Origin of the sequence: Candidatus Pseudothioglobus sp. Uisw_050_01 (assembly GCF_048085775.1) — a bacterium.
Classification (GTDB): Bacteria; Pseudomonadota; Gammaproteobacteria; order PS1; family Pseudothioglobaceae; genus Pseudothioglobus.
In genome coordinates this window covers 575413-806098 of sequence record NZ_CP159804.1, presented here as the reverse complement: position 1 = coordinate 806098, position 230686 = coordinate 575413, and the positions used below count along the sequence as shown (strand labels likewise).

The 230686-nt window shown below is 37.3% G+C and carries 232 protein-coding genes and 3 tRNA genes (2 of these 235 running past the window's edge); 85 read left to right on the top strand and 150 right to left on the bottom strand.

Going from position 1 to position 230686, the window contains the following annotated elements; translation table 11 throughout:
* The 10 genes from ABXT51_RS04020 to puuE all read right to left on the bottom strand — a co-directional run.
* Positions 1-756, bottom strand: the 5' portion of a protein-coding gene (locus ABXT51_RS04020; RefSeq protein WP_416688233.1) for an XdhC family protein. It extends 327 nt beyond the left edge of the window; the window shows 756 of its 1083 coding nt (coding positions 1-756); the start codon lies at positions 754-756; its stop codon lies beyond the left edge, outside the window.
* Positions 757-762: 6 nt separating this feature from the next.
* Complete coding sequence (xdhB, locus tag ABXT51_RS04015; protein WP_416679385.1) at positions 763-3000, bottom strand: xanthine dehydrogenase molybdopterin binding subunit; 2238 nt, start codon at positions 2998-3000, stop codon at positions 763-765.
* 96 nt (positions 3001-3096) lie between these two features.
* Positions 3097-4575: a xanthine dehydrogenase small subunit gene (gene xdhA / locus ABXT51_RS04010; protein WP_416696222.1), complete on the bottom strand. Its 1479-nt coding sequence runs from the start codon at positions 4573-4575 to the stop codon at positions 3097-3099.
* On the bottom strand, positions 4575-4919 hold the full coding sequence (gene uraH / locus ABXT51_RS04005) for a hydroxyisourate hydrolase (RefSeq protein WP_416679382.1): 345 nt from the start codon (positions 4917-4919) through the stop codon (positions 4575-4577). Before uraH ends, xdhA begins: the two co-directional genes overlap by 1 nt.
* A 10-nt stretch (positions 4920-4929) precedes the next feature.
* Positions 4930-6243 (bottom strand): guanine deaminase, encoded by a 1314-nt coding sequence (gene guaD / locus ABXT51_RS04000; protein WP_416696221.1) that lies wholly within the window; start codon positions 6241-6243, stop codon positions 4930-4932.
* Positions 6240-7418 (bottom strand): urate hydroxylase PuuD, encoded by a 1179-nt coding sequence (locus ABXT51_RS03995; RefSeq protein WP_416679377.1) that lies wholly within the window; start codon positions 7416-7418, stop codon positions 6240-6242. The genes guaD and ABXT51_RS03995 overlap by 4 nt, the downstream gene beginning before the upstream one ends.
* On the bottom strand, positions 7415-7936 hold the full coding sequence (locus tag ABXT51_RS03990; protein WP_416696220.1) for an ureidoglycolate lyase: 522 nt from the start codon (positions 7934-7936) through the stop codon (positions 7415-7417). The genes ABXT51_RS03995 and ABXT51_RS03990 overlap by 4 nt, the downstream gene beginning before the upstream one ends.
* A 2-nt stretch (positions 7937-7938) precedes the next feature.
* Entirely contained in the window at positions 7939-8937 is a 999-nt protein-coding gene (gene alc / locus ABXT51_RS03985) for an allantoicase (RefSeq protein WP_416696219.1), read from the bottom strand.
* Positions 8927-9448 carry a 2-oxo-4-hydroxy-4-carboxy-5-ureidoimidazoline decarboxylase gene (gene uraD, locus ABXT51_RS03980; RefSeq protein WP_416679369.1) on the bottom strand — a complete coding sequence of 174 codons (522 nt, stop codon included), beginning with the start codon at positions 9446-9448 and terminating at the stop codon, positions 8927-8929. Before uraD ends, alc begins: the two co-directional genes overlap by 11 nt.
* Positions 9449-9460: 12 nt before the next feature.
* A complete protein-coding gene (gene puuE, locus ABXT51_RS03975; RefSeq protein ID WP_416679366.1) occupies positions 9461-10387 on the bottom strand; it encodes an allantoinase PuuE in 927 nt (308 codons plus the stop codon).
* Positions 10388-10797: 410 nt separating this feature from the next.
* On the opposite strand from puuE, the gene ABXT51_RS03970 reads away from it, so the two are divergent.
* The 12 genes from ABXT51_RS03970 to ABXT51_RS03915 all read left to right on the top strand — a co-directional run bounded on the left by ABXT51_RS03970 (position 10798) and on the right by ABXT51_RS03915 (position 24495).
* Positions 10798-11829: a BMP family lipoprotein gene (locus ABXT51_RS03970; protein WP_416679364.1), complete on the top strand. Its 1032-nt coding sequence runs from the start codon at positions 10798-10800 to the stop codon at positions 11827-11829.
* 145 nt (positions 11830-11974) lie between these two features.
* Complete coding sequence (locus ABXT51_RS03965) at positions 11975-13531, top strand: ABC transporter ATP-binding protein (RefSeq protein WP_416679363.1); 1557 nt, start codon at positions 11975-11977, stop codon at positions 13529-13531.
* Complete coding sequence (locus tag ABXT51_RS03960) at positions 13528-14628, top strand: ABC transporter permease (protein ID WP_271556264.1); 1101 nt, start codon at positions 13528-13530, stop codon at positions 14626-14628. Before ABXT51_RS03965 ends, ABXT51_RS03960 begins: the two co-directional genes overlap by 4 nt.
* Positions 14625-15599, top strand: coding sequence for an ABC transporter permease (locus ABXT51_RS03955; protein ID WP_271556266.1), 975 nt, complete (start codon positions 14625-14627; stop codon positions 15597-15599). Before ABXT51_RS03960 ends, ABXT51_RS03955 begins: the two co-directional genes overlap by 4 nt.
* Positions 15600-15601: 2 nt before the next feature.
* Positions 15602-15994 carry a cytidine deaminase gene (gene cdd, locus ABXT51_RS03950; protein ID WP_271556268.1) on the top strand — a complete coding sequence of 131 codons (393 nt, stop codon included), beginning with the start codon at positions 15602-15604 and terminating at the stop codon, positions 15992-15994.
* Positions 15994-16797, top strand: coding sequence for a purine-nucleoside phosphorylase (locus ABXT51_RS03945; protein ID WP_416696218.1), 804 nt, complete (start codon positions 15994-15996; stop codon positions 16795-16797). Before cdd ends, ABXT51_RS03945 begins: the two co-directional genes overlap by 1 nt.
* Before the next feature lie 22 nt (positions 16798-16819).
* Complete coding sequence (gene deoC / locus ABXT51_RS03940; RefSeq protein WP_416679358.1) at positions 16820-17869, top strand: deoxyribose-phosphate aldolase; 1050 nt, start codon at positions 16820-16822, stop codon at positions 17867-17869.
* A gap of 9 nt (positions 17870-17878) precedes the next feature.
* Positions 17879-20242: an aldehyde dehydrogenase family protein gene (locus ABXT51_RS03935; RefSeq protein WP_416696217.1), complete on the top strand. Its 2364-nt coding sequence runs from the start codon at positions 17879-17881 to the stop codon at positions 20240-20242.
* Between the two features lie 3 nt (positions 20243-20245).
* Positions 20246-21583 carry a thymidine phosphorylase gene (gene deoA, locus ABXT51_RS03930; RefSeq protein WP_416696216.1) on the top strand — a complete coding sequence of 446 codons (1338 nt, stop codon included), beginning with the start codon at positions 20246-20248 and terminating at the stop codon, positions 21581-21583.
* Between the two features lie 11 nt (positions 21584-21594).
* Positions 21595-22809 (top strand): phosphopentomutase, encoded by a 1215-nt coding sequence (locus ABXT51_RS03925; protein ID WP_416696215.1) that lies wholly within the window; start codon positions 21595-21597, stop codon positions 22807-22809.
* Positions 22810-22814: 5 nt separating this feature from the next.
* Positions 22815-23807, top strand: a complete 993-nt coding sequence (gene add, locus ABXT51_RS03920) for an adenosine deaminase (protein WP_416696214.1) — start codon at positions 22815-22817, stop codon at positions 23805-23807.
* Positions 23808-23925: 118 nt separating this feature from the next.
* Positions 23926-24495 carry a phosphoribosyltransferase gene (locus ABXT51_RS03915; RefSeq protein WP_271540905.1) on the top strand — a complete coding sequence of 190 codons (570 nt, stop codon included), beginning with the start codon at positions 23926-23928 and terminating at the stop codon, positions 24493-24495.
* A gap of 150 nt (positions 24496-24645) precedes the next feature.
* On the opposite strand, the gene oppF is transcribed toward ABXT51_RS03915, so the two are convergent.
* The 13 genes from oppF to ABXT51_RS03850 form a co-directional block, all read right to left on the bottom strand.
* On the bottom strand, positions 24646-25632 hold the full coding sequence (oppF, locus tag ABXT51_RS03910; RefSeq protein WP_416696213.1) for a murein tripeptide/oligopeptide ABC transporter ATP binding protein OppF: 987 nt from the start codon (positions 25630-25632) through the stop codon (positions 24646-24648).
* Complete coding sequence (locus ABXT51_RS03905; RefSeq protein ID WP_416696212.1) at positions 25629-26597, bottom strand: oligopeptide/dipeptide ABC transporter ATP-binding protein; 969 nt, start codon at positions 26595-26597, stop codon at positions 25629-25631. The genes oppF and ABXT51_RS03905 overlap by 4 nt, the downstream gene beginning before the upstream one ends.
* A gap of 6 nt (positions 26598-26603) precedes the next feature.
* Positions 26604-27530, bottom strand: coding sequence for an ABC transporter permease subunit (locus ABXT51_RS03900; protein WP_271558526.1), 927 nt, complete (start codon positions 27528-27530; stop codon positions 26604-26606).
* A 3-nt stretch (positions 27531-27533) separates the two neighbouring features.
* Positions 27534-28457 (bottom strand): oligopeptide ABC transporter permease OppB, encoded by a 924-nt coding sequence (oppB, locus tag ABXT51_RS03895; RefSeq protein WP_271556285.1) that lies wholly within the window; start codon positions 28455-28457, stop codon positions 27534-27536.
* Between the two features lie 100 nt (positions 28458-28557).
* Entirely contained in the window at positions 28558-30183 is a 1626-nt protein-coding gene (locus tag ABXT51_RS03890) for a peptide ABC transporter substrate-binding protein (RefSeq protein ID WP_416696211.1), read from the bottom strand.
* Between the two features lie 115 nt (positions 30184-30298).
* Positions 30299-30673 carry a hypothetical protein gene (locus tag ABXT51_RS03885; RefSeq protein WP_416696210.1) on the bottom strand — a complete coding sequence of 125 codons (375 nt, stop codon included), beginning with the start codon at positions 30671-30673 and terminating at the stop codon, positions 30299-30301.
* 144 nt (positions 30674-30817) lie between these two features.
* Positions 30818-30893, bottom strand: a tRNA-Lys gene (locus ABXT51_RS03880).
* A gap of 51 nt (positions 30894-30944) precedes the next feature.
* Positions 30945-31223 carry an HU family DNA-binding protein gene (locus ABXT51_RS03875; protein ID WP_416696209.1) on the bottom strand — a complete coding sequence of 93 codons (279 nt, stop codon included), beginning with the start codon at positions 31221-31223 and terminating at the stop codon, positions 30945-30947.
* Positions 31224-31269: 46 nt separating this feature from the next.
* Positions 31270-32943: a 30S ribosomal protein S1 gene (gene rpsA / locus ABXT51_RS03870; protein ID WP_416696208.1), complete on the bottom strand. Its 1674-nt coding sequence runs from the start codon at positions 32941-32943 to the stop codon at positions 31270-31272.
* Positions 32944-33033: 90 nt separating this feature from the next.
* On the bottom strand, positions 33034-33699 hold the full coding sequence (cmk, locus tag ABXT51_RS03865) for a (d)CMP kinase (protein WP_416696207.1): 666 nt from the start codon (positions 33697-33699) through the stop codon (positions 33034-33036).
* 23 nt (positions 33700-33722) lie between these two features.
* Complete coding sequence (lysS, locus tag ABXT51_RS03860; RefSeq protein ID WP_416696206.1) at positions 33723-35216, bottom strand: lysine--tRNA ligase; 1494 nt, start codon at positions 35214-35216, stop codon at positions 33723-33725.
* Positions 35217-35226: 10 nt separating this feature from the next.
* Positions 35227-35889: a tetratricopeptide repeat protein gene (locus ABXT51_RS03855; protein ID WP_416696205.1), complete on the bottom strand. Its 663-nt coding sequence runs from the start codon at positions 35887-35889 to the stop codon at positions 35227-35229.
* A gap of 17 nt (positions 35890-35906) precedes the next feature.
* Complete coding sequence (locus ABXT51_RS03850; RefSeq protein WP_416696204.1) at positions 35907-36350, bottom strand: cytochrome c-type biogenesis protein CcmH; 444 nt, start codon at positions 36348-36350, stop codon at positions 35907-35909.
* A 36-nt stretch (positions 36351-36386) separates the two neighbouring features.
* Here ABXT51_RS03850 and ABXT51_RS03845 point away from each other — a divergent pair, with 36 nt between their 5' ends.
* Both ABXT51_RS03845 and ABXT51_RS03840 read left to right on the top strand, forming a co-directional pair.
* A complete protein-coding gene (locus tag ABXT51_RS03845) occupies positions 36387-38240 on the top strand; it encodes an ATP-binding cassette domain-containing protein (protein ID WP_416696203.1) in 1854 nt (617 codons plus the stop codon).
* Positions 38230-38775 carry a hypothetical protein gene (locus ABXT51_RS03840; RefSeq protein ID WP_416696202.1) on the top strand — a complete coding sequence of 182 codons (546 nt, stop codon included), beginning with the start codon at positions 38230-38232 and terminating at the stop codon, positions 38773-38775. Before ABXT51_RS03845 ends, ABXT51_RS03840 begins: the two co-directional genes overlap by 11 nt.
* Here the strand turns inward: ABXT51_RS03840 and ABXT51_RS03835 are convergent.
* Together ABXT51_RS03835 and uvrC are read right to left on the bottom strand one after the other, a co-directional pair.
* Positions 38772-38951 carry a hypothetical protein gene (locus ABXT51_RS03835; protein ID WP_271537817.1) on the bottom strand — a complete coding sequence of 60 codons (180 nt, stop codon included), beginning with the start codon at positions 38949-38951 and terminating at the stop codon, positions 38772-38774. The two genes, ABXT51_RS03840 and ABXT51_RS03835, sit on opposite strands and share 4 nt — an antisense overlap.
* Before the next feature lie 8 nt (positions 38952-38959).
* Positions 38960-40753: an excinuclease ABC subunit UvrC gene (gene uvrC / locus ABXT51_RS03830; protein WP_416696201.1), complete on the bottom strand. Its 1794-nt coding sequence runs from the start codon at positions 40751-40753 to the stop codon at positions 38960-38962.
* Here uvrC and ABXT51_RS03825 point away from each other — a divergent pair.
* Genes ABXT51_RS03825 through hisD form a run of 4 tightly spaced genes read left to right on the top strand, consistent with a single transcriptional unit; the run spans position 40748 to position 44628 of the window.
* On the top strand, positions 40748-41425 hold the full coding sequence (locus ABXT51_RS03825) for an MlaC/ttg2D family ABC transporter substrate-binding protein (RefSeq protein ID WP_416696200.1): 678 nt from the start codon (positions 40748-40750) through the stop codon (positions 41423-41425). The two genes, uvrC and ABXT51_RS03825, sit on opposite strands and share 6 nt — an antisense overlap.
* A 9-nt stretch (positions 41426-41434) precedes the next feature.
* Entirely contained in the window at positions 41435-42694 is a 1260-nt protein-coding gene (murA, locus tag ABXT51_RS03820) for a UDP-N-acetylglucosamine 1-carboxyvinyltransferase (protein WP_416696199.1), read from the top strand.
* A gap of 21 nt (positions 42695-42715) precedes the next feature.
* Complete coding sequence (gene hisG / locus ABXT51_RS03815) at positions 42716-43333, top strand: ATP phosphoribosyltransferase (protein ID WP_416696198.1); 618 nt, start codon at positions 42716-42718, stop codon at positions 43331-43333.
* Positions 43330-44628 carry a histidinol dehydrogenase gene (gene hisD / locus ABXT51_RS03810; RefSeq protein WP_416696197.1) on the top strand — a complete coding sequence of 433 codons (1299 nt, stop codon included), beginning with the start codon at positions 43330-43332 and terminating at the stop codon, positions 44626-44628. Before hisG ends, hisD begins: the two co-directional genes overlap by 4 nt.
* Here the strand turns inward: hisD and ABXT51_RS03805 are convergent, their stop codons facing one another.
* The 7 genes from ABXT51_RS03805 to ffh form a co-directional block, all read right to left on the bottom strand.
* Positions 44629-45408, bottom strand: a complete 780-nt coding sequence (locus ABXT51_RS03805) for an ATP-binding cassette domain-containing protein (protein WP_271556315.1) — start codon at positions 45406-45408, stop codon at positions 44629-44631.
* 63 nt (positions 45409-45471) lie between these two features.
* On the bottom strand, positions 45472-46386 hold the full coding sequence (locus ABXT51_RS03800; RefSeq protein WP_416696196.1) for a DMT family transporter: 915 nt from the start codon (positions 46384-46386) through the stop codon (positions 45472-45474).
* Positions 46383-47237: a DMT family transporter gene (locus ABXT51_RS03795; RefSeq protein WP_416696195.1), complete on the bottom strand. Its 855-nt coding sequence runs from the start codon at positions 47235-47237 to the stop codon at positions 46383-46385. The genes ABXT51_RS03800 and ABXT51_RS03795 overlap by 4 nt, the downstream gene beginning before the upstream one ends.
* 43 nt (positions 47238-47280) lie before the next feature.
* Entirely contained in the window at positions 47281-48132 is an 852-nt protein-coding gene (locus tag ABXT51_RS03790) for a DMT family transporter (RefSeq protein WP_416696194.1), read from the bottom strand.
* 84 nt (positions 48133-48216) lie between these two features.
* Positions 48217-48804 carry a DUF6580 family putative transport protein gene (locus ABXT51_RS03785; protein WP_416696193.1) on the bottom strand — a complete coding sequence of 196 codons (588 nt, stop codon included), beginning with the start codon at positions 48802-48804 and terminating at the stop codon, positions 48217-48219.
* 34 nt (positions 48805-48838) lie between these two features.
* Positions 48839-49213, bottom strand: coding sequence for a DUF4430 domain-containing protein (locus tag ABXT51_RS03780; protein ID WP_416696192.1), 375 nt, complete (start codon positions 49211-49213; stop codon positions 48839-48841).
* An 88-nt stretch (positions 49214-49301) separates the two neighbouring features.
* A complete protein-coding gene (gene ffh, locus ABXT51_RS03775) occupies positions 49302-50705 on the bottom strand; it encodes a signal recognition particle protein (protein ID WP_416696191.1) in 1404 nt (467 codons plus the stop codon).
* Between the two features lie 59 nt (positions 50706-50764).
* Between ffh and ABXT51_RS03770 the strand changes: the two genes are divergently transcribed.
* Positions 50765-51547 carry a cytochrome C assembly family protein gene (locus ABXT51_RS03770; RefSeq protein ID WP_416696190.1) on the top strand — a complete coding sequence of 261 codons (783 nt, stop codon included), beginning with the start codon at positions 50765-50767 and terminating at the stop codon, positions 51545-51547.
* Positions 51544-51930 (top strand): GFA family protein, encoded by a 387-nt coding sequence (locus ABXT51_RS03765; RefSeq protein ID WP_416696189.1) that lies wholly within the window; start codon positions 51544-51546, stop codon positions 51928-51930. The genes ABXT51_RS03770 and ABXT51_RS03765 overlap by 4 nt, the downstream gene beginning before the upstream one ends.
* Here the strand turns inward: ABXT51_RS03765 and lepA are convergent.
* Complete coding sequence (gene lepA / locus ABXT51_RS03760) at positions 51927-53714, bottom strand: translation elongation factor 4 (protein WP_416696188.1); 1788 nt, start codon at positions 53712-53714, stop codon at positions 51927-51929. The genes ABXT51_RS03765 and lepA overlap by 4 nt on opposite strands.
* Positions 53715-53766: 52 nt before the next feature.
* Here lepA and ABXT51_RS03755 point away from each other — a divergent pair, with 52 nt between their 5' ends.
* Positions 53767-54216, top strand: coding sequence for a peroxiredoxin (locus ABXT51_RS03755; protein WP_416696187.1), 450 nt, complete (start codon positions 53767-53769; stop codon positions 54214-54216).
* Complete coding sequence (gene ubiG / locus ABXT51_RS03750; protein WP_416679299.1) at positions 54213-54917, top strand: bifunctional 2-polyprenyl-6-hydroxyphenol methylase/3-demethylubiquinol 3-O-methyltransferase UbiG; 705 nt, start codon at positions 54213-54215, stop codon at positions 54915-54917. The genes ABXT51_RS03755 and ubiG overlap by 4 nt, the downstream gene beginning before the upstream one ends.
* Positions 54918-54941: 24 nt before the next feature.
* Here ubiG and ABXT51_RS03745 read toward each other — a convergent pair whose 3' ends face one another.
* From ABXT51_RS03745 to hutU, 5 genes are all read right to left on the bottom strand, one after another.
* A complete protein-coding gene (locus ABXT51_RS03745) occupies positions 54942-55526 on the bottom strand; it encodes a HutD family protein (RefSeq protein WP_416696186.1) in 585 nt (194 codons plus the stop codon).
* Positions 55527-55619: 93 nt separating this feature from the next.
* Positions 55620-56987, bottom strand: a complete 1368-nt coding sequence (gene hutF, locus ABXT51_RS03740) for a formimidoylglutamate deiminase (RefSeq protein ID WP_416696185.1) — start codon at positions 56985-56987, stop codon at positions 55620-55622.
* Positions 56988-57008: 21 nt separating this feature from the next.
* A complete protein-coding gene (gene hutI / locus ABXT51_RS03735) occupies positions 57009-58220 on the bottom strand; it encodes an imidazolonepropionase (RefSeq protein ID WP_416679293.1) in 1212 nt (403 codons plus the stop codon).
* Entirely contained in the window at positions 58217-59710 is a 1494-nt protein-coding gene (gene hutH, locus ABXT51_RS03730) for a histidine ammonia-lyase (RefSeq protein ID WP_416679541.1), read from the bottom strand. Before hutH ends, hutI begins: the two co-directional genes overlap by 4 nt.
* A gap of 7 nt (positions 59711-59717) precedes the next feature.
* Positions 59718-61361 carry a urocanate hydratase gene (gene hutU / locus ABXT51_RS03725; RefSeq protein WP_416679292.1) on the bottom strand — a complete coding sequence of 548 codons (1644 nt, stop codon included), beginning with the start codon at positions 61359-61361 and terminating at the stop codon, positions 59718-59720.
* 96 nt (positions 61362-61457) lie between these two features.
* Between hutU and hutC the strand changes: the two genes are divergently transcribed.
* Positions 61458-62153, top strand: coding sequence for a histidine utilization repressor (hutC, locus tag ABXT51_RS03720; protein ID WP_416696184.1), 696 nt, complete (start codon positions 61458-61460; stop codon positions 62151-62153).
* A 33-nt stretch (positions 62154-62186) separates the two neighbouring features.
* On the opposite strand, the gene ABXT51_RS03715 is transcribed toward hutC, so the two are convergent.
* Genes ABXT51_RS03715 through ABXT51_RS03695 form a run of 5 tightly spaced genes read right to left on the bottom strand, consistent with a single transcriptional unit; the run spans position 62187 to position 68608 of the window.
* A complete protein-coding gene (locus tag ABXT51_RS03715; RefSeq protein WP_416679289.1) occupies positions 62187-62756 on the bottom strand; it encodes a sarcosine oxidase subunit gamma in 570 nt (189 codons plus the stop codon).
* Positions 62749-65697 (bottom strand): sarcosine oxidase subunit alpha family protein, encoded by a 2949-nt coding sequence (locus tag ABXT51_RS03710; protein ID WP_416696183.1) that lies wholly within the window; start codon positions 65695-65697, stop codon positions 62749-62751. The genes ABXT51_RS03715 and ABXT51_RS03710 overlap by 8 nt, the downstream gene beginning before the upstream one ends.
* Positions 65694-65984, bottom strand: a complete 291-nt coding sequence (locus ABXT51_RS03705) for a sarcosine oxidase subunit delta (RefSeq protein WP_416696182.1) — start codon at positions 65982-65984, stop codon at positions 65694-65696. The genes ABXT51_RS03710 and ABXT51_RS03705 overlap by 4 nt, the downstream gene beginning before the upstream one ends.
* Positions 65985-65995: 11 nt before the next feature.
* Entirely contained in the window at positions 65996-67258 is a 1263-nt protein-coding gene (locus ABXT51_RS03700) for a sarcosine oxidase subunit beta family protein (RefSeq protein WP_416679283.1), read from the bottom strand.
* 3 nt (positions 67259-67261) lie between these two features.
* Positions 67262-68608 carry an NAD(P)/FAD-dependent oxidoreductase gene (locus tag ABXT51_RS03695; protein ID WP_416688141.1) on the bottom strand — a complete coding sequence of 449 codons (1347 nt, stop codon included), beginning with the start codon at positions 68606-68608 and terminating at the stop codon, positions 67262-67264.
* A 392-nt stretch (positions 68609-69000) separates the two neighbouring features.
* Between ABXT51_RS03695 and ABXT51_RS03690 the strand changes: the two genes are divergently transcribed.
* Positions 69001-69891, top strand: a complete 891-nt coding sequence (locus tag ABXT51_RS03690; protein WP_416653235.1) for a LysR substrate-binding domain-containing protein — start codon at positions 69001-69003, stop codon at positions 69889-69891.
* Between the two features lie 98 nt (positions 69892-69989).
* Complete coding sequence (locus ABXT51_RS03685) at positions 69990-71150, top strand: aromatic ring-hydroxylating oxygenase subunit alpha (RefSeq protein WP_416696181.1); 1161 nt, start codon at positions 69990-69992, stop codon at positions 71148-71150.
* A gap of 6 nt (positions 71151-71156) precedes the next feature.
* Here the strand turns inward: ABXT51_RS03685 and folD are convergent, their stop codons facing one another.
* The 12 genes from folD to bmt all read right to left on the bottom strand — a co-directional run bounded on the left by folD (position 71157) and on the right by bmt (position 86657).
* Positions 71157-71990 carry a bifunctional methylenetetrahydrofolate dehydrogenase/methenyltetrahydrofolate cyclohydrolase FolD gene (folD, locus tag ABXT51_RS03680; RefSeq protein ID WP_416696180.1) on the bottom strand — a complete coding sequence of 278 codons (834 nt, stop codon included), beginning with the start codon at positions 71988-71990 and terminating at the stop codon, positions 71157-71159.
* Between the two features lie 128 nt (positions 71991-72118).
* Entirely contained in the window at positions 72119-74530 is a 2412-nt protein-coding gene (locus ABXT51_RS03675) for an ABC transporter permease (RefSeq protein WP_416696179.1), read from the bottom strand.
* An 18-nt stretch (positions 74531-74548) separates the two neighbouring features.
* On the bottom strand, positions 74549-75610 hold the full coding sequence (locus ABXT51_RS03670) for a quaternary amine ABC transporter ATP-binding protein (protein ID WP_416696178.1): 1062 nt from the start codon (positions 75608-75610) through the stop codon (positions 74549-74551).
* Between the two features lie 199 nt (positions 75611-75809).
* A complete protein-coding gene (locus ABXT51_RS03665; RefSeq protein WP_416653225.1) occupies positions 75810-76751 on the bottom strand; it encodes an ABC transporter substrate-binding protein in 942 nt (313 codons plus the stop codon).
* Between the two features lie 165 nt (positions 76752-76916).
* Positions 76917-79217 (bottom strand): DUF1989 domain-containing protein, encoded by a 2301-nt coding sequence (locus tag ABXT51_RS03660; RefSeq protein ID WP_416696177.1) that lies wholly within the window; start codon positions 79215-79217, stop codon positions 76917-76919.
* Positions 79218-79421: 204 nt separating this feature from the next.
* The gene (locus tag ABXT51_RS03655) at positions 79422-79808 is read right to left on the bottom strand and encodes a hypothetical protein (protein WP_416696176.1); all 387 of its coding nucleotides are present in this window, start codon (positions 79806-79808) and stop codon (positions 79422-79424) included.
* Between the two features lie 14 nt (positions 79809-79822).
* Entirely contained in the window at positions 79823-81157 is a 1335-nt protein-coding gene (locus ABXT51_RS03650) for an FMN-binding glutamate synthase family protein (protein ID WP_416653217.1), read from the bottom strand.
* Between the two features lie 35 nt (positions 81158-81192).
* Complete coding sequence (locus ABXT51_RS03645; RefSeq protein ID WP_416696175.1) at positions 81193-82035, bottom strand: GXGXG motif-containing protein; 843 nt, start codon at positions 82033-82035, stop codon at positions 81193-81195.
* The gene (locus tag ABXT51_RS03640) at positions 82023-82961 is read right to left on the bottom strand and encodes a glutamine amidotransferase (RefSeq protein ID WP_416696174.1); all 939 of its coding nucleotides are present in this window, start codon (positions 82959-82961) and stop codon (positions 82023-82025) included. The genes ABXT51_RS03645 and ABXT51_RS03640 overlap by 13 nt, the downstream gene beginning before the upstream one ends.
* Before the next feature lie 76 nt (positions 82962-83037).
* Positions 83038-84513 carry a glutamine synthetase family protein gene (locus ABXT51_RS03635; RefSeq protein ID WP_416679266.1) on the bottom strand — a complete coding sequence of 492 codons (1476 nt, stop codon included), beginning with the start codon at positions 84511-84513 and terminating at the stop codon, positions 83038-83040.
* Between the two features lie 383 nt (positions 84514-84896).
* The gene (locus tag ABXT51_RS03630) at positions 84897-85547 is read right to left on the bottom strand and encodes a helix-turn-helix domain-containing protein (RefSeq protein ID WP_416696173.1); all 651 of its coding nucleotides are present in this window, start codon (positions 85545-85547) and stop codon (positions 84897-84899) included.
* A 93-nt stretch (positions 85548-85640) separates the two neighbouring features.
* Positions 85641-86657, bottom strand: coding sequence for a betaine--homocysteine S-methyltransferase (gene bmt / locus ABXT51_RS03625; protein ID WP_416696172.1), 1017 nt, complete (start codon positions 86655-86657; stop codon positions 85641-85643).
* Between the two features lie 413 nt (positions 86658-87070).
* Between bmt and ABXT51_RS03620 the strand changes: the two genes are divergently transcribed.
* Positions 87071-89773, top strand: a complete 2703-nt coding sequence (locus tag ABXT51_RS03620; RefSeq protein WP_416696171.1) for a 2-oxoglutarate dehydrogenase E1 component — start codon at positions 87071-87073, stop codon at positions 89771-89773.
* The gene (gene sucB / locus ABXT51_RS03615) at positions 89770-90885 is read left to right on the top strand and encodes a dihydrolipoyllysine-residue succinyltransferase (protein WP_416696170.1); all 1116 of its coding nucleotides are present in this window, start codon (positions 89770-89772) and stop codon (positions 90883-90885) included. Before ABXT51_RS03620 ends, sucB begins: the two co-directional genes overlap by 4 nt.
* 76 nt (positions 90886-90961) lie before the next feature.
* Here sucB and ABXT51_RS03610 read toward each other — a convergent pair whose 3' ends face one another.
* From ABXT51_RS03610 to ABXT51_RS03565, 10 genes are all read right to left on the bottom strand, one after another.
* On the bottom strand, positions 90962-91138 hold the full coding sequence (locus tag ABXT51_RS03610; RefSeq protein WP_416679257.1) for a hypothetical protein: 177 nt from the start codon (positions 91136-91138) through the stop codon (positions 90962-90964).
* An 11-nt stretch (positions 91139-91149) separates the two neighbouring features.
* Positions 91150-92559, bottom strand: coding sequence for an ammonium transporter (locus ABXT51_RS03605; RefSeq protein WP_416696169.1), 1410 nt, complete (start codon positions 92557-92559; stop codon positions 91150-91152).
* Between the two features lie 247 nt (positions 92560-92806).
* Complete coding sequence (gene def, locus ABXT51_RS03600) at positions 92807-93379, bottom strand: peptide deformylase (protein ID WP_416696168.1); 573 nt, start codon at positions 93377-93379, stop codon at positions 92807-92809.
* Between the two features lie 4 nt (positions 93380-93383).
* Positions 93384-93515, bottom strand: coding sequence for a hypothetical protein (locus tag ABXT51_RS03595; RefSeq protein WP_416696167.1), 132 nt, complete (start codon positions 93513-93515; stop codon positions 93384-93386).
* Positions 93516-93526: 11 nt separating this feature from the next.
* Positions 93527-93958: a glyoxalase gene (locus tag ABXT51_RS03590; protein ID WP_416696166.1), complete on the bottom strand. Its 432-nt coding sequence runs from the start codon at positions 93956-93958 to the stop codon at positions 93527-93529.
* A 141-nt stretch (positions 93959-94099) separates the two neighbouring features.
* Positions 94100-94501 (bottom strand): c-type cytochrome, encoded by a 402-nt coding sequence (locus tag ABXT51_RS03585; RefSeq protein ID WP_416696165.1) that lies wholly within the window; start codon positions 94499-94501, stop codon positions 94100-94102.
* Positions 94502-94568: 67 nt separating this feature from the next.
* Positions 94569-95495 carry a nucleoside phosphorylase gene (locus ABXT51_RS03580; protein WP_416696164.1) on the bottom strand — a complete coding sequence of 309 codons (927 nt, stop codon included), beginning with the start codon at positions 95493-95495 and terminating at the stop codon, positions 94569-94571.
* A gap of 183 nt (positions 95496-95678) precedes the next feature.
* On the bottom strand, positions 95679-97043 hold the full coding sequence (locus tag ABXT51_RS03575; RefSeq protein WP_416696163.1) for a pyridoxal phosphate-dependent decarboxylase family protein: 1365 nt from the start codon (positions 97041-97043) through the stop codon (positions 95679-95681).
* An 11-nt stretch (positions 97044-97054) separates the two neighbouring features.
* Positions 97055-97399, bottom strand: coding sequence for a cysteine-rich CWC family protein (locus ABXT51_RS03570; RefSeq protein ID WP_416696162.1), 345 nt, complete (start codon positions 97397-97399; stop codon positions 97055-97057).
* Positions 97400-97491: 92 nt separating this feature from the next.
* Positions 97492-98211, bottom strand: coding sequence for a type 1 glutamine amidotransferase (locus ABXT51_RS03565; RefSeq protein ID WP_416696161.1), 720 nt, complete (start codon positions 98209-98211; stop codon positions 97492-97494).
* A gap of 210 nt (positions 98212-98421) precedes the next feature.
* Here ABXT51_RS03565 and ABXT51_RS03560 point away from each other — a divergent pair, with 210 nt between their 5' ends.
* The 3 genes from ABXT51_RS03560 to ABXT51_RS03550 all read left to right on the top strand — a co-directional run bounded on the left by ABXT51_RS03560 (position 98422) and on the right by ABXT51_RS03550 (position 101171).
* Positions 98422-99300 carry a pirin family protein gene (locus ABXT51_RS03560; RefSeq protein WP_416696160.1) on the top strand — a complete coding sequence of 293 codons (879 nt, stop codon included), beginning with the start codon at positions 98422-98424 and terminating at the stop codon, positions 99298-99300.
* A 90-nt stretch (positions 99301-99390) separates the two neighbouring features.
* Positions 99391-100287, top strand: coding sequence for an inverse autotransporter beta domain-containing protein (locus ABXT51_RS03555; RefSeq protein ID WP_416696159.1), 897 nt, complete (start codon positions 99391-99393; stop codon positions 100285-100287).
* Positions 100287-101171, top strand: coding sequence for a hypothetical protein (locus tag ABXT51_RS03550; RefSeq protein ID WP_416696158.1), 885 nt, complete (start codon positions 100287-100289; stop codon positions 101169-101171). Before ABXT51_RS03555 ends, ABXT51_RS03550 begins: the two co-directional genes overlap by 1 nt.
* Positions 101172-101377: 206 nt before the next feature.
* Here the strand turns inward: ABXT51_RS03550 and ABXT51_RS03545 are convergent, their stop codons facing one another.
* The 10 genes from ABXT51_RS03545 to ABXT51_RS03500 all read right to left on the bottom strand — a co-directional run bounded on the left by ABXT51_RS03545 (position 101378) and on the right by ABXT51_RS03500 (position 110031).
* Entirely contained in the window at positions 101378-102130 is a 753-nt protein-coding gene (locus tag ABXT51_RS03545) for an opacity family porin (protein ID WP_416696157.1), read from the bottom strand.
* 26 nt (positions 102131-102156) lie between these two features.
* Positions 102157-103182, bottom strand: a complete 1026-nt coding sequence (locus tag ABXT51_RS03540) for a hypothetical protein (RefSeq protein WP_416696156.1) — start codon at positions 103180-103182, stop codon at positions 102157-102159.
* A gap of 65 nt (positions 103183-103247) precedes the next feature.
* Positions 103248-104198 (bottom strand): hypothetical protein, encoded by a 951-nt coding sequence (locus ABXT51_RS03535; RefSeq protein WP_416696155.1) that lies wholly within the window; start codon positions 104196-104198, stop codon positions 103248-103250.
* A gap of 1 nt (position 104199) precedes the next feature.
* Positions 104200-105123 (bottom strand): inverse autotransporter beta domain-containing protein, encoded by a 924-nt coding sequence (locus ABXT51_RS03530; RefSeq protein ID WP_416696154.1) that lies wholly within the window; start codon positions 105121-105123, stop codon positions 104200-104202.
* 129 nt (positions 105124-105252) lie between these two features.
* Positions 105253-106575, bottom strand: a complete 1323-nt coding sequence (locus ABXT51_RS03525; RefSeq protein WP_416696153.1) for an MATE family efflux transporter — start codon at positions 106573-106575, stop codon at positions 105253-105255.
* 22 nt (positions 106576-106597) lie between these two features.
* A complete protein-coding gene (locus ABXT51_RS03520) occupies positions 106598-106948 on the bottom strand; it encodes a thiol-disulfide oxidoreductase DCC family protein (RefSeq protein ID WP_416696152.1) in 351 nt (116 codons plus the stop codon).
* A gap of 36 nt (positions 106949-106984) precedes the next feature.
* Positions 106985-107254: a hypothetical protein gene (locus tag ABXT51_RS03515; RefSeq protein WP_416696151.1), complete on the bottom strand. Its 270-nt coding sequence runs from the start codon at positions 107252-107254 to the stop codon at positions 106985-106987.
* Between the two features lie 33 nt (positions 107255-107287).
* Positions 107288-108034 carry a HesA/MoeB/ThiF family protein gene (locus ABXT51_RS03510; RefSeq protein ID WP_416696150.1) on the bottom strand — a complete coding sequence of 249 codons (747 nt, stop codon included), beginning with the start codon at positions 108032-108034 and terminating at the stop codon, positions 107288-107290.
* Positions 108035-108038: 4 nt separating this feature from the next.
* A complete protein-coding gene (msrA, locus tag ABXT51_RS03505) occupies positions 108039-108527 on the bottom strand; it encodes a peptide-methionine (S)-S-oxide reductase MsrA (protein ID WP_416696149.1) in 489 nt (162 codons plus the stop codon).
* A gap of 385 nt (positions 108528-108912) precedes the next feature.
* A complete protein-coding gene (locus tag ABXT51_RS03500) occupies positions 108913-110031 on the bottom strand; it encodes a hypothetical protein (protein ID WP_416696148.1) in 1119 nt (372 codons plus the stop codon).
* Positions 110032-110260: 229 nt separating this feature from the next.
* Between ABXT51_RS03500 and ABXT51_RS03495 the strand changes: the two genes are divergently transcribed.
* From ABXT51_RS03495 to ABXT51_RS03465, 7 genes are all read left to right on the top strand, one after another.
* A complete protein-coding gene (locus tag ABXT51_RS03495; RefSeq protein ID WP_416679228.1) occupies positions 110261-110416 on the top strand; it encodes a hypothetical protein in 156 nt (51 codons plus the stop codon).
* 204 nt (positions 110417-110620) lie between these two features.
* A complete protein-coding gene (locus tag ABXT51_RS03490; RefSeq protein ID WP_416696147.1) occupies positions 110621-111703 on the top strand; it encodes an AI-2E family transporter in 1083 nt (360 codons plus the stop codon).
* Positions 111678-111914 (top strand): TIGR03643 family protein, encoded by a 237-nt coding sequence (locus ABXT51_RS03485; RefSeq protein WP_416696146.1) that lies wholly within the window; start codon positions 111678-111680, stop codon positions 111912-111914. Before ABXT51_RS03490 ends, ABXT51_RS03485 begins: the two co-directional genes overlap by 26 nt.
* 78 nt (positions 111915-111992) lie before the next feature.
* Positions 111993-112250: a hypothetical protein gene (locus ABXT51_RS03480; RefSeq protein WP_416679223.1), complete on the top strand. Its 258-nt coding sequence runs from the start codon at positions 111993-111995 to the stop codon at positions 112248-112250.
* A 97-nt stretch (positions 112251-112347) separates the two neighbouring features.
* Entirely contained in the window at positions 112348-112764 is a 417-nt protein-coding gene (locus ABXT51_RS03475; protein ID WP_416696145.1) for a tetratricopeptide repeat protein, read from the top strand.
* Between the two features lie 130 nt (positions 112765-112894).
* Positions 112895-113365, top strand: coding sequence for a pilin (locus ABXT51_RS03470; protein WP_416696144.1), 471 nt, complete (start codon positions 112895-112897; stop codon positions 113363-113365).
* A gap of 6 nt (positions 113366-113371) precedes the next feature.
* Positions 113372-113800 (top strand): type IV pilin protein, encoded by a 429-nt coding sequence (locus ABXT51_RS03465; RefSeq protein WP_416696296.1) that lies wholly within the window; start codon positions 113372-113374, stop codon positions 113798-113800.
* A 44-nt stretch (positions 113801-113844) separates the two neighbouring features.
* On the opposite strand, the gene ABXT51_RS03460 is transcribed toward ABXT51_RS03465, so the two are convergent.
* From ABXT51_RS03460 to ABXT51_RS03400, 13 genes are all read right to left on the bottom strand, one after another.
* Positions 113845-115092: a type II secretion system F family protein gene (locus ABXT51_RS03460; RefSeq protein WP_416696143.1), complete on the bottom strand. Its 1248-nt coding sequence runs from the start codon at positions 115090-115092 to the stop codon at positions 113845-113847.
* Between the two features lie 17 nt (positions 115093-115109).
* A complete protein-coding gene (locus ABXT51_RS03455) occupies positions 115110-116963 on the bottom strand; it encodes a GspE/PulE family protein (protein ID WP_416696142.1) in 1854 nt (617 codons plus the stop codon).
* Positions 116964-116975: 12 nt separating this feature from the next.
* A complete protein-coding gene (gene pilQ / locus ABXT51_RS03450; RefSeq protein WP_416696141.1) occupies positions 116976-118538 on the bottom strand; it encodes a type IV pilus secretin PilQ in 1563 nt (520 codons plus the stop codon).
* Entirely contained in the window at positions 118525-118938 is a 414-nt protein-coding gene (locus ABXT51_RS03445; protein ID WP_416696140.1) for a hypothetical protein, read from the bottom strand. The genes pilQ and ABXT51_RS03445 overlap by 14 nt, the downstream gene beginning before the upstream one ends.
* Positions 118939-118949: 11 nt before the next feature.
* On the bottom strand, positions 118950-119681 hold the full coding sequence (gene pilO / locus ABXT51_RS03440) for a type 4a pilus biogenesis protein PilO (RefSeq protein ID WP_416696139.1): 732 nt from the start codon (positions 119679-119681) through the stop codon (positions 118950-118952).
* Positions 119671-121323 (bottom strand): pilus assembly protein PilM, encoded by a 1653-nt coding sequence (pilM, locus tag ABXT51_RS03435; protein WP_416696138.1) that lies wholly within the window; start codon positions 121321-121323, stop codon positions 119671-119673. Before pilM ends, pilO begins: the two co-directional genes overlap by 11 nt.
* 189 nt (positions 121324-121512) lie before the next feature.
* Positions 121513-125106 (bottom strand): PilC/PilY family type IV pilus protein, encoded by a 3594-nt coding sequence (locus tag ABXT51_RS03430; RefSeq protein WP_416696137.1) that lies wholly within the window; start codon positions 125104-125106, stop codon positions 121513-121515.
* A gap of 31 nt (positions 125107-125137) precedes the next feature.
* Positions 125138-125689: a hypothetical protein gene (locus ABXT51_RS03425; protein ID WP_416696136.1), complete on the bottom strand. Its 552-nt coding sequence runs from the start codon at positions 125687-125689 to the stop codon at positions 125138-125140.
* A 14-nt stretch (positions 125690-125703) separates the two neighbouring features.
* Positions 125704-126255, bottom strand: coding sequence for a pilus assembly PilX family protein (locus ABXT51_RS03420; RefSeq protein WP_416696135.1), 552 nt, complete (start codon positions 126253-126255; stop codon positions 125704-125706).
* Position 126256: 1 nt separating this feature from the next.
* On the bottom strand, positions 126257-127627 hold the full coding sequence (locus tag ABXT51_RS03415; RefSeq protein ID WP_416696134.1) for a PilW family protein: 1371 nt from the start codon (positions 127625-127627) through the stop codon (positions 126257-126259).
* Positions 127617-128072, bottom strand: coding sequence for a type IV pilus modification PilV family protein (locus tag ABXT51_RS03410; protein WP_416696133.1), 456 nt, complete (start codon positions 128070-128072; stop codon positions 127617-127619). The genes ABXT51_RS03415 and ABXT51_RS03410 overlap by 11 nt, the downstream gene beginning before the upstream one ends.
* Before the next feature lie 12 nt (positions 128073-128084).
* The gene (locus ABXT51_RS03405) at positions 128085-128594 is read right to left on the bottom strand and encodes a pilus assembly FimT family protein (RefSeq protein ID WP_416696132.1); all 510 of its coding nucleotides are present in this window, start codon (positions 128592-128594) and stop codon (positions 128085-128087) included.
* A 3-nt stretch (positions 128595-128597) separates the two neighbouring features.
* The gene (locus ABXT51_RS03400; RefSeq protein ID WP_416696131.1) at positions 128598-129611 is read right to left on the bottom strand and encodes a type IV pilus twitching motility protein PilT; all 1014 of its coding nucleotides are present in this window, start codon (positions 129609-129611) and stop codon (positions 128598-128600) included.
* Between the two features lie 81 nt (positions 129612-129692).
* Here ABXT51_RS03400 and ABXT51_RS03395 point away from each other — a divergent pair, with 81 nt between their 5' ends.
* On the top strand, positions 129693-130451 hold the full coding sequence (locus ABXT51_RS03395; protein WP_416696130.1) for a prepilin peptidase: 759 nt from the start codon (positions 129693-129695) through the stop codon (positions 130449-130451).
* 35 nt (positions 130452-130486) lie between these two features.
* Here the strand turns inward: ABXT51_RS03395 and ABXT51_RS03390 are convergent, their stop codons facing one another.
* The 3 genes from ABXT51_RS03390 to ABXT51_RS03380 form a co-directional block, all read right to left on the bottom strand.
* Positions 130487-130912, bottom strand: coding sequence for a tetratricopeptide repeat protein (locus ABXT51_RS03390; protein ID WP_416696129.1), 426 nt, complete (start codon positions 130910-130912; stop codon positions 130487-130489).
* A gap of 96 nt (positions 130913-131008) precedes the next feature.
* Complete coding sequence (locus tag ABXT51_RS03385; RefSeq protein ID WP_416696128.1) at positions 131009-131269, bottom strand: hypothetical protein; 261 nt, start codon at positions 131267-131269, stop codon at positions 131009-131011.
* A 94-nt stretch (positions 131270-131363) separates the two neighbouring features.
* The gene (locus tag ABXT51_RS03380; RefSeq protein WP_416696127.1) at positions 131364-131789 is read right to left on the bottom strand and encodes a hypothetical protein; all 426 of its coding nucleotides are present in this window, start codon (positions 131787-131789) and stop codon (positions 131364-131366) included.
* A 192-nt stretch (positions 131790-131981) separates the two neighbouring features.
* Between ABXT51_RS03380 and ABXT51_RS03375 the strand changes: the two genes are divergently transcribed.
* Positions 131982-132416, top strand: coding sequence for a hypothetical protein (locus ABXT51_RS03375; RefSeq protein WP_416696126.1), 435 nt, complete (start codon positions 131982-131984; stop codon positions 132414-132416).
* Between the two features lie 2 nt (positions 132417-132418).
* Here the strand turns inward: ABXT51_RS03375 and ABXT51_RS03370 are convergent, their stop codons facing one another.
* The 7 genes from ABXT51_RS03370 to thrS form a co-directional block, all read right to left on the bottom strand.
* Positions 132419-132709, bottom strand: a complete 291-nt coding sequence (locus tag ABXT51_RS03370; RefSeq protein ID WP_271541915.1) for an integration host factor subunit alpha — start codon at positions 132707-132709, stop codon at positions 132419-132421.
* A gap of 5 nt (positions 132710-132714) precedes the next feature.
* A complete protein-coding gene (gene pheT / locus ABXT51_RS03365; RefSeq protein ID WP_416696125.1) occupies positions 132715-135078 on the bottom strand; it encodes a phenylalanine--tRNA ligase subunit beta in 2364 nt (787 codons plus the stop codon).
* A gap of 16 nt (positions 135079-135094) precedes the next feature.
* Complete coding sequence (locus tag ABXT51_RS03360) at positions 135095-136057, bottom strand: phenylalanine--tRNA ligase subunit alpha (RefSeq protein ID WP_416696295.1); 963 nt, start codon at positions 136055-136057, stop codon at positions 135095-135097.
* Between the two features lie 114 nt (positions 136058-136171).
* Entirely contained in the window at positions 136172-136531 is a 360-nt protein-coding gene (gene rplT, locus ABXT51_RS03355; RefSeq protein ID WP_271541909.1) for a 50S ribosomal protein L20, read from the bottom strand.
* Between the two features lie 15 nt (positions 136532-136546).
* Positions 136547-136744: a 50S ribosomal protein L35 gene (rpmI, locus tag ABXT51_RS03350; RefSeq protein ID WP_271541908.1), complete on the bottom strand. Its 198-nt coding sequence runs from the start codon at positions 136742-136744 to the stop codon at positions 136547-136549.
* Positions 136722-137327, bottom strand: coding sequence for a translation initiation factor IF-3 (infC, locus tag ABXT51_RS03345; RefSeq protein ID WP_416688412.1), 606 nt, complete (start codon positions 137325-137327; stop codon positions 136722-136724). The genes rpmI and infC overlap by 23 nt, the downstream gene beginning before the upstream one ends.
* Positions 137327-139219, bottom strand: a complete 1893-nt coding sequence (gene thrS / locus ABXT51_RS03340) for a threonine--tRNA ligase (RefSeq protein ID WP_416696124.1) — start codon at positions 139217-139219, stop codon at positions 137327-137329. The genes infC and thrS overlap by 1 nt, the downstream gene beginning before the upstream one ends.
* 115 nt (positions 139220-139334) lie before the next feature.
* Here thrS and ABXT51_RS03335 point away from each other — a divergent pair, with 115 nt between their 5' ends.
* From ABXT51_RS03335 to ABXT51_RS03310, 6 genes are all read left to right on the top strand, one after another.
* Positions 139335-140507, top strand: a complete 1173-nt coding sequence (locus ABXT51_RS03335) for an MFS transporter (RefSeq protein WP_416696123.1) — start codon at positions 139335-139337, stop codon at positions 140505-140507.
* A gap of 91 nt (positions 140508-140598) precedes the next feature.
* Complete coding sequence (locus ABXT51_RS03330) at positions 140599-140967, top strand: hypothetical protein (RefSeq protein WP_416696122.1); 369 nt, start codon at positions 140599-140601, stop codon at positions 140965-140967.
* 91 nt (positions 140968-141058) lie between these two features.
* Entirely contained in the window at positions 141059-141466 is a 408-nt protein-coding gene (locus tag ABXT51_RS03325; protein ID WP_416696121.1) for a hypothetical protein, read from the top strand.
* An 85-nt stretch (positions 141467-141551) separates the two neighbouring features.
* Positions 141552-143021, top strand: coding sequence for a DUF1800 family protein (locus ABXT51_RS03320; RefSeq protein WP_416696120.1), 1470 nt, complete (start codon positions 141552-141554; stop codon positions 143019-143021).
* Positions 143014-144165: a DUF1501 domain-containing protein gene (locus ABXT51_RS03315; RefSeq protein ID WP_416696119.1), complete on the top strand. Its 1152-nt coding sequence runs from the start codon at positions 143014-143016 to the stop codon at positions 144163-144165. Before ABXT51_RS03320 ends, ABXT51_RS03315 begins: the two co-directional genes overlap by 8 nt.
* Before the next feature lie 34 nt (positions 144166-144199).
* Entirely contained in the window at positions 144200-144979 is a 780-nt protein-coding gene (locus ABXT51_RS03310) for a hypothetical protein (RefSeq protein WP_416696118.1), read from the top strand.
* A gap of 209 nt (positions 144980-145188) precedes the next feature.
* On the opposite strand, the gene recJ is transcribed toward ABXT51_RS03310, so the two are convergent.
* The 3 genes from recJ to lspA all read right to left on the bottom strand — a co-directional run bounded on the left by recJ (position 145189) and on the right by lspA (position 147965).
* On the bottom strand, positions 145189-146883 hold the full coding sequence (gene recJ, locus ABXT51_RS03305; RefSeq protein ID WP_416696117.1) for a single-stranded-DNA-specific exonuclease RecJ: 1695 nt from the start codon (positions 146881-146883) through the stop codon (positions 145189-145191).
* The gene (locus ABXT51_RS03300) at positions 146873-147433 is read right to left on the bottom strand and encodes a DUF1566 domain-containing protein (protein ID WP_416696116.1); all 561 of its coding nucleotides are present in this window, start codon (positions 147431-147433) and stop codon (positions 146873-146875) included. The genes recJ and ABXT51_RS03300 overlap by 11 nt, the downstream gene beginning before the upstream one ends.
* A gap of 70 nt (positions 147434-147503) precedes the next feature.
* A complete protein-coding gene (lspA, locus tag ABXT51_RS03295; RefSeq protein WP_416696115.1) occupies positions 147504-147965 on the bottom strand; it encodes a signal peptidase II in 462 nt (153 codons plus the stop codon).
* A gap of 142 nt (positions 147966-148107) precedes the next feature.
* On the opposite strand from lspA, the gene ABXT51_RS03290 reads away from it, so the two are divergent.
* Complete coding sequence (locus ABXT51_RS03290) at positions 148108-148893, top strand: enoyl-ACP reductase FabI (RefSeq protein WP_416696114.1); 786 nt, start codon at positions 148108-148110, stop codon at positions 148891-148893.
* 235 nt (positions 148894-149128) lie between these two features.
* Here ABXT51_RS03290 and ABXT51_RS03285 read toward each other — a convergent pair whose 3' ends face one another.
* From ABXT51_RS03285 to ABXT51_RS03240, 10 genes are all read right to left on the bottom strand, one after another.
* The gene (locus ABXT51_RS03285; protein WP_416653132.1) at positions 149129-149305 is read right to left on the bottom strand and encodes a hypothetical protein; all 177 of its coding nucleotides are present in this window, start codon (positions 149303-149305) and stop codon (positions 149129-149131) included.
* A gap of 21 nt (positions 149306-149326) precedes the next feature.
* Entirely contained in the window at positions 149327-149515 is a 189-nt protein-coding gene (locus tag ABXT51_RS03280) for a hypothetical protein (RefSeq protein WP_416696113.1), read from the bottom strand.
* Between the two features lie 26 nt (positions 149516-149541).
* Positions 149542-151386, bottom strand: coding sequence for a SurA N-terminal domain-containing protein (locus ABXT51_RS03275; RefSeq protein ID WP_416696112.1), 1845 nt, complete (start codon positions 151384-151386; stop codon positions 149542-149544).
* A 226-nt stretch (positions 151387-151612) separates the two neighbouring features.
* Positions 151613-152641: a threonine aldolase family protein gene (locus tag ABXT51_RS03270; protein ID WP_416696111.1), complete on the bottom strand. Its 1029-nt coding sequence runs from the start codon at positions 152639-152641 to the stop codon at positions 151613-151615.
* Positions 152642-152701: 60 nt separating this feature from the next.
* Positions 152702-153691 carry a N(2)-acetyl-L-2,4-diaminobutanoate deacetylase DoeB gene (gene doeB, locus ABXT51_RS03265; RefSeq protein ID WP_416696110.1) on the bottom strand — a complete coding sequence of 330 codons (990 nt, stop codon included), beginning with the start codon at positions 153689-153691 and terminating at the stop codon, positions 152702-152704.
* A gap of 121 nt (positions 153692-153812) precedes the next feature.
* A complete protein-coding gene (locus tag ABXT51_RS03260) occupies positions 153813-155027 on the bottom strand; it encodes an ammonium transporter (RefSeq protein ID WP_416696109.1) in 1215 nt (404 codons plus the stop codon).
* A gap of 12 nt (positions 155028-155039) precedes the next feature.
* Positions 155040-155384 carry a P-II family nitrogen regulator gene (locus ABXT51_RS03255; RefSeq protein WP_416653118.1) on the bottom strand — a complete coding sequence of 115 codons (345 nt, stop codon included), beginning with the start codon at positions 155382-155384 and terminating at the stop codon, positions 155040-155042.
* Positions 155385-155617: 233 nt separating this feature from the next.
* Entirely contained in the window at positions 155618-156484 is an 867-nt protein-coding gene (locus tag ABXT51_RS03250) for a DMT family transporter (protein ID WP_416696108.1), read from the bottom strand.
* Positions 156485-156491: 7 nt separating this feature from the next.
* The gene (locus tag ABXT51_RS03245) at positions 156492-156635 is read right to left on the bottom strand and encodes a hypothetical protein (RefSeq protein ID WP_271541217.1); all 144 of its coding nucleotides are present in this window, start codon (positions 156633-156635) and stop codon (positions 156492-156494) included.
* Positions 156636-156669: 34 nt separating this feature from the next.
* On the bottom strand, positions 156670-157566 hold the full coding sequence (locus ABXT51_RS03240) for a LysR family transcriptional regulator (protein WP_416696107.1): 897 nt from the start codon (positions 157564-157566) through the stop codon (positions 156670-156672).
* Between the two features lie 194 nt (positions 157567-157760).
* On the opposite strand from ABXT51_RS03240, the gene ABXT51_RS03235 reads away from it, so the two are divergent.
* The 3 genes from ABXT51_RS03235 (at position 157761) to ABXT51_RS03225 (ending at position 158662) form a co-directional block, all read left to right on the top strand.
* The gene (locus tag ABXT51_RS03235) at positions 157761-157910 is read left to right on the top strand and encodes a hypothetical protein (RefSeq protein WP_416653570.1); all 150 of its coding nucleotides are present in this window, start codon (positions 157761-157763) and stop codon (positions 157908-157910) included.
* A gap of 54 nt (positions 157911-157964) precedes the next feature.
* The gene (locus ABXT51_RS03230; RefSeq protein WP_416653111.1) at positions 157965-158228 is read left to right on the top strand and encodes a hypothetical protein; all 264 of its coding nucleotides are present in this window, start codon (positions 157965-157967) and stop codon (positions 158226-158228) included.
* Positions 158229-158296: 68 nt separating this feature from the next.
* Entirely contained in the window at positions 158297-158662 is a 366-nt protein-coding gene (locus tag ABXT51_RS03225; RefSeq protein WP_416696106.1) for a DoxX family protein, read from the top strand.
* A 104-nt stretch (positions 158663-158766) separates the two neighbouring features.
* On the opposite strand, the gene ABXT51_RS03220 is transcribed toward ABXT51_RS03225, so the two are convergent.
* Positions 158767-159072, bottom strand: coding sequence for a winged helix-turn-helix transcriptional regulator (locus ABXT51_RS03220; RefSeq protein WP_271541207.1), 306 nt, complete (start codon positions 159070-159072; stop codon positions 158767-158769).
* 109 nt (positions 159073-159181) lie between these two features.
* Between ABXT51_RS03220 and ABXT51_RS03215 the strand changes: the two genes are divergently transcribed.
* Complete coding sequence (locus ABXT51_RS03215) at positions 159182-160189, top strand: NADP-dependent oxidoreductase (protein WP_416696105.1); 1008 nt, start codon at positions 159182-159184, stop codon at positions 160187-160189.
* Positions 160190-160251: 62 nt separating this feature from the next.
* Here the strand turns inward: ABXT51_RS03215 and ABXT51_RS03210 are convergent, their stop codons facing one another.
* Positions 160252-160482 carry a peptidase gene (locus ABXT51_RS03210; RefSeq protein WP_416696294.1) on the bottom strand — a complete coding sequence of 77 codons (231 nt, stop codon included), beginning with the start codon at positions 160480-160482 and terminating at the stop codon, positions 160252-160254.
* Between the two features lie 215 nt (positions 160483-160697).
* Between ABXT51_RS03210 and ABXT51_RS03205 the strand changes: the two genes are divergently transcribed.
* Positions 160698-161243, top strand: coding sequence for a hypothetical protein (locus ABXT51_RS03205; protein WP_416696104.1), 546 nt, complete (start codon positions 160698-160700; stop codon positions 161241-161243).
* A gap of 62 nt (positions 161244-161305) precedes the next feature.
* Here the strand turns inward: ABXT51_RS03205 and ABXT51_RS03200 are convergent, their stop codons facing one another.
* From ABXT51_RS03200 to ABXT51_RS03180, 5 genes are all read right to left on the bottom strand, one after another.
* A complete protein-coding gene (locus ABXT51_RS03200; protein ID WP_416696103.1) occupies positions 161306-162079 on the bottom strand; it encodes a surface-adhesin E family protein in 774 nt (257 codons plus the stop codon).
* Between the two features lie 110 nt (positions 162080-162189).
* Positions 162190-163554: an MATE family efflux transporter gene (locus tag ABXT51_RS03195; protein ID WP_416696102.1), complete on the bottom strand. Its 1365-nt coding sequence runs from the start codon at positions 163552-163554 to the stop codon at positions 162190-162192.
* Positions 163555-163750: 196 nt separating this feature from the next.
* Positions 163751-164839, bottom strand: coding sequence for an ABC transporter ATP-binding protein (locus tag ABXT51_RS03190; protein ID WP_416696101.1), 1089 nt, complete (start codon positions 164837-164839; stop codon positions 163751-163753).
* 12 nt (positions 164840-164851) lie between these two features.
* A complete protein-coding gene (locus tag ABXT51_RS03185; protein ID WP_416696100.1) occupies positions 164852-166675 on the bottom strand; it encodes an ABC transporter permease in 1824 nt (607 codons plus the stop codon).
* Positions 166672-167547: a MurR/RpiR family transcriptional regulator gene (locus tag ABXT51_RS03180; protein WP_416696099.1), complete on the bottom strand. Its 876-nt coding sequence runs from the start codon at positions 167545-167547 to the stop codon at positions 166672-166674. The genes ABXT51_RS03185 and ABXT51_RS03180 overlap by 4 nt, the downstream gene beginning before the upstream one ends.
* A gap of 161 nt (positions 167548-167708) precedes the next feature.
* On the opposite strand from ABXT51_RS03180, the gene ABXT51_RS03175 reads away from it, so the two are divergent.
* From ABXT51_RS03175 to ABXT51_RS03165, 3 genes are all read left to right on the top strand, one after another.
* Positions 167709-168908, top strand: coding sequence for an ABC transporter substrate-binding protein (locus ABXT51_RS03175; protein ID WP_416696098.1), 1200 nt, complete (start codon positions 167709-167711; stop codon positions 168906-168908).
* Between the two features lie 94 nt (positions 168909-169002).
* Complete coding sequence (locus ABXT51_RS03170; RefSeq protein WP_416696097.1) at positions 169003-169671, top strand: HAD family hydrolase; 669 nt, start codon at positions 169003-169005, stop codon at positions 169669-169671.
* Between the two features lie 52 nt (positions 169672-169723).
* A complete protein-coding gene (locus ABXT51_RS03165) occupies positions 169724-171361 on the top strand; it encodes a Na/Pi cotransporter family protein (RefSeq protein ID WP_416696096.1) in 1638 nt (545 codons plus the stop codon).
* 235 nt (positions 171362-171596) lie between these two features.
* On the opposite strand, the gene ABXT51_RS03160 is transcribed toward ABXT51_RS03165, so the two are convergent.
* From ABXT51_RS03160 to ABXT51_RS03115, 10 genes are all read right to left on the bottom strand, one after another.
* Positions 171597-171673 (bottom strand) — tRNA-Asp (locus tag ABXT51_RS03160).
* A 7-nt stretch (positions 171674-171680) separates the two neighbouring features.
* A tRNA-Val gene (locus ABXT51_RS03155) sits at positions 171681-171756 on the bottom strand.
* Between the two features lie 57 nt (positions 171757-171813).
* Positions 171814-172086, bottom strand: coding sequence for an HU family DNA-binding protein (locus ABXT51_RS03150; protein ID WP_416653091.1), 273 nt, complete (start codon positions 172084-172086; stop codon positions 171814-171816).
* 156 nt (positions 172087-172242) lie between these two features.
* Positions 172243-172764 carry a DsbE family thiol:disulfide interchange protein gene (locus tag ABXT51_RS03145; RefSeq protein WP_416696095.1) on the bottom strand — a complete coding sequence of 174 codons (522 nt, stop codon included), beginning with the start codon at positions 172762-172764 and terminating at the stop codon, positions 172243-172245.
* Positions 172761-173219, bottom strand: coding sequence for a cytochrome c maturation protein CcmE (ccmE, locus tag ABXT51_RS03140; protein ID WP_416696094.1), 459 nt, complete (start codon positions 173217-173219; stop codon positions 172761-172763). The genes ABXT51_RS03145 and ccmE overlap by 4 nt, the downstream gene beginning before the upstream one ends.
* Positions 173216-173380: a heme exporter protein CcmD gene (gene ccmD / locus ABXT51_RS03135; RefSeq protein ID WP_416696293.1), complete on the bottom strand. Its 165-nt coding sequence runs from the start codon at positions 173378-173380 to the stop codon at positions 173216-173218. Before ccmD ends, ccmE begins: the two co-directional genes overlap by 4 nt.
* Positions 173381-173382: 2 nt before the next feature.
* On the bottom strand, positions 173383-174120 hold the full coding sequence (locus tag ABXT51_RS03130) for a heme ABC transporter permease (protein ID WP_416696093.1): 738 nt from the start codon (positions 174118-174120) through the stop codon (positions 173383-173385).
* A 26-nt stretch (positions 174121-174146) separates the two neighbouring features.
* The gene (tsaB, locus tag ABXT51_RS03125) at positions 174147-174803 is read right to left on the bottom strand and encodes a tRNA (adenosine(37)-N6)-threonylcarbamoyltransferase complex dimerization subunit type 1 TsaB (protein WP_416696092.1); all 657 of its coding nucleotides are present in this window, start codon (positions 174801-174803) and stop codon (positions 174147-174149) included.
* On the bottom strand, positions 174803-175468 hold the full coding sequence (locus ABXT51_RS03120) for a transglycosylase domain-containing protein (RefSeq protein WP_416696091.1): 666 nt from the start codon (positions 175466-175468) through the stop codon (positions 174803-174805). Before ABXT51_RS03120 ends, tsaB begins: the two co-directional genes overlap by 1 nt.
* Positions 175452-176129 carry a copper homeostasis protein CutC gene (locus ABXT51_RS03115; RefSeq protein ID WP_416696090.1) on the bottom strand — a complete coding sequence of 226 codons (678 nt, stop codon included), beginning with the start codon at positions 176127-176129 and terminating at the stop codon, positions 175452-175454. The genes ABXT51_RS03120 and ABXT51_RS03115 overlap by 17 nt, the downstream gene beginning before the upstream one ends.
* 167 nt (positions 176130-176296) lie before the next feature.
* On the opposite strand from ABXT51_RS03115, the gene rpsF reads away from it, so the two are divergent.
* The 10 genes from rpsF to der all read left to right on the top strand — a co-directional run bounded on the left by rpsF (position 176297) and on the right by der (position 184387).
* Positions 176297-176680, top strand: coding sequence for a 30S ribosomal protein S6 (rpsF, locus tag ABXT51_RS03110; RefSeq protein ID WP_416696089.1), 384 nt, complete (start codon positions 176297-176299; stop codon positions 176678-176680).
* A gap of 9 nt (positions 176681-176689) precedes the next feature.
* Complete coding sequence (gene rpsR / locus ABXT51_RS03105) at positions 176690-176947, top strand: 30S ribosomal protein S18 (RefSeq protein WP_416696088.1); 258 nt, start codon at positions 176690-176692, stop codon at positions 176945-176947.
* 8 nt (positions 176948-176955) lie between these two features.
* Positions 176956-177411, top strand: coding sequence for a 50S ribosomal protein L9 (gene rplI / locus ABXT51_RS03100; RefSeq protein WP_416696087.1), 456 nt, complete (start codon positions 176956-176958; stop codon positions 177409-177411).
* A 75-nt stretch (positions 177412-177486) separates the two neighbouring features.
* Complete coding sequence (gene dnaB, locus ABXT51_RS03095; protein WP_416696086.1) at positions 177487-178929, top strand: replicative DNA helicase; 1443 nt, start codon at positions 177487-177489, stop codon at positions 178927-178929.
* A 33-nt stretch (positions 178930-178962) separates the two neighbouring features.
* Positions 178963-179664: a metallophosphoesterase family protein gene (locus ABXT51_RS03090; RefSeq protein WP_416696085.1), complete on the top strand. Its 702-nt coding sequence runs from the start codon at positions 178963-178965 to the stop codon at positions 179662-179664.
* Complete coding sequence (locus ABXT51_RS03085) at positions 179661-180125, top strand: DUF1249 domain-containing protein (RefSeq protein ID WP_416696084.1); 465 nt, start codon at positions 179661-179663, stop codon at positions 180123-180125. The genes ABXT51_RS03090 and ABXT51_RS03085 overlap by 4 nt, the downstream gene beginning before the upstream one ends.
* Complete coding sequence (locus ABXT51_RS03080; RefSeq protein WP_271541173.1) at positions 180107-181009, top strand: 5'-nucleotidase; 903 nt, start codon at positions 180107-180109, stop codon at positions 181007-181009. Before ABXT51_RS03085 ends, ABXT51_RS03080 begins: the two co-directional genes overlap by 19 nt.
* Positions 181010-181095: 86 nt before the next feature.
* The gene (gene hisS / locus ABXT51_RS03075; RefSeq protein ID WP_416696083.1) at positions 181096-182361 is read left to right on the top strand and encodes a histidine--tRNA ligase; all 1266 of its coding nucleotides are present in this window, start codon (positions 181096-181098) and stop codon (positions 182359-182361) included.
* Positions 182358-182975, top strand: coding sequence for a YfgM family protein (locus ABXT51_RS03070; RefSeq protein ID WP_416696082.1), 618 nt, complete (start codon positions 182358-182360; stop codon positions 182973-182975). Before hisS ends, ABXT51_RS03070 begins: the two co-directional genes overlap by 4 nt.
* A gap of 20 nt (positions 182976-182995) precedes the next feature.
* Positions 182996-184387 carry a ribosome biogenesis GTPase Der gene (gene der / locus ABXT51_RS03065; RefSeq protein ID WP_416696081.1) on the top strand — a complete coding sequence of 464 codons (1392 nt, stop codon included), beginning with the start codon at positions 182996-182998 and terminating at the stop codon, positions 184385-184387.
* 36 nt (positions 184388-184423) lie between these two features.
* Here the strand turns inward: der and ABXT51_RS03060 are convergent, their stop codons facing one another.
* Together ABXT51_RS03060 and ABXT51_RS03055 are read right to left on the bottom strand one after the other, a co-directional pair.
* On the bottom strand, positions 184424-185662 hold the full coding sequence (locus ABXT51_RS03060) for an NAD(P)/FAD-dependent oxidoreductase (RefSeq protein ID WP_416696080.1): 1239 nt from the start codon (positions 185660-185662) through the stop codon (positions 184424-184426).
* A gap of 54 nt (positions 185663-185716) precedes the next feature.
* On the bottom strand, positions 185717-187351 hold the full coding sequence (locus ABXT51_RS03055; protein WP_416696079.1) for a CTP synthase: 1635 nt from the start codon (positions 187349-187351) through the stop codon (positions 185717-185719).
* 79 nt (positions 187352-187430) lie between these two features.
* On the opposite strand from ABXT51_RS03055, the gene ABXT51_RS03050 reads away from it, so the two are divergent.
* The gene (locus ABXT51_RS03050; RefSeq protein WP_416696078.1) at positions 187431-189146 is read left to right on the top strand and encodes an ABC transporter ATP-binding protein; all 1716 of its coding nucleotides are present in this window, start codon (positions 187431-187433) and stop codon (positions 189144-189146) included.
* A gap of 111 nt (positions 189147-189257) precedes the next feature.
* Here the strand turns inward: ABXT51_RS03050 and ABXT51_RS03045 are convergent, their stop codons facing one another.
* The 3 genes from ABXT51_RS03045 to ABXT51_RS03035 are packed head-to-tail and all read right to left on the bottom strand — an operon-like array spanning position 189258 to position 190828.
* Entirely contained in the window at positions 189258-189866 is a 609-nt protein-coding gene (locus ABXT51_RS03045; protein ID WP_416687996.1) for a transglycosylase SLT domain-containing protein, read from the bottom strand.
* Entirely contained in the window at positions 189867-190172 is a 306-nt protein-coding gene (locus tag ABXT51_RS03040; RefSeq protein ID WP_416696077.1) for a cold-shock protein, read from the bottom strand. It abuts the gene before it with no gap.
* Positions 190172-190828 carry a thiopurine S-methyltransferase gene (locus tag ABXT51_RS03035; protein WP_416696076.1) on the bottom strand — a complete coding sequence of 219 codons (657 nt, stop codon included), beginning with the start codon at positions 190826-190828 and terminating at the stop codon, positions 190172-190174. The genes ABXT51_RS03040 and ABXT51_RS03035 overlap by 1 nt, the downstream gene beginning before the upstream one ends.
* A 50-nt stretch (positions 190829-190878) precedes the next feature.
* Between ABXT51_RS03035 and ung the strand changes: the two genes are divergently transcribed.
* The 5 genes from ung to ABXT51_RS03010 all read left to right on the top strand — a co-directional run bounded on the left by ung (position 190879) and on the right by ABXT51_RS03010 (position 193927).
* Positions 190879-191550, top strand: coding sequence for a uracil-DNA glycosylase (ung, locus tag ABXT51_RS03030; protein ID WP_416696075.1), 672 nt, complete (start codon positions 190879-190881; stop codon positions 191548-191550).
* Positions 191547-192590, top strand: a complete 1044-nt coding sequence (locus ABXT51_RS03025) for a 4-phosphoerythronate dehydrogenase (RefSeq protein WP_416696074.1) — start codon at positions 191547-191549, stop codon at positions 192588-192590. The genes ung and ABXT51_RS03025 overlap by 4 nt, the downstream gene beginning before the upstream one ends.
* A gap of 100 nt (positions 192591-192690) precedes the next feature.
* Positions 192691-193110, top strand: coding sequence for a hypothetical protein (locus tag ABXT51_RS03020; RefSeq protein ID WP_416696073.1), 420 nt, complete (start codon positions 192691-192693; stop codon positions 193108-193110).
* 9 nt (positions 193111-193119) lie between these two features.
* Complete coding sequence (locus ABXT51_RS03015) at positions 193120-193338, top strand: helix-turn-helix transcriptional regulator (protein WP_416653046.1); 219 nt, start codon at positions 193120-193122, stop codon at positions 193336-193338.
* A gap of 19 nt (positions 193339-193357) precedes the next feature.
* The gene (locus ABXT51_RS03010; RefSeq protein WP_416696072.1) at positions 193358-193927 is read left to right on the top strand and encodes a DUF4389 domain-containing protein; all 570 of its coding nucleotides are present in this window, start codon (positions 193358-193360) and stop codon (positions 193925-193927) included.
* Between the two features lie 40 nt (positions 193928-193967).
* Here the strand turns inward: ABXT51_RS03010 and ABXT51_RS03005 are convergent, their stop codons facing one another.
* The 3 genes from ABXT51_RS03005 to ABXT51_RS02995 all read right to left on the bottom strand — a co-directional run bounded on the left by ABXT51_RS03005 (position 193968) and on the right by ABXT51_RS02995 (position 197016).
* Positions 193968-195365: an aspartate ammonia-lyase gene (locus tag ABXT51_RS03005; protein WP_271541147.1), complete on the bottom strand. Its 1398-nt coding sequence runs from the start codon at positions 195363-195365 to the stop codon at positions 193968-193970.
* A gap of 87 nt (positions 195366-195452) precedes the next feature.
* Positions 195453-196214 (bottom strand): TSUP family transporter, encoded by a 762-nt coding sequence (locus ABXT51_RS03000; RefSeq protein ID WP_416696071.1) that lies wholly within the window; start codon positions 196212-196214, stop codon positions 195453-195455.
* A 4-nt stretch (positions 196215-196218) separates the two neighbouring features.
* Positions 196219-197016, bottom strand: coding sequence for a phytanoyl-CoA dioxygenase family protein (locus tag ABXT51_RS02995; protein ID WP_416696070.1), 798 nt, complete (start codon positions 197014-197016; stop codon positions 196219-196221).
* A 167-nt stretch (positions 197017-197183) separates the two neighbouring features.
* On the opposite strand from ABXT51_RS02995, the gene ABXT51_RS02990 reads away from it, so the two are divergent.
* Both ABXT51_RS02990 and ABXT51_RS02985 read left to right on the top strand, forming a co-directional pair.
* Positions 197184-197879, top strand: coding sequence for a YczE/YyaS/YitT family protein (locus tag ABXT51_RS02990; protein WP_416696069.1), 696 nt, complete (start codon positions 197184-197186; stop codon positions 197877-197879).
* 60 nt (positions 197880-197939) lie between these two features.
* The gene (locus ABXT51_RS02985) at positions 197940-198392 is read left to right on the top strand and encodes a molybdenum cofactor biosynthesis protein MoaE (protein ID WP_416696068.1); all 453 of its coding nucleotides are present in this window, start codon (positions 197940-197942) and stop codon (positions 198390-198392) included.
* Here ABXT51_RS02985 and mobA read toward each other — a convergent pair.
* A complete protein-coding gene (gene mobA, locus ABXT51_RS02980) occupies positions 198389-198967 on the bottom strand; it encodes a molybdenum cofactor guanylyltransferase MobA (RefSeq protein WP_416696067.1) in 579 nt (192 codons plus the stop codon). The genes ABXT51_RS02985 and mobA overlap by 4 nt on opposite strands.
* Positions 198968-199060: 93 nt before the next feature.
* On the opposite strand from mobA, the gene glp reads away from it, so the two are divergent.
* From glp to ABXT51_RS02950, 6 genes are read left to right on the top strand one after another with little or no spacing between them, the layout of a single operon-like run.
* The gene (gene glp / locus ABXT51_RS02975) at positions 199061-200323 is read left to right on the top strand and encodes a gephyrin-like molybdotransferase Glp (protein WP_416696066.1); all 1263 of its coding nucleotides are present in this window, start codon (positions 199061-199063) and stop codon (positions 200321-200323) included.
* The gene (gene moaC, locus ABXT51_RS02970; protein WP_416653031.1) at positions 200320-200799 is read left to right on the top strand and encodes a cyclic pyranopterin monophosphate synthase MoaC; all 480 of its coding nucleotides are present in this window, start codon (positions 200320-200322) and stop codon (positions 200797-200799) included. Before glp ends, moaC begins: the two co-directional genes overlap by 4 nt.
* On the top strand, positions 200796-201791 hold the full coding sequence (gene moaA, locus ABXT51_RS02965; protein WP_416696065.1) for a GTP 3',8-cyclase MoaA: 996 nt from the start codon (positions 200796-200798) through the stop codon (positions 201789-201791). Before moaC ends, moaA begins: the two co-directional genes overlap by 4 nt.
* Positions 201788-202024 carry a MoaD/ThiS family protein gene (locus tag ABXT51_RS02960; RefSeq protein ID WP_416696064.1) on the top strand — a complete coding sequence of 79 codons (237 nt, stop codon included), beginning with the start codon at positions 201788-201790 and terminating at the stop codon, positions 202022-202024. Before moaA ends, ABXT51_RS02960 begins: the two co-directional genes overlap by 4 nt.
* 8 nt (positions 202025-202032) lie before the next feature.
* The gene (gene mog, locus ABXT51_RS02955; RefSeq protein ID WP_416653027.1) at positions 202033-202563 is read left to right on the top strand and encodes a molybdopterin adenylyltransferase; all 531 of its coding nucleotides are present in this window, start codon (positions 202033-202035) and stop codon (positions 202561-202563) included.
* Between the two features lie 9 nt (positions 202564-202572).
* Positions 202573-203259 (top strand): heparan-alpha-glucosaminide N-acetyltransferase, encoded by a 687-nt coding sequence (locus ABXT51_RS02950; protein ID WP_416696063.1) that lies wholly within the window; start codon positions 202573-202575, stop codon positions 203257-203259.
* A gap of 157 nt (positions 203260-203416) precedes the next feature.
* On the opposite strand, the gene ABXT51_RS02945 is transcribed toward ABXT51_RS02950, so the two are convergent.
* The 6 genes from ABXT51_RS02945 to ABXT51_RS02920 all read right to left on the bottom strand — a co-directional run bounded on the left by ABXT51_RS02945 (position 203417) and on the right by ABXT51_RS02920 (position 210726).
* Entirely contained in the window at positions 203417-203824 is a 408-nt protein-coding gene (locus ABXT51_RS02945; protein ID WP_271541124.1) for an inner-membrane translocator, read from the bottom strand.
* Positions 203825-203844: 20 nt separating this feature from the next.
* On the bottom strand, positions 203845-204213 hold the full coding sequence (locus ABXT51_RS02940; RefSeq protein ID WP_271541123.1) for a hypothetical protein: 369 nt from the start codon (positions 204211-204213) through the stop codon (positions 203845-203847).
* Between the two features lie 26 nt (positions 204214-204239).
* The gene (locus tag ABXT51_RS02935; RefSeq protein WP_416687967.1) at positions 204240-206618 is read right to left on the bottom strand and encodes a N,N-dimethylformamidase beta subunit family domain-containing protein; all 2379 of its coding nucleotides are present in this window, start codon (positions 206616-206618) and stop codon (positions 204240-204242) included.
* Between the two features lie 40 nt (positions 206619-206658).
* Entirely contained in the window at positions 206659-208653 is a 1995-nt protein-coding gene (locus tag ABXT51_RS02930) for a flotillin domain-containing protein (RefSeq protein WP_271556576.1), read from the bottom strand.
* A 43-nt stretch (positions 208654-208696) separates the two neighbouring features.
* On the bottom strand, positions 208697-209404 hold the full coding sequence (locus ABXT51_RS02925; protein WP_271556574.1) for a bacteriorhodopsin: 708 nt from the start codon (positions 209402-209404) through the stop codon (positions 208697-208699).
* A 149-nt stretch (positions 209405-209553) separates the two neighbouring features.
* Positions 209554-210726 (bottom strand): ABC transporter substrate-binding protein, encoded by a 1173-nt coding sequence (locus tag ABXT51_RS02920; RefSeq protein ID WP_416696062.1) that lies wholly within the window; start codon positions 210724-210726, stop codon positions 209554-209556.
* A 298-nt stretch (positions 210727-211024) separates the two neighbouring features.
* On the opposite strand from ABXT51_RS02920, the gene ABXT51_RS02915 reads away from it, so the two are divergent.
* The 3 genes from ABXT51_RS02915 (at position 211025) to ABXT51_RS02905 (ending at position 214547) form a co-directional block, all read left to right on the top strand.
* Positions 211025-211717, top strand: a complete 693-nt coding sequence (locus tag ABXT51_RS02915) for a response regulator (protein ID WP_416696061.1) — start codon at positions 211025-211027, stop codon at positions 211715-211717.
* A gap of 119 nt (positions 211718-211836) precedes the next feature.
* Complete coding sequence (gene torT, locus ABXT51_RS02910; RefSeq protein ID WP_416696060.1) at positions 211837-212973, top strand: TMAO reductase system periplasmic protein TorT; 1137 nt, start codon at positions 211837-211839, stop codon at positions 212971-212973.
* Between the two features lie 32 nt (positions 212974-213005).
* Positions 213006-214547: a sugar ABC transporter ATP-binding protein gene (locus tag ABXT51_RS02905; RefSeq protein WP_416653014.1), complete on the top strand. Its 1542-nt coding sequence runs from the start codon at positions 213006-213008 to the stop codon at positions 214545-214547.
* A gap of 21 nt (positions 214548-214568) precedes the next feature.
* Here ABXT51_RS02905 and ABXT51_RS02900 read toward each other — a convergent pair whose 3' ends face one another.
* Positions 214569-216629 carry an ATP-binding protein gene (locus ABXT51_RS02900; protein ID WP_416696059.1) on the bottom strand — a complete coding sequence of 687 codons (2061 nt, stop codon included), beginning with the start codon at positions 216627-216629 and terminating at the stop codon, positions 214569-214571.
* An 84-nt stretch (positions 216630-216713) separates the two neighbouring features.
* Positions 216714-217727 (bottom strand): ABC transporter permease, encoded by a 1014-nt coding sequence (locus ABXT51_RS02895; RefSeq protein ID WP_416696058.1) that lies wholly within the window; start codon positions 217725-217727, stop codon positions 216714-216716.
* A 299-nt stretch (positions 217728-218026) separates the two neighbouring features.
* Here ABXT51_RS02895 and ABXT51_RS02890 point away from each other — a divergent pair, with 299 nt between their 5' ends.
* From ABXT51_RS02890 to ABXT51_RS02875, 4 genes are read left to right on the top strand one after another with little or no spacing between them, the layout of a single operon-like run.
* Positions 218027-220180, top strand: coding sequence for an ATP-binding cassette domain-containing protein (locus ABXT51_RS02890; protein WP_416696057.1), 2154 nt, complete (start codon positions 218027-218029; stop codon positions 220178-220180).
* 42 nt (positions 220181-220222) lie between these two features.
* Positions 220223-222376 (top strand): ABC transporter permease, encoded by a 2154-nt coding sequence (locus ABXT51_RS02885; RefSeq protein WP_416696056.1) that lies wholly within the window; start codon positions 220223-220225, stop codon positions 222374-222376.
* Between the two features lie 34 nt (positions 222377-222410).
* Positions 222411-223826, top strand: a complete 1416-nt coding sequence (locus tag ABXT51_RS02880) for an ABC transporter permease (RefSeq protein WP_416653008.1) — start codon at positions 222411-222413, stop codon at positions 223824-223826.
* Positions 223827-223874: 48 nt separating this feature from the next.
* Positions 223875-225803, top strand: a complete 1929-nt coding sequence (locus tag ABXT51_RS02875) for a sodium:solute symporter family protein (RefSeq protein WP_416696055.1) — start codon at positions 223875-223877, stop codon at positions 225801-225803.
* On the opposite strand, the gene ABXT51_RS02870 is transcribed toward ABXT51_RS02875, so the two are convergent.
* The 5 genes from ABXT51_RS02870 to ABXT51_RS02850 form a co-directional block, all read right to left on the bottom strand.
* Entirely contained in the window at positions 225797-227104 is a 1308-nt protein-coding gene (locus ABXT51_RS02870; RefSeq protein WP_416696054.1) for a malonyl-CoA decarboxylase domain-containing protein, read from the bottom strand. The genes ABXT51_RS02875 and ABXT51_RS02870 overlap by 7 nt on opposite strands.
* A 96-nt stretch (positions 227105-227200) precedes the next feature.
* Positions 227201-227734 (bottom strand): hypothetical protein, encoded by a 534-nt coding sequence (locus tag ABXT51_RS02865; RefSeq protein ID WP_416696053.1) that lies wholly within the window; start codon positions 227732-227734, stop codon positions 227201-227203.
* 12 nt (positions 227735-227746) lie between these two features.
* Entirely contained in the window at positions 227747-228004 is a 258-nt protein-coding gene (locus tag ABXT51_RS02860) for a hypothetical protein (protein WP_416653000.1), read from the bottom strand.
* The gene (locus ABXT51_RS02855; protein WP_416696052.1) at positions 228004-230367 is read right to left on the bottom strand and encodes a nitric oxide reductase activation protein NorD; all 2364 of its coding nucleotides are present in this window, start codon (positions 230365-230367) and stop codon (positions 228004-228006) included. Before ABXT51_RS02855 ends, ABXT51_RS02860 begins: the two co-directional genes overlap by 1 nt.
* 9 nt (positions 230368-230376) lie before the next feature.
* On the bottom strand, positions 230377-230686 hold the end of the coding sequence (locus tag ABXT51_RS02850; RefSeq protein WP_271556431.1) for a CbbQ/NirQ/NorQ/GpvN family protein. Its footprint extends 494 nt past the window's final position; 310 of the gene's 804 nt are visible here — the last part of the coding sequence; its start codon lies beyond the right edge, outside the window; its stop codon occupies positions 230377-230379.

The following is a 230686-nucleotide window of genomic DNA, read 5'->3' as shown; positions in this document are numbered from 1 at the left end:
ATCACAAATAATATCTATTTGAGATGTATCTCCTTGATATTTATCAAATTGTTCTGCTCTATCATCAACCCAATAAATCTTAATAGGTAGGTTAATTAAAATTGGCATCAGAGCTCTTGAAATATGTCCAGCTCCAAAAATGACTACTGGCTGAACTTCGCTAGTCAAGACTTTTTCAAAGCAAACTTCAGTTAAAGCGCCTGACTGATTTTCAAATTGCACTATAGTAGGACTATCAGAAAGTAACAAAAGATCTTTAGCGCTTTTTGTAATCAAGCTAGAGATTTTTTTGTCATCAATATTTGGAGATAAATTACCATCTAGGTAGACAAATTTTTTACTGCTAAATTCAATTTCAGAGTTACTATCTACAATTGTAGCAACTATAAAATCTTCATTATCTTGAAGTAAGTTTGATACTGTTTCGATCCATGAATTTGTTGCGTCAGACTGAATAAAACTTTCAAACATGACATTTACATAGCCTCCACAACACTGCCCAAGTGAGGCGCCAAGAGGATATTTTTTTAAATAAGTACCATTAGAATTAAGACTTAATAATTCTTCGGCAAAAGATAAGGCTTTAAATTCTAAATTACCACCACCAATACTGCCAAAAACTGACTCAGCTCCAGAGAAGACAATCTTATCTCCATTAGAGCAAGGGGTTGAGCCCTTAGTTGAAATAATTGTTAACAATACAAAGCCATTATTTAAAGCACTTGCCGTCTTAACTGGCTTCAACCAACTATTCATAACCTATTACTTAAGACTCTTATTGAGATTAAAGAATACTTGCTCAAAAGTTGCAGGAGCATTTAGGCCAGTTTGCATTTCATTATCTGCATTATAAATAGCATTTTTTATCGCAAGCCAAGCTGATATTGCGAGCATCAGAGGAGGCTCTCCAACTGCTTTAGATTTATGAATTGTATTTTCATGATTAGAAATATTAGGCTTAATTTTGACCTCAAAATGCTCAGGCGTATCTCCGATTGCAGGGATTTTATAGGTCGATGCGCCCATCGTTAAAAGTGCCCCAGAATCATTCCATTTGAGCTCCTCAGAGCAGAGCCAGCCCATACCCTGAATATATCCTCCAACTATTTGCCCCATATCAATTGCTGGGTTAAGTGATGCGCCAACATCATGCAAAATATCAACTGCTAACAACTTATACTCACCAGTCAAACAATCAACTACAACTTCACTAACGCAGGCACCATATGAATAATAGTAAAAAGGATGGCCTTTTTGTTTAACAGCATCAAAGAAAATTTTTGGTGTTTTATAAAAACCATTACTAAAAAGTTCTACTCGATTTAAATATGCTGTTGACACAAATTCATCAAACGCTATCTTTTTCTTACCAATAATAACAAAAGAGTCTTTAAACTCAATATCACTATTACCTTCGCCATAGAAATCTTTCGCAAAAGTAGTTAAATTTCTCTTAATTCTTAAGCATGCCTCTCTGGCAGCCATACCATTTAAATCTGAACCAGAAGATGCTGCAGTTGGTGATGTATTTGGAACTTTAGCAGTAGAAGTAGCTGAGACCTTTACTCGCTCTAGATTAACACCAAACTCATTAGCAACAACCTGCGCAACTTTAATAAATAGGCCTTGGCCCATTTCAGTCCCTCCATGATTAATATATATACTTCCATCTTTATATACATTTACCAATGCGCCGGCTTGATTTAATAATTGAGTAGTAAAAGAAATGCCAAATTTCACAGGAGAAAATGCCAATCCTTTTTTAAGATATTTACTTGTTTTATTAAACTTTTCAATATTTTTTCTTCTAACTAAGTAATTACTGTCTTCTATAAGTTCACTAGAGAGCTCATTAATAATATTATCTTCGACAACTTGATCGTAAGGCGTTACGTTATTTGTATCCTTTTGATAATAATTTAATTTTCTAATTTCAAGAGCATCAACACCAATATTCATGGCTATTTCTTCAATAATATTTTCTATAGCAAGCATCCCTTGAGGTCCACCAAAGCCTCTAAATGCTGTGTTTGAAGCGGTATTTGTTTTGCATAAAAAACCCCTAAAAGTAGCATTTGGCAAAAAATATGTATTATCAGCATGGAATAAAGCTCTAGAAACTATTGCTTTAGATAAATCAAGTGAGTAGCCACATCTTGCTGCAAGATCTATCTCAATCCCCAAAATTTTCCCATCACCACTATAGCCAACTTTATAGTCTGCCTTGAAATCATGCCTCTTTCCAGTGAGCAACATATCATCTTTTCTAGAGAGCCGAGCCTTTATAGGAAGTTTAGTTTGCTTTGCAAATATAGCGCAAACACACGCAAGTTGAGATGAATCTGTCTCCTTGCCACCAAAGCCGCCACCCATTCTCCGAGTAATTACTTCGATTGCATTTTGAGGAACATCTAAAACATGCGCAACTAGATGTTGGACTTCTGTAGGGTTTTGAGTCGAAGAATGAACTACCATCTCGTTGTCCTCTGTTGGAATTGCCAGAGCAACCTGTCCCTCAAGATAATAATGCTCTTGACCGCCAATAGATAGACTTCCATTTAGCTTATTTTTTGATGAATCTATAGCTTTATTTGAATCTCCTATAGAGACTTCTAGTGGTTCATCAAGAAAGCTTTTTTTAGCCATTGCCTGATCAATAGTAACAATAGCCTCTAGCTCCGTTACATTTGAGGTGATTAAGAGCGCAGCTGTTCTTGCATTCTCATGACTATCTGCTAAGACAGCAGCAATTGCTTGGCCAAAGAATAAAACCTCTTTATCAGCCAAAATAGGCTCGTCATGTTTAATCGCTCCTATATATAGATTTTCTATATCTTTTGCCAGGAGAATACTATGAACACCGTCAGCTTTTAGAGCATCTGTAATATCAATCTTATTTATTTTTCCACGCGCAACATTACTTAACGCAAATGCAACATGAAGAGTGCCTTTTGGGACCGGCATGTCATCAATATAAGTTGCACTTCCCTGGACATGCATATGAGCACTATCGTGAGCAATTGAGTCGCCAATTATTGAGCCCTTAAGTTGAGCAGAATTTTTTATATTTTTATTAATTTTTGCTTACTCCTTGAATTAACTTGATTGTGAATATTCTGCAAGATTTTCAACTGGCTGATCTTGATACATCAATATAGTTTTTTTAATTAAGTTTGCAGATACTTGTAATCGGTATTCTGAAGTTGCTCTGACATCAGTAAATGGAGAAAATTCTTCTTTCAAAACCTTATAAGATAATGCAGCTATGTTGTCTTCTTGCCAATTCTTTAATAAAAAATTTTCAAGTATATTTGATCTTTGAGGTATTCCTGACATCCCTCCAAAGGCGATCTTAAATGATTCTGGTTTATTGTTTGTGGACGTAATATTTATTGCCATGCATACAGCTGAAATATCATCCTCGTATCTTTTAGACATTTTATGAGTAATAAGACGCTGATTTTCATTAGGCTTTGGAATGATAATACTTTCAATAAATTCACCTTGCTGAATAACAGTTTTTTTATAGGTAATAAAAAAATCTTCTAAATTAATAGTTCTGCTAACAGGGCCTTTTCTGAGCTTTAATTTTGCATCTAAAGCAATTAAGACTGGGGGCATATCTCCTATAGGTGAAGCATTAGCAATGTTGCCTCCAATAGTCGCCCAATTCTTTATGGGTAAAGAGGCAAAGCGTTGCAAAAAAGGACCTAAGTCAGGCCAGTTACTTATAAGACTAGAGGCGGCATCCTCATAACTTACAGCAGCTCCAATCTCTAATTCTTTAGCGTTATCTTTAATCTCCTTTAATTCAATAACTTGATTAACGCTAACGATATGTGAAAACTCTTTCATTGATTGAGTAATCTCTAGGCTGAGATCAGTTCCTGCGGCAATAATATTTGCTGAAGTGCTATTAATTAGAACATTAGAGAGCTCATTTATCGTTGAGGGAGCATCATATTTAATTGTTTTATTACTCTTTTTATAACTTAAACTTATGTGCTTAGGATTATTTAATTCTCCTAAAATCTTAGTAATATTCTTCTGATTTTTTTTATAGTAGTCTAAGGGTTCGTCACTTTTCTCATTAAACATTGAAAATGCAGCTGCAATTATTGGTTTATAGCCAGTGCACCTGCACAAGTTACCGGATAGAGTTTCGTTTATTTGATGCAGATCTACTGAGTTTTTATTTTGATATAAGGCAAATAACGACATAACAAAGCCAGGCGTGCAAAAGCCACACTGTGAACCGTTTTCTAGCACCATTGCTTTTTGAGAAGGATGCAGCTTGCCCTCCTCAGCCAACCCCTCAACAGTAACTAAATGTTTGCCAGCTAGTCCATAAGCCAATGCCATGCATGTATTTATACTTTTATACTCAACCTTACTAGACTTATTATTAGTAACAATCTCACCAATAACTGCAGTACAAGCGCCGCAATCTCCAGAAGCGCAGCCCTCCTTAGTTCCAACAAGCTGATTATTTCTTAACCACTCTAGGACAGTAGTATTTGGATTTATTGCGCCAAGATCTGTTGGCGTAGAGTTTTGATTCAGCAAAAAATACATTAGCTTCCTCGATAGGTTGAATAACTATAAGGGGAAATTAAAAGAGGTACATGGTAGTTTTCACTCTTTTCACTAATATAGAAACGAATAATGACATCTTTTAAAAAAGGGCACTTAATATTTTTAGCTTCATAATAATCATCCACTATGAATTCAAGCTCATAACAACCCTCATCAAATTCTTCTTCTGACAACAAAGGTTTATCACAGCGGCCATCTAAGTTCGTTTTTATTGATTTAAGATGTACTGAATTTGTACCATCTCTTCGATATAAATTTATCGCTACACCACTTGCAGGAACTCCTGCAGAGGTATCTAATATATGTGTTGTAAGTTGTCCCATTATGCCTTCCTTATTTTTGGTAAATATTTTGACCTAAAATATAAACCTCTTTAATTAGTCTATCATCACCTAAAGTCATTAAATTAAATAATATATCGTTAATATCATCTGAGGTTTCGAGTTTATTTTTTATTAATTCTGTTGCCTTTAAATCAATAACAATAAAGTCTGCCTCCTTATTACGCTCAAAGTTACCAATACGATTATCCATATCAAGTACTTTCGCTGCAGCTAGAGTTGTCAGATAAAAAGCTTTAACAGGATCTAAATTATAATTATTTAGTCGACATATTTTGTAAGCTTCATTCATTACCTGAAACATTGAAAAGCTGTCACCGCCGCCAACATCTGATGCAAGTGCAGTACCTATTCCAAAAGCCTCTAATTTATCAAGTTCAAATAGACCGCTACCAAGGAATAGATTGGATCTTGGACATAGCGCTACCTTAGAACCTGAATCAGCAATACGTTTATATTCTTCATCAGTATTATAAATACAATGACCAAAAACTGAATTAGGTCCTGATAGATTGAAATTATCATAGACATCAAAGTAGTTTTTTGAGTCTGGAAAAAGCTCCTTTACCCAGCCAATTTCATCAATATTTTCATTAAGATGAGTTTGCAAAAGAACGCCTTTATTTCCATTATTATCTGAATACTCTTCTAATAAATTAGCAGCCTGTACTAATTGCTCAGAAGAAGATGTAGGAGCAAATCTAGGCGTAACGGCGTAACTCATTCGCCCTCTATTGTGCCATTTTTCAATAAGCTCTTTCGAATCAAAATAACTACCATCCACACTATCACAAAGAGCCTCTGGTGCATTTCTATCCATCATAACTTTACCGGCCACCATCCTAAGCTTCAACTTTTCTGCTGCCGTAAAAAAAATATCTACAGATTGTTTGTGTGAGGTACAAAAAGTCATTGCTGTTGTAGTACCATTTTTAATAAGCTCATCAAGAAACAAATCTGCAACCTTAGCGGCATAAGTCTCATCTGAAAACTTTTGCTCTTCAATAAATGTATACTTATTAAGCCAGTCTATAAGGCTTGCTCCATAGGAGGCTATAACTTTATATTGAGGATAATGCACATGAGTGTCAATGAAGCCAGGCATTATTAAACTATCCTTAAAGTGAGTAGATGACTTAGCGTTTGGCCACTTTGAAGAAATTTGATTGAAGTCTCCAACCTCAATGATACTTCCAGAATCATTATCAACAACCATAAGGCCATCAACAAAATAGTTTGGCTCTAGCACCCCATTACTTTCAGTGCAGTGGTAAATTGCTCCTCGATAATGGTTGTATTCGCTCACTGATTTGCCTCAATCCAAATCCCTAATTTCGCTCTCTCTTCATCGGTCATATTTGTATTGTTAATTAAGGGCATTGCTTTAGATAAAACAGACTGCTGATATATCTGATTCTTATGGGCAATAATTTTTTCTTTAGTATCCAACATAATCCCATTAGGCGCAATCGCAAAGGCTTTGTTTGAAGGCTCCGCAGCATGACAACTCACGCAATGTTTTTCAATGATGGCTTGGGCCTCAGCAATAGTTACGATCTCTTGGCTATTATCTTGCATCTTAATTGGTGATGGCGCTAGAGCATAAATCAAGGCAAAGGTTGAGATAACTATAATGGCGATTAGACTATTTTTAGCTTTACCAACTCCTCTTAAATTAAAGTAGTGGCGAACCATTACCAAAATCCCAATAACAGCCATTAATATTAACCAGCCATAATCTCCGCTATAAATTGTAGGGTAATGGCCACTTATCATCATAAATAAAACGGGTAAGGTAAAGTAATTGTTATGACGAGAGCGGAGATAACCTATTTTTCCCAGCTCTAAACTAACTTCAGTAGAGTTTTCACAAGCATCAACTAATTTTTTTTGAACTGGAATAATTACAAAGAAAACATTAGCAACCATTACCGTTCCAATCATTGAGCCAATTTGCATATAAACTGCTCTAGGATTAAAAATATTGCTATAAAAATATGCAAACAATGCAATTACTATAAAAATAATAGCTAAAAAAATTGCGGATTTAGTTACCAACTTTGACTTACATAAAAGATCATAGATAAGCCAAAAAAGTATCAACCCTAAGAGACTTAAACCAACGCCATATAATGCAGATATTGAGCTATTGGAAGCTAACAGATAAGTGCTAGCATTAAAATAATAGATAACTGAAAGCAGTGAAATTCCAGAAAGCCAAGTAACGTAAGCTTCCCACTTAAACCAGTGCAAAGGTTCTGGAAGGGTTTGAGGATATTTCTTATATTTTTCTAAATGATAAAAGCCGCCGCCGTGAACTGCCCATAAGTTGCCAGCTATCTCGTCTCTATTATTTAATCGGTCAAGTTTATTTTCAAGCCAATTAAAATAAAAGGAAGCACCAATCCAGGCTATGCCTGCAATTATATGGAGTAATTTCAAAACTAGACTGAGCCAGTCCATTAGATATATTTGCATCATAAGCTGAGCTCCACATAAATACTAACATCTTCAATTTTACTAACATTGCACTGCTTCATACTGTCTTTGTCACTATTGTATTTCCTATCTATCACAACGAATTGAGCGTTATCTTTTAAACTAATTAAAGGAAAGTGCCAAACTCCTCTTGAATAACTAATACCTTGATCACCATCAGTAATAAAAGCCTTAATATTTTCAATTACAGGTTCCTGTGATGGAGGCGCGACAACAACTATAAATGGCGTGTTATTTTTTGGAATAAATGTCTGACTAAAAAAAGGATGATTCTCGAGCATAGTAATTTGAAGAGGAAACTGCCTCTTCTTAGCAACAAAAATATGGACACTTGTTTCCCCCTCTGCCTCCTTAGTATCTAATTTTACAATATCAGGAAACTTGGATGCAAAACCATCATTAATAGTAATAGATTCTTTATTTTCAGCACTAAACACTTCGCCAAATAGTTGAAAATTATCTACAGTTAGAACCTCAGGAGTTAGTTTTAAAGTATTCATATCTAGGTAAATTTTCCAATAAGTTTTAGCCTGGCAATGCCGCCATCTGGATATATATCGACACGGATATGAGTAAACACATCATTATGAAGTATGTCCGAACCTTTAAAAACATGCATTTGGTTTATCTTTAATTTTTTTCCTTCAATAAGTTTATTCCAGGTCTTACTATTTTCTTTCAAAGTTTTATCATCTTCGTCTGGTGAATTGGAAGTTGATATTGAGAAAGTATCTGGAAAATTACCTTTAAAAAATTTCGTATCAACAAAAACTTCCTCAGCAGTTGCGGGCTTAGAGAGGGCAATAATTCCCCAGTCATTTCCAGGCTTTCTTCGTCGCCTTGTTTCCCAACCATCAGCCATACTCAAAGGTTCATGCTCTTCTAAAACATTACTTAAACTTCCGAAGTGTTCATCATTTGCAAAGATCGCTTTCGCACCACTTTTTTTGGATATTACGTTCGTGCCATTAATTTCATATTTCTTCTCATCAACCCATATCTCACCATAAGCCCTGAAACGAGCAATCCCACCATCTGGAAGTAATGTAATTTTTAAATGCGTAATTGGCTTTGATGAAGCACTATTAAATAAATTTTTTGAGTCACCCTCTAGGGATTCTTTGGTAACAAGATCAAACCATTCTGTAACAGCAGTACCATCAACAACTAAGTCATCAGTAGTTCCTCCTGGCACAGAGCAACCTTGAACAGAAATTCCAGGTGCAAAATTCCCAGTAAAGTGAGTTGTATCAATATTAAAGCTATTAATAATAGATTCAGCGCCTAACCTAATAAAACAAAAGTCATTTTTCCCATCTCGCCGTCTTCGACTCTCCCAGCCATCCATCCACTTACCATTTATATCGTATTTGTCTTCAATCCAAACAGGCTCACTTGATTGAAGCATACGGCCTGAGTCTGCAAAAAATTCATCACTACAATAAACAACTTTAGTACCAAAACTTGAACTAGCAACATCAATCTGGTTATCAGACTCCATAAATCTCCTTGATTCTTAGCCACGCTATTTTATTAATCTCATCTAGAGCATTTGATCTTTCTTGATTTTTTGAATTTTCTATTCGCTCTTTGAACTGCAAAATGATGTCAGATTTATTTTTTTCTTTAACTGCCATAATAAAGGGGAAGTCAAATTTAGCAAAGTACTCCCTATTAAGCTCCTCAAAAAGCTCAATTTCAGAGTCAGAGCAATCACTTAATCCAGCAGATTTTTGTTCAGTAGTTGAGAAATCAGTAAGTTCGTTATTTTGGGCTTTTTTGCCTGCCAAGGTTGGATGAGCGACTATCAAGTTATCCTGTAAGTCAGAATCTGCATTCAGCATTATATTTGAAAGTAACTCATGAAATTTTTCTAAACTATTATATTTTTTATCAGCTAAAACCAGAGGTAACGATTTTTCTACAAACCAAGGAGTATGCTCATACAAGTTTTCAAAAGTTTTTAAAAAGGCTTCTGCAGATTGTTGCGCTAAATTTACTGGTAATTCCATCTCTTACCCTTTCTAAAAGTTCTTATACCAATGATCAGCAATTTCTCTGCGCGAGCAAAGCCAAACATTATCAAAAGTTTTAACATACTCTAAAAATCTTCTCATAGCCATAATTCTTCCAGGGCGTCCTAATATTCTCGCATGCATTCCAACTGACATCATTTTTGGACTTACCTCTCCTTCAAGATATAAAGCATCAAAAGTATCCTTTAAATAGTTAAAGAATTGGTCTCCAGAATTAAACCCCTGTGGTGAAGCAAACCTCATATCATTTACATCGAGAGTATAGGGAATAATTAAATGCTTTTTTTCAGCACCAAATTCATTTGACCAGTAAGGCAAGTCATCGTCATATGTGTCACTATCATAAAGAAACCCTCCCTCTTCCACAATCAGCCTTCTTGTATTTGGACTATTTCTTCCGGTGTACCATCCTTCTGGCCTTTTTCCTAAGTATTCTGTCAAAACAGAAATACAGTCTTTAATATGCTCTCGCTCTGTTTTTTCATCAACAAATTGATAATCTATCCATCTAAATCCATGCGCACAAATATCATAATTTTGTTCTACCAAATAATCTGCAAGTTCTCGATTACGAGCAATTGCAAGAGCCACTGCAAAGATAGTTACTGGAACATCGAATTCTTTAAAAAGGTTTAATATTCTCCAAACTCCTGCTCTTGAGCCATACTCATAAATGGACTCCATACTCATATGCCTAACGCCTTCATAAGCCTTAGCACCAACAATCTCTGAAAGGAAAGCTTCTGATGCATTGTCGCCATGCAAAATTGAGTTTTCCGCACCTTCTTCATAATTCAACACAAATTGAACTGCAATACGGGCTTTATTTGGCCATTTGGGGTGGATTGAATCCCTCCCATAGCCCACCATATTTCGGGGATAGCTTTTAAGGCTTTGAATGATTTTTTTATTCATAATAATTTTTAGCTAAGTATTTGACTACAACTATTATTTTTAAGCAAAGTACTCATAGATTTGGTATTTAAATAATTATTTAATTATATGCATAAATGTATTAATAATTATTGTAAACAATTATTTTTCACAATGAATTTAAAAATGATTATTTCTACTTGTATATTCAAGAATACTCAAACTATATAGTTAATTATTAGAGCTATAAGAAATAGATTGAAAATACATTGAAATATTTTTGACAAAGGACATCATCGAGAATAGAATATTAACAACTTGAGATTTTATTCCTATATACTTTTAATACAAAGCTTGAGTTAACAACAAAGATATTTTTAGACTATCTTTATTTTTATGATGGTTTTTGTTCTATTGAAAAATTAAGATTAACAACTAAGGAGAAGTACACAATGAAAAACACGAAACATTCACATTTTGGTGGATTTATCAAAAAAACTGGTCTAGCAATAATAGCTACAACAATTGCTTTATCAGCGTCAATTGCTCAAGCTGACATTAAGCCTGCTGTAGTTTATGATACTGCTGGTAAGAATGACAAGTCTTTTAACGAGGCGGTCTATAACGGCATCATGAGATTTGCTAATGATACTGGTATTGCTGTTACTGAGCTAGAGCCTACTAATGAAGCTATGATGGAGCAAAGTCTTAAGAAGTTTGCACAACGTGGATATAGCCCAGTTGTAGCTGTAGGTTTCACTATGGCAAATGCTGTTGCTGCAGCCGCTGCAGAGTATCCTGATACTCAGTTCACTATCATTGATGGTGTTGTAGATGCTCCAAACGTTCAAAATGTTGTTTTTAAAGAACAAGAAGGATCATTCCTTGTTGGTATTATGGCTGCTATGGCATCAAGCACAGGCACTGTAGGCTTTGTTGGTGGTATGGATATTCCATTAATTAGTCGCTTTGAGTGTGGTTATAAGCAAGGTGTTGCTCATCAAGACAGCTCAATGACTGTAATAGCTCAGATGACTGGATCAACTCCAGCTGCTTGGGGTAACCCAACTAAAGGTGGTGAAATTACTCGTAGCCAAGTTGAAAATGGTGCTGACGTAGTTTATGCTGCTGCTGGTGGAACTGGAATGGGTGTTTATCAAACTGCTGCAGACATGGGTGTATTAGCAATTGGTGTAGACTCTAACCAAAACTACATTCAACCTGGAACAATGCTTACTTCTATGTATAAGAAAGTTGGATTAGCTGCTTACGAGAGTTTCGAAGCTGCTATGAACGGCACTTGGGAAGCTGGTTTTAAAGTGAACGGTGTGGCTGAAGACGGTGTTGGCGCTGCAATGGATGAGTACAATGCAGATCTAGTTTCTGCTGAAATGCTTGCCGCAGTTGAAACTGCAAGAGCTGGAATTATTGATGGCTCTATTGTGGTCCATGACTATATGAGTGATAATACCTGCCCTTTATAAGAAGCAGTTTTTATTCTTAAAAACATCCGGCTCTAGGGCCGGATGTTTTTTTTTAAACTTTAATATGTATTTTTATAAAACTATATATTAAAGTTACAAATTCATACAACTATAATAATTACATATTTTTATATAAATATTATCTATGACTAAGTCAAACATTGCCATTGAACTGATAAATGTTGACAAACATTTTGGTGCTGTGCATGCAAATGATAAGGTCAATCTAAGCGTTAAAACTGGAACAATACACGGTATTGTTGGTGAGAATGGAGCGGGTAAATCCACTCTAATGAGTATCTTGTACGGCTTTTATCAGGCAGACTCTGGACAAATTAAAGTCTTTGATAAAGACTTTAGAGCTACCAGCTCAAAACAATCAATTGAAGCAGGAATTGGAATGGTTCACCAACATTTCATGCTGGTTGAGAATTTTACCGTTCTTGAGAATGTCATTCTTGGCAGTGAGGGTGGTGCATTAATTACAGAAAGCCTAGCAAATGCTCGAATTGAGCTGACTAGACTTGCTAAAGAATATGGATTGGAAGTTGAACTAGATATCGCCGTAGAAGAGCTCTCTGTTGGAATGCAGCAAAGAGTCGAAATCTTAAAGGGCCTTTATAAGGGCGCAAAGGTTTTAATACTTGATGAACCCACAGGAGTCTTAACGCCTCAAGAGTCTGATGAGTTATTTCGTATATTTGAAGCTCTTAAGAATGAAGGTGTTACGATTATATTAATTACTCACAAGCTTCGAGAAATTATGAATATCACAGACCATGTATCGGTCATGAGAGCGGGCAAGATGGTAGCCCACAGAGAGACAAGTAAAACCAACCCTGAAGAACTTGCAGAGTTGATGATTGGAAGAAAAGTACTACTAAATATTAAGAAGTCTAAAGCAAAAATTGGTAAGCCCCTTTTAGTTGCAAAAAATCTCGAAATAAATAATGAACAAGGATTAAAGCGCGTATCAGAAGTGAGCTTTGAGGCTTGCTCTGGTGAAATTCTCGGAATTGCAGGCGTCACCGGCAATGGTCAGGGAACACTTCTAAAAGCACTAGCTGGAATACTCCCATTAACAAAAGGCACTATCGAAATCATGGGTGAAACCATATCCCCAAAAAGTCGACTTAATCCTGAGCAATTACGAAATCTTGGTGTTGCTCATGTCCCTGAGGATCGTCAAAAAATGGGTATGATTGCTGAATTTAGTGCTAGCGAAACCGCCCTAATGGGATACCAAAATGATAAGGATCTAAATCAAGGAATTTGGCTAAAAAAATCACTAGTTAAGGCTAATTGTGCTTCCATAATGGAGGCCTTTGATGTCCGTCCACCAAATCCAAACTTGATGTCCTCAAACTTTTCAGGGGGCAATCAACAAAAACTTATTCTAGCAAGAGAATTTGAACGTGACCCAGAAGTTTTAATTATTGGTCAACCTACACGTGGTGTTGATATAGGTGCTATTGAGTTTATTAGAAAACGCATTATTCAAATGAGAGATGCTGGCAAAGCTATTGTCCTAATTTCTGTTGAGCTAGAGGAAATCATGTCTCTTAGTGACAGAATAATAGTGATGTGTGATGGAGTAATTACTGGTACTGTTAATGGTGCAGATGCAGATGAAGCAACACTCGGCATGATGATGGCCAATGCGCTTGAATCTCCAGCAGAAGTCAAGGGAGTTGAAGTATGACACGTGATAGACGATTATCATGGATAAATGGCTTATTGCTGCCTCTCTTTAATGTTTTAACTGCATTTATAGCTACCGGTATTGTTTTTCTATTTATAGGAGTCGATCCAATAGAGGCAACCAAGATATTAATCTATGGTGCACTTGGTTACGATGAAGGTCTTGGTTACACTCTGTATTACGCGACAAACTTTGTCTTTACTGGCCTTGCTGTAGCAGTTGCATTTCACGCTGGATTATTTAATATTGGAGGCGAGGGGCAGGCATATGTTGGAGGTCTTGGAACTGCGTTAGTTGCCTTATATATGAATCCTGCCCTTAGCGCATGGATTGTCATTCCTTTGGCTATCTCAGGAGGCTTGTTGTTTGGAGCATTATGGGCGATCATTCCTGCTTACTTACAGGCTTATCGTGGAAGCCACATTGTTATAACTACCATAATGTTTAACTTTATAGCCTCCTCATTAATGGTTTATGTCTTGGTCAATGTGCTACGTGAGGTTGGCGAGATGTCGCCAGAAAGTGGTGACTTTATTGAAGCCTCATGGATCCCTTTTGTGCATGATGTATTAGCAAATTTTGGTTATGAAGTTACAAGGTCACCCCTTAATATGTCGATATTTGTTGCGTTATTTTTCTCAGCTGTAGTCTGGTTTTTCCTATGGCATACTAGATGGGGCTTTGCAATTCGAGCTGCAGGAAAAAGCAATGAAGCTGCAATTTATAGTGGAATTAATCCAAAAAAAATTATTGTTGTAACCATGTGTATTTCGGGAGCACTGGCCGGCTTAGTTGGCATCAATGAACTTATGGGAGTTCAGCACCGCCTATTCTTAAATTTTAATTATGGTTATGGATTTGGTGGTATCGCGGTTGCCTTAATGGGCCGCAATCATCCAGTTGGTATTCTTATTGCAGCTTTCTTGTTTGGAATACTTTATCAGGGCGGTGCAGAATTAGACTTTGAATTACAAAACGTATCAAGGGACATTGTTGTTGTTATGCAAGGCTTAGTCATCTTGTTTTGTGGTGGCTTAGAGTATTTATATAGGCCTGTTTTAATGCGCTATTTAGCACCAGTTGAGGCATCAGAATGAGCGACTTCTTTTTAACTACTGTATTGACATTTGACGCCTCAGTTAGAATCTGTGTTCCACTTATTTTTGCTTCCATGGCTGGCTTGTTTGCTGAGCGATCAGGTGTTGTAGATATTGGTTTGGAAGGAAAGCTTTTGATGTCAGCCTTTATTGCTGCAAGTGCAGCAAGCGTTTTTGGCTCACCATGGCTTGGTTTAATTGCAGGTATGTTCGCATCCTCTGTATTAGCAATGATTCATGGCTTTGCATCCATTACCTATAAAGGTAATCAGATTGTTAGTGGAGTTGCAATAAATATCTTAGCATCTGGACTGACAATGATTCTAACGTTAGCCTGGTTTAAAAGAGGCGGCATTACGCCAACCCTTCAAAACGACGAAAGATTTCTTTCTATTACCCTTCCTGGAGTCGATATTATTGATCATATTCCTATTATTGGTGTAATTTATAGGGAGCTCATTAGTGGTCATAATATCCTGGTTTATTTAGCCTTTGTGATTGTTCCAATTGTTTGGTGGGTAGTTTACCGAACTCGATTTGGTTTACGCCTTAGAGCGGTAGGAGAAAACCCTAAAGCGGTTGATACAGCAGGATTATCAGTTGAAGGTCTGCGCTACAGAGCATTATTAGTTGGTGGTATTTTGTGTGGGATTGGTGGCGCTTATATTTCAACTGCATATACTGCACAATTCACAAAAGAGATGACTGCTGGTGCTGGCTTTATTGCTTTAGCTGCACTAATTTTTGGAAAGTGGCACCCATACAAGGTTTTAGCTGCATGCTTCTTATTTGCCTTTTTACAGGCATTATCTATTAGACTTCAAGGTGTTGTCTTTCCTATTATTGGTGAAATTCCGGTTCAATTGATCGATGCAGCCCCTTATATTTTAACTATTATTTTATTAGCAGGGTTTATTGGCAAAGCAGTTCCTCCTAAGGCATCTGCCCAACCTTATATTAAGGAGTTATAAGTATGAGTGAAGAAAGTCATATTACAGCTACTAAAAGTGCCATGAGCAAAGCCTATGTCCCTTACTCTAACTATCCTGTTGGTGTTTTAATAATAACTGACAAAGGGAATACTTATTCAGGTTGTAATGTTGAAAATGCTAGCTACCCGCTTGGAAACTGTGCTGAGGCATCTGCTATTGCATCAATGGTAATGGGTGGTGAAAAAAAAATTAAAACAATATATGTTATGACAAAGAATGATGAAGGCGGAATACCTTGTGGTGGCTGTAGACAGAGAATAAGAGAATTTTCGGATGAAAATACAAAAATTATGCTGTGCTCTCCAAGCGGAGTTCAGAGCCATATGAATCTTGCTGAATTATTACCTTATTCTTTTGGGCCGGAGCATCTGTAATGAGTCAAGTTGATGATTGTGTTGATATCATAAATCAAACAATTGCAAGCTTTAGGCCTGAAGTTGGTCTTATTCTTGGATCTGGCTTAGGTCAGTTTTGTGATAATATCAATACGATAGCTAGTCTAGATTTTGACTCACTTCCAGGCTTTCCAGTTGCCGGTGTTGGTGGCCATGCTGGAAGACTTTTATTTGGTAAAGTTGAAGATACCAATGTTGTTGTAATGCAAGGTCGAGCTCATTATTATGAGAACGGAAGAGCAGACATAATGGCTGTTGCCATTCAAACTCTTAGCGCAATAGGATGCAAAAGCCTGGTACTAACTAATGCTGCTGGAAGTTTAGTTAAAGAAGCATCGCCAGGAAGCGTTATGCTTATAACAGACCATATTAATATGACGGGAGTTTCTCCCTTGTTTGGTGCTGAAAGTAATAAGCGCTTTGTGGATATGAGTGATGCCTACAATCCTGAGCTAAATAATAATATGCGTTCTTCAGCTAAAATGAATGACATAACCCTACATGAAGGAGTTTATGCATGGTTTAGTGGGCCGCAATTTGAAACTCCTGCTGAAATTAAAGCTGTCAAAACCCTAGGCGCAGATGCTGTAGGAATGTCTACAGTTCCTGAAGTTATTTTAGCTCGCCATCAAGGGCTTCCACTATGTGCTCTTTCAGTTATTACTAATTATGCAGCAGGAATGAGCGCCACAAAACTAAGTCATGAACAAACAATTGCCTTTGCAAGTAAGGCTGCAGACACTGTCGAAAAAGTTCTAATTTCATACCTAAAGAGTCTATAGATTTTATTAAGCATCAAAGCATATGACTAAAAATATTACTAAAGCTCAAATACCTCAAAAAGATAGCAAAGTTATCTCTTATCCAAATTTAGTTGATTCAGAAAGCTTAAAGGAAAACTCTGGTGTTATTAGAAATCCAGGGACAGACTTTAGACTTGATAAAATATCAAATTTAGCGATTAATAGAAGCGCCGTTGAAAGGCGCTGCACTAATTATGGCACAAGGCGAAGTATAAAAAAAGATAAACAAGCTGCATGGCTTCTCAAAGCCATTACTTTAATGGACTTAACCACCCTTTCTGGAGACGACACAGAAGCTCGCGTTAGGCGTCTTTGCAGTAAAGCAAAACAACCTATTAGCAACAAGCTTGAAAAAATACTGGGCACTGAATCTTTAGATTTAAGTGTTGCTGCTGTTTGCGTATACCATGACATGCTTGCTTCTGCCAAAAAAGTATTGAATAATTCAAAGGTTAATTTAGCCGCGGTATCCACAGGATTTCCAGCAGGCCTCTCTCCTCTTCCATTAAGACTTAAAGAAATCGAGTATTCAGTAGATTCGGGTGCTAATGAAATTGATATAGTTATAAGCCGCCGACATGTTTTAGAAGGAAACTGGGAAGAACTGTATAACGAAGTAAAAATGTTTCGTGAAAAATGTGGCGATGCGCATATGAAAACTATTTTAGCTACGGGTGAACTTGGAAATCTTAGTAATATTGCTAAAGCTTCTCAGGTTTGCATGATGGCTGGGGCTGACTTTATTAAAACGTCTACTGGTAAAGAGCCTACTAACGCAACCCTTCCAGTAAGCTTAGTTATGGTTCGAATGATACGTAATTTTTATAATGAAACAGGCATTCGAATCGGCTTTAAAGCTGCTGGTGGAATTAGTGACACTAAAACTGCACTTTTATATATGACAATGATCCAAGAAGAGCTCGGTCGCAGATGGTTAGAGCCAGATTTATTTCGTTTTGGAGCATCTAGCTTACTCGGCGATATTGAACGCCAGTTAGACCACTTCTCTAGTGGTTATTACTCGGCATCTTATAGACATCCATTAGCATAGGACTTAACAATGACACTTTTAAAATCATTCAAAGATCTAGATTATAGCGAAGCTCTCGAAAGTGATAAAGAGGCGCATGAGTGGCTTAAACTTAATGATCACCGCTTTGGTCAGCTGATTAATGGAAAATTTATATCTAATAAAAAATCTAAATTAATTGCTAGCTTAAATCCCTCAAATGGTAAGTTACTAGCCAATATTGAAATTGCAAGTTCTGAACAGCTAGATTTAGCAGTAGAAGCTGCTAGAAAAGCACAACCCTCTTGGGAGTTACTTGGAGGCCATGGAAGAGCTAAAATTCTCTATGCCTTAGCAAGATTACTACAAAAACATTCTAGATTAATATCTGTACTTGAAACACTTGATAATGGAAAGCCAATTCGTGAAAGTCGTGATATTGATATACCTCTTGCAATAAGGCATTTTTACTACCATGCTGGCTGGGCACAACTTCAAGGCAAAGAGTTTTCTAGTTACCAGTCAATTGGTGTTGTTGCTCAGATTGTCCCATGGAACTTCCCACTATTAATGTTATCTTGGAAAATTGCTCCAGCTCTTGCTATGGGTAATACTATTGTCTTTAAGGCTGCAGAGCAAACTCCAATTTCAGCAATGTTTTTTGCGCACTTATGCGAGCAGGCAGGAGTTCCACCTGGCGTTGTCAATATGATCAATGGTGATGGAAATATTGGCGCTGAACTTGCAGCTCATAAAGACGTTGATAAAGTTGCATTTACTGGCTCAACTGCTGTTGGTCAGTCCATCAGAAAAAGTACAGCTGGACAAGGTAAAAAACTTACACTCGAACTTGGCGGAAAATCTGCATTTATTGTGTTTGAAGATGCAGATCTTGATGCTGCAGTTGAAGGCTTAGTTGATTCAATTTGGTTTAATCAAGGAGAGGTTTGTTGTGCTGGATCAAGATTATTGGTTCAGGCTGAAGTTGCTGAAGACCTTCATCTAAGAATTAAAGAAAGAATTAAACAATTACGCTTAGGCTCTCCTCTTGATAAGTCAATAGACTTAGGCAGTTTAGTTAGCAAGACCCAGTTTAATAGAGTGAATGAAATGGTCAAAGATGGCTTAAAACATGGCGGAGAAATTTATCAGGCATGTGATATTGAGTCAGAGGGTAACCTCTATCCCCCAACTCTTATTACAAATATTGATTCTAGTCACCCGTTAGCTCAAGAAGAAATTTTTGGACCTGTTTTAGTCTCAATGACTTTCCGAACTCAATCCGAAGCAGTTGAATTAGCTAACAATAGTAGATATGGATTAGCGGCAAGTATTTGGAGTGAAAATATTAATCGCACAATGGATGTTGCTCCTAAAATTAAAGCCGGTGTTGTATGGATTAATTGTCATAATCAGTTTGATGCGTCTTGTGGATTTGGCGGCGTCAAAGAGTCTGGATTTGGCCGTGAAGGTGGAAAAGAAGGTCTTTATGAGTATCTTAAGCCTAACGGTTTAAAGTCATCAAAGAAGACTACTGCTGCTTTAATTACTAAAAATCCTAAAAATAATGCTATTGACCGAACATTAAAATTTTATATTGGCGGAAAGCAGGTAAGGCCAGACGGTGGTCATAGTATTGCAACTTTCAATGCTGACGGAAGTCATGCGGTTTTCGTTGGTGCTGGTAATAGAAAGGATGTAAGAAACGCTGTAAGTGCAGCCTCAAAAGCATCATCCTGGAGCTCTCAAAGTGGTCACGGCAGAGCTCAAATTATTTATTTTCTTGCTGAAAATTTATCGGTACGCGAATCTGAATGGATTCAACGACTTATAACTCTTTGTGGGGTTTCAAAAAAACAAGCTAAAGCTGAATTTGATGAGAGCATCAGTCGACTCTTTAGTTATGCTGCCTGGGCAGATAAGTATGACGGAGCAGTTCATAGTGCGCCTTATAGGGGCGTTACAATGGCACTTCCAGAGCCCATAGGTATTCTTGCTCAAATTGCTCCTGAAGAGCTTCCATTACTTACATCAATCTCTTTAATTGCGCCGGCAATAGCTATGGGAAACCGAGTTGTTTTAATTCCTAGTGAACGATTTCCAAGTGTTGCCTTGGAGTTAGTACAAACAATTGAAACTTCAGATGTACCAGCTGGCGTTGTAAATATAGTTAGCGGTAATAAGCGTGAGCTTGCTGAGCAAATTGTTGGTCATGCAGAAGTTGACGGAACATGGTGTTGGGCGGATCAAGAGACTATTGCCTCTATTGAAGCTATTAGTGCTATTGACTTAAAACGCTTGTGGGTTCATGAAGATAGTGATCGAGATTGGCTTAATCCTGATCAGGGTGAAAGCTTAGAATTCCTTAGAAATGCAACTGAAGTGAAAAATATTTGGACTCCATATGGTGACTAATTTATGAGCACATTATTCCTTCCTCAAGAACTAATTAGAAAAAAACGTGATGGCCTTATACTGAATGACCATGAAATTGGTTTTTTAGTTCAAGGAATTACTGATGGCAGTTTGACGGATGCTCAGTTAGGCGCATTTGCAATGGCAGTTTTTAAATGTGGCATGACTATGGATGAGCGCGTTAGTTTAACTCAGCACATGATGTACTCAGGAGATACGCTTCAGTGGCAAGACCTTAACTTAGATGGTCCAGTAGTAGATAAGCATTCAACTGGCGGTGTAGGAGACAAGATAAGTTTAATATTGGCTCCAATAGTTGCTGCTTGTGGAGGCTATGTGCCAATGATTTCTGGTCGCGGCTTGGGACATACGGGTGGCACACTAGATAAGCTTGAAAGCATTCCAGGATATAATGGAACTCCTGATAATACAAAATTTAGAATGCTTGTTAAGGAAGTTGGCTGCGCTATTATTGGGCAAACTACCAAACTTGCTCCAGCAGACCAGCGTTTTTATGCCACTAGAGACGTCACCGCAACAGTTGAGTCAATTGACCTTATTACCGCGTCAATTCTATCAAAAAAACTAGCCTCTGGACTTGATGCCCTTGTAATGGACATTAAAACTGGTAATGGTGCATTTGCTGCAAACTATTCAATGGCGCAAGAATTAGCCCAAAGTATTGCCAATGTATCAAGTAAATCTGGCGTGCCAACTAGCTGCTTAATCACAGATATGAGTCAGGTTCTTGGTCATAGCGTAGGCAATGCTATAGAAGTCAAAGAGTGTATAAATTTTTTAATCAAACCTGAAAATGCTAACCACAGACTACTTGAGCTTACCATTGAATTAGCAGCTCATATGTTGCAGCTAAGCGGTATTGAAAGTGACCTTGAGACTGCTCGAGTGAAATCTCAAGATGCACTAACGTCTGGCAAGGCCGCTGCAATATTTGAACAAATGATTTCTGCTCTTGGTGGGCCAAGTGATTTACTAGAAAAGTCTCACAAACACTTAGTCCCTATGCCCATTATTAGGCCTATAGCAGCAAACTCTTCTGGATATGTTTTGGAAATGGATGCGCGCGCTATTGGTCTTAGTATGATACATTTGAAAGCTGGCAGGACTAGATCTAGCGACCCAATAGATCATGGCGTTGGATTAAGTGATATTGTTGAAATTGGTCAATGGATTGATAAAGGTGAGCCACTTGCAATTGCACATACGCGCGATAAAGAACAATTGAGCTATCTCCAAGAAACTATTCCTGGATTTATTTCATTAGGAGTTAAACATATAGAGCCGCCAACACTAATCCATGAAATACTAGACTCAAATTAGAAGGTTTATAGATGAAAAGATCAATTATTTTAGTTTTAGATTCTTTAGGTTTAGGTTCAACTAAGGACTCACATCTTTACGGTGATACAGGGGCAGATACTTTAGGTCATATTATTGAGTCTTGTGATTCTAATAGTGCTAATAATTCTGAGCGAAATGGCCCCCTAGTTATTCCTAACTTGATTCGATGGGGTCTAGGGGAGGCTGCAATTGCAAGCCGTAAAAAGCCCTTGCCAATTCCTCGAGTTGAGCCTCAGGGCGCTTTTGGTTATGCGAAAGAAGTTAGCGCAGGTAAGGACACTCCGAGTGGTCACTGGGAGATTTGTGGTCTGCCAGTTCCTTTTGAATGGGGAACATTTCCAAAAACTGAAAACTGCTTTCCTGAATCACTCCTTCTTAGCCTTATAGAGGAAGGAAAAATAGGTGGGACACTTGCAAACCAACATGCATCAGGCACTCAAGTAATTGAAGAGTTTGGTCAAGAGCATATAGATAGTGGATTTCCTATTTGTTATACCTCGGCTGACTCAGTATTTCAAATTGCTGCCCATGAAGAGCATTTTGGATTAGATAGGCTCTATGAATTATGCACCATCGCAAAACGCTTGGTTGATCCACTAGAAATTACAAGAGTAATCGCAAGGCCATTTACTGGGAACTCTAAAGATGGCTTTGAGCGAACTGCTAATCGAAAAGACCTTACTACGCCGCCAAATGGCCCAACACTGTTAGACAACATTCAAGATGGTGGTGGAGATGTTATTTCAGTTGGGAAAATTGGAGATATTTTTTCTAATCAAGGAGTCAGCTATACCGTTAAGGCAGCTAATAATATGGGCTTGGTTGATCAATTATTATCTGAAATGAAAAAAGTTAATGAAGGACTAATCTTTGTAAATCTAGTTGATTTTGATACCAAATTTGGTCATCGACGTGACGTTGCAGGTTATGCTCTAGCACTCGAGCAATTTGATGCCCGAATACCTGAAATTGAGGCGCAACTAACCAGCAACGATCTAGTGCTAATAACAGCAGATCATGGCTGCGACCCTACATGGCCTGGAAATGATCACACCCGTGAACATGTTCCAGTTGTTTTTTATGGAAAATTAATAAAGAACAATAACTTAGGAGAGCGAGAAAGCTTCTGTGATATGGGACAAACTATTGCTCAACACCTTGAAATAGAGCCTTTACTTCATGGTAAAGCTTGTAACTTAAGTTAATTAATATGCAAGATCAAATTCAAATGCTTCCCAAAGTTGAGCTTCATAGCCACTTAGAAGGAACTATTAATCCTAAATTATTTCATGAAATTGCCATACGTAATAACGTTGATTTTGATAAAAATATATTTGATGAAGATGGTGGTTATGCCTGGACTGACTTTCCAAGCTTTCTTAACGCTTATGACTCAGTAAGTTCATGCCTTAAAAATGCTAAAGATTACAGAGATATTATGTATGAATATCTTAAAGACTGCTCATCACAAAATGTAATATATGCTGAGACCTTTATATCTCCTGATCACGCTAGTGATTGCGGTATTAGCTATAATGACTTGATTAGAGGGTGCGCAAAAGGAATAGATGATGCGCAGTTAGATTTCGGTATTATTGGGCGAATTATTGTAACTTGCGTACGGCATTTAGGGCCTCAAAAAGGGGTTGATGTTGCACAAAAAATGGTTGATAACCCCCATTCTTATGTTGTTGGGTTTGGTATGGGCGGCGATGAAAATGCATTCAAATTAATTGATTTTGCCCCTGCTTTTAATATTGCAGCTAAAGCTAACTATCCTTGCACAGTTCATGCCGGTGAAATATGCGGCCCAGAAAGTGTTTGGGATGCCATAAATTATTTACCCGTTAGTAGAATTGGTCATGGCGTTAGAAGCGTGGAAGATGAACATCTACTAGATGTTCTAAAAAATCGTAATATAGCCTTAGAGATTTGTCCTGGAAGTAATCTAGCTCTTTCGATATACCCTAGTTGGGAGAGTCATCCAATCAAACTCATTATGTCTAAAGGGATAAGTGTGAGCCTTAATTCAGATGATCCACCATTTTTTCATACTAGCGTTGGTCAAGAATATCAAGGATGTGCTGATCAACTTGGCTTTGAAATTAAGCACCTTAAATCTATCTCAACAATGGCTATTCAGTCTTCTTTTGCAGACCCTGAGACAAAATTACACCTCCTTAGTAAAATTTCACAGTCTTAATTAAGAAAAAATAGAATTCTATAAATATAAATGATGAAACCTCTATAAAATTTCAAATAAGAAAGATGCTTTATAATTCATTCAAGTCACATTATTTAAATAATAACTAATAATAAAAATGTCTCTATCAAAAAAATACATCACAGCTGACGAGTTGCTACTTGACTCTTTTAGGTTGGGAGTTCAAATACACAATAGTGGTTTCAAACCTGACTTTATTGTTGGAGTTTGGCGAGGTGGAACGCCAGTTGGTATAGCCATTCAAGAGATTCTTGGGTATTTGGGTAATGAATCTGATCATATTGCGATTCGAACTTCATCATACTACGGCATTAATGAACAATCAAAAGAGGTTAGGGTTCATGGTATCGACTATCTAATCAGTCATATGAATGCTGAAGACAAGCTTCTTATTGTTGATGATGTCTTTGACTCGGGGAGAAGTATTAAAGCTATCTTAGATACTCTGAATGAAAAATCTAGAAAAAATATACCGCATGATATTCGCATGGCTATGCCTTGGTACAAGCCTTTAAGAAACATAATAGATACTGTGCCAGATTACTATATTCATGAGACTGATGATTGGCTAGTTTTTCCTCATGAGATGGATGGACTTTCAGAACAAGAAATCTTTGAAAATAAGAAAGATATGAAAGAAATCTTATCTCACGTTAAAGTTAAGTAAATCTTCCAAGGTATCAAAATTTAGAAGGCCGATTTAATAACGTCCCACAACCCATAAAATATGGCAAGCCATATTAAGCCCTTTATTAGAAAAAATAGAAAAGGCAAAATAATAAGCATCCACTTATTTTTAATTCGTTTTTTAAGAAACTTAATCATGAAAATGACAAGCAACCTCATGATTGCTTGATACCTGTTTAAACTCAGGCTTTTCTATTGCACAAATATCTTGAGCTTTTTGACACCTTGTTCTAAAAACACAACCTGAGGGTGGATCTACTGGTGATGGTAAGTCACCTTCTATTAATATTATTTTTTTACTTTTCTCAATACTTGGGTCAGGAATAGGAACTGCAGAAATAAGAGCCTGGGTATAGGGATGTCTTGGCTTAGTATAAATATCATTACTATTTGCAAGTTCAACCATATTGCCCAAATAAAGAACCATAATCTTAGTACTGATGTGCTTGACAATACTTAAATCATGAGCAATAAATATTAAAGTTAAATCCATTTCTTCTTGTAAATCCATCAAGAGATTAACGACTTGAGCCTGAATTGAGACGTCAAGTGCAGATACTGGCTCATCACAGATAATAAGCTTTGGTTTTAAAATTAAAGCTCTTGCAATACCAATTCGCTGACACTGTCCGCCCGAAAACTCATGAGGGTAACGATTCACTAAATTATCCAATAAACCAACTTTATTCATTACGTCTTTAACTCTCTCTTTTACATCAGCCTCTGGAGTTTTAGGGTAATGTGTTCTTAATGGCTCTGCAATAATTTCACCAATATTCATTCTAGGATTTAGACTTGCAAGAGGGTCTTGAAAAATCATTTGAATTTGTTTACGGTGCTGCCTCATTTCAGACTTGTTTAGAGTTAACAAGTCATTCCCAAACCAAATTACTTTTCCTGAATCAGCGGGTACCATTTTAACAATTGCTCTCGCCAAAGTAGACTTTCCACAACCTGACTCCCCTACTATGCCAAGGGTTTCACCTGAATTTAAATCAAACGAAACGTTATTTACTGCCTGTAATTTCTTGGCCTTAGTCCATGGCATATCCCCTTCTGAGGAAACATCAAAATTTACTTTTAAATTCTGAACCTGGAGAATTTTATGCTCACTCATAATGTGTCCTCTATGGCAACGTGACAAGCTCTATAGTGATCATTATTAACTTTAGTTAGGATAGGAGTTTGCGAGGAGCATGTAGTATTTGCAAATTTACAGCGCGGTGAAAATGGACAGCCAACTGGAGTTAGCATCATATTCGGAGGGTTTCCAGGAATTGTCACTAATCTATCTGCTGAGTCATCAAGCCTTGGCACCGCGCTCATTAAACCTTGAGTGTAAGGATGCGTAGCATTAGAGTAGAGATGCTCTGTTTTACCTATCTCCATTACTTCTCCTCCGTACATAACAAGCATCTCATCACTATTTCCAGCTACAACTCCAAGATCATGAGTAATTAAAATAATTGACATGCCAAATTCTTTTTGAATATCAGCTAGCAATTGCATAATTTGAGCCTGCACAGTAACATCTAAAGCAGTCGTTGGTTCATCAGCGATTAGAAGCTTAGGATGACAAAGTAGGGACATTGCAATCATTACGCGCTGGCGCATTCCTCCTGAAAACTCATGTGGATACATCCTTATGCGATTTTTAGCGTCTGGAATTTTAACAGCATCGAGCATATTGATTGATTGCTGAATAGCATCCGACTTTGAGACCCCTTGATGGTGGACAAGTACTTCAGCCATTTGCTCTGAAACTCTTACATAGGGATTAAGACTGGTCATTGGATCTTGAAAAATCATTGCAATTTTTTGAGCCCGAACAAGGTTGAGCTCTTTGCTAGGAAGGTTAAGAATCTCTTTGCCTTCAAATTTAACGCTACCACTTGCCCTGCCATTGTGATCAAGGAGGCCGTTCATAGCAAAAACAGTTTGACTTTTTCCGCTTCCAGATTCACCAACTATCGCTAAAATTTTTCCCTCATCAAGTGAAAAGCTAACATTGTTAACTGCACTTACTATGCCATCCGCAGTATCAAACTCTACTTTTAAATTGTTTACTTCTAAAAAGCTCATAGTAGTTTATCGATCCTTTGGGTCAAGCGCATCACGCAAGCCATCTCCAATAAAATAAAAGCAGAATAAGCTGACAACAAAAAATGCCAAAGGAAATAGAAGTTGCCATTCAGTATCGTAGCGAATTGTTCCAGCACCTTCTTTAATTAAAGCACCCCAACTTGTTGATGGCTCCTGCACTCCTAGACCCAAAAAGGATATAAAACTTTCTGCTAATATTATTCCAGGTACTAAAAGAGTCGCATATACCGCAACAATACCTAGAAGGTTAGGAACAATATGACGCGTTATAATTTTAAAGTCACTAACCCCAGTTACCCTTGCAGCTTCAATAAATTCTTTATTTTTAAGATTAAGGGTTTGCCCCCTAACAATTCGGCTCATATCTAACCATGATAGTAGGCCAATTCCTATAAAAAGCATTCCAATTGAGCGGCCAAATACAACCAACAAAAGTATTAAAACAAACATGTACGGAATTGACATCAAAATGTCAACAATACGCATCATTATTTGATCAGTCTTACCTCCTAAATAACCAGAAGTAGCGCCATATAAGGTGCCCACAAAAACAGCTACTGTTGCTCCTAAGAAGCCAACCATTAGGGAGATTTGTGTTCCTTGTATTACTCTTGAGTACAAATCTCGACCTAGATCATCGGTCCCAAAAAAATGTCCACTTTCAATTGATGGCATCCCAACTCTGGCTGCAGAGCCCATTGCATTCCAGTCAATCTTCTCATAACTCCAAACAGCAAAATATGGCCCAATAAACGAAAAGAGTACTATCGCTGCAAGAATAAACAGGCTAACAGTTGCAGCCTTGTTTTGCATAAATCTTATTCGTGCATCCTTCCATAATGAACGGCCAGTTCCAGAATCAGAAAGATTATCCGCCATCTCTTTTATCTTATTTTTATTTATTGCAATCATTTTTTAGTATCTAATCTTAGGATCAACCCAGGCGTACAAAAGATCTGCGATTAAGCTAAATAAAATTGTAAGGCCGCCCACCACAATAGTTATTCCCATCATTACTGAGTAGTCTCTATTAAAGGCTGAATTAACAAAAAAGTAGCCCATGCCGCCAGTTGAAAAATACATATCAATGATTACAGATCCTGTTATTAATCCAACAAATGCTGGGCCAAGGTATGAAATTACTGGAAGAAGGGAGGGTTTTAATACATGACGAAAGAATATTATTTTTGTTGGAAGTCCTTTAGATTTTGCTGTTCTAATGTAATTCGTATTTAGAACCTCCAGCATGGATGAACGAGTTATTCGAGCAATAGATGCCATATAGCTTGTTGAAAGCGCAATGACTGGCATTATAAGGTACTGCCACGATCCTCCATTCCAGCCACCACCAGGTAGCCAATCAAGCCATAAGGTAAAGACGATAATTAGTAATGGCGCCATTACAAAATTTGGGAGCACTTGCGCGCCAATTGATACACCTACTGCTAAGTAATCAATCCAAGTGTTTTTACGTATTGCAGCAATTGCGCCTAATGGTATACCAACTCCAACAGCAACAATAAATGACCAAAAACCGTACTTCAAAGTAATTGGAAAACCTTGTGCAATAATTTCGTTTACACTTCTGTCATGATATTTGTAGGAGGGTCCAAAATCAAATTCAGTTAAAACTCCCCATAGATAACTAAACATCTGTCGCCAAATTGGCTGATCTAGGCCATATTTTGCCTCAATATTTGCAAGTACTTGGGGTGGCAATGGTCTTTCCGATGTAAATGGCCCACCAGGAGCTGCATGCATTAAGTAAAAACTAACTGCAATAAGAACAAGCAGAGTCGGAATAGCAATTCCAATTCGCTTAACTATGTAGTTGATCATATCCGAAATTGACCAGAAAAAATTTAATGAATTATTGTACCGTACAAATAAAAAAGCACCGCACAATATCTGTGCGATGCTCTTAGAGTCAAACTAACTATTACTGCGCAATCTTATACAAATTGCGAGAATATACGTTTTGTTCAACGTTGTTATAAGGCCAACCTTTTACGTTAGTCTTAAGCATAAATACACCAGCGTAATGATAAATAGGAATCACCGGCATTTCATTTGCCAAGATCTCTTCAATGCGCGTGTAATTACCTGATGCATCAGACATTGTCCTTGCATCTAACATAAGCTGATCTACCTCAGCATTACTATACTTACCATCATTGTAACCAGAAGGAGTAGTAAGAAGGTCTAGGAAAGTAGACGCTTCATTGTAGTCACCACACCAAGCTCCACGTGCAAGTTCAAAACCTTGACCGCCACGAGTTTTAAGGAATGTTTTCCACTCTTGATTAGCAAGTGTAGCTTCAACACCAAGTGTTTCTTTCCACATTTGCTGGGCTGCAATTGCAATCTTCTTATGACCTTCAGAAGTATTATATAAATATTCAAACTTCAAAGGATTACTTGGTCCATAACCAGCTTCACTTAACAATTCAACTGCTTTAGCGTTTCTCTCATCTTGTGTCATACGACCAAATGCAACTGAAGGAACGTCAAATCCAGCTGTCGCTCCAGGAGTAAATGTGAATGCATTAATTTGTCCAGCTTGTAAGATTTTTTCAGTAATAACTGAGCGATCTATAGCATAGGCTAGAGCATGACGAACACGCACATCTTTAAATGCTTCAGGGCCACTAGGTGACATATTAAAAGTCATGTAGTAGTTACAAAGTCTTGGAAAAGAAGTTGCTTGATTAGGATAGTCCTGTTTCAGGCGAATATACTGACCTGAAGGCACAGTTCCTTTGTCAAGTTCATTGGCTAAATAACGAGTCAAATCTGTATTCTCATCATTTATAACTAATCCAACAACTTTATCAAGAATTGTTGCATCGTTATTCCAATACATAGTGTTACGCTCACGTACTGATCGCTCATTAGGAATATGCTCAGTTAAAATATATGCACCATTAGATACAATATTTTCAGGCTTAGTCCAATCATTACCAGATGTTCTAACTACCCACTCAGGGCTTGGAAAAGTTGAGCTATGCGTAGTCATTGCAGCAAAATAAGGCAATGAAGCTGTTAAGCGAACCTCAAGAGTATGATTATCTAGAGCAGTAACTCCAAGAGTTTCAGGTGAAGCGTCGCCAGATAATACAGCTCCGACATTTTCAATAGCCATAATTTCAGCAAACCATGAGTAAGGTGAGGCTGTAGCAGGATCTGCTAAACGCCTCCATGAGTATACAAAGTCGTGCGCGGTAACTGGATTACCATCTGACCACATTGCATTGTCACGAAGCGTAAATGTATAGACATCTTTTGCATCATTTGTTGTAAAGCCAGTCGCAACACCTGGAACAAGATTTCCATCTGCATCTTGATTCATCAGGCCTTCAAAAAGGTCACGAACAATATCAGCTCCTGAGACATCCTCAACGATTTGAGGGTCAGCAGAACTAAATTCATCTAACAAACTGTATGTAAATGTCTGATCATCAGCAAGGGTTTCACCTGTTACTGGGTGAGTTGCTGCAAACACTGAGGCTGAAGCAAAAGACACCAATACAAATCCGACTGCCAAAGACTTAGGCAAATAATTCATATTTTTTCTCCTTAATATTAAAAAAATAAAAAAATCCGTCATAATGAAATGAGGACTAATGAAAGTTTATACTTATTTATATTAATATTGAGATTTTTTATGAATTATTTCACTATTAGAAACGTTTAAAAAGTTTTATAGCTTTTTCATCACCAATTGAATCCACTGAAATTTGTGAGCCACCTGAGGTTATATAAATAGGTTTTTTTCCTCTTAACATTTTATTCCAACTTTTAAGTGAGCCAAGAATAGCCTCACCTCGACTAATAAATTTAGAGTCAGTCTCTGAATTCATTGCTGATGGGATTGAGTCAAGCCTCATTGATCCAAGAATGGAATATTTAGCAATTCCAAAAGAATATATAAATGATACAACAGTAATCAAAATTATTAGTGGCGAGCCAATCTTTCGCCACTTAATCCAAAGCAAGATTGAAGTACAAACAAAAAAACATAGACCTGCCCAAAGAGCTGACTGACTTAATAACATTAGTTATCCAAAGATTAATAGTAGTTGATTTTTGAACATTTTTTGCGTAATCATAGAAGTTTTCTACATATACTTAAAATTTCCATTTAATCTTAGACCTGTAGAAAACAAAAAAGCCTGCAATACTGCAAGCTTTTAAGAATATGGTGGGGCGTGAGCGACTTGAACGCTCGACCAGCGGATTAAAAGTCCGATGCTCTACCAACTGAGCTAACGCCCCATATAAAAACGAGAAATTATACTGAACTAATGTTCATTAATCAATCGTAAATTAGCCTTTATTAACTGCTTTTTTGAGTAGTTTTCCAGGTTTAAAAAAAGGAACAAATTTTTCAGATACTTCAGCCTTTTCACCGGTCTTTGGATTAATTCCAATCCTGCTCTTACGATGTCTCTTTTGGAAGCCACCAAAACCTCTTACTTCAACACCTTTACCAGAAATTATGGCCAAACTAATTTCTTCAAGGATAATTTCAATAGAATTTTTTGCCTCTGAACGTTTAATGTTTGATTGTTTTGATATTGTGTCAATAAGGTCTATTTTTTTCATACAAATTAGCTGTTATATAAAAGATATAACAGCTTTAATTAATTAATTATTTATCTTTAGCTTCTTTTAGAAGATCACCAAGTGTTGAGCCAGAAGTTTGAGTAGATTGACTGTTATAGTCATCCATGACTGCTTTTTCTTCTACAGAGTCTTTCGCCTTCATACTTAGATTTACCTTTCTTGTTCTCTTATCAATCAGAGTAATAGCAACTTCAACATCTGAACCTTCTTTCAATACAGTTGATGCATCATCAACTCTATCTTGTGATATCTCAGAAGCCTTAAGATAACCAGTAATTCCATCAGCTAATTGAACAATAGCACCTCTTGCATCAACTTCTTGGATGGTTCCTTTCACAATTGAACCTTTAGGGTTCAAAGAAGCATATTGAGAGAAATTGTCAGAAGTTAATTGCTTAATCCCTAAAGAAATACGCTCTTTTTCAGCATCTATATTAAGAATTACAACATCAAGTTCCTGACCTTTAGAGTATGTTGAAACAATTTGATCTGCAGACTGTTTTTCCCATGAAATGTCAGCCAAATGAATAAGGCCATCAATTCCACCTGGAAGCCCAACAAATAAACCAAAATCAGTAATTGACTTAACAGTAACGTTAATCATATCACCTTTATTATTCGTTCCTTCAAATGCTTGCCAAGGATTTTCTTTTGCTTGCTTCATACTAAGGGAAATTCTATGTTTAGACTCTTGAACATCAAGAACCACAATATCAACTTCTTGGCCAAGCTTAACAAACTTAGAAGGCCTTGCATTAGCATTTGTCCAATCCATTTCACTCACGTGAACAAGCCCCTCAACACCCTCTTCAATTCTTACAAATGCACCATAATCTGTAAGGTTAGAAACAACACCCGAAACTTTTTTACCCATTGGAAGACGCTCTGAAATATTATCCCAAGGACTAGGTGTTAACTGCTTAAGTCCCAAAGAAACTCTCATTTTCTCTTTATCATAGTTAAGAATTTTTACTGTTATTTTGTCACCTATAGACAGCTTCTCAGATGGATGATTAACTCTCTGCCAGGATATATCTGTAATATGAAGCAATCCATCTACACCACCAAGGTCAACGAATGCACCATAATCAGCCAAGTTTTTAACAATTCCTTCAACTTCTTTTCCAGTATCAAGATTTTCAATTAATTCCTCTCTATCGGCAGAGTTAACTTCTTGCATAACAGCCTTTCTAGAAATAACAATATTATTTCTAACTTCGTCCATTTTAATAACAAGAGCCTCAATTTCTTGACCTAGTAAGAAATCAAAATCTTTAACAGGTCTTACGTCTACTAAAGAACCAGGCAAGAATGCTTTGATAACACCAATATCAACTGTCATACCGCCCTTAACTGAGCCTGTAACAATACCTTTAACAACTTCTTTAGTGTTCATCGCGTTTTCAAGCTCTTGCCACATCTTAATGCGTTTCGCTTTTTCACGTGATAAAAGAGTGTGACCTAAGCCATCATCAATTGAGTCAAGTGCGACTTCAACGACATCACCTTCAGTGATCTCAAGCTCGCCTTTGGCGTTTTTAAATTCGTGTAATGAAATAAAACCTTCAGACTTTAGTCCCACATTGATAATCGCTTTTTCACGATTCATGCTGACTACAGTTCCCATTAAAAGGGCTCCAGGTTTTACGTTTTGTTGTATTTCGCTATTTTCAAATAGCTCGGAAAATGATTCTGACATATTTATCTCGATGTTGACCGGTAATTATTAAGCTGTGTCGGTTTAAGCTTAAATCATATCGGGTTAATTAAAAAATAAAGACTTGACCGCTCAAGTCTTAACTAACGCCATCACTTTTGCGACGACTTCATTAATTGTTAGATTCGACGTATCTATAACTAATGCATCTTTTGAAGCAATTAAAGGAGAATGTTTGCGACTTGCGTCCCTCTCATCTCTCTTTTTAACCTCTTCCAAAGTTTGCGAAAGGATACCAGCAATACCATTGTCATGCAACTGTTTTAGTCGTCTTTGTGCCCTTACTTCGACATTTGCTGTCAAAAATACCTTAAAGGATGCATCTTTGAATACCACAGATCCCATATCTCGGCCATCAGCAACTAATCCTGGAGGCTGCTTGAACTTTTTTTGCCTTAATAGAAGTGACTCCCGAAGAGGGCCAATCATCGCAAATTTTGAAGCAAGCTCTGCAGTTTCTTCAGTTCGAAGTTCAGCTGAAACTTCAATATTATCAAGAAAAACACTTAGTTTATTTTTATGAGGGTCTGACTCAAATTTCAAATTGAGGCTGGATGCTAACTTTAGCTGTTCATCAGTATTATCAATCTTAATATTTCGCTTTGAAGCCGCCAAAGCAAAAGCTCGGTATATTGCTCCAGAGTCCAACAAATTCCATTTCAGCTCATGAGCCATGATATTTGCTATAGTCCCCTTCCCTACTCCACTAGGTCCATCAATAGTTAAAACTGGAATCATAATACTAACTAGAAATTCTTAAACTACTTCTCATATTCAGATCTCATATGAGGAAATAACAAAACATCTCTTATTGATGCCGAATCTGTAAATAGCATAACTAAACGATCAATACCAATACCTTCTCCTGCGGTTGGAGGCATTCCATACTCAAGAGCTCTAATATAATCAGCATCATAATGCATTGCTTCATCGTCTCCTGCGTCTTTTTCACTAACCTGGTCTTTGAACCTTTGAGCCTGATCTTCAGGATCATTGAGCTCCGAAAATCCATTTGCTATTTCACGGCCGCCAATAAAGAGTTCAAAGCGATCAGTAATAAATGAATTTTGATCATTGCGTCTAGCCAGAGGAGAAACTTCCGTCGGATACTCAGTAACAAAAGTTGGTTGAATTAATTTTTCCTCAACAGTTGCTTCAAAGATTTCAATTTGAATCTTCCCTAAACCCCAGCTCTCTTTAGGATCAATTCCCAAATTGCTAGCAGTTATCTTAGCATTATCTTCTGAAAGGTCAGAAGCTGATAACTTAGGATTGTATTTCAAAATTGAATCAAACACACTTAAACGCTCAAACGGTTTTGAAAAATCAAACTCATCGCCCTGGTATTGTATTTTTGCTGACTTACAGACATCAATTGCAATTCCTTTAAATAAGTTTTCAGTTAGGTCCATATAGTCATGATAATTTGCATAAGCCTCATAAAACTCAATCATTGTAAATTCAGGATTATGTCTTGGAGAGAGCCCCTCATTCCTAAAGTTACGGTTGATCTCAAAAACCTTATCAAACCCTCCAACTACTAACCTTTTAAGATAGAGTTCTGGAGCAATTCTTAAAAATAAATCCATATCTAAAGCGTTATGATGAGTAACAAAAGGCTTTGCTGCTGCGCCTCCTGGAATGACTTGCATCATAGGGGTTTCTACCTCAAGATAACTGTGACGAATAAAGAACTGCCTAATGTAAGAAATTATTTCAGATCTCCTCTGAAAAACTTTTCTCGAACCTTCATTCATAATTAAGTCAACATACCTTTGACGATATATTGTCTCTTGGTCTGTGAGTCCATGAAATTTTTCTGGCAAAGGCCTTAGTGATTTTGTTATTAATTTAATATCACCTACTCGGATAGATAGCTCACCCGTTTGAGTCTTAAAAAGAACGCCAGATGCTCCAATTATGTCTCCAATGTCCCACTTCTTGAATTGCTCATTGTAGAAGCCCTCATCAAGCTCATCTCTAGTCACAAAAAGTTGAATTTGACCTGAAGTATCTTGAAGCTGAACAAAGCTTGCTTTACCCATTATTCTCTTGAGCATTAATCGCCCAGCAACAGTTACAAATTCTCCCACCTTTTGAAGGTCCTCATTTGAAAAACTATCAAACTTCTCATGAACTGAGCTTGCTAGGTTTTGAGGTTTAAAATCATTAATAAATGGATTGCCTGACTCTCTAAGCAATGCTAATTTAGATTTTCTTTCTGCTATTAATTTATTTTCGTCTAGATCGCTCACTTTAATCCTATTATTTATTTGATTGTTCAATCTCTAACTTTGCAAGCTCTTTAGCTCTTTTAAAATCTTTTTCAGCTAGCTCAATTTTTCCTAATCGTCGATATACTGAGCCACGATTATAATATGCTTGATAAAAAGTATTGTCTAAATCAATCGCCTTATTTAAATCTTTCAAAGCCAGCTTATCCTTTGCTATTTTAGAGTAAGCATTGCCTCGATTATAATAAGCTGCAATATATTCTAAATCTAAAGAAATTGCCTTTGAATAAGTTTTGATTGAGTCATGACTTTTATTTAACCGATCAAAACAGTTGCCCAAGTTATTTATAGCACCAACATCTTCTGGCTTAATCTTTAATGCAGCCTCAAAAAAATTAATTGCCTCATGGAAATTCTCTTTTTTTTGCTCCATATAAGCTAAACAGAAAAAAGCTTCAGAGCTGTTCGGATTTGAACTTATTGCTTTAGTCATACTTTCATAGGCAATATCATTATTACCCTGCTGTAAGTGTAAATTACCAAGATTTAAATGGGCATTAGAGGACAGCTCTTGCGTAACCAAATTATGATTTAGTAGCTGATTCCAAATTTGTATCGCCATAGAAATCTCACTATTTTTTTGATGCGCATAAGCCTTAACAATTAAATCACTAATTTCAGTATTGTTATTCATAGAAGCACTTTAATTTATCACTTTAATAATTTTTTAGCTCTTTCAATATCGTTATCTGAACTGGAAAGGTAAGTGCTTTTATTTCTTGTTATTCTGAATAAATAAATCAAGCATAAAACTAACAAGAGGAGAGGAGTAAACCATAATAGGTATGTTTTGCTATTAATTGGTGGCTTAAAGTTAACAAAATCCCCATACCGCTCAACCATAAATAAATAAATAGCTTTATCAGATTTATTGTCTAATATCATTGTGCGAACTTGTTCACGAAGGTCACTAGCAAGACTAGAATTTGAACCACCAATGCTCTGGCCTTGGCATACAGGGCATCGAATATTTTCAATTAAAACCGTGTATCGGCTTTCTTGATCAAGTGTTTCAAAGTCCTTCGCTTCAATACTTTCAGCAAAAGCTCCTTGAATAAGTAAAAGTGCAAGCACAAATTGAATAAAATAACGCATTCACATAGCTGTTATTTAAAATTTTAATTTTAACGTATGCCACTTATAACCTTAGACAATATTTCCCTTAAATTTTCTGAAAAAGTTATCTTAGATGAAATTAATGCGACCATCCTCAAAGGCGATAAGATAGGCTTAATTGGTCGCAATGGCGAGGGGAAATCAAGCTTTTTAAAGGTTTTAGCAGGGCTGATTCATGCTGATGATGGTAATTTGAAGATTAAAAATAACACTAGGATAAGTTACTTAGAGCAACAACCTCCAGAAGATAATGATTATTCACTATTTAATATTGTCGCCCAAGGGCTTGGTGAAACTGGAAAACTTCTTGCTGAATATTACGACTCATTAAAAGTTAGTGATATTGAAAAAAGTACTCAATTGCAGAATGAAATAGAAAGTAAAGATTTATGGCACTATTTACACCAAATTGAAACAATTTTAAATCGGTTTAAATTAGAGCCAACAGCAAAACTTTCAACACTTTCTGGTGGCTGGAAAAGAAGAGTAATGCTTGCTAAGGCGATTGTTCAAGAGCCAACACTTCTCTTGCTTGATGAGCCAACAAACCATATGGATATAACTGCAATTCTTGATTTAGAGAAGATGCTGAAAGACTTTCATGGAACACTAATTCTTATCAGCCATGATCGATCATTTGTAAACGGCATAGTTAATAAGATTTTTGACCTCGATCGGGGAAAACTTTCAATATTTGACTGTGGCTATTTAGACTATCTAAAAAGAAAAGAAAATCTTCTTAATAGTGAAGAATTAGAAAACGCAAGATTTAATAAAAAACTTGCTCAAGAAGAAACCTGGATTCGTCAAGGAATAAAGGCAAGGCGAACAAGAAATGAAGGTCGCGTCAGGGCTCTTGAGAATATGCGAAAACAGTTTATAAATAAACGTAAACATCAAGGTCAAGTTAGAATTCATGCGTTAGAAGATGAGAAGAGAGTCTCCAAGTTAGTTTTTGAAGTTAAGAATGTAAGTTATAAAATTGGTCAACTTGAGCTCGTAAAGCTATTCTCTCTTTTGGTCTTAAAAGGTGAAAAAATAGGAATTATTGGAGGCAACGGATCAGGAAAATCAACATTAATTAAACTTCTTCTCGGCGAACTTACTCCAGATGAAGGAAATATCCGGCGATCCAAAACTATTCAGCTCGCTTACTTTGATCAAATGAGAGAGTCACTTAACCCTAACATGAAGGCTATGGATTTTGTATCTGGAGGTAAAGATTTCATAGATATTAATGGAAAAAGTAAACATGTAATTGGCTATATGCGTCAGTTTTTATTCACAGGAAAACAAGCAATGGCTCCGATTAAGATGTTTTCTGGTGGTGAAAAAAATCGTTTAATGCTTGCCAAAATACTATCTCAACCAGCCAATCTCCTAGTTCTTGATGAGCCAACCAACGATTTAGATGTCGAAACGCTTGAATTATTAGAAGAAATGTTAGTCGACTATGCCGGAACACTTTTACTGATTTCACATGATAGAACTTTTTTAAATAACATTGTAAGTTCAACAATCGTTATGGAGGGTGACGCTATTATTGATCAGTATGTTGGTGGTTATGATGACTATATCCTGCAAAAAAATACAAAAATAAATACTAAACCTAAAAAAGATGTAGAGCTTAAATCTAAATCTAAAAATATTTCACAAAAGCTTTCATTCAATGAACAGCAACTATTAAAATCATTACCTGAAAAGATTGAAGATCTCGAAAATGAAATTTCAATGTCACAAAAATTACTATCTGACCCTGACTTTTATCAAAACCCTGATGCACAAAACTTGACAATTAAATTAAGCTCAATGGAAAAAGAAGTGGCATTACTATATGACAAATGGAGTGAATTAGACATTGGAAACTAACTCTATCCCATTAGTTGTAGATCTAGATCACACACTAATTGATACGGATCTTTTATTCTTATCTTCTTTAGGTGTGTTAGGCAAAAGTCCATGGCTTATTGCACATTATTTTTTTTGGCTATGGAAGGGAAAGGGATATTTAAAAGATCAACTGGTTAGAAGGTTTGAAATTAATATCCCTGAGCTACCCTACAATGATAACGTTATAAGCTACATAATGAAGCGAAAAAAAGAAGGCTCAAAAATAGTCCTTGCTACTGCTTCACATAAAAATTATGCTTTTGCAGTTGCTAAGCACCTTAAGATTTTTGATGATGTTATGGCTAGTAATAAAGACTTTAACTTATCGAGTCACAATAAAGCAAACACTCTGGTGGATCGCTTTGGTGAGAGAAAATTTGATTATATGGGCGATCACATGAGAGACCTTCCTGTATGGGAAGTGTCCAGACTATCAATCATTGTTAATGCAACAAGTCGCATAATAGCAAACACAAAACATCTAAAAACTCTCGTTATATCAAGTAAAGCTTAAAAACCTTCTACAAAATAAGATAACCCTGAAAGTATAAGATAGATCAAAAATGTTGCTGCTAAAACCCATGTTGCAACTTTTGATAACCCGAGGTTTTTTCCCATTACTCGATTATAGAAAAGCCAAATAACATAACTTACTACCATCGCTGCAATTAAAAGTCTTAATATAAACATAGCCAGATTTATTTTTTAAATGATTGGTTTATTTTAATCGCTAATTTAGAATTAATCCCAACTACTTTTTGTAACTCATCGACACTTGCATTTTGCACTTCTTGAAGACCTCCAAAATGGTTTAAAAGAGCACTTCTTTTATTTATACCAACCCCTTTAATTAGCTCCAAAGAAGACGTAGTACGTTTCTTTGCTCTTTTTTTACGATGATTTTTTATTGCAAATCTATGAGATTCATCTCTAATATGGTTGATTAAAAGGAGCGCTGGATCAAAGGGAGAGAGTGTTATTTTTTTGACCTTTTCATCTTCAACTGTAATAAGAGTCTCTAGCCCTGCTTTTCTTCCTTCACCTTTAGCAACTCCAACCAACATTACTGAATCCACTCCAATTGAGTTCATAACCATAATTGCTTGGTTAAGCTGACCTAAGCCGCCATCAATAAATACTATATCAGGCATAGCTTTTTTTGAACTAAGGAGGCGTGAATATCTTCGATATACTGCCTGGTTAATTGCAGCATAATCATCCCCCGGTGTTATGTCTTTAATATTAAATTGCCTGTAACTGCTGACCTTTGGGAGTCCCATTTCGAACACTACGCATGAAGCAGTTGTTGCCTCTCCCATAGTATGACTTATATCAAAGCACTCCATAACTTTTGGTATCGTTTTTAATGCCAATGTTTTTTGAATTCCTTCGAGTTGCCTCATCTTAGTAAACCTTAATAGTAGATGTTGTTTTAAATTTTCTTTAGCATTAAGCGTAGCCATCTCTAAATAATGTTTTTTATCTACTCTAGGAGATTGAATAAGTTTTGTAGATAGGCCTGCTTCCAATAAAAGTTTATCTTCCAACTTGTGGCTCAAAACTATCTCTTTAGGCGTTTTTGTGCCCAAATAATATAGCGGCAGGAATGCACTTAAAACCTCTTCACAAGAATCATTTTTTGCATTTTTTGGAAAGAAAGTTTCACTACCAACTTGTTTGCCTCCTCGGACAAATACTAATTCGATGCAATGAGTATCAGTATCATTTACAATACTTACAACGTCCATATCAGAGCTAAATTGAGAACCATGCCTCTCTTGAATTGTTCTTAAGCCAATAAGTTGATCTCGATATTTAGCGGCAGCTTCAAAATCAAGATCAATCGAAGCATCTTTCATTTTCTGAGAAACCTGGTTTAAAAGCTTACTCGCCTTACCATTCAAAAAAAGTGACACCATATCAACATCTTGTTGGTACTTATTATCTGCAATTTTTCCAACACAAGGCGCACTGCAAAGGCCAATTTGATACTCTAGACAAGGCCGAGAGCGAGCCCTATAAAAACTATTCGTACATTGTCTTACTTTGAATATCTTTTTAAGAAGAGCTAAAGCATTACGAGCAATATGCGAAGATGGGTATGGCCCAAAATAATGATAATTTTTATTTTTTTTACCCCTAAACATTCCTAAGCGAGGATGGACATCATTACTGAGAAAAATGTAAGGGTAGCTTTTAGAGTCTTTTAAAAGTATATTAAATTTAGGTTTAAACTGCTTAATAAGCTCATTTTCAAGGAGTAGTGCCTGAGTTTCTGTTTTTGTAATTATGATAGAAAAATCATCTATATTTTTTTGAAGGAGCTGAGTTTTTGTATTATGATTAGAGCTGCTAAAATAGTTTGAAACGCGATTTTTTAAATTTTTTGCTTTACCAACATATATAACCTCTCCTAACTTATCAAGCATTTTGTAGACACCAGGCTCTTTAGTAAGATTTTTAAGTTTTATTTTAATATTTTGATTATGCATTTCATTAATTTATTTCACAAATCTAGTACAATAGCTGACATGAAATTTGTTCCTAATATTTTAAAGGCTTTCCTGATCAATTTATGTTTTATCGGGATTATATTTGCCTCAGAATCTTGCCCAGCAGTCTCACCAAAAATTGCTGGTGATAAACCAACAGATCAAGTGGATGCAATTCTAAGCGATATAGTTTGCTCTTTTATTGATTTACAGGTAGGCAATAATGGAACTTTAGCATCAACGCTAAACCTAACAAAAAAGAAAATCCTCCCTTATATAGATCTTGAATATTTTACTGAGATGGCTTTAGGAAATTACTGGGATCAATTAGATTCTAAGCAAAAGAAAATATTTGAACGTGATATTAAAAATTCTTTAATTGAAGAATATGTTGTTATATTATCAAGCTTTAATGACTGGGAAGATGTTCAAATATCTGTCAATGAAGATTTTAGTCAAATTGAAAATATGGCTAAAGTTAAGGTTTCAGTATCCCTTGAAGATGAAGTTGGAAATACTACTGTAACTCTTAAATTAATTCGAAGCAACAGCTGGAAAATCTATGATTTAGATTATCAAACCATTAGTATTGTAGGTATGGAAAAAATGGGCTACGACTCTAAGATCAAGCGCCAGGGAATTGACAAACTAATTCAAAAGATGCTTAATTGATCTTGATATATGTATAAATTAGTTATCAATGGTGGGTCTCCCCTCAAAGGGACCATTAAAACTTCAGGCTCCAAAAATGCCACCCTACCTATCTTTTTTGCCTCAATCCTTGCTGATGGCCCATTAAAGCTATCAAACACCCCTCAATTAAGTGATGTCTCAACTACGCTTAGACTATTAATGGATATGGGCTCTAACTTTGTCTTAGAGGAGGACAGTTCAATTTCTATTGATTCATCAGACCTTACAAACCTTATAGCAGAATATGAACTAGTGAAAACAATGAGGGCATCGATCTTAACTTTAGGCCCTATGCTTGCAAAATATAAAAAAGCTAAAATTTCACTTCCTGGTGGCTGTGCTATTGGAACACGTCCAGTTAATCTTCATCTTAGTGCACTTGAACAAATGGGCGCTAAAATTGAAGTTAAAAATGGATATATTTATGCGAGCACTAATGAGCTTGTTGGTGCGCAAATTAATTTTGATATGATTTCTGTAACGGCGACTGAAAATATAATAATGGCTGCAACTCTTGCTAAGGGAACAACCACTATTAACAATGCTGCACAAGAGCCAGAGGTAACGGATTTAGTAAAATGCCTAAATAAAATGGGCGCAAAAATTACAGGTGAAAATACCTCTACCATTGTAATTCAAGGGGTCGATCATCTCAGTGGTATTGATTACTCCATTTGTCCAGATCGAATTGAAGCAGGAACCTACTTAGTTGCAGCTGCAATAACTGGAGGTAAAATTGTTGTTAATAATATTGAGCCTGACTCAATGCGCGCAGTTATTGGTAAACTTATTGAAACTGGCGCGGACATTCAAACAAATCAAAACTCAATTAAACTCGACATGAAAGGGAAAAGACCTCAACCCGTTGATATACGAACTAGTGCTTACCCAAATTTTCCAACGGATATGCAGGCTCAATTTATGGCTCTGAATTCTATCGCCAATGGAAGTAGTACTATTACAGAAACTATTTTTGAAAATCGTTTTATGCATGTTCCTGAACTCAGCCGTATGGGAGCAAATCTTAAGCTTGAGGGCAACACAGTTGTGTGCAAAGGAGTAAAATTATTAACTGGCGCAAATCTTATGGCAACCGATCTAAGGGCTTCTGCTAGTCTAGTTTTAGCCGGGCTTGCTGCACATGGGTCAACAACAATTGAGCGCGTCTATCATCTTGACCGAGGCTATGAGATGATTGAAGAAAAATTTAAAATGCTGGGAGCAGACATAGAGCGCGTTCAGCACTAAACTAATAATTGATATACTGACATGTTAACGATCGCACTTTCTAAAGGTCGAATATTAGACCAAACACTCCCTCTTCTTGAGAAAGCTGGCCTTTCTGTATCTAAAAAAGAACTAGAAAGTAGAAAACTAATTTTAGATACTAACCTCAAAGATATTAAAGTTATAGTTATCAGGGCAAGCGACGTTCCTGTTTTTGTACAGCATGGGGCTGCAGATCTTGGAATTGCAGGAAAAGATGTTTTGATAGAGCATGGAGCCAATGGTATTTTTGAATTACTTGATCTTGGAATCTCTAAATGCCGCCTTATGGTTGCATCAAAGAAAAACCAAAACTTAAGCAAAAGTACTTTGAAGGTGGCAACAAAATATGTCAAATCAGCCAAAGAACATTTCTTTAGAAAAGGCCAGCAAGTAGAAGTTATTAAACTTTCTGGCGCCATGGAGCTTGCACCAATAGTTGGCCTTTCAGACTGCATTGTGGATCTAGTTGATACTGGCAATACTTTGAAAGCTAACAACTTAATCCCGCTAGAGTTAATTTGTGATATTAGCTCAAGGCTTATTGTAAACTCAGCTGCCTTTAATACCAAACATAGTCAAATTAATGACTGGATTAAAAGCATAGAAAAAAACTTATGATTAGCTTATTGTCTTCAAATAGTGAGGATTTTGATGCTCAACTTTCTTCTCTCATCACTTGGGAAAGTAATTCTAATGAAGAGATCAACATCACTGTTCGAAAAATTATTAAGGAAGTTAAAGATAAAGGGGATAGCTCTGTATTAAAATTTACTTCAGAGTTTGATTCACTTAACGCAAAATCAATCTCAGAGCTAATAATCTCAAAAGAAAGTCTTAAAAAATCATTCGATAACTTAAACCAAAAACAAAAGAACGCACTTAATATTGCCGCTCAAAGAATTGAGTCTTATCACCTAAAACAAAAACAAGAGTCATGGAATTACACTGAAGATGATGGCACAGTATTAGGTCAAAAAGTTAGTCCTTTAGATCGCGTCGGTTTGTATGTGCCTGGCGGAAAGGCAGCCTATCCATCCTCTGTACTTATGAACAGCATTCCTGCAAAAGTAGCAGGCGTGAATGAGTTAATTATGGTTGTTCCTACCCCAAGAGGAGTTTCCAATGAACTGGTATTGGCAGCAGCCCATATTGCAGATGTCGACATGGTTATTACTATTGGCGGAGCTCAGGCAATTGCAGCACTTGCTTATGGAACTGAGACTATTCCAAAAGTTGATAAGATAGTTGGCCCTGGTAATATTTATGTTGCTACTGCAAAAAAACAAGTATTTGGGCAAGTTGGTATCGATATGATAGCTGGACCCTCTGAGATACTTATCATTTGTGATGGCTCAACAGACCCTGACTGGATTGCAATGGACTTATTTTCTCAGGCAGAGCATGATGAAGAAGCTCAATCCATTCTACTTTGCCCTGATGAAGGCTTTATTGAAAAGGTTAGAAATAGCATTCAAAGGCTACTTCCTACGATGGACAGGGAGCCTATTATTCGAACAGCACTTAAAAATAGAGGCGCATTAATTCTGACAAAAGATATAAATGAAGCAATTAAAATATCCAATAAAATTGCCCCAGAACATCTTGAACTTTCTGTTGAAAATCCAGAATCTATTCTTGATGATATCAAGAATGCTGGAGCGATTTTTATGGGTAAATACTCTTCTGAAGCTTTGGGTGATTATTGCGCTGGACCAAACCATGTCCTACCAACTTCAAGTACTGCAAGATTCTCATCGCCACTAGGTGTTTATGATTTTCAAAAACGCTCTAGTATAATAATGGCATCAAAAGAAGGCGCTATAAATTTAGGTGAAACTGCAGCTACACTGGCTTATGGTGAAGGCCTTCAGGCTCATGCCATGTCCGCGCTTTATCGATCAGATAAGAAATAATTATCCAGGTAGCGCCTGATAATAGCCATTTTCTTTGACAACTTTAATAGGCCAATCAAAAAGATTAGTAAGGTTGCTATTCGTTAAAATTTCATCTTTATTGCCATCCATAACTACCCTTCCCTTCTTCAATAAAATTACTCTTGATATTTCTGGTGGGATCTCATGCACGTGATGCGTTACTAATATTACCTTCTTGCCCATACTCATAAGCTCTCTCATTATTTCAAGGTACTGAAAACAAGTACTTATATCCAGCCCGCTTGTTGGCTCATCAAAAACCAATACTGCTGGGTCATTAACGAGTGACCTTGCAAGTAGAAATTTTCGCTGCTCGCCAGTAGACATGGATGAGTATTCTCTATCCTTTAAGCTTGATATTGAGAGAAGCTCCATAACTTCATTTGCACGGTCTAACTTCTCAGTATCAAACTTTTGATGCCTCCATATTCCATCACTAGAATAAAAACCAGATAGGGTAACGTGTAACCCAATAGCAGTATCAGAGTAATTGTTTTGAAGGTGCGGCGAAACAACGCCAAGATTGGACCTTAGCTCCTGAACATTCCACCTCTCTTTATCAAATATTTTAATACTGCTACCCTCGCTCTCAACAATATAGAGCTCACGATTTAGTAACTTTAGAAGGGTTGTTTTACCGGAGCCATTTGGCCCCAAGATAACAGTACTTTCACTCTCATCAATAGTTAAAGAGAAGTCATCAAATACTTTGTTGCTTTCTTGAAATACTGTGATATTTTGAAGTTCAATAATATTCATTATATTTAAGTTAAGCCTATATTAATAACTCTTAACAATCATACCAGTAGAATGGAAAAGTTCTCAAGTTGCTTTTTTTAAACTCAGATTTGGGAGTAGTTGCGATAAAAGCATTCCAATTAACATCAGCATGCATCCAATAAAACCTCTTGTTGTTAATGTTTCATCAAGAATAAGCCACCCACCAAGCACAGCAAATGCCCCTTCTAGTCCTAAAATTATTGCTGCATGGGAAGATTTAGCGTGTTGCTGGGCAATAACTTGAAGCGTATATCCAATGCCTATTGACATAACGCCAGCATAGAGAAGTGGAACTGCTGTAATGATAATAGCATCCCACCCAATGTTTTCTTTTATGGCAATTGCAACAATAAGACTTAAAAACCCAGAAACAATATACTGAATGAGTGATAGCTTTAAAGGATCCATCCTTTTAGCAACATAACCTAGCACCAAAATGTGAGCTGCAAAAAATACAGCACAAATAAGTTGAAATAAATCACCCTTCTCAATACTAAAGTCTTCATTGATGCTTAGAAGGAATAACCCAATAATTGCAAGAAATCCTCCAAGCCAAGTTCCAGAGTTAGTTTTTTGGCCTAAGAAAATTCCAATTAATGGGACAAAAAAGATATATAAGCCCGTTATAAAGCCAGCTTTACCGGCCGTTGTGAATTCAATGCCAACTTGCTGAAAACTTGAAGCTGTAAATAAAAATAATCCAGCAACAGTTCCAGCAAAGAGTAATTTTTTAGTTGAAACCTCTTTCTTAATTGACGTTGTGTTTCTTTTAGATAGATACCAAACTAATGGCATTAATACTGAAGCTCCAATAAAAAATCTAGCTGCATTAAAGAAAAATGGCTCCATTGTCTCTGCTGCATCTTTCTGCGCGACAAATGCAAACCCCCAAATGGCTGCTGCAATGAGCATAATAATGTCAGCCCTCAATGCTTTATTTTTGCCTAATATTATCATTTGGTTTGCAGCTTGGAGCTGTACCATGCATGAAAAAATAAAGTAATAACAACTATAGACCCACCTAAAATTGAGCTACTGGAAGGTTGCTCATTAATCACTAGCCACGCACTTATTATTCCAAAAATTGTTCCTAAAGGCATAAACATAGCCACCTCTGATGCAGGTATGAATCTTGGAGCAAGTGTGATTAGGCTAAAGGCAATCGCAAGCAATATGCCGCCTGCAATAACGTACATTAGTGAATCAAATGGCAAATAAAAGGAACTTGAAAATGCCAGTCCAACACCAGAAACAACGAGCGCATTAACTATCATAGCTGGAACCATATTGACGTTACTGTATTTTCGCGTAAGTGCAAATGAATAACCGCCAGCAATTATTGATATAACTGCCAATGAACTCCCCATAACGTTGAGGGTCCCTGTATCTCCTTTCATTACTATGTAGATACCAGTAACAATAATTAGCATTGAAATCCATGTATAAAACTTAGGCTTTTCATTTATTATGACCCATGAAATAATTGCAACAACCATTGGTGCTGTACTAATAATAACTAATACTTTAGCAATTGAAGTGTATTGAATTGCAGCAATAAATGTAACACCACCAATTCCTGAAAGGATGCCAATCCAGATTCCAGGCCTACCTATATTTTTTAGCTCTTTAAATGTGTTTTTACGGTATGTAGCAAACAAAATGGCCAATACGCCAAGTGCATAGAATATCCCACGCCAAAAAAGAATGGTAAAGGTGTCCGCATCCGCAAGCCTCACTAATACTGGATCTGGAGTCAGCATCAAAACTCCAAAAAAAGCAATGAGTAGTCCTTTTAGATGATTATTCATATTTAAAGCTTGCGGAAGTTTATGTTAGTAAGATTATTAGGGGTCAGGTTAGCTGGCCTCTTGCCAGCTTAGTGCTATACCAAGAGTGACAGAATAAGGTCACAATAACAATCGTTCCACCAATTAAAGCATTCGTTGATGGCTCTTCATTTATAACATACCAAGCTATTAAAGTTCCCAACACTGTCTCTAGAGGCATAATCATTCCAACTTCAGCTGCAGGCATATATCTTGGCGCAATTGTTATTAAACTAAATGAAATTGAAAGTATTGCCCCCATAGCGATTATGTATTTTACCACCTCGGGTGGAACTGAAATTTTACTGGCCATTACATAGGCTATAAGGGCAGCAATTACCCCACCAATTGCATTTACAGGCACCATATTGACATCTTTATATTTGCGAGTCAAAGTAAAAGTAAATCCCATCATTACTGCTGTAATCAAGGCAAAAAAGTCACCAATAAGATTTTCTCCCCCAAGACTTCCACTCATAACAATGTAAATTCCAATAAAAACAATGATCATAGAAGCCCAGGTCACTAGACTGGATTTTTCTTTAAGTAGAAACCAAGAGACAATTGCTATCATGATTGGGCCAGTACTTATAATAACAAGAGCATTTGCAATGGATGTATAAACAATTGCGAATACGAACGTTCCTGTACTGATTCCGGAAAAAAAACCTATTAATAAGCCCCCTCTTCCAATTTTTTTGAATTCTTCTAGCGTCTTTAAGCGGTACTTTATAAAGACTAATAAAGAAACCCCTACCGCATATAAGAGCCCTCGCCAAAAAAGAACTGTCCAGCTATCAACCTCTGGAGAAGCCTCCTCAACTAACCTAATAAGAACAGAATCTGGACTTAACAGAATTACCGCAAAAACGGTCATTAGAAGTCCTTTTAGATGCCTAGACATAAGCTATAAATTCACTTATTAATTACCATTAGATAAGCTTGAAGGCAAAAATATAGTCTAGCTAAAGATTGATTTATCTTTTTGATTCAAAATTCTTAAGTTCGAGAAGTTACGTAAAGCAAAGTAGGCGCCAAATATAACGCCTGACCATACTAAGTTACCTGCCACTGTATTTTGAAAAAATGGAATTGCCATCGTAAAACACAGCATAAGACCTTCAAGAGTTTTTGCATACATTGGTGAAAATGCCCAAACTGCAAAATTAGTTGCTAAGAAAAAAACAATAGAGCTTGCTAAAGCAGCTCCTGCAATTTTTAATACGCTAAGTTTCTTTTGCAGGAAGTTTTTAAATACAATTGGAAACAAGAGAGCAAGATAAACAACAAACATAGACTTAGAGCCAAACCAACTTGCTGAAAGTGAGCCAAAAGCAAAGTAGTCACAAAGCAGCATAGTGGCGATAACAGCAACGATAGCCATGTACCTTTTTACAAAAATAAATCCTGCAAATAATGCTATTGCGGCCATAGGTGTAAAGTTAGGTGGATGAGGTAGCAATCTTCCTGCAACTCCTAATGAAATTAACACTGCTAGAATAACTAAATAACTGAAACTTGAATTAAGTTTGTGATCTTGATTGCTCATTATTTCTCTCCTAAATTTTTCAAACAATAATATATTAAAATGCTTCCATATTCAAGCGAATAAATGTATCCTCTAAAAGTATAACATCTTGCGCTCCAACCATTGACATTAAGCCATTAACGTACAATGCCCAATAAGTATTTCCAACTGCTTCAACCCCAGCTAAAGAAATGATTTGAGGACCAAAACTTGTATCTTTTACGCCAACAGTAACTAACTCACTTATAGCTTCATATGCGTTAAGTCCCTTATCAACTTGTTTAATTGCCGTTAAACTTAACTCATCTGCAGAAGTAATTACAATTGAAAGCTGAATAGATTCAACGGAATCATCACCAAAAGATAATGAAGGCTGGAGAAAAAGAGAGCCAAACAAAACTATGGCTAGAAGTTTTAGATTAAATTTCATTTAATTAATAAATGACAATATAAAAGTTCGGATTTTATATGAAAAACAATAAACTGCAATAGTCAACAAGCAAAAACAAGTAATTTACCTAGAATGGAAATTTTTTATTTCCAAGTCCAGGCATCTTTGAAAAATCAGGCATTCCGCTTTCGCTTTGCATTTCTCCCATTTGCTGCATCATTTTTTTCATTTTACCGCCCTTCATCTTCTTCATTGTTTTTTGCATCTTTTCAAATTGCTTTAACAATTTATTTACTTGCTGAACATCTGTACCAGACCCATCAGCAATCCTTTTTTTGCGAGAGCCCTTGATTAAATTAACATGGTTTCTTTCTTTTGGAGTCATTGAGTTAATAATTGCAACCATTCGGCTGCTTTCAGTATCCCCGATTACTTGATTTTTAACACTTTGAGGCATCTTCCCCATTCCAGGCATTTTGTCCATTAAAGCTCCCATTCCGCCCATTTGCTGCATTTGCATTAACTGATCCCTCATATCATCAAGATCGAATCTGCCTTTCGCCATTTTTTGGACATTCTTCTGAGCTTTTTTATGATCAACTTTTTTTGAAATCTCTTCAACTAAAGAAAGAACATCACCCATACCAAGAATACGAGAAACAAGTCTGTCTGGATAAAATGGCTCTAAAGCGTCAGTCTTTTCGCCAACACCCATAAATTTAATAGGCTTTCCAGTTATATGTTTTACAGATAGAGCAGCGCCGCCTCTTGCATCACCATCAGTCTTTGTTAGTATGATTCCAGTAAGTGGAAGCATATCTGAGAATGTTTTTGCAGTATGCGCAGCGTCTTGCCCTGTCATTGAGTCAACAACAAACAACGTTTCAATTGGATTAACTTGCTTCTGAAGAATTTGAATTTCAGACATCATTTGCTCATCAACATGAAGTCTTCCGGCAGTATCAACTAGAAGAACATCATGAAACTGTGATTGAGCTTGTTTTTTTGCATCTGCAACTATTTTTTCTGGATTCTCATCGATAGTTGAAGGAAAAAAATCAACACCTATCTGCTCAGCAAGAATTTTAAGCTGCTCAATAGCAGCAGGTCTATAAACATCTGCACTGACTACAAGAACTTTCTTTTTTTGTTCTTCTTTTAAATAACGAGCTAACTTGGCAATTGAGGTTGTTTTTCCTGAGCCTTGAAGGCCTGCTACCATTACAACTGCTGGTGGCTGAGTTGTAAGGTTTAGAGATTCATTCTGGCCACCTATTACTTCTGTTAACTCAGCTTCAACTAACTTAATAAAGGCTTGAGATGGACTCAGTCCCTCCCCTACTTTAAGTCCAATTGCTTTACTTTGAACTCGCTCTATAAAATACTTAATGACATCAAGCGCAACATCAGCCTCCAAGAGAGATCTTCTGACTTCTCTTATGGCCTCTTTAATGTTTTCATCAGACAGCTTATTTTTGCCTTGAATGGCTTTAAAGCTATTGGATAGTCGTTCCGTTAAATTATCAAACATTATGTTCTACTTGGGTGAAATATCGTATTATATAATCTTTTGCAAAGACAAAGCTAGAGATGCCTTTACTTCATGCTCTACCATTTATCGCTTATCTACTTTCAGGGCTTTTACTAACCAGATACTTTGTTTTAGATTCAGTAACAAATCAACATCGAACAATTGTTAATTTAATGCTTCTAATAGCTTGCTCTTCGCATGGCTATATTCTGTTTGAGTTGTGGCAACAGGATGGTGTGTTTTTTGGATTAACTGTGAGTATTTCTTTTGTAGCATGGGTTGTAGCTACGCTTTTATTTCTGACCTCTTTCAGTAAGCCTATTCACTCTTTAGGGATCCTTGTATACCCTTTAAGTGCAATTGCAGTCATTGTTGCTTTTTTATTTCCAGGAACCCAAGGTAAGCTTATTTCTATGTCAATTGCAGCTCATGCTTTTCTGTCAATTGGCGCATACGCTCTTCTTGCTATTGCCGTTGCTCAATCTGTCCTTGTAAGTATCCAAGAGCGTTTTTTACATGAACACAACTTTAATACTTTTGTCGATAAACTTCCAGCACTTCAAACTATGGAAGCGTTCCTTTATCAAACATTAAAGATGGGGTTTTTGCTTCTTACCCTCTCTTTAATCTCAGGTTACATCTATATCGATGATTTTTTTACACAAAAACTTACCTATAAAACTATTCTCTCAATCATTGCTTGGATTGGTTTTGCTGGTATTCTGCTTGGGCATAAAATTTTTGGCTGGAGAGGAAAACTTATAGCAGTATCAACTCAAACTGCTTTTGCCATATTGGTTTTATCTTATTTTGGTACCAAGTTTTTTTTAGAGATATTATGAGTATAAAAACTTTAAATGGAGAATGCCTTTGCGGCATAGTCTCATGGCAAATGAAAGGGCCTTATGAGTTTTTTGGAATGTGTCAGTGCTCCCGATGTCGGAAAGTAACTGGGGCAGCATTTGCAACAAATCTTTTTGTCAAGCCTGAGCAATTTTTATGGCTTTCAGGTGAGAATAAAAGGGGTGAATACACTTTACCTCTACCAAATACCTTTGGCAATGCATTTTGTAATAAATGTGGATCACGAGTCCCGAGGCAAACTGCAAAAGGTTGGATGTTATTACCTTTAGGTAGCACAATGGAAGCACCCAACATTACGCCTACTTTAGTTCAGATTGAAGACCATACTGAATGGTTTACTAAATTAAATGAGATAGTTTAATCAATATGAAGAACTGCAAGAAAAGCCTCTTGCGGAATATCCACTCTCCCAATTGAACGCATCCTCTTCTTACCCTTCTTCTGCTTTTCAAGTAACTTCTTTTTCCGAGTAATGTCACCACCATAACACTTTGCCGTAACGTTTTTTCTAAGTGCTTTAACATTTGTTCTTGAGATTATCTTAACTCCAATGCATGCCTGGATTGCAACATCAAACATCTGTCTAGGGATAAGCTCCTTCATTTTTTCAGCAATTTCTCGGCCTTTATAAGTAGAGTTATCACGATGGATAATTAAAGCCAAAGCGTCAACACTTTCATTGTTTATTAATATATCTAAACGTATTAAATCAGCAGCCTGATAACGCTCAAAATGATAGTCCATAGAGGCAAAACCTCTTGACGCAGATTTAAGTTTATCAAAGAAATCTAAAACCACTTCATTTAATGGAAGCTCATAAACAATAGAGACTTGCCGGCCCATATAGTTTATATTTTTTTGAACACCTCTCTTTTCAACACAAAGACTTATTACTGGCCCAACATACTCACTGGTTACTAAAATATTTGCTGTAATAATTGGCTCTCTAAATTCAGCTATAGTCTGAACTGGAGGAAGTTTTGATGGACTATCAATTTTTGTTACGTTGCCTTTAGTATCAAGAATTTCATAGATTACCGTTGGTGCAGTTGTTATTAAGTCTAAGTCATATTCACGCTCAAGACGCTCCTGAACAATCTCCATATGAAGAAGACCTAAAAAGCCAATCCTAAAGCCGAACCCAAGTGCGTCCGAGTTTTCAGGCTCATACTGTAAAGCCGCATCATTTAAGCGAAGCTTCGCTAGTGCATCTCTAAATTTCTCATAGTCTTCTCCGGATGTAGGGAAAAGCCCTGCAAAAACTCTTGGCTGTACAGGCTTAAAACCATCTAAAGGCTTCTCAACTGGATTTTTGCTACTAATTATGGTGTCGCCAACTGGAGCTCCATCAATATTTTTGATACTGGCAATTAAGTAACCAACCTCTCCAGCCTTTAAGCTATCGGTCTTAGTTCTTTTAGGTGTAAAAATACCTACTTCATCTACTAAATGCTCACTCTTATTAGAGAAGATTTTAATTTTTGTTTTAGCTTTAATTTCGCCATCAATCACTCTGATTAAAGAGACAACACCTAAATAATTATCAAACCATGAATCAATTATGAGCGCTTTAATTGGGGCATCTACATTGCCTTCTGGGGCAGGAATTTTTTCAACAATCTGCTCAAGAATCTCCTCAATTCCAATACCAGATTTAGCACTTGCATGGACTGCATCATGGGCCTCTACACCAATCACATCCTCTATCTCATCCACAACCCTTTCTGGCTCAGCAGCGGGCAAATCAATTTTGTTAAGAACCGCAACCACTTCAAGACCTTGATCTAAAGCAGTATAACAATTAGCGACTGTTTGAGCTTCAACACCTTGAGAGGCGTCAACAATTAATAGTGCTCCCTCACAAGCAGAAAGAGACCTAGAAACTTCATATGAAAAATCAACATGTCCAGGCGTGTCAATTAAATTAAATTGATATGTTTGACCATCTTTTGCATTGTATTGCAAAGAAACGCTTTGTGATTTAATCGTAATCCCTCTTTCTTTCTCAATATCCATAGAGTCAAGAACTTGTGACGACATCTCACGATCACTGAGTCCGCCGCAATGCTGAATAAAGCGATCAGCAATTGTTGACTTTCCATGATCTATATGCGCAATGATAGAAAAATTTCGGATGTTTTGCATAACAATGATAAAATGACTGCTTTAAAATTAAAGCCATGAGATTATATCGTATATGAATAAAATAAACCCTACTACATGTGTCGCCACAAGTAATCTAAAAATTGACATTCCTGACAACCAAGGAAGAAACATTGTTCTCTACTTTTATCCAAAAGATGACACCCCTGGATGCACCATTGAAGGTAACGACTTTACTAGGCTCAATGATGACTTTGCTGCAAATAATTCAGTGATCTATGGCGTCTCTAGAGACTCCATTGCATCGCACGAAAAATTCATCAACAAGTTCAACTACACAATCGACCTAATCTCAGACGAGGACGAGTCTTTGTGTAAGCAGTTTGATGTTTTAAAGCTTAAAAAAATGTATGGTAAAGAGCACATCGGTATCGTCAGATCGACTTTTGTTATTAGCCCGGACGGAGACATTCTCAAGCAGTGGGATAAAGTCAAGGTGGATGGTCATGCTGAAGAAGTACTTGACTTTATAAAGGCACTATGAACTCAAACGTTGACCACGAAGAGGTAAATAAATTTGCAGTCCTAGCAGCGCGCTGGTGGGACAAAAATTCAGAGTTTAAACCGCTTCATGATATTAATCCGCTTCGTCTTAACTATATCAAAGAGCAGTGTGGTGGATCTCTTCAAGGAAAACGCATTCTTGATATAGGCTGTGGCGGCGGAATTCTGAGTGAATCCCTGGCCCTTGAAGGAGCTACTGTGGTTGGTATTGATCTCGCTGAAGCAGGCCTTGAAGTTGCTAAACTTCATTTGCTGGAATCTGGCCTTGATATTGACTATAAGTTTATATCTGCAGAAGAATTAGTAGAATCTGAACAAGAGTCTTTTGATGTCATAGCATGTCTTGAAATGCTAGAGCATGTTCCAGACCCATCATTAGTTATTGAAGCTTGCTCTAAATTAGTTAAGTCAAATGGAAGGGTTTTTTTCTCGACAATAAATAGAAATCCAAAAGCATATTTCTTTGCTATTGTTGGTGCAGAATATATTTTAAATCTCCTACCTAAGGGGACTCATAACTACGAGAAGTTTATACGCCCAAGTGAGATTGATGGTTGGGCTCGAACTTGGGATTTATCAATTAGCTCAATGATTGGAATGACTTACAACCCAATTACTAAAAAATACAAACTAGGTGATGATGTAAGCGTTAATTATATGACGCAATACAAAAAGAGGTAGAAACAAAATAAACAAATTGATATCTTATTTTTTGTAGTTAATTTGAATCACAATTGCCTGAGTTTTATCTAATATCATTGTGTTGTTTATATAGTAATTAAATTGCAACAAATGATTGGCCTCAAGACTAATACTTGCCTCCAACCCAATTTGAATATTGACTGGCTTGATACTGTACACTAGTAATTTATCAGCATTAATATTAAGTAAAGACTCGCTAGTTTCATCAATAGCTGTGACACTTGAGGTACAAATCGAACGTAAAGTCATAATATTAAAATCTTTAATAGGGCCATTATGAAGAGTAGCGTCAATCAAATCCTCACCTTTAAAATTTGCATAATCAAATGATGAATTTAGCACTTTAAAGATTCCATTAGGCTTATTGAGGGTTATCCCAGAACCTTCGAGTAATAACAAAGTACGATCATAACCACTGAAATCAGAAAAAGGGCTATCGTTGGCAACTGATGCAATACTTAAGCGCCAAGAAAAGGCCTCGTTTTTATTTGGAGTTTCAGCCAATAGTTCAACAGTTGAGCCTAAACCATTTCTCCAGGGGAGTGTCTGAAAACTCTGAGGTGAATATATTTTAAATGGCTTCATCATGATTTCTTGAGGGCATTGAGAGCTCTTATCTCAAAATAAATCACTTCAAGCTAATTTTCACAATAAATCTGAACATATGTTCATGCCTCAGAATTAATTGATATCATTTACAGTCTGACTAAAATCCTTAATAATTTCGTCATAATTGATATGTAAACCACCCCTAACCAACCATTCTCCAGACTTTATACGACCATAGATAGCAGAATTATCAAGCGCATAGACAATTGTTGATAACCGGCCATCATTCGCATCTCTTGTCATTAAAGGCGAGTGAGAGTTGATAATTAAAGCATCTAGATCATCTCCCACTTGAAAATAATCATTTTTACTCTCACCTGCAGCCAAATGGCCATTATCAAAGACAGTATCATAAGAAATTGCAGCACTATCACCTGGCCTACCATTAAGCATAATATTTCGTTTCTGCTTACTCATTCTCTGACCATAATCTAACAATCTTAAATCTTCAAAAGGATTAATACCAATGTGAGAATCAGAGCCAATACACCAACGACCTCCTGCCTCAATAAAATCTGAAATTGGGAAATATCCATCACCCAAATTACCCTCAGTACTTGGGCAAATCACCACATTAGCTTTTGCTCTAATTATGCTTTGCATTTCATTGTCAGTTATATGAGTACTATGAATTAAGTTAGTATTTTTGCCCATACCTACTTCATTTGCTAGCCACTCAACTGGACGAGCACCAAGATGCTTCAAAGAACCTTCAACCTCCTGAGTTTGCTCTGAAATATGAATATGGCATGGCATTTGGGAGCTATATGCAAAAATTTCTTTAGTCTCCTCAACGTCGGCTGCCCTCAGAGAATGCTGCCCATAACCAATTTTGACTTCAGAATCATCCTGGTATTTGCTTATTAAATCCTCAATTTGAGAAAAATAAGCATCCGTTGACTCATACTGAAAGCGACGCTGCGCTTCAGAAGGCCCCTGATTAAAACCGGCAGTACGATAGTAAACAGGAGTCATTGTAATTTTCATACCTACTCGCTTTGCAGCACTAATTAATCGCTCAGCCATTTCATTTGGATTATTATAAGACTGGCCATTTGAATCTTTATTTAAATAGTGAAATTCTACTACTTGATCATATCCTAACCTTAGCATTTCAGCATAAAGCATTGAGGCAATAACTTCCATTTGTTCAGGATTTACTTGGTCTGCAACTGCATACATTCGCTCACGCCAAGACCAGAAGTTATCTCCCTGGTGTCCTTTTGGAATATTCTCAGTTAGGCCAGCCATAACATATTGAAAGGCATGTGAATGAGCATTAGGAATAGGAGAAATTGCGTAACCTTCAACAGATTCATCAACTGCTAAAGAAGAATGGGAGTCAATGCTTAAAATTTTACCATTATCATCAGTGCTGACATAGGCAGGTGAAATCCACCCCTTCTTAAGATACATTCCTTTAAATTTCCAGTTTTTCATCTAAAAATCCTTTTAATGGTATTACAGTTGATAAATGATATGTCCATTTTTCACTGTCAAACAATTAGCATTGGCTTTAAAATGATACATCCAATGCTCAATTGATGGCGTGTCTATTAACGCAAAATCTGCGCACTTTCCAACTTCTATAGAGCCAATTTTATCAGCCTTATCTAAAGCTTTAGCTGCATAAAGAGTTACCGCCTTTAACGTTTCTTTAGGGCTCATCCGGTTAAGCGTACAACCCAACATCATAGCTAATGGTAAGTGATTACTTGGAGCTGAACCGGGATTAAAATCTGTTGCCAAAGCAACCTCTACCCCAGCATCAATGAGCATTCTTGCATTAAGAGATTTTTGAAAGGTATAAAGACTAGCTAAAGGAAGGGTAACAGCTATAGTTCCTGATTTTTTTAGTGCTTTGATGCCCTCTTCAGACACATATTCCAAATGATCAGCTGAAAAGGCTCCACAATCAGCAGCAAATTCTGCACCGCCATCCCCACTAAGTTGATCTACATGAAGTTTTATTTTTAATCCATGTGCTTTGGCAGCCTCAATAATTGGTCGAGCTTCAGTCTGAGTAAAAGCATGATCATCAATAAATATATCACAAAATTCAGCCAACTTCTGCTCTGCAATTTTAGGAATCATTTCTTCAATTATCATTCGACAATAAGCCTCTCTTGACGTTTCTTTTGGAACTAAATGCGCGCCCAAAAATGTCGACACTAAGGTCAAAGAGGTAATTTTTTTTAGATCATCATAAGCACTTAAAATCTTAAACTCATCATCAATATTGAGTCCATAACCACTCTTACATTCAACAGTTGTGACTCCTAAAGCTGTCATTTCAGTTAAAAACCCATTCGCTTTTTCAATCAACTCTTCTTTACTGGCTGCTCGTGTATCGGCAACAGTTGATGAAATGCCGCCACCTCGCTTGGTAATTTCGGCATAAGGAGTGCCAGAAACTCGCTCACCAAACTCATCTGCCCTCCAGCCACCAAAAGCTAAATGAGTGTGGCAATCAATCAATCCTGGAACTAAAAAACCTCCATTTTGAAGGACAATATTGCTATGCTCATATTGCTCTGGCATCTCTTTTGTTTTTCCAACCCATACAATAATATCTTCTTGCCAGACAACTGTGGCATTTTCAATCAAATGAACATCATTTTGAACACCTTGATCTAAGCATTGAGCTATTGTAATATTTTCAATTCGATTCATTGAAGCTTACCTATTTTTTTTTCTACCTCTTTAAGGATGTGATTACCTCTTAGCATATCAATACAAGCATCAATATCATCTCCAAAAAACTCATCTGCATCTTTATGAGACACTCTTTTGCGAATCTCCTGATGCGCTGCCTCCACTCCTTTGCCAGCTTTTAAAGGTTTACGAAAGTCGAGTGCTTGAGCTGCAGTAAAAGCTTCAATTGCTAAAACTTGCTCAACATTATTTAACACTTCCAATAGCTTAATAGCAGAAATACTGCCCATACTCACATGGTCTTCTTGTCCTAAGCATGATGGAATAGAGTCAACAGATGCAGGATGACAAAGCACCTTATTGTGTGAAACTAATGAGGCAGCTGTATATTGCGGAATCATAAAACCAGAATTGATACCAGAGTCATTCACTAATACAGTTGGGAGTCCATCCAGACCGCGCAATAATAAATAAATTCGACGCTCAGCAATACTAGCAATCTCTGCTATTGCAATAGCCGCAGAATCCATAGCTAGAGCTAGCGGTTGTCCATGAAAATTACCTCCACTGATTATGTCACCATCATTAAAAACCAAAGGATTATCCGTAACTGAATTAAGTTCTCGCTCAATTACTCGGGATGCGTACTCCAATAAATCACGAGTAGCTCCATGCACTTGAGGAATACAACGAAGTGAATAAGGATCTTGCACTTTATCACAATTTTTATGACTTTCCAATATCGCTGAGTCTGTTAAGAGTAGGCGAATATTCGAAGCTACAGCCTTTTGCCCTGGATGAGGCCTTATAGCTTGAATGCGTTCATCAAAGGGGCGAGCACTTCCCATCAAAGCTTCTAAAGAAATAGCTGCTAAAATATCGGCATTTTTTAATAAGCTGTTTGCTCTCTCCAAAATATGCGCGCCATAGGCTGTCATCATTTGAGTGCCATTAATAAGTGCAAGGCCATCCTTTGCCTTAAGATTAATTGGCTCTAAATTTGCATTTTTAAGGACAGTTTTTGCCCTAAGTTGCTCGTTATCTTTAGCACTCCAAAAGTAGCCCTTTCCTAATAATGGCAGAGCTAAATGCGCCAAAGGCGCTAAATCTCCCGAAGCACCTAAACTACCTTTGCTAGGTACAACTGGTATCCAGTCATTTTTCAAAAATAACATGAGACGTTCTACAACCTCAACTGAAACACCTGAATAACCCAAACTAAGAGCAACAATTTTAAGTTGTAACATTAACTTAGTAATATTTTTTGGTATAGAATCTCCAAGACCAACAGCGTGACTTAATAACAAGTTATGCTGTAATTTTTCCAGCTGCTCTGCGTCAATTTTTTTATTTGCTAGAAAACCAAACCCAGTGTTTATTCCGTAATAGCTATTACCATCATCAAGAGCATGATCAACTATAGCGCGTGATTTTTCTAGTGCACTCTTATCTTGATATAGCGCGTCAATCGTTCGCTCAAGGTCCTTATAAATATTATCTAAAGTAATCAATTTTTCACCCTATCATTGGCAAATCAACGCCTTTGTTTTTCGCAGTTTTAATAGCAACATCATAACCTGCATCTGCATGACGCATAACACCAGTTCCTGGATCTGCTGAAAGAACTCGTGATAACCGGCGATCAGCCATTGCCGTTCCGTCAGCAACACTTACCATGCCTGAATGAATTGAATAACCAATACCCACGCCGCCGCCATGGTGAATAGAAACCCAGCTAGCACCACAAGCAGTATTAAGCATAGCGTTTAATAGTGGCCAATCTGCAATAGCGTCTGAACCATCTTTCATACCTTCTGTTTCTCGATTCGGTGATGCAACTGATCCACAATCTAAATGATCTCTTCCGATTACAATTGGAGCAGCAACCTTACCTTTTTTGACTAACCAATTAAATTTAAGCCCCATTTCTTCTCGCTCTCCATACTTTAGCCAACAGATTCTAGCAGGAAGACCTTGGAATTGAATTTGATTTTGTGCCTTATGAATCCACTTAGCAAGAGACTCATTTTGAGGAAAAGTCTCTAAAATAGCCTTATCAGTAACGTGAATATCTTTAGGGTCACCTGAGAGTGCAGCCCATCTGAAAGGTCCAGATCCCTCACAGAATAATGGACGAATGTAGAGTGGTACAAAACCTTTAATATCAAAAGCCTCACTCATTCCACGATGATCAGCAACTTGGCCGCGTATGTTATTGCCATAATCAAAAGTTATAGCACCTTGTTTTTGCATTTCTAGCATTGCACCAATATGCACTTGCATCGAATCCAATACAGCCTCTTGATAACCTTTTGAATCTTTAGTACGAAACTCTTCAGACTCTTTAACGTTATATCCCGATGGAAGATAACCCAACAACAAGTCATGGGCAGATGTTTGATCTGTCAATACATCAGGAATAATACCTCGCTTTAACATTTCAGGCAAAACGTCGGCAACATTGGCAACAATAGCTACCGATAAAGGTTGCTTTTGCTCTTTTGCTTTTAGTACTTTTTCTAATGCTTCATCGAGGTTATAGCATATTTCATCAACATAACCCTTCTCTAAACGCTTTTGTGCGCGAGACTCATCAACTTCAATTGCTAGGCAAGAGCCACCATTCATGGTTGCAGCTAACGGCTGAGCTCCGCCCATACCACCAAGACCTGCTGTAACCACTAATCTACCCACTAACTCACCATCAAAATTTTGTTTAGCACACTCAGCAAAAGTTTCGTAAGTACCCTGCAGAATTCCCTGAGAGCCAATATATATCCATGAGCCAGCAGTCATTTGTCCATACATAGTTAAGCCAGCTTGTTCATATTCTCGAAATTTATCCCAAGTCCCCCATCTAGGGACTAAGTGAGAGTTTGCAATAATGACTCGTGGTGACTCTTCATGCGTTCTAAAAACACCAACAGGTTTACCCGACTGAATTAAAAGTGTTTCATCATTTTCTAGTCGTTGTAATGTAGAAATAATTTTATGATAACAATCCCAATTACGAGCTGCTTTTCCATTACCTCCATAGACGATAAGATCTTCTGGATGTTCTGCCACATCAGGATCTAAATTATTCATTAGCATACGCATAGCAGCCTCTTGATGCCATCCTTTGCAACTTAATTTATTCCCATGTGGTGCTTTAATCATTTTGGTTCCTATTATTTAATTATCTATGTACCAAAAGTATACTTGTATATACAAGTATAGACAATCAATTTTTTAAGAGTTGCGTATAATAGAAATATGCAAAAAAATACTCCCCATTATCAAGCCTTAAAACGTCATATTATTGAAGGCATAAATAGCCAACAATGGCTTGAGCACAGCCAAGTGCCTTCGGAAAATAAACTTTGTGAGCAGTTTGGAGTAAGTCGTATGACAGCCAATAGAGCTCTAAGAGAGCTTACTGAAGAAGGCGTCTTGTACCGTATTCAAGGTTTAGGCACCTTTGTTAACGAAAACAAGCCCATTAAATCTGCCTTACAGATTAGAGATATTGCTAAAGAGGTCAAGTCACGTGGAAATCGCTTTCACTCGATAGCACTTCAACAAAAAGAAATTGTTGCACCATTACAAGCCTGTCATCACCTTAGCCTAAAGTCTGAGTCTCACATATTTTATTCACTGGTTCTTCATTTTGAAAATGACCAGCCTATTCAATTAGAGGAGCGTTATATCAATAAAGACTCGGCTCCTGACTATTTAGATATTGATCTTAGTAAAGTAACGGCAAATCACTATCTCAAAAAAATACTTCCTCTGTCTGGAGCTCAGCATATTGTTGAAGCTATTGCTGCAGATAAAGTGACTGCAAAATATTTACAAATTGAACCGTTAATGCCTTGTATTTTAATTTCTAGAGTGACATGGAGTGATAACATCCCAGTTACCTTTAGCAGATTAACACATCCAGGTAATCGTTATCGTTTAGAGACTTGATTTTTCTGAAACTACTAATGAAACTAAATTTAATTACAAAACATTCTTCGCTGATACTTCTATAGCATGCAGCATTGAGACTCCGAAAGATCGCATCGTTAGAAGAACATAGGAGTCTTCTTTATCTCTATAAATTATCGTTCCTATATGCTCCATAATAGTTCTAGAGACATTACCAACAGAAAATACATTTTTACTTAAATCGATTGGACAAATTCGCTCCAAAACATCTCTGCTTCTTGGACCATTAACCCTAATCATCGCCCAAGTATCAGATTGATCAGTATAGTAGGCAGGAGCATTTAATCTGTTTGCAATATTTGCTTCCGCATCATTTCCTTCATAAGAAAAATAAGCTAGAACTTGGTTTTTCTGTAAACGCCAAAGCGTTATGGATGAGTCTTTAGATTGAGTTGATTGTTCCATTTCAGGAAGCGATAGGCCACAAGACTTTGTCATTGATGACTCAATCTCTTTAAATTTGGACCTTGGTAATGCAACCATAACTAATGACTTACCAACAACTTCTGAGACAGTTACTCCCTCAAACTGATGCTCAGCACCATCAAGTGCGGATTCTACTACTAATTCATAATCAGACACGCAAACGCTCTCCTTCTGGATCAACAAAGTGAGGGCTGCATATCTCAACTTCAATATCATTGCCTCTCACTAAGTCAACTGCTCGAACAAATTCGCCTTTACGGCTGTGTCCGCTCTTAATAAAACCAATACCAATATAGTGACCTAATATTGGTGAATAAATACAAGATGAAATCCAACCTTGATCTGTTTCAGTCGATGGCTTATCTCTTAAATTAAGGAGGTGTGAGCCAGCCTGAAGAAGATCTTGAGTATTTACTGGCTTAAAACCAACCATCTGCATGCGATCGTCACGAAGAAGGTCTTCACGCAATCCAAGCTTGTAACCTATAAAGTCTTTCTTGCCAGAAATCATCCCACCCATTCCTAAGTCATAGGCGCTAGTTTGACCATTAAGCTCTGGACCAGCAGCGTGACCTTTTTCAATTCGCATTACGCCTAGGGCTTCGGTTCCATAAGGCACAACATTAAATTCTTCACCTGCCTCCATTAGGACTCTCATGAGTGAGTCGCCATAGCGAGTTTGAACAGCAATTTCATACGCCAATTCACCTGAAAATGATATTCTAAACAGCCTTGCAGGTATTCCGCCGCAAACTGTAATCTCACCAGCACCCATGTATGGGAATGCTTCATTTGAAATATCACAATCAGAATCAATAACTTTTTGAAGTAATTTACGAGAGTTTGGACCAGCAACTGCATACTGTGCAAACTGCTCTGTAACTGAAATCATGTGTACATCTAGATCAGGCCATAAGCATTGATGACAAAATTGTAAATGACGATAAACATTTACAGCATTTGCAGTAGTTGTGGTCATTACAAAATGATTTTCAGAAAGCCTTGCGGTTGTTCCATCATCCATTACCATACCATCTTCACGAAGCATTAAGCCATAACGAGTTTTACCCACTGGCACTTTTGCAAAAGCATTTACATAGACTTTGTTAAGGAACTCTGAAACATCAGCACCTTTAATATCGATCTTACCAAGAGTTGTTACATCACAAATACCAACTGATGCCCTTGTTTGCTTTACTTCACGGTCAACAGATTCACGCCAATGAGTCTCGCCTGGAAGTGGAAACCATTGAGAGCGATACCACATTCCAACCTCAACAAAAATAGCATCTTGCTCAACAGACCATTTATGGCTTGGAGTATAACGCGTTGGATAAAATTCCATCCCACGCCTTCTTCCAGAAAATGCTCCAATTGCTACTGGAGAATATGGAGGCCTAAATATCGTAGTTCCAGTCTCTTCCATGGTTTGACCCATATTGTCAGCCATAATACCAATTCCAAGAACGTTAGCAGTTTTACCTTGGTCAGTAGCCATACCTAACGTTGTATAGCGCTTAACATGCTCAACTGATTTAAATCCCTCTTGGTTTGCAAGCTTAATATCTTTTGCAGTAACGTCATTTTGAAGATCGACCCAAGCACGATTTTTTCCACTTGGAACCCCCCAGTTTGCAGTTACGCTATATAAAACTGTTTGAGTTTCAGCTGGATCTAATTCTTTAACATTGTAGCCTAGATCTAAAGCGACAGACGAACCCTCATTGTGCCCTTCAATAATTGCATCAGACAAAACCATTGTTCCTTTAGCTCTTCCCGCAACCGACATACCAGGTGGATTTGATTCATCTGGAATAAAGGATGCAATTTCTTCATTCCATTTTGGAATCCCTCGGTGATGACATGTTAAATGTAAGTTTGGATTCCATCCACCTGAAACAGCTAAGCAATCTGTGTCTATTGACTTACCATTAGAAAGCTTTATCGATTTAAGTGCTTTTCGACCCTTAGTATCAACCACATTTGTGCCCATAAAAATCTCAGCACCTGGAACTCTTAAAACAGGTTTAATTGAGCGCGAATCAATTACAGCAATAACTCTTATATTTTTTAAACCCAAGTCTCTCGCAGTATTCCAGCCATCATCATTATTTGTATAGACTGAAACTTTATCACCTGTAGCAACTGCAAATCTATTTGCATAAGATCTCACAGCGCTTGCAAGCATTATGCCAGGACGATCATTATTTCCAAAAGCTATCGATCTTTCAATTGCACCAGCACAAAGAATTGAACGTTTAGCATAAATTCTCCAATTCACCTGACGAGGCTTATTTTTATCTTCCCTAGCTTCTGACGCTCTATTTTCGATTGCGCCATAAATACCATGATCATAAACGCCAAAAATAGTCGTGTCAGACATCAATGTAACATTTTCCATTGCGCTTAAAGCAGCAACTGTATCTTTTGCCCACTTACTGCCAGACATACCATTAATTTTTATGGACTCAGTATTTAGCCTTCCACCCATTAAAAAATCTTCATCAGCAAGTATAACTTTTGCGCCAGAGCTAGCAGCCGTAATTGCAGCTGATAACCCAGTTGCGCCAGCACCAATAATTAGAATATCACAATAACGAAAACCTTTATCATATGTATCTGGATCAGGCTCAGTCGAGAGAGTTCCTAGTCCAGCAGCATTTCGAATTGCAGGCTCATAAAACTTTTCCCAAAAAGCTTTAGGCCACATAAAAGTTTTATAATAAAAACCAGCACCAACAAGTGGAGATAAAAAATCTATAATAGCCATAAGATCAAAGCCTAATGGGCCTTTATGGTTTTGACTATTTGCTTCTAATCCGTCATATAACTCTGTAACAGTTGCTCTAGTATTTGGATCTTTATAGGGACCATTTCCAATCTCCATGATTGCGTTTGGCTCCTCAGAGCCGGCAGTAACTATACCACGCGGACGATGGTACTTAAAAGAGCGCCCAACTAATTTTTTATTATTGGCAAGTAAGGCTGATGCAAGCGTATCGCCTTCATAACCAGTTAATATATGACCATTAAAAGTAAAGCTTATAGATTTTTTTTGATTTACTAAGCCGCCTTTTATTCGATTAATTTGTCTCATTTTCCTCTACCTATGCCTCTTGAAACATCTTGAGCTAACTCAACCTTAAGAATTTCATGTGATAAAGTATTTCTAGTAACAACCAACCAAGACTGATCGCCCTGCTCGTGGTACCAAAGCTCACGATGATCGCCAGCAATATTTTCTCTAATATATTGGTATTGGTAAAAGTCTTCAGCAGATGCATCTTGCTCCCAATTAGTGGGACGTTTTATAAGATCAGCTGAACCTAGGTAAACAAATTCTTCAGAATCACGAGGGCCAAGTAATGGATGATTTATTATCATATTATGTCCTCCTAATGCAGATTTGGTTGAGCGCCAACACCTTTCTCATCTATCATTGCGCCGCGTCTAAATCGATCAAGCTTATATGCCGTTGCTACCTCGTGCGATGAGTTTGTAGCAAGTAAGTGGGCATAACAGTAACCACTAGCAGGTGTTGCTTTAAAACCACCATAACACCAACCACCATTAAAAAATAATTCATCAATTTCAGTGCTATCTATAAATGGTGAGCCGTCCATTGACATATCCATAACCCCTCCCCACATTCTAAGCAATCTAGCACGTCCTATCATCGGCATTATAGCCATACCACCAGAGCAAACATCTTCAACAACAGGCAGGTTTCCACGTTGAGCATAGGTGTTATAGCCATCAATATCGCCGCCAAAAACAAGACCGCCTTTGTCAGACTGTGAGCAATAAAAGTGCCCAGCACCAAAAGTTATCACATTGTCCATTACTGGCTTAAGGCCTTCAGTTACAAAAGCTTGAAGAACATGACTTTCAATGGGTAGTTTAATTCCAGCTTTAGCCATTACTCTTCCAGATGAGCCTGCAACGCAAACTCCAACTCTTCCAGCTTTAATTTCACCTTTAGTTGTTTGAACGCCTAAACATTTACCATTTTCAATGTTAAAGCCTGTAACCTCACAGTTTTGAATAATATCCACTCCAAGATCACTAGCGCCTCTTGCGTATCCCCAAGCGACAGCATCATGACGAACCGTTCCACCACGAGGCTGAGCTAAAGCAGCTTTAATTGGGAATCTTGGGTTATCCATATCTAAAAATGGATACCTTTCTTTTACTTCTTTTGCTTCTATAAATTCACAGCCCGCATCAGCAAATAACATGCCGTTACCTCTTCGAATAAATGCATCACGCTGAGCATCAGAATGGATTAAATTCATAATACCGCGCTGAGAAACCATTGCGTTATAGTTTAAATCTTGCTCAAGATTCTCCCAAAGCTTCAGTGAAAATTCATAAAAAGGTTCATTTCCAGGCAGTAAATAATTTGATCTAATAATGGTTGTATTTCTTCCAACATTACCACCGCCTATCCAACCTTTTTCAACAACAGCAACATTAGTAATACCATGATTTTTTGCTAAATAGTAAGCAGTCGCTAAACCATGACCGCCTCCACCAACGATGACAACATCATACCCATCAGATTTTGGCTCAGCATCACGCCAAGTTGGCTCCCAGCCTTTATGACCAGTTAGCGCTTCTTTGAGAACCTTAAAGCCAGAAAAGCGTGTTTTACTCACTTTTTAGCTCCAAGGATAAGGACTATTGGAAACTGGATGTAACTTGCCTGCTTGAAAGCGGCTAAACCTAAATGGTTCTAGAAGCTCTTGCTTTTCACCTAATAACTCTTCAGCAACTAAACAGCCGACACCTAGCATTTTATATCCATGATTACTATCTGCAATTATTGTTACATTTTCATTGTAAGTATCAATTACAGGGAAACTATCTGGAGTAAAGCAACCAATTCCGCCTGATGCCTCTTTATGATAATGAGGCATCATACCTTCAAATCTTTTATGACAATGCGCAAGAGCAGAAACCCACATTTCAGGGAAATCTTTACTTGCTGTAAACTCTTTACTTTCAGGGCCATATGGATCGATAGCAACTTCATTAACAGGTGTATCAACTGTATAAGGTGAAGCCCCTCCCTGGATGCCACCAAAGCTCCAATCAGGCTTATAATATATTCCCCATAGCTCATCCGTAATAAGTGAGCCATCTACAGTAGAATACAAAGGCGCATCAGTATCAATATGAAGCACTGGCGGAATCTTACCATCATTGGTTACTAAAGTTTCAGGATCAATTTCTAAGACACCCTCTTCTAACTGCCAAAAACGCCACATATCAATATCTTGATGAACCTCACCTTCAAGATCCTTTAATTCAATTTGAGAAGGAAGGCCTAACATACGCCAAAAATCACGAACCCAAGGACCCGCTCCTATAATTAGGTTGTCACATGCAATTGTTCCTTTATCTGTCTCAACTGCAGTAACTCTTTGACCATTTCCCTCAGAAACAAAACCTGTTATCTCAGTTTCAAGAACTACAGTAACACCTAAATCCAATACTTTTTTAGAAAGGCCTTCCATCGCTTTAACATTATTTGCATAGCCACCTGGCTTTTCATGAAGAACTGAAGTAATTCCTTGAGCTTGCCAGTCATCAAACATATTTAGCATGTAATCACGCGACTCTTCCTCACCCTCAATAAAAACACTTTCATAGCCAATTGCAGCTTGTTCAGCATGGATTTGTTTAACATCCTCACGCATTTTTTCGCATGAAATTTGCATATATCCGTTTGGATGATAACTAAAAGCATCTGGATCGCTTTCCCAGATACTAACTGAATGGGCCATCAATTTTCTCATAGCAGGTTGAAAATAATTATTACGAACAACACCGCAAGCAATTCCAGTTGCTCCAGCTGCAATTCTATTTGCCTTATCAATTATGACAATACGACCATTAACACCCTCTCCATTTGCAGTGAGTCGCTCAGCTAATCTCCATGCAGTTGATAATCCATGAATTCCTGCACCAGCAATAACATATTCGGCTTGACTTGGTAAAGACATACTAAAACTCCTTGTATTTTTTTGTTTATAGAAATGAAAGCTTAAATTTAAATAAAATCTAGTTTTTTAGTTATCATTATTATCTTTAAATTGAAAGCACTAAGTAGTTAAAAAATTCAAACTAAAGTGAAAATAATTCTATAGTTATATATAAAAAAATAATATACTTTCTTTAAGTTTTATGAATGACCCATAAATTAATAATATTTTAAATATATTTAGCTAATTATGCAATATAAGCGGTTAAATAGAGCTTGAAAAAACATGTATTAAAAAAGTACCAGTTATATTTAATTATGAATATTTGCTCTAATATAGTTAAAAAAGGTCTATTATGAAGGCTGTATATACAAAAAGTAAGTATACTTGGATTCAACATTTAGGAAACAACCATGTCTCGTAGATACTATAAATTACCGCCACTAACCTCTCTTGCAACGTTTGAGACTGCTGCTCGTCATAGAAGCTTTAAGGGTGCTGCTGAAGAACTTGGAGTTACTCCAGGTGCAGTTAGCCACCAAATTAAGTTTTTAGAAACCGAACTTGGTCTTTCGTTATTTGATAGAAAACACCATGGTAATAATTTAACCGATCACGGAGAATCTTTATTTGCTGTTCTTCAAAGTAGCTTTACAGCAATTTCTTCAACACTTGCAAATCTTAGGCGCTCTGCTACAGATAAAGAGGTAATTATTAGTGCGACTACAGCCATTTCTTTTCTTTGGCTACCACCTCATTTAGCAGAGTTTTGGAAACAACATCCAGAAATACCTGTTAATCAACATGTAACTGATAATCCTGACTCTCAAGGGATTGCTGTTGATTTAAAAATTTGCTATGGTTTTGTTGAGAATGAGTCAAATCAAAAGCACACTCTTTTTCAAGATGAACTTGTTCCAGTATGTAGTCCTAGTTTTGCCAAAGAATACCCAAATATTACTGTTGAAGATTTAGCGCAAGCGCCTCTCATTCATCTCAGAGCAAAAGATAAAAATTGGTCAAATTGGTTCTCTTGGTTTAATGCTCTTGGATACAAAGGAAAAATCTCACCAGGAACTCATGTCAATAATTATATGATTGCCCTTCAAGCTGCTTCTGATGGAATGGGAATAGTCTTAGGCTGGAAGCGTCTGTGTAAACCTAAAATTGATAGTGGAGAGCTTGTTGTTCTGGGCGACACATCAATACCAGCTCCATCGGCGATATACATTATGAGTGAAAAAGAAGATTTACTACCTGAAAATGTTAAAATTCTTAGAGATTTTCTAATTTCAAAATCATAAATTAATTGAAATATATTCAATTTTTTAGAGTAATTTTATTAAGAATAATTACTTTACGCTGATAGTATCATAGCGTTTTTTACTTCAACTTTTTCTTCATGTCTATTCCACTTAGTAACTTAGACTCTGTCCTAACATCAACTGATAAAGCTAAAGGACTACCTAACGAGCACTATGTCAGTAACGCTGTTTTTGATGAAGAAAAAAAAGCAATTTTGTTTGACAATTGGTCAGCTATTGGTACCGGCAATGATATACCTAATCCAGGCGATATAAAGCCACTGAACTTTGTTGGAATGCCTTTGATGTTGGTTCGCAACTCAAATGGAGATATTAATGTATTTCAAAATACTTGTCGCCATAGAGGGATGATATTAATTGATCAGCCAACAAACATAAAAGGAGTGATAAGCTGTCCATATCATAGCTGGTGTTACAATCTTGATGGCGATTTGTGTGCAACACCCATGGTTGGAGGAACGGATATAAATACTCATGAGTCTATTAAAAATGAAGAGCTTGGTCTCTTTAAAATTCGATCTGCGGTCTGGCAAGACGTTATCTTTGTAAATATTTCTAATTCTGCTAAGGAGTTTACTGATTACGCTTCAAAAGCAATTGCGAGATGGTCTGAGTTTGAAAAACCGCTTCATCATGGAGGTGAGAGCTCTTCATTCGAACTTAATCTGGATACTAACTGGAAGCTAGCAGTTGAAAACTATTGTGAAAGCTACCATCTTCCTTGGGTCCACCCTGAGCTTAATGTTACTTCAAGTATAGAAGATCACTATCATATTGAGGAGATGGGTCATTTCTCTGGGCAAGGCTCTCATGTCTATAACCAAATGAAAAGTGATGGTGGCAAGGTATTTCCAGATTTTGAAAATTTGTCAGATGAGTGGGACACTAAAAGTGAGTATATAGCCTTGTACCCAAATGTACTTTTAGGGGTTCATAGGGATCACTTTTTTTCAATAATTATAGAGCCAATCTCTACAAATAAAACAATTGAGCATGTCTCACTATATTATGCAAAAGATCCTTCTGAAATGCCAGAACTAAAAAAACTTATAGACTCTAATGCGTCTTTTTGGAAAACTGTATTTAGCGAAGATATTGGAGTTGTAGAGGGAATGCAGCGCGGAAGAAGTGGATTAATGTTTGATGGCGGAAAATTCTCACCAGTAATGGACAGTGCTACTCACTGTTTTCATCAGTGGGTAGCGAAATTTTTAAAAGACTTCAGGGAAAAGCAGTAAGCTAATTTATAGTCTTGCTTTATAGGCTGTTAAAGTATTTTCAAGTAATACTGCAATAGTCATTGGACCAACACCTCCAGGAACAGGAGAGATAGCAGAGACCATACCTTTGACAGCTTCATAATCTACATCTCCGGTCAAAGATCCATCATCAAGTCTATTAATACCAACATCAATAATAACGGCGCCTTCTTTTATCCAGTCAGCATTTACTAAGTTTGCAACTCCAGCAGCGGCAACAATAACATCTGCTGACTTAGTTTTAAGCTTTATATCTTTTGTCTCCTTGTGGCAAACTTGAACTGTAGCACCAGCATTAAGAAGCTCCATTGCCATTGGTCTTCCAACAATATTTGAAGCGCCAATGATTACGCAATCCTTACCCCTTAAGTCGCACTTGATAGAAGCTAACATTTTCATAACGCCTCTTGGAGTACAAGGACTAATGAACGGTTTCTTTAAACTTAATTTGCCAATATTTTCACTACTAAAGCCGTCAACATCTTTTTCGGGAATAATCGACTCAATTATTACATTTGCATCAATGTGAGCAGGCAAAGGAAGCTGAACTAAGATGCCATCAATATTATTATTTTCATTCAGCCTTTTAACTTCAGACAATAACTCCTCTTGAGTAATATTTGATGATTTATGTATTTGGTCTGAATAAAACCCAACCTGGACGCAAGCTTTAGATTTATTTCTTACATAGACCTTAGAAGCTTCATCATCACCAACTAAAATGACTGCTAGACCGGGAGGTCTAGAATATTGCTTAACCTCATTAGCAATATTTTTTCTAAGATTTTCAGCAAGAACTCTGCCATCTATAATCTTCATCTTAACAACTCTCCAGATTTTATAAATACAAAAGTGATATTATCGTGGCAAACAACATTTAAATTAGTAATTAATTTCAATTAGGTTTGAATTTTAAAAAAGAGTCTTTAAATCACCTTAGATTAGTTTTAATCTATGCCCAGTAATTTTCTTCTTTGTGTTGCCCATGTTTGAATAAGGTGATCGACAGCAAGTCCAATAAAAGCAACACATAAACCTAGCAACAAGCCATTACCAATACCCTGTTTGTCAGATAAAGCTTTCAATATAAATTGTCCTAAATCATCAGTTCCAATCATTGCGCCAATGATGACCATAAATAGGGCAAAAACAACGGTTTGATTAAGACCCAACATGATGTGAGGTAATGCAAGAGGCATTTCTATTTTAAGCCATCTCTGCATCCGATTAACTCCTGACATTGAGCCAGCATCTTGAAGTGCTTGAGGAACGCTTGTGAGGCCCTCTACAGTGTATCGAGTTGCTGGAATAGTAGCATAAACAATTACAGCAATTAGTACAGAAGTATCTGTAACACCAAAAAGCATAATAACTGGTATCAAGTAGATAAACGAAGGAAAGGTTTGAAAGGTATCACAAACCAACAAAATAATCTTACTTGCAATCTTATTTCTGGCACAAAGAGAGCCAACGGTTATTCCAATTAAACCAGATACAATAACGCCAAAACTTGCCATATAGGCAGTAATAAGAGCCCTCTCCCACCATTGTAAAAGAGCGATAACCAGTAAAAAACCACCAACGACCAGCGCAGACCTGATCCCGCCAATAATATAGCCAACGCCCATGACGAGTGTAAAGGTCGCTATGACTGGCATCGAGAGGTAAGCCGTCTTCATTGGAATAAGGACATCCTGAATTAACCAAGTGTTAAACCCCTGCAATGAAAAGAAAAAAGTATCCCAAATCCAGTCAACACCTGACTGCCAAAAAAGTTGAGATGTGTAACCCTTGTTGTGTGGAATCATATAAAGATAATTGATTCCGTCGCTAAACAAAAACGTTCCAAGATATGCCAACAAAGTTCCAACGAAAAGAATGGCAGCAAAAGATACCGCATACTTATGTCTTTCAATGAAAGGTAGGTCAGCAAAATAATCAGTTTGCTTATTAGCCCATGCTAGAGATAGTTTATCTAAAAATACCGCGATAAGAACAATACAAATACCAAGCTCTAAAGCTTGGCCTATTTTTAGCTGATTTAGTGCAAGAAGTAGATTAAAGCCTAAACCTTTTGCGCCAATAAATGAAGCAATTACTGCCATCGCTAGGCACTGCATAATTACCTGGTTTACGCCAATCAGAATATCTCTTCTAGCTGAAGGAATTAAAACTTTAGACATCAGTTGAAAGTTATTACAGCCACTCATCATCCCCGCATCAATAACTTCAGGAGAAACCTTTTTTAAGCCAAGAAGTGTCAGCCTGATCATCGGCGGCGTTGCAAATATAATAGTTGCTATAGCGCCTGCATGATCACCTACACCAAAGAAAACCATGACTGGAACAAGGTAAGAGAAATGGGGCATTGTCTGAGCTACGTTTAGCAGAGGCATTAAGACTGTTTCAGTAGTTTTACTCTTATAGGCCCAAACACCAAGACTAAGGCCCAAAATAAAAGATATTGGAGCAGCAACTAGAACAAATGAAAGTGTCTCCATAGCAGGCTCCCACTGACCAAAAACACTGATATATATGGTAGAAAAAGCAGCCAATATTGCCAAACCTCTTCCACTTAAAAAATAGCCAATCATAATCGCTGAAGCAGACACAACAGTCCATGGAAGTCCGGGCCAAACTGCCCACTCATTCGCATCAGACCACTCCCAGCTTGTAAAGGCAACAATTGTTTTAATTCCACCCAATAAGATCTCACGAATAAACTCAATAGCAAAAAGAATAGAGCGAGAAAAACCTCTAGTTATCTCCTTAACCATTGCAGATTCGTCATAATCTTCAATATCTGGATCGTAAATTTCAACCGGCCACCATTCGTACATTACAAATTCTGCAGAATCATTAATGATTTGGTTCATTGTCCAAAAACTACTTGTGGTGATGTCACCAAAAAACCAATTCAATAGTGTTGGTAGGATTAGAAAGCCAACAATAATTCCGGCAGGTATATAGACAAACAACTTTGTCCAGTTTTGTTTAAACCAGACAATTGGAAGATCTCTAGTTTCCTTAGTAGTCAAAAGAAACTTTCTAAATAGCAAGCCAAGAATAGTTAAGAGAGCTATGAGTTTAAATACTATTGAAGTATCTGTAACTGGATTAAAAAAGTTTAATTCTGGAAGTCTTACTAATTGAGGTGGGAGCTGACCACTAAGAATCATTCTAAATGACTCTGAGAAACCAACTATGGCATCGATTTCTCCAGATTTAACTTTATTAGCAAAACCATCACGAAGTAAAATAATATCGTGATATTCTCCCGTCATTGACATGAGAATAAAAAATACAATTAAAACAATGCCAAATTGAAGTAGTTTAGGATTATTTTTAAGAAATTCCATAGTCAGTTTATCTAAATATTATGATTTGGAGCGATCACCAAAAAGGACATGAATAATAGTAGAGCAATTTAAAACGCCAACTATATTATTATTTTCATCCAATACAGCTACCGGCTTTTGTTCACTAAGCACTGCTTCCGCAACAGTTTCAATAATTGCGTCTTTAGAAACCTGAAGTTCACTCAACTCTTCATCAGAGCTGCCAACTGGATCCATGACTGACTCAATCTTTAGAACTTTTTCTCTAGGAACTTCTTCAGTAAACTTACGAACATACTCAGTTGCTGGATTAAGAACAATATTAGCTGGAGTATCTAACTGCTCAATAATGCCATCTTTCATAATTGCGATTCGATCAGCGAGTCTTAATGCTTCATCGAAGTCATGAGTAACAAATAGAATTGTTTTGTTTAATACACCTTGTAATCTCAAAAATTCATCTTGCATTTCTTTTCGAATTAATGGGTCCAGGGCAGAGAATGGCTCATCTAAAAACCAAATATCTGGTTCAACCGCTAATGAGCGAGCAATTCCAACTCTTTGTTGCTGACCACCTGAGAGCTCTCTAGGAAAGTAATTTTCACGGCCTGTCAGACCAACAAGTTCAACCATTTCCATTGCTCTTTTCATACTATCATTAGTACTACTTCCTTTAACCTGTAATGGAAATGCAATGTTTTCTAGTACGGTTTTATGGGGGAGTAGTGCAAAGCTTTGAAACACCATTCCCATTTTATTTCTTCTAAGCTCAATAAGCTCTTTCGAGTTTAAGGCAAGCAAGTCTTCACCATCAATGTATATATTTCCAGCAGTTGTATCTGTTAGCCTAGAAATGCATCTAAGTAGTGTTGATTTTCCAGAACCTGAAAGACCCATTACAACCAACATCTCACCTTCATACACTTCAAATGAAGCACTATTTACACCAACTACGCAGCCAGCATCTTGAAATTCTTGAGCATCAACCTTACCATTAGCCTCTTGAAGTAGTTTTTTTGCATTTTCACCGAAAATTTTATAGACTGAGTCACACTTGATGACAGGTTGTTTGCTTTGAATGGTAGTTTCTTTAGGTGTCATATAAAAATTCCAAAATTGATTTAAATCTTATAACTGTAGTATACAAAAAATATCTTCTGTCTGAAAGTTATTAGTGGGTAATTCTATCTAAAGTTTTTCAAGGGCATAATAAATCTCCCCTAGCTGAGAAAGCCCAGGGGAGATATTTAAAACATTAACAAACTCCTTAAAAAATTAAGAAGTCTAAGCTATATAAGCCTTATTTAAATGCTGAAACAACATCCTGATTAGCAGCAAGCCATGCAGATGCAGCATCTTGATGGCTCATGCCATCAACGTCAACAAGTGCGGCCATTTGACCAATATGAGTTGTTGAGAAAGACATCTTTGTGAAAGCTGTATAAGCAGCTGGATGTGTCTTAGGGAACTTATAGTTAGCTGCTTTTTTCAACCAACCTTTAGGAGATCCACAAGCACCATCACCACCATCAACTGTTCTACAACCATCATAGTACTCAGGGAATTCAATGAATGCAAATCCATCAGCATCTGTAAAGTTTGGAGTCCAGTTAAAGACGATTGTTCCACGGCCTTCTTTTTTAGCAGCAGCTAAATCAGCCCATAGTGCATCTGCACCACCAGCAAACTTAACCATATAGTCATCACCAAGACCTAACGCAGCAATACGCTCTGGCATAAGGTTACCATGCCAACTTTGTGGTCCTTCTAACCAACGACCTTTACCACCTGAGTCTGCAGTAACAAAGACATCTTTACAGTCTTTAAGTGCTTCCCAGTTTGGAAGTCCTGGACATAGGTTTTCGTCCACAACCCATTGTGGAACACCCATTTCTTCAAGAGTCATTGCTTCATGGTTACCTGCATCGACAATTCCGCCTTTCTCCATTGCGTTATAAAAAGATGCACCAAATGCAGACTGCCATACCTCGTGTGAAATAGTTACGTCTCCATTACGAATAGCTTCATAAACAGCTTGAGAATCAGCTGGAACATATTCAACATTGTTACCCATGCTTTCAAAAATACCACCAATAACATAAGCCATTACAACTTGACTTGACCAGTTATGTGTTGGAATGACAATTGGCTTCGAAGAGTCAGCTGCAAGAGCCTGACCTGAGACAGAAGCTAAAGTCATCGTTAAAGCAGCAGCAGCCACCTTACTTGTAAACTTATTCATTTATTTCTCCTTTTATTGTTTAATCAAATCTATTTAAGAAAATTATAAAAAAATCTCAAAAAATTCAACTTTAAAATGATTTTTTTAACAAATACTGCCTTAAAAACCATACTTACAGCTTTAGACTTAATTACTAATCTAAAGCATTCTTTTTCCTGAAAATAACTACATTCTTACTCGAGTCTTTTCAGGATCATAAAACGGAAAACGTACAATTTTTGCTGATATACGCTTTTGGTGTCCATCTAATTTTCCTACCTCAACTTCATTACCAATTTCTGACTCTGATACTGAAATTCTACAAAGTGCAATGTTCTTCTTTAAAATCGGAGAGCGAGTCGCACTTGTAATTACTCCGATTTGTTGTTTCCCAATATACACCCCATCCCCATGAAGTGCAAGCTCATTTGAACCTAATTCTAACCCAACCAGAACTCTCTGGGGAGAATTCTTACGAAGAATTAATGATTCCTTACCAGAAAAATCTTCCTCTTTTGTTTTCAATGGAACCGTAAACGCAATACCCGCTTCAAATGGGTCTGTTTGATCACAGAATTCATAACCTGCAAAAATTAAACCTGCCTCTATTCTTAGCATATCAAGAGCATTTAATCCTAAAGGACATATACCAAATTCTTTACCTGCGTCTGCAATAGCATCCCAAACTGCTTCACAATCATTAGGGTGTGCAAACACTTCATAACCTAGCTCACCGGAGTATCCAGTTCTTGATACCATGACGGGTATTCCAAACTCACCACCTATTCGACCAATAGTAAAACGGAACCACTTAAGGTCAACAAGATTTGTATGTAGTTTTGGCGTCCAAATAATTTTCTCTAGAGTTTCACGGCTCTTTGGACCCTGAACAGCGACATTATGAAGCTGATCTGTAGATGATTTAACGCGGACATCAAATCCTTTTTCATCTGCAATTTTTCGAAGCAGCTTCCCACCATCGTCAGAGCCACCAATCCAACGAAAGTTATTTACATCCATACGGAATAGCGTTCCATCATCAACCATACAGCCATTGTCATAGCACATGGCAGAATACACGACCTGTCCAATTGCAAGTTTTCGAACATCTTTGGTAATTGCATATTGCATTAAAGCTTCAGCATCTTGGCCATAAACTTCAAACTTCCTAAGAGGGGCAAGGTCTATCATTGCGACGCCTTCACGGCACTGCCAATATTCTTTAATGGCGCCTAAATTGTCGTACTCAAGTGGCAGCCAATAGCCATTATAGTTATCAAAGTTCTTAGTTAATTTAGAGGTATTATTATGAAAACCAGTTTCTTTAGTCATAGTCGGTATTGATTGTGGGTCAGGCCTAAAAGCCGTCGCCGATGGGAAAGTATTAGATTTGTCATAAATCCTAACATGTATGTCCGTTGGATTCCATCCATTAGAAGAGGTTGTGTCATCTGGGCACGCTGAAGACACGCACACAAGGTCATCAACTGCTCTAAATAATACATAATCGCCAGGCCTAGACCACGAAACATCTGAGGTTAGTGAATGACACTCTTCAATTGCCGTATTAAAAAAGAGATTAACAGCCGCCCAATTTTTTCGAGGAGAAACTCCATGCTGTGAAAGTGATTTATTAAAATTATCAGTACAACTAATATGACCAGGAAATCCCCTGTCATCATAATATTTTGCGTTGCATGCAAGGCCAAAAGTGTCATGCCTACATACAGTGTCTTGAATTACTTCTACTAGCGGCACTGAGTTTTGATTATAAAATTTATCGTGGGTTCCAGGAGCTGGATAACTCGCCATCATCTGAGACCGTGTCACAGTAGGGTCAAGACACAACTCTAAACTGTTATTTAGATCTTCCTGTAAAAATGCTTGGAAATCTGAACACTGCTGGCCTTCAACATCAATAACCTGAATATACTCTCCAGCCTTTACCTTGTAGGCAACTGCACTACTATGATTGACCCTAATCTCCTTTGAGGTCTTAGCTAAAGGTTCTGGAAGACGCTCAGATGGGATTGTTGGGTTTGATCGAGAAACATTAATCAAAATCTCTGTTGGTGAGTTTTGCTTATCTACTGTCATTGGTCCACCTTTAGCATCAAATACGCATAAGGCATCATTTTTAATATCAAAAGATTGGCGAGAATCAGCAGGATTAGAGGATGAGAAAAGTTCAGCACCTGTTAGAGAAGTAGATTTTATCTTGTTCTTTTTTAGAATTACTTTGAGCATATCTGAGCAATCATCAGAATTAACTTCGTAGGTTTTATTTGTGGGTTTTGTAACCCAGTTTAACGAGGATAATACAGATGAACTTTTAGAATCAAAAGCCAAAACACTGCACTGCTGATCCCCCTCTACATCAACTATTTCTACTGAATCACCACTCTTTAAGTCAATTGATATTGCCTCACCTCCAAGTATTTGGTAGGTTTCAAAATCTCCATCATATTTAATATTAGAAACTCTCATTTAGTAGACTAATTTAACAGATAGTTTGAGTATACATAGAATAATTTATAGGTCAATTTGAAAATATTCAAGCACCAATGAAATAAATTAAAAAATAGAAAGATAGTTTATACGGCACTCCAGGGGGTGGAATGCCGACAAACTAAGGAGTTAAGATTTAGAGCTTTACTCTAAACTAACCCCTTTTGAAATCACTTACAGTAGTTAGAATTTACGGTAAGCGTTATTTAGGTCAACCATCGGATGATTTTCTGACATTTGAAACTTAACCAATAATTCACGAGCAATCATATCTCGCTCTTGCTGGTTATTTGGAAGTTTTATATTGTCCGGAATAGTTACCCAACCATTAATATTTCTATCAAAAACAGCAGCTTGATCGCCCTCATAACCCATATGAATATCTTCTAACCAGTTAAGATCTTTCCAGCCCATTTTTTCAATATATTTTTGTAAAAAAGGCGTCATAAACTTAAGATCAGGAACAAGGTTTACATCATATCTATAACCGATATGCTGTCCAATCATTTGCTCACGATCGGTATCTAAGCCATCAGCACCAACTTCAAATGTTTCTTCATTTTTACTCATAATAACTCCTTATCTTAAAAACGTGTCATATCAGGACGGCCAACCGTGTGCTGTGAACCTGCAATAGGAACTTGTGCACAAGCTGAAGCCTCCATAGTAAGCGCAGCTAAATCTTCTGGCTCTAATGAGTGAATATTTGTCTTGCCACATGCACGAGCCATCATTTGTGTCTCGATTGCTAGTGTATGTAAGAAGTTGTATACACGCTCTGATGCTTCATCCGGATCTAGACGCTTTCTAAGCTCAGGATCTTGAGTTGCCACACCAACCGGGCAGCGCCCAGTATGACAGTGATAACATTCACCAGCTTTAACGCCCATTTCGGCTTCAAAATCAGCCTCAGGAATATCTCTATTACAGTTAAGCGCCATAAGCGATGAATGACCAATCGCAACCGCGTCAGCACCAAGTGCAACCGCTTTAGCAACATCACCACCATTTCGAATACCGCCAGCATAAACTAATGAAATTCTGCCGCTCATTCCAACATCATCAATTGCTCTTCGAGCTTGGCGAATTGCTGCAATTCCTGGAATTCCAGTTTCTTCTGTTGCAATATGTGGTCCAGCAGCAGTACCGCCTTCCATACCATCAATATAAATACTATCACAACCAGTTTTAGCAGCCATACGCACATCATCGTATACACGCGCTGCACCAAGTTTAAGCTGAATTGGAATCTGACCATCTGTCGCTTCACGAATTTCTTCAATTTTAAGCGCCAAATCATCTGGCCCAAGCCAGTCTGGATGTCTCGCAGGAGAGCGCTGATCAATACCGGCAGGCAAAGAACGCATTTCAGCAACCTGATCTGTAACTTTTTGACCCATTAGGTGCCCGCCTAAACCAACCTTACAACCTTGTCCGATAAAAAACTCAACACTATCAGCTAAACGTAAATGTTGTGGATTGAAGCCATAACGAGACTGGATACACTGATAAAACCACTTACTTGAGTAACGCCTCTCATCTGGAATCATTCCGCCTTCACCTGAACAAGTAGCTGTTCCTGCCATTGTAGCGCCGCGAGCTAGAGCAGTTTTAGCCTCATAACTCAACGCACCAAAACTCATTCCTGTAATATAAATTGGAATGTCGAGCTCTAGTGGTCTTGGAGCCTCTGGCCCAATAATTGTTTTAGTTAAACATTTTTCTCTATAACCCTCAATAACAAAACGGGTTAACGTTCCTGGCATAAATGTTAAGTCGTCCCATGTTGGAATTTTTTTAAAAAGAGAGAATCCTCTCATTCTGTATCTTCCCAAATCAGACTTAATGTGGATATCATCCATCACTGCTTTAGGGAAGATAAAACTTTTACCTAGTCTATGTTTTTCCGAATCACTCATAATATTTCCTTTTATTTAATTTGTTAAAAGCACTATTAAAGAATTAGTTTCTTTTCATTAGGCTCTAAGTTAGCGTAGTTCCATAACATTTTTCCAGAAACATGTTTTTGCATTTTCTCAACGCCTCTAGGAGTCTTCATTCCATAAAGGGCTAATTTCTCTGTTAAGTAGCGAACATCAAGTTCTGTCATATCAGCCTGCACGCAGTCAACTCCAAGTTCTTCTACTTCACCGCCAACATAAATAGTGCCGTCATACATTGAGTCACCTAAGTTCATTCCAGCATCACCCAAAACAATCATGCGTCCGCGCTGCATCATAAATCCAGAAAATGCACCTGTCTTACCGCCAACAATAATTGTGCCGCCCTTCTGATCAATACCAGTACGAGCACCAACACTGCCTTTACAGACAAGATCGCCTCCACGAATAGCAGCGCCAAAAGTTGAGCCAGCATTTTTATCAATAACTACAGTTCCAGCCATCATATTTTCTGCGCATGACCAACCAACTCGGCCTTTAATATGAACGTTAGGCCCATCAATTAAGCCGCAACCAAAATAGCCTAAACTATCTGAGAAAGTTAAGTTAAGTCTGTTTAATATCCCAACACCAACGCCATGCCTTGACATAGGATTATCAACAGTAATGTCACCAATACCTTTTTCCATTAATTCTCTGATTTCACGATTAATTTCTCTTGGCGTCATGTCAAGTGCATCAATCGTAGCAGTCTTGCTAGTATCAACATCAAATGAGTGAAAATATGTTAAATTTTCACTTTCATCAACAGAGAAGAATTTTTTCTGAGTTCTTCCTTTTAATTGCTCATCGTGAAGTCCCATTTCTTGGGACGTTTCCTTCCTTAGTTCTGCCATACTTTTACCTCTCCGTGATATGGGTCAAATGTATCAATGCGATGATCAAATAGAGTTCTAATTGCAACCTCTTCAGAAGCTAACGCAATCATATCTTCGCCTTCGTATACAACCATTGGTTTAGCAGCCATAACATCCTTGGCCATACCAAGTTGATCTTTTGTTGCAACCAAATAAGTGAAAACGCCATCAAGGTAGTCTATTGAGCCTTTCATAGCAGTTTCTAAATCGTCACCTTGGCTCATTCTGTCTGCAAGATAAACAGCAATGAGTTCTGAGTCACAGTTCGATGAAAAACGGTGGCCAGAGCGCTCAAGTGAGCGTCTATTTGTCCAGTAGTTTGTGAGCTGTCCGTTATGAACAACTGCAACGTCACTAAAAGGATAAGCCCAGTAAGGGTGAGCTGAGCGAATATCTACGTCAGATTCTGTCGCCATTCTGGTGTGTCCAATTCCGTGAGTACCATTAAAGTCATTTAAGCCATACTGATCAGAAACAACCGATGCATCTCCTAAGTCTTTAACTAACTCGAGTGAGTTTCCAATAGATAAAATTTCAACGCCTTCAACATCTTCGACAAAGTCGGCAACTTTTTTCATGTCACCTGAAAACTCTACCTCATAACGATGGGCATACTCAGTTGGGCTCTCTTTCTTAACAACCTTAACGCCTAATTCAGTAAGTCTTGAGTTGACCGTTTCTAAGCGATCTTTGATAGTAGCATGAATATCATAGCTACCTTCCAGATCAGCAGCTTCAGCAACTTTGAATCTTAATATTTGATTTCCATTATCTTTACCGTACATTGCATATCCAGTTGAGTCTGGACCTCTATGCTTTAAAGCCTGAAGCATTGATGTCATCTGCTGACCAATGTTTACGCCTTTTCCAGCTTTTTTATGAATAATTCCTGCTATTCCGCACATAAAATAATCTCCTTTTTCCCGAAAAATTGCCCACCGTTAAGTGGGCACTCTAAAAAAAACTAAAGAAAACTTAGCCCTATGGCAAGCAATCTATATAAGTCTCTAAATCCCAATCTGTAACTGTGGCATTAAATCTTTCCCATTCATCTTTCTTATAATGATGAAAAACTTTATACATTTCATTTGGCATCGATGATTTAATTACCTCATCATTTTCTAACTCATTTAATGCCTCACCTAAAGACATAGGTAGCTTCTTAACTTGCTTTCCTGCCTCCATTGCTGCATAAATATTGCGCTCTTCAGGCTCGCCTGCATCAAGATTATTATCAATACCATCGCCCATCGCCTTTAACAGCGCTGAACCCATTAAGTAAGGATTAACCATCGAGTCAACTGAGCGGTATTCAAAGCGCCCTGGCGCAGAAACGCGTAGTGCGCATGTACGGTTTTGATAACCCCAATCTGCAAAAATTGGCGCCCAAAAGCCAGTATCCCAAAGACGGCGATAAGAATTCACTGTAGAAGAGCCAATTGAAGTTAGCGCGGGTAAATGCTTAATAACGCCACCGATTGATTGAAGGCCAATTGGACCAGGCATTTTTTCATCGATTGAAGGGTCCGGCATAAATGTGTTCTTGCCGCCTTCTTTATACATAAAGTTACCAGGCATTCCTGGAAGCTCTCCTTCGCCAGCAATTTCTGGATGGAATACATCTTTGCCGCCTTCCCATAAAGACATATTATGGTGACAGCCTGATGCAGACACTCCCATGAAAGGCTTACTCATAAAGCATGCAATTAAACCAAACTCACGAGCAACTTGCGCGCAAATTTGACGATAAGTCGTCAATCGGTCGGCATTTCTTAATACGTCATCAAACTGGGTATTAAGCTCTAATTGACCTGGGGCATCTTCGTGGTCTCCCTGAATAATATCAAGACCCATTTGCTCTGAGTATTCAATAACTTTCATAAACACAGGGCGCAACTCTTCAAACTGATCAATGTGGTAACAGTTCGGCTTTGTTACTCCGCCGTTTGGCTGGCCATCTTCACCGCGCTTTAGCCACATCATTTCTGGCTCAGTGCCGCAGCGCATGTCTAAACCATACTGGTCTTGGAATTCTTTGTGTTGTCTATATAAGTTACCACGACAATCTGATGTTAATGCTTCACCTGGATTTTCACGCTCTTCACGGTTTCTATAAAGTCTACAAAAAACGCGCGCTACTCTTTTGTCCCATGGAAGCTGACAAAATGTGTCAGGATCTGGAAGACCTACAAGCTCAGAAGACTCAGGGCCGTAACCAATATAGTCTCCATGACGATCTACAAATAAGTTGGCTGTTGAGCCATATACAAGTTGAAATCCTTTTTCAGCTAACCTTTCCCAGTGGCGCGCAGGAATACCTTTACCTACAATGCGTCCTGTAACTGAAACAAATTGATAATATACATATGTAACGCCCAATGCTTCGATCTTAGCCTTGACTTCTTTTACAAGTTTGTCGCGACCGGGCTCGTTAACGTGCTGTTCTAAATCTGTCATTTAATCTCTCCGAAAAAATAAAAAAAATCTCTATTAAAGATTTACCCCCTATGCATGTTTTTATTTTGATTCGTATGATATAAACCAAAACAGAAACACTAATGAATTTACTGCCGTTTTAGTAATAGAGGTCAAATAAATTACTATATAAATGACTCTTTTTGACTCCAAATAGATGGAGTAACAGCAAATTAAAGTTTGAGTATACGCCTAATGATATTCCATTGTCAAGAAATTTTATTGATTTTAAAGAAATATAATAAAGCGTTGATTTTCTTCTAAATAATTACAGAAAAACAAGAAAAAAGTTTTAATTTAGAGAAAGTTTAGGGAAGGATAATTTTAGAAAAAGAAAGTTTAAATTATTAAAACTTAAAACCAACCTAATCAGAATTATTTGAGCAAATAACCGTTAGAAACTGGCACTCATCACTAATGATTTTTTTAGGGCCATGTGGCTTATCAGAATCAAAGTATATCGAGTCACCCTTCTGGAAGTGGTATATCTCAGTTCCATAGTAATAATCCATTTCACCCTTGAGCATATAAATAAATTCAACCCCTTTATGCTGAAAGTCAGGAAAATCATAATCTCTTGAAGTTACCGTAATAAGGCAAGGCTCTACCTTAAGAGAACCACTCACGTTGTGACCGAGTAATTGGTAGTGCCTACTCTCATCTGATCCTGCCCTCTCAATTGTTAAGCCATTACCTGACTTAATAAAAGTTGGCTCTACGTCCTTATCATGCTGTTTAAATAGTGACGTAATTGAAATATTAAGTGCATGACAGATCAACTGAATTGTTTTTAAGGAAGCGCTAATTTGACCATTCTCAATTTTCGAGAGCATGCTTGGAGATAAGAGTGACTGCTTTGAGAGTTGCTGCAAAGTAACGCCAGCATTTTTTCGAGAGATTCTGACTTGCTTTCCAATCGAGGCTTCTAGTTGCTTATCAGTACCAAAACTAGGAAGATTTTTGTTTACTATGGAGACGCTTTGTTCTTTTTGCGCAGTATTTTTAATTGAAGCCATGAATTAATAATTTACTTAGAATAAACAAAATTACACTATAAAGAAAATTATCTTATCACAAAAACAACTAATTAAATAAATGAATTGTTGCTTTTAAGACCTTGAGCGTCTGCTCCTGCGCTCTTTAGTGGGTTTTGAATCGTCACCTTCAAAGATAGCTCTCGACCCATTAGACATAACTCCAACTCGCCTTTCAATTTCAGCTAAAGTTGGAGGCGCGGTTACTTTATGCTGATCCATTGCATTTCGCATTGCCCTTACATGGGCGTAAGTTGTTCCGCAGCATCCACCAATAATTTTTGCGCCAGAGTTCATTGCAATTTGAACATACTCAGCCATTAATTTTTCTGTTCCTGAATAAAGAATTTTTCCATCATGAAACTGAGGAATGCCGCAGTTTGCTTTTGAAATCACAACCGTACCTGTTTCCACATTTCGAGATATGTCATTAATTGTTGCTAACAAATCAGGCGCTCCAACCCCACAATTTGCCCCAAACCCTTTAAGGTTAAGCTCTTTTGCTCTTATAGCAAGATTTGCAGGAGTGATTCCCATCATTGTTTTACCTGCTGTATCAAAACTCATAGTCGCGCAAACTGGTAAGCCAATACCTTTAACTGCATCAAGAGCAGCCTCTAACTCTTCCATTGAGTACATAGTTTCTAGCCACAAAACGTCAACGCCTCCTTCAGCGAGACCCTCAGCTTGAGCTTTAAAAGCCTCAGTTGCCTCAGCTGGAGTCATTAAGCCGTGAGGCTCAATCATTTCACCCGTTGGACCCATTGACCCTGCAACAATAACTAAGCGATCTGCACGATCTGCAACCTCTCTTGCAACAGTTCCAGCAGCTTTATTTAATTCAAACACCCTGCTTTCAAGATTATGGAGTTTGAGCCGAAAAGAAGTGCCGCCAAAACTATTGGTTAAAAATAAATCAGAGCCTGCATCAACAAAGCCTTGGTGAAGGGAGCGGATTCGACCTCTATAATCTAAATTCCAAGGCTCAGGTGGGTCTCCTGTCTCTAGCCCCATTTCAAATAAGTTCGTACCCGTTGCGCCATCTGCAAGGATATGTTCTTTGTCTTGAAGAATTTTTAAAAAATTATTCATTAGGCTAGTTAGAAGAATTATTAATGATAGTTCTTCAAGAATTTTAAGTCGGATTACCCAATTCCTTAAATAATTTTGATTTTAAGAAATTCAATCTAGATTCACCATCATTTATATAACAATATTCTATTAATCACTCGCACATTAGAAAAAAATTTTAAATACAAACTAGAATTCATTTTGAATTCTAAAATTTATTGCAAGAATAGTAATTATTAATTTTAATAATTAACTACTTACAGGCCCCATTCTCTATATAATTTCAAGTTAAATATTTAAGTCACAAATTGTGAATATTTTGATGTCAAAGCAAGTACCAAATTGCAGGCTATTAATTAGCAATACAAATGACCTTGTTCAGTCAAAAATAAATATAAATCGCCCCCTCTTTCATCACTTAATTCTTCCAAATAATGAATAATAATTCTAGCTCACACGATGATGTGATTAACCGCTTTATTGATTATGGTGAAAACAATTTTGAATCAACTTCCAATACTAAAGTTGTCAGTCAAAGTGCTGCTCAGCTTGGAGTTCTTCGTTTAATTTATGCCTTTCGATTTTCAGGCCACCTAAGAGCAGGGCTAGACCCTTTAGAGAGGCCAAGGCACCACTCAACGCCTCCATTCACTCTTGAAGAGTTCGGCTTAAGTGATTCTGACCTTGACAAGACTTTTGATATGGGTTCATACCAAGGCCCAAACTGCAGTACCCTGAGAGATCTTTTTACTTCTCTTAATAAAACTTATTGCAGCAGTCTTGGTGTTGAGTATATGAACATTCCTAACCTCGAAGAAAGAAAGTGGGTTCAAACTAAAATTGAAACCATGTCTCTTGAAAAAGAAAATTCAGTGGACTATAAAAAATGGCTACTTCAAAGGCTGACAGCAGCCGAAGTATTCGAAAAATTTCTACATAATAAGTACGTGGGTCAAAAACGCTTCTCTTTAGAGGGGAGTGATACCTTAGTGCCACTATTAAACGTTTTAATTGAGCACTCAGGAGAGCACTCAATGAAAAGGATATGCCTAGGCATGGCCCATAGAGGACGCCTTAATGTACTAATTAATATTATGGGTAAGAGGGCTGAAAGCTTATTTAAAGAGTTTGCCGGAGAGCTTGGGCTAGGAAAGAATCAAACGGGTGACGTTAAATATCACCAAGGTTTTTCATCAGACATTAAAACGAGTAAAGAGGATGTTCATCTTGCGCTCATGTTTAACCCTTCTCATCTTGAATTAGTAAACCCAGTTATCGAGGGCTATGCCCGCTATCACCAGGACAAGATTGAGGACGCTGAGCGCCAACAAATTCTCCCCGTGCTTATCCACGGAGACGCCGCTTTTTCTGGCCAAGGAATCGTGATGGAGACCTTAAACATGTCTCAGTCAAGAGGCTACAGAACGATGGGCACGGTTCATATTATTATCAACAATCAGATTGGCTTTACCACCTCCAAGCAGGATGATGCAAGGTCTACGGATTATTGTACTGACGTTGTCAAGATGATTAATGCGCCGGTATTTCATGTGAACGCTGAAGATCCAGAAATGGTTAGCTTTATCACCAAGTTAGCGCTCGATTACCGAATGAGGTATAAAAAAGATGTCGTTATCGATTTGATGTGCTATCGAAGACATGGACACAACGAGGCCGATGAGCCAGCAGTGACTCAGCCCTTAATGTATGAGGCAATTCGAAAGAAACCGACTACGCGCGCAAACTATGCGACCACTCTAATGAAGCAAGGCGTCATTGAACAAAAAGAAGTTGATGCAATGATTAGCGATTACCGTCAAGAACTAAAAGAGGGTGAGAGGGTTGCTTACAATATTATTCAGCCCAAAGATAAAAACAAAAGGGCCTGGGAGATGCTATGGGAAGATTACTTTGATGCTACTTGGCTCGACCCTTACGAGTCTGCTATTAGTAAAAAGCAAATTAAAGACTTAAACAAAAAACTTCAAAAAGTCCCGAGTCACTTTGAGATTCACCCGCGCGTTAAGAAGATGATGTCTGAAAGACAAAAGATGGCTGATGGAAAAATTAATGCAGACTGGGGCTTTGCTGAAACTCTTTCCTATGCAAGCCTTACTGATTTTGGAACGCCTATTCGCCTTACAGGACAGGATACTGGAAGAGGAACATTTTTCCACCGTAACGCAGTACTTCACAATCAACTAGCAAACGAAGACTATACGCCACTTCAAAACATTAGCGATAAGCAAGGAAGAGTTCAAATATTTGACTCAATTCTATCTGAAGAAGCAGCCCTTGGGTTTGAGTACGGTTACGCCACTGCGAACCCTGAGTCACTGGTTATTTGGGAAGCTCAGTTTGGAGACTTTGTTAATGGCGCTCAAGCAATTATTGATCAATTTATTGCATCAGCTGAGGCCAAATGGGGGCGCCTATCTAACCTAGTTATGCTTCTACCTCACGGACTTGAAGGTCAAGGGCCTGAGCACTCATCTGCAAGGCTTGAGCGCTTCCTTCAGCTTTGTGCGAGTCACAATATGCAGGTCTGCGTGCCGTCAACCGCGTCGCAAATATTTCATTTGATGAGGCGTCAAATATTAAGAAAATTTAGAGCACCTCTAATTATTATGTCGCCAAAAAGTCTTTTAAGGAATCCTCTGGCGGCTTCACCACTGCATAAGTTTACTGAAGGCAGATTTAGAGATGTTTACGAAGAGCAATATGACAACATCAAGCCTAAGAAAGTTGACCGCGTAATTATGTGTAGCGGCAAACTATTTTATGAATTATTAACGCGCCGCCAAGATGATCAGATTAATAACGTTGCAATACTGAGACTTGAGCAGCTCTACCCATTCCCAGAAGAACAGCTTATCAAAGAGCTTGAGAAGTTTCCAAATGCAAAGGATATAGTTTGGTGCCAAGAAGAGCCAATTAATCAGGGTGCTTGGTACACTTCCAGGCATAACTTTATGCAAAGCATTGTTAAAGGCCAAACTCTTCATGTCGTTGCGCGAGACCTTTACTCTGCTCCTGCAGAGGGAAGCATTAGGCAGCACAACATTAATCAAAGCTATATCATTGAAAAAGCGTTAGGTATTCAAACTATGGGTACTGCTAGGAGCATTAAAAAATGAAAGAAGTAAAAGTACCGGTTCTCCCTGAATCTATAAACGAAGCGACTGTCGCTGCGTGGCATAAAAAACCTGGAGACTATGTTGAGGTTGATGACGTAATCGTTGAAATTGAAACAGACAAAGTTGTTTTAGAGGTTCCTGCTGAAGAGGCAGGTGTTCTCACTGAAATCATAGCGGAGGAAGGTGAAACGGTTAATGCTCAGCAGGTTCTCGCTCTTTTAGATGATGACGCTGAAATGCCGGCTCAAAATTCTGAAGCCCCTAAAGAAATTATTAAAGAGGCTCCAATAAAGGAAGTAACAGAATCTCCAGTTGAAGCGAATGAAGAGCCTCCTGAAATAAACCTTCAGGAGAATGTTCAAGAGGAGCCAATAAACTCTCCTGAGCCAAGCGCATCCAAGCCAACGAGTAATCGAATGGAAGAAAGAGTTCCAATGAACCGTATTCGCAAAACTATAGCCAAAAGACTTCACTCTGCGACTCAAAATACAGCCATGCTGACAACCTTTAATGAAGTTGATATGACTGAGATACTGGCTATGCGAAAAAGCTACAAAGAGGCTTTTGAGAAGAAGTACTCGGTTAAATTGGGCTTTATGTCGTTCTTTGTTAAAGCCGCAGTCGAGTCACTTAAAAAATTCCCAACAGTAAACGCATACCTTGATGGCGATGACATTGTCTATCACGCATACTGCGACGTTTCAGTAGCTGTCTCTTCTGATCGAGGACTGGTTGTTCCTGTACTTCGTGATGCTCACAAAATGGGAATGCACGACATCGAGAAAGGCATCGTTGATTACGCAGTTCGAGCGCAGGACGGAACCCTAGGAATTGAAGAGATGAGCGGCGGAACTTTCACTATATCCAATGGCGGCGTCTTTGGCTCGCTTCTGTCAACACCAATCTTGAACTCACCTCAGAGCGCAATCCTTGGAATGCATAAAACGCAAGAGCGTGCAGTCGTTGTTAACGGCGAAATAGTCATAAGGCCGATGATGTATCTTGCGCTCTCCTATGATCACAGAATTATTGATGGCAAAGAGGCGGTTCAGTTTTTGATCTCAATCAAAGATGCTTTAGAGGATCCAGCCAGGCTATTACTAAAAGTTTAAAAAGCTAACTATTTCAGATAAAAAAAAGGGCGGTATTTTCATACCGCCCTTTTTAGTTTATTACTTTTACAGGTTACTATTTATAGTGATCTTGTTCGTCATTGTTTCCTTTGACTAAAATCGCTACTAACATAACCGATGCAATGACCGTATACCATCCAGGCATTGAACTGCCCGCACCAATATACATACCCATATCCATCCAAGCACCATCAGCATGTAGTTCAGTAAAAGATTCAATAAAATATCCCATATTATTCCTCCTTATTTAGAATCAGAATCGTCACTAACCATTGACTCAGGATAAGCCTGAGCAGGAACCTTGACTGCGTCAAGACCTTTGATTTGGACAGCATCTGGAATACGTAACATTCCAGCTTTGTTAACCAACCAGGATACAACGTATCCAGGAACAAATCCAAGCAAGAACATAACTACAGCGCCAACAATCTGACCATATAGACTAATTGCAACTGTATCTTCTGGGGCAAATGCACCAAGTCCTGGTATACCAGAACCGAACACACCAAGAACAACAACACCAAACAGGCCAATTGTTCCATGAACCGTAACAGCGCCAACAGCATCATCAATACCTAAGCCTTCTAGCCAGTCTGCACATGGTTTTAAAATCATGCCCGCAACAATTGAAATAATAATTACATGTGAACCGAAGTAAACATCAAGGCCAGAGGCGACTGAAATAATACCTGCTAGACAGCCAGACATCATCCAGAAAGGGTCTCTAGTAAATACCCATGCACCGATAATTCCGCCTGATGCAGCTAAAGTTACGTTAAATGCTAGTGCTGAGAGCGTAATTGGCGTTCCATAAATAGTTGCTCCAGCATCACCATACCAACTCCAACCCTCACCAGGCAGAATGATACATGCCATTAGGAAGCCAAAGAAACCAACAATAATTAGCATTAAGCCGGTGATTGTTAGTGGGATGTTATGACCTGCAATTTTATTTGCAGAACCGTCTGCATTGAATTTTCCAACACGAGGACCTAAATTTAATAGGATACCAAGCGCGAAGAATCCGGCCACGGCGTGAACCAGTCCAGCAGCACCAAAGTCATGAAAACCGAACTCTGTTACTAACCAACCATCGGCATGCCAGCCCCAAGCAGCAGCTACAACCCATGCAAAAGAGCCAAGGACAATCGCACAGATTACCCAACCTACAGTTTGTATTCTCTCGATTAGCGCGCCAGAAGCAATAGACGCAGTCGTTGCAGCAAATAAAGCAAAAGCACCCCAGAATACACCTGAAGCATGATCACCCATATTTGGACCCATATACTGAGCTGATTCGCCCCATGGTAATGCTATAGCACTTGCATACTCTAAACCTGAAGTTCCCATGAAACCGGCACCTGATACTAGGGACGTAACTGGAAACGTTGGTAAGGCCCAATAGAACCACCAACCGAACAGATAAAATGTTACGATTGTAAACGCGAACGCAAGTAAGTTTTTGATTCCTGATGATAGTACATTTGCCACACGAGTTTGGCCCATCTCATAGAGAAGGAAACCAGCATGAATAAGAACCATCAAAGGAATTGTTAAGTAATAGTACGCTTCAGCAAACATGGTGTTTGTGACCTGAGCCGCACTTTTGACAGCAGCTAACTCTGCCGTTAAAGCTAAGATTTGATCTTCCAAAACAATTTCTCCTTTTTTTTGTTGTAAGTAAACTCTCTCCTTTTTACTTATAAGAACTTTTTGCTCTTACGCTCTCGAGTATAAACAATTCAAAACGACAAATCTATCAAATTTATCTCTAAATTAAGTCAATTACAGAAGGTTTTTAAAGTAAGTTAATAAATAACAAATACTTACGGAAGATAATTAATTTAATAAATCTAGTAGAATTGGCTTAGTTAAAGCTCATAGTGATCTATGACTTCAATTAACTGCCATAATTTTTAACGATACTGATGACTTGTTGCTTAAATTCTTCTTCTTGATTTTCTACAAACTCATCAATAGTTGTCAGTGAGCTGGCATCGTTCATTCGATCAGTAAAGACAAGACCATCAAGATGATCAAGCTCGTGCTGAAAGGTTCCAGCACTTATGCCCTTTGCAATAAAGCTGAGGCTTTGGCCCTCTCGATTAAGGCCTTCAATTAGAACTTCAGGGCACCGATCAACCCTTCCTCTTAAGTTTGGAACCGACAGGCAGCCCTCATAAACATTGATTCTTTCTTCTGTTAAAAAGGTTACTTTAGGGTTAATTAAAACCGTCAAAGGAATATCTGGCTTGTAGGGATAGCGAGGGTTTTTATTGACCTCTATAACGCATACCCGGTAAGGAACTGCAATTTGAGTTGACGCTAAGCCGGCGCCATTTGCATCTCTCATTGTTTCAATAAGATCATCAATAAGACTTTGAATTTCCTTTGAAGCAATCTTACTTTCTTCAACAACATTTGCAATCACGCGCAGAGCTGGATTTCCAATTTGTACTATTTGCCTAATCATTTATTTAAATAAAATTCACAACAAGAATTAATAAAAGCAAAATGCTTGCGCCCCAAAATAATTGATAGGCCTTATTCATAACGCCGCGAATATCTCTGAGCTCTTTTAGTATTTTTTCTACTTGGTCATCATTCAATTTTATACTCCTTATTGAGAGTCTCTAGAATTAACCATGTGTTTAATCTCTAAGACATTATGATTTGGATCTTTAACAAAGAATGTTTCCTGCTGGTAATCTGTTCCTTCAAAACGGATATATGGCTTATCTAAGAAGCCATTATTATTAAGAACATTTTCACGAACCTGCTTGTACTGATCCATTTCTAGGTGGACTCCGAAATGAGGAACAACAACATTTCCCATCGCAACATCATGTCTATTCATATCTACATTTTTTGCTTTTCTTGGAGTTGAGCTATGAAGTGTTAATTCATTTCCCCAAAAGTCAACATCTTGCCATAGCCCTTCTTCTGAGCCTAACTCTGACATATCTAACTTGCACCCAAGAACCTCTTGATACCATAAAACAGTTACCGATAAATCTCCAGCCTCAACAGCCAGATGAAATCTATTGCTCATAATTAAAATCCAAAACTGAAAAAATATTATTTTATAGAAAATAATACGCCAAACTTGAGCATATTGATGCGAATAGTTCGAAAAAATTGGATTTATATAGAATTTTTAACTACTAAAATACTACTTAAATAGAATTTTTAACTACTTAAACCTCTTGTCGTATTTTGATTGAATTTCACTTGGCCACAAACTATAAATATAATCTATAAGAGCTAATTTTTTTTCTTCAGAAAGTCTTTGTTCGAATCCAGGCATCATTCCGCCCATCTCTCCCCCACCCTTATTAATTGTATAAAGCAGGTCAGAAGGTGGATGATGCCAAGTATGCGCTGTGCCGTTCAGCGGCGGCGCTGGATAGTTACCGTTCTCATCTTTAACTTTCCAATCCTTGGCAAGGCCGACTCCTTTTGAGCCGTGACAGCTGACGCAGTTTTTATTAAAAACGTCTTCTCCAAGTGCTACATTTAACTCCAGGCTCTTTTCCTTTTCTCCAGAACTGCACCCGGCTAAAATCGCAATTATGGCAATGATATATATTTTCATAGGGGTGAGTCTACTCTAAAGAAATATAAGCTATGTGGAGTTTTAATGTAGTTATTAAGCTTCTAAACTAGCTTGCTTTATTAAGGTCAACTAGCGTCTTCAGGCCAATTTTAATTGCGCTTCCTATAGCAGCGTCATAGTCTACAACATCATCGCTCGATGTTGAGGCGCTAATCACTGTACAAATTGTCCCGGCTCGATAACCCATCTGGCCACATAAGTGAAAAAATAGACTGGACTCCATCTCCATATTGAGCACCTGAAGACCATCGACTTCAAGCTTTGAAAGGCTACCCTTAATGTCAGGAAAGGTATATTTTAGGCCCTCAATAAAGCGCGAGGACGGGCCATAAAAGCCTGGAGAGGAAACCGTTATCCCAACTTCAAATTTAACATTATGCTTGGCTGCTTGCTTTGCCAATGCCTCTGTAATTTCGGTAGATGCTTTTGATGCATAGGGAATAATTTTTCCTCTAAATCTTGAGTCTTTAAGGGCTGCATCCGTCAAAATTTGTTTGGCTTTAATCTCAATTCTTTCAACTATTTCATCTATGGGAGCCTCATCATAGTAGAGCCCAGTATTATCTAAACCAAGCGCATAGGATGAGATTGCAAGAGTATCAGGAGCTATATCTGGGTGAACGCCACCAGACGTACCAAGCCTTATAAATGTCATCGGCGGACAGTCACTTTTACGGGTGTTATCTTTAAGGTTAAACTCATTGGCAATGAAGGCTTCAACCAAGGCAATTTCGACGTTGTCTGTGCCAATCCCAGTGCCAATAACAGAAACTGGAATACCCTTATATGTGCCTGTAAATGTTAGATACTCTCTATTTGAAATCTCTCGCTCAATCGTATCAAACTCTTTAGAGACGCGTATTGCACGCGCCGGGTCTCCAACGATAAAGACATTCTGCGCAAGGTCTCCTTTTTTTATTCCCAAGTGGTAGAGACGCTCATTAACAATTACGATCTCAGATCTACCAGTCATATGTATTAGGATTGTTTTTTGTCATACCAGTATTATATTAATAAGGCTCCAAAGATGCAATCGAAAATACTGTAAGATATTTGTCATTAAAGGGAGGAATCATGGCTAAGGGAAAAGACTCTAGAAAAGAAAAGAAAAAACCAAAAAAAGATAAGCCAATAAAGTAAATATTATTGCGAAGGTTTACTTTAGGCTTAATAAGATCTCATCTACTATTGCCTCTGTGGTTCCCGGGTTTACAAAAGCAAACCTCAAAACTGGCTTACCTCTTACGGAAGATGGAACAACAAAGCAGATTTGTTTTTTAAGTTGCTTTTTTGACCAACTCTTATAATCTGACCAGTCCCAACCTATTCTCTCAAAAGCAACGATTGAAAGCGTGGGCTCAATCAACAAGGATAAATGTGACGACTCCTTAATTACGCCTGACGTGTAGCTGGCAATATTAAGTGAACTCTCTACAGCATTTCGATATGCCTCTACTCCGTATACGGATAAAGAAAACCATAGCGGCAAACCTCTCGCTCTCCTTGACAAATGAAAAGCATAATCTGAAGGGTTGTCACCCTCCTCCTCATCATGAAGAATATCCAAATAACTCGCCTTTTGAGCATGCACTTCTGCTGCTAAACTTTTATCTCTATAAATGACCGCCGCGCAGTCAAGCGGAGCAAAAAGCCACTTATGGGGATCAACAATAAATGAGTCCGCATTTTCAACTCCATTAAACAAATCTTTGACGTTATCTGAAAGCAAGCCTGCGCCTCCATAAGCGCCATCGACATGAAGCCATATTTTGTTCTTTTTTGCGTAATCAGATATACCATTGATGTCGTCTATCACCCCCAAATTTGTCGTGCCAGCTGTTGCAACAACAGCAAATATATCAAGACTCTCATACGTTTTTGAATCATCTCTAAGTTCATTTTCAATAAGCTCACGTGTTAATTGATATGAATCAGTTGTGGCAACAACTATGACTTCACAGTCCATTACTAGGGCGGTACTTTTTACTGAAGAGTGGGTTTGATCAGAGCACAAAATAGCCAAGCGTTTCAACCTGCCGGGATTCTTTTTACGAAACTCCTCTCTTGCAACGACCAATGAAGATAAGTTTCCATTTGTTCCTCCAGCAACAAAGCAGCCTCCAGCACTCTCAGGAAGTCCAACAAGATCAGCGATCCATCGTATGACTTGGTTTTCTGCCCAGACCGCCCCACTCGCTTCTTGCCAAGAAACTCCGCAAAGGGATCCAGCAGAAACTACTAAATCAAAAATCATAGAGGCTTTGGTAGGCGCGGCAGGTATAAAGGCCAAGTTCCTTGGTGAGTCCACTGAAATAATGCTTTGCTCTATAGTATTTTTATATTGATCAAAAACAGTGTCAATAGAGTTTCCCATTTCTGAGATAAGGCTTTTGGCATTTTTTTCAAAAAAATTAACCGACTTTGGATAATCTAAAGTTGGCGGGTCCATACTTAAGCGCTCAATGGTATGAGAAAGGACATTTAATAATATCTTGGAGGCTTTATCATCAAATTTATGCATAGTTCAAGTTTTTAATAAGGGCAGTTCTTACAGCCATTTTTACAGCAACTCCCCTGCTTTATTAGATACCATTTACTAAATACATACAATTCGTCTTCAATAGTAAAGTCCACATTCTTAATGAGCTTAGGTTGAGCGCGATACGGCTCAGCAAGTTTTTGAAAACTCTCCATACCATTCTCATCTATAAGTGACTCAATTTTATTGTTAATTACATCTCCAAGGCACGATGGGCAAAAACAGTCTTGCTCTAGGGTTGGAGACATAATTGCAGGAAAACTCATACACCAGCAGTTGCCTGTCCCAGCACCACAACCAAATGATTGATTGCACTTAGAGCAATTTTTAGCAGTCATAGTTATAAAAAATGAAATTGATTCTAGATTTTGACATCGATTCTAGTGCAATGCAACAACAATATATCTAATGCATAAAATAGTAAGTTGTTTTAGTCAAATACTAAATTACACCAATTTTTAAACAGGGTAAATGAAGCTTTATTATTAACCGCTAAATTATCAGTAATACTGCTCGTTAAATCTTCAAGACCGTTAACACTTAACTCTTCAAAAAAGTTAGGTACGCCAGGAATTTTCATCCAGCCATCCAAAGTGTGACTGCAGACCTCAGGATGAAACTGGCATGAATAGGCATTCTCGCCTACTTGCATAATGTGGTTTTGACAAGCCAAAGAGGTTGCTAATATAACAGAGTTCTTCGGCGGCTTTATTACCTCTACTAAGTGCGCATTAACCCATTTTTCAGAATCTTTAAGGTTATAAAGGAGTGGGTGATTTAGTCCTGCTTTGGTGGGCTCAATTTCAAACAGACCTACCTCATACCTTCCAGTATTGACCGCCTTGCCACCCATTGCTACCGCAAGGAGCTGATGCCCAAGGCAAATGCCTAAAAACGGCATATTTAAATCTTCAACCGCATGGCGAATAGCTTCTTTCTCGTCAATCAGCCAAGGAAACTCCTCCTCCTCCCATACGTTCATCGAGCCTCCCATCACCCAGAGACCATCAAACTTTTCTAAATTAGGAATTTTGTCGCCAGCATGAAGGTCAATCTCGTGAAAACTAACATTCTGAATATCGGCAAAATCTCGAAAGATTCCAGGATTCTGAGAAGTCATATGTTTAAAAACAAGAATATTTTTTTTCAAAAGAAAAATTTTTAATTTAATAGTTGTATTCTAATTTATGAACTACAAAGTTATCAGTTATTATTTTAATGATTAGCTTTATTAAAATTCAATTAAGCCCTCTTAGTCTCAAAGTAATCATGTGAAATAAAACACACTGTTGCAATAAATAAACAGAGCAATTAATGGAATACATCTATAATTTTATGTTTTAAGAACATAACAAATAAAATGGCATTTAGAACAATAGAGTCAGTAATAGCTCCAGGTAACCTTCATTTTGTAGGGGACGGCTTTAGAGTTCATGGAATTCTTGGCAGAGAGGAGCCACTCACAATGAAACGTATGAGCCCATTTCTATTAATGGACTATGGTCCAACGCATTACTTTCCGCCAAATAATGGCGCGCCAAGGGGTGTTGGCTCGCACCCTCACAGAGGCATTGAAACGGTTACGATTGCTTACAAAGGAAGGGTTGAGCACCATGACAGTAGTGGCGGCGGCGGAATCATTGCAGAAGGTGATGTGCAGTGGATGACCTCAGGCTCTGGCATTCTTCATAAAGAGTATCACGAAAAAAACTTTGGTAAAAAAGGCGGTGAGATGCAGATGGTTCAGCTCTGGGTTAACCTGCCTGCCAAAGACAAAATGACGACACCTAAATACCAAAACCTTAATAAAAAAAATATTACTACGGTTCAGTTAGAAAATAATGCGGGCTCTGTAGACATTATTGCCGGTGATTTTGAAGGCAGTAAAGGCCCAGCCTCTACGTTTACCCCGTTAAGTCTATACAACGTTCACCTAAATAAAGGCAAGGGAACTAGCTTTAGCTTTACTGCTAGTCACAACACAGGACTTCTAATTACCAAAGGAAGCGCTACAATCAACAACATTGAAAAAGCGCCAACTAACCACTTTGTCCTCTTTGAAAATGACGGCAAAGAGTTCACCATTAGGGCAGATGAAGATGCAACCATTCTGATTCTTAGCGGCGAGCCTATCGATGAGCCTATTGCCTCATATGGCCCGTTCGTGATGAACACCAATGCAGAGATAAAACAAACAATTGATGACTTTAATAGCGGCAAGTTTGGGTATTTAGACTAGCAACTAATTAAAAAATGGCTCATTTTGAATTATTTACTTTTAAAAAAAACTCTTTATAATTACCTACTTTTAAAAATTACTAACCTTCCCATGAAAAATAAGTTATCAAAAGCACTTCTACTTGTAGTGTTTGCTTTTAGTGCAAATGCAAACGCAGATGACTCTGACGCCATAAAGCAAGGCTTACTTTCAAGTATGTCTTCGGGCATTGCCTCTTCTATTGCCGGCGTTATTGGCGGACAGGGTGATACTGAAGTTGAGTTTAGTGCTAAAGAAGATAGCAAACCAGAATTTTCAATTATGACGGTAAGACCAATATCTGTTCATCCAGGTAAAGATGCGTGGTTTGTTCAGCTGCAACTGAGTAATACTCAAATTAGAAGTAAAAGTAGACTGACAACAAACATTGGCTTAGGCTACAGGACACTATCAGATAATAAAAAATCAATGATTGGTGGAAACGTCTTTGTTGACTATGATGCGAAGGGTAACTCAAGATACAGTTTAGGTTTTGAATTCAGGACTGCAGTCTTCGATATTTTAATTAACCACTACGAAGCAATCTCTGGACAAAAGACGGTGGGTGACTTTAAAGAAAGGGCACTTAATGGAAACGACATGAGTATCAGCGGCCAGATCCCCTATCTTCCGTGGGCAAAAATTAATTTAACGCATTATGAGTGGAAGAAAGTCAATAACTCTAAAAACTCCAAGGGTGATAAATTAAGCTTTGACTTGCATCTAACCCCTAATGTAATTATGGAATTAGGTGTTGATGATAACAACATCCAAAAGAAAGATAACTTTGTAAAAATATCCTTTGTTTTCCCTGCTAGAGAAGGCCCTGCAGCATCAACAGACTTTATATCAGATGAAGCCTTCCCAGACGGTGATATGAGCTCACAGCTTTTATCAAAGGTAAAGCGATCAAACAAAATTACGCTTGAGTCTGAAGGCGTTGGCGTAACTATTTCGAGGCTTGACTAATGAATAAATTATTTTTACTATTGGCTCTATTGCTGAGCTCAATTTCTTTACAAGCGAGTGCTGCAGCGTGTGCTGTTGCTCAAGATGGTGACTGCGCCCAACCTGATGAATACATAGTGACGATGTTAAAACTAGAGCTTTGTACAGGTGCTCCGGCATCACTGGTAAATACAACCGAAGCTCTAAGCTCATATGACGTTACTTGTAATGGCGCCGTTACGGTAGGAACTGGAAGCCTGACCTTTGACGTAACCTCAGTGGCAGCTGGACAAGCGATTGCTACTTTTGCCTCTACAACGGGCCTGCCTATTGGCACAACATTTACCCACATCAAGCCGACACTTTCAAGAGAAATAAAGATGAGAGGCTCAGTAACTATTGCTGCTGGGTCCAACTATACAGGAATTTGTAGTACAGACTCGGTTGCCACTGCTGGTAGCGGTAATAAATACGAAAGAATGTTAGCTGGCAAGACATCTGGGACTGCAACCCTGCAAACTTTTTATATTGGCACAGACGCTGGAGCTGCATCTAGTAGGGGCACGACGAGTCAAAATGCTGTAAGCGCAACATCGTATAGGATTTGTACTGCTCAGAACTGTTCGACCTCAATTGGAACTGGATCTGGTGGTGCTAATGGTTCTTCGAATAAATGGCTGCCTTTTGATCCCCTTTATGGAATTGCAATTGAAGATGTTGCCTCTACAGATACCGACTTTAGCTTGATATACCCTCTTTCAGAGCCCTATACAGTAGGACCTACAGCGCCAAAAATTGATATTGCTTTTGGATCTAAAGGCTCTTTAAGTGCCAAGGGTACTGGAGCGGCAACGTGTGCAATGACCCCATATTACGTGAAATCCAAGTTTACTATTACTGATTAGATTTTGTCATCTTTGAGTAACTATTTTAAAGCTAATTATAAGGCTACCTCTATTTTGAGACATTTGACTTGACCAAGTCAAAAGAAACTAGCCTGTAATCATGATTTAGCTTTATACATAGCAAGGCGAAATAGCACAAGATGTGCCATTAAGTGTCTGTAAAAATTGACAGTATAGGCTTGTAAGAAATAAGTTTTACAAAAGGTTTAAAAGAAGACTCGATAGTCTACTGAATAGAGAATATTTTTAAACTCTGTCTTGTAGCCTTGAGTGAAACTGCGAAAAGAGTCGCCATCACAATCAAGATTTTGAGACTTGGCTGAAACGCCAAAACCCTTTAATAGCCCTGAATTAGCATACATACCCAGATTAGGGTTCAGACCCCAACAGGTAGCCTTTGTCTCTGGACCGCCCACACCATAGGTACCAGTTCCAGAAACAGTTGGGTAATTAGTATTCGTTACTTTTCCAGAAAAATATGAAACATTTAAACCTATATAAGGGGTAAAGCTTGAGGAAGTATCAAACCTATAGCTTGGACCTAAATTAAGGGTGACGCCCTTCGTTGTGAATGTTGGAAAAGGCCTAACAACATATCCACCTTCAAAAGTAGCTGCCGTATCTTTAGTCTTCATGCTGCTTTCAGTAATTCCAGCATTAAAGTAGATGTTGTCGCTAATTTTTCTATAGTAATCAACACTGATAGCATAGTCTTTATTAGTTACGGTGTTATTGTTGAGCGTGCCTTTTTTAACGTTTGTACCCAGGTTGCCTGGAAGAGTGGTATGCATACCGCTTGCAGAGGTGAGGGAGCCGTTAGCAGAAACTGTGATACCGAATGAGAGCTCATTAACGCTTTGATCAGAATAATCTTCTGCAATAGCGCTTGTTGAAAATAGCGCTGTGAGAAAGAGCAGCCCCACAAGCATTATTAGTTTATTTTGGACTAATATTTTCATAAACTAATAATGCGACTTAAATATATTTAGTCAGTGACGTTCAAGAAAATTTTAGGTGCGCCCGATTGAATCTTATCTATATCGTTATTGTCTCCGGTACTAAACTTAAGGGAGTTTGCATCTGTTGCTTTAACGCTCAAAGCAAAAGTTGAATCTTCTGTTACATTGTAAGAGGTATCAAGGGCTGTTGTCCATCCAATTTTTGCAGCAGTTTGACAGGTTGTTGCAAAGACATCCGCACTAGTAAGCAAACTAGCCGTTGGCGTTCCGCGAGCCGCCCCTACACCCATTTTTTCAAACGTATATTTATCGCCGTTTGCCCCTAAATCGGCCGAACAATAACCCTGTGAAAACCTAAGCAATGCTTCGTTAGCAAAGACAACTGTTCCTTCAGAGGTGCCGCAGTCCATATTCTGTACATTTGTTGCAAGAGATGTACCGTGCACAGTAGTTACTGCATCGTCACTACTATTATTTTGAGGCGCATTTGGATATAGACCAGCATTACTCGTCCAACAATACGTGCCGCCATTTCCATCACCCGATGACCCGTCAACAGCAACATTAAATCTTCCTGACCACTTCATGCCCAACTTGTTACTCAAAAGAACATACAAGTATTGGTAGGTCCCTGGATCAATTGTAAACTCTGGAATATCAAGGGTCGTACTAACGCCTGCCTGGATATCAAGCTCAATGCCTGCAGCGCTCTCAAAGAACATCTGACAACTCGTCAAGTCGTTTAGGTCTGGGTTAGCTTTGCAAATACCCATTTTGTATAGGTTCAGCTTATATGTATCAGGTGTGATTCCACAATCTGGAGTTGGGGTGTTCGCCGTATAGTCCACATTTCCATTAATATCATAAAGCGTGGTATCGCCCTTAACAGGATAAAATTCATTCGCATCCTGAGGATTCTTTGCAGCACCATCAAAAACGATTGCTCCGGCTCCATTAACCACGCAAAGGGCATTTGCACTCGTTGTAAAAAAAGCCGAGACTAAAAAGAGTCCAAGCAGAATTGTTAGTTTATTTAAGTTGAATGTTTTCATATTAGTAATCCCTCACTATTAATGTGCCAGATTTCTTCTTAACGATTCTTTTCTATAAAAATTAATCAGTTTACATATAAATTTAACTGAATTGGATCTGCTCCAGTTTTAATAAACTCGTTATCATTACCACCACTAAAGTCCATAGAAACTGCGCCTTGTGTGCGCATCTTGAGCTCAAACGTACTGTCCTCTGTAACGACATGAGGAGTTGTAAGTAGTGTAGTCCAAAGAATTTTGTGTGAATTTGCACATTCTGTTGCAAATGCGTTAGCAGTATCGAGAAGTGCAATTGTAGCAGAGCCATTACCACCTGGTACAGCTCCAAAGTTCTGAGTATCACCGTTAGCCCCAAAACCACGAGAACACAATTCTTCAGTCAAAATATTTATAATTTCATACGTAAATACAGGTGCTGAAGCAGACTCAGCACCACAAGTAGCCATTGCGATACCGCTCACGTCATAGTCATCTATGGTTGTTACGCCATGTGCGGAAGACGTAAATGCTTCATTTGTGTATGCCGTTGTTCCAGTATTAGATGTCCAGCAAAATTTACCTTCCCCATCTCCAGCACCACCAGTATTGGAGCTTGTTTCCCATGCATGCTTAATGCCCAGCCTACTTCCAATGACAGCTACCATATAGGGGTAGGTTCCAGGATCAATTGAAAATTCTGGGATATCTAATACCTGAGAGGCAGGATATTCAATGTCTATCGTTTTTCCAGCTGCTGAATTAATAATATACTGACAAGAGCTCAAATCATTTGTCTTTGTGTCAGCAGTGCAAATTGCAAGCTTATAAAATACTATTCTATAGGTATCTGGTGTGTCGCCACATTGATCTGTCGCTGTTGTTGGTGCTCTACTATCCTTAACAGGAGTTTCACCAGACACAGTAGTTATAACATCACCTACTTTTATACACATTGCATTTGCACTTGTTGTAAAAAAAGCTGAAACTAAAAACAGCCCAATTAATAGTGATAATTTATTTAAGTTTAATGTTTTCATATTAGTAACCACTCACTGTTAGAACGCCAGATTTCTTCTTAACGATTCGATTCTCACGTTTGACTAGGTCATAGCGCTGATCGCCAAGCTTTTTAAGCTCGTAAGCCGAGCTTGCGAGTTCAAATAGTTTTGGTTTTGTATTCTCTACGCCAAAGCCCCACGTGTAGTTCAGGTTAATAGTATTGGTATCTTTAGTAGCGGCCAGCTTATAATCATGATGCTCATAGCTTACCGATACGTTGTCAGAGAGGTAACCGCCGAGCGTGTACTTCCTGCTCTTCTTATCTTTCATACCGTCAATACCATCCCACTGCACTGCGTTCATTCCAAACATCATGCCTGGAAAGTAAGGAAGTGCTACCTTGAAGCCCATATCTCTGCCGTCAAGTGCTTTGGAGTTAACACCGCTCTTATCTTTAATGTAGCCTGTTGTGCCATTGTATGAGTTCACCCTTGTCTCAAAAATCGAGCTAATAAGCTCAAAGCCAACGCCATTACGTTTGTGATCGTTTGGAAACTCGTGATCGTAAAACGCGTTAACGCCGGTCATCCATGTCTCGTCAGCGTTGAGTCTTCTATAGCCTAGACCAAGGTTTAAAGTCGTTCTCTTATCAAAACGATTGAGGTTGATCTGGTTAAAAATAAATGAATTTGGGTTGTCGCCATAAGCCCTAAGAACACCAATATCAACCGATGAGTCACCCTCTTTTAGGTTGGTGCTGACCTCAACGGTATTAAAGTTTGGACTTAATAGAGCGCCAATACCTGTCGAGACAAAAGAGCTAGCGGAGCTAGTCATTCTACTCATCAGTGAAGACTTGATTTGCTCAGAGTCATCCGCGCTTACGCTGAGTGAGAAACCGAGTGACATTGTTAAGAGTGCACTGAGCGCTGTCTTTGTTAGATTTGAATTTGAAAAACTCATTTCATACTTCCTTATAATAATAAATTTGTAAGGGACGAATTATATAGTTTAGGATGCATCGTGTATATAATTCAAATAGAGCCACATAATTATAAATAATAATTTATAGCTATAAAAATATTTATTAGGTTAGTTAGGCCCCACTGATGCCTCGAGCCTGGGATATTTAAAACCTAAAGTAATTCCCCTTGCTAAGGAGAATATAATCAACGAAGCCCAAAGCCCATGATTGCCATATTTAGGAAGCAAAATGGCGAGTGCTATCAAATAAACACAAAAAGAAATAAACATCATATTGCGCATATCAGCTGTCCTTGTAGCGCCGATAAAAATTCCATCTAACATCCACGCGGCTACCCCAGCCAAAGGAGCAATCACCATCCAAGGGAGATACTCATAGCCAACAGTCCTCACATCCTGCGCAGTTGTCATAATATTAATAATACTATTACCAAAAACAAAAAATGCTAGCGCCATTAGAATCACTGAGCCAAGACCCCATTGACTTGTCATTACCACTGCCCTTCGAAATAGTGGTCTGTTTTTAGCGCCAAGAGCCTGCCCTACCAAAGCCTCTGCTGCAAAGGCAAACCCATCAAGGGCGTAGGCAGTAATATTTAAAAATTGAATCAGTACCTGGTTGGCAGCTAGCGTCGCATCATCAAAACTCGAGCCTAGAAACAAAAAACTAACGAAACTAATTTCTAGCAGAATTGAGCGAATCATTATGTCGCTATTTACTTTGGCCATTTGCATTAGGCGCGCTCTATCAAATATCTGCAGCCAGTTTTTCCAGTAGCCATTATTAAAGCCCTCCCTTGCAAGCCAGAGTCCAAATATAAGGCCTGACCATTCTGCTATCAGAGTTGCAATAGCGACCCCTTCAACGCCCCATCCAAGCTTTAAAACAAACACTAAATCTAATGCAATATTGATCCCATTGAGAACCAATTGAAGTAGCAGAACTGCTCGAGTTTTTTCTTTAGCAATCAGCCAGCCAGTAATTCCAAAAAGAGCGATAGCAGCAGGCGCGCTATAGACCCTAATCTGTAAATATTTTTGCGCTAAGCTCTCTACCTCCATAGAGGCAGGAGATAACTGCAGAGCCCCTAAAAAAATAGGTACCTGGGCAATGATTAATATCAGGCCAGCTGTGAAACCAATAATGACTCCTCTGACTAGAAGGGCTGATGTTTCAGGTTTGTCACCAGAACCGATAGCTTGCGCGGTAAGTCCTGTTGTGCCCATCCGTAAGAAACCGAACAGCCAATAAATTGCCGTGATGATGATTGCGCCTATACCGACAGCACCTATTGGAACTGCCAGTCCTAACTGCCCGACAACCGCAGTATCGACAGCGCCTAAAATTGGGATTGTGGCGTTCGCCAATACGATTGGAATAGCCACACCCAAGACTCTCTTGTGCGAAAGGTCTTTAGAATTTGTTTGCATTTTTATGACTTAATTAATGCCGTTAAAGGGCGTCTCTTTTAAACTTTTGATTAAAGAGCTTAAATCGCCAGTACAGTATAAATGCAAGGAAAGCATAGACTAGCTTAGCAATACTAAAGACTCCTGGAGTGCTTACAAACCTGGCAAGCCAGTTATAACCCTTGGTGTTACTCCACACATAGATAAAAGCTTCAACGCCTTTTATTTCGGAGCCATCTGGAAATTCAACATAAAGCGCCTTTAAGTACTTATCGCCCTTCTGACTGCAGTTTTCGTATTCGAGCTGTGAGCGTTTTTTGTAGTGCTTAATTTCAAAGTTGCAGATACTGCACTCTTCATTAAACAAAACCTTTCCCTCTGATTCAGTTTTCATAATTCTATTCATTAGTTATTGAGCTACTGTTAGTAATTACTTACCAAACTTTCCATAAAGATAGCCAGCGATTGCTGCAAAAATAGCAAATGGCGCTGACATCATAAGCCAGTAAATTATATTATTGATACTCTGATCAACAACAAAAGGTCGAACATAAAAGGAAGTCGAAGCGAAAAGGCTCCAAGCAACAAAGGTTCGTGCGTAATAAATAGCTTTAGATCCAGACTCTATCTTCGGTCTTGCAATCTTAAAGAAAAGATACCCAAAGCCAACTGACACAAGGATACTTATAAAGTTAATCATTTTTTAGATCTCCGAAAATATAAAAAATTAGGCCTAACTTGAGTTACATATTGGGCACTTTAAATCTTTACCAATTTTAACCTTTCTAAAACTTAAATCCAAGCCGTCAACGAGTAAAAGTGTTCCGCATAGCTCATCCCCTAAGCTCAATAGAACCTTGATAGCCTGCAAAGCCTGAATCGTGCCAATGAGTCCAGCTACTGGCGCTAAAACGCCATTTTGAACGCAACTCTCATTGTCATCTCCCTCTTCAGAGTAGAGGCACTGGTAGCAAGGTTGGTCCTTCTCATAACCCTTAAAAACAGAGACCTGACCTTCAAAACGAATCACCGCAGCTGAAACAAGAGGCTTTTCAAACTCAACGCAGGCCTTGTTAATTTCAAAGCGACTTTCAAAGTTGTCTGTGCCGTCAAGAACAAGGTCAACACCTTTAACTAATTGAGAAAGGTTGCCCGTATGAACGAGCTCGTTTGCAATCGTCACTTTAATTTCTGGATTAAGCTCAATCAATTTATCTTTAGCAGAATTGACCTTGTCCTTACCGATGTCTTTAGTTTGGTGAATGATTTGACGCTGAAGATTTGAAAGCTCTACCTGGTCAAAATCAGCAATAATTATATGGCCAACTCCCGCAGCAGCGAGATACAGCGCCGTAGGAGACCCAAGACCGCCCATACCAATAATTAGCACGGTCGAGTCCATAATTTTTTGCTGCCCCTCAATATCAATCTGAGGCAACATAATTTGCTTAGAGTATCTGAGTAGCTCCTGGTCTTTCATTAATTTATTGCTTAAAGTACTTATTAATTTTTGGCAAAATTACCATTTGACAGTACGGCTGATTGGCGTTGTTGTTGAAGTAATCTTGGTGATAAGCCTCTGCAGGATAGAATACATCAAGCTCTGAGACCTCAGTTACCGCGCCCTTTATGTTTCCAATCACTGAGGTTGCAATTTGCCTCTGTGAGTCATTGGTATAAAAGATAGCCGATCGGTACTGCGTTCCTTTGTCTGCGCCCTGCTGATTTAGGGTCGTTGGATTGTGAGTCTCAAAGAAAACCTCTAACAAAGACTCATAGTTAACTTCGCTCTCATCAAAGTCAACTTTTAAGACTTCTGCGTGTCCAGTTTGGCCCGTACATATTGCCTCATACGTCGGGTTTTGAGTCGACCCATTACAATAACCATTTTGTACTTCTTTGACGCCGTTAACGCGCTGAAAGATAGCTTCTACGCACCAAAAGCAACCACCAGCAAGGTAAGCTGTTTGCATAATTAATTGTCGTTTATTAAAAGAATATAGTATAACTTATGATGACAAAAGAATGAATAAATGAACTCTAAATCTTAGCTTTCAGACAATCCACTTAAGTCAAATAAATGTACTGGTTCTCTACCGGTTCATTAATGCAGATTTCGAGCCTTCTTCTTTAGCCCACTTAATCGCTAATAATTATATATTTAATAATTGTTTTCTAATTAATACGCCTTAACTAGTGGTTTCGTTAAATACTATTAAAGAGCTACTATCCCTCGCATATTTACTCAGACTTTTAAGGGTACGGGGGGAGCCCCTTTATATTTACCAGATTCATTTTAATAAATTCAAGTAGGATTTTAACTGGCTCTAGAGGCGCTGAACTTTCCCTAAAGTCTAATTAAAAGGCCTCTTCAGGAACTACTTCTGGCTCTGAGGTTGTTAAATAAAGTTGTGGGGGAGAAATCCCAACCTTATACATCCATGGGGGGCCCTCATATGTGTATTCCGAATCATTCCAATCTCTATCTGAACCCCCAAATTCTAAATGAGAAATCTCTTCTTGTTTAAATTTTAGATCAAACAGAGAGTTTGCAGTAACCACTACAGGATTTGGCAGAATAGCGGTAAATAGAACCTTTGCTGTATTCTCACAGGTTGTGGCAAACGTGTCGTCACTCTTCAAAAGGTTGCTAATTATATTGTAGTTAACGCCATCAGAATCACCAGCTGTAAAGGCGAATCGATCACCATTTGCAAGAAAAGTACTCCTATCACTACCGTCATAACACTGATCACTTCCATTATGATCTTGTAAGATATTTGTAAGCTCATAAGTCCATTTTGCTGTCCCTGGTGATGAGCCACAAGCAATTAACATCTTACTACCTGAAACTGCCTGGCCGTGAGCAAGAGAGAGAGTTGTACTAGGATTATATGTCGTTGGTCCTGGATGATCGGTCCAGCAATATGTACCTTTAGGCCATGGAGAACTTTGACAATTACTATCATCTAAGTCCGCTTCAGCTTGAGCGCTTCCATAGTCTTCACACTTGCCCCACACATCATTGGTGGTTCTCCACGAGGCCAGAGTTCCAAATTTACTGCTAAGGACAAACGCTAAATAGTCATAGGAGCCAGGGGCCACCCCGAATCCTGGTGTTGCCAGTGCGCTCGATACTCCTTGCGTAAGAATATGCTCTATCCCAGCAGCTGAATCTAAAATATACTGACAAGAGCTTAAATCATTAGAGGAAGTATCCGCGGTGCAAAGTGCGATTTTAAAAATCGTGAATTTAGTGGCGGTTGGGGTTATTGTGCAGGAGGAAGAAGCGTTACTGCCATTATTAACAGCAAGGCCAGGTGTTGGGGCAGTTCTTATATTTGCAGGTGTAACAATTGCTCCTGTTCCATCAACTACACAATTGGCATTGGCAACTGTTGAGGTGAGAGTTAAGATTAAAAATATACTAGATACTAATAGGCGTGAATACATGATTTTATGTTGAAAAAAAGACATTCTAATCGATAGCTAGGGAAAGATAAACATCATAATGAACTACATATGTATAAATAATAATTTATAGCTATACATACCAACTTCAGAGCCACCATCCCTCGCATATATACTGACTTTGAAGGAACGGGGGAGGCTCATTGAACTCGGCTAACTATTAATAAACCCTCACTCACAGATGAGATAAAGATTGGGCTTATTGCTATTGCTTCTTTGCGTAAAATATGTCGCGATGTTAAAAATAATCTTACTTTCTTTTGCTATTGCTACCCCCCTTGTAATAACTGGAGGAGAGAGTATAGAGGAGTTTCTTAGATATTCTTTAGCGCTCGTAGAAGCTTTTTTTTCTCCTGAATTATCATTTGATGTCAACGAAGTAATTAATTAATAGAGCTACCCTTAAATATATATACAGACTTTGAAGGTAAGGGAAGGAAGGAAGGCAGGCTCACTCAACTCGGCTACGATTTAATTGAAATGCCGGCACTAAGTCTTTTCAAACTAAATCTCCGCACAAAATCCTATAACTACTTTAAGATATGCATTTGAGTGTCTATAATTCTCAATAAGATAATAGTCTATAGGAGTGGTTTTGCAAGGAAGCATCAACAAAAGTCATGGTAATGGCCTAGTATTAATTCTTTTAGCGCTCGCTATTCTTGCTTTAGTTTGGCTATTTACCCCCTTCATTGCCTACCTTTTCCTGTCCCTATTGATCTGCATATCGACTTTCAGTAGCTTTGTAAATCTGTCTCAAAAATACTCAAAAAATCGTGCTGCGATTCTAATGACGCTGCTGGTGACTACGCTCCTAATACTGCCCCTTGGATACATCCTGCTGGTTAGCGGAATAGAGGTTACTGCGCTTATTAACAAACTGCAAAACGACTTTCAGATGAGTGAAATCAGCAGAATAACCGATGAGATAATTATGGGATTGCCTTTGTCAGACTCGATACGTGAGTTTCTTGACAGCTCTCTTCGCAACAACCTCGAATCAATTGCAATTGCCATTAAAGACTTTTCGATCGTAATTTTGAAAAGCATTACTACACTCTCTAGCCAGTTTATCTTTTTCGTGATTATTACAATCTTCTCACTTTACTACTTTTATATTGATGGCCCATCCTTCATTGAGAAAATTAAAAAAGTGTCCCCTCTCGATAAAAAAATTGATGACCTGCTTCTTAACCAATTCTCTGGATTGTCTTTAACCCTTGTAGGCAGCGTCTTTTTAATTTCAATCACTCAAGGAGTAGCTTTTGCAATAGGGGTAATGATTGTCGGCCTTCCAGCTTTATTTTTTGGGGTTGCGATGGCTCTAGCAAGCTTTATTCCGGTACTAGGGGGAGTCCTGGTCTGGCTGCCGTTGTCGATCTATTTATTTGCAACAGGCGAAACCGTTAACGCACTAATCATCGTCTTTTTTGGCGCAATTTTAGCGGGCACACTCATTGATAATTTTCTAAGGCCTATTATTATTAAGAAGTTATCAAGCTCTATGAATCAACAAAGCGCGTTAAATCATACCTTGATTACCGTCCTTTCAACGTTTGCTGGAATAATTAAGTTTGGCATCCTAGGGCTCTTTATTGGGCCAATCATTGCTGCAATGTCGATTACTATATTTGAGATTTATCAGATTCAATTTGGTAGTCCTGAGCGGTCCTCTTAATAAACAACTCAAAACTATGAATGTAAATGCATTAATTGAAATGGCTTGGAGCGATGAGGCAACTTTTTCAGATATTGAAAGAGAATTCGGCATCAAAGAGCCCGAGGTCAAACGCATCATGCAAAGCAACCTGAAGCCAGGATCTTATAGATTATGGCGGAAACGAGTGCGCTGGATAAAAGAAAAACAAAAGAAACACCTTAAAGTTTAAAAACAATACTGTCATCTAACGGACAGGTATTTTCTAAAAAACTAACTAAAAATCTGACTATAACAGTAAAATAATCACATGGGATTAAATACAGACATTAGTGAAGTTATCACTCAGATTGACAAGGTTATTACATCACAAGATGGCAGATGGCTCAATGTCTCTGACTACAACCTCAAGAGCAAAGATCGTAAAAATATGAAATCGGTGTATGGTTTAATCCATGACATCCTTCATCATGTCGAAAATGACCAAAGAATTGTTGACCGAACCCATAAAGATAATCTAGAATATCTTTATAAAAAAACTGTTGAGCACGTAAAAAACCTCAGTTAGAAAAAGGCTCACTAATAAAAATTGTTCCTACTGAATCCTTGGCATCATAAGGTCTCTGGATTTTTTAATTTATTTATTCATTTAGTTTTTATTCATTATGAAAGCAGCGTTTACTTTATTACTTTTTGTATTGTCTTTTGGACCAATAGGGGTCGTATCAGCTGATTATTCTTCTGGCTTAAGTGCTTACAACAAAGGTAACTATAAAGTCGCTTTTTCAGAGTGGCTGCCTCTTGCTGAAGAGGGAATTTCACAAGCTCAATATAATCTTGGTGGGATGTATGCTAAGGGCTATGGAGTTGGAGTTAACGATAAAGATGCCGTATTTTGGTATAAAAAAGCAGCAGAACAAGCGCACCCAATGGCCCAATATAATCTTGGATTAATGTATCTAATTGGGGCTGGTGTAGGCCAATCATTCGTCGAGGCAAAACATTGGCTTTACTTGTCCTATGAAAACGGAGTTGATGATGCACAAATTTTATGGAATCAATATGAGCTTTGGAAGTATTAATATTTATATTAATTTTGTTCTATAGTTCAATGATCATGGTGCTTTTTGGCCTGTTTAATTAAATCAATCACGAAAAATAATAAGGTATACTAATAACAAAATTCATGAACTACAAAAAAAGGGAAAAAAAATGAAAAAATTTCTAATAAATACTAAAAAGAAAGCATTTACACTTATTGAGCTTTTAATTGTTGTGGCAATTATTGGTATTCTTGCTGGCGTTGGTATTCCAATGTATAACGGCTATATGGCAAATGCCAGAGTTGAAAGTTCCAATACCAATCACAATAACGTTAGGAGCTTTATCGCTGCTACGCTAACAAGATGTTCTTCTGGAGCTGCCACGGTAAATATAAACAATGCAAATGTTGCTTGTAATGACACAGCGTTACCTACTGCGTTTGAAACTTATTTTAATGTTATTAACAATAATCCATACGATAGTAGTGATGCTGCTGTCTCAATCAAGCTTACTGGAACTCCGGCTCTAGGTGAAACTTCATTAGTTGTTACTGGAAGCCTCTACTCAGTGAGCACTAATATTGGTGACGCAGATCGTGGAGATGTGATCGAGGGTCCTGTTGTTATTGGCAGGGAGTAAGTTCAAATTAATACCGTTGTAAAACATCTTAAAACCCGCTTTAAAGCGGGTTTTACACTTATCGAGCTTCTAATTGTTGTGGCTATTATTGGTATCCTTGCTGCTGTTGGTATTCCAATGTATAACGACTACATCACAAGCAGCAATGAATCTTCAGCTCAAAATAATTTAAGAGCCATTGCTTTAATGGAAGAAGATTGGTTTTCTGATAATTCTGCTTGGTATTTAGTGGCTCCCACTGACTCTGCTGCTGCAATAAATACAAATCTCTTTAATGGTAGGCGCACTCTGGATCCAGATGATAGTAACTATTCCTATAATATCATAACGGATGGCACTGGATTCCAAGCTAGAGCAAACGCAAGGACCGGTGTGCGTGTCATTTCATATTGCCTTGATGCAAATAACACAATGCTCAATGGTGCAGACTGTTAAAGCAAAACCACTTTACTTATAAGATTGAAATCCAGAAGTGGTGATTAGAATGTCTCACCCATAGCAAACATTGGTGTATACATAGCAACTAATATTCCACCCACTGTAACTCCCATGAATACCATCATTATGGGCTCAAGCATGACTGTGAGCCTTCCAATTACTACGTCCATTTCACTTTCATAGTAGCTAGCAATTGATCCATACATTTCTTCCATATTACCCGTTCTCTCTCCAACAGAGACAAGGGCAACAAATGAAGCTGGAAAAATATTTGGGGTCTTAGCAAATAATTGAGAGAGTGGTTCACCTGAAAATACACCTCTTCGAACATTAACCATTGCCTCTTTAATGATAAGATTATTGGTAGCATTCGCAGCAATATCGAGAGCCTCCATTTCGGGAACACCAGCTGCTCTTAAATTACCCTGAATCATTGCTATTTTAGATAAAGAAGAGTTGATTATTAGACCACCAAAAAGAGGAAGTTTAAGTACTAATGTATGCCAACCTCTCTTAATTTTATGGCTTTTCCTTATTGCAAATGAAAGAGACATAAAGGAAACTACTAATGAAATAGCAAGAACGCCTCCTTTTAGGGGGTTCCGGAGAAAATTACTCATATCAACAACAAACTGTGTAGCTGCAGGAAGACCGCCAGCCTTTCCCGAAAACATTTCTTCAAATACAGGAACCACAAAAACAAGCATCAAAGAGACTACTGCTCCAGCAACAATTAAGAGAATTGATGGGTAAGTCATTGCCCCCTTAATACTACTTTTTATTTTCTCCTGCTTCTCCATATTAATGACTAATTTTGATAAGAATAATTGCACCTTACCACTAGACTCTCCAGCCCTTAAAAGATTAATATAGATGTTATCAAACGCGCCTGGAAATTTTTCAAATGAATCAGACAAGTTATTTCCAGATTCAACTGATTGATGAATATTTGAGACTAATAATTTGAAGCCCTTATGCTCAGTCTGCTCTTCGATCATCTTTATAGCTTCAAGGATTGGTAAACCTGCTCTCACCATAGTTTCAAATTTCTTTGTAAAGGTAATAACTTCAGTAATAGGAATTTTTTTTGGGATTTTTTTTGCTTTTACTTCCTTTACTTCTTTTTTAATTTTTTTTGATTCTTCCCTTCCAGATACTTTAGTTAGGGACGTGATTATTATCTTATCTTCTTTTAGTTTGAATGCTGCCTCATCTTTATTAATAGCTACAACTTTACCTTCAGTATATTTGCTACCTAAGATACCTTTATAAGAATAAGTTACAGCCATATATGATCCTAGAAAAATTAATCGAGAATTAGTATCCTTTTGTATTCTTCGATACAGATTGATCCGTCTTTAAGAAAGGTTCTACCAAGCTCTTGCATGTTCAAAAAATCATCTTTTTCTAATGCAATCTTTTTAAGCTCGGGTGTAGTTTTTTCTTGTAATATGCCTTCAATTAAGTTATCTGAAATCCTTAAGACCTCATATACACCTTTACGTCCTTTATAGCCAGTCTCATTGCAATTACTACAACCTTCTCCATGAAATAAGGTAACTCTTGTAGCCTCTTCAGCAGAAAAACCCACAGATCGGAGTTGGCTCTCGTTAACACTCTCATCTTCAACTAGGCACTCAGTACAATTTTTTCTAGCTAAGCGCTGCGCTACAATTAGAGTTAAGGCAGATGTAATTAAGTAGGGCTGCACGCCCATATTAAGAATACGAGTAATTGTACTTACTGCATCATTGGTGTGCAGCGTAGAGAGAACAAGGTGTCCAGTTAAGGCAGCTTTAATAGCAATTTCAACTGTCTCTTGATCACGAATCTCACCAACCATAACAACTTCTGGATCTTGTCTTAAAAAAGAACGGAGCGCGGTAGCAAAAGTCATCCCATAGTCTGGCTTTACATGGACCTGACCAACTCCATCAAGAGTAAATTCTACTGGGTCTTCGGCTGTTAAGATGTTTATATCTTCTTTATTAATTTCATTGAGTGCAGCATAAAGAGTTGTTGACTTACCTGAACCAGTTGGGCCCGTAACAAGAACCATTCCTTGAGGCGATTTAATTGCGTCAAGAAAAGCTTTTTCATCGTCTTCATGAAAACCAAGTTTTTCAATTGATAAATCTATGCCGTCAGTATCAAGGATACGCATTACAACTCTTTCCCCAAAACTTGTTGGCATACAAGATACTCGAAAATCAACTTCTTTTTCACCAACCTTTAAAGTGATAGCACCATCTTGTGCTTTCCTTCTCTCAGCAATATCAAGCCTTGACATAATCTTAATACGCGTAATAATCTTAGAATAATTTTCGTATAATAATTTATCAGTCCCAGGCTCTTCCCTTAAAACACCGTCAAGACGAAAGCGCATTCTAGCGGTATGCTTAAAAACTTCAAAGTGAATATCACTGACACCTTCTTTAATTGCTTTTCTAAGATTTTTATCAATAAACTGAACAACTACAGCAGAATATTGTTCACCATCAGCATCATCTTTAGAAACTTCAGCGGCAGCCTTTTCTTGAGTTAATTTATCAAGCCTCGCTTTTTTAGCGATTGCAGGATCAATTTTTGTTTCAGATTTTATTTTTGCATCTTGTACTGCTGCCTTTTCTCTTTGAACGGCTTTTGAAGAGCTATTTGTCTTCAGATTAACTTGTGGAGTTCTTGGCGCTTTTGCAGAAGATGGATCAATAGTGACAAAAGTATCTAAGATATTAGAAATTTGACTAATAGTAACAAGATAAGGATTAATTTTTTTATCCGTCAATAATGCAATACTTTGCATTTGGTTTAAAGCTGAAGGCTCTGATATTGCAACATCTAAAGTATGACCATGAACACTTATTGGAATGATTCTATTTTCAAGGATATATTTCTTTGACAGAATATCAGAAGTAGTAAAGTCAATATTTTCTGTATTAAGCTCTGGTAAAAATTCAATATCATAGCTACCAGAAATTGCATTTGCAATAGCTACTTCATCAGTAAATCTATACTCAATAAGAGTCTCAATCAAGCACTTCTCACCCTCTTCACTGGAGACCATAGCACTTTTAAGATCTTCAACAGAAATCATTTCATTGCTATGTAATAAACTAGCAATTTGTTCAGCTGATTCGGGCGGGATTCCTAGAGATGACATAAAGCTAATCTATCAAATTATACGAGGGGCAAGAAACACAAGAAGCTCTTTTCTCACATCCGTATTATCCTCTTTTTTAAACAAACGGCCAATAAATGGCAAGTCACCTAAGATTGGTGTTTTAGACTGAGATTCTTTAGTACTTTGAGTAAACACACCACCAATAACAACTATGGTCTGATCTTGAATCAATAGCTTTGTAGTAATAGTACGTTTTGCTATAGGAGGATTTTCTACAGTTGTATCAACAGTAGATTTTTCTACACTTACCGTTAGAATAATATTCCCATCACCAACAATAACTGGTGTAACGCTTAATGAAATACCAGCATCCTTTAATTCAATAGAGGTAACTCCCTCCTTGACTACAGTATAAGGAATTTGGTCAATTTGTTTAATTTCTGCCGCCTGACCGTCGAGTGTAAATACTCTTGGGTTCGATAAAATTTTAGTGATGCCCTTAGTCTCAGAAGCAGCTAAAGCTAGCGATAAATTTTTAGTTGAGGTTCCTAGTATAAGTCCTAAAGCATTCCCTGAAATAGCACCTGAATTTGAAAATGTACCTGTTAAATCAAGCTGATTTGCATCATTACCAATCTCAATACCTAAGTCCTCAATATTAACATCTGGTGCAATAATACCAAAAGTAGCACCTAGGGCCTTACCAAGATCCTCTGAAGCTTCAACAATAAACGCTTCAATTAAAATTTGCTTAGTTCTAACATCAACCTCACTAATTATTTTTGAAATAAAGTCTAACTCTGATTTAGTGGCCTTAATAATTAGGTAGTTAAGCCTTTCATCTATAGTAATTTCAATACCTGAAGCAGAAGCTGATGACTCACCTTCGCCACCACTTGAGCCGTTAATGACACTTGTTATTTCTGAACTAACCTTACTCGCCTCTGTGTAATAAAGTTTAAATATTTCAGTGTAAAGAGTTTCAGCTGATCTTTCAGCATCTCTGGTTTTTTGTTGATCTGAAAGTCGCTTCAAATCAAATTCTTCTTGCGCTAGTAGGACATCTTGACTATGGATTCGAATAATATTTGCTTTTTCATCAACATATTTTGTAAGTTTTTTAATTTTTAAAATTGAATCAAGCGCCTTGTCCCAAGGGACGTTGACGAGCTTAGCAGAAACAAGACCATCAACTTCATCTCCTAGTAGAATATTACGGCCAGTAATTTCTGAAAACATTATTGCCATATCTTCAATTGTAATATTTTCAAAATTTATTGTAATAGGAAATACCGCGTTTTCATTTGAAGCATCACCTACATCAATATAATTTGATTTTTCTTCTTTATAAATCTCATTTCTCTTAATATTGCTTGGAATTTTATATATGTCTGCTAAAACTGGTCCGGTTTCAGAGGTTAAGATAACTTTATCTTGCATGTCTGCAATAAAGCTCTCAGGCTCAATTAATAGTGAGTTTTTATCCGCAATAAAGCTCTCAGGTCCAATCAATAATGAGTTTTTATTAACCTCAGTATTAGATGATAATGGTGCGCATGATGATATAAAAACTACTGCCAACGCTAATAAAAGTTTATTACTAAATCGATTCATTTGAAGCACTCCTATTCCTAACATCAAGAGACACAATTTCACCTTCTTCAGTCACTTCAATTGCATTAACTTTAATAGCTGTTATTGTTCCTTTAGCATTTCCTAATTTATCGCCTATCCTCACAAAATAATTATCTCCACTTTGTGTTCTAATTAATGCAAGCTTTAATTCTGGAGAAATCATTACAGCCATCAAAGTATTAGTGGCCGCAGCATTTCGAATCAGTGGGTGAAGAGCCATATCAATTACTTGGCCTTGCTCTAAAGGAATTGAAACTGATGAATTATTTGTATTATCAGATATGAGTGAGCCAAATGCATTTTCAGCTGCTGAGGAAGATCCTACTATAAATGCTGAAAAAAACATCCCTGTTAAAACTACTGAAAATTTAGACCTCATATCACTACTCCTTAAATCGCTATACATTTCTCAGACTCATCTTTTGGAAGTCTATAAGTTGAAATAGCACTGGTAACTTTAACACCACCACTTCCTCCTTTAGACTCCAAAACAACGATCGACTCAGTATTTATATTAATAATTTTTGTAAGTTGAGCCAAACCATTTCTAAAGCCGGTATAAAAATTATAGTTTCCACTTATTTCAAGGTCAACTGTAAACTCATAATACCCAACTTTTTTAAGTTTAGGTGGCTGTTGTGAATTAGCAGAGCTGGCATCTTTATTATTACTAATATTACATGAGCCAACAGCAAAAACAGGCATCTCAACACCCTTCTCTATTTTTGTGACCATTAATTTGTTTTGCATTGCCAGCAAACTAATTTGGCCGTATAAATCCTCTAGTTCTTTATCACTATGAAATAGTTTTGTTCTTCTTTCATATTCTATCTCAGCAAGTTCTAATTCTTCTTGAGCAGTCTTAATTTTATTTGAAAGAGTACCTATTTCATATTTAATAGTTTCAATCTGAGATATTTTTTGATTTTTGATTTTTATATCTTTTTGAGTAGGTATATAAACGAAATATACGTAAGAAGCAATTAAAATTATTATAACGATAACCGCCATTATAATTTTAGTATATGGGTTAGGAGCACCTGAAGCACCCTCTTTTGATCCCTTCTTTGAAAATAGACCCTTTATAAGAGCACCAACATCAACATTCATATCAAGCGCCATCTTCACTCCCCCTACCATCAATAGTTTCCTGTTCAATCAGAACAACTTTAACAACAAATTTTTTAATCGACTGATTTGAAACCTTTTCGGCAGACATAGTTGCCAGCGAAGCTTTCTCTATGACGTCTACTTCAGATAAGTTTTCTATAAAAGATAAAATATTACTATCATTTGCAGACATACCATTTATGATTATTTCATTACCTCCCAGGTAATCAATTTTCGTTAACTTTAAATATGAGCTAGGTATTGACGAATTAATACCTAACAAAACTGAATACATAAAGCCTTGATTAGAAGTTAATTCATTTGTAGCCTCTAAAGTCATTTCAAGTGAATTTTTTTTAGCAAGAAGACCAGCTAATGTCATTTGATATTCATTTCTTACAGGCTCTAGCTGATTAAATTCAACCATCAGGGCATCAACTCTATCAACCTCTTTACCACTTTGTAAAAAGTTCCATATACCAAATGCTATTAAAAGAACTGCAAAAGCAACAACACCCCACCTTGATACGAACTTCATTTTTTCTTGAGTCTTTACGTTTTCTCTGTTCGGCAACAAGTTAATATTATTTGTTCCAGTTACATATTCATAATAACCAAACACATCTAATTTTCTTGTTGCTAGACCTAAAGCAGATGAGAATATTGAGCTGTTTAGTTCAGCTTCAGACTTTTCTTTTAGATTCTCAGGGACCACTGAATTCAATAAAGGTTCAAAAACCTCAACCTTAATTTTTGGCAATGCTTCATTAAAATTACCTATCGTTCTTTCAATATTTGGCATTGATGATGAGATCAGCAAAGTTTCAATTGGGCGAGTTTTATACTTTGCAGTATATGAAGAAATCATCTGTGAAACCTGCATTGAAAAACGATTACTAATCCCTTTTATTTGCTCATCCGAGGACTCTTGATCCATCAACGTATTTCTATCCTTCTCTGACAAATAGATATCAGAAATAAACGGTGAATCCTGATGCAGTATTAAAATATAATTTTCAAAAGCACCAAACTCAATGATGGCTACTGGTGCATCTGACTTAGTTAAATCACTCCGTAAGGCAAGAGCATTTCGAGTAGCAAAACAGCGAACATCAACAACAACTGGGTTGAGCCCTGCTTGCTTTACAATATTAAGATAATTATCAATGTCGTCAAGCTTAGATGCAACAAATAATAAGTGCATTATATTTTCAGCTGAATCTCGCTTTAAAACCTGCCAGAAAATAGAATAGTCATCAAGATTATCCGCTAACTGAACAGCGTTCTCCCATAGTGAATCAGAAGCAACAGCAACCTTAAGCTCTTCATCAGTCATAAGTGGAAGGGGGACAACTTTAATTATCGCGCTACTAACAGGGATCGAGACTGCAGCACTTTTTGTCTTAATTTTGCTTGCGGTTATAAGTTGTGTAAGCTTATTAACGTACAATTCGGGACTTTCAATAATTGAAAAATTTGAACTTCCATCAATGTATTTATAGCCAAGCTTTGTTAATGTCCATTTTTTCTTATTAGATTCTAACTGAGCAATTCTAATACAGTTTGGCGTTATATCAACTCCAACAACATCTTCCTGCTCAACAGTAAGCTTGCTTAGATACCCTACAATTCCCTTAATAATTTTTTTAAACATATATAAACAATTTAAGCCCTAAAGAAAAAGAAGAAACTCGCAATAGAAAGCGTGTTCCGTAAGCAAAAAAATAAAGAAGCAATCTTACCATTATTTGAATTATTTACAAGCGTCAATCTGAACCATAACTTTAAAATAATCAATTTAACCAATATCTAATAAAATACACTTAGATGCTAGTGGTATCTATCAAAAAATCTCCCTCCAAGACTCATTTTTAATTACTGGGGTGATTGAAGAACTGGGCGTCCTAGATTTAGTCTCTATTACAATTACATTTTCAATTTTTTGACCAACGACGTTCCCTTCCTCATCCACTAGTTCTGCTGATCCAGTTCCACTTACACCTATATAGATCTTATCTTTAAAGATTACCGCGCCCGTTGCAATACCCTCCCCAAGCTCAATCTTTCTATCAACTGAACCACACATATTTTTGTGCTCACTAAGGGTAGCTATTCCAGGCTCACATATCGCCGTAGAAATTGGCTTATATCTGGTTGCGTAAAGTATTTCATTACTCAGAGCTATTTTTCCAGTTATCCTTTCATTCTCCCCTAAACTATAGAACCAGCCTAAATCATTATCGCCAGGGCATTCGTTCGGGAGTGTGACATCTATTAATGAAGAGCTCGCAGTATTACTAACATTTATATTTTTATAATCAGGGAAATTTGAATCTTTTATTCCAAAAATTCTATTTTGAATTTCTGGACGAACAGTTTGGACCCTTTGCTGATTTCCAGTGCCATAATAGCTCCAGACATTATTATCAGTCCCAATTGTTGGAGTTAATTGAAAAAACTCCTGACGGTCATTAGGAATGGTTGCCTCTGCATCAAAAAGAGCTGTGAAGTCATAAAGATTTCCCTTGTTGGTTAAATTGAATTTCCAGACCTTACTTTCAAGGTCAGCAACATAAATCATAGCACCTTTATAGTCTGCCTTTGAAGTGCCATCAGCAGTAATAGAAACAACACTTGCTGGAACCGAATTTGAAAGAGTGCTTCCTGGAATATCCGTCAAGTCAACGCGTTTCAATACTTTGCCACTATCTTCCAAGTCGATAACAAAAATAGAAGAACCAAAACTAGAATCTATTCCACTGTTATAGCCAGCACCGAATACTGCAACCCATTTATCAGTTCCTGTTGATTTATTTGGCATTTTTACAATAGTAGGTATTGACCAAGTTTCACCAAGTTTAGAATAATCTAATGCAGATGTAATATTACTATAATTTTTAATTTGCATATTACCATCACCATCCCAGTGAAAAATTTTCTGATCAATAGTGTCATTTTCAAAAGCAAATAAAAATTCTGGACTTAATGGACTAGTGATATCAAGGGCAAAATAACTCTTTGCACCCTTGCCTTGACCGGCAATTAATACGGTATACCATTGGGATCCAACTCCAATACCTTTGTCGTAATAGATATCTTTAACAATAATTGATCCATCAACACCATAAATACTGTTAGTTGTGTTTGGTTTAGCTGACCTTAAAGATGTCAATTTCTTAACCATCGCAGGCGGAATAAACGCCCATAACTCCTCCCCCGAAAGAGAGTCAAATGCATGAAGCATTCCATCATTTGCACCAACATAAATCACTTCTTTACGGTTTTCACAGACACCGCCACAGGTGCTCCCTGCTTTAAAAGCATCATAGCCATACTTGCCGCGATAAAAGGCCTCAGTATTAATTTTAGAAGTGTCTACTGTAGTTGGATAACTAGGTGGACCCACAACTTTTAATCTAGAGTGATAAATATCACCAAGCTTCCATCTTTCCTCTATAGTATTTCCATCATTATCCTCATCATATGAATCTCGACCTCGAACAAAATTAATAAGAGTATTTATTTCATCAACTGTTGAAATTATTCCAGTCGATTCATCAATTATCAATCGAATATCTTCTTGATTGCTAGTATTAAAGTTACTTAAGTTATTTACTGATGTAGGGGCCCCAAAATACTCCATAGCTGCATAGATATTTCGATCAGAGGCTGATTTTGCATTAAGTAATGTGCCCGCATCCCACTCTGGCGTTGAAGATACATTTCCCTGATTATCAAGCTTATATTTAGCTAAATGCCCTTCCCATTGACATGACTCACTATTTTTTCCATCAGTAGTACAAGTTTGGAGAGTTTGATTAAAGTTCTTATACTTAAAAGTTGATTGAAACAGATAATCACTTCCATCACTGACACTTGGAAGAATAACTGGCTTAGTAAAAGTCTGTTGAGTTTGAACTGTTTGACGAACCATATCCGAAATTGCAGTATAAAGCTCTTGCCAGCTTGTAGATAATATTGGGGAGGTATCATTATCAATCCCATCGTTAGTATAGGTGCCTCCGTGTAATGATAAATTTATATGGGTCGCTTTCATTCCTGAGTGAAATGAAATGACAAGTGTAGGAACCAGATTATCAACATATAAATCTTTAGCATCAGCATTACCATCTTGCACGACACCATTAAATTCACCATCTGAGATCACAATCACCATCGTTTTCTGACATGAATAAATCATTGGTGAATCATCTCCCCTGAGATACGACTTTGCTAACGCCATAGCCTTAGCAATGTGGGTCTCCCTCGGACAAGTTTCACAAGGAGTTTCAACGCTACCTATAATGTTTTTAATTAATGCTCCCCCTGCTTCAGAAACAGGGACTAATAAATCAGCAGTGCTATTGAATGTCATTAAACCAAAGTTTGCACTGGCAGATAACTCTCCGCTACTAACAATTTCTGTGATTACTTTTTTAACATCCTGAAGCTTAGAGGCGCCTTTAGATCCAAGATCAGACATATAATTTAACTGATAATCAAATTTATTAATCCTCAGGTTTTCTCGGTCAGTTGCATGAATATTACCACTCGGATCTGCAGCTATCGACCAAACATATTTAAATTGAGCATCACCACTTCCATAAGTACCAGATTTTTTAACAAAAGTGCCTGCAAGAGTATGACGAGCAATATAATGAGAAAAGGTATGTCCTGTATAGATACCATTATCATTTACCACAAGGCCGGCTGTTCGATATCCTCGATTACCTAGAGATATTGAGGCGCGGTGAGTTCCATCGGTTGAGAATCTGTTTACCGGCGCATTTGACTGCCACATAGCTATTGAATAAATCTCTTCCCCTGAGCCACTATCGTAAACTTCTAAGTCATATGCGCCGCAGTCCCATCTGCAGCCTTGCTTTGACGACCATGTCTTTACAAGATTTCCAGCAGTATCAAATTTCTTAATCTCAGCGTTATAATCTCTCTCTGAAACATACACATTATCACTAGAATCCATATCAACTGATAAAGCTAAAGTAATACCGTTATATTTTCTTAAAAAATTACCATTATTATCAAATTTTTGCAATCTGTTATTTTCATAATCTGTAATATAAACATTGTCCTGACTATCAAGTGCGCACCTCCATGGCTGTTTAAATTGGCCATTTCCACTACCCCTTGTGCCCCACGCCTTTAATAAATTGCCAAACTCATCAAACTTTAAAATCTTACTTTTTAAATATTCTATAACAAATGTATTGTTTTTGGAGTCAATACAGACACCAAATGGCTGTTCAAATAATCTAAATTGACCACTCGGATCATCCATACTTGCAGAAGTGTCCATCACCAGAAGGATGTTTGTAGGAACGTCTGCTTGCCCTGAGCCTGGAGGGGGATTTTTTGCATTCGCAATTAAAGGGCTTGATAAAAAAACCAATGCAATAATTAAATTAAATATTTTCATTTTAAATAGAACTTTTATTGGTGAAAAGATACTAATTACCACTTTCTAACTCTGCACTATATTTACTATATAAATCTTGGTATTTATTAGTCTGTATTGTCACTAATTCATCAATACCATAGGCAATTGATTCTAGTGAATAAGATGCAGTTGAATCAAGCCCCCTCCAAAACCAAAAAGCACTCGGCTCTGGCTCATAAAAACTTGGTGGTTTAGGGTTTTTTTCACCATAAACACTTTCAGCCCAATAAATAAGTCCTGGGTTATCCCCAGACTCTATGAACTTATATAAGTTCAACTCAACTAACTTGTCATAAAGAAAAATCATTATGATATGGGCGCCAATAAATTCCTTATCACCTTCACACACTTGTTCAGCAGATAAGCCTAAAGAAACCTTATCTCCTGTTGCAAAAAATGAACTATTAGCATGCAACTTGTCAGCTCCAAGATATTTAAGTTTTACCTCTACATCTTTCAATGATGATCCGAAAGAAAACTGAGAAAGGTTACAGGCAGCACTAGCTTCTGAAATTGCAAAAAACTGCAAGGAAAGGAAAAGCAATACTATAAATTTTTTCATGTGAAACCTTAAGTTTAAAAAATCATTGAATCAATCACTTCAACTGCACTGCGAAAAGTCCTCATACCTGAACTTTCGTTCATAGTTCCAGTAGACCTAATCCTATAGAAATATTTAGTATTAACCGAGCTATTTCCATAATCATCTGACTCGCCAATATCAAATCCAGTTCCCTCACCACCCGAGGTTGCTGCGCTCCCTAACAAAGAGATGGTGCAGGTATAAATCTGAGCTGTATTCCTATTTTGCAAAATTTGAGAGTCATTAGTCAGCGACCACCTGCTCATGTTTTGCGATGTAACATTTTGGCATATTTTACCTGGTTCTACATTTAAACATGGCGCATCTGGAGTTGAGTTAGCCTTGAGCCATAGCCTAGCATCAGCAATACAGGCCTCTGCAGTATAGAGAGCATCTGACCTATTGATATTACTTGCAACCTCTTTTGAGGTTTGCTTAGAAGAGTAATACAAACCGACACCCATTGTCGTCATCACTAACATCAACATCAATGAAATAACAATAATGAAGCCATCTCTAGAGTTTTTATTTAATCTTCGACTCATACTACATATTCCTCACTGAGACTGAAGTTGAAAATGTATCCCTTCTAAAACGGTCGTTAAAATTATAGTTAAAATTACCTGAATTGTAATCTCTTTTTTGAAAACCTCTAGGCGTGCTGCCATATTCATTTTTAGCTCTTAATGTAAGAGAAATTGTAACTGATGAGAGGCTTTTTATCAAAGAGTTGCTAACTAGTGCATGAGACCTATGAGAACTGGATACATTAATTGAATGTTTATAAGATTTAGTGGCTATATCAAAAACGTCAATATGGTCATTACGTCCATATCCAGAAGCATAAAGTATATTTCCAGAGCCAAACGTTATTGATCCATATCTAGTTGCCTTAGGAGTTTGCAAAACAAAAGATGGATTTTCACAAGAGATTCCATCGCTACCCTCTCGAGCTTTACACGTTACTCCATTCTCATTTGTAGCTAGTTTCTTATCAAGAATTAATTTTATATTACTAGTTTTATCAATAGTTCTTTTAAATTGTTTTGTTTCTACATCATGGACATCAACAAGATCACCAGTCCTGCTTATATATAAATCATTTCCTACAAATGCTAATCCTGGAGCGTAATTATCATTTGGAGAATTAAACCATGCTGTTGTTTCTGTTTTGGGATTGAAAACAAGTACACCCCAATCACCATTTTTTACACCTTGATAATAAACCATACCATCTGGACCCATGCGAGCCACAGCCTGTTCATTTACGCTTACCCCACCCATGGAGGCACTGTTTATAAGTTTTCGTGTGACAGTATCATAATACCAAAGATTATCATTTGGAGCATCAAGCGCATATAAGATTGAAAAAAGCAACTCTGTATTAATTAACTGCAAATCCTCAATAAAATCAGCCATGACTTCTCTAGCACCTACAATTGGGCTTCCAAGTATCGCGTTATTTCTTCCAAGGATGGTCTTAAGTTTGTATAAGCGAAAACGATCCCCTGAATTACTTGTATGGGCCTCTGTCCAGAAGCGAGTCTGAATACGTTCTACGGAACTAGAGGTGACCTCACCGAGGTCATTGACAACATCCTCAACTTCATCATAGATTATTGTAATTTCATCACAGCAGGCGTCACCACTATCAGTTATAGCAAGACCTCCAACTATGCCCCCATAAGTCATGGCTCCAGTTGCATCCCTGAACTCATACCCAGCCATACGGATCTCCCGCTCGAGAATCTGCATAATAGATCTGCCTGAAGTATGCATCTCGGCAACATCAATGCTCTTTTTGTATTGCTTTTGAATAAGCTCAAAAGAAGCATAGGTTGCAGCAATAATAATTGAACTAACGGCCAACGCAACTAACATCTCAACCAGCGTGAAGGCTTTTTTGTTATTTCTCATAAATAACTCGCTTCATGAAGACTGACTTATCGTTCTTACCGCTCATCTCCAAGGAAACTATGAAGACAGCTTCATCACCAATTACTCTGCGCTCCACTCGAATGATACGGCTATCTTGTGTCCTTTTATTACCCACCTCTCCTTGTATTTTATTACACCAATTTTTTAATCTTGCAAGTTGCTCCTCCTTGCCCTCGCTTGTAACTAGATCTGCACATTGACTCAAATCTTTGCCGTTATACTCCATAATATTGGCTTGGTCTCCGTTCAAAACTTCCATAATCTCGGTGTTTTGAAATTTGAGTTTTTCCTTGTCATAAGATTTACTCATCACATCATTAGAAGTTGATACTAGAGCAATGACACCAGCAAAGCCAATCGCAGTGATAGCAACCGAAACGAGCGCCTCAATTAAAGTAAATGCATTTTTAGAATTTTTTCGCATCGTCCAGTTTTTTTATATATCGTTGAAAGTTTCGGTAATAAAGTTATATTTAGTTCTCTCCAACAAGCCAGTAGCACTAAAAAATTGATTCTTATATAAATATTGTTCACCCGAACACTCCCTAGTAAATTGATAAGTATTCGCGTCTGAACTCCCATCAGGATAGAAGCACTGAAACTCCATACCAGACCCATGAACAACTCCTGTATCCGCTGGTAAGTCCAACCTTGGAATTTGCGGCTCGAGTAATAACTCATTGGTGAGTGCACACGTATCATTTACAAGCTGATATGCACGAAGGGAGGTTTGACCATCAATTAAATTTACATGGACAAGCGTGGTTTCATTTCTACTAGCCCCTTCCGATTGAACTCTCGACATGAAAAGGTTAAACCTTTCGAAGTCGTTACGCAGATTCTGACGGCAATTCCATCCCTCTAGGCTTGGCCAACCAACACCTGCAATTATCCCTACCAAAGCAACAACAACTATTAGCTCAATCAGTGTAATTGCGGGTTTCATAATTTAATCTCTAAGTTCGACGTCTTCGTAGTTAATTTTTCCTGAAGATACCAACTCATCTACAGAGTTATTCATGGTAACCATACCCTCGCCTCTTGCCGTTTGCATGACGCCAGCAATTTGGAATATCTTGCCCTCTCGAACAAGGTTTCTGACTGCGTGATTACACACCATAATTTCAAAAGCAGCTACTCTTCCCTGGCCATCTGCAGTCTTAACCAACTGTTGAGTTACAACCAGTCTCAATGATTCAGCAAGCTGAGAGCGAACCTGGCCTTGCTGGGCAGCTGGAAATACGTCAATAAGACGGTTAATCGTATTTGGTGCGCCAGAAGTATGCAAAGTACCAAACACAAGGTGACCTGTTTCTGCAGCAGTGATAGCCAACTGAACGGTCTCAAGATCTCGCAACTCACCAACAAGAATAACATCTGGGTCCTCTCGAAGAGAGGCCTTTAGTGCACTCGCAAAAGACTTAGCATCCCTTCCAACTTCGCGCTGGGAGATGGCACACTCCTTTGGGTGATGAATGTATTCAATCGGATCTTCAATTGTTAAAATATGACCAGACTTAGTAGCATTGATTGCATCAATAATTGAGGCCAGTGTGGTTGATTTTCCTGAGCCAGTAGGCCCTGTGATAAGCACCAAACCATTCGGTTTGTCAACAATCTCTTGAATCACGTAAGGTAAATTCAGCGCAGCCATTGGAGGGATGTCTGTCTCAATTTTTCTTAAAACTGCAGAAAGACCATCCGAAGTATAGAAAAAATTGACACGAAAACGATACTCGCCAACCTCAATTGCAAGGTCAACATCACGAACCTCTGTTAGATGACTTAATTGTTGCTCAGTAAGTGAATCGTTAGCAAACTGCCTAAGAACTTGAGATGAAATAATATCTTCCTCAGGAGTAATCATTTCCCCATTAACGCGCAACATAACAGGTTGATTTTCCTTAAGATGTATATCAGAAAACTTATATGCTTCGATGTATCTTTCTATTACTTCTGTCACAAAACCCTGCCTTAAATTAATATATTTAAAAAATGTATTATATAGAACTAGAAAAAACCTTTCTAAGATAAAATGATTTGGATGATGATAAATCTAATAGTATTCTTAGTTGGGCTTGTATTTGGTTCATTTTTAAATGTCTTGATTCACCGACTTCCCTTGGCTATATCTTTAGTTAAGCCAGTAGGCTCAATTTGTCCTCATTGTAACCATGACATTAAGTGGTATGAAAACATTCCCATCTTTTCATATTTATTGCTTAAGGGGAGATGCTCTGATTGCTCTAAGTCAATATCAATAATCTATCCAATTGTTGAAATCATAACTGCTGCAGTTACATTATTGCTTTATATGAATATATGGCTTGGCTGGGAACTAATTCTGACAATTGCACTTTTTTATACGCTTATAGTTTTATCATTTATTGATCTGAAATACAAAGAAGTTCCTGATTATCTCCTGATAATTGCTGTTGCTCTTGCGATGCTTGTAGGGGATTTGATTTACGTTCTGTTATTTACAGGGGGTTTCTTTATACTTGAACTTACTTTAACCTTCTACATTCAAAATATTAAGTCGAGATTAACTAAAAATAAAGAACTGGAAACACAAAGGGCTCTTGGCGAGGGTGACATGCCTATTGCTGGAGTTATTGGTGGTTTATTAGGACTTCATCTTGGGGTATCAGCAATCTTTTTAGCTGCAATACTTGCACTCGTTCCAGCAATATATAATTTATTTTCAAAAAAAGAAATTGAAACTGCCTTTATTCCATTTTTATCTCTAGGCTTATTTATTACCCTTATTAGTAAATTTAATTTGTTTACTTTATTCTATTAGGTAAATAGTTGATGTTCAACTTTTTTTAAGATTCGTTAGTATTTCCAGAGCTTGTAATCATTCCAAAGAGCCTCAGCTCCATCGAAGTTATTTTCATAGGCTAACGCAACCCAAATTTTTGCAGTCTTTAAAGATTTAGGCACGCCATCACCTTCAACATAAATCTTACCTAAAATGAATTGAGCTTCAGCTTCTCCTTGATTAGCAGCGCTCTTTAGCAAGTCAACTGCTTTCTTATAGTCTTTTAATACGCCCTTTCCATTGAAATATAAAATTCCAAGGTTCGTTTGTGATTTAGCATCACCCTTCTCAGCAAGGAGCTTCCATTCCTTAGCTGCCAACCTAAAATCTTGATTTTCAAAAGCAATCAACCCATCCTTATAGTCAGCGCTTGCAGGGCTTAAAATTAAGCCTAAAGACATTAGAATTGTTAAAGATAGTAATATTTTTTTAGAATTCATAACTTTATTTATTAGTTAATTATTTTATTATTTTGCACAATATACACTCAAAGTAAAATTATTTATATAAATCTTTAAAGGCTACTTCATGAAAATTCATTTCAAATCAGAAGAAAAAGACCAATTATATTTCTTCCAGTAAAAAATACTTATAAGTCTGGTTATAACTCCAAGGAGTATTAAACCTGCTATAGAGAATACAATTACAATAAATAATTGTTCAAGTGACTTCATATTATGAATCAATAACAGGCTGATGGTCATCCCTAAAGCAACTCCAATAAGCAGGGTTGGCCAAAAAGAAAAACTAATTAAAGCTCGCTCTTTGAAGGAATAACTAGACTTAAATTTTTTCATATAATTCTCCTTAATATTTTAGAATGATAACGAAATAATTTTATTATTTTGTAAAAAATAGGATAAATAATTCACATACATAGAATTTTTAGTATCAAGAAGTTTCAAGGTTTTTTAATTTACTCAAAGCAGTTGCAACATCCTCATCATTCTTTAGGGATTCATGAATATAATCAAAGTAATTAAACTCCTGGTCCTGAAACTCGATACTTGTCATAGGGTAGTACCATTTTTCACTCATTGCGCCGAGAACAAACTCTTTGTCATGCCATAAAAACTTACGAACATGGTTAAAAACTATCTCAATATCATGCTCCGCCTTTAAACAAGACCACACCAGAGACTCATCCTTCCAAAACTCTATAGAAAAAGCGCCGTATTGCTCTTCATTTAACGAGCCATTAATGACCCCCTCTTTAACTTCTTCTAGAGATTTCTGAGCCCACTCTTCATAGCGTTTTAATTTTTTTTCTTCTTGAGCTGAATAGCCATCTTGATAGAAGTATTTCTGGTCTGCCATTTTTTACTTATCTATTATTAATCTAACGAGTAGGATACAGTATGACAAAAATATACTAAAGCAATAATTAGAAAGTATCTAATTTAAATGAGTAATAAATCGTTCAATTAATATACTTTTGACTCAACTTTGTAGTGGTTTTTGATAAAATTCCAACTTACTTTTCTCATTTACCAATTTATGCTCAAAGAGTTGATTCAATATATTAAAGAATACGAAGGTGACAATGATCTTGGTGATTACCTTGATACCAGATATGTAAGACTAACCGAGCAGCACTATGACCAAATAGCAGGAGCTATGTCAGAAGGCGAGTTAGAGCTTAAAAAATCTTCAAGCTGTCCTGCTCAAAGGTTTTTTCTACACTTCAATGAGACCATTCTTTTTGTTAACAAGCAAACGGAGGCGCCAAATTCAATTTATGACGTTGAGATGATTCAAAATGATGGCGCGTCTGATGATAACAAGGAGCTATTATTTGTATCATTTTCTATCGATGATGACTACGCACCTGCACTCAAGAAAAGAGTTGCGAGTGGAAAGACAGCTGATGAAAATGCTCAGCAACTTGTAATGCTCAGCGTCATTCCAATATTAAAAGGATTTATGATCGCAATAAGCGACTAGACTTACTTTTTACCGAGCTGCGTTGCTAACTTTAGCTTAGGGCCAGCCTTAAACGTTACAACCTTTCGAGCACTGATCATAACCTCTTCGCCAGTTTTTGGATTTCTTCCAGGTCGCGCCGTTTTTTCTCGTACTACAAAATTACCAAAGCTTGATAATTTAATCTCTTCACCGGTTTTAAGAGTTTCAATAATTTGGTCAAAAAACTGATTGGTTAATGCCAACGCTTGAGTTTGTGTTAGCTCGGTTTTCTTAACGAGGGTGTTGGCAATATCTTGTTTGGTAAGGGACATATTTTTTATCTAAGTTTAGCGGAAAATTTTGATTCTAAGTGAGCCACTATTTTACTAACTTTTTCGGCCAATTGTTCATCAGTTAATGTAACTTCTATCGATTGATAGGTAAGGTTCAAAGCAACGCTCTTACTGCCCTCATCGATATGCTCACCTTCATAGACATCAAACAAGTTAACGTCAACTAGGTCGTCCTGTTTTAAAGACCTGATTGAATGGATAAGTTGATCGGCAGTAATCTCTTTAGATACCACAATTGCAATATCCCTTTGCGATGCTTGAAAGGATGAAAAAGGCTCATAGCATGAAATTTCGCCCTGCTCAATGTCCTTTTGATTAACCTCAAAAAGAAAAGAATTTGGCATTGATAGTGACTTTTGAATTTTAGGGGATAGTGCGCCAAGCCAGCCAATAATTTTATTACCTTTTATAATTTTTGCTGTCTGTCCCATTTGAAGGGCAGGATGCTCAGCTGCTTCAAAGGTGTATACATTCTTGCTATGAAATAGTAGCGCCTGGACATCCGCTTTTGCATCAAAAAAATCAACCTCTCTTTCGCTTCCAGCCCACTGCGACTCATGGCGATTGCCACAAATAATACCAGCAATTTTTTGAACTTGGTCTTCAACCAAAGTCCCTTTAAAGCATTGACCTAGTTCAAAGAATCTAGCGTTATGGTGGCCTCTTCTAATGTTTGATTTAGCAGATTGGATTAATCCAGACCACAAACTTGAGCGCATAACCGCCATATCATCGGAGATTGGATTCTTTAGTAATATTTTTGCTGAGTTAGGATCAACCAACTCATGCATCTCGTTTGAGATAAAGCTATAGGTAATGACTTCTTTATAGCCTCGATTGACCAGGGAGCTTGAAAAGTCATTTGAGCTTATTGTTGCTTGTGATGACGCTGATATATTGGCATTAATCGAGAGCCTTTGAACTGGAATTTTGTCGTACCCATAAAGCCTTGCTAGCTCTTCAATTATGTCGGCAGGAATTCGAATATCAAAACGAAAACTTGGCGGTTTAATCGTCCACGAATTATCACTATTGGTTGTGAATTCAAATTCAAGAAATGTAAACTTAGACTCAATCCAAGAAGGCTCCAGGTCAAAACCCAATACTCTTGAAATCTTATCATTAGAAATTTCAATTGGCTCTAGAACTGGAAGTGACTTTGAGTCAACACATTCATTAATCTGTGAAGCGGTGCCGCCGCAAATCTCAAGCACTAACTCAGTAGCTCTTTCAATAGCCTGTCGAGTAATATTAAAGTCGACTCCTCTTTCAAAGCGCAGAGAAGCTTCAGTATGAAGCCCATACGACCTTGCTATGCCTGCAATAGATATTGGATCAAAAAAGGCACTCTCAAATAAAATTTCAGATGAATTTTCAAGAGTAGCGGTCTTCATTCCGCCCATAACTCCAGCAATTGCAATTGCTGATTTTTCATCCGCTATGACCAGGGTTTTTTCAGTTAATGAAACTGTTTGTCCATTTAAGAGTTCAAGTTTTTCATTTTTATGTGCAGATCTAACCTCAATGTCACCGTTGATTGTTTTAAGGTCAAAGGCATGCATCGGCTGGCCAAGCTCTAGTAACACATAATTGGTAATGTCTACTATTGGCGAATGTAATTGCTGAGAGGCTCTTAATAGTTTTTGAGCCATCCATTTTGGAGTTTCTGCGCTATTGTCAACACCTTCAATGACTCTTGTAAGGTATTTTGCACACTCACTAGGATTTGCGACTTTCGAAGTAAATGACCTGGAGCCTTTTTGCTCTGCCTTATAATTTGTTGATGGCATTGATAGGTTGTAGTTCACACAAACCTCTCTTGCAACGCCCATTACACTGAAACAGTCGCCCCTATTAGGCGTAATGTCCAGCTCAATGATTTGATCATCAAGATCAAGAACAGATCGAATATTCTCGCCAAGAGTAGCAGCCATATCTAGCTCTATAATCCCTTCATGACTTTCTGAAAGGCCAATTTCTGATTCTGAGCAAAGCATACCGTTGGATTCAACGCCTCTAAGTTTTGCGCGTTTAATTTTGAGCTTGCTTGGAAGCACCGAGCCAACGGTTGCAACAACGACCTTTAAATCTTTTCTTACGTTAGGAGCGCCGCAAATTATTTGCAGATTGCTGCCATCACCAATATCAATTTCACATAGGCTAAGCTTGTCCGCGTTTGGATGTTTATCGCAACTAACAACATGGCCAACAACTAAGCCTTCAAATGGAGGGGCAACGGGAGCAATCCTGTCTACTTCGAGACCTGCCATGGTTAGCTTCTCAGAAAGTTCACTATCACTAACGTCTGGGTTAGCCCACTCTCTTATCCATCTAGTTGAAATATTCATGACTTATTCCTTTGCACTAGAATTGATTTAAAAAACGAACATCGTTTTCAAAGAATAATCTTAAGTCGTTAACGCTATATCTTAGCATCGCCAATCTTTCAACGCCCATTCCAAAAGCCAGTCCTGAAAATTCGTTTGGATCAATGTTCACTGCCGTTAGAACGTTTGGATGAACAACGCCGCAACCAAGGACTTCGAGCCACCCTGACTTCTTACAAACGCGGCACCCCTCTCCGCCGCAGATTACGCACTCAATATCGGCCTCAGCCGAGGGCTCTGTAAATGGAAAGTATGATGGACGAAAGCGAACCTTAAGGTCATCTTTTTCGAAATAAGCCCTTAAAAAGTCAATCAACAAACCCTTGAGCTGAGAAAAAGAAGCCTCTTTGTCTACAATGAGTCCCTCTACTTGGTGAAACATAGGAGTATGGGTCACATCCGAGTCATTACGGTACACTTTGCCCGGAACAATAACTCGAACGGGAGGCTGCTGCCGCTCTAGAGTTCTTATTTGAACGGGTGATGTATGGGTTCTTAAAACGGTATTTGAATCAAAATAAAACGTGTCATGCATTGCCCTTGCAGGGTGATGCTCTGGAATATTTAGTGCACTAAAGTTATGAAAATCATCTTCAATTTCAGGGCCAATTTCTATTTCAAAGCCGGCCTTTGTAAAAATGTCTTGTATATGGTTTAGTGTTTGAGTAATCGGATGTAGACTGCCTTTTTCAAAATTTCTTGCTGGAAGCGTGACATCAATTTTTTCATCAAGAAGTCGTTTCGTTAGAGCTATTTCTTCAAGCTCACTCTTACGATTTTCTAAAAGCTTTTGAATTTGAACTTTGGCTTCATTGATCGCCTCACCCATGACTGGACGCTCTTCTTTAGAGAGCTTACCCAATCCTTTCAATAGGTCAGTTAGTGCACCTTTCTTGCCCAGATAGAGTACTCTTGAATCGTCAAGAGCCTTTAAGTCCATAGCATCAGCTATAGCTTTCTTGGCGTCGGTGATAATCTTCTTAATCAAAATGCCTGCTTTGTTATTCGGTTTAAAAGACTGTAACCTAAGTTACAGTCTTTTAGTAAGATTTTACTACTCAGATAAACCAGTTTTTGCCTGATCTGCAATTTTTGCAAAGGCATCTTTATCAAAGATGGCAATATCAGAAAGAACTTTACGATCAATCTCAACACCAGCTTTATTAAGGCCATTGATAAATTGTGAGTAGCTTAAGCCATTATTCCTTGCCTCAGCGTTGATACGTACAATCCATAATCTACGGAACTGACGACGACGTTGACGACGGTCACGATAGGCATACTGTCCAGCTTTAATTACCGCCTGCTTAGCAACGCGATAGACTTTTGAACGAGCGCCATAGTAACCTTTGGCTTTCTTTAATATTTTTTTATGTTTGGCGTGCGCCTGCACACCTCTTGAAACTCTTGCCATAGTAATACTCCTAGTTTAGCTGTACGGTAACATTCTTTTGACCATTGGAACATCAGCCTTCTCAATGAAGTCTGGTGAACGCAATGAGCGTTTTCTAGAAGTACTCTTCTTGGTCAGAATATGCCTCAAGTGCGAGTGTTTACTTTTGTACTGACCGCTAGCGGTCTTTTTGAAGCGCTTTGCAGCACCTCTATTTGTCTTTAACTTCGGCATCATTTACTCCTTCACCCTTTTCGGGTTCAATTTTTCGGGCGACAGGCGCCTTACTTTTCTTCGATATGGGTGCTAGCATCATGCCAAGCTGGCGACCCTCCATTTTTGCACGTTGCTCTACAACGGCAAATTCTTCAGTATCCTTTTCAATTCTATCTAACATAAGCGCACCAATCTCTCTATGCTGCACTTCTCGTCCACGAAACCAAATAACGACCTTTACTTTGTCTCCGTTTCCTAAAAATTTTGTCAAGTTCCTAAACTTGATCTGATAATCCCCTTCCTCAGTTCCTGGACGATACTTAATCATCTTAACTTGAGTTTTTTTCTGTTTCTTCTTAGCGTCGTTCTTTTGCTTCTTTAATTCATATTGAAACTTACCAAAATCCATAACACGACAAACTGGTGGATCTGCACTTGGTGAAACTTCAACTAAGTCTAAACCGACGCTTACTGCTAATTCAAGAGCTTCTACGTTACTAAGGACTCCCATTTGTTCACCTTTGTCATTGATGACTCTGAGTGTTGGTGAAACAATTTTTTCGTTAATCCTTGTCGTTACCTTATTTGGTCTTTTAATAATTACTCCTGATTTATTAATTCAATCAACGCCTCTAAAGACATTGAGCCAAGATCTTCTCCACCCCTTCGGCGAACAGACACCTGGTTATTTTCTACTTCTCGATCACCAACAACTAAAATATAAGGATAGCGTTGCATCGAGTGCTCGCGTATTTTAAAGCCTATCTTCTCATTACGCAAGTCTGAAATGACTCTAAGTCCTTGTTTTTTTAGATTCTTCTCTACATTTTTACTAAATTCTTCTTGTTTTTCAGAAATATTAAGAATAACGGCTTGAATTGGCGAAAGCCATGATGGAAATGCGCCTTCGTAATGTTCAATTAACATTCCTGTAAATCGCTCAATTGAGCCAACGATTACTCTATGAAGCATAACGGGTACTTGTTTAGTGCCATCTTCAGCAATATACTGTGCATCAAGCCTGCCCGGCATGGAGAAGTCGGCCTGTATTGTGCCGCACTGCCATTCACGATCTAAGCAGTCTTTCAAAACAAATTCTACTTTAGGGCCATAAAAGGCGCCCTCACCCTCTTGCAGCTCCCAATTGATTCCTTTTGCGTCTAATGCTTCAGACAACGATGCTTCTGCTTTATCCCAATCCTCGTCAGAGCCAACTCGCTCTTCGGGTCTGGTTGAGAGTTTAATATCAATGTTTTCAAAACCAAACTGTTTATAAACTTTAAACGTAAGATCAATAAATTTAGAGACTTCGTCTTGTATCTGATCGATTGTGCAAAAAATATGGCCGTCATCCTGAACAAAATTTCGAACCCTCATGAGTCCGTGAAGTGTTCCAGAAGGCTCATTGCGATGACACGACCCAAACTCAGCTAAGCGCAACGGTAGATCACGATAAGACTTAAGACCTTGCTTATAAATCTGAACATGGCCAGGGCAGTTCATTGGCTTAATCGCGTAGTCACGATTCTCTGAGTGTGTTGTAAACATAGCATCACCAAACTTATCCCAGTGACCTGACTTTTCCCACATGGATCTATCCATCACCTCAGGCGTGTGGACCTCATGGTAGTCATTGTCTTTGAAAACTTGGCTCATATACTGGACAATTATTTGATACAGAGTCCAACCCTTAGGGTGCCAAAAAACCATTCCTGGAGACTCCTCCTGAGTATGAAAAAGGTCTTGAGTCTTACCAATCTTCCTGTGGTCTCTTTTCTCAGCCTCTTCCAAGCGATGCAGATGAGTTTCTAGGTCATCCTTATTTTCCCAAGCCGTCCCGTAAACCCTTTGAAGCATTTCATTATTGGAGTCACCACGCCAATAAGCGCCGGCCAGCTTCATAAGCTTGAACGCTTTGAGTTTGCTGGTTGAGGGCACATGAGGGCCGCGACAAAGGTCTACAAAGTCACCCTGCTTGTATAGCGATAAAGCCTCATTAGAAGGAATCGATTCAATAATCTCTGCTTTGTAATATTCACCCTTTGACTTGAAAAATTTAATCGCCTCTTCTCGGCTCATCTCCATTCTTTCAATCGGTAAGTTTTGCTTAACAATTGCGTTCATCTTTTTTTCAATCTTTGCGAGGTCTTGCTCTGAAAAACCATCTTTATAAGCAAAGTCATAATAGAACCCATTATCAATGACAGGGCCAATAGTTACTTGGGCCTTTGGATAGAGCTGCTGAGTGGCTTGCGCTAATAGGTGGGCAGTAGAATGACGAATAACTTCAAGCGCCCTCTCGTCTTTATTAGTGATAATTGCAAGCGCTGAGTCACTCTCAATAAGGAAAGACGTGTCAACCATTTGGCCATCAATTTCACCAGCAATAGCAGCCTTAGCGAGACCAGAGCCTATTGAGGATGCAACCTGAGCAACGGTAAGCGCTTGCTCGAAAGATTTGACTGTGCCGTCAGGCAGAGTTACGTTTGGCATACTACAATATTAAAAACAAAAAAATCAATTTTACCTTGATAGCGCCGTTGTCTAAGTCAAAATTAAGACTTTAAATAACTTTTGAAAGCTTACTTTAAAGGTATATTAACACGCTATGAAAATTGCTCGCAAATCTCCCGAATTACTGATCCTCATTATGACCATTGGTGCAGGAATAAGTTGGGCTGTCTGGCTCAACCTTCTTAATAACTTTGCCATAGAAAAAATCGATTTCAATGGTGCAGAGATGGGGATATTGCAAAGTCTAAGAGAGGTCCCAGGGTTTCTAGCCTTTACTGTCATTTTTGTTTTAGCCTTTGTGAGAGAGCAAAAACTAGCCTATATCTCCATAGCTTTAATGGGTCTTGGAGTTATGGTAACGGGCCTGGTTGAAATAAATATGACCTTTTATTTAGCAACGATTGTCATGTCAATTGGCTTTCATTACTTTGAGACAATCTCTAGCTCACTAACCCTTCAATGGATTGACAAAGATAAGACAGCGGAGTTTTTAGGCAGAGTCATTGCTACGCGCTCAGCTGCCTCAATTGCGGGATTTGCTTTAGTTTGGATTATGTTTGAACAGTTCAATATTGATTATTTTTGGCTTTATATCGTTGGTGGAAGTTTTGCAGTCATTGGAGCTCTTTTCTGTTGGCAGCACTTTCCTTTCTTTCCACAAAAGGTAACCCAAACCAAAAAAATTGTTTTGAGGAAGAGGTATTGGCTTTACTATGCCCTTCAATTTATGGGAGGCGCAAGAAGACAAATTTTTGTCGTTTTTGCAGCCTTTTTAATGGTTGAAAAATTTGAATTTAGTGTTGGTGAAATATCATTACTATTATTAGCAAATGCAGCAATAAATGTGGTCTTGGCTCCAAAGATTGGAAGGCTAATTCACAAATTTGGTGAGCGTAATTCTCTAATCTTTGAGTATATTGGACTGGTCTTTATATTTATTGGATATGCAGTAGTTGAAAGTAGTACCTTTGCAGTATTTTTATACATTGCTGATCACTTATTCTTCTCGATTGCTATTGCCCTTAAAACCTATTTTCAAAAAATTGCTGACCCTGCAGATTTTGCATCAAGCGCGGGAGTGTCTTTTTCAATCAATCATATAGCGGCCGTTTTTATACCAGTTGTATTTGGGCTTATTTGGCTCTATTCGCCGTCGCTAGTTTTTCTTGCAGGCGCTGGAATGGCAATCTTATCACTACTTCTTGCTCTAAATATGCCAGCTAAACCTTCAGCTGGAAATGAAGTATTACTAGGAAAATTTTCCTAATAACTTATTTTTTTATAAAATAATTTTTGAACTATATAGTGCAAAATGATATACTTTTATAGTAGTTTTTTAAACTTTCAAGGAGAGAAAAATGACTTTATCTTTAGTATTTAGAATTCAAGCTGTAATAATGGGAATATTTGGCGCAGCTGCTTTATTGGCTCCAGCTTCAATGATGGGAGGCTTTAATGTTGAGGCGACTTCTGGGGCAGTTGATATAATGCGAGGCATGTCATTAATGGTGATAGCGGTTGCTTATATAAGCTGGCAGATGCCAACTTGGGCTGGTGATAATCTAAAAAGTGTTGGTATGTTTTTTGCTGTTTGGCATGTAATATACGCACTTGTAAGTGGCTACCAAATTAGTGTTGGCGCGTTTCCTTCAGATGCAGTAAATCTTATTGCTAATTTAGGGCCGGATGTAATTCTGGGAGCTCTATTCTTCTGGAAATCTCGCTGATACTAAAAGTCGTTTAGATCAAAAAAAGGTCCTAATCCTAGGGCCTTTTTTTATAGCTATTTTTTAGTTTAATTTGCCATATAATAAATTAGTGAAAAAACTAATCCTAACAATATGCTTTGTCTTTACTCTAAATGCTCAAGCTGATAATAATGAATCCTTAATGCTTGATGACCAGTTAAATATTTCACAAAATATTTGGGTTGAAAGTGTTATCACAAAAATAAACACATACTGGCGTTACTCAGGCGCAAGAAGTGATTGGTTTTGTTATGTTTTTATCACTCAAGATAGAAATGGAAACGTCAATACTGTGGATGTAGATAACTGTGGAGATTCGATAATGAATATAGATACCAATCCAAAACTAAACTCATTTAAAAACTCAATTGAAAAAGCTATTTATAACGCGTCTCCACTTCCTTTAGCACTTTCTGAGGATGCATTTAGTGAACAAATCATATTTGAATTTAGAGTTGATGCTGTTGAAATAATGTAATAAAGTTAATTAAGATTGACTAAAAAAAATAAAGTTCATAGTGATATACTAATCTGTTTATCGTGACTATTTAAAGTTAAAGTATATGAATGAACAATTCAGAGTTGCCCATAAATTAGGCCTCATGTTTCGACCTGAAACTCCTCTTCCTGATGATGTTAAAAATTGGGCAATCTCTCAGCTAAAGGCCAAATCTCCTGCGCTCGGTATAAGTCAAATAGGCACTAAAGTGAAGCCATGGCCTAAATCTCTTCAGCCCGACTTAATGGCTCGAGATACTATGTTTGCTAACTGGTTCCAAAGACGAAGACTAGGTGATGCCTCAAATGCCTCTAATGCTGAGAGGCAGGCAAATACAAAAGAGAATTTAATGAAAGAAAAGGATGAACTAAAGTTTTCTCATAGAAATGTCTACGGTAAAGACCAGGTCAGACTTCGATTCGCTAGCTTTTGGGCAAACCACTTTACAACTGGCGATATTCACGACAACACAAATCATATTGGTCACGCTTTAGATGAAGCAATATTAGCCAACCTTAATGGTGATTTCTCTCATATGCTATACAAGGTGACGTCTCATCCAGCCATGCTAATATACTTAGATAATATCTTTAGTGCTGGACCAAACTCAAATGAAGTCAAGTGGGCAAAACAGAATGGAGAGCAAGCCGGTCTTAACGATAATTTAGGAAGAGAGCTGTTAGAGCTGCATACAGTATCACCATCTGCAAAATACAGTGAGGAGGACATCAGGAGTGCGGCTAAAGTTTTAGCTGGCTGGGGAGTGTTTCCAGGCATGCTGTGGGGTAACAATAAAATCACTGTCAAACAAAAACATGCAAAGCTCATTCAAATGGCTGGAACGACAAACACTTGGGATTTCTTTAAAAGAGATGCTGCAGAGCCAGGCACTAAAACCGTTATGGGTAAAGTAATTCCCGAAGGTAAAGGCGGTCTGAGGCAATTAACTGATTTTTTGGCGGCTCATGAGCATACAGTCATCCACATCTCATTTAAATTAACACAGCACTTTGTAAGTGACAACCCGAGTCAATCAGACATTGACTATATTGCAAATACTTGGAGGAAAAGTAACGGCAACCTAGATCAGATTCACAGCGCAGTAATAGAGCGTGCAGTTGCGTCAAAAGAACCAAAGTTTCAGTGGCCCATGACGTGGTTATTTCAAGTCATTAGATTAAGTGATGCCTCCTTTTTTAAGGGCTGGGATCAAATAGACGTTTACGATAAGAAGCTAATGGACACCCGAGAAATTTATGAAGAGCTTGGACAAAGTTTTTGGCACACAAGACAGCCCAATGGCTATCCGAGTTCTAAAAGCGAGTGGCTCTCTGGTGAAATGTTTGAGCGTCGTATTAGATTTGCTGATGCGATTTATACTGCTGGAAAGCCAGCTTTCAGCCCGCAACAAATTATGAGTAGAATCGGTGCCAATAAAGCGACTCAAGATCTTGTTAATAGCGTTGCTGGAAGAAAAGAGCAATTTATTGCTTTAATGTGCAGTCCTGAACTGATGGGGTTAGAAAATGCCTAAACTTAATTTGACACGTAGAGAGTTTTTAAAAGCATCAGGTGCTTCATTATTTTTAGCTGGCCTTCCACTTCCCGGCTTTACTAAAGACAAACCACCAGGCACTATCTCGGTTATCTTACTTGAAGGTGGTATGGACGGTCTTACCGCAGTTCCTCCATTTGGTGATTCAAATTTATTGAAGATGAGAAAAGGCCTTACCCCTGAAAACTACCTTAAGCTTAACTCTTTTTTTGGGCTTCATCCGTCTTTTAAGTACTTTGCTGGACTCATGGCTAAAAATAATGCCTCGATTGTTCATGCAACTAACTTTCCATACACAAAAAGATCCCACTTCGAAGGTCAAAATTTAATGCAAGGTGGTGGATTAAATCCCTTCTCTGAAACTTCGGGTTGGCTTGGAAGAGCGCTCGACCTTGCCAGGACTCCTGGAAGATCAATGTCACTTGATATGCCTCTAGTTCTAAGAGGAATGAGCGATAACGATAATTTTTACCCTGCAAACATAAGAAGCTCTAGCAATTTGATGACTAAGCTAATTGACTCCATTTCAATGTCTTATGGAAAAGAAGGATCTGAAGTCTTTAAAAAGGTGAGTAAGAAAAGCACTCAAAAAGACTCAATAGTGCCAAGAAACCCCGCGAGCCTTGCGAAATTTGCAGGCAAAGCAATGGCCCAGGAAGGTGGTCCCTTGTCTTCGGTAATTAAAGTTGACCAGTTTGATACGCATGCCTCTCAAGGCTCTGATGAACATGGTCGTCATGGCAAACAGCTAACTTTGATCGATGACATTATTGCTGGCTATAAAGAAGGGTTAGGAGATGCTTGGGATCGAAGTATCATCCTTACTTTAACTGAGTTTGGCAGGACGGTTTTTGAAAATGGTACAAGGGGCACTGATCATGGCTATGGATCTGTTGGGCTTTTAGCTGGTGGCGCTATAACAAAGAGTAGAGTGATTTCAGATTGGCCAGGGCTTTCAAAAAAAGAACAATTTGAACAAAGGGACCTGATGTCAACAATCGATTATCGATCCGTTTGTGCAGCATGTATTGAAAATGCACTCGGCCTTGATCATGACCTCATTGCTGACAAGGTTTTCTTTACCCCTAAACTGCCTCGTGTTTACAATAATATTTTTTCTTGAGCCTAATCTAAATTAAGGAGACAATATCTTTGACTTGAAATACCCTATAAAGCTCAAGAGGATAATTCTAACTCTATTTCTTTGCATAGGCCTCTTTGAAGTCTCTATAGCAGGATCATGCCCTGATGGAAGTGATCCAATCAAAAGTGTTTCTGAAGATGGGACTTATTTTGTTTTTAACTGTGGAGCTGCCAAAAATTCTGCTTCTCAAACTAATGATAAAACAACACCTACTAAAAAAAGAACTTTTGCCAAAAGTCCAGAAATCAAATCTCATTCTGCTGATTTAGATGTTAAAAACCATGAAGTTGTCTTCTCTCCAGTTGTTTTGAATGAGTTATTAAACAGGGTTGTCTCAAAACTCGACTACGACTTTAGCAAACATAAACTGGCTCGTAATGTTAAAGATTTAAGTTGTGCATTCAATATAGAGCGAGTTTTTTATGGCAATTCAGAATTAGGAGAGCTCGAAGGATGGAATCTAGCTGAAGGTGCTATCACTATTAAGAATGCTAATGTGGAATTTTCTAATCGCTCCTCCTGGAATATGGAGGGACTATCTACTGACACTAAGTACTTGAGAGATGAAGTCAACATTAAACTTACAGAGGATGGCCACTTTGTCGGCAGGATGGCATATTTTGGTCGTCTAATAAAAGAAGGCGAAGTCCCAGTAGAGCCTCTTTATGTGACCTTAACAAAACACAAAAGATCTAAACCAATAAATCTTAAAAATTTAAGAAATTCTGCAGAGCTATGGATAGACGTCGAAGATTGGCAAGGTGGCGCTATGTTTGTAAGTAATTGTATATAGTGAAACAATAACTAGCATAGCTGTTCATTAATGTTTATATTTGACCAGATGGCACAATAAATATTTCTGGGAACCTGGACTTAGATTACTCTGGAACAGAAAGAATTAGTATCAAGAGCGACACTCAAGGTGGTGAAATTTTAGGGTTTTACGATCCAGGATGGCGCCTAAAGGTTGTGTTAAAAAGAAAATAAGTGCTTAAATTATTTTTATTTTGGTGCGATTGACTCAATCATAAGCTGAAGGGATTCGTTGCCTCTAAATGAATTCACATTTAACTTATAAGCTGCCTTTACTTGTTTTGTTTCAAGCTTACCTTGAAAAAAAGCAATACCCTCAAAAATCGAACTAGCGCCATTAAGTTTTAGGGTGCACTTGAGATGTTTTTCACCGACAATCTTTTGCTCGACAAGCTCAAAATCACCATAAAAAATAGGCTCCTCAAAGCCTTGACCCCACGGAGAAGCGCTTCGAAGAAGCTCTGCGTTCTTAAGCGTTATCTCAGAAGCCTCAAGTTCCCCATCAGTCATCAGCTCGATAATTGGCTTCTTGCCCTCGAGATGCTTTTTAATTGCCTCTGAAAAGGCCTCACTAAAGCTTTCAAAGTTCTCTGGCGAAAGCGCCAAGCCGGCGGCCATCGCGTGCCCCCCAAACTTATCAATCAGCCCTAGATTATCACGATCAACCAGGTCCAGTAAATCTTTAATGTGTACGTCAGGTATTGAGCGTATTGAGCCCTTTAGTACGCTGCCTGATTTTGCAAATACGGCGCACGGGCACTGATACGTTTCTTTGAGCTTCCCTGCAACGATGCCGACAATGCCCTCATGCCATGTCTCGTCATAAAGAACGATTGCAAACTGGCTGTCATCAATTGTCTGGCCTTCAACTATTGCTAGCGCCTCATCCTGCATTCGGGTCTGCTCCTCACGCCTTTTAATATTAAACTCCTCGAGCGTTTGAGCGTACCTTCTGGCATCATTCATATCCTCCGATAAGAGGCATCTGATTCCCTGTGATATATCACTTAAGCGCCCTGCTGCATTAATGCGAGGAGCAACCGTAAATCCGAGGTCGGATGCTTGCAGCGTTTCAATAGGACGCTTGGTCAGCTCAAGTATCGCTAGAATTCCTTTTGAGCAGAGTTTTTGGCGAATGCGCTTAATTCCCTCGTTAACTAGAATTCGATTGTTTTGATCCAGTTTTACAACGTCTGCAACGGTTCCAAGAGCAACAAGATCAAGAAGTTCACGAAGGTCTGGAATTTGGATGTTGTGCGCTTCAAAATAACCCTTACCAACCAGGTGAGTCTTTAGCGCTGAAAACAAATAAAAACAAACGCCAACACCTGCTAAGTTTTTAGAAGGGAAGTCGCAGCCCCTTAAATTTGGGTTAATGATTGAGTTGGCCTCAGGAAGAACTTTAGGTGGAAGGTGGTGATCGGTAATGATGACATCAATGTCAAATGACCTTGCAAGCGCCGCGCCTTCATTACTGGATATGCCGTTGTCAACAGTAATAATTAGATTTGGGTCTTTGTCAGTCTTTGCCTCCTGAACAATCTCTGGGCTTAAACCGTATCCATGCTTAAAGCGGTTCGGAACTAAAAAGTCAATATGTTTTGCTCCCATTAAGCGCAGAGCCTTAATTGCAACGGCGCTTGCTGTCGCGCCGTCGGCGTCAAAATCTCCAACGATGAGAATACGGCGGTCTTCAAGAATGCATTTCTCAAGAAGGTCGAGCGCAATGTTTAACTGATCAAAGCTCGGCTTAAGGAGTCCTGGAAGCGCCATTGAAAGCTGTGACTCAGAGACAGACCTAGCTGCATAGACCCTCTTAAGAATTAGAGGTATGTCGTCAGAGTACGACTCAAACAGTTCGTTATCAAGCTCTCTAGTCAGCACTTCTTACAAGTCTTACAAAAGTATCGATCGTTTTATCTCGAGCTGTTGAGCCGCCAAAAAAAAAGGGGATCTCATAAGCAAGCGATGGATTATCTTTTAACGAGGTTGAGGTCCAGTAAGTATCCACCTGAGTGTTTGGGAAAAAATCAGTATTTATGAGCGCATCGCTATCGCCATAATAATCAACGATCGAGTTTAATTCACTTCTGGTTGGTAGGCGCCAATCAGTATAGCTGCAAAGCTCGCGCTTATTAATATCCTCGATAAAAGATTTTGTATTGCAGTTTTTACCCCAATAACAATTCTTAGTATAGGTCCCACTATCTCTTCCGCTCTGTCCATCAAACCAGGTGTAGGTATTAAGTGCGTATTGTAATCCCTCGTCTGCACTTTTAACTTCCCAGACTAGGGAATTCTTTTTATCAAGGACGCACGACCACTCTGAGCTGTCAGACTTTAAGGTTTCACCTTCATCAGACATCTTCATGAGCTCTGCACTTACAGAAATGCTGGTGAGCAAAAGTAATGAAAGTAGAAGGCTTCTTTTCATGAAAAAGTAGTTTGTATAAAACGTAAGTTAATATTCTACCAGTTAAGATCATTATCCAAAGATAATCCCCCTAAGCAGTTGATTTCCTCTCAAACAAAAGAAGTATAACGCCCAGGAAAATAAAGCTATCCGCTAGATTAAAGACTGGCCAGTAATAGCCATTAACGTGCACATCAATAAAGTCAACAACAAAACCGAACTGGGCTCTGTCGATTAGGTTTCCAACGGCGCCAGATAGCAAAAGGAACTGACCAAATAATTTTTGCAGGTGAAGAGATGAGGTTCTTTGAATCCAAAAAATAACCCAAATGGAAACTAAAACAGATACAGATAGTAGAAAGGTTTTTTGGATAAACCCACCATCAGCCATAATACTGAAAGCGGCGCCTGTATTTTGAAGATACGTCCAGCTAAGATATGAGTTAACGGCAACCGACTGTCCTAAATCATAAGAAGACATGAAAATTTGTTTTGAAACCTGATCAAGCGATACCAATACTAGGAATAAAAGGTAGTAAAGTTTGTGCTTCATTAGTATTAACATAAAAAAAATATAGATTTATTAAAAAGGTTTACTTTAAATCTTGACCAACAATGGTTAAGTAAACATCATCAATGTAATCAATGTGTTTATAATTTATCAGTAATTGTATTATAAATATTGCGGAGATTTTATGGGGTTTTTAACAGGTAAAAAAGCACTAATCATTGGCGTTGCGTCTAATCGCTCAATTGCATGGGGTATTGCTGAATCTATGGCGGCAAATGGCTGCGAAGTTGCCTTTACCTATCAAACTGATAAACTCAAAAGCCGCGTCGAAAAATGCGCTGAGATCTGTAATTCTTCAATTATCATTCCATGCGATGTCTCTAGTGATGAACAAATTAACGAGACCTTTGCTGAACTTAAGAAGTCTTGGGCTAATTTTGACATCATCGTTCACTCAGTTGCGTTTGCAGATAGAGCAGAGCTAGATGGTAATTACGTTGAAGTGACAACGCGTGAAGGTTTCCTTAAAGCTCATGAAATCTCATCATACAGTTTTACGGCTATTGCAAAGGCTGCCCTTCCAATGCTTAATGAAAATGGCGCTTTATTAACTCTTAGTTATTTAGGTGCTCTTAGGGTAATTCCAAACTATAACGTCATGGGCGTAGCAAAGGCGTCACTTGAAGCTAACGTTAGGTACATGGCTGCGGCTTTGGGAGGTGATAAGGGTATTCGGGTTAATGCAGTATCGGCCGGCGCTATAAAAACGCTTGCTGCAAGCGGCATTAAAGGTTTTGGTAAGCTGCTTGATCATGCGGCTGAGAGCTCTGCTCTTAAAAGAAATGTAAGCATTGAAGAGGTTGGGAATGCGGCTGCTTTTTTATGCTCAGATTTAGCCTCTGGCATAACCGGTGAAGTCACCTATGTCGATGCTGGCTATAACTTTTACGAGAAGGGGCCAGACCTTTAAAGTCAGCGTTTTTTTAAAAAGTAGTGCTGAGAAGCAGTTTAAAGACCAAAAAAAGGGTAAAGAGTTTAATAAGACGCCCACTACCCTTTTTAACTAAACGAGGCCTTCCTCAAACTATACTATTTTTTATCTTCTTTCTCTAGGCGTTTAAATTCTACCACAGTCATTACAGCTCCAACTATAGCAAGCGCAAAGCAGAAAAAACCAGTAAAGAATATTAGTGAATCATCCATGATTAGTCCTTCCTAGCTATTATTTTAAAATAAATAGCAAAGGTTAAAATTGATGGAATCCATGTTGCAGTAAACAATGCCTCTTGTTTTGTTTCTACACCTTGAAACCATAGAAAGGCAGTTGTCACAAATGCAACTGCAACTGAAAGTAAAATACATATATCTGACGTTTTCATCATAATAAATTCCTATTTAAAAAATTAATCTTCATTCCAAAAAGCCGCAGAACCTATTAGCAAGAAAATTACTGCTAAAGAGGCATGCGCCCTAATACTTGTTTCCTGTGGTAACTCTATCAATAATGGCACAACATTAAACATACCAAGTATAAGCCAAATTACCGACAATAAGCCTAAGCCAAGCGCCGCTTTTCCAATTTTTCTATTCATAAAATTATTATTTTAACGTTTATATTTTAAAGAAGATCAGAAAATATTTTTATTTCAGCATTCTCTCTTAGTTGCTTAATAAGCGAGACAAATATTTCATTGTTTTCTTGGCTAAGATAGAGCGCTGAAACTCCACTATCTGTAACCTCATCTGGAAGCCTGACACCACTCACATCAATAACTAAAGAAGTTAAGTTATCAACATTTCGAGCGCTATAAGTGTGCTCTGCACCAATAGGCTTAGGTGTTGCAAAAGCGAAACTTGTTACGTCAAAAGGCAGCTCTTTAGCTCTTGAAATCCAGCCCTCATTATTCCATTGTAAATTATTATCAGTAATTAGCTTATTAGTCATCAACTCGTCACCACTCACTAGCGCAGTGGCAATTGCAAGTGATAAATCTTCAATCAATATCTTTGCAGCAATGTTATTTAAAATCGATGCAACCTGATCCCCAACCTCGTCTAATTCTTTTTCGCGCTCAGGCTGCAAAGATGAAAGAGCAAGAACGACAAATTTTTCAGCGCTAAGCTCAATCACTTCTGAGTTTTCACCCTCATCAATAACTGCCTCACTAAACGCAGCAGATACGAAAGCATCATCATACTGCTGACTTCCATTTGCAAAATAGTCACTTGTCTTAAGTTCTAAACCAAACTGATCAGCAACCATGTCAAGAGACTCCTCGTAGGCAAGGCTGGTGAAATCTTCTAATAAATCAAACAACATTTTTTTGCTAACATTGTTCTTGTTAAGGGCAACTAACTGCTCAGTAACATCAGTAAAAGATTGGACTGTTTCAGCCTCAATATCAGTAAGCTTTATAATATGAAAATAGCCATAATCTGTAGCAACCACCTCACTAACATCGCCTATGCTCATAGCGAATGCGGCTTCATCAAACTCAACGCCTATTAGTCCTCTCTCATTAAATCCAAGATCACCGCCCTTCTCCTTAGAAGAGGTGTCTACTGAATTAGCAACTGCAAGTTCATCAAAATTAGCACCCTCATTAATTTGATTAAGTAGCTCATTTGCAAGATCTTCACTCTCCACTAGAATATGTTGGGTGCGCCTTCTTTCTGGATTTGTATAAAGCTCAGCATTATCATCATAAAGAGATTGGAGAGTCTCCTCGTTTGGGGTTGCAGGCTCTTCCATATCAACCAATGAAAGCTCTACAAAATCGACCTTTACTTTTCGGCCTTCTATAAAGCTTGCTCTATTCTCATTAAAATAGTCTGAAATTTCACTTTTTGAGACAGAAACCTGACTCTCAAAATCTGAAGTATTAAGAGCAATATATGAAACCTCTCTCTCCTGAGATGCAAGATCATCAAGCTGCTTAATTTGAGTTATTGACATAAACGCAGAGCCGCTCAGATTACGCTTAATTTGGTCACGCGTTAGTGCCTTTGATTGAGCAATCTCATAGCCGGCCGGTGAATAACTATTCAGCCTTAAAAGCTGACTATAGCGGTCTTCAGAAAACTTACCATCAACAACAAATGCTTGATTCATCTCAATAACAGAGCGAACCTCATCATCTAAAGTAACAATACCTAAAGAATTCGCAAAATTCTCAATGAGCTTTTCGTTAATCATTGAATCAAGAAGTGTCTGCTTGATCGCAGTATCAATCTCTTGCGAGTACGCAGCACCAAGCTGCTGCTGTAAGTTTCTTTGCTGTGTGTTTAATTCTTGATAATAAACGTTTACGTCAATATCTTCGCCATCAACCTTTGCAATCGAAGTATTTGCAGAGCTACTTACATAGTCCTGTATGCCAAATAACGCAAATGGTACTGTTATAAGACCTACTACGAGATACGCGACCCAACCTTTAGATTTGTTTCTTATTGCACTTAACATAATTATTTTATCTACCAATAGTGTTGAGACATAACGCCATCAAACATTTAAACTTAAACTCAAAAATACAAATTGAGTTTCCTTTAAAGAGTTAATAGTTAACCCTTAATTATTAATTTACTAGCTAGGAGGATCTTAAAATTTTACCCATCTCACTAAACTCGTTCAGATGCATTATACAAGGCTAGACTCTTTATCTATAAAAGTTTTTAATCCTTTATTTATTTCAGTATTTTTGAGCCAAAGTATCCAAAAGATCATTAATATCTTTCAGCTCAGAATTCCACGCAGTTACAAACCGAACCGCTTTACCATCAAGCTCTTCTTCATTAATGTCGTAACCAGCACTATTTAAATAATCTATAACATCACGCGGAAGAAGAACAAAAACCTCATTGGACTGTGTTGGATATGCCAGCTTAATATTTGCAAATGAATCCAAACCCTCACTCAGAATTTTTGCCATTGCGTTCGCATGGCGCGCATTTCTAAGCCATACATCATCCGTTAAGTAAGCCTCGAGCTGTGATGAGATAAAACGCATCTTTGAAAGCAGCTGTCCTGATCTTTTATGAAGAAATGGAAAATTACCAACCATCTCAGGTTTAAAAAATACAACCGCTTCAGCAGCGAGGCAGCCATTTTTTGTACCACCTAATGTAAGAACATCCACTCCAGATTTCCAGGTCATCTCTGCAGGGCTCAAGTCAAGAGAGACGAGAGCATTTGCAAATCGAGCGCCGTCCATATGAACGCTCATTTTATTGTCATGGGCTATTTGAGAAATAGCTTTTATTTCATCCAGCTGATATACAGTGCCAGTTTCACAGGACATGGTAACGCTAACCACTGATGGCTGAGTAACATGGACATTACCAGACCCTCTTATCGTTTCAGCGAGATCACCCGCATCAATTCTTCCATTGCTACTGCGCATAGGAATTAACTTAGCACCGCCCGTAAAAAGTTCAGGAGCGCCGCACTCATCCGTATTAATATGAGATAACTCATGGCAATAAATTTTTCCAAAGACTGGCGCAAGAGCAGAAAGCGCCAAAGCATTTGAAGCAGTCCCAGTAACCGCAAGAAAAACTTCTACCTCAGTTTCAAAAATCTCAGATAATTTATTTTTTAATGCTAGAGACCACTCATCATCACCATAAGATCCTGCTATTCCTGAATTAGCAGCTATGACGGCGTCCATGACCTCAGGGCAAGCACTAGTTACGTTATCGGATGCAAATAATGCATTCATTCAAAACTCCTTAAAGTGTAATTCATAAAAATGTTTTTTATTACTTGAGATCAATAAGTCCTAGACAGGTACTGCGACGATACCAAGAAAGTCTCCATTAACAACATGTCCTGGAAAATGACGACCTGTATAGATGCCATCAATTCCAGCAAAATACTCAACAGGCTCTGTTCCTGTTCGCTCTATATTGTGGACCTTAGCAACAAGCTGGCCTTTCTTTACTTTATCACCAAGGTCAACGCAATGCTCGACCAGTCCCGTTGTTTCACTAAAAACATAACAGCGCTCATCAGGCATATCTAGATTCAGCGTTTCATTGACTTCCATCTCGCCTTTGGTAATGCCGGCATGACGAAGAATATTTCGAATTCCTTTTTTAGCAATACCGACAGTATAGGCGGACGACGTTCCGCCTCCAGCCAGCTCGGTACTAATAAAAACTTTGCCCATATTTTCAGCTGCAGTGTCGTACATATTAACCGCATCAATCTCTAAAAGCATTACGGAGTGTGGCGCATTAAAAGCCTTCATAGCTGCGATGCATTTAGCCTGCTGCTCTTTGTCCTCCAATACATGAGCACAACAAAAAGGCAAAAAATCAAGCGTCTTTCCGCCAGAATGAAAATCTAGGACAAAATCAGCAAGTGGAAGAAGGGTGCGATTAAAGTAGTCTGCAATTTTCTCAGTAAAAGTGCCCTCAGGATCTCCAGGAAAAACTCGGTTCATATTGCCGCCATCAATTGGGGATGTCCTCTTGCCTGCTTGAAAAGCAGGATAGTTCATTCCAGGAACAATAATGACGCGCCCAGAAATATCTTCAGCTTTGATTTGACTCGCCAAATCAAACAGAGCTATCGGCCCTTCGTATTCATCGCCATGATTGGCACCAGTAAAAAGAATGGTTGGACCCTGGCCATTTTTTGCAACCGTTATAGGTATTACAATTGACCCCCAAGCAGAATCATCATGAGAATGCGGAAGCTTTAGAAAGCCATGCTGAACACCATCTTTTTCAAAGTCAACGGTTGAACTTATTGGACTATCTTTCATGTCTAATTAAGATGTAAAAATAATATAGCGTCATTGTACTAGAGCGCTTTAATATTATCAATCTTGCGTGATGGTTAGCCAGTGGACAGAAAAAATCCACTGGCAAGTTTTTAAAACTCTCCTACTTAGTTACAAACTCTGGGTAAGCCTCTAAGCCGCACTCAGAAATATCAGCTCCCTCCTCTTCATCTTCCTTACTAATACGAATTCCCATAATAGACTTAAGAACATACCAAAGAACTCCAGAGGAGATAAATACCCAAACAAAAATAGTACCAGCACCAACTAACTGTCCAGTAAATGTAACGTCACTATTTGTTAGTGGTACAGCCAAAAGACCCCATAAACCAACAACTCCATGGACCGATATTGCGCCAACTGGATCATCAATTCTCAGCTTGCGATCTAACCAAACTATTGAAAGAACTACTAGAATTCCACCAACAGCACCAATTAGAGTTGCAACTAATACACTTGGCGTATCTGGACCAGCAGTAATTGCAACAAGCCCTGCTAATGCGCCATTTAACGTCATAGTTAAGTCTGCCTTACCAAACCAAAATTTCGCAAAAAGAAGCGCTGCAATTACGCCGCCAGCTGCTGCTGCATTGGTATTAACAAATACCATTGCAACTGCATCTGCACTCTCTTTACTAGCCATTGCTAATACCGAGCCACCATTAAAGCCAAACCAACCCATCCATAAAATAAATGTTCCAAGAGTTGCTAAAGGTAGATTTGCACCTAAAATTGGCATTGATTTTCCGTCTTTGTCATACTTACCTTTTCTCGCCCCAAGCAATAGAACGCCTGCAAGTGCTGCTGAAGCGCCTGCCATATGCACAATTCCTGAGCCAGCAAAGTCATAAAATCCAAAGTCACTTAATGAATATAGACCGAAAACGCTTGCTCCACCCCATGTCCATGAACCTTCTAATGGATAGATGACTGTTGTAAAAATTACTGCAAAAGCAAAGAAAGTAAACAGCTTCATTCTCTCTGCCACTGCTCCAGAAACGATTGACATTGAGGTTGCAACAAACACTACTTGAAAGTAAAAATCTGCTGCGTTTGAGTAGGACTCACCTTGCCCGCTAATCCCTGATAAGAATGCATCACCGCCATACATTACGTCATAGCCATAAACCATGTACATCGTACATGCAATAGCAAATAAACCAATATTCTTAGTTAAGATCTCTGCTGTATTTTTACTCCTAACCAGGCCAGCCTCAAGCATTGAGAAACCCGCAGCCATCCACATGACTAGAGCACCCATTACTAAAAAGTAAAAAGTATCCATAGCATATTGTAATTCTAATATTTGATTTTCCATAGCTACCTCCCCCTATACCGCTTCAGGACCAGTTTCGCCCGTACGGATACGGATGACCTGCTCTAGACTTGATACAAAAATTTTACCGTCACCAATCTTCCCACCATTGATCTTGCATGCTTTAATGATGGTCTCAATGACCTGCTCGAGCTGCTCATCAGTGATAGCAATCTCTAGTTTTACTTTGGGTAAAAATTCAACCACAAACTCTGCTCCTCGATAGAGCTCAGTGTGTCCTTTTTGTCTACCAAAACCTTTAACTTCAGTTGCAGTAATTCCAGTTACTTCTATCTCAGAAAGAGCTTCTCTTACGTCACTTAATCGCTTTGGCTGAATAATCGCTGTTACCATTTTCATATTAATACTCCATATAATAAAATCAAAAAAGCCCACTTCCTTAAAAAAAGAAAGTGGGCTTCTATACCAGTTCAACTCAACTTTAAGCTGACGAAAAAAAACGCTTACTTAGGAATAAACCCAAATAAACGTCATTGTTCTTGCTTAACAACCAGCATTGGATGTTAACTACTGACTATTTTAACAGTTTCATTACGTGATATTCTTTTATATTTCAAAACCTGGAAAGCAATTTATTGTGTTGTTGCTTTTCTACTAACCTTTTGTTCTCGATGAAAAGTATAAATGCCTGTACTGACTATAATAAGGGTTCCAACTAAAGTCGGTTGGTCAGGCCAATCGCCAAACATCAAAATACCCAGCCCAATCGCTCCAATCATAGAGGTATACCGAAAAGGAGAAACGAAGCCAATGTCGCCAATTCGCATAGCCATGACACTCAATAAAGTAGCGATCAAAATGGCAATAGCCGCACCAAGAATGAGCAACCATGACACTGCGCTAACAGTATCCCACTCTGAACCAATCATCATAATTCCAGCAAACAAGGTACTGCCAACAGCCGTTGATAGAACCACGGTGATGGTCGGGACTTCGCTTTTTAGTTTACGGGTGGAAATTTCTCTTACAGTAAGAAAAATAATCGCCATAAAAGCTGAAAGCGAATAAATATTAAAACCTTCCAGACCGGGCCGGACAACAATTAGAACACCAACAAAGCCAACAAGTATGGCACTCCAGCGTCGCCACCCAACAGGTTCTGCAAGGAAAAGTGCGGCAGCCATTGTTATAGCAAGCGGTAAAGCCTGTAAAATTGCAGTGACATTGGCTAACGGCATATGCTTGAGGGCTGTCAGGAAAGTGATTGTTATAAAAATCTCAGCACCCACACGCACCAATATGAGACGCTTATCCTGTTTTGAAAGATTGCGTATCGCCACTTTGGTGATCCACACCATAATCAAAATTGGTGGAACAGTAATTATACTTCGTAGAAATACTGCCTGAAATAAAGCAATCTCAGAAAATAGAAGTTTCATAAAAGCATCATTGATAACATATGCAGATACACAGGCCGTCATCAGAGCGGCACCTTTCATATTGCTGTTAAGGCGCATCAATAACTCCAAATTCTAGCAAACTATCCCCAAGTCTTATATCTACAACTTGGAAATTTGCAAAATGGTCTGCAAAAACTGCAGGAGAATTAAGAAAGAATAGTGAGAGTAGAAGTAGGAGTGTTTTTTTCATAATTTATTGAAATAATTGATTTAATGAGAGCTAATTATTTCAATAAATTTTGATCAAGTTCTTTTAAGTATTTTAAAAATACGCGGAGTTTTTCAGGCATCCACTCTCTACTTGCGTAGACCGCATAAACCGAGACTGGCTCAATTTTCCAGTCTGAAAAAATCTCCACAAGTTCTTTATTTTTTACTGCGTTAGATGCGCTATTTTTTGGTAAAAAACAAACACCAATACCGGCAATAGCAGCCTCCTTAATAACCTGTCCATCGTTTACTATAAACCGATTATTTTTATTGGGAATTGTGTGTGAAATACCATTCTTTGAAACTGTTATTTTAGGTCTTCCAGGCACATTAAGATCAAGCATATTTGCGTGATCAATTTGATCGAAATTATGAATTATTCCATTCTCTTTTATAAAGGATGGGGAGCAATAAAGTCCAATATCTCCAGTAAAAATTTTTATTGCAATTAAAGATGAGTCTTGTAAAGGTCCAATTGCCAATCTCAATGCTACATCAATGTTATCTTTATAAAAGTCAGTGGTTCGATTTTCAATAACCAATTCAACACTAATCTTTGGGTGCGTATCCATAAATGGTTTTATTGCTGACTCGATTAATGTTTGAGAAAAAGTATTTGTAGCTGAAATTCGAAGAGCGCCTGACACCTCAACCCCCAAAGACGATGAAAATCTATCAGCCTCCTCTGCTATTTCAACTACCTGCTTACAATATTCATAGTATTTTGCACCAGACTCAGTCAGTGTAATCGTTCGAGTACTTCTATTTAATAACCGAACACCCAGATGGCTTTCTAACTGTGAGAGTTTTGTGCTGATAGTGGATTTATCCATACCTAGATGATGCGCAGCTTTAGTGAAGCTTTTATGCTCCACTATTCTTGCAAAAATTAGTAGTTTATTTAAATCCATAGCCCATTTTATTGTTTACATATAAAAACATTGTTTTAATATTTTACTATATTGTTTATTTATTAGAAACAATAAATAATAAGTAGTTAAAGAATTGACACGATTAGATACTATTTATGCGCGCAGGCATCTTCTTTAGTTAGTCCGCCAGAACTGATAATCACAATCTGGTTTTTATAACATTAAAGGAAAAAATGATGGATAACGTTAAAAAAGAAAATGGTACGTGTGGATGCGGTAGATCACCAACTGGAGATTGTATTGGTTGGCATGAGCTAACGCCAGAGCAATATGAGGCAAAAACTGATGCTGACAAAGAGGCGATGTTTGGTGACTCAAAGTAAGTAAATATAGCGTAGCCCTCTTTTGAGGGCTATTAATAAAAAATTAGGGGATATATGAAAGTAATATCAAACTTTGAAGTGACTAAGGGTTACGAGATCTGGAAGAAAGCATTCGAATCTAATGAGGCTACGAGACAAAAAAATAACGTTAAAGTTTTAGCCTACGGTCATGAAAAGGGCAACGAAAGTAATGTATATACAGTTGTCGAAATGAATTCAATCGAGGATAAGCAATTAAAAGAGCCTAATATGATTGAAAGTAGAAAGAATGCTGGCGTTAATCACGCTTCGTTAAAAATCACATCACTGGTTGAATAAAGGCACTAATCAAAAATAACACGGCTCTCTTTTTAGAGAGTTTTTTCTATAAATCATAGGAGTAAATTATGAATAAATTAAATAAATATTTAATACCGCTTGTAAAAATTCTTTTGTCGCTGGCCTTTTTAAGTGCAGGCGCGTTTAAACTTATAGGCGATGCGCAAATGGTTGGTATGTATGAGCTTATCGGGTGGGGTCAATGGTTCAGGTATGTAACAGGTTTAATCGAAGTTACTGCAGTTGTATTGATATGGCTACCAAATAAACAAGTTTTTGGAGCGGCACTTCTTGTATGCACCATGATAGGAGGTTTCATTGCTCACATTGCGCTTAGCATGCCTGGAGCATTTGCGCCTGTCGTGCTTGGGGTTTTAGCTACCTATATTCTGTATTTTTATAGAGATCAGTTAAGCGCCTCTATAAAGAGTTAATTTAATTTTTTTATTAACCTTCCTTATTTATTAAGGAAGGTTATTGCTGCCTAAATTAGCACAAACCAAATTATCGTCACTAAAGCCTAGACCCTTTAGATGGGTTATTTATTAGCCCATTCACAAAGATTTGTAAGTACTGGAATACCCGACTTTCCATAAGAGGTTAATGAGTACTCTACTTTTGGAGGGATAACCTCATAAACCTTACGATTAACAAGATTGTCTTCTGCCATCTCCTTCAATTGCTTAGAAAGCATTTGCTGAGTAATACCCCCAATTGATCTTTGAAGTTCACCAAAACGCATTTTTTTTTGTGATAAATGCCATAGAATACAAAGCTTCCATTTGCCACCAATTAATTTGATAGCAACGGTTGTAGGAGATTCATTATTTATATTTTTACTCATATCAGTATGATTTTATATAGTAGTATTAAAAATATGTGTACTTGTATATTTGTAATATACCACTAAAATACCTATCCTACAATTTATTCAACACATAAGGGTATAAAAAATGAAATCACTAATGATGACAAAATATGGCGATGCAGGCACAAGCTTAAAGGTGCAAGAAGTTCCTATTCCTAATTTTGGTAAAAATCAAATACTTATTAAAACTCATTCTGCGAGCTTTAATCCAATTGATTATAAGATTCTTAGAGGTGACTTTAAGGCTATGGGAAAGATACAATTTCCAAAGGGCATTGGAAGAGATGTCAGCGGTATTGTTGAAAAAGTCGGAAAAAATGTAAAAAACTTCAAAGCTGGAGATAAAGTATATTCAAGAATAGCAGAGGACTTTGTTGGAACTATGGCAGAGTATGTGATTTCAAATGACAACGACGCTGCCCTCATTCCTTCAAATCTTAGCTTTGATGAATCCGCTAGTATACCTTTGGCTGGTCTTACCTCATACCAGGCGCTTGTAGATGTGGTAAAACTATCCTCTGGAGAAAATATTTTAATACACGCTGGATCTGGAGGAGTTGGTACTATTGCCATTCAACTTGCAAAACATCTAGGGGCAAATGTGACCTCTACCACAAGCACTAAAAATGTTAAATTGGTGAAGGATTTAGGCGCAGATAAAGTTATCGATTACACCAAACACAGCTACCTTGATGAAAGTGCTAAGTTTGATGTTGTGTTTGATACTTTAGGAGGCGAACACACACTTAATGCATTTAAAGTTTTAAAAGATGGTGGTCGAGTAGTATCTATATCAGGAGCTCTTGATAGCATTACTGCAAAACAGTTTGGCCTAAATAAGTTTGTACGTTTAATTTTAGCTTTCCAAGCTAGAAAAGTCACCAAAACGGCTGCAAAAATGAACGCAATGTATCGGTTTCTATTCATGTCATCAAGTGGCGCTCAGCTGAAAAAGATAGCAAAATTATATGAGTCTGGCTCAATCAAGCCAGTGATAGACAAAACGTATGATTTTAAGAGTAGTATCCAAGCGCTTGAGTATCTATCGACAGGCCGCGCCAAAGGAAAAGTTATTGTGAAGATAGTAAAATAAACTTGAGCCCAGTTAAAATCAAATTTCCCTCTAACTTATGGCTAGGGGGAAATTTGTTAACGCTAGAAATAATAATTAGCTATGCCGTATGTATAAAGCCCAGAAAAGATTATATTAATCCATTTCAGTTGTTTTTCAGTATGAAGCCAGGCGCAGTAAACCCAAATTAAGCAAAAAGGAAGTCCAATAAACATTGTGTAAGGATACAAGTCATTGATAATTGCAATTGTACTGAGGATGCCTAGGAATAATGCTAGCCACTTCAACTGTTGTTCATATTTAGCAAATCGCAGCACTCAAGTCTTTCCTAGAAAAAATAGGATTATATGCCAACTTGAACCAAATTTAAAATTTAGTTAAATTTTTGAGAAATAAGTTATTGTTGATTACTCAGATTAATGGCCTCTACTAGTGTCTAAAAATTAAAAATTTGAAATTGTTATAGTGTATATTTGTCTTAAATCAGATTGAGCGCTGACATTAACTATTCTCGTTAATAGGTAAGAATATGAACAAAATAATTAATCCAAAGAATCACAAAAATCTATATTTTGCTATAGGATTTACTTTAGTATTTATCTTGTACATATCATTTGTTTGGGTGCCTCTAAGTAGCTGCTTCAGCATAGATATTGGGATAAAATCACTTGGTCTTGCTAATTATAATATAGAGATGGTTCAAGGTTTTTTTCAGGCAAGGGACCAGGCTCAACTTTTTTGCTATAGCCAATTCCTTAAGTTTTGGGACGTAATTTTTGCCGTTGTTAGTACTGCGATGTTTGGCTCTTGGATTGTGTATTTCTTTAAAAGCAAGCGTCTATTATTAGTAGCTCCTACTGTCCTTGGTATGATCGCCGATTGGTCTGAGAATTTTCTTGAATTATTGATGTTAAAAACTTATTCAAATTCAGGCGCAATATCTGAAACACTGGTTTCATTGGGCTCTGGACTTAACATATTTAAATTGACAATGTCAGGCCTGACTTGGTTGATCATCCTTGTTGGAATAATACTTGCCTTAAAAACTTTCCTAACCAAGCCTAAACTAACTTAATAAACCAGTTCAGACAAACGAATGAGAAGCTTACTTTCACTTGATGAATAAGCGATTAAAGATTATTTAACATTAAATTTAAATACAATCTCTCTATCAAATGCTCCCTCATCTAGAGGAAGTGGAAGAGGCGATGATTTGAAGACTGCTCTTCTGATGGACGCCCCAAATTCTTGTGCATTGCTTTTTGACATTAAAGGTAAAGCACACCCTAGAATTTTTACGCTCTCTACAGCGCCATTCTCAGCTTGATTAATTAGAACATCGCAACTCCAACTGTTTTCTGCACCTTCATAGCGCCAAAATTGTTTTATATTTGCTTCAACACTCTTAATGTAGGGTGACTTTAAAGTACTCATTTGAGATGAGCTTTGTTCTACTTCAGAATCTTTATTAAGGCTGTTCCTTTGTCTTTCAAACTCTTCATTTCTTTTTGTTAATGCCTCAATACGAATTGCTTGTTCTTCAGGATTTAGCTTTGACATTTGACATATGAAATTTAATAAGATTTCATAACCAGTGTTTGGCTCATAGTATTCCCAAGAACTAACCATATTATTTTCAATGCCTTCACCCTCTCCCATAGGCATTGAAAAATTAACTCGTTTATTAACTTTAAACCCCTTTAAATTGCAATCACCCTGAGCATTAGATTTAGCACTCCCATTAGTCCATGAATCCATATAAAGCCAATAAATGAAGCCTTCTCGCTCTTCCAGTGTTGTAAAGTCGATATATAAAGAGGAATTATTACCTGGCAGAACAGTTGTCCACTCACCATAAGCATTAAATGAGAGTATTAGAGAAGACAATATTAAGAGTAGTTTATTTTTCATAGTGATTATTCTAAATGGAACATATAAATGATAGATGAAGATTAGGAGTTATTTAGATAAAGATGACTACTTAGATAAGTCTGAACAAAGTCTAAACTCTTTTCAAATACTTAACCTCTGGCAGCTGAGATGGCTTTTTGAGGACTGTATCGAAGGAATAGAGCTATAGCAAGGATAAAAGCAATACCTTCTGCAATTGAAAGAGCGGCAATAAACCGAAAATCAGATAGTAAGCTATAAAAAAGTATTAAAAGACCAGTTGGAAGAATCAATCCCCGATTCATCGCTAAAAGCGCAGACTGAAATGGCAGATGAATAGCCGTTAAGTAGCCAGTTATCATCATATTAAAGCCAGCAAAAATAAAAATTGGCCAAACATAAGTTACAAATTCTAAAGCCAATGCCACAGTCTGATCGCTATCCTTCTCATTAACAAATAGATAAATTAGAGGCTCACTTGCTGTCACCAATACAGTTATAAAAAATAAACTTAATAAAGCAACTATAACGCAAGCAGTTTTAAGAAAGGCTCGAGTACGCTGCGCATTTTGAGCTCCATAATTTTGAGAAATCATCACCTGACTCGTGTCCTCGATGGCAAAGAACATCATGAAGCCTGTCATCAACATATAATTTACAACAGTAATCGCAGCAACGCCGTCAACTCCAGCCCTCTGAATAAGCATCCAGTTAAAAATAAAGGCAATAATAGCGCCAGAAACTTCATTAATAAATTCAGAGATTCCATTGTATGCTGCCTGGAATACTTCCATCCAGTTGTTCTGTCGAAAACTAAAACTTAACGTTCTTTCTGGCATAAAAAAATAAAATAGAATAACTAATAGAGATAGAACTTCTGATATGCCTGTTGCCCAAGCTGCGCCAGTTAATCCCCAATCATAAACTGCAATAAATAAATAGTCGAGTGCTATATTTACTACTGCGCCAACTCCAAGCGCAATGGCGGCAAGATTAGGTAAGCCATCCAAACGGATAAAGAAATACAGAGGGATAATAATCAACTGGAAAATGACAAATGGCATGATGATGCGGTAATACTCACTCATCACTGGGAATAGTTCTTTAGTAGCACCGAGACCCGAAAATATCTGCTCTTCAAATACTAGGGTCAGAGTAATGGATGCAATACCATAGAGAGTCATAAAAATTAGCGACTTACTGAAAATTGAAGATGCAGCTGTCTTATTTCCCTCACCAAGATACTTTCCGCCTCGAACTGAGCCTCCAATCGACATCATCATACTAACGCCGAATAGGATAGTAATTATTGGAATAATAAGATTAACTGCAGCTAGAGCAGTAATGCCCACATAGTTTCCAATAAAAATGCCATCCACCAATGAGGAAGATGTCATGGCAATTAAGCCCAGAACAGATGGAATCAGATACCTAACGAACGTAGGGAAAATCTCACCATTAAGAGCGTCATTATCTTTAGTTAGATCAACATTCATTGGAATTCGAATCTATATTTTTAATGAATGCCATTTTCACACAATTTACTCAAAGCAATGAGAGCTTGTAATCTATTTAAAAATGGTGGAGCGGACGATCAAGAAATAACATAATCTTATTTCTTATATCAAAGCATTTTTAGATTTGTTAAAAACTAATGTGACCAACATATACTATATTTAATTTACCGTAACATTAATTAGGTTTGATAATCAGTCCACTTTTTGCATCATAAACATTTAATGCACTTGTTGTGTAATTTACATAAACAGACTCACCCACAGAATAAGTTGAATCATGTGCAACTCTTGCTATGACAGCAGTCTTTCCACGAGTTAATTGAATGATTGTTTCTGGACCATTTGGCAACACTGCAGTGACAGAGTATTCTTCACTGGATGAAGTTATTTGTTTTGATACAACTAGATCTTCAGGATGTGCACCCAAAACTATTTCATCAACACCTGGAACCCAGCCAATATCAATACTCATATCATCGTTTTTATAGATACTTTTGTATGAATTAGCTGCTCTCAGTGTAATTAAATTAATCCGTGGCATACCAATAAAGTCTGCAACAAAAGTGTTACTAGGCTGGTGATATAAATCACTTGGCGCAGCAACTTGCTGAATTTGACCATCTTTCATTACAACAACACGAGTTGACATTGTCATTGCCTCTGTTTGATCGTGAGTCACATAAACTGTTGTTGCACCAGCATCTGATTGAAATCTTTTCAATTCGACTCTCATATCCATCCGTAACCTTGCATCAAGATTAGAAAGCGGCTCATCCATTAAGAATACTGGTGGCTTTGTTGCCAAAAGTCGAGCGAGAGCAACTCGCTGCTGTTGACCCCCCGATAATTCAGATGGATACCTGTCTGCAAGCTGATCCATGCCAAGATTTAAAAGGACATTATCAAGAGTTTCTTTTGAAATATTTGCTGGGGTCTTTAAGACGTCGAGACCAAACTTTACATTGTCTCGAACGGTCATATGGGGCCAAAGTGCATAGCTTTGAAAGACCATTCCCAAGTCTCGCTTACCAGGGGGTGTCATAATCTTGTCTGAAGAGGAAAACATAACTGTATCTCCAATAATGATCTCACCTTCATCAGGAGTTTCAAGACCTGCAAGACAGCGAAGTAAAGTTGTTTTTCCACAACCAGAAGGACCAAGCAACACCAAAAACTCTCCTGAATCTATCTCCAAAGAAACATTATTAAGTGCTATTGCTGAGCCGTATTTCTTAGTTAAATTACGAATAATTATGTTTGCCATTTTTTGTCCTAATTAGTCTAGTTTTTCACGCAAGCGCGCCATCCTACCTTTACCAATCCACCAAAGAATCAGTTCACCTAAAATTGTTAAAATTGCAACGATCAATACCAGTGCGTTTGAAAGTTGAGTTAATCCCTCCTCTGCATAGCCAAAGCCGGCTGTCATTAAGACTCGTGTAGATGGGGTAATTAACAGAATAATCAATGATAACTCGCGCATAACGCCCACAAAGCTAACCATCATGCCAGATGTTAGTCCAGCACTAGCAAGTGGCATTACAATGTGTCGAAACCGTTGACTCCAACTTGCGCCGGCTACTTCAGCCGCTTCTTCCAGTTCCTTTCCAATCTGTGTTACTGCTGTGACACCAGTTTTTACTGAATAAGGCAATCGACTGACCACAGAAATAAGCACCAAAAGCGAAAAGGTTCCATATAGTGCAGGAATAGGTCCCACTGGTTCAGCAAATAGCGTCAGATACATTGCACCAAAGGCAATGGTTGGGAATAGAAAAGGAATAAACGCAATTTGATCTAATGCCTGTGCTAACGGATTATCAGCTTTTCTAACAACTATATATGCGATGATGAGACCAATGACTGATGCAATTACTGCCGATATAGATGCTAATTTAAGAGTATTCCAGGTAGCACCTATAATGTTATTATTATGAAAAACCCCAGGCTCGCCAAAAGCAATATCAGGATTAGAGCCCCCAGTCCAAAAATGCCATGTCAGATTTTCAAGACCAAAAAACCCATCAATTAACATTACAGACTGAACTGCTAAAAGAATTAATGGCAAGATACCGACGATAAAAGCAAATAAGGCAACCGTTAAAAAAACTGGCCAACGCCACTGACCAAGCGCAACCTCACGACTTCGAAAACCTTTACCACCTATGGTTTCAAACCTACTAGTTTTCTTTCCAACGAAGCGATTTGATAGCCAAATTGAGACTAAAGATATTACAATCAAAATTACTGCTAACACAAAGGCCAAAGAATCTAGTCCAAGCGCAAGGTTGGCATAAACCATCGTGGCGACTGTGTGGAACTGAACTGGCGCACCTAAGAGAAAAGGTAGTGCAAACTGGCCAATAGTTTTTCCAAATGTTAGGATAAAGGCTGCTACAAAAGCAGGGGCGACAACTGGGAAGGTTATTCTACGTAAAATTGTCAACTTTCCAGCGCCTGAAATAAGCGCACTTTCCTCCATCTGAGAATCAATTGTGGCCAGTGCACCTGCCACCAAAAGGTAGGCAAAAGGGAAATAGTGAATAGCCAGAGTAATCGAAATTGGCACCGTACCATATGAAATCCATTCTGGTGGAGCCACTCCTAAGAAAGACTCGTATAACCCTGGCTGCCCTCCAACTTTTGGACTACGAAAAACTGTCTCCCAGGCGAGCGCTATTGCAAAAGAAGGGATTATGTAAGGAAGTGTTAGGATTGGCTGCAACCAGCCCTTACCAGGCATATCAGACCTAACCACACACCAAGCTAAAATGCCCCCTGCAGAAAGCGCAATAATTGTGGCAATAATGCCAGTAATTAATGTATTTATCAAAGGCCCATATAGCATCTTTCCAGCAATTGGGCTGGCTGTTGCTTGAAGCCAATGGAACCAAGTAAATTCTCCTGGGACAGCATCCCTTGAAAGGCGTCGGTCACCCTCACCCCAAGTAAGTGTTTCTAAAACTAATTGAAAAAATGGCCAGAGGACTAAATAAGCCAGCACAACTAAAAGCAAGGCCAAAGCAATATTTACTGGATTAAGTAAGAGTCCACGAATAACTCCATCAAACCATTTTTTTTGCGTAGTAAAATTACTCATTTACCTTCCTTAACGCCAAGAAAATTGGCTCTAAGATGTTCTAATGCCTCCATACCCTGGACAGCTTTTTTGGATTTTTTGTGTAAAAGAGTCATCGCCAATGCCTCACAAACAAGCATTGGGCCAGAGCGCAGTTGCATTACACCCTCATTTGGCCGACTCACGCTTAGCACCATATCTGGTTTTGGCCTTGTAGTTAGAATAGTTGCGTCTCCGATTGCAATTGAATGTGCACCAACACTTCGTGCACTCTCAATTAAAGCTGAATATCCAGATGGCAGTGAGTTAAATGACTGAAAACCAAAAATAACAATTGCATCACCTTTTTGTATTCCAACTAATTGTTCAGCTAAATCTCGCCTTTGTAAGTTTAAAGCAACGCGGCAATGAATTCCTGATCTTCGCAAACGACGCTCAAAATGAATCATTAATGGAGCAGCACTTCCTCGTCCAACAATAAAAATACTTTTTGCACTCTCAATTTTGTCAACAACGCTATCAATCTGGTTCTGTGAAACTGTATTTGAGATCGCTGCGATAGCGGCGATTTCACTCTCAATAAGATCTGAGAGGTTTGACCCCTTTTCAATTAAGTCGATACGCTGTCTAATCTTATCTGAAGCTATTTTTTTGACTTCTACATCCTGCCTTAGCCTACGCCTCATATCTGGAAATCCATCAAATCCTAGCTTTCGGGCAAGGCGAACAACAGTTGAAGCATGAACAGCTGCTTTAGATGCAAGCTCAGCTGAAGACAAATAGACTGCCTCGGAAGGCTCCCCTAGAATGATATTTATCAGCTCCCTGTCTGCATCCGTCAGTTTTCCGTCGAACGCTTCAACAAGTGATTCAAAACTTTTTTGTTTTTCCATTGTCGTAATCTACTTGGCATTATTTTGCAAAAATTATAGCACATTTAATATTTAGTGCAATTTTTATTGCATAAATAAAAATAATGTGGTAAAAAAGAATCAGTAAATAGTAAATAGTAAATAGTTAGAAAAATTAAATAATTAAAATAGGAGAACAACAAATGAAAACAATAAATTCACTGAATGTATTTGCTTTATCGTTGGGTATCGCATTTATGTCAATTGGCTCTGCTCAAGCTGATGAGGCTTGGCAAAAAAAAGCAGGCGTAGGAATCTATGCCCCAGCTAATCAAGACTGGGACGCAATTGAAGCATCTGCTCGTAAAGAAGGACAAGTAGTCATCTACTCTGTTTCTTCACGGATTGCAAAACTAGTTGATGGCTTTAAGGAAAAATATGGCATTGATATTATAGGATATGATATTTCATCTGATCTTCAATTAGAAAAGCTGTCACGTGAACATCGAGCTGGTGTCTATTCTGTAGACGTTCTATTTAATTCAGAATCTTCGATCTTACTTAACGAAGCTTTACCTAAGAAATTAGTTTGGAATTTCATTCCTGACAGTGTTATTAGTGATTTAGATTCAGGTGAAATGAATCCTTTACTGATACAGCGTCACTCCAGTCGAATTGTTTATTACAATACCGCTGTTCATCCAGATGGTGCCCCAATTGATTCTCTATGGGATATGACTCGTGATGAATGGAAGGGTCGTACCCTTTTACCCAGTCCACTTGAGGATAGTTTGTCTGCTAATTTTATTCAAACAATCTTAAATAATTCTGACGAGATGGCAGCTGCCTATAAAAGAGAATTTGGTGAAGATATAAGCTTTTCTGAAGATGTAATTGAAGCAGTTGAGGAAAATGTTACAGTAGACAGTCCAACTGCCTCAATGGAATGGTTATACAGATTTTTACACAATGAGCCAGTATTTCAGGGTTCAACAACAAAAATCTTTAAAAATGTTGGCGATGTCACTCAGGAAAAACCACCAATTGGAATCACTACATTTTCAAAATTGCGCAAGAACAAAGATGGTGTATATTCTTCAGGTCCAGCATATGACCTTGACCCAGCTTTTGGTGTAACTTATCCAACGGCATTGATGATAGCCGATATGGCGCCACATCCAAATGCAGCTAAACTTCTAATCCGTTACATGATGGAGGAAGATGGCTTTAAACCTTGGAATGAACCGGGAGACTATGCTGCACGTTCTAGCCTTGAAACTAAGCAATTAGCAAAATTTGATTTGCCAGCTTTTGGAGACCTTGCTCTATGGCCTGTTGATCCAGAAGAAATATACTATTCTAAGTTTGGCTTCCTTGCGCTTTATCTAGCTTTAATGCCTTAAAATAGCTTAATATCGCCCTGGTTAAAAATCTATCCAGGGCAAAAAAATCTATGTTTTACACTCAATTTATCTTTTATTTAAATAAGGAAGCAAGGTGCTACTAAAAACCATACTTTTTGATGCTGGTGATATTCTTTACAATAAACCCAACAGAAAATCATCAGTGATTAAATTCCTTACTGAGCGTGGCTATGCTGCACCAGTTGAGAATGATCCAATTGAAAAAGCAAAGAGGCGTGATGCTCATGCTGGAAAGATTGAAACTGAACACTTTTTTGAATGGCTAATGGAGCATTATGGTGTAACAAATTTAACAGATGCTGCTGATGGAATTAAGCTATTAAAAGAACAGCAAAGTGATGTCCATTTTTTTGAAGGAGTGCCTGAAACCCTTCATGAGCTTAAGAGATTGGGGTTTAAGCTTGGTATTGTAACTAATACATTCAACTCCCGACATGAAAAAAATATCTGGTTTGAGTCTGTCGGTATTGATGGTATCTGGGACTCCTATGCCGATTCATTTGAGCTTCAAATAACAAAGCCTGATCCAGGAATCTATTTGGCAGCGCTATCACAACTTAATGTGAGTCCAGAAAATGCAGCCTTTGTTGGACATGCACAGATTGAGATAGATGGAGCTAAAGCCATTGGATTGACCACAATTATATTCAACCCTGATCCTAATTGTACAAAAGCTGATTATAGAATAGAGAACTTTAAAGATTTACTAGAAATTACTCCAATTACAAAGTCAAAAATTTGATTCACTTTTTTTAAGATAACAGAACACCGCAAATGATTGTCGTTAATATACTATGAACCTACTAATTGAACTTTTAGGATCAATTGCACTTCTGTTATGGGGTCTTCGAATGGTTCGAACTGGAGTGATGCGCTCCTATGGTAACAACCTAAAGAGTTTAGCGCGTCGATCAGAAGGTAAGACTTTACCCGCGTTTACATCAGGATTACTGGTTGCGGCTATGCTGCAAAGCAGCACAGCAGCCATTTTAATATCCGCCTCATTTGCAGGCCAGGGGCTCATCAGTGTTGGTTCTGCTTTTATAACAATGTTAGGAGCCGATGTTGGAACCTCAGTCGCGGTTCTTATTGCCTCTCAAAAATTTACGACTCTAGCCCCCTTACTTTTAGCGATAGGCGTTTTTGGTTTTATTGGATCCAAAGTCAACAAATGGCAAAATGTTTTTAGGGCAATCAGTGGACTAGGATTAATTCTATTCGCTCTTTCATTAATTGCATCAACTGCTGGCGGCCTATCAGAACTAAAACAATTTACTGCGCTGTTAAATATATTTGAGGATCAGCCCATATTCTTTATTCTTTTGGCATTGATTCTGACTTATCTTTCATACTCAAGTTTAGCCATTGTTTTGCTATCTGTGAGCTTTCTAGCCACAGGTGTGATTGGAGTAAGTGAGGGGTTATACCTAGTATTAGGTGCAAATTTAGGAAGTGGGATGCTTCCTCTTATCTCAAACTGGAGAGGATCCATACAAGAGTTAACACCTGTATTGGCAAATCTCATTGTAAGAGTAATTTGTATTTTAGCTTTTTATCCATTTGTTGACTTCGTTGCTACATTTGGATTAAAGTTTGTTTCTATTGAGTTATTCCCCGCAATTTATCACCTGTCTTTGAATTTGATTGTGGCTATTGTAGGCGTTATATTTTCTAAAAATATTCTTATGCTTGCAACAAAAATGCTCTCTAATCTTCAGGAGAAAGAGCTTAGTCAGCCTAGTTTTTTAGAAGCAAATAATTTTGCAATGCCAGCAATTTCTCTTGCTAGTGCAAAACGTGAAGCGATTCATATGGCTGAGATTTCACAAAAAATGGTTGTCTCTTCACTCGCTGTTCTTCGAGATGACAATATCGCTTTACGCAGTGAAGTGATTAAAAATGAGGATATTGTAGATAACATATTTGATTCAATAAAACTCTATATAGCAAGGATCTTACAAGAAGAGTTAACGCCATCAGAGACTCAAAAAGCTTTAAATATCCTTAACTTCACAACAAGCATGGAGCATATTGGCGACATTATTAATAACAGCTTAATGGACATTTCAGGTAAAAAAATTGATAAACATATACAGTTTTCAAAAGAAGGATTAAATGAAATTATCTCTATACATGAGGTTGTTTGTTCAAATTATGATCTAGCTATTAATACCTTTGTCTCTGATGATTGTGAGCTTGCAAGAGTGCTTTATGAGAAGAAACAAGAGCTCCATAATCTTGAAAAACGCTCAGTCACTAAACATCTTCAGAGGATTGGAAAAGGTATTACTGATAGTTTAGAAACTAGCTCTATGCATATTGATGTAATACGTGATTACAAGAAAGTAAATAGTCTTTTATCTTCGGTGGCTTATCCAATTTTAATTGCTTCAGGTGAGATTCTAGAGTCAGGGTGGAAGCAAAAAATATAGTAGTACACTCTTTCAAAAAGAATCAAATAAATCTAGCTATAAAAAGACCATAAATTCTTAAAACGTTCACAACAATAAATTTAAATCGTTCACATCACCAAGATGTGAACGATTTAAATCTAACTATAGAAACTATAATAAACTGCAATTAAATTGGATAAACCAGTACAGCCCTTTAAAACAAAGAACTGAGAAGTTTATTAAACTGGATTAAACTATAAGAAAACTACTAAATTGGCGGAGCGGACGGGGGTCGAACCCGCGACCTCCTGCGTGACAGGCAGGCGTTCTAACCAACTGAACTACCGCTCCAATTTTTTGGTGGGCGCTACAAGACTTGAACTTGTGACCCTCGCCTTGTAAGGGCGATGCTCTCCCAACTGAGCTAAGCGCCCAAAAAAAATGCCCGAATCACTTCAGGAATCGGGCATATTATACTGACAAAAATCTATCTAGTTAACAGATTCCTTTAATAATTTTCCTGCTTTAAATGCCGGAGCATTTGAAGCTTTAATTTGAATAGTAGCACCTGTTTGTGGGTTACGGCCGCTTCGAGCTGCACGCGCTCTAACTAGGAAACTACCAAAACCTGTAATGGCAACTGAATCGCCTTTTGCTAATGCACCAGTGATAGCGCTAGTTGTTGCTTCTAAAGCGCGAGCTGCGTCTGCCTTAGATAAACCTGAGTTATCAGCGATGGCTGAAACTAAATCTGATTTATTCATTGTTCATAATCCTTATATGTTTATAAATTTAAAAAAACCAAAAATATATTATGGCGTTCAAAATGGATTATACATCATTAAACCCCTGTCTCAAGGCATATCTAGAAAAAAATACAAATAAAATATTGCATAATATGTAATTTGAATAAAAATACTCTAACTTTCAATGGATTTCAAGTGAATAGCGAATTTTTCTTCCCAAACATTTTGATCAATTTCGCCAATATGCTTATAAAGAATAACGCCTTCTTCATTAACTAAGAAAGTCTCAGGTGTTGCATAAACCCCAAGATCCATTCCAATCTTACCAGTTGGATCAAATATAATTTCATCAAAAGGATTACCCATTATTTCTAGATACTTTGCACCATTTTCCCTGGTGTCTTTGTAGTCAATCCCAATCATTTGAAGGTTTGTGTTTTTTGCTATATTCATAATCATTTGATGCTCTTTTCGGCAGGTAGTGCACCACGATGCCCAAACATTTACTAAAGTCATATTATTAGCAAGTAGATTTGAAACTGCAATAGTCTCATCTGTGTAAAAATCTTTTCCCTGAATTGAAGGAAACATTTTTCCTAAAAGTGGAGAAGGCAGTTTGCTTGGATTTGAATTAAGGCTTAAAAACAGAAACACTGCAATAATAATAAATACAATTAATGGAATTAGTTTTTTCATTCTTTTGCCTCAATCGATTGTAATGCCGCTGCAACCTCAGGCGGCATATAGTTTTCATCATGCTTAGCCAATACATCTGTTGCCAGAAATGTATATTTGCACCCCTTACCAAACCAATTTTTAACGCACTTTGAAGTCAATGATCCACTCGTAACAACCCCCTGCCCCTCTCTAAAAAGATCAGGCAGAATACCTTCATAGTTTACTTCAATTGATTTATTATTGTCTGTCACAACAAAGCTTACCATCATGCCTCGTCTCTGAACACTATCTTTTTCAACCAGTCCGCCAACTCTAAAACTTTTTCCAATTGGGGCCTTCCCATTCGCTACATCAGTTGGTGTATAGAAATATAATAGATTTTCATTAAACGCTTTGATGCCTAAATAGCCAGCTGAAAACACGCCAAATAATAGAAGTGCAACAAGAAGCATACGGTTTTGTCTTCGAGTCATTGGCTTCTTGAATACTTATTTTTAAGACTCATTAGGGCTTTTTTATGATTCCTATTCGCACTTAAGAACAGAGTAATAATTGTTATTGCAGAAACTCCATATGCTAGCCAAACATAAAATGCATATTTGCCATAAGGAAGAAAGGAAAAATACTCTACCATTGTCATGAGACTACTCCAGTAACTTCTTCTTGAACCCATCGCGAATTTTGCTCACGAATTAAAACCTCAGTTTTAGCTTTAATAGCCACTAATAATGCATAAAGAAATATAGAAGCAATAAACATTAGTGCGAGAGCAATTTGCATATCAGGATCTTTTAAACCACCGGTACCAACTGAGTAACCCTGGTGAAGTGTATTCCACCATTTGACTGAATAATGAATAATGGGTAAATTCACTAAACCAACTAACGCTAGGATTGAGCTTGATTTAGCGGCAGTTCTTGGGTTATCAAACGCATTATTTAGAGACATATAAGCTAAATATAAAAAAAGTAAGATAAGCTCTGAGGTTAGTCTTGCATCCCAAACCCACCAAGCTCCCCACATTGGCTTTCCCCAGACAGCTCCTGTCACTAATGCAATAATTGTAAAGGCAGCACCAATAGGGGCTGAAACCTTTGCAACTACTTCAGCCATCTTAATCTGCCAGATAAGTCCAATACCTCCAGCAATAGCCATAATTGCATAAACCATCATTGATAAAATCGCACTAGGTACATGAATAAAAATAATTCTGTAGCCATCTCCTTGTTGATAATCCGCAGGAGAAACGATAAGCGCCCAGTATAGACCAATAACTAAAAAACCAATAAATGGCCAAAAAAACCAAGGGGTTAAGTTGGAACAGGTTTGGTAAAAAAATTTAGGAGAAGACTGCCTTTGAATCCATTTCCACATAAATAAAAAAAGCTAAAAAAAAGATTTTATTTTAATGATTTTTGAGCGACGTTGTTTCGTAAATATATTGGTTGTGGGAGTTCAAATGTTGGGTTTTGACCCAACTCAATTGCATGAATCGACAAATCTACCAATTCGGATGCCTCGGGGCATATAGTAAGGTCAGTTTCCTCAACATTAGAGGCTGTATATAATTTATCATAATGAACTGCCCATCCTGTTCCTACTCCCACAAAATCATCTCCTAAGCAATCAACATCTTCAGGGCCACAAATTTTCATTTTATTAATAGCACCATGATCATAAACTGCCCAGTAAACCTCTCCCATACGAGCGTCAAGTGCAATAGCAATTTTCTCTTTTTTAAGTATTTTAGATGCCCTAAATCCTAACAATTCAAGTGTTGAAAAACCAATAGTAGGAATACTGCAAGAAAGCGAAAGCCCCTGCACAACGCCAATACACATTCTCACTCCTGTGAAAGAGCCAGGTCCTTTTGAATATGTAATTAAATCAATCTCTTTTAATTGCCTTCCTGACTCATCAAAAACCTCGTCACAGAGTTTCAGGATGTGTCCAGAACTTTTTTCAACATTACTCAGAACTCTACTGGTCCTCACTCCAGAAGAATATAAAGTAACAGATGCAACCTCAGTGCAAGTATCTATAGCAAGTATATTCATCAAATTATTCTTTTATAGTTCTTATGCATCGACAAAATCATTTCAACACGTTTTTTAAGGCGATCAGGAAAATTCAAAGGATTGTAATAAGAGGGGCCTTTCAATAAGGCAACAAGCGTAGCCATTTCCTTTAAATTTAAACTACTTACATCTTTGTTAAAATAGTGCAAGCTTCCACTAGCAAAGCCATGAAAAGCAGTAGAGCCTTGTTGGGCTAAATATACCGTATTCATATATCTCTCAAGAATGAATTTTTTATCATATGACAGTTCTAATAAGATTGCCATTAAAGATTCTTTAGTTTTTCTTGTTAATGTTTTATCTCTTGAGAGAAGTGAGTTTTTTATCAACTGTTGGGTTATTGTGCTTGCGCCTCTAAGCTCTTTTTCATCAAATAAGTAACCATATAAAACTCTTAATATCTCCTTAAAGTCAACACCACCATGATTAAAAAATGATTGATCCTCAACTAGCAAAAGCATATTAACTAAGTCCTTGGGATAATCATCAAAAGAATACTTAACTTGAATTACACCCTCAACTAATTTTATATTTGTAGAAAATTCAGCCTTAACTAAGCTATTTAAATATAAAGCATAAGAAATAAAGATGAAAATACCAAATAAAAGTATTCGTTTAATCCATGAACTAATAATTGATTTCATTTTTTATACTTATAATTTTATTAGCATCAGTAAAGGGGCTATTTTCAAGCAGGCTAGAGCAAGAAGAATGAAGCCAATTAAAATTAGAATTCTTAGCAATTTTTTGAGCATTTTCTGGATTAACACCTGAGCCAGGCATAATTTCGATTTTACCCAGAGCTCTGCTGTGCATTTCTTTGAGGACAAATAAACCTTCATTAGCTGTGTCAAAGCCTCCAGAGGATAAGATGCAATCAAAGCCTAAATTAATAGCAATATTAACTGCTCCAACTGGGTCAGTTACTGTGTCAATAGCCCTATGTAAAGTTTTTTTTAATCCAAACGCATACGTGACAAGCTGCTCTAAAAAAGCTTGGTCTATAGTTCCATTAACTAATGTAGCTCCAAAAACAACACCTTCAAACCCAAAGGAACGAGCCATATCAATATCACCTTTCATTTGTTTTAGATCTCTTGATGAATAATGAAAATTACCACTTTTTGGGCGGACCATCATGCGCATCGGAATAGCGGCATTTAAGGCATGTCTCATTAAATAAGTTTCTGGAGTAAGGCCGCCTTGAACAAGGGAGCTACATAGCTCTATTCTATCGGCTTTGCCCTGCATACAGGCTTCCAATCCAGCTAAGTTATCAATACAAACTTCTAGTTTAGTTTCCATATAGTCAAATATAAATAGAGTTATTTTAAACAGTTCATCTAAATGCCTACATAATACGATAACAACAGCAAATAATTGATAAATATAGATTAAGTAGTATAAAATACACCCTTCCTTGCTTGATCAGCTTACGTTGGCAAGCTTTTTTAACCCATAAGGAGATGTTAATGAGACATTATGAAATAACCCTCATTGTCCACCCTGATCAAAGTTCTCAGGCAACGACAATGATTGAAAAATACAAAGAACTAATCACTTCAGGTGGTGGCATGGTCCACAGAGATGAAGACTGGGGTCGCAAACACCTCGCCTACCCAATCGATAAAATCTATAAAGCACATTATTTAATGATGAATATTGAGTGTGACAAAGATACTCTCGATAAATTGAACTATAACTTCCGATTCAATGATGCTATTCTTAGAAACTTAATAATTTCTAAAAAAGAGGCTATCACTAATCCATCAATTATGGTTACAGAATCTGACAAAGACAAAGATAAAGATCATGGTAAAGACAAAACCAAAGATCGTGTTGCTGACAAGAAATAGGAGATTGTAATGGCTAAAAAACAAGTAACTAAAAGACGTAAATTTCAAATCCCTATCAACCGTTTTTGTCGTTTTACAAAAGCTGGTGTCAAGGAAATTGATTATAAAGATATCGAAACTTTACTAAGAAACATTGACGAGAGTGGAAAAATCACTCCATCAAGAATAACTGGTACAACCGCTAGATTCCAAAGACAGCTTACTACTGCGATTAAACGAGCTAGATTCTTGGCGTTAATTCCATACACTGACAAACACAAAAAATAGGAGGCCTCATGAAAGTAATTTTATTAGAAAAAAATGAAAAATTAGGGAACCTTGGTGATATTGCAAATGTTAAGTCTGGATACGCACGAAACTATTTAATCCCTCAGGGTAAAGCTAAGCCAGCAAATAAAGCTAATATGGCTACTTTTGAAACAATACGTGCAGATCTTGAAGCTAAAGAACTTGCAGCAATGACAGATGCTCAATCAAAAGAAACTGCCATGTCAGATGTTGTATGTACAATTACAGCAAATGCAGGTGAAGAAGGAAAACTTTACGGCTCTGTTAGTCCAGCCGATATTGCTGAAAATCTTCTTGCACAAGGCTTTAAGGTTGAAAAAAGAGACATTAATATGCCTGAAGCCATAAGAAATATAGGTGAATATGAAGTAACAGTTTCTCTTTATGCAGAAGTTGTTGTAACAGTTAAAGTAATAGTTATCGCTGCGACTGAAGCAGAATAAGTTAATTTAAATCACATAAGTAAGTTAAAATAAAAAGCCCTTTTTGAGGGCTTTTTATTTTTCTAAACTCTACTAATGGATATTGAAAACCCAAAAATACCACCAAATTCAATTGACTCTGAGCAATCAGTTCTGGGTGGCCTTTTATTACATAATGATTCCTGGGATAATGTAGTTAACATAATTAGCTCTGATGATTTCTATCAAGCCTCTCATCGTATCATCTATGACGCAATAGTTATGCTTCTTGAACACGATAAGCCCGCAGACATTCTTACCGTTAAAGAACAGGTTATTAAGACACATGACGAGGAATCTATTGGTGGTTTTGCTTATTTAGCTCAAATCGCAGAAAACACACCGAGCGTTTCAAACATTGATGCTTACGCCAAGCATGTAAGAGAGCTCTCAATCTTTAGACAATTAATAAAGATTGGAAGAGAGCTAGCTGATACTGCCTTCCACCCAAAAGATATCGAAGTAAACAATTTACTAGATTTATCTGAAAGAAAAATCTTTGAAATTGCAGAACAGGTAAGTCGTAACAAACAAGAAATTACAAATGTAAAAGATATTATCAAAGATGTTGTTAATCGCGTTCATGAAATGCAAGAAAAGAAAGGCTTTAAGGGAACTGAGACTGGTTTTTCTGAATTAGATAAATTAACATCAGGACTCCAAAATGGTGACCTTATTATTATTGCAGGAAGGCCAAGTATGGGTAAAACAGCCCTATCAATGAATATTGTAGAGCATGTAGCTATTCATAATTCAACGCCTGTTGCGGTTTTTAGTCTTGAAATGCCGATGGAACAATTAGTAATAAGGATGATTTCATCATTTGGACGAATAGACTCTAGCAAGTTACGTGATGGTGACATGTCTGAAATTGATTGGAATAGCTTTAATCATGCAGTAAGAGCTTTTGAAGAGAATACAATTTTGATTGATGAAACGCCTTCAATCACCCCGACTGAAATTCGCGCAAAATGTAGAAGACTCAAAAGAAAATATCCTGACCTTGGCTTGATCATGATAGATTACTTGCAATTAATGACTGTTCATGGAAAATCAGAAAATAGAGTTCAAGAAATCTCAGAAATTTCACGCTCATTAAAAGCACTTGCTAAAGAAATTAATGTTCCAGTGATTGCACTCTCTCAGCTTAATCGAGGTGTAGAGTCTCGCACAAAAACTGGTAAAGGAAGAATACCTCAAATGGCTGATTTACGTGAATCTGGCTCCATTGAGCAAGATGCTGATATTATTGGATTTATATATCGTGATGAAGTTTATCATGATGATGCTTATACTAACCCAGAAGAAGTGGGAAAAGCTGATTTAAGAATAGCGAAGCATAGAAATGGTGCGACTGGTAATATAAAACTAGCCTTTGTAGGTCAGTATTCTAAATTTGAAGATTTAGCCTTTGAAGATAGATTTCAGGGTGTAAGTGATGATCAAATGGACGCATCCTATGTTAAAAATATGACAAATTTTGATCAAGGCGACTTCTAAAGCATCTTTAAAAAATCTTTCAAACGAGATTCCATGAACAACTCCTTTATTCAAATCAGTGATTGTCACATAGATGATGAAAAAAATGTATGGGGTATTGACTCTCAAAAAAATTTAAACTCTATAGTCAATAGTATTTCTAATAGAAATTATAACGCACTAATAATTAGTGGCGACCTGGCTCATAATGGAACTGCTTCTTCCTACTCAATTCTTAAAGATATAATTCACCCAATTAGTGATAATCTAGTCATTCTTCCTGGAAACCATGACAATCAATTGAATTTATTCTTAGCATTTAGTGAGCATTATTTATCAAAACTAACAGTTGCTGACTGGGAAATAATTTCTATAGATTCTGTTCAAAAAAATAAAACTAGTGGCTTTATAAAAAAAGCTGAACTTGAATTACTTACTAAAAAAATTCTCTCTTCGACTAAAAAATTTATTGTTCTTTGCCTTCATCATCCACCAATTTCTATGGAAAGTGATTGGGATGATAAAAAATCCTTAGAAAATTCAGATGATTTTTTTCATACTATAGATAAGTTTAGTAACATTAAAGCGATTATTTGGGGTCATGCTCATCAAAGCTCTGAATTCAATAGGAATAATGTAAAACTCTTTTCATGTCCATCGACTACTCTTCAATTTAATGGCCCTGAAATGATTGGCTATAACCACTTCAATTTGAGTGATAAAGGTGAGATTAATTGTGAGACGGTGTGGCTATGACAAACGATCAAATACTTAATAAATTAATTTATAACCAAAAAAAAGTAACTTACTCAAATATATCTGACATTTTTGAACTTAACTTTAAAAAAATTTCTAGACTTATACCTCTTCTACCTTCTATTAAGGATGACTTTGTTGGAATAAAAAAACCATCTAATGACCTGTTTTTACTATGTCATAATAAGGCCCCGTATACTGGTACATATACATTAACTCACAAGATTAAGTCTCAAGAGATAATTATTAATCGGCCAGATATTTGTTTCAAGATTTATTTTGATGCAAGACTTTTAGAGGTTACCTCAATCTGCAAAGAAACAAGAATTAATGACTCTCATCCTTTAATTACTGACTGTAGTGATTTAGCCTTTCAATTAGAGCTTAATCTCTTCATGCTAAGGTGGCTAGATTATTGTTTGGAAAGGTACAATGGTGCTGAATGGTCAAAAAGCAAATAAAAACTGAAAGCACAAAATTAGTCATTGCAATCTCCTCAAGGGCATTGTTTAATCTTGATTACTCACACCAAATTTTTAAAAATGAAGGCATAAAGGCATACGCAAAACACCAACAAGAAAATGAGCAAGTAGTTCTTGAACCAGGCGTAGGGTTTACTTTGGTTAAAAAGTTACTTAAATTAAATAGTAAAACAACGCCAATTGATGTCATCTTACTTTCAAGAAATAGTGCTGATACAGGCCTAAGAATTTTTAACTCAATCGAGCATTATGGTTTAAATATTTCAAGAGCAGCCTTTACTCGTGGTGAAAGTACCCACCCTTTTGTTGGTGCCTTTGAAGCGGACTTGTTTCTGTCTAGTAACTATAATGATGTTCAAAAAGCTTTAAAATCAGGCTATGCAGCTGCATCAATTATTGAGTCAAAATCAAACCATAGTCATCCCTCACAACTCAGAATTGCCTTTGACGGGGATGCTGTTATTTTTTCGGATGAATCTGAAAAAATATTTCAAGAGAAGGGTCTTGAAGCTTTTCATGAAAATGAAGTCCTGTCTGAAAAAATTAAACTAAAAGCTGGTCCATTTAAATCATTTCTGGTCTCTTTACAAAAAATTCAATCAACATTTCCTGAAGAAAATAATCCTATAAGAACTGCATTAGTTACTGCAAGATCGGCCCCAGCGCATAAAAGAGTTATTCACACCATGAGAGAATGGGGGATACGCATAGATGAGTCATTTTTTCTTGGTGGTCTTGAAAAAGGTGTCTTTCTAAGAGAGTTTGGAGCAGATATTTTCTTTGATGATCAGCAGCAGCATTGTGACTCAGCATCTCAGTATGTTTCTACTGGTCATGTCCCAAGTGGAATTAAAAATTTATAGCATTTTAAATAGAACTTAATTATTGCTTAAACTCACCATGAGATTTAATTGGTAAAATACGAATTATTATTATTTAAAGTTTACTGATGTCAAATAAAATCCAAGCCATTCGAGGAATGAATGATCTGTTGCCAGCAGACTCCACCCTTTGGAGTTCTTTGGATGAAACTATTAGTAATCTACTTATCTCTTATGGCTATAAATATTGCCGCACTCCAATTGTTGAAAGTACTGAAACTTTTTCTCGTGCAATTGGAGAAGTTACAGACATTGTAGAAAAAGAGATGTACACATGGGAAGACAATAATGGTAACTCTTTAACTTTAAGGCCTGAAGGCACAGCTAGCGTAGTTCGAATGATGATTGAGCATAATTTGCCGCGCGAAGGAATACAAAAGGTTTTTTATAATGGCCCAATGTTTAGGCATGAAAGACCTCAAAAGGGAAGATACCGACAATTCCACCAAGTAGGGGCAGAAGTTTTTGGAGCTTCTGATGCCAAAATTGATGCTGAATTAATATCTATTTCAGATTCACTCTGGAAATCTCTTGGAATCAATGCAAGATTAGAAATTAATTCACTAGGTTCAAAAGAAAGTCGATCTGCTTATAGAAATATTCTTACAGCCTTTTTTAATGAAAATATAAGCCAACTGGATGAAGATAGTTTGCGTCGATTAAAAACAAATCCTTTAAGAATTTTGGATAGTAAGAATAAAGACCTTGAGTTATTAATTTCAAATGCCCCCAAAATGATTGATCATTTAGATGATGAATCTAAAGAGCACTTTACTATTTTAAAAACCTATTTAGACAATCTAGATATTCCTTATGAGGTTAACCCAAAACTTGTAAGGGGATTAGACTACTACAATCAAACTGTATTTGAGTGGATTTCAAACGATTTAGGGTCACAAGGCACTATTTGTGGTGGTGGGAGATATGATGGTTTAGTTGAAAAAATGGGTGGTAGCCCTACACCAGCAATTGGCTTTGCAATGGGCTTAGAGAGAATAGCTCTTCTAATTCAAGACAAAAAAAGTCAGATTGTTATCAAGAGATGTCAACTCTATTTTGTTACCCTAGGTGATAAAGCGCAGATTGAGTCAATGAAGCTGTCCAAAAAAATTCTTCAGGCACTCCCTAACATTACACTTAGTAATGACTTAAGCATGGGGAGCTTGAAAAGCCAAATGAAAAAAGCAGATAAGTCTAATGCTGACTTTGCTTTAATTCTTGGAGAAGAGGAGTTATCAAATAATCAGTTAAGTATTAAGCCCTTAAAAGGCCAAGGAGTCCAGCAATCGATTGAGCTTGAGGGTATCATTCAGCATCTTCAGGAGATATTATGAAAAATTTTATAGAAATTAGCGACACGGAAGAAGAACAAGTCGACAAAATTAAAAAATGGTGGAATAGTAACGGTAAGCAAATTATTGGTGGAGCAGTTCTTGGTCTTGCAGGAGTATTTGGCTGGAATTCATATGGTGATTATCAAGATAGTCAGGCTTTGAATGCTAGAACTTTATATTTAAGTTATGCTTCAGATTCCACTAATATTGGGGCTTATGATAAGCTTATTAAGGATCACTCTTCAAGTAGTTATGCTGATCAAGCAACGTTCTTAATGGCTAAATATTTATTTGAAGCTGGTAATTATGCTCTTGCTCTAGACGCCCTAAAGCCTTTAATAAGTCGTGAAAATGTTGTTATAGCTTCAACTGCTATTTTAAGATCAGCCTCACTTCACTTGCAGCTTGGTGAACATAATGAAGCACTTGCAATTCTTGATATTGATACTGGGGAAGGATTTTCTGGTCTATTTTACAATCTTACTGGTGATATTTATTTAGATCTTAGCAACAAAGAAGAAGCTAAAAAATACTATAGCCTTGCAATCGAAAATATTACTGCTAACTCAAGCCTTACCCAACTAATTCAGATTAAGTTAGACGATCTGAATTAATATAAATTTTTTAGAAAATTGTGAGCTACCCCATCATCTCATTGGTTGGCAGGCCTAATGTAGGCAAGTCGACACTATTTAATCGTCTTAGCAAGTCTCGTCAGGCGCTTGTTTCTGATTTTGAAGGTTTAACGCGTGATCGTCAATACGTGAATATCGAGCTTGAAGATGACATTCATTGCACAATTGTTGATACTGGCGGTATGACACACGAAGAATCAGTTATTGATTCTGGGATACATGCTCAAGTACTCAATGCGCTTAATGAGTCTGATGTAATCTATTTTATTGTCAGCAATAAAGATGGTGTTACTTCTCTTGATCTAGATATTGCTTCTCAGCTGAGAAAACTCCGCAAAAATATTATCTTAGTATGCAATAAGGCCGAAGGGTTAAATAAAAGTTCAGCTGCAGAATTTTATGAACTCGGACTAGGGGATCCTTGCCTTATATCAGCTGAGCATAATCAAGGAATTCCAGATCTCATTGAAAAAACGATTCCTCTTCTTCCCGCTGCAACAGAAGACATAGTCCCAGAAGTTAAGGGAATTGCAGTAGCTGTTTTGGGTAGACCTAATGTTGGTAAATCAACACTCATAAACCGTATATTGGGTGAAGAAAGGGTTATGGCGGTTGACCTTCCTGGAACAACTCGTGACTCGATTTTTATCCCTTTTGAGCGAGAAGGTCAGCAGTACACCTTAATTGATACAGCTGGAATAAGGCGCAAAAGAAGTGTCAGCCATAAAGTTGAAATTTTTAGTATTATTAAAGCTAAAGATGCCATTGAAGATTCACATGTTGTGGTTCTAGTTTTAGATGCTCACGAAGGCGTGACTGAACAAGATGCTACTCTTTTAGGAATGATAGCAGACAAAGGTCGTGCACTTTTAATAGTAATTAATAAGTGGGATGGTTTGGATGATTATCAAAAAAGCGAAGTAAAAAGAAAACTTGATATTAAGCTTTCATTTATAAACTATGCTTCAGTTCATTATATTTCAGCCCTTCATGGATCTGGTGTTGGAAAATTATTTGGACCCATTAAAAGATCTTTTGAGCATGCTGGCGGAAGACACCCAACTTCACAACTTAATAGAATTCTAGAACAGGCTAATAAAGCCCACTCTCCTCCTCCTGTTGCTGGCAGACGACTTAGATTAAAGTTTGTCAATCAATCAGATGTTTTTCCACCAACTTTTACCTTTCATGGCAATCATATTGATAGTGTTCCGAGTAGCTATGAACGTTTTTTAAAGAATTTCTTTATTACATCTTTAAAGCTTACAAATACACCTGTAAAAATCCAGTATAAGAGTGGTGAAAATCCATTTAAAGATAGGAAGAATATTCTTTCAGCCCGACAAGTCCAAAAAAAGAAACGCCTAATGAGATTCGTTAAAAAGAAATAAACTTGAAATGTAACAAAGTTAAAGGTGTGATTATTATCAGAACCTTTGGACTGAGAATTCAGAAATTGGAATTGGGGGCTTAGACTTAGTAATAATCGACTCAACAATTTCTGCAGTAACTGGCGCCAAAGTTAGCCCAATATGACCATGTCCAAAGGCATAAATAATATCATTACCTTTACTAGATTGAGAAATAACTGGCTTACTATCTGGAATTGATGGACGAAAACCCAGCCATTCCCTACTTGGTTTTCCTAGGTCTGGAAAAAAACTTAAAGCTCCTTTTTCTAAGTGGTTTACTCTATGCCTAGAGATTTCTGGACTGAGACCTCCAAGCTCAACAGTACCAACAACTCTTAATCTTCCAGTCATTGGAGACATATAAAATCCGCTCTCTGCAGAGCAACAAGGTCTATTTAATAATGGATCTTTCATGTCATATTCAACATGGTATCCACGCTCAGCATCTAAAGGAATATTGTCCCCAGCCTGTTTTGCAAATTTCTTGGAGTATGCACCAGCCGCTATGACTAGGTATTTGGATATAACTTCTGATTTATCTGCTAAAGTTATCTTAACCCCTTCACTAGTCCTCTCAATTCTATTGGCTGCATTCTTAATAACCTGACATCCTTTTTTAATACTTACATCTAATAATAGTTTTGTCATTTTTCCAGGGTCGCTCATATAAGCTCCATCTGGGAAATAAGATGCGCCACCCTCAGAAAAATTCAAATTTGGCTCTAGCTTATTGAGCTCTGATGGGTTTAACATTTCGGCATTTAAACCATACTTCTTCCGATTATTAATATCCTTCAAGCCAGATTCATAGGAAGAATCTGTTTTATATAAGTAGATATTGCCATCCCTATTTAATAAAGATTTGCCATTTATCTGATCTGCAAGCTCTTCCCAACGAAGTCGTGAATTTGCTAAAAGATCTGTAATTGCCTGGGCGTTTTTAGCAGCTTGCTTGGGCATAGATTGGTACAAAAATCTAATCAGCCATGGTGCTAATGAGAGAATTTCAGAGCGCTTTACAGAAATAGGACTATTTTTATTAAACAATAAAGATGGTAGTTTTTTTATAATTTCTGGAGACCCAACAGGAAGAACCGCATATTCAGCTATTGTTCCAGCATTACCATAAGAGGTTCCAGTTCCTGGCTCTTCAGGATCTAAAAGAATTATCTCTCTGCCAGTATTTAGCATCTGTAGGGCAATGGATAAGCCTATTACTCCTCCACCCAAAATAACTATATCAGTTTTTATCATTGGACAAAATTTTAATAACGATTAACAATGTTTAAAGTTTAATACAAATAAAACTTAAGAGAGTATTAGATTATGAGCTTGTTTTGCTGCCTTGATAAAGCTTTCAAATAAAGGATGACCATCTCTAGGCGTAGAAGTAAATTCAGGATGAAACTGGCAAGCGACAAACCAAGGATGATCTTTAATTTCAACCATTTCAACTAACAGTCCATCAGAAGACCTTCCTGAAATTTTAAGGCCGGCCTCTTCAACTTTAGAGATAAGGTTATTATTAACTTCGTATCTATGGCGATGCCTTTCAACTACCTTATCTGAACCATAAATTTTTTGAGAATGACTGCCCTTAACTAGCTCACACTCTTGACCACCAAGCCTCATAGTTCCGCCCAAGTGTGACTCTGAATCACGTTTTTGAGTTTCACCATTTTCATCTTGCCATTCAGTAATAAGCCCTATCACAGAATAATCTGTATTTTCATCAAATTCTGTACTGTTTGCTCCATCCATTTGCGCCATATTTCGAGCAAACTCAATTACAGCAACTTGAAGGCCTAAGCAAATTCCTAAGAAAGGAATGTTATTTTCCCGTGCGAACTGAACTGCTTTAATCTTTCCTTCTATACCGCGTAATCCAAATCCACCAGGCACTAGTACTGCGCTCATTTTACTTAAGGCGCCAGCACCATTTTTTTCGATCTCTTCAGAATCAAAATAATGAATATTTACCTTTGTCTGCGTATGAATTCCAGCATGAATTAGTGCTTCTGATAGAGATTTATAGGACTCTGTTAAATCCATATACTTTCCAACCATAGCAATATCAACGCTATGATTAGGCCTCTCTAATTTTGAAACAACATTCTTCCACTCTGACAAGTCTGCTGCACCGCATTTAAGTCCCAATTTTGACACAACAACATCATCAAGACCCTGCTCATGAAGGTCTTCAGGAACCTTGTAAATAGTGTCTTTATCCAAAGACATAAAAACTGAATTCTCAGCAACATTTGTAAATAAAGCAATCTTCTTACGATCTGAGTCTTCTAGTGCATACTCTGATCTGCAAATAAGGATGTCTGGCTGAATTCCAATACCTCGAAGCTCTTTTACAGAGTGCTGAGTTGGTTTAGTCTTTAGCTCACCTGCTACTTTAATATAAGGAAGAAGCGTTAAATGGATGAATAAGGTATTCTCACGACCAAGTTCTAAGCTCATCTGCCGAATAGCTTCTAAAAATGGAAGAGACTCAATATCGCCTGCCGTACCGCCAATTTCTACAAGCGCTACATCAGCATCTTCAACACCTTCCTTCATTAATTTTTTTATTTCATCAGTAATATGAGGAATGATTTGAACCGTTGCGCCAAGATAATCACCTCTTCTCTCACGCTCTATGACATTTTGATAGACTCTTCCAGCCGTAAAGTTGTTCTTTTTCCCAAGTTGAGTTCGAACAAAACGCTCATAGTGACCTAAGTCTAGATCAGTTTCAGCACCATCATTGGTAACAAAAACCTCACCATGCTGAAATGGACTCATTGTTCCAGGATCAACATTTATATAAGGGTCTAATTTAAGAAGGGTAACGTTAAGGCCTCGAGTTTCTAGAATTGAAGCCAAAGATGCTGAAGCTATCCCCTTACCTAAAGAAGACACAACACCACCAGTTATAAAGATGTATTTTGTCATGTAAAACTAACAAAGTTTGAAATAGTTATGATACACAAAATTAGGTAGAATATGGGCACATCCAAACAAACAAATCACGATGGGTTATAGACAATTTGTAAAGAGACTGTTTCCATATTTAAAAGATCACATTGGAAAACTTGTCTTTACTTCAATAATGATGGTTTTTGCTACGGTATTGGAGACTTCAATACCTGAGATTACGGGCCAAATAGTTGATACATTATTCTCTTCTAATCGTTCTGGCGATGCTGCATTTTCATACTCATTAATTCTATTCACTGTTATAGCAATCAGCTCTATATTCGCCTTGATATCAATTAGCGCAAGCTCTTGGATTTCTAACAAAGTAATATTAGACCTTAGAGTTGATATGTTTAAAAAAATTCTTAAACTTCCAAAGACTTACTTTGATAATAATACGACAGGAGAGACACTTTCTAAGTTAACCTTTGATGTTGAGCAAATCTCTGCTGCAGCATCAACTATTTGGCTAGAATTTATAAAGTCTTCATTTACTGTTGTAATATTAACAGCTTATCTATTCTATAAAAATTCTCTACTAAGCCTTATTCTTTTAATCCTTCTTCCGCTTGTATATTTTGCAGTAAAGCTATCTACCGCTAGAATCAGAAAAGGTTCAAAAAAAGTTCAAGAATCAATGGGGAAAATGACACATCTTCTTGATGAAAATATTTCAGGAAATGACCTAATCAAAATATATAACGCCCAAGCAAGTGAGCAAAACAATTTTTTTAATATTATTAATACGATTCGCCAGCAAAGATTTAAAGTTGATATGGCAAGCGGTCTTAATACTTCGATAGTAAACGCTTTAATTGGACTAGCTTTAGGCTGTGTTGTTTATTTATCATCCACTTACCTAATCATGAGTGCAGGTGATTTTTTAGCTTACTTTACTGCAATGGGTATGCTAATTAAACCTGCCAAGACTCTTATCAATATTAACAAACCTTTACAACAAGCAATGATAGCTGGAGTCAGTGTTTTTAATTTAATTGATGAAAAAGCTGAGTCTAATATTGGTAGTAAAAAGATGGACCAAGCAACTGGAGATATTTATTTTGATAATGTAAGTTTCTCTTATGACAACAATAAACCCTCATTAAAAAATATTACTCTAAGTATTAAGCAGGGTGAGACAGTTGCACTCGTTGGCTCCACAGGAAGTGGAAAGACAACTTTGGTTAATCTATTAACTCGCTTTTATAACCCGACAGAAGGCAAAATTGCTATAAATAATGAAAATATAAATAGCTTTGATTTGGAATCTTTCAGATCAAATTTTTCTTTTGTCGATCAGAATGTACGACTATTTAATGACACTATTGGTGGTAATATTGCCTTTGGACAGAAAGATAAGATGCCTATGGATTCAATTATTAATGCAGCAAATGTATCCAATTCAATTGAGTTCATTGAAAAACTAGTTAATAAATTTGACTCTGACATAGGTGAAGACGGCGTAACCTTATCAGGCGGTCAGCGCCAAAGGCTTTCCATTGCTAGGGCAATTGCAAAAGACAGTGCTATTTTAATTCTTGATGAGGCAACCTCAGCGCTCGACTCTGCAACTGAAAAACTTGTTCAGTCAGCAATCACTAAAATGCAGAAAGGACGAACCACAATCATTATTGCTCATCGATTAAGCACAATTCAAAATGCAGATCGTATTATCGTTTTAAAGGAGGGTGAGATTATTGAGCAAGGCTCTCATAAAGAGCTCATTAAGGCCTCTGGGGAATACGCAAAGCTTAACCAGCAGCAAATTTAATAAATTAACTTTACTTATCTTTTATCCGATGTAGTGCGTCTGATGAATCTCTTCTATGAGATTAATTAATGGAGGGGATTTTAACGGATTAAACCACATTAGCAATGTGATCTAGAAAAGCGTCCATATTCTATTACTATCGAGCTCATCTCTGCACTGAGAAAGCTGAGTCTTGTAAGTATTAGATTTACTTTCAACTTTTTTTGCGATATCAATCAGCCAGGCTTTACTTTCATAGCTTTTCTTATTAAAGCCGCCATGACCCTCATGGTATGCAAGATACTGACGATATGCATCTGTTTTACTGATCTTAGAGCGAAGTGAAGACTGGTTAGCATACCAGCCAACAAAATCAATCGCATCAGCAAAATCATCTCTTTTAGCAGTCTTGTTGCCAGTTTTAAGTTGGTACCAGTCCCAAGTCGCTTTTTTAGCCTGGGTATAGCCAAATGAATCTGTTGGCCTTGCACCAGGTATGATTCCAAAAATTTTATTTCGTGGTGGTTTTGCTTTTGAAGCAAAGCGAGACTCTTGATGAATGATTGCCATCTGCAAATGCATCGGCACTTTCCATTTCTCCTCACTGAGCTTAGCTGCTCGATACCAGCTAACCTTCTCATCAAGCAAGTTACAGATGTTAGTAACTTCTCTAGCGGGCGTTGAAAAACACCCAGAAACAGAAATTACAACTAACAAACTTAGGACAAACAGTTTTTTCATTTAAGCAATAAAAACAAAGTAAGCAATAATCAACTGAAAAACCAATAAAACACCAAACATAGCTTTAATATCATTGTCAGTTAAAGGCTCTGACTCTTGAGCAACCTTCTCTAGCTTGACATCAATAGCAACTAGACCTTTATCAGAGTTTTCAACTTTAAATTTAACTCTAGTATCACTTCTTAAGCGTGATTTATTAAAAACATTTTTCTGGTGAACGAAATACTTTTCATTATCGTCTCCCGTAATAAATCCATAACCTTTTGTACCAAATTGGGCCACTATGCCCGTCATTTTTTTAGCCATTACATTCTCACTTTTTGCAGACAATATACTGCTTTTTCAACAAAATCTACTCCTTGAAGTAGGAACATTGGCTCATTTTCAATATCACTAATATTTTGAAGTTCTTGACATTGAAACGAACCACCATAAAGTGAGTCAACCTCCAACTTACTTACAGCATAAGGTGGGCCAACCCATTGATGTTGAGGATAGTTTAAAGTTAACAATAACACCCTTACATCTTCGGATATTATATCATTTAAATGATTAACATATTTCTGTCTTAACGCCTTATCTAAGGCAATAAGTGATGCACGATCATAAACTGCTTTAACGTCAACTAAGTGGTTTGCTTTTAACGTGAAGAAGTCACCACAGAATATTTGAATTCCATCACCCTCATAAAGTATTAAATCATCAACTTTAGCAACAGAGTATTCTAATTTATTCTCGCTAAAAAACTGCTTAACAGCAATCTCACTCATCTCTACGCCGACAACTCTGAGCTCTTTTTTTAATAGATAGAACATGTCAATACTCTTACCACAAAGTGGGACAAAAATCTTATCACCATCATTTAAGTCGAGCTTTGAAAAATAATCAATCAAATTCTGGTTAACTTGTTCTGCGTGCCAACCGATTTTATTGCTCTCCCATCTACTGTGCCAGTCTGTCATATTTATTCCTTGATATAATAGAGAGTCATATTAGTTAATCATCAAACATTATGACCCATTTTAAAAGTGGCTGGTCAGATTATTTAAATCCTGAAAAAGAAAAGCAATATTTCATTGCTTTAGATTCTTATCTTCAATCAAAAAATAATTTGAGTATCTACCCGCCCAGAGACTCTTGGTTCAAAGCACTGGAGTATTCAAGCTTTGAAAAAACCAAAGTAATCATACTAGGGCAAGACCCTTATCATGGAGAAGGTCAGGCAGAAGGCTTAAGCTTTTCAGTTCCAAAAGGTATTGTTATTCCGCCGTCACTTAGAAATATCTTTAAGGAGCTTCAAAGTGATGATGTGAGCTTCTCTAAACCTGAGCATGGACATTTAGTCTCGTGGGCCAACCAAGGCGTTCTTCTTCTTAATAGCGTTCTTACAGTCGAGAAAAATAGCCCTGCTTCGCATGCCAACCAGGGCTGGGAAAACTTTACAGACAAAGTTATTCAAATTTTAAGTAGTCATAAAAATAATTTAGTGTTTATTTTATGGGGCGCTTATGCAAACAAGAAATCTGAATTAATTGACAGCGATAAACATCTGATACTTAGCGCCCCTCACCCTTCTCCCTTTTCAGCTTATAAAGGCTTCTTTGGTTCTAGGCATTTTTCAAAAACAAACAGTTACCTTAAGTCAACGAATCAAGAATCCATTGACTGGAGCATTAACCCATGAAGCTAATGATTGATGATGCAGTATGGGGTTATAAAGAAATCTTCTCTGGTTTTGGTGAAATTACCGCCCTTCCAGGTAGGCTAATTACCCGAGAGAGTTTATTAGATTGCGAGATACTTATTGTCAGATCAAGAACCAAAGTTAACAAACAGCTCCTTGATGGAACCAAAGTCAGATTTGTTGGCTCGACAGTGGCTGGGCTTGATCATGTTGATGAAAATTATTTAAAAGAAAATGCTATTTCATTTGTATCTGCCCAGGGCTGTAATGCCAATGCAGTAACTGAGTATGTCATTAGTGCTCTTTCCAATCTAGCGAATGATCATAGCTTTGATTTATCAACCAAAACGCTTGGAATAATTGGTGTTGGAAATGTTGGCTCTAGGCTAGACTTTAAAGCAAAGCAACTTGGGATAAGGACTCTTCTTAATGATCCCATCCGTGAGGCTAATGAAGGAAACAATAAGTTCGTTGACCTTGATGTTGCGCTAGGTGCTGATATTGTAACTTTCCATACGCCTCTAACATTTTCTGGGGCCCACCCTACTCATAACCTTCTTGGAAGTCAAAACTTTAACCTTATTAAAGAAGATGCAATATTAATCAATGCAGCTCGAGGAGGCATAATCGATGAAAGCCTATGGGAAATGACCAAAACAAAAGAAAATATAATAGACTGCTGGGAAAACGAGCCCAATATTAATCCTGAACTGCAAAGTAGCGCATACTGGGCGACACCTCACATTGCAGGGCACTCAATAGATGCAAAATTTATGGGTAGTTTTATGATTTATAAAGAGTTATGTGGCTTTACTAAAGCTCCATTTAATAAAGAAATTGAGTCACTGATTAACCCTCAAATAAGACCCATTAATGAAAGCTCTCTTCATGAAACACTCAACTCAATATACTCATTTTTTGATGACCATGAAGCTCTCAAAGACAGTTCAAAGTTTGAAGATTATAGACGTCATTATCCTGAGCGCTATGAATGGAAGCATTTTCATACAAATTTTATTATTCCTCATAAATTAAAGTAAGCTCATCCCCAATTATGTAATATGTTATTGACATAAAGTATGTTATACATTACATTAAGTATGTTATAATTTACATATTAAATAACTTATAAATATAGATATGAATATAAAAATTAGAAATACTTTAACCGAAATAATTGCAGTAGCAATAGCAATTACTTGGATGTACTCTAAATTAAATGGAGCCGCTAATATGAGTATCGCTTCAATTACTCAAGTGCTTGTTCAAGGCATTGGAATATCTATACTTGCAGCTATCTTTTCTGCCATAGCTATCGCCATAGTTTCAGCAATCATTACTAAGAGCAAAGAAAAAAATGTCATAGATGAAAGGGACAATATGATTGAGTTCTATGCTTTGAGATTAAGTAATGTCATATTTGGTATCTCCCTTGTAATTATTCTTGCTCTATTAGGATGGTTTAACCTACCTATAAACTTTGGAATAATTGCTATAACTTTGTCAGTGTTCTTAGCAAGCATCTGTAGTACTTTTTTGAAAATATATCTCTATAAATAGTTATTTACAATGGCTAAGAAAAAAATCAATATAGAAAATTCTGTCAGAAAACTCAGGTTTAATAATAACGAGATGACGCAGCAAGAACTTGCTGATTTGGTTGGTATTTCCAGACAAACAGTTGTTGCCATTGAGAAATATAAGTACACCCCATCTCTAGAGTTAGCGTTCAAAATTGCATTAGCATTCAACAAAGAGATACAAGAAGTTTTTTATATTGGTAAATAATTTTCTAAGAGGATTAAAAATGAAGCAATATCCAGTAAATCTAAAGATTGATTACCCAGAAAAATCTAACAAATTAACGGCTCTTTTTAGATTAGTATTAATAATTCCAATTGTTATTATTCTTTCTATTATTTCTTCTTATGCTGAGGCTTTATCGCTAGCAGTAGTTTTAATGATTCTTTTTAAAGAAAAATACCCAAAGTGGTGGTTTGATTGGAATCTCGCTCTTACTAAATTCTGGCTTAGGATTGCAGCCTATGGTTTGTTAATGAGGGACGAATACCCTTCAACCGAAACTGACCAAGCAGTACAAGTTGAATTACCATATCCAGACGTTAAGAAAGACTTAAATAGATGGATGCCACTTATTAAATGGTTTCTAGCTATCCCTCACTACATCGTTTTAGTACTCATGTTTATTGCTGTTGTTTTTTGCACTATTTTTGCTTGGTTTACGATTCTATTTACAGGACGATATCCTAAGGGCATATTTGATTTTGTTGAAGGTTTCCTGCGCTGGTCATTGAGAGTAAATGCTTACGCATTTTTATTAACAACAGATCAGTACCCACCATTTAAACTTGGTTAACTTAAAGTCTTTAAAGTTTGGTCCCTTAAGCTTCAATAACTCAACGAATATTAGGCTTTGTAAGATTGTCCACATGCAAAACTTCATTCACTTGCTCTTCAGTCATAAGCCCCTCTTGAATAATAATTTCTCGAACAGTCATTCCATCTTTTAGAGCTTTTTTGGCAATACGAGCTGACTCTTTATAGCCTAAATGAGGCGTAAAAAATGTTGCTATCCCAGGACTTTGTTCAACATATCTTGCACAAACTTCAACGTTAGCTGTAATTCCGTCCACACACTTTGTCCTTAGCATAACCATCGCATTTGTCATATAGCGTAATGAGCGTAATATATTTACGGCTAAAACAGGCTCAAAAGCATTGAGCTGCATTTGACCAGCTTCAGCTGCCAAAGTAATTACTAAATCATTTCCAATTACTTGAAAAGCAGTTTGATTAACAGCCTCAGGGATAACAGGATTAACTTTCCCAGGCATAATTGATGATCCAGCTTGCACGGCGGGAAGATTAATTTCGTTAAACCCAGCAATTGGGCCTGATGATAACAATCTTAAGTCATTAGATATTTTTGAAAGCTTTATAGCTACTCGCTTTAAAACAGACGAGAATGACACAAAGGCACTAGTATCAGAGGTTGCAGCAATTGGGTTTGGAGCCAGTACTAAAGGCAATCCAGATAATTCTGCCAAAGCCTCTACTGCTATTTTTGGATAATCTAAATGGCTATTAATTCCAGTTCCAATAGCGGTAGCACCTAAATTAACCTCTAAAAATAATTGTGACATTTCATTAAGCCTTTTAATGTCATCCAACAAAGTATTACCAAAAGCAGTAAATTCCTGACCAAGGCTCATTGGCACAGCATCTTGAAGTTGTGTTCGCCCCATTTTAATGACCCCAGAAAATTCAATGCCTTTGGCATGAAAAGAATCAGAGAGGGCTTTAATTGCTTCCAATAAAGGATCATATTCTTTTAAAAATCCAACCAGCAAGGCAGTAGGATAAGTGTCATTCGTTGACTGTGACATATTTACATGCATAAGCGGGGAGATGGACTCGTAATCACCCTTCTCTTTCCCTATCATTTCTAGTGCAACATTAGCAATGACTTCATTTGCATTCATATTTGTTGAAGTGCCGGCGCCTCCCTGGATTATCTCAACAATAAACTGATCATGAAATTCACCATTAATAATTCTCTCACAAGCGCTGACTATAGGCTCAAAAATTTCATCCTCTAATAGGCCCAATTTATTATTTGCTCGAGCGCAAGCAAGCTTGACCATTGCATAGGCTATAACTATATTTGGATAAACTGAAATCGCAACATCCGCTATAGGAAAATTTTCAACAGCGCGCTTAGTATGGATTCCGTAATAAGCATCAAAAGGTATTTTCATTTCACCTAAAAAATCTGTTTCTATTCTGTATTCCATAATTTTTAATATTGAAAAATATTACCTTAATCAGTAGATTGAGCAAATGATACGCTTAAGAGAATCTTATTTTTGACAGCATTAATGCTAAACCAGAGAATACAAATACTGAGCAAGCATTGAAATTGACATAATGACAATTAAAAACCGAATAACAAGTGGGTTAGCCTTCAATAAATAATGGGTTCCAAAAAAAGCACCTATTAATTGTCCTGCCATCATTACCAGGCCAATTAAAAAGGCTATATGGCCAAAACTAAAGAAAACTATAAATCCGGCAATGTTTGATGCAAAATTTAATGGCTTTGCTAGAATTGTTGCTTGAATAATTTCAAGTTTTTTAAGCATAACTGCTGTCATTACAAAAAAAGATCCAGCGCCAGGTCCAAACATGCCATCGTAAAAACCAACTGCTGGAACAGCATATTTATCAAAACTTTTGCTGGATGCCGAGCTCTTCGAGGTTTTTTTAGGCTTAGGTGAGATAATAAAATAGATTGAAATAAATACCAGCACTATTGGTATTGCAAAAGAGAGCGCCTTGGTGTCAATAAACTGAACTATAACCCCGCCTATTACCGAGCCAACAAAAGACACTAACATTAAATACTTAATAGCACTCAAATTCAGCTTTTTTTTACGAAAAAGTAGGAATGTTGCAACTCCAGTGCCCATACTACCTTGAAATTTATTTGTTCCCAGGACGTAGATAGGCGGAATCCCACTTAATAGTAATGCAGGAACTGCTAACAAACCGCCTCCCCCAACCAAGGTATCAAGAAATCCTGCAATCATGGCAACGAAAAATAAAAAAGTTAGAATCTCCAAAGAGTAATTTGCTAAATCCATAATCTCAATTGCCCCAAATAGTAGGGAACCAATCCTCCCTCAATCGCTCACCATCTTTCTGGTTAATACCCGGAAAATTAGGTGAAGTTCGCCCTGGTCTATTACGATAAACCACATCATCCCCGAGCAAACGAAACGAAAGAGTGCGGCTGACATCATCCACCTTGTTAGCATTTGCACCGTGTATTGTCTTAAAGTTAAAGGCAACAACATCGCCTGGCTCAGTTTCCCATTGCTTGATTTCAAAATCACCATTATCAGTATTTGGCATGTCCATAAAAGCGTTATTATCTTCATAAAAGCTCTCATTGTTCGCCCAGCTTGTTGGCCGAATCTCTTTATTTAAATGATGACTTCCTGCCAGTGATCTCAATGAAACACTCTTCTTTCTTGACTCAAGAGGCAGCCAAAAACTGACCGTTTGATGCCCTGAAACGCAGTAATAAGGAAGGTCTTGATGCCAAGGAGTAGGGGCTCCTGAGAGCACCTCTTTATAAAAAAAGTGGTCATGAAAAAATTGCGCTGATTTTGACTCCATTAAGTCTGCTGCAATTGAGGCAAGGGGTGAATTCAATACAAAGTCTTTATACTCTGGAATCCTCTGCCAATTACAAAAGTCCTCCAAAAACTTACCTTGAAAATCTTTTCCTTTATGTACCAATGCACCTTCGCTTGGATTCTTAATATGAAAGTCAGCTCCCTTAGATAAAGTATCAATCCACTCATTAAAAACACCCCTAAGAACCACAACACCATCATCTTTAAAGTCTTGTATTTCTGATTGAGTAAGAAGTGTTTTCATGAGGGTTGACTGGTTAGTATTGATAATTTAAGAGTTCATTTTCAATAAACCTATGATAATCATTAAAACTTGAAACTTAGAAGATAAATATAATAATTAATACACAGCACTAGAGTTGGCATAAACAACTGTATTATTACTGTAATTTTTTACAGCCTCAATGATCCATGAAACTTTTTTCTGAGACCTTTACTATTAAAACAATTCCTAAAGTTGCTTGGAGCTCTGAAGACTCGTTTAATCTTAAGCCTAAGCCACTAACTTTTATATTTTTAGTATTTGGATTATTTTTATTTGGTCTTGGAGAAAGTCTTTTAATAACCAGTGGTGCTGGTGTTGGCCCATACACTGTATTAGCCCAAGGGATTTCAAACCTTACTGATTGGTCAATTGGCTTTTCTACTTTTGTTATCAGTATATTTGTGTTATTCATGTGGATTCCGCTTAAACAAAAACCTGGGATGGGAACAATTCTCAATGCCTTCATAATAGCACTAACAATTGAGTTTTCAGTTTATTACTTGCCATATCCTGAAGCGTATCCAATGCAGGTTTTACAGGTCATTATTGGTATTCTTGTTATTGGACTTGGAAGTGGGTTTTATTTGATTTCAAACTTAGGCGCCGGACCCAGGGATGGATTAATGATTGGCTTACAAAGAATAACTAATATGCCAATATATTCAATTCGAACAACGATTGAAATCAGCGTAGTAGTAGTTGGCTCTCTCTGCCTCCTTAATAACATTGACAAATTACTGGGTGAGGTTGTTGGGCTTGGAACGGCATTGTTTGCACTTGGAATTGGGCCATCAGTTGCACTAGGAATAACTCTTATAGGAAAATTATCAAAGCAAAACTAGTTTGAGTCATTTTTAAATATTTAATTCCAGTAATAATCTTAATAAAGATAAAATCAAAGAATGGATAAAATTCTCATTCAACCCGATGACTTCGACTTAACCACTGAAGTTAAGCTTGCTAAGGCCAATAACTCTAGTATTGGCGCTGTTGTAAGTTTTGTTGGAACAGTTAGAGACCTTCAACCGAAATCGCTTAGCTCTATGACTCTTGAGCACTACCCAGGGATGACTGAAAAATCTTTAGAGTCAATTGTTAAAAAGGCGCGAGATAAATGGGATATTGAAAATGTCACGATTATTCACCGCATTGGAACTCTTAATGTTAACGATCAAATAGTTTTGGTTATAACAACTAGTAAGCATCGTCAAGAGGCTTTTGACTCATGTAATTTCATTATGGATTTCCTTAAAACTGATGCCCCTTTTTGGAAAAAAGAAGTAACAGAAAATAATGAAGAGTGGGTTGGTGCGAGAACCAAAGATGAAAAGCAAAAAAAACGCTGGAAATCTTAAATATTAAAGTCTTCTGGACTGTTTAAATTAGTTAACAGCTCTAAATGACTTGAGACATTAACTCTTTCAGTTTGCTGCTGACGATACCAAAGAGCCATTTTCCGACCCCCTTCTGCTAAAAATTGATCAAGACTTTCATTAAGATTTGATTTCATAAGCGCAAAGGTTGCGTGCATTCTTTGCCCGTCATGAGCAACACAAATATTACACTCACTAGACTCCATTCTCTCAATAAGAGAATCGATTAAGGTCACATCAATCATTGGACTGTCACAGGGGAGAACTAACAAATAATTAGAAGTACAGACTTTTAAAGCTTTAGAAATTCCAGCTAGCGGGCCCTGATAGCCTTCTAAGTCGTCTTCTATTACTTTTCCATATTTAGAATAATCATCTAAACTTCTATTTGCACTTATAAATATTTGACTTACCCTATCCTTAGCAACACTGGCTGCATATGAAATTAATGGAAGGTTTCGAAACTCAATGAGCCCCTTATCTTTTCCACCCATTCTTGAGCCCATACCCCCAGCTAAGATGACAGCTGAAATCTCATTTTTTGATATTTTATTCACTTAATGCTTGAGCTTTTTTCAAGTTATTTTTAATTAGAAAATTTACTTACAATTGTATAATATACCGTATGAATATTAAATCCATAGAACCTAATGAATAGTCAAAGCACTAACTCAAGCTCAGCAATGTTTAGTGATTCGCTGATGAGTGCAGATGATGCTTTGTCCTTTCTAATAGATTCTGCTAGTGTTACAGCAATGACAGAAGCCGTTTCTTTGGATGACTCACTCGGTAGAATTTTAGCAAGCAATATACATTCAACAATAAACGTTCCAGGTTTTGATAATAGCGCAATGGATGGCTACACTATTGCACTTAATGACTCCCAAGTAGCACAAGAAAACTTAAGCTTTGACGTTGTCGATAGAATTGCTGCAGGCTCAACTGGAAATGACTTAAAGGTAGGCAACGCTGCCAGAATATTTACTGGCGCTCCAATTCCAAATGGAGCTAATACGGTTGTAATGCAGGAAGAATGTACTCTCTCTGAGGATAAATCGCAGATAACAGTTAAAAGAGCTATTAATTTAAATGAGAATATTCGCCCCACTGGCAACGATATCCTTAAAGATAACGTTATTCTTAGCTCAGGAAGGCAAATTAAGCCTCAAGATATTTCTTTAGCTGCCTCAGTTGGTGTTGGTGAACTGGTCGTTTTTAAAAAAATTAAAGTAGGTGTTTTTTTCACAGGTGATGAATTAGTTGAGCCTGGAAACCTTTTGTCACCTGGAAAAATTTATAACTCTAATCGTTACGCTCTTGTAGCGCTTCTCAAGCAGGTTGGATGTGATGTAATAAACCTTGGAAATATAGAAGACAAGTTAGATGCAACCTGTGAAGCACTTGAAGCTCTTGAGAGTCAGTGTGATTTAATTATGACAACTGGCGGGGTCTCAGTAGGCGAAGAAGATCACGTTAAACCTGCTGTTGAAAAACTTGGAGAGTTAAATCTTTGGAAAATTCGAATGAAACCTGGAAAACCTTTGGCTTATGGTAAAGTTAAGCAGACTCCATTTATTGGGCTGCCAGGAAACCCAGTATCAAGCTTCGTAACTTTTTGTATTTTTTCATTGCCATTTATAAAAAAAATGCAAGGAAACAGTAACTATGAATCTAAAATTTTAAAGGTGAAAACAAACTTTGACTGCAAACGTGCTAAGCCTAGGCGTGAATATGCACGCGTTCGTATTGACCATTCAACGGAGACTCCTTTAGCGAATCTCTTCCCAAAACAAGGTTCAGATGTTATGAGCTCGGTTGTTTGGGCTGATGGAATTATTGAGATACCTGAAAATACAACCTTTGAAACTGGGACTATACTCAACTACTACTCAATGAGTGAATTAACAAGATGAGTAAATTAACCCACATCAACGCAAATGGTGAAGCGCAAATGGTAGATGTTTCCGATAAAAATGAGACTGCACGCGAAGCTAAGGCTTCTGCGCGAGTTGTAATGAAAGCTGAAACGCTTGACTTAATTGTCTCTGGTTCCCATAAAAAGGGTGATGTTCTTGCTGTTGCTAGGGTTGCTGGGATTCAAGCTGCAAAAAAATGCTCAGATCTAATCCCGCTTTGTCATCCACTAATGCTATCTAAAGTGAGCGTAGAGCTTACTCCTAATACTCAAAATAACTGCATTGATATTATTGCTACAGCAAAATTAACTGGCAAGACAGGTGTTGAAATGGAAGCCCTAACTGCTGCAAGTATTGCTGCTCTTACCGTTTATGATATGTGTAAGGCAGTTGATCGCTTCATGCTCATTGATAATGTCCAGCTTTTAGAAAAGAAAGGCGGCAAGTCTGGTCACTGGATATTACCAAAATGAACAAGCTAATTGATCCATACAATCGAGAAATCACTTATCTAAGGGTCTCAGTTACAGATCACTGTAATTATAGATGCCATTATTGTAGAGATGAGGATCACCAAACCCACACTAAAAGATCTCAGGTCCTCTCTTTTGAGGAGACTGCAAAAATTGTTCGTTTATTTTCAGAGCTAGGAGTTACAAAGGTGCGCCTTACTGGCGGAGAACCCCTGCTACGAAAAGATATTCTTGAGCTAACTAAAATGCTTGGAGATATCCCTGGGCTTAATGATATTCCGCTCTCGACTAACGCGCATCTTTTACCACCACTAGCAGCCAAGTTAAAAGCAAATGGCGTTAATAGAGCCAATATTTCAATTGACTCTCTTATCCCAGAGCGCTTTAAAGAAATTACAAGGGATGGTGACTTGGCAACAGTTATAAGAGGAATTGATGCGGCGATATCTGCAGGAATGAGTCCTATCAAACTTAATATGGTCGTCATGAAGGGTGTTAATGATGATGAAATTGAGTCCATGATAGATTTTGCTATTGGTCGAGGAATTGATATTCGTTTTATTGAGACCATGCCTATTGGGCTTGCTGGCATAGAAGCAGTTGATAGACACTACAGTGAAAAAGATATTCTTGAAAGAGTCTTTAAAAGGTTTGGAAGTAAACTTGAATCCAAGAAAGCACAGCAAACTGATGGACCAGCAAAAGCTCTTCACATTAAAGGCACCAACACCAGTGTAGCTACAATATCAGCTGTTTCAAATAATTTTTGTAGTAGCTGCAACCGCGTCAGATTAACAGCTAAAGGTGAGCTAATTTTATGCCTTGGTCAGAAAGACTCAGTTTCACTTCGTGATGCCCTAAGATCAGGAATGACTGATACAGAAATTAAGCAATTAATCGTTGTCGCCATAACAAAAAAACCAGAAAAACATTTCTTTGACTCCGTAATTGATAATATTAGTAGTAGTCAAATGGTGGAGATTGGTGGATGAAAATTATCTACTTTGCTTCTCTTAAAGAAAACTTAAAGACAAGTCATGACTTGATCAATTTTGACGCCCCAGTTTCAATATCTTTTATCAAACAAAAACTTATTGAAAAACACGGGAGTGAACACTTTCCAAATAACATTTTGTGCGCTGTTAATCAAGAAATGGCGGCGTCAGATACCATTGTTAAAGAAGATGATGAGGTGGCTTTTTTCCCGCCCGTTACTGGAGGCTAGAAGATTATATGACCGATTCTAAAATTAAAATTGGATTCCTTACTATTTCTGATAGAGCTGCACGTGGAATCTATGAAGATATTAGTGGACCAGCCATGCAGGAATGGATATCAAAAGCAGTAACTAGCCCATATGAGGTAGTTTCAAAAATAATTGAAGATGAGCAGCCTTTAATAGAGAAAACTCTCAAAGAGATGAGTGACAGTCTTGGTTGTAATTTAATTCTTACAACAGGCGGAACTGGTCCAACTACTCGAGACGTAACGCCCGAGGCTACTAAAGAAGTTTGTGAAAGAATCTTTGATGGATTTGCAGAGCAAATGAGGATTGTTTCACTTAGGACCGTTCCTACAGCAATTCTTTCACGGCAAATCGCAGGCACTCGAGGTAATAGCTTAATTATCAATCTTCCTGGCAAGCCAGTCGCAATTTCTGTATGTCTTGGAGCAGTTTTTTTAGCTGTACCGAAATGTCTTGAGCTCCTTGATGAGTCCGTTATAACAATCGATAAAAATTATGTCTCTCAAGTGTTTGAGTAAATTTATTTGATGATCAATACAAGAGATTCAGCACTTGATTTAATGCGCGGCATTGCAATCATTATGATGATTGCCTTTCACTTTATCTATGATCTTAATTCTTTTGGCTTTTCTGATATTCCATTATTTACTCATTGGGCTGGAATAGCATGGCGCTGCTTAATTGTTTTTCTTTTCTTGAGTGCTGTTGGAATTAGCTTGGTTATTGCTCATGGCAAAGGCATTAAGTTTAAAAAATTCCTTAAGCGCTTATTATATTTAGGAATTGCTGCTCTATTTGTTTCAGCTGGAACTTACGTAATGTTTCCTGATGGATGGGTCTATTTTGGAATCCTTCATTTAATTTGGTTTTCTACTATCATAGCAATTTCTTTTGTAAATCTTCCTAAGACCTCCTTGCTAATTGCTGCATTAATTCTTATTGGTGCGATTTTTGATCAACCTAACCTTAGTTTTATTTCATACCTCCTTGAGCCTTACTTGCCGCTTGGTAGTGTTGATTATTACCCTCTATTCCCATGGCTATCCTTTGTCTTTATTGGGATTTATCTAGGGCACAATCCCTATTATCAGAAAATATTTATTTTTCGATTAAATTGGCTTGAAGCAATCGGAAAGCATGCTCTAATTATCTATCTGACTCATCAGATAGTGTTGTTTAGTGTTGTGAGTTTGGCATACAACCTATTGAATTAATTGGCTTTGTAATACTCTAGCTTGATTGAAGCTTTGAATTGGTGATTCTTGTAATCGTAGTTAATATTTCTGCAGGAGAAAGCGACTATTCAGTAAGATCATTACTGTAATTAAAAATAGTATATTAAAAAGAGAGACGATTACAAGAAACCAAAACCTAACCGTAGTGATTCATTAAATTAGCAATTCTTTTTAAAAAAATTGCATGCTCACAGGCTTCTTCTGAAGAATATATTTCTTCTTGTATATCAACTGGAACACCACGAATTCCTGAAACAATTCCTATCTTATATTTTTCGAACATACGAATACAAACAGTAACATATTTGCCAGCCATTGGCGCTCTTCGTAATTTATCAAGAACTTTTCTAAGATCATGACTATGTTCGATCGCGGCCCTTCCATTTGATGGAGCAGTTCCAACAGGACTATTTCTGTGCTCTGAAATCAATTTTCTGCGTGATTCATCATCAAACAAAAGAGGCATTACATAAGTCCTCGTAATATAATCATCTGTCTCAGCATAAGATTCGTTTGCAATTACACCTTTTTCTTTATTTGTCATAATATATTCCTATTTTGTAATTAATGGTTGCGACAAGGCACTGACTCTCCTCGCTCCTCTTTTAATCGTCCTGCCTCAATTTGGGCACCTTCAGGGGTGTTAAAGATCTTATCTTCAAAAAGTATTAATGGCTTTGCTCGATCTGCATTCAACTGGCCAACACACCACTCTTTTCCTTCAACAATGCAAACTGCAACATAAGCACCTGCAATTGGCCCAATGTGTCTATTATTAAGTGTAAATAAATATTCTGACAAATCATTAACTTTATCCTCATCTAGAGGGCTAATTACTCTTTTCTCTAATTCATTAAGAGGCTCAGTGCTTGTTCCAACAACTGACTTACCAACAGGTGGATCCATCATATTAGGGTGTTTATTAGTAATCATTTTAATATAACTCCTTATCTATATTATTAAGGTAAAGGTCCATCTTTTAAAAATCCTCTTATTGCATTTTCTGTAATCCGAGAAACATTATTATTGTAATTATTATGCGAAAGACTTCCACACCAGGACAAAGATCCTGGAGCAAAAACTCCACCATCATTTGGTGTTTTATAAAATACCATATCAGCTCGAACCATTGGATTCTCAGTACCACTTCCGTGATACCCACGAACAGAAAAGTGAATCTCTTCATTAACTTGCAACATTAAATTGGTATGTCCAACTGAATGCGCTAATAAATATGAATCATGTGGAGTTCCGAATTCAATGTCATACCGATCCAACTCTACACCTGCAGCCCCACCGCCAACAAGCCCAAAATCACCGATTTTTTCACCATTCCCTACCCCTTCCATTATCCAAGCTGTCTCTGGTCTTTCACTATCCTTATCTCTAACATAGTAGGATGAAACATCAAAACCATAAGCCGTAAAAGTAAGTCCACAAAGCTTACTTGGAATTCTTCCTCGAGCGCGCCACATGCCTCCATATTTTCCATCAAAAGCATTATTATATTCCCCAGGATTTGCTGTCCAGGCTCTAGTTCCAGCCTCTCCTTTACGAACTTCAATAATATTAGAATTATCAGGATGATACTCACTACACCAGTAGAAACCATTTGCACCTAAATAAATCCATCGACCTCCATCTTGTTGATATTTTTCATAAGCAGAAAACATTTTTTCTGAAGTATATTCTGGATGACTTCCAGTAAGTACAGTTTGATATTTATTTAATAACCCAACTCCCTCTCGATGCAAGTCTTCATCAGTATGAATATCAAAATCAAAGTTTTTTTCTTCAAGCCAGTCAACAAGATGAAGATCACCATTAAGCTGCCATAAAGATGGAGAGAGCCAATGACGATATTTAGGGCGCATATTTAAAATTGGTCTAAGTCTTGATGAGTAGCAAACGCCACTTCCATCTGAATGAAGTGAATAAGTAGAAAGTCCATATTCTCTATGCTCATTTAAATATAGATCAGCTGCAGTCATTACAGGAACCTTTCCAGCTAATAACTCAGCCACAACACAGTTGGTACAAAGATTATCATTTGAATATGCTAAGTATGAATTTGTAGGCAAAATAAAAGCCAATTTTGAAGTAGTTTTTCCTTTTGGAGGACGAACAACAAAAGGAATATAATCTTCTGTTTCTGGAGAGTCTTCACCACCAATCCTTAAGCGAGCAGCATAAATACCACTTTTTAAACCATCAGGAATTTTAAGTTCAAAATCAACTTCCCAACGTGCGTCATCTATATCATCGTCATGAAAATGAATTGCACCATACTCTTCAGGCTTATGATGATAAACAATTTCATCTCCAGTCCAGTTAAAGCCTGTCATAGCCCTAACAGGCATATTAATAATGACACCATTTAACATAGAAGGCGACGTATCAATTATGCAAGTTGAGGCGATGTTTGTAGTTATATTCGCATGAAAATCCCAAGCTCCAACAACGTCGTTACGTAATTCTGCCTTACAACCCTGGTAACCACGTGCCAAAGATTCTATTTCAGACCTAGTTAAAGCTCTCCTTGAGAGTCTTGGGCGATCTATTTTTCCGTTATATGTATGAATTTGCTCTGGCAACTCTATAGGCTCCAACACCTCTTTAAAATGTCCTCCAGAAATATGTCTTCCTGACCTCTGATATTTTGTACTTGCTGCCATTAGAAAAGGGGCATCATTGATACCTGGCTTTATACTATTAATAGACTCCACCACAGCAGTAGTTTCTTCTGCTGGATTTAATAAGCCTTGACCTAATCCGCCATTAGTTGAAGTTACAACAGGTTCTTGAAATAACGTAACTTTACCTGTGCGCGCATCATAACTAACTGCTGCAAGATACCAAACCTTCCTTAAAAGTTTTTTATCACTTGAAAGCTTCATAATCTGGCCACTGCCATCGCCTATTTCGACAGACAAACAATTATGCTCGTCTATAAACAACCCATAGCCACTTTTAGTTTCTTCAACCCATTTAGTTAAAACGCCCTGGCGTCCTTTTTGTGGAGTACCAAGACCAACAACAGGTGTTGTTGGGAATATATAACACTGAAGTGTAAAGCTTTCTAAATTAAGACGCTCATCTTGAGGCACGATCACATAAGAGCCACCATGTATTTTTTGATTTTTTCCTGGATAATTTTTATTACATTCAGCCTGAATTTCTTCTTCTTTGTATCCAGGACCGTCAGGGTTAGTATCACCATGTATTAATCGGACTATTTGTGTTTCGTAAACTTCACTATCTTCAGAGTTAATATAAAATTGTATGTTATCTCCAGGACAAACAGAGTATTTGTCGCTATAACCAGTAATTCTCAACATAATATTTCCTTAATTTTTTATTAATTTAAAGTTAAACTTTTTAGGCTTTATCGCCTTCTATATCATCGCCTTTTTTTTCATCCTTCTTATAATCTCCAAGAATGTTTTTAATATTGCTTATCTCTTTAGATGACATTCCAATTTCATCAAGAAGATTGTCAACAAAAGGAGCTTGTGCGCGATAACGTAACGCGGAATTTACTACATTTTCAGAAAAATTTCCGCCTCCATTTACTGGTCCAACAAAATCTCCATTGGAACTATTTGAATTGAAGCCAGGCATTCCATTAAGTTCATAAATTTTTATGTCATCAATATTTTCCATTGGCTTAACAGCTTCTCGAATAATTGAGTCAAGATTTTTAGCAATCTCCATTCTTAGGTCGCTTTGACGACTTTCATCACTTCGAGCATTTTCAGCCTCATTTAGCATCAAATTTCCTGCTGCATCTACTTCATATCGAAGCTTACTTGCAAGGGAGGCATATTTATCAGTTTGCTCTTGCTCCTGTGCTGCTTCTTTTTCAGCTCTAGCAAGGGTGGTAATTTGTATTGCTTCACTCTCACCCTCTTTTTCAGCATTAATTATCTGAAGCTTCTTTTGTCGCTCTGCAACTTCAACCTCCTGTGCTGATTGAACCTGCTCCTCTGCGACAACAACTTGAGCCCTAATATGTTCTTTGTTTTCTACTGCCTTTAATACTTCTACAGTTTTAGCTATAATTTCAAGCTCACGATCTTTCTCTTCAATCTCAAGATTTTTTCTCTTTTGTATTTCAGAAGCTTGAGACAATTGATCATTATTAATTCGAGAGATTTCAAGAGATCTCTTTTGATCTATTTCCATCTTTTTAACTTCTTCGTTTGCTTTTATTTGGGCCTGTTCAGATTCTATATATTGCTCAGACTCAACCTTAAGAACTTCAGTTTTCTGTTTTGCCCTTTGAGAAGCAATATCTTCTTCCTGTTGAAGTCTTGCAAACTCATTTTCTTTTTGAATATCTAATGCTCTAATTTCAGCCTCAAGATTTTTTTGCTTAATGTCAGTTTCAGTTTGTCTTTCAATTTCGTTTCTTAATCTTTTTCGCTCTTCAATCTGAAGTGTTAGCTCATGCTCCCTCAATGAACGCTCAACTTCAATTGTATCTTGTTGTTGAATACGTGCTTTTTCAATATCCTCTTCAGACTGGATTCTGGATTCTTCAGCTAAGCGCTGCTGTGTTGAGGTTTCAATAGCCATATCAGTACGCTCTCTATCTCGTTGTTTGGCAATTTCACGCTCCTGTGATAACCTTGAAAACTCTCTTTGCTGATCAATTTCCAGAGCTTTCTGCTCAGCTTCCAAATTTTTTGCTCTAATTCTTATTGTTGTATCTTGCTCAATATCATTACGCTTTTTCTTTCCTGCTTCAATTTGCTCTGTAAGCTGAGTAAGACCTTCCGCGTCAAACGCGTTAGATGGGTTAAATACCTCAAGTCCAGCTTGATCTAAACTAGTTAGAGAAACGGCTTCAAGCTCTAGTCCTGTCGCACTTAAAGATTCAGCAACAATAACCTTTACTTCCTTTATATATTCGCCCCTCTTCTCCTGTATTTCTTCCATTGTCATTTGTGCTGCAACAATACCTAGTGCGTCTACAAATCTACCTTGGACTAATTCTCTTAAACTTTCAGGCTCCATTGTTCGCTTACCTAAAGTACCCGCTGCAATTGATACTGCCTCCTTTGATGGAGTTACGCGTACATAGAATTCTGCAATTATTTCAACTCGCATTCTATTTTTAGTAATAAATGATTTATCACCACCACGCTTAACTTCTATACGCAATGTTCGCATTCCAACAGAAGTTATATTGTGAATTATTGGTAATACAAATGCTCCCCCACTTAATATAACCTTTTCACCTCTAAGTCCAGTTCTCACAAAAGAAACCTCTTTGGATGATCTGCGATAAAGCCAATGCAGCAAATATACAAAAATTGCAATTGCTAATGCCGTAAGAATAATGGCTGCAATAATATCTGCACCAGTCATAATAATTTCTCCTTATAAAATTTGTATGTATTATTTTTCATAGTTAATTGCTTTCATTTACTAGCTGAGTATCATTCATTGCAGCTTTATAAATTACGAATCCAAAAATTACTTTATTTAAAAAATCACTTAAGTTATAAACAATATTTAAGCTATTCACATCAATACCGCCCCCAAGATTGTTTATAAAATAACCAAGTGGGTAAATTGCCCATCCAATAGTTAAAATTAATCTGAGGCCATTAAATGCCATATGTGTGGCTTCATTACCACTCTCTAAATTTGCACGTCCTGCTTCTCCCATATACAGTTCACCGAGAATATAAAGCCAACCTACAACTCCTATAATAAATCCTAACGTAGCGCTCATATAACCAGCTGCCCCTAGAAATTCGCCAATCACCATTACTAATGATCCAATTAATAATCTCCAAAATAAAGCTGATGAAACTTTTGTAACTGCAGACAAGATGACATAAAACAATACAATTTGCATCGTATGTGTGAGTATCCAGTCTAAATATCGTAGAATAATTGGTGCTGAACCTGTGTCCACCCACATTGTTTTAATATAGTGGTAGAAGACTGCTGAAACCAGCATTACCACACCTAGTAATGTCATAGTTGTATGCCACTTAGTAGCAACCTTTGTTCTTTCAAGAAGAAAGAAAATAGATGCACCAAACATTGCCATAGATAGGAGCCAAAAAGTACCTCCTACAATGTCTGTTGGTAATAATGTGCTGTTCATAAAATATCCTTGGTTTTAAATTCTATTTTTATTACTTCAATCTTTAATTCATTTTAAAAAATATTTTTAATAACTCTAAAAACTAAATGTCGAGCTTAAAATCCATAAGGCCCAGAAAAAAGTTTCTGGGCTTTATGAAGTTTATTTACTTATGAATTTGGATCGTATGCCTCTGGATCCGCAGGTCTCAGGAAGAAATTATCAAGATAGTCTTTACCACCCCAAATATCTATCCCTGGATTGTACCAACCAGTAGAACCTCTATCACAATCAGTACCCATCATTGCCTCAACATCAGCGTAAGTAATTTTGCGAGGTGGTACTAAAATTGATTGAATCTTAGGACCTTGACCTTGCAATGTGCGCATCATGATGTTCCAGCCAAGCTCAACATCATCACCCGGAGGCCATGTTTGAATTGCCGCACTTATGTAATCTGGATTATTACGCCAGTAACATAAAGCACCTAACTCACCACCAATTGATAATGGAACCATTTCACGACCTGATTGCTGAAGTGCAGCTAATACTCCTGTTTCACCAGAAGACTGAACTGCCATACCGTCAAGCTGACCAGGATGAGTTGCTAACCATTTTTGTGTTTCTGCTTGACCAACTTGTGATGTCCACATATGGGCAATCTGTCCAGTAACCTTAATTCCAGGATATTGAGACAAACCATCCAAAACTCCACGGTTCTGAGAATCAGAAGCAGAATAACCAGGAATACCCTCTACTACAAGAACATTACCCTCTCCACCAATTTCTTCGGCCATCCATGTACCAACATCAAATCCTGCCTGATGATAGTTAACTGATGAACTGACTGAAAGTGGCGATGTTGTATATCCAGTAAATGAAAAGACGGGAACGCCTCTATCAAATGCATACTGAATAGCTTGATTAAGAGCTGTCGGGTTCGAGCAACAAATAATAATTGCATCTACGCCCTGATCAACTAGCTGTCTAATCTGCTGGATTTGTAAAGCATCTTTTAGATTTGACTGTGTAACAACAATATCATTAAGTAGACCGAGCTCTTGCCATTTTGGCTTGATCTCATTCAATAACCGGTCCATTGCGCCTTTACGCCAAGTATTTCCAGCATAAGTACTTGCATAACCTACTGTCCAAGGTGGAGAGCGGTCACTCTTCCATTCCCTAAAAGCACTCTCACCTAATGGCTGCATTGAATCCATTAGATCTGGGTTATACACTGAATCAGTAATACTTTTTGGAATTTCATCTAAACCAGCAAGAGTCATTGTTGAAAATCCTAATGATAAAAAACATGCTAAAGTAAATTTTATAAATTTTTGCATTTTTATCTCCTTTTTTTGACAAGTATCATTACTTGTTTTGTGTACTTTAAAAAACTTTGATTTATAAGCTAGGTACGCTTTTAAAGCAAATTTACATAGTCTAAAGTATATGTGAGTATAGCATATTGTATATATTAGTCAACAAAAGTATGTATATTTTATTTATTACATTACATTAGTATGTATATGAGATTAAAGTATGCAGCCCTGCATTCTTATTAACCAGTAAAATAATGTACAATTAATGAGAATGCCTCATTAAAGCTTTAAAATTCAATTACTAAGAGAATAAAAAAATATGCAAAATCAAGTTCAAGATAATTCAATTCGTCATCAAATCGTTATAGCGGATGACCATGCATTAGTCAGAGGTGGGCTAGAATTAGTTGTAAAAATGGCTGTACCAAATTCAGATATATTTCAAACTAATAGCTTTGATGAAACAATAAAAATTCTCTCAGAAAAACCTTCTATTGATTTATTGCTTCTAGATCTTATGATGCCTGGAATGGATGGAGAAAAAAGCATCCTCAATATTATCAATTTGCATCCTGGCGTCCCAATAGTTATTGTTTCAGTTAAAGAAGATTTTGATTCCATCCATATGGCCATCTCTTCTGGAGCATCAGGTTACATTCCAAAAACCTCCCTACCAGAAATTACTATTAGCGCTATTAAGCTTATCTTGGCTGGAGGTGTTTACATTCCTCCGCATGTCTTGCAATCAAGAATTGATATCAAGAATGATGCCTCCCAACCAGTATCAAATATTATTAAAAAGTCCAGCATCCTATCAAAGAGACAAGAAGAAGTCTTTAATCTTATAAAGGTTGGTAACTCAAACCAGTCTATTGCAACTGAATTGGGTCTTACTATTCCAACAATTAAAATGCACGTATCAGCAATATTTAAAAAACTCAATGTTAAAAATAGAACTGAGGCAGTTGCTAAATATTCCAATATCCAAAAAGTTTCGGAGTTAATTACCTAGAGGGAGGTTTATTGAGTTCTATTTTTAAAAATGACAACTATATTTTCTTTTTAGTAGAGTATTTTAAAAATATATTCATAAAATATTCAAGGCTTCCTTGCGCGTCTTTATTTTTTTTATTGTTCTTAATAAGTTATATCTCGCCCACTCAGGCCAATGAAGGTGGTTATTGGTCTCAAAGCGTAAACGTATTCAATTATTCTTGTACAGACGGTGACGTTGATTGCTGGACAGATAAAAGAAACTCTCTAGAAACGCTCCCCCTTCAAATTTATGCTCCTTTAAAACCAAACCAAGTTAATAATAAACATCACATATGTGTTTCATTCCCTCACCTTAAAGACTCTTATTGGGTTGGAGTAGCCTATGGGATTATTACTGAAGGTCGTCGTCTAGGTCAAAAAATCACATTATTTGAAGCCGGTGGATATACAAATCTAGACGCACAACTAAATCAAGTCGATGATTGTATTACTAATGGAGGAGAGGCTTTAATTATTGGACCAATCTCAAGCAATGGTAACGCTAAACAGATAGAAATAATAAGAGAAAAAGGAATTCCTGTTGTTGTTCTTGTTACTGGAATAAATACAGCTGTTGATGCCAACTCTTTACAAAGTTTTATCGATATGGGTTATACCTCATGCAAATGGGTTTTAGATCAAGAAATAGATAATCCGAATGAAACCAACATAGTTTGGTTCCCTGGACCACCTGGAGCAGGATGGTCTATTGCCTCAAACGTAGGCTGTTTAAAAGCTTTAAATGGATCTAAAATTAAAATACTTGAAACAAATTGGGGGGATACAGGGAAATCAATCCAATTGCAGTTGGTTGAAGAGACCCTTCAGAACTTAGCTTCAGGTCCTGAGCCAGAATTTAAATACATTGTAGGGACTGGAACAACAATTGAAGCTGCAGCAGGAGCCCTAAGAGCCAGAAAACTTCAAAACAAAATTAAACTAGTATCCACGTACTATACGCCTGGTATTGATCTTTTTATAAAACGAGGGTTAATTTCAATGGCGCCATCAGATCAAATGATTTCTCAAGCCAGAATTGCCGTTGACCAGGCAGTAAGGCTATTAGGGGGAATTGAAATGGCAACAGGAGGTCGCCCAGAATATAATACGGGTCGAATTACAGAGCACATACAGCAACCAATATTAATTGTAACACCTAAAAATTTTAATAAGTTTGACTCCTCAACAACACTAGCTCCTAAGGGATGGTCTCCTGTTTTTTCAGTGAACTAAAAGATAATCTTAGTAATTAAAAAAACTAAATTATGAATCAATCATCAATACCTCTATTAAAGCTTAATAATATATCAAAACAATTTTTTGAAACTTCTGTATTGGATGAAGTCAATTTTGATTTGTACCCTGGTGAAGCTCATGCTATCTTTGGTCCAAATGGAGCTGGAAAATCTACTTTAATTAAAATTATTACTGGTGATTTACAGCCTACAAGTGGAAAAATTATTTTAAACAATGAAGAATTAAAAATTCATTCTGTCCATAATGCGAGAGAGCTTGGAATTAGTGCAGTGTTTCAAGAGTTCTCATTAGTTCCTCAACTCACTGTTGAAGAAAATTTATTTCTAGGCTCTAATGTTTCAAAAGGGCTATTTCTTAACAAGAAAAAATTGCATAAAATGGCTTGTGAGACCATGGATAGACTCGAGTTCTCTATTAAACCTGAAGAAAAAATAATTAACTTATCTCATGCTGAAAAAAGAATGGTTGAGATTGCAAAAGCATTCCACACAAGGCCCTCAATAATGATTCTTGATGAGCCAACTGCTTCTTTAGCGGAAAATGAAACAAACCATCTTTTTTCAATGATTAAAATTTTAAAAGAAGAAGGCATTGGTGTAATTTATATCACTCACCGAATGAAAGAAATTTATACAATATGTAATCGCGTAACAATTCTTCAAGATGGTAAAGTAGTTGAGACTGATAAGGTCTCTAAAATTGATGAGCAAAAATTAATTGAGCTTGCTACTGGCCGAAAAATCAAAAACTTTTTTCCTGAGATAAAAAGCCATCCTGGCAGGACGCTATTAGATGTAAAAAACCTAAGCATTCCAGATAGTTTCTTAAAGGATGTATCAATCAATGTAAGGGCTGGAGAGGTAGTTGGACTTGCAGGACTTGCTGGATCAGGAAAATCTGCAATTGGTCGGGCATGCTTTGGTATTAATAAAATTAATTCAGGCAACATAACTTACTTAGATGATGTTGTATATGACAGTTCTAAAAATATCAATGACATTAGTCCAAGAGCAATGCTTGATAGAGGAATGCTTTATGTACCCTCTGATAGAAGGGCTGAAGGACTTGTAATGGAACATAACATCAGAGAAAATATTTCTTTACCATCACTAGGGCTTCCAAAATTTTCAACTGGCTTCATGGTAAATAGAAAAAATGAAAAAGATATTGTTGAAAAGATTGGGCAACGATTAAACTTCAATAAGGGTATTGAAAATAAAATAGAGCAGCTATCTGGTGGTACTCAACAAAAAGTAATGCTTGCTAAAAGTTTTGCTCGAGACGTACAATTATTTATTCTTGATGAACCAACAATAGGAGTAGATATTGGTACTCGAGTGTCAATTTATGAACTGATAAGCGACTTTTGTGATGCAGGAGGAGCAGTTCTCATGATCTCTTCTGATTTAACCGAACTAGTTAACTTATCTCATAGAATCTATATTATTAATGAAGGCAGCTTAAGTGCTGAAATAAACTCTGAAGAGTCAAGCGAACTTCTAATCCAAAACTATTTTTTGAAATCTAGAGAAACTGAAATCAAAGTCTAACTTTTAAAAATAAATTGAGAGCTAAGAGTTAATCAAATGTGAAAGAATAGCTCTGAACTTTGCAGGTTGAATTGGTTTTAATAACACTGGCAGCCCTTTTTCTTTAATGCTTTGTATATGAGACCTTTCTACATCTCCAGTTATTATTATGCTCGGAATTACAGACTCTAACTCTTGTTGAACTAGTTTAACTACATCAACACCTGAAGCATCTCCTGGTAATCGATTGTCAGCCACAATAATGTTTGGCAATAGGTAATCTGGAGACCTAATGATATTTTTGATTTCGTCCAGGTCTCTTCCAGAATCGACAATACAGCCCCAAGATTCCATTAACTGAATTGAAGCTTTTAAGACATCAATATCGTCTTCAACTAACAAAATTCTAGCACCAGTTAAATCCATAATGTTAGAAATAGCTTCAAGTTGAACTTCACTATTCTTCGCTTCACCAATTTCAACTAATACAGAAAAGCATGAGCCACCTCCGAGAGTAGATTTACAATCTATTGTATGGCTAAGGCTTAGAGATAAACGCTTCGCTAGAGCCAGACCAAGACCAAGCCCCTTGCTTCTATCTCGCTCTTTATTTTCAATCTGATAAAAGTCCTCAAAAATATTTGGCATTTGATCTTCTGAGATTCCACAGCCCGTATCCCAGACTTCAATTGAAACCTTATTGCCCCTCTTTCTGCATCCCATCATTACAGATCCAGCTTCAGTATAACGAATGGCATTTGACATATAATTACCTAATATACGTTCCAATAAATCAGGATCACTTCTAACAGTAATACTAGAAGGAACGATTCGAAACTGTAAGTTTTTATCTTTTGCTAAAGGTGCGAATGATTGAAAAATACTAGTAAAAATATTATTAATTGAGAAGTCTTCATATCGAGGCTTAATAGCTCCAACCTCCAATTCAGAAACATCTAAAAGAGCATTTAAAAGTCTTGCAGTTGAAGCTGAAACTGAATTTATATCTTCAATAATTGTAAGAATTTTTTCATCTTTAACTTTAGATTTTAACGCTGCTATGTACATCTGCATTGCATTTAAAGGTTGACGTAAATCATGGCTAGCTGAAGCTAGAAATAGTGATTTGGCTTTATTGGCTCTATCAGCATCTTCCTTAGCATTTTGAAGTCCGACTCCTTGCTCCCATAAGTCCTCTTTAAGCCTGTTAAAACTTCGCCCCATTCTTCCAAGCTCATCCTCTCTTTCTAATATATTTTGCTCATCTTCTAACCTTGTCACTTTTCTTAACGGGGTGTATCTATTTATTGAGTCAGTAAGTAACTGTAAAGGCTTTGAAATATTCATCCTTACAATAAGAAGAATCATTGATATAGCAAATAAAATAGAAATAATTGTTGTTATAACTATATAACTAATAGCGATTCTTTCAACATAAATTATTTTTTCTTTAGAGTCATTAATAACATTTTCTAATTCTTTACTTACTTTTTCTGCCTGAATAACAAGAGACTCTTCAGTAGATAAAATTTCATTGAGGTTTTTGATATTTAGAGTAAGTATTTGTAAATTATTTTCAAGGAATAAGTTACTTACAACTATTTGATTATATTTTTGAGAAACTACTCTCAGCTCATAGAGCTCTAGAAGTAATTGCTCTTGATTATCTACAATTATGTCGTTATTTGAAGCTTCGTCATTTTTAACTTTTCTAATAAAATCTTCAGTATCAGCAATTGACTCCTTCAATTTTTGACTAGCTAATGAAAATTTATCCTGGATTGATTTGCCGCCTAAGAGCTGCACATATTTATCATAAAAACTTGTTTTATCACCATCTTGGTTAACGATTTGGGTAACCGTTATATAGAGCTCATTGAGACTAAGCCTTTGACTATAAACACTATCATCAATTCTATGAACGGACTCGATTAATGGAATTGTGATAGAAGACATTTGTTTGGTTTCGCTGCCAACTGTGTAGATTTGCGAAAAAGCAACTAGCATTAATGAAATAAAAGCAATAATTTCAATAAATATTAAAGTTAAGATTTTTTGATTAAGAGATAACCTATTAAAGAGATTTTTTTTAATTTTTTTCATATATTAATTGTGAATTTTTAGATCTCAGAATCTAAGAAAACATTCAAATTTAATAAATTATAAAAAATCATTCTTATTCGGTCACTATTTTTTTAGGGTTGATAACATTTGCTGCCTAAAATACTCAGCACTAATAGCTACTATAAGCAACACGCCTATAACAACCATCTGTAAGTATGAACCAACTCTCATTAGGTTCATTCCATTTTGTATTAAGATAATAAAAAACGCCCCTAAAACAACATTCTGAACTCTACCAACACCACCAAGAAGGCTTACCCCTCCGATCGCACAAGCAGCAATGGATAGCAATGGATAGCTTGCACCAATGTTAGGCTCTCCAGTTTCCAGCCTTGCAGTAATCAATAAAGCCGCAAAACTCGTTATAACTGCAGAAAAAACATAAGCACTCACTATATAAATACGAACATTAATGCCAGAAAGTTCTGCTGCTCTGATGTTTCCTCCTATCGCATAAAAGTACCTCCCCATCTTTGTCATATTAATAAAAATATAAACCAAAATAATAAAAAATAGAGTGATCCATATAGTTAATGAAATACCTAGAAACGTGCCATAGCCAAAAATATTCGTGAATGATTCGGGCATTCCATAGATTGGAATTCCTCCAGTAATAGTAAGAGCTAACCCAAATATAATTGAAGACATGCCAAGAGTCATTATGAATGGGGGTACTCGTAAAAAAGCAACACCAAGGCCATTAACTAGGCCAATACACGCTCCAACCAGAAGACCTGCTAAGCAGCCTATAAAAATTGCCTCCCAGCCGGAACCGTATCCAGACCACAAAGCCACCATTGTCATCGAAGCAACGACAGAAGTCATTGCAAGAATTACACCAACAGAGAAATCCAACCCAGCAGTGAGCATAACTACCATCTGAGCCATGGCCACAAGAATAAGATCTGAAGAATGCCGTGCTACGCCTAGAATATTTTGTGTAGTTAAAAAATTATCACTAGCGAATGAGAAAGTAATTAGAGCAACACCAAGAAACCAGGGCAATACTCCAGCTTTAATAAATGAATTGGACAAGAATTTCTTGAGTATTGAAAAATAATTAAAAAGTTCACTCATATTTATATTTACTTAATAAACCCAAGAATATGACAATACATCAAAGAAAGTTAAAAAAAATAGTTTTAAAAAAAAACATACTAACCATCATTTTTATTCATGATTGTAACATTATTAAACATTACTTTACCAATAATATAAGAATTAATACATACTATTGACTATGGTATGTGATAGTAGTAAACTGCACCTATACTTTTGGATGTTTTAAAATAGAATTTCTGTATATATAAATTTCTAAATAAATACATAGCCATTAGTCTGAAGTGACTCCTATTTCAATTTAGAGGTGTATTTAATTGGCCGAACAAGTACAAAAGACAGTAGAAGATGATCCTTCAGATTTACCAGAAATACTAACCAAATTTCCGGGTGAGCTTCATGTTAAAAACGTAAGCAAATCATTTGGGGTAACTAAAGCCCTTGATAATGTGTCCTTTACTGGATATTTTGGTGAAATCCATGCAATTATTGGTGGAAATGGCTGTGGGAAAAGTACATTAGCTAAGGTGCTCGCGGGTGTCTTGCCAATTGATTCAGGGAAAGTGTCAATTAATGGCCATCATCCATCCACACCAAAGGAATCTCGCGATTTAGGTGTTTCAATGGTATTTCAAGAGGTTCTTGTAGCAGATGAAGCATCGATAGTTGATAACTTATTTATTGGTATTGATGGTTTTTTCTCAAAATCAATGTCGGATAAAGATAAACAAGATAAAGCTAGAATTTTATTAAGTGAATTAGCTGATGAAGATATCGACCCCTTAATGCCAGCTGGAAATCTTCCACTAAGTACTAAAGCCTGGATTACCATTGCTAGAGGATTACTAAGTGAGCCAGATTTACTAATTTTAGATGAATCATCAGCTGCATTAGATTTCGACTCAACTGAGCGTCTTTTTAATAAGATGAGAGAACTACGTGATAAGGGGACAGCAATAATAATAGTAACTCATAGAATTGCAGAGTTAGTAAGAATCAGTGATCGTTGCACAGTTATGAGAGATGGGAAAGATGTTGGTGTTTTAGAAAAAAGTCAAATTACTGAAAAAAATCTTTTACAACTGATGACAGGAAAAGATCAAAGCAAAGACTCAACTAAACAAGATGCTCACAAATCATCTCACTCACAAGTAGCGCTCAGAACTCAAAATATGAGGGTTTGGCCAACAAGTGATTCTTCAAATTTTGAATTAAATAAAGGTGAAATAGTTGGAATCACTGGGCTAGATGGCCATGGTCAAGATGACTTTGTTCGAATATTAGCTGGTATTGCACCAGCTGCAGAAGGAGTAGCTGAAGTCAGCACAAACCATGGTGTTGATTTTTCTTCGATTAACACTCTTGCAGATGCAAAAAAATTTGGAATTGCATTTGTTTCAGGTGATCGAAAAAGAGAAGGAATTTTACCAAATCTAAGTATTGTTGAAAATTTAGCAATTTCTATGTACGACAAAAATACCAATATACCCGGCGTTCGCCTTATTGAATGGGGTGCAATAAATGACATTTATGATTGGGAAGTAGAGAGATTAGCTATTAAAGCAGGCGCCAAAGAAAATTTGATTACATCTTTAAGTGGTGGTAATCAACAAAAAGTAATGCTAGGACGTGCTTTTTCCACCCATCCCAAGACTTTGGTTTTATTAGATCCTGCTCGTGGAATAGATTTACAAACTAAAAGAGATCTTTACAAACAACTAAGAGAATTTGCGGATGAAGGAAATTCAGTAATTTACATGTCAAGTGAACTTGAAGAGTTCATAGGGTTTTGTTCGCGTGTAATTGTATTTCGCAACGGCAGCATTTTTGAAACATTTTTAGATCAAAAAATTAATGCTGATGGAATTCTTGAATCAATGTTTGGACATATTCAAAATCAAGATAACTCTGATATAGAGCATAAAGAGTTGGTGAACTCAAAATATCCTGAAAACACAAAAATGGAGAATGAAATGAGTGAATATAACGTAAGTAAATATTTCAAAAATGAGATCAAAACAGAAGCCTCAACTAAATCTTCAAAGCAGGATTTCTCACCTTCTGATGAAGAAAATTTTAATTCAATAATCAATTCTTCTGAAAATCAAAATAATGATGGCAAAAAAGTTGAAAAGAAAACAGCTGAGGAATTAACCGAGTCTTTTGAATATTCTAAAGATGATTCAAATCAATTTGAAAAGTTAATGAAATTCAAAAAAAATCCTAACCAAAAAATTACTTTGGGTCAGGCAAATAAAGTAGATGATTACTCAGCTGCCGACGAAGAGCTATTCAAAAAATTTGAAATTGAAGATGATGGTAATGAAATTAAAAATGAGCTAGATAGACGCTTAAGTAGTCAAAAAATCACCTCCTCTAATAATATAGATCATAAGAGCGTTAAGTCAAATACTCAGGAATATAGTAAGGAAGATTTAGAAAAATTTGAAAAATTATTCTCTAAAGAATAGGGCAATTTAATATAAATATTACAAAATGAACTTTTAACGATAATGGAATTAATCAAAAAACAAGAATCAAATTCTGGGGCTAGTACATATCTTATAGTTCCTATAGTCATATTCTTCCTATTACTTATATTTGCAGTTATTAGAGGCCCATATATGGTTTCAAGTACTGGATTTGGTGGTTTAATAATTGTTGTGGCTCCACTAATACTTGCAACCTATGCATTAACAGTAATAGTTATGGCTGGAAGAGCAGGAGTTGATTTATCAATTGGGCCATTAATTGGATTTATCAATGTTGGCATGATTCAGCTAATCGGGCTAGGTTTAATTGAATCACCAATTGCAATATTTTTATACGCCATTGGTGTGGGTATTGCTTATCAAGTTCTAATGGCTTTAATAATTGTATTTGTTCGAGTGCAGCCAATTATTGTGTCATTAAGTGGCTACCTCTCGCTTGTTGGATTGAATCTCATAATTATGCCTCGACCATCTGGCTTAGCGCCTGATTGGATGTATAGCTGGGGAGCTGGCACTACTATTTTTTCTCCCGTTTTAGTAATATTAATAGTTGCAACAGCAGGATGGTACTTGCTTGCTCAAACAGCCTTCTGGGGTAATTTAAAAATGATGGGTTCTGATGAGCGAGCAACCTACACAAGTGGAGTTAATATAAACATGGTTCGAATTGGCGCTCATGTTATAGGCGGTATTTATGCAGGACTTGCTGCGATTACATTTACATCTCTAATTAGCTCTGGTGATCCAAGTCAGGGAACAACTTACACACTAATGGCAGTTACTGCACTTGTCCTGGGTGGAGCAAATTTAGCAGGTGGTCGAGGAAGTGCATTTGGCGCCCTTCTAGGTTCACTAAATATATTTTTAATTACCTTTGCACTTTCAACTTTTAACTTTGGAAAAATGCAGAGTTTCGTTACCGATTTCTCATATGGACTTATGCTGGTTGTTTCATTATTAATTAGTATTGCGATTCCATTTCTTCAAAAACGTGCTCGAGGACTATCGCCATCCCTAGTGTTTTTAGTAATGGGAATAGTTTCCTTAGGGGTAATGGTAAGCGTATCGATGGACAAATCATTTGGAGTAAAAAGATATAAGGCATTTGTAGCTGCTGTTGAGCAGGAAACTATGTCAGCAGGAACAATTATGTTTCTTATAATTATTGGGGTGGCATTGACTGCCTATATTATCAAAGTTGCTTTTAAACATATAAGCGGCCCAATGATTGGACTTATGATTGTTGTAATAATTACTGCTTTTGGTCTAATATTTAATCCTGATTCTACTTCAGAAGTAGTTTTCTCACCAGCTATGATTGATTATTCAATAATGATATTTAGCATGGAGGAAATCTCGAGCTCTTCATCATTCCTCTCTATTAATGCATTAAGTAAGACAACATATCTATTAATCGGTCTAGTAGGTGTAGTGCTATTGTCATCACTAATAATTCTGACAATGCTTCCAGGAATAAAAACTAGTATCAAGCGTTTAGCAATGATAATGTGCATCGCTATTGTTCCAGTTATTGCAATTGGAGCTGTATTTTTTCAAGATGCAGATAAGGGATATTTAACAAGTAGTTTCTCAGGTGAAGTTTTTGCAATATTAATGGTCTCAGCACTTCTCTTCACAATTACCATACCTTTAGTTCATACAAAAATAAAAAATATCAATAGTATTTTTATTGGCGCAATATCTATTATTTTCTTAATTGTTATGTACTTCTTTATAGGCAATAGTGTGGTTTCAGTTGACCCAAATATGGGAGTATTAACAAGCTATTCAATGCCAATTATTCCAACTGGAGTAGAAAGTTTACCGACCAAATTTATCGAATATACGGCACCAATAAGGATGAATGTTGATGCCAGTGGAATGGCACTAATTACTGAAATTGCCTACATTGCCATTATTATTGTTTTATTACAAGTATTTTTACGCATTGCTATGGGAGAAACTAGTTTTAATAGTTTTTGGAAATATTGGTATATAGCTGCTTTTGCTATTCTAGCATGGGGCAGTTTATTTTATGCAATAGGTGTGCCAATATGGAAGCTCATTGTCATTATTGGAATCACAATTATTTCTGCACCAAATGTAATGCACATAATAAGCACATACATTATTGGCGATCATAAAGATGATGCAATAAGCAAATGGGAAGGATAAATAATGAAAATATTTCAAAATAATTGGGTTAAAAATGCGCATTAATAGAATGGGAAAAGCTGCCTTTTCATTTTATAAATGGCTGGGCTTTATTGTTGCTTTAATAGTTTCAGTTATTAGTGCTGTTTTAGGTTTTATTGATAACACTCCCTCACAACTTGTTATGCTTTATACAGTTGCAATCTTTGGTTCAATCTTATGGGGCTGGCATCACCTTTCAGTAAGATGGACATACATTGACGGCCTTGAAGAGGAAGATCTACAATTAGTAGAAAATATAGAAATCCAAGATAAAGAGTCTACTGAAAGCTACTTTAGTTTCCTTATCAAGAGTAACAAGGGTGCCATTATTGGCATATTAGCAATGATTATTGCATTTGTTGGACTTGCCTTTGCTATGGATGATTTTCTTCAATGGCAAAATATACTTTCATTGGTAGTATTTTTTCTAACTCTCTTAATATTAATCATCACCAACTCAGTTGCGAAAAATAATAAAAGTGCGCTTATGGGATTAGCAGTATTAATTGGACTTTTTATTATGGGTTCATTAATTGTAGATGGCTTTATCTCAACTTTGAATCTGAAATCAATGCTTCTTTTTGCATCATTCCTTGGGCTTGCATGTATTGGACAAACACTTGTAGTATTACTAGGCGGATTAGACTTATCAGTCAGCTTTGTAATTGGAGCTGCAAATATTGGCTTAATGTATTTAATCACGTTAGGAATTCCTCCATGGATCTGCATAGTTGCTGTTTTATTAATGGGATTAGGTGTTGGAATAGTTAATGGCTTATTAAGTTTTCGTATACAAGGTCAAGCACTTATCTTAACTCTGGGTGTTGGATTTGTAGTTACTGGCGCCGTTCAAGCCTTAACAACTATTGGTTCAGATTTTGGAGGAAGCGTTTTTGGTGTTGTGCCAAAGTGGTTGTCTAACATAGCTGCAACAAATGGAACTTTTATTGGCATTAGCATCCCGCCTGTTGTTGTAATCTGGGTTGTTTCATCAATCCTTATGATTATCGCACTATCAAATACAACTTGGGGAAGAAACCTATATGCAGTAGGTGGAAACCGGACAGCTGCAGCAAGATTATCAATATCAGAGAGGGCTTACTGGATAGGAGCATTTGCAATAGGGGGGTTTGTTTCTGCACTAACTGGTATTTTACTTTTAGGATGGAGTGGTGGTGGCTTTGTTGGCGTTGGTGGTCCTTATCTTTTTCAAACTATAGCTGCTGTTGTAGTTGGAGGTACTTCACTTCTTGGAGGAAAAGGAGGATACGGATTTACAGTTATTGGTGTTCTTGTTTTACAAGTTCTATCGTCATTTTTAGTAGGAATTGGATTAAGCTACGAAGGTCAACAATTTGTTTTTGGCCTGTTAATCCTCCCTATGGTAGCTTTATATGCCAGATCACCTCATATAAGAACACAAATTTAAATATAAATTAATCATGATGTCTAAAAATAATTCAAGGATACAAATAAAATGACTAGCGCAATAACATGGATATTTATATTTTTAGTCCTTTATTGGTCTTACTGTTTTTTTTGGGGAGTTCGAGCTTCAAAGCAAATAGCATCTGCAGATGACTACTTCCTATCTGGTCGAAGTTTATCGCCATGGGTATTTGCTATAGCAGCAACAGGAATATCCTTTGCAGGATGGACTTTTATTGCCCACCCTGGACTAATTTTTAGAGATGGATTTCAGTTTGCAAATACTTCATTTTTCGCCATCGCTGTTGCAATTTCTGGAGTTGTTCTTCTCAAAAGACAATGGATGCTTGGAAGGCGTTTTAGATTTACTACATCTGGTGAAATGCTTTCAGCATACTTTAAAGACGACACCCTAAGAGTTATTTCAGTTTGTATTGCACTTTTATTTGGTATTCCATTTGCTGCATTACTCTTTGGATCCTCAGGATTCCTAATAAGTGAATTAACTAATGGTATTTTTTCACGAAATGTAGCTATGTGGTCATTATCTGGATTTGTTCTTTTATATTCAATCATGGGTGGAATGCAAGCAATAGCAAAAATTTCAGTAGTGCAGACTATACTATTTTTCCTTGGAATGATTATTTTGGGCTTATTTGCTCTTGATCTTGCTGGAGGCTTTGATTCATTGAACCAAGGCTTAGCAAACATTGCAAAAAATATAACCAGTCACCTTGGAAAAACTAAAGGCATGGGAGGTGGAAACTTCCCAGGATACTTCGCAATTCCTGGTGTAATTCAATTTACAGATGGCATAGGAATTGAAACCCCAAAGGGTGGACCATGGACTGCAATTATGACTCTTACATTTATGATGTCAGTTATGGGAATTCAATCCTCACCAACATTCACAATGCTTGGGTTTACCAGTAAATCAACCAAAGGCTTTTCAATTCATCAGATATGGGGCGCGGCAGCATGTGTTGGTATTATCATGTTTTTATTTTCCACTCTACAAGGAGTAAGCGCAAATCTACTAGGAGCAAATAGTGCGGTTAATCAAGCAGGATTTGCAATTGCACAGCATTTGCCAGAACTATCTAAGGCGCAATATACTGAACTGGTAATGCATTATATTAAACTTGTAGGAAGCACTTCACCATGGATGGTTGGCTTCCTTGCTATCTGTGCTATAGCAGCATTACAAGTCACTGCAGCTGCATTTATGTCTACTACTGGAAATATTTTATCTCGAGATATTTATGTTCATTATTTTAATAAAGACGCGGATTATAAAACTCAAATTAAAGCTGCAAAACTCCTTACAGCGTTAGTGTTCTTTTGTGGAATGCTATTAGCTTCATTTTCGATGGAAGCCACTCTCATTCTTGGAAGTCTAGCAATTGCTTGCTCATTCCAACTTTGGCCATCATTATTAGGTGTCACATGGTTTCCATGGATTACAAAAAATGCAGCAATTGCAGGTGTAATTATTGGAATTATTGTAGTTATCTTCACTGAAACATTAGGACAGAAAATAACTGGCGGACGACTACCTTGGGGAGTGTGGCCCTGGACAATTCATTCAGCTGTATGGGGTATGTTTTTTAATATTTCAATCTGCTTAATTATCTCTTTAATGACCAGTCAAGATCCTGACAAACAACACAGGGATACATTTCACTCATTTTTCCAAAAACACTCTGTAACAGCTTCTAATGATCGCTGGTCTAAGCCAGTTGGAGGGCTTTTATTAATGGTATGGATGTTTTTTGCTATTGGCCCAGGATCAATATTTGGAAACTTCACCTTTGGCAAACCTAATGCTGGTTATGATTCTTGGATGCTTGGAATGCCATCAATTTGGGCATGGCAAATTATTTGGTGGGCACTAGGTGTAGGATTAATTTGGTTTTTAGCTAATAAATTAAGAATGTCTACTGAGCCTGAAAAAGAAATTGAATCAATAAGTCAATAGGCTAAGATTTTTTTCTTATTATTTTGAATAGATTTTATAAGTTTTGGTGACACTGCAACCGGCTCTTGATTTGCATAGTCTTCATGGTTCTTAGCAACTGACTCTAGGTCATATAAGTAATTAACCATCACTCCCCAAGAATCATCTAGAGCACTTTGATTAACATTTGCATCTGTATGAATTTTATAAAGAGATGCGCCATTACCAAGATGAAAATGAGCAACTGGATTAATAGCTTGACCATTTTTACGTTTAATTTGAGTTAAATAATAATAAGTTAGTCGATTCAATACTAAAGGATTTGGCTTATTATCTTTACAACATTCGCTAATATCATTAATTATATTTTCAGGCAAATCTTTATCTTCTAATAGGTTAGTTTTGTTAGACCATTTCTTCAGCCCAGGAACAGGCGAGAGAGTAACAAAATGCTTGATTTGTTTGAATTCCTTCTCAATTTCAGTTACTACTTGCTTAATCAAAAAACTCCCGAAAGAAACGCTCTTTAGTCCCATCTGGCAATTAGAGATAGAATAAAAAACTGCTGTTGTGGCGCTAAAAGGATCAATTGGTTTAACGCTTGTATCAAGTATTGGCATAATTGAATTTGGCGTATCGTCCATCAATGCAACCTCAATAAAAATAAGAGGCTCATCTGGAAGTGCTGGGTGAAAAAAAGCATATAACCTTCTGTCATCTGCAGCCACCCTATTTTGTAAATCCTCCCAATCTGAAATATCATGGACAGCTTCGTACTGCATGATTTTTTCCAACACTCTAGCACTTGTCGACCAATCAATGCGTTCAAGTCTTAAAAACCCCCTATTAAACCAAGACTTAAATAAATGAACAAAATCAGAATCAAGTGATTTAAGCTCTGGGGAAGCTTTAATGCACGCTAACAATGACTCTCTCATCTTTAAAAGCACTGATGTTCCATTTGGGACTTGATTTAACCTTCTAAGAAGCTCATGACTCTTAGGTTCAATTAATTGATGAAGTTTCCTGAGCTGGCCTTCATCATCAATATTTAATTCAATGAGAGCTTTTTTGAGAGTAGGCCGATCGACGCCAAACTGATCAAGAAACTGTAAAAAAAATGACTTTTTTTGCTCTTCTGAAAGAGTATTAAAATCTTCCAAAATTATTTTTGCAAGAGAAAATAATGTTGCCTCTCCATTTTTACTTACTAACTGATTGCAAAGCGTAATGATACTTTCAGGACTGGATACTTTCTTATTTGAACGCCCCATACGGATACGCTGAATAAGAGAGTTTAAAAAGTTTTGATGCTGAGTCATGTCTAAATAATAATTTTCGTTTAATTTTATACTACTTTTTCTTTCTAGCTTCTTAGAAAGAATTGGTTGAAAAAAATGAAAATATATACTTAATAACTATTCAATTGAACTAAATCGAAAAACATTAACAGCAATATAGTCATTATATGCAGCGCCTGATTGAAGCCAAGTTTTTGCCTTTAAGGCTGAAATTTTAGGGCTTAAATTATCTTCAAGGTTTAAGTATAAGCCATATTTAAAAGTATAGTCTTCTTCGGTTAAGACTAATAAATCACCATTTGAACTAATGAGGGTTTTCTCTGGCATACCTCCTTGCTGAGATACAAATGCAGTCTGGCCGTACTCATCCATTAAGCTAGATAACTTAGCTTCGAAATACTCCTTACTAAGAGGGCTATGTTTGTAATAATTCGCGTGAAGATCTTCAGCCTCTTCAGCCAAATAACTTCTTAAATCTTCAACTGAAGAAAACACCTCATCTTCAATCCAAAAAATTACAAATGCACCATTTGAACTACCTAGACCCAATGACTGATCTTCAACCATCAACAGCGCAGAGCCATCTAGTATCGATTGCAAAAAATCTTTATCTAAAATTGTTATCTCTTCATTAAACTGACTTAGATTCATAATTTTTTCATCCTAGCGTGATTGAAAAAGGAGCGACTTAATAGTTTGATAATTTGTAGCAATATTTCTTAAAGCTTCTTCTCCTAGTTTATTACTAGTATCGCCCTCTTCAATCTCTTTTACTTTGTCAGCATACATTCTTTTAAGTGTATTTGTTGTAGCTAATATTTCGTAAACACTTGGGGAATTCTTTTCTTTCCAATCATCTGGCAAAATAGAAGGATATTTTGGATCAAAATCTATTAAATTATCGTCTTCTTCAGTAACCATCACTTAGTTAATGAGATAAATAATTGAGGAAGTCTCTCAGGTAATTTTTGAATATTATCAATTACCATAAAACGATTTTTACCAAAAATTCTCGAAACATATTCATCAGCGTGAGGATCTAAACTAATACAGAACGTTACAATTCCATGACTTCGTAACTCTTCAACCGCTTTTTTTGCATCCATACGAAGATGCTGTGGATCATCAACGTCAATATCTGCAGGCTCTCCATCAGTTAAGATCAAAAGAATTTTCTTAGCTGAAGATTGAGTCAATAAATCGACCCCAGCGTGCCTTATTGCAGTACCCATTCTGGTTGATAGGCCACCTTTTATTCCTGCCAATCGGCCCTTTACTTCATCATTAAAACTATAATGAAATGGCTTAAAGCGATAGTACTGAACATCGTGTCTTGAATCCGATGCAAACCCTGAAATAGTTAAATTATCTCCAATCTTGTCAATTGCCCATGAAAGTAATGAAGTTGACTCTTTCATTAGCTCCAAAATTGTTTTATCACTTCCAATAACCATATCATTGGTAGATTCAGATAAGTCCATTAATAAATTCACAGAGACATCTCTAACATGCTGCACTTTCTTTACATAAATCCTGTCAGATGGGGTTATGCCAGATCTAATATCTGCTAAAGCTGTTACGCATGCATCAAGATCAAGCTCACTTCCTTCTTGTTGCTTCTTTAGTTTTACGAGACCTTGAGGCTGCATTCGATCAATCGCATTTTTAAGTTGATTGGCAATAGGTTTGTGAGTTTTTAAAATTTTATTAATTAACTCTGGATCCCCTTTTCTCAAACATCTTTCATAAAGAGTTGCCCAGTTTGGCCGATAGAGCTGAAGCTGATAATCCCATTCATTGTAATGAAAAGGCTCACTTACTGGCTCCTTACCCTCAATTTCATTAATACTTACGCCATCGAGCTCATCAGGAAAGTACTCTGACTCTAAAGTCCAAATTTCCTGCGCATCATCACCTGCGGTTTCAACATCAAGCTCGTTATACATCTCCATAATATTGACATTTTTACGCACCTGTCTTTGACTAACAGGGACATAATCATTTCCCTCTGACAACCAATCAAGCTCTTCGTACTCCCAAATATATCTATTATCATCTCTATATATAATTGGCGTTGATACAAGAGCGGAAGCGCTTATTTTCACATCTGTTTCAGTCTTAAGTAGCTCGTAATACTTCATACCTAACTCATAGCTCATTGCTGATGATTCAGGCATTTTGGTCATTTTTTTAATAAATAACTTAAGAAAATCACTGTTAAATGACTGCTTTACTGTGTATTTTTGATCTAATGTAGCCCTTGAAAAATCAACCAGATCTACTATGAAAGGATTTAAATCTTTTAAGTCCTCATCTTCAGGATGAAGCGCAATCCAAGTTTTCTTCATACCTGGAAATTTTTTTAATGTATTGAGCTCAACCCTTAAGTCTTCTATTAGAGAAACGCATGCAACTTGCAAAGGATTTAAGTCATCCCCTTTAAAAGCCACTCTAGTTTCCATAATATGAGCTGCGGCATGAGCACAAACCGCCCTATAACAATCCATACCAGGAACAATTCTTCCAGAAGCATGCTTATAGTCATCATAAGCATCTGGAATATGCATAACTCCATATTCAATATAAGGTCTTAGACCTTTCTTAGTTTCGTAGTCACCTGAAGTCGGTCGTAGAAAAAAATCACGGTTATAAAACGCCCTAAGATAAAACTGCAACTTTCTTTGATTATCAATAAATAGCGTTCCTCGCCTCTCCTGCTCAAGTATTTGCATTGATTCTGCACTACTTAATTCAAAATAGGCGATTTGGGCTTTAAAATCTCGTTTGAATGATTCAGCTCCATAAAGAACCCATCTTCTTAGGCCACCAAGAGTAAGCTTACTAGTCAACTGATCAATATTATTTAGCATTGGCCTCATACCTCTAGGGGCTAGAGCTATCATTCTCTCCATTAACCTAAGGTAGCCTTTTAATAAATCAAAGTCACTCATCCGCCTTGCAACATTTGGAAGGCTTGCAATCATCAGCACTAAAACAGAAGAGGATGTTTGTGAAGACATTTTCATAATTGAAAATACAATCTCACCAATTATGGACTCGCCAACCTCCCTAACGACCATAGGTGTCTCTTCCAAGAAAGAGATAACCATGTCTTCACCTTTACCCATTGCATGAAGCGCACCAGCACCATCTAAATAGACTTTAAGTCCATTTGGGGACATAACCTTAGAGGCTTCAACAAAGCTCCCTGCAAGCGCATCATGAAGAATGTCAGAGGAATCTCTAAACTTTTGTTCAAAATCGGAAAGTTGAACCGCACTCATTACTAATCCTTAATCAAAAAAAGTATCGATTGCAGCATTAAGAGTGTCGACAATATCTAAGTCATCCGTAATAGGATTAACCATTGCAATTTTACAGGCAGACTTTTCATTAACCTTATTAGCAATTAATTGTCCTGCATAGATACATAATCTAGTAGATATTCCCTCATCCAGCCCATGGCCGACAAGATTTCTAGCTCTTTGAGCAATTTGGACTAGTTTCAATGCTATTTTTGGATCAACGCCGGACTCTTTAGAAATAATATGTGCCTCAGTTTTTTCATCTGGGTATTGAAAGTTAAAACCACAAAATCTTTGC

Coding starts and splice junctions, on each gene's coding strand:
- ABXT51_RS03655 (WP_416696176.1), bottom strand. CDS start 79,808: ATGAGTAAAAATGAAGAAACATTTGAAGTTGGTGCTGATGGCTTAGAT.
- ABXT51_RS02870 (WP_416696054.1), bottom strand. CDS start 227,104: ATGACTCAGCATCAAAACTTTTTAAACTCTCTTATTCAGCGTATCCGT.
- ABXT51_RS03115 (WP_416696090.1), bottom strand. CDS start 176,129: ATGGAAACTAAACTAGAAGTTTGTATTGATAACTTAGCTGGATTGGAA.
- ABXT51_RS03335 (WP_416696123.1), top strand. CDS start 139,335: ATGAAAATTGCTCGCAAATCTCCCGAATTACTGATCCTCATTATGACC.
- ABXT51_RS02860 (WP_416653000.1), bottom strand. CDS start 228,004: ATGGTTACTGAAGAAGACGATAATTTAATAGATTTTGATCCAAAATAT.
- ABXT51_RS03800 (WP_416696196.1), bottom strand. CDS start 46,386: ATGATAATATTAGGCAAAAATAAAGCATTGAGGGCTGACATTATTATG.
- rpsA (WP_416696208.1), bottom strand. CDS start 32,943: ATGTCAGAATCATTTTCCGAGCTATTTGAAAATAGCGAAATACAACAA.
- ABXT51_RS03805 (WP_271556315.1), bottom strand. CDS start 45,408: ATGAATATTATTGAACTTCAAAATATCACAGTATTTCAAGAAAGCAAC.
- oppF (WP_416696213.1), bottom strand. CDS start 25,632: ATGAGTGAGCATAAAATTCTCCAGGTTCAGAATTTAAAAGTAAATTTT.
- ABXT51_RS03580 (WP_416696164.1), bottom strand. CDS start 95,495: ATGACTGGTAGATCTGAGATCGTAATTGTTAATGAGCGTCTCTACCAC.
- ABXT51_RS03250 (WP_416696108.1), bottom strand. CDS start 156,484: ATGAAAGGTGCCGCTCTGATGACGGCCTGTGTATCTGCATATGTTATC.
- lspA (WP_416696115.1), bottom strand. CDS start 147,965: ATGAAGCACAAACTTTACTACCTTTTATTCCTAGTATTGGTATCGCTT.
- ABXT51_RS03900 (WP_271558526.1), bottom strand. CDS start 27,530: ATGATTGCAATAAATAAAAATAAGATAAAAGAGATGGCGGATAATCTT.
- ABXT51_RS03205 (WP_416696104.1), top strand. CDS start 160,698: ATGAACAAAATAATTAATCCAAAGAATCACAAAAATCTATATTTTGCT.
- ABXT51_RS03695 (WP_416688141.1), bottom strand. CDS start 68,608: ATGTCTTTACCAAGTCAAGCCGAATATGTTATTGCTGGTGCAGGAATT.
- ABXT51_RS03360 (WP_416696295.1), bottom strand. CDS start 136,057: ATGGACTTAAAGGCTCTTGACGATTCAAGAGTACTCTATCTGGGCAAG.
- ABXT51_RS03530 (WP_416696154.1), bottom strand. CDS start 105,123: ATGAGTTTTTCAAATTCAAATCTAACAAAGACAGCGCTCAGTGCACTC.
- mog (WP_416653027.1), top strand. CDS start 202,033: ATGACCGATTCTAAAATTAAAATTGGATTCCTTACTATTTCTGATAGA.
- ABXT51_RS03755 (WP_416696187.1), top strand. CDS start 53,767: ATGAATAAAATAAACCCTACTACATGTGTCGCCACAAGTAATCTAAAA.
- ABXT51_RS02905 (WP_416653014.1), top strand. CDS start 213,006: ATGAATCAATCATCAATACCTCTATTAAAGCTTAATAATATATCAAAA.
- ABXT51_RS02915 (WP_416696061.1), top strand. CDS start 211,025: ATGCAAAATCAAGTTCAAGATAATTCAATTCGTCATCAAATCGTTATA.
- ABXT51_RS03770 (WP_416696190.1), top strand. CDS start 50,765: ATGCCTTTACTTCATGCTCTACCATTTATCGCTTATCTACTTTCAGGG.
- ABXT51_RS03705 (WP_416696182.1), bottom strand. CDS start 65,984: ATGATAATAAATCATCCATTACTTGGCCCTCGTGATTCTGAAGAATTT.
- ABXT51_RS03585 (WP_416696165.1), bottom strand. CDS start 94,501: ATGAAAATATATATCATTGCCATAATTGCGATTTTAGCCGGGTGCAGT.
- xdhA (WP_416696222.1), bottom strand. CDS start 4,575: ATGTATTTTTTGCTGAATCAAAACTCTACGCCAACAGATCTTGGCGCA.
- pilM (WP_416696138.1), bottom strand. CDS start 121,323: ATGTTTAAAAAAATTATTAAGGGAATTGTAGGGTATCTAAGCAAGCTT.
- ABXT51_RS03185 (WP_416696100.1), bottom strand. CDS start 166,675: ATGAGTAATTTTACTACGCAAAAAAAATGGTTTGATGGAGTTATTCGT.
- ABXT51_RS03710 (WP_416696183.1), bottom strand. CDS start 65,697: ATGAGACAAATTAATCGAATAAAAGGCGGCTTAGTAAATCAAAAAAAA.
- ABXT51_RS03790 (WP_416696194.1), bottom strand. CDS start 48,132: ATGACCGTTTTTGCGGTAATTCTGTTAAGTCCAGATTCTGTTCTTATT.
- xdhB (WP_416679385.1), bottom strand. CDS start 3,000: ATGCATGTCCAGGGAAGTGCAACTTATATTGATGACATGCCGGTCCCA.
- ABXT51_RS02920 (WP_416696062.1), bottom strand. CDS start 210,726: ATGCAAAAATTTATAAAATTTACTTTAGCATGTTTTTTATCATTAGGA.
- ABXT51_RS03000 (WP_416696071.1), bottom strand. CDS start 196,214: ATGGATTTAGCAAATTACTCTTTGGAGATTCTAACTTTTTTATTTTTC.
- ABXT51_RS03945 (WP_416696218.1), top strand. CDS start 15,994: ATGAGTCAAGTTGATGATTGTGTTGATATCATAAATCAAACAATTGCA.
- ABXT51_RS02865 (WP_416696053.1), bottom strand. CDS start 227,734: ATGAATCTAAGTCAGTTTAATGAAGAGATAACAATTTTAGATAAAGAT.
- cdd (WP_271556268.1), top strand. CDS start 15,602: ATGAGTGAAGAAAGTCATATTACAGCTACTAAAAGTGCCATGAGCAAA.
- ABXT51_RS03640 (WP_416696174.1), bottom strand. CDS start 82,961: ATGTGCGGAATAGCAGGAATTATTCATAAAAAAGCTGGAAAAGGCGTA.
- ABXT51_RS03570 (WP_416696162.1), bottom strand. CDS start 97,399: ATGACTGCTAAAAATTGCTCTAAGTGCAATCAATCATTTGGTTGTGGT.
- ABXT51_RS03045 (WP_416687996.1), bottom strand. CDS start 189,866: ATGAAAAAACTGTTTGTCCTAAGTTTGTTAGTTGTAATTTCTGTTTCT.
- ABXT51_RS02945 (WP_271541124.1), bottom strand. CDS start 203,824: ATGACAAATAAAGAAAAAGGTGTAATTGCAAACGAATCTTATGCTGAG.
- ung (WP_416696075.1), top strand. CDS start 190,879: ATGACCCATTTTAAAAGTGGCTGGTCAGATTATTTAAATCCTGAAAAA.
- ubiG (WP_416679299.1), top strand. CDS start 54,213: ATGAACTCAAACGTTGACCACGAAGAGGTAAATAAATTTGCAGTCCTA.
- ABXT51_RS03050 (WP_416696078.1), top strand. CDS start 187,431: ATGGGTTATAGACAATTTGTAAAGAGACTGTTTCCATATTTAAAAGAT.
- ABXT51_RS03015 (WP_416653046.1), top strand. CDS start 193,120: ATGGCTAAGAAAAAAATCAATATAGAAAATTCTGTCAGAAAACTCAGG.
- ABXT51_RS03285 (WP_416653132.1), bottom strand. CDS start 149,305: ATGATGAAAACGTCAGATATATGTATTTTACTTTCAGTTGCAGTTGCA.
- ABXT51_RS03630 (WP_416696173.1), bottom strand. CDS start 85,547: ATGGCTTCAATTAAAAATACTGCGCAAAAAGAACAAAGCGTCTCCATA.
- thrS (WP_416696124.1), bottom strand. CDS start 139,219: ATGCCAAACGTAACTCTGCCTGACGGCACAGTCAAATCTTTCGAGCAA.
- ABXT51_RS03495 (WP_416679228.1), top strand. CDS start 110,261: ATGTTAAAAATAATCTTACTTTCTTTTGCTATTGCTACCCCCCTTGTA.
- ABXT51_RS03385 (WP_416696128.1), bottom strand. CDS start 131,269: ATGAAAAAATTTAAGTCTAGTTATTCCTTCAAAGAGCGAGCTTTAATT.
- ABXT51_RS03850 (WP_416696204.1), bottom strand. CDS start 36,350: ATGCGTTATTTTATTCAATTTGTGCTTGCACTTTTACTTATTCAAGGA.
- sucB (WP_416696170.1), top strand. CDS start 89,770: ATGAAAGAAGTAAAAGTACCGGTTCTCCCTGAATCTATAAACGAAGCG.
- ABXT51_RS03370 (WP_271541915.1), bottom strand. CDS start 132,709: ATGTCCCTTACCAAACAAGATATTGCCAACACCCTCGTTAAGAAAACC.
- ABXT51_RS03825 (WP_416696200.1), top strand. CDS start 40,748: ATGCATTTCATTAATTTATTTCACAAATCTAGTACAATAGCTGACATG.
- ABXT51_RS03380 (WP_416696127.1), bottom strand. CDS start 131,789: ATGGCAGACCAGAAATACTTCTATCAAGATGGCTATTCAGCTCAAGAA.
- ABXT51_RS03255 (WP_416653118.1), bottom strand. CDS start 155,384: ATGAAAATGGTAACAGCGATTATTCAGCCAAAGCGATTAAGTGACGTA.
- ABXT51_RS03390 (WP_416696129.1), bottom strand. CDS start 130,912: ATGAATTCTAAAAAAATATTACTATCTTTAACAATTCTAATGTCTTTA.
- ABXT51_RS03500 (WP_416696148.1), bottom strand. CDS start 110,031: ATGTCTTTTTTTCAACATAAAATCATGTATTCACGCCTATTAGTATCT.
- murA (WP_416696199.1), top strand. CDS start 41,435: ATGTATAAATTAGTTATCAATGGTGGGTCTCCCCTCAAAGGGACCATT.
- ABXT51_RS03660 (WP_416696177.1), bottom strand. CDS start 79,217: ATGAGAGTTTCTAATATTAAATATGATGGAGATTTTGAAACCTACCAA.
- tsaB (WP_416696092.1), bottom strand. CDS start 174,803: ATGAATATACTTGCTATAGATACTTGCACTGAGGTTGCATCTGTTACT.
- ffh (WP_416696191.1), bottom strand. CDS start 50,705: ATGTTTGATAATTTAACGGAACGACTATCCAATAGCTTTAAAGCCATT.
- ABXT51_RS03220 (WP_271541207.1), bottom strand. CDS start 159,072: ATGAGTAAAAATATAAATAATGAATCTCCTACAACCGTTGCTATCAAA.
- ABXT51_RS03330 (WP_416696122.1), top strand. CDS start 140,599: ATGACTTTATCTTTAGTATTTAGAATTCAAGCTGTAATAATGGGAATA.
- ABXT51_RS03915 (WP_271540905.1), top strand. CDS start 23,926: ATGTCTCTATCAAAAAAATACATCACAGCTGACGAGTTGCTACTTGAC.
- ABXT51_RS03055 (WP_416696079.1), bottom strand. CDS start 187,351: ATGACAAAATACATCTTTATAACTGGTGGTGTTGTGTCTTCTTTAGGT.
- ABXT51_RS03040 (WP_416696077.1), bottom strand. CDS start 190,172: ATGGCTAAAAAAATGACGGGCATAGTGGCCCAATTTGGTACAAAAGGT.
- ABXT51_RS03885 (WP_416696210.1), bottom strand. CDS start 30,673: ATGTTATTAAGTCAGTCAGCTCTTTGGGCAGGTCTATGTTTTTTTGTT.
- ABXT51_RS03020 (WP_416696073.1), top strand. CDS start 192,691: ATGAATATAAAAATTAGAAATACTTTAACCGAAATAATTGCAGTAGCA.
- ABXT51_RS03845 (WP_416696203.1), top strand. CDS start 36,387: ATGCCACTTATAACCTTAGACAATATTTCCCTTAAATTTTCTGAAAAA.
- ABXT51_RS03535 (WP_416696155.1), bottom strand. CDS start 104,198: ATGAAAACATTAAACTTAAATAAATTATCACTATTAATTGGGCTGTTT.
- ABXT51_RS03685 (WP_416696181.1), top strand. CDS start 69,990: ATGTCTATTCCACTTAGTAACTTAGACTCTGTCCTAACATCAACTGAT.
- uraH (WP_416679382.1), bottom strand. CDS start 4,919: ATGGGACAACTTACAACACATATATTAGATACCTCTGCAGGAGTTCCT.
- ABXT51_RS02885 (WP_416696056.1), top strand. CDS start 220,223: ATGGAATTAATCAAAAAACAAGAATCAAATTCTGGGGCTAGTACATAT.
- rplT (WP_271541909.1), bottom strand. CDS start 136,531: ATGGCAAGAGTTTCAAGAGGTGTGCAGGCGCACGCCAAACATAAAAAA.
- bmt (WP_416696172.1), bottom strand. CDS start 86,657: ATGAATAATTTTTTAAAAATTCTTCAAGACAAAGAACATATCCTTGCA.
- ABXT51_RS03180 (WP_416696099.1), bottom strand. CDS start 167,547: ATGGAAAAACAAAAAAGTTTTGAATCACTTGTTGAAGCGTTCGACGGA.
- ABXT51_RS02900 (WP_416696059.1), bottom strand. CDS start 216,629: ATGAAAAAAATTAAAAAAAATCTCTTTAATAGGTTATCTCTTAATCAA.
- ABXT51_RS03935 (WP_416696217.1), top strand. CDS start 17,879: ATGACACTTTTAAAATCATTCAAAGATCTAGATTATAGCGAAGCTCTC.
- ABXT51_RS03395 (WP_416696130.1), top strand. CDS start 129,693: ATGATGATAAATCTAATAGTATTCTTAGTTGGGCTTGTATTTGGTTCA.
- ABXT51_RS03525 (WP_416696153.1), bottom strand. CDS start 106,575: ATGCAAACAAATTCTAAAGACCTTTCGCACAAGAGAGTCTTGGGTGTG.
- ABXT51_RS03765 (WP_416696189.1), top strand. CDS start 51,544: ATGAGTATAAAAACTTTAAATGGAGAATGCCTTTGCGGCATAGTCTCA.
- hutF (WP_416696185.1), bottom strand. CDS start 56,987: ATGAAAAACTGGAAATTTAAAGGAATGTATCTTAAGAAGGGGTGGATT.
- ABXT51_RS02930 (WP_271556576.1), bottom strand. CDS start 208,653: ATGACTGGTGCAGATATTATTGCAGCCATTATTCTTACGGCATTAGCA.
- ABXT51_RS03005 (WP_271541147.1), bottom strand. CDS start 195,365: ATGGAATACAGAATAGAAACAGATTTTTTAGGTGAAATGAAAATACCT.
- def (WP_416696168.1), bottom strand. CDS start 93,379: ATGATTAGGCAAATAGTACAAATTGGAAATCCAGCTCTGCGCGTGATT.
- ABXT51_RS03120 (WP_416696091.1), bottom strand. CDS start 175,468: ATGAAATCAATTATTAGTTCATGGATTAAACGAATACTTTTATTTGGT.
- puuE (WP_416679366.1), bottom strand. CDS start 10,387: ATGAATAAAAAAATCATTCAAAGCCTTAAAAGCTATCCCCGAAATATG.
- ABXT51_RS03690 (WP_416653235.1), top strand. CDS start 69,001: ATGTCTCGTAGATACTATAAATTACCGCCACTAACCTCTCTTGCAACG.
- ABXT51_RS03190 (WP_416696101.1), bottom strand. CDS start 164,839: ATGGCAAACATAATTATTCGTAATTTAACTAAGAAATACGGCTCAGCA.
- ABXT51_RS03480 (WP_416679223.1), top strand. CDS start 111,993: ATGGGATTAAATACAGACATTAGTGAAGTTATCACTCAGATTGACAAG.
- folD (WP_416696180.1), bottom strand. CDS start 71,990: ATGAAGATTATAGATGGCAGAGTTCTTGCTGAAAATCTTAGAAAAAAT.
- dnaB (WP_416696086.1), top strand. CDS start 177,487: ATGGATATTGAAAACCCAAAAATACCACCAAATTCAATTGACTCTGAG.
- ABXT51_RS03235 (WP_416653570.1), top strand. CDS start 157,761: ATGATGGATAACGTTAAAAAAGAAAATGGTACGTGTGGATGCGGTAGA.
- ABXT51_RS03995 (WP_416679377.1), bottom strand. CDS start 7,418: ATGATGCAAATATATCTAATGGACTGGCTCAGTCTAGTTTTGAAATTA.
- ABXT51_RS03575 (WP_416696163.1), bottom strand. CDS start 97,043: ATGCATAAATTTGATGATAAAGCCTCCAAGATATTATTAAATGTCCTT.
- deoC (WP_416679358.1), top strand. CDS start 16,820: ATGACTAAAAATATTACTAAAGCTCAAATACCTCAAAAAGATAGCAAA.
- ccmD (WP_416696293.1), bottom strand. CDS start 173,380: ATGGTAGAGTATTTTTCCTTTCTTCCTTATGGCAAATATGCATTTTAT.
- ABXT51_RS03080 (WP_271541173.1), top strand. CDS start 180,107: ATGGTCAAAAAGCAAATAAAAACTGAAAGCACAAAATTAGTCATTGCA.
- ABXT51_RS03555 (WP_416696159.1), top strand. CDS start 99,391: ATGAAAAATAAGTTATCAAAAGCACTTCTACTTGTAGTGTTTGCTTTT.
- ABXT51_RS03795 (WP_416696195.1), bottom strand. CDS start 47,237: ATGAATAATCATCTAAAAGGACTACTCATTGCTTTTTTTGGAGTTTTG.
- ABXT51_RS03470 (WP_416696144.1), top strand. CDS start 112,895: ATGAAAAAATTTCTAATAAATACTAAAAAGAAAGCATTTACACTTATT.
- ABXT51_RS03010 (WP_416696072.1), top strand. CDS start 193,358: ATGAAGCAATATCCAGTAAATCTAAAGATTGATTACCCAGAAAAATCT.
- ABXT51_RS03145 (WP_416696095.1), bottom strand. CDS start 172,764: ATGAAAAAACTAATTCCATTAATTGTATTTATTATTATTGCAGTGTTT.
- ABXT51_RS03430 (WP_416696137.1), bottom strand. CDS start 125,106: ATGAAAATATTTAATTTAATTATTGCATTGGTTTTTTTATCAAGCCCT.
- ABXT51_RS03415 (WP_416696134.1), bottom strand. CDS start 127,627: ATGAGAAATAACAAAAAAGCCTTCACGCTGGTTGAGATGTTAGTTGCG.
- doeB (WP_416696110.1), bottom strand. CDS start 153,691: ATGAAAGATAGTCCAATAAGTTCAACCGTTGACTTTGAAAAAGATGGT.
- ABXT51_RS03165 (WP_416696096.1), top strand. CDS start 169,724: ATGAACCTACTAATTGAACTTTTAGGATCAATTGCACTTCTGTTATGG.
- ABXT51_RS03035 (WP_416696076.1), bottom strand. CDS start 190,828: ATGACAGACTGGCACAGTAGATGGGAGAGCAATAAAATCGGTTGGCAC.
- ABXT51_RS03260 (WP_416696109.1), bottom strand. CDS start 155,027: ATGGAAAATCAAATATTAGAATTACAATATGCTATGGATACTTTTTAC.
- ABXT51_RS03445 (WP_416696140.1), bottom strand. CDS start 118,938: ATGAGGTCTAAATTTTCAGTAGTTTTAACAGGGATGTTTTTTTCAGCA.
- ABXT51_RS03405 (WP_416696132.1), bottom strand. CDS start 128,594: ATGAAACCCGCAATTACACTGATTGAGCTAATAGTTGTTGTTGCTTTG.
- ABXT51_RS03670 (WP_416696178.1), bottom strand. CDS start 75,610: ATGACACCTAAAGAAACTACCATTCAAAGCAAACAACCTGTCATCAAG.
- add (WP_416696214.1), top strand. CDS start 22,815: ATGCAAGATCAAATTCAAATGCTTCCCAAAGTTGAGCTTCATAGCCAC.
- ccmE (WP_416696094.1), bottom strand. CDS start 173,219: ATGACTCGAAGACAAAACCGTATGCTTCTTGTTGCACTTCTATTATTT.
- ABXT51_RS03890 (WP_416696211.1), bottom strand. CDS start 30,183: ATGAATTATTTGCCTAAGTCTTTGGCAGTCGGATTTGTATTGGTGTCT.
- ABXT51_RS02985 (WP_416696068.1), top strand. CDS start 197,940: ATGGATAAAATTCTCATTCAACCCGATGACTTCGACTTAACCACTGAA.
- pheT (WP_416696125.1), bottom strand. CDS start 135,078: ATGAATATTTCAACTAGATGGATAAGAGAGTGGGCTAACCCAGACGTT.
- hisG (WP_416696198.1), top strand. CDS start 42,716: ATGTTAACGATCGCACTTTCTAAAGGTCGAATATTAGACCAAACACTC.
- ABXT51_RS03745 (WP_416696186.1), bottom strand. CDS start 55,526: ATGATGAAGCCATTTAAAATATATTCACCTCAGAGTTTTCAGACACTC.
- ABXT51_RS03410 (WP_416696133.1), bottom strand. CDS start 128,072: ATGCGAAAAAATTCTAAAAATGCATTTACTTTAATTGAGGCGCTCGTT.
- ABXT51_RS03560 (WP_416696160.1), top strand. CDS start 98,422: ATGGCATTTAGAACAATAGAGTCAGTAATAGCTCCAGGTAACCTTCAT.
- uvrC (WP_416696201.1), bottom strand. CDS start 40,753: ATGCATAATCAAAATATTAAAATAAAACTTAAAAATCTTACTAAAGAG.
- ABXT51_RS03195 (WP_416696102.1), bottom strand. CDS start 163,554: ATGAATGTTGATCTAACTAAAGATAATGACGCTCTTAATGGTGAGATT.
- ABXT51_RS02940 (WP_271541123.1), bottom strand. CDS start 204,213: ATGATTACTAATAAACACCCTAATATGATGGATCCACCTGTTGGTAAG.
- ABXT51_RS03475 (WP_416696145.1), top strand. CDS start 112,348: ATGAAAGCAGCGTTTACTTTATTACTTTTTGTATTGTCTTTTGGACCA.
- ABXT51_RS03540 (WP_416696156.1), bottom strand. CDS start 103,182: ATGAAAACATTCAACTTAAATAAACTAACAATTCTGCTTGGACTCTTT.
- ABXT51_RS03520 (WP_416696152.1), bottom strand. CDS start 106,948: ATGAAAACTGAATCAGAGGGAAAGGTTTTGTTTAATGAAGAGTGCAGT.
- ABXT51_RS03320 (WP_416696120.1), top strand. CDS start 141,552: ATGAATGAACAATTCAGAGTTGCCCATAAATTAGGCCTCATGTTTCGA.
- ABXT51_RS03060 (WP_416696080.1), bottom strand. CDS start 185,662: ATGATAAAAACTGATATAGTTATTTTGGGTGGAGGAGTAATAGGCTTA.
- ABXT51_RS03965 (WP_416679363.1), top strand. CDS start 11,975: ATGACTAAGTCAAACATTGCCATTGAACTGATAAATGTTGACAAACAT.
- ABXT51_RS03085 (WP_416696084.1), top strand. CDS start 179,661: ATGACAAACGATCAAATACTTAATAAATTAATTTATAACCAAAAAAAA.
- glp (WP_416696066.1), top strand. CDS start 199,061: ATGAATAGTCAAAGCACTAACTCAAGCTCAGCAATGTTTAGTGATTCG.
- ABXT51_RS03875 (WP_416696209.1), bottom strand. CDS start 31,223: ATGAAAAAAATAGACCTTATTGACACAATATCAAAACAATCAAACATT.
- ABXT51_RS03645 (WP_416696175.1), bottom strand. CDS start 82,035: ATGGCAGAACTAAGGAAGGAAACGTCCCAAGAAATGGGACTTCACGAT.
- hutI (WP_416679293.1), bottom strand. CDS start 58,220: ATGAATCGAATTGAAAATATTACAATAGCTCAATGCTTAGATCAAGGT.
- ABXT51_RS03270 (WP_416696111.1), bottom strand. CDS start 152,641: ATGAATGCATTATTTGCATCCGATAACGTAACTAGTGCTTGCCCTGAG.
- ABXT51_RS03200 (WP_416696103.1), bottom strand. CDS start 162,079: ATGAAAAATAAACTACTCTTAATATTGTCTTCTCTAATACTCTCATTT.
- ABXT51_RS03130 (WP_416696093.1), bottom strand. CDS start 174,120: ATGTGGAAATGGATTCAAAGGCAGTCTTCTCCTAAATTTTTTTACCAA.
- ABXT51_RS03420 (WP_416696135.1), bottom strand. CDS start 126,255: ATGAGTCGAAGATTAAATAAAAACTCTAGAGATGGCTTCATTATTGTT.
- deoA (WP_416696216.1), top strand. CDS start 20,246: ATGAGCACATTATTCCTTCCTCAAGAACTAATTAGAAAAAAACGTGAT.
- ABXT51_RS03215 (WP_416696105.1), top strand. CDS start 159,182: ATGAAATCACTAATGATGACAAAATATGGCGATGCAGGCACAAGCTTA.
- ABXT51_RS02995 (WP_416696070.1), bottom strand. CDS start 197,016: ATGAAAACACTTCTTACTCAATCAGAAATACAAGACTTTAAAGATGAT.
- ABXT51_RS03960 (WP_271556264.1), top strand. CDS start 13,528: ATGACACGTGATAGACGATTATCATGGATAAATGGCTTATTGCTGCCT.
- ABXT51_RS02950 (WP_416696063.1), top strand. CDS start 202,573: ATGATCAATACAAGAGATTCAGCACTTGATTTAATGCGCGGCATTGCA.
- ABXT51_RS03785 (WP_416696193.1), bottom strand. CDS start 48,804: ATGAGCAATCAAGATCACAAACTTAATTCAAGTTTCAGTTATTTAGTT.
- hutC (WP_416696184.1), top strand. CDS start 61,458: ATGCAAAAAAATACTCCCCATTATCAAGCCTTAAAACGTCATATTATT.
- ABXT51_RS03550 (WP_416696158.1), top strand. CDS start 100,287: ATGAATAAATTATTTTTACTATTGGCTCTATTGCTGAGCTCAATTTCT.
- lepA (WP_416696188.1), bottom strand. CDS start 53,714: ATGCAAAACATCCGAAATTTTTCTATCATTGCGCATATAGATCATGGA.
- ABXT51_RS03515 (WP_416696151.1), bottom strand. CDS start 107,254: ATGATTAACTTTATAAGTATCCTTGTGTCAGTTGGCTTTGGGTATCTT.
- ABXT51_RS03455 (WP_416696142.1), bottom strand. CDS start 116,963: ATGTCATCTCTAGGAATCCCGCCCGAATCAGCTGAACAAATTGCTAGT.
- ABXT51_RS03275 (WP_416696112.1), bottom strand. CDS start 151,386: ATGTTAAGTGCAATAAGAAACAAATCTAAAGGTTGGGTCGCGTATCTC.
- alc (WP_416696219.1), bottom strand. CDS start 8,937: ATGGAGTCTGATAACCAGATTGATGTTGCTAGTTCAAGTTTTGGTACT.
- ABXT51_RS03225 (WP_416696106.1), top strand. CDS start 158,297: ATGAATAAATTAAATAAATATTTAATACCGCTTGTAAAAATTCTTTTG.
- ABXT51_RS02880 (WP_416653008.1), top strand. CDS start 222,411: ATGCGCATTAATAGAATGGGAAAAGCTGCCTTTTCATTTTATAAATGG.
- ABXT51_RS03665 (WP_416653225.1), bottom strand. CDS start 76,751: ATGAATAAGTTTACAAGTAAGGTGGCTGCTGCTGCTTTAACGATGACT.
- ABXT51_RS03070 (WP_416696082.1), top strand. CDS start 182,358: ATGAAAAATTTTATAGAAATTAGCGACACGGAAGAAGAACAAGTCGAC.
- oppB (WP_271556285.1), bottom strand. CDS start 28,457: ATGATCAACTACATAGTTAAGCGAATTGGAATTGCTATTCCGACTCTG.
- ABXT51_RS03510 (WP_416696150.1), bottom strand. CDS start 108,034: ATGAAAGACCAGGAGCTACTCAGATACTCTAAGCAAATTATGTTGCCT.
- rpsF (WP_416696089.1), top strand. CDS start 176,297: ATGAGACATTATGAAATAACCCTCATTGTCCACCCTGATCAAAGTTCT.
- ABXT51_RS02990 (WP_416696069.1), top strand. CDS start 197,184: ATGAAACTTTTTTCTGAGACCTTTACTATTAAAACAATTCCTAAAGTT.
- msrA (WP_416696149.1), bottom strand. CDS start 108,527: ATGCAAACAGCTTACCTTGCTGGTGGTTGCTTTTGGTGCGTAGAAGCT.
- ABXT51_RS02935 (WP_416687967.1), bottom strand. CDS start 206,618: ATGTTGAGAATTACTGGTTATAGCGACAAATACTCTGTTTGTCCTGGA.
- ABXT51_RS03835 (WP_271537817.1), bottom strand. CDS start 38,951: ATGTTTATATTAAGACTTTTAATTGCAGCGATGGTAGTAAGTTATGTT.
- ABXT51_RS03090 (WP_416696085.1), top strand. CDS start 178,963: ATGAACAACTCCTTTATTCAAATCAGTGATTGTCACATAGATGATGAA.
- ABXT51_RS03290 (WP_416696114.1), top strand. CDS start 148,108: ATGGGGTTTTTAACAGGTAAAAAAGCACTAATCATTGGCGTTGCGTCT.
- ABXT51_RS03315 (WP_416696119.1), top strand. CDS start 143,014: ATGCCTAAACTTAATTTGACACGTAGAGAGTTTTTAAAAGCATCAGGT.
- hisS (WP_416696083.1), top strand. CDS start 181,096: ATGTCAAATAAAATCCAAGCCATTCGAGGAATGAATGATCTGTTGCCA.
- moaC (WP_416653031.1), top strand. CDS start 200,320: ATGAGTAAATTAACCCACATCAACGCAAATGGTGAAGCGCAAATGGTA.
- ABXT51_RS03280 (WP_416696113.1), bottom strand. CDS start 149,515: ATGAATAGAAAAATTGGAAAAGCGGCGCTTGGCTTAGGCTTATTGTCG.
- rpsR (WP_416696088.1), top strand. CDS start 176,690: ATGGCTAAAAAACAAGTAACTAAAAGACGTAAATTTCAAATCCCTATC.
- ABXT51_RS03425 (WP_416696136.1), bottom strand. CDS start 125,689: ATGAAAAAATTTATAGTATTGCTTTTCCTTTCCTTGCAGTTTTTTGCA.
- ABXT51_RS03300 (WP_416696116.1), bottom strand. CDS start 147,433: ATGAAAAGAAGCCTTCTACTTTCATTACTTTTGCTCACCAGCATTTCT.
- hutU (WP_416679292.1), bottom strand. CDS start 61,361: ATGATTAAAGCACCACATGGGAATAAATTAAGTTGCAAAGGATGGCAT.
- ABXT51_RS03175 (WP_416696098.1), top strand. CDS start 167,709: ATGAAAACAATAAATTCACTGAATGTATTTGCTTTATCGTTGGGTATC.
- rplI (WP_416696087.1), top strand. CDS start 176,956: ATGAAAGTAATTTTATTAGAAAAAAATGAAAAATTAGGGAACCTTGGT.
- rpmI (WP_271541908.1), bottom strand. CDS start 136,744: ATGCCGAAGTTAAAGACAAATAGAGGTGCTGCAAAGCGCTTCAAAAAG.
- ABXT51_RS02925 (WP_271556574.1), bottom strand. CDS start 209,404: ATGAACAGCACATTATTACCAACAGACATTGTAGGAGGTACTTTTTGG.
- pilQ (WP_416696141.1), bottom strand. CDS start 118,538: ATGAATCGATTTAGTAATAAACTTTTATTAGCGTTGGCAGTAGTTTTT.
- ABXT51_RS03590 (WP_416696166.1), bottom strand. CDS start 93,958: ATGAGCAATAGATTTCATCTGGCTGTTGAGGCTGGAGATTTATCGGTA.
- pilO (WP_416696139.1), bottom strand. CDS start 119,681: ATGGCGCTTGATATGAATGTTGATGTTGGTGCTCTTATAAAGGGTCTA.
- ABXT51_RS03620 (WP_416696171.1), top strand. CDS start 87,071: ATGAATAATAATTCTAGCTCACACGATGATGTGATTAACCGCTTTATT.
- ABXT51_RS03245 (WP_271541217.1), bottom strand. CDS start 156,635: ATGAAAAAAACACTCCTACTTCTACTCTCACTATTCTTTCTTAATTCT.
- hisD (WP_416696197.1), top strand. CDS start 43,330: ATGATTAGCTTATTGTCTTCAAATAGTGAGGATTTTGATGCTCAACTT.
- ABXT51_RS03150 (WP_416653091.1), bottom strand. CDS start 172,086: ATGAATAAATCAGATTTAGTTTCAGCCATCGCTGATAACTCAGGTTTA.
- ABXT51_RS03675 (WP_416696179.1), bottom strand. CDS start 74,530: ATGGAATTTCTTAAAAATAATCCTAAACTACTTCAATTTGGCATTGTT.
- ABXT51_RS03240 (WP_416696107.1), bottom strand. CDS start 157,566: ATGGATTTAAATAAACTACTAATTTTTGCAAGAATAGTGGAGCATAAA.
- ABXT51_RS03025 (WP_416696074.1), top strand. CDS start 191,547: ATGAAGCTAATGATTGATGATGCAGTATGGGGTTATAAAGAAATCTTC.
- ABXT51_RS02960 (WP_416696064.1), top strand. CDS start 201,788: ATGAAAATTATCTACTTTGCTTCTCTTAAAGAAAACTTAAAGACAAGT.
- ABXT51_RS03955 (WP_271556266.1), top strand. CDS start 14,625: ATGAGCGACTTCTTTTTAACTACTGTATTGACATTTGACGCCTCAGTT.
- ABXT51_RS03635 (WP_416679266.1), bottom strand. CDS start 84,513: ATGACAGATTTAGAACAGCACGTTAACGAGCCCGGTCGCGACAAACTT.
- cmk (WP_416696207.1), bottom strand. CDS start 33,699: ATGATTCCAGTTTTAACTATTGATGGACCTAGTGGAGTAGGGAAGGGG.
- moaA (WP_416696065.1), top strand. CDS start 200,796: ATGAACAAGCTAATTGATCCATACAATCGAGAAATCACTTATCTAAGG.
- ABXT51_RS03545 (WP_416696157.1), bottom strand. CDS start 102,130: ATGAAAATATTAGTCCAAAATAAACTAATAATGCTTGTGGGGCTGCTC.
- ABXT51_RS03855 (WP_416696205.1), bottom strand. CDS start 35,889: ATGAATAACAATACTGAAATTAGTGATTTAATTGTTAAGGCTTATGCG.
- ABXT51_RS03925 (WP_416696215.1), top strand. CDS start 21,595: ATGAAAAGATCAATTATTTTAGTTTTAGATTCTTTAGGTTTAGGTTCA.
- ABXT51_RS03650 (WP_416653217.1), bottom strand. CDS start 81,157: ATGAGTGATTCGGAAAAACATAGACTAGGTAAAAGTTTTATCTTCCCT.
- ABXT51_RS03610 (WP_416679257.1), bottom strand. CDS start 91,138: ATGGGATATTTTATTGAATCTTTTACTGAACTACATGCTGATGGTGCT.
- ABXT51_RS03230 (WP_416653111.1), top strand. CDS start 157,965: ATGAAAGTAATATCAAACTTTGAAGTGACTAAGGGTTACGAGATCTGG.
- ABXT51_RS02895 (WP_416696058.1), bottom strand. CDS start 217,727: ATGAGTGAACTTTTTAATTATTTTTCAATACTCAAGAAATTCTTGTCC.
- ABXT51_RS03905 (WP_416696212.1), bottom strand. CDS start 26,597: ATGAGCTTTTTAGAAGTAAACAATTTAAAAGTAGAGTTTGATACTGCG.
- ABXT51_RS03460 (WP_416696143.1), bottom strand. CDS start 115,092: ATGGCTGTAACTTATTCTTATAAAGGTATCTTAGGTAGCAAATATACT.
- ABXT51_RS02875 (WP_416696055.1), top strand. CDS start 223,875: ATGACTAGCGCAATAACATGGATATTTATATTTTTAGTCCTTTATTGG.
- ABXT51_RS02855 (WP_416696052.1), bottom strand. CDS start 230,367: ATGAGTGCGGTTCAACTTTCCGATTTTGAACAAAAGTTTAGAGATTCC.
- ABXT51_RS03970 (WP_416679364.1), top strand. CDS start 10,798: ATGAAAAACACGAAACATTCACATTTTGGTGGATTTATCAAAAAAACT.
- ABXT51_RS03990 (WP_416696220.1), bottom strand. CDS start 7,936: ATGAATACTTTAAAACTAACTCCTGAGGTTCTAACTGTAGATAATTTT.
- ABXT51_RS03780 (WP_416696192.1), bottom strand. CDS start 49,213: ATGAAATTTAATCTAAAACTTCTAGCCATAGTTTTGTTTGGCTCTCTT.
- uraD (WP_416679369.1), bottom strand. CDS start 9,448: ATGGAATTACCAGTAAATTTAGCGCAACAATCTGCAGAAGCCTTTTTA.